At 59.3% G+C, this 206,874-nt stretch carries 172 protein-coding genes, 1 tRNA gene and 4 pseudogenes; 88 read left to right on the forward strand and 89 right to left on the reverse strand.

All coding sequences use genetic code 11. The features are described from left to right. Positions 1-406: 406 nt before the first annotated feature. The 10 genes from AC1DVF_RS04695 (at position 407) to AC1DVF_RS04740 (ending at position 18,064) form a co-directional block, all read left to right on the forward strand. Complete coding sequence (locus AC1DVF_RS04695) at positions 407-1,852, forward strand: serralysin family metalloprotease (protein ID WP_186621607.1); 1,446 nt, start codon at positions 407-409, stop codon at positions 1,850-1,852. 93 nt (positions 1,853-1,945) lie between these two features. Next, complete coding sequence (locus tag AC1DVF_RS04700; RefSeq protein WP_477782113.1) at positions 1,946-2,368, forward strand: AprI/Inh family metalloprotease inhibitor; 423 nt, start codon at positions 1,946-1,948, stop codon at positions 2,366-2,368. Between the two features lie 209 nt (positions 2,369-2,577). After that, positions 2,578-4,353 (forward strand): type I secretion system permease/ATPase, encoded by a 1,776-nt coding sequence (locus AC1DVF_RS04705; RefSeq protein ID WP_460099850.1) that lies wholly within the window; start codon positions 2,578-2,580, stop codon positions 4,351-4,353. Continuing rightward, positions 4,350-5,699 carry an HlyD family type I secretion periplasmic adaptor subunit gene (locus tag AC1DVF_RS04710; protein ID WP_034154169.1) on the forward strand — a complete coding sequence of 450 codons (1,350 nt, stop codon included), beginning with the start codon at positions 4,350-4,352 and terminating at the stop codon, positions 5,697-5,699. Before AC1DVF_RS04705 ends, AC1DVF_RS04710 begins: the two co-directional genes overlap by 4 nt. 2 nt (positions 5,700-5,701) lie before the next feature. Continuing rightward, the gene (locus tag AC1DVF_RS04715; RefSeq protein ID WP_477782114.1) at positions 5,702-7,072 is read left to right on the forward strand and encodes a TolC family outer membrane protein; all 1,371 of its coding nucleotides are present in this window, start codon (positions 5,702-5,704) and stop codon (positions 7,070-7,072) included. Between the two features lie 392 nt (positions 7,073-7,464). Next, positions 7,465-10,416, forward strand: a complete 2,952-nt coding sequence (gene eprS / locus AC1DVF_RS04720) for an autotransporter serine peptidase EprS (protein ID WP_477782115.1) — start codon at positions 7,465-7,467, stop codon at positions 10,414-10,416. A 160-nt stretch (positions 10,417-10,576) separates the two neighbouring features. After that, positions 10,577-13,654 carry an autotransporter domain-containing protein gene (locus tag AC1DVF_RS04725; protein WP_477782116.1) on the forward strand — a complete coding sequence of 1,026 codons (3,078 nt, stop codon included), beginning with the start codon at positions 10,577-10,579 and terminating at the stop codon, positions 13,652-13,654. A 55-nt stretch (positions 13,655-13,709) separates the two neighbouring features. Next, entirely contained in the window at positions 13,710-15,398 is a 1,689-nt protein-coding gene (locus AC1DVF_RS04730) for a polyurethane esterase (protein ID WP_477782117.1), read from the forward strand. Positions 15,399-15,595: 197 nt separating this feature from the next. Beyond that, complete coding sequence (locus tag AC1DVF_RS04735; RefSeq protein ID WP_477782118.1) at positions 15,596-17,449, forward strand: polyurethane esterase; 1,854 nt, start codon at positions 15,596-15,598, stop codon at positions 17,447-17,449. Positions 17,450-17,689: 240 nt separating this feature from the next. Further along, positions 17,690-18,064, forward strand: coding sequence for a hypothetical protein (locus AC1DVF_RS04740; protein WP_477782119.1), 375 nt, complete (start codon positions 17,690-17,692; stop codon positions 18,062-18,064). A 53-nt stretch (positions 18,065-18,117) separates the two neighbouring features. On the opposite strand, the gene AC1DVF_RS04745 is transcribed toward AC1DVF_RS04740, so the two are convergent. Continuing rightward, the gene (locus AC1DVF_RS04745) at positions 18,118-18,342 is read right to left on the reverse strand and encodes a YgdI/YgdR family lipoprotein (RefSeq protein ID WP_095049074.1); all 225 of its coding nucleotides are present in this window, start codon (positions 18,340-18,342) and stop codon (positions 18,118-18,120) included. A 194-nt stretch (positions 18,343-18,536) separates the two neighbouring features. On the opposite strand from AC1DVF_RS04745, the gene AC1DVF_RS04750 reads away from it, so the two are divergent. Genes AC1DVF_RS04750 through AC1DVF_RS04765 form a run of 4 tightly spaced genes read left to right on the forward strand, consistent with a single transcriptional unit; the run spans position 18,537 to position 25,043 of the window. Continuing rightward, a complete protein-coding gene (locus AC1DVF_RS04750) occupies positions 18,537-20,189 on the forward strand; it encodes a VRR-NUC domain-containing protein (RefSeq protein ID WP_477782120.1) in 1,653 nt (550 codons plus the stop codon). Beyond that, complete coding sequence (locus AC1DVF_RS04755; RefSeq protein WP_477782121.1) at positions 20,186-22,504, forward strand: ATP-dependent DNA helicase; 2,319 nt, start codon at positions 20,186-20,188, stop codon at positions 22,502-22,504. Before AC1DVF_RS04750 ends, AC1DVF_RS04755 begins: the two co-directional genes overlap by 4 nt. Before the next feature lie 5 nt (positions 22,505-22,509). Continuing rightward, on the forward strand, positions 22,510-24,450 hold the full coding sequence (locus tag AC1DVF_RS04760; RefSeq protein ID WP_477782122.1) for a hybrid sensor histidine kinase/response regulator: 1,941 nt from the start codon (positions 22,510-22,512) through the stop codon (positions 24,448-24,450). Positions 24,451-24,506: 56 nt separating this feature from the next. Further along, positions 24,507-25,043: a hypothetical protein gene (locus AC1DVF_RS04765; RefSeq protein WP_016983364.1), complete on the forward strand. Its 537-nt coding sequence runs from the start codon at positions 24,507-24,509 to the stop codon at positions 25,041-25,043. 289 nt (positions 25,044-25,332) lie between these two features. On the opposite strand, the gene AC1DVF_RS04770 is transcribed toward AC1DVF_RS04765, so the two are convergent. The 4 genes from AC1DVF_RS04770 to AC1DVF_RS04785 form a co-directional block, all read right to left on the reverse strand. Next, positions 25,333-25,629 (reverse strand): hypothetical protein, encoded by a 297-nt coding sequence (locus AC1DVF_RS04770; protein ID WP_099759219.1) that lies wholly within the window; start codon positions 25,627-25,629, stop codon positions 25,333-25,335. 180 nt (positions 25,630-25,809) lie between these two features. Further along, the gene (locus tag AC1DVF_RS04775; RefSeq protein ID WP_477782123.1) at positions 25,810-27,159 is read right to left on the reverse strand and encodes a cation:proton antiporter; all 1,350 of its coding nucleotides are present in this window, start codon (positions 27,157-27,159) and stop codon (positions 25,810-25,812) included. Positions 27,160-27,249: 90 nt separating this feature from the next. Beyond that, complete coding sequence (locus AC1DVF_RS04780) at positions 27,250-28,107, reverse strand: glucose 1-dehydrogenase (RefSeq protein WP_460128871.1); 858 nt, start codon at positions 28,105-28,107, stop codon at positions 27,250-27,252. 214 nt (positions 28,108-28,321) lie between these two features. Then, entirely contained in the window at positions 28,322-29,476 is a 1,155-nt protein-coding gene (locus AC1DVF_RS04785) for a MalY/PatB family protein (RefSeq protein ID WP_477782124.1), read from the reverse strand. A gap of 357 nt (positions 29,477-29,833) precedes the next feature. Here AC1DVF_RS04785 and fdnG point away from each other — a divergent pair, with 357 nt between their 5' ends. The 7 genes from fdnG (at position 29,834) to AC1DVF_RS04820 (ending at position 38,891) form a co-directional block, all read left to right on the forward strand. Further along, positions 29,834-32,899, forward strand: a complete 3,066-nt coding sequence (fdnG, locus tag AC1DVF_RS04790; protein ID WP_139213394.1) for a formate dehydrogenase-N subunit alpha — start codon at positions 29,834-29,836, stop codon at positions 32,897-32,899. Then, on the forward strand, positions 32,900-33,835 hold the full coding sequence (gene fdxH / locus AC1DVF_RS04795) for a formate dehydrogenase subunit beta (RefSeq protein ID WP_477782125.1): 936 nt from the start codon (positions 32,900-32,902) through the stop codon (positions 33,833-33,835). Then, a complete protein-coding gene (locus AC1DVF_RS04800) occupies positions 33,832-34,497 on the forward strand; it encodes a formate dehydrogenase subunit gamma (RefSeq protein WP_477782126.1) in 666 nt (221 codons plus the stop codon). Before fdxH ends, AC1DVF_RS04800 begins: the two co-directional genes overlap by 4 nt. Positions 34,498-34,500: 3 nt before the next feature. Continuing rightward, positions 34,501-35,427 (forward strand): formate dehydrogenase accessory protein FdhE, encoded by a 927-nt coding sequence (gene fdhE / locus AC1DVF_RS04805; RefSeq protein WP_477782127.1) that lies wholly within the window; start codon positions 34,501-34,503, stop codon positions 35,425-35,427. A 45-nt stretch (positions 35,428-35,472) separates the two neighbouring features. Then, complete coding sequence (gene selA / locus AC1DVF_RS04810; RefSeq protein ID WP_477782196.1) at positions 35,473-36,876, forward strand: L-seryl-tRNA(Sec) selenium transferase; 1,404 nt, start codon at positions 35,473-35,475, stop codon at positions 36,874-36,876. Continuing rightward, complete coding sequence (gene selB, locus AC1DVF_RS04815) at positions 36,873-38,789, forward strand: selenocysteine-specific translation elongation factor (protein ID WP_477782197.1); 1,917 nt, start codon at positions 36,873-36,875, stop codon at positions 38,787-38,789. Before selA ends, selB begins: the two co-directional genes overlap by 4 nt. 6 nt (positions 38,790-38,795) lie before the next feature. Continuing rightward, positions 38,796-38,891, forward strand: a tRNA-Sec gene (locus tag AC1DVF_RS04820). 156 nt (positions 38,892-39,047) lie between these two features. On the opposite strand, the gene AC1DVF_RS04825 is transcribed toward AC1DVF_RS04820, so the two are convergent. From AC1DVF_RS04825 to AC1DVF_RS04855, 7 genes and pseudogenes are all read right to left on the reverse strand, one after another. Further along, positions 39,048-39,407 (reverse strand): DUF6124 family protein, encoded by a 360-nt coding sequence (locus AC1DVF_RS04825; RefSeq protein ID WP_008083868.1) that lies wholly within the window; start codon positions 39,405-39,407, stop codon positions 39,048-39,050. Positions 39,408-39,818: 411 nt separating this feature from the next. Further along, positions 39,819-41,013, reverse strand: a pseudogene (locus tag AC1DVF_RS04830) (IS4 family transposase). A gap of 247 nt (positions 41,014-41,260) precedes the next feature. Beyond that, entirely contained in the window at positions 41,261-44,182 is a 2,922-nt protein-coding gene (locus AC1DVF_RS04835) for a hypothetical protein (RefSeq protein ID WP_477782128.1), read from the reverse strand. A gap of 254 nt (positions 44,183-44,436) precedes the next feature. Beyond that, entirely contained in the window at positions 44,437-44,796 is a 360-nt protein-coding gene (locus AC1DVF_RS04840; RefSeq protein ID WP_460090976.1) for a DUF6124 family protein, read from the reverse strand. Between the two features lie 527 nt (positions 44,797-45,323). Next, positions 45,324-46,619: an OprD family porin gene (locus tag AC1DVF_RS04845; protein WP_477782129.1), complete on the reverse strand. Its 1,296-nt coding sequence runs from the start codon at positions 46,617-46,619 to the stop codon at positions 45,324-45,326. A gap of 294 nt (positions 46,620-46,913) precedes the next feature. Then, complete coding sequence (locus AC1DVF_RS04850; protein WP_477782130.1) at positions 46,914-48,617, reverse strand: amidase; 1,704 nt, start codon at positions 48,615-48,617, stop codon at positions 46,914-46,916. A gap of 341 nt (positions 48,618-48,958) precedes the next feature. Beyond that, positions 48,959-50,341 carry an aspartate aminotransferase family protein gene (locus AC1DVF_RS04855; protein ID WP_477782131.1) on the reverse strand — a complete coding sequence of 461 codons (1,383 nt, stop codon included), beginning with the start codon at positions 50,339-50,341 and terminating at the stop codon, positions 48,959-48,961. Between the two features lie 157 nt (positions 50,342-50,498). On the opposite strand from AC1DVF_RS04855, the gene AC1DVF_RS04860 reads away from it, so the two are divergent. From AC1DVF_RS04860 to AC1DVF_RS04875, 4 genes are all read left to right on the forward strand, one after another. After that, positions 50,499-51,104, forward strand: a complete 606-nt coding sequence (locus AC1DVF_RS04860) for a TetR/AcrR family transcriptional regulator (RefSeq protein WP_460090972.1) — start codon at positions 50,499-50,501, stop codon at positions 51,102-51,104. A gap of 73 nt (positions 51,105-51,177) precedes the next feature. Continuing rightward, positions 51,178-52,293, forward strand: coding sequence for an AI-2E family transporter (locus AC1DVF_RS04865; protein ID WP_477782132.1), 1,116 nt, complete (start codon positions 51,178-51,180; stop codon positions 52,291-52,293). Positions 52,294-52,401: 108 nt separating this feature from the next. Continuing rightward, positions 52,402-53,190, forward strand: coding sequence for a DUF2092 domain-containing protein (locus AC1DVF_RS04870; RefSeq protein ID WP_099759204.1), 789 nt, complete (start codon positions 52,402-52,404; stop codon positions 53,188-53,190). 1 nt (position 53,191) lies between these two features. Further along, positions 53,192-53,776 (forward strand): hypothetical protein, encoded by a 585-nt coding sequence (locus tag AC1DVF_RS04875; protein WP_093431415.1) that lies wholly within the window; start codon positions 53,192-53,194, stop codon positions 53,774-53,776. On the opposite strand, the gene AC1DVF_RS04880 is transcribed toward AC1DVF_RS04875, so the two are convergent. Continuing rightward, the gene (locus AC1DVF_RS04880; RefSeq protein ID WP_477782133.1) at positions 53,777-54,370 is read right to left on the reverse strand and encodes a DUF502 domain-containing protein; all 594 of its coding nucleotides are present in this window, start codon (positions 54,368-54,370) and stop codon (positions 53,777-53,779) included. It lies immediately after the preceding gene. A 68-nt stretch (positions 54,371-54,438) separates the two neighbouring features. Further along, entirely contained in the window at positions 54,439-55,101 is a 663-nt protein-coding gene (locus AC1DVF_RS04885) for an NADPH-dependent F420 reductase (RefSeq protein ID WP_477782134.1), read from the reverse strand. Between the two features lie 99 nt (positions 55,102-55,200). Between AC1DVF_RS04885 and AC1DVF_RS04890 the strand changes: the two genes are divergently transcribed. Further along, positions 55,201-56,088, forward strand: a complete 888-nt coding sequence (locus AC1DVF_RS04890; protein WP_099759200.1) for a LysR family transcriptional regulator — start codon at positions 55,201-55,203, stop codon at positions 56,086-56,088. A 31-nt stretch (positions 56,089-56,119) separates the two neighbouring features. On the opposite strand, the gene proP is transcribed toward AC1DVF_RS04890, so the two are convergent. From proP to AC1DVF_RS04905, 3 genes are all read right to left on the reverse strand, one after another. Next, positions 56,120-57,622 (reverse strand): glycine betaine/L-proline transporter ProP, encoded by a 1,503-nt coding sequence (gene proP, locus AC1DVF_RS04895; protein WP_093431427.1) that lies wholly within the window; start codon positions 57,620-57,622, stop codon positions 56,120-56,122. Positions 57,623-57,873: 251 nt separating this feature from the next. Next, positions 57,874-58,533, reverse strand: a complete 660-nt coding sequence (locus AC1DVF_RS04900) for a DUF3313 domain-containing protein (protein ID WP_093431430.1) — start codon at positions 58,531-58,533, stop codon at positions 57,874-57,876. Further along, positions 58,533-58,850 (reverse strand): hypothetical protein, encoded by a 318-nt coding sequence (locus AC1DVF_RS04905; RefSeq protein ID WP_477782135.1) that lies wholly within the window; start codon positions 58,848-58,850, stop codon positions 58,533-58,535. Before AC1DVF_RS04905 ends, AC1DVF_RS04900 begins: the two co-directional genes overlap by 1 nt. Before the next feature lie 162 nt (positions 58,851-59,012). Here AC1DVF_RS04905 and AC1DVF_RS04910 point away from each other — a divergent pair, with 162 nt between their 5' ends. From AC1DVF_RS04910 to AC1DVF_RS04940, 7 genes are all read left to right on the forward strand, one after another. Continuing rightward, positions 59,013-59,720 carry a response regulator gene (locus tag AC1DVF_RS04910; protein ID WP_320336738.1) on the forward strand — a complete coding sequence of 236 codons (708 nt, stop codon included), beginning with the start codon at positions 59,013-59,015 and terminating at the stop codon, positions 59,718-59,720. Next, the gene (locus tag AC1DVF_RS04915) at positions 59,717-61,045 is read left to right on the forward strand and encodes an ATP-binding protein (protein ID WP_460090965.1); all 1,329 of its coding nucleotides are present in this window, start codon (positions 59,717-59,719) and stop codon (positions 61,043-61,045) included. Before AC1DVF_RS04910 ends, AC1DVF_RS04915 begins: the two co-directional genes overlap by 4 nt. Positions 61,046-61,101: 56 nt before the next feature. Further along, entirely contained in the window at positions 61,102-62,391 is a 1,290-nt protein-coding gene (locus AC1DVF_RS04920; RefSeq protein ID WP_477782136.1) for an NAD(P)/FAD-dependent oxidoreductase, read from the forward strand. 13 nt (positions 62,392-62,404) lie between these two features. Continuing rightward, entirely contained in the window at positions 62,405-62,962 is a 558-nt protein-coding gene (locus AC1DVF_RS04925; RefSeq protein ID WP_093431445.1) for a helix-turn-helix domain-containing protein, read from the forward strand. A gap of 21 nt (positions 62,963-62,983) precedes the next feature. Continuing rightward, positions 62,984-64,330: a glutamine synthetase family protein gene (locus tag AC1DVF_RS04930; RefSeq protein ID WP_257355161.1), complete on the forward strand. Its 1,347-nt coding sequence runs from the start codon at positions 62,984-62,986 to the stop codon at positions 64,328-64,330. Between the two features lie 138 nt (positions 64,331-64,468). Next, a complete protein-coding gene (locus tag AC1DVF_RS04935) occupies positions 64,469-64,957 on the forward strand; it encodes a DUF2867 domain-containing protein (protein WP_460090962.1) in 489 nt (162 codons plus the stop codon). Positions 64,958-65,048: 91 nt separating this feature from the next. Next, on the forward strand, positions 65,049-65,411 hold the full coding sequence (locus AC1DVF_RS04940; protein ID WP_460090961.1) for a hypothetical protein: 363 nt from the start codon (positions 65,049-65,051) through the stop codon (positions 65,409-65,411). 86 nt (positions 65,412-65,497) lie between these two features. Here the strand turns inward: AC1DVF_RS04940 and alaE are convergent, their stop codons facing one another. Both alaE and AC1DVF_RS04950 read right to left on the reverse strand, forming a co-directional pair. Beyond that, positions 65,498-65,959 (reverse strand): L-alanine exporter AlaE, encoded by a 462-nt coding sequence (gene alaE / locus AC1DVF_RS04945; RefSeq protein ID WP_460090960.1) that lies wholly within the window; start codon positions 65,957-65,959, stop codon positions 65,498-65,500. 38 nt (positions 65,960-65,997) lie between these two features. Further along, a complete protein-coding gene (locus tag AC1DVF_RS04950; protein ID WP_477782137.1) occupies positions 65,998-66,921 on the reverse strand; it encodes a LysR family transcriptional regulator in 924 nt (307 codons plus the stop codon). 178 nt (positions 66,922-67,099) lie between these two features. Between AC1DVF_RS04950 and AC1DVF_RS04955 the strand changes: the two genes are divergently transcribed. Together AC1DVF_RS04955 and AC1DVF_RS04960 are read left to right on the forward strand one after the other, a co-directional pair. Further along, positions 67,100-67,747 (forward strand): hydrolase, encoded by a 648-nt coding sequence (locus AC1DVF_RS04955; protein WP_477782138.1) that lies wholly within the window; start codon positions 67,100-67,102, stop codon positions 67,745-67,747. Between the two features lie 169 nt (positions 67,748-67,916). Beyond that, positions 67,917-68,171, forward strand: coding sequence for a hypothetical protein (locus tag AC1DVF_RS04960; RefSeq protein WP_175559574.1), 255 nt, complete (start codon positions 67,917-67,919; stop codon positions 68,169-68,171). 63 nt (positions 68,172-68,234) lie between these two features. On the opposite strand, the gene AC1DVF_RS04965 is transcribed toward AC1DVF_RS04960, so the two are convergent. From AC1DVF_RS04965 to AC1DVF_RS05010, 10 genes are all read right to left on the reverse strand, one after another. Continuing rightward, on the reverse strand, positions 68,235-69,533 hold the full coding sequence (locus AC1DVF_RS04965; protein WP_477782139.1) for a carbohydrate porin: 1,299 nt from the start codon (positions 69,531-69,533) through the stop codon (positions 68,235-68,237). Between the two features lie 85 nt (positions 69,534-69,618). Further along, the gene (locus tag AC1DVF_RS04970) at positions 69,619-72,024 is read right to left on the reverse strand and encodes a glucose/quinate/shikimate family membrane-bound PQQ-dependent dehydrogenase (protein WP_477782140.1); all 2,406 of its coding nucleotides are present in this window, start codon (positions 72,022-72,024) and stop codon (positions 69,619-69,621) included. A 325-nt stretch (positions 72,025-72,349) separates the two neighbouring features. Beyond that, the gene (locus AC1DVF_RS04975) at positions 72,350-72,655 is read right to left on the reverse strand and encodes a DUF6482 family protein (protein ID WP_034154117.1); all 306 of its coding nucleotides are present in this window, start codon (positions 72,653-72,655) and stop codon (positions 72,350-72,352) included. 14 nt (positions 72,656-72,669) lie between these two features. After that, positions 72,670-73,380 carry an SDR family NAD(P)-dependent oxidoreductase gene (locus tag AC1DVF_RS04980; RefSeq protein ID WP_477782141.1) on the reverse strand — a complete coding sequence of 237 codons (711 nt, stop codon included), beginning with the start codon at positions 73,378-73,380 and terminating at the stop codon, positions 72,670-72,672. Then, on the reverse strand, positions 73,377-73,919 hold the full coding sequence (locus AC1DVF_RS04985; protein WP_093431483.1) for a DUF3833 domain-containing protein: 543 nt from the start codon (positions 73,917-73,919) through the stop codon (positions 73,377-73,379). The genes AC1DVF_RS04980 and AC1DVF_RS04985 overlap by 4 nt, the downstream gene beginning before the upstream one ends. Before the next feature lie 81 nt (positions 73,920-74,000). Then, on the reverse strand, positions 74,001-74,558 hold the full coding sequence (gene folE, locus AC1DVF_RS04990; protein WP_034154114.1) for a GTP cyclohydrolase I FolE: 558 nt from the start codon (positions 74,556-74,558) through the stop codon (positions 74,001-74,003). Between the two features lie 313 nt (positions 74,559-74,871). Next, positions 74,872-75,774, reverse strand: coding sequence for a bestrophin family protein (locus AC1DVF_RS04995; protein ID WP_477782142.1), 903 nt, complete (start codon positions 75,772-75,774; stop codon positions 74,872-74,874). Between the two features lie 116 nt (positions 75,775-75,890). After that, positions 75,891-76,703 (reverse strand): DUF1206 domain-containing protein, encoded by an 813-nt coding sequence (locus tag AC1DVF_RS05000; RefSeq protein WP_477782143.1) that lies wholly within the window; start codon positions 76,701-76,703, stop codon positions 75,891-75,893. A 118-nt stretch (positions 76,704-76,821) separates the two neighbouring features. Further along, positions 76,822-77,820 carry an NADP-dependent oxidoreductase gene (locus tag AC1DVF_RS05005; RefSeq protein WP_477782144.1) on the reverse strand — a complete coding sequence of 333 codons (999 nt, stop codon included), beginning with the start codon at positions 77,818-77,820 and terminating at the stop codon, positions 76,822-76,824. A 107-nt stretch (positions 77,821-77,927) separates the two neighbouring features. After that, positions 77,928-78,716 (reverse strand): SDR family NAD(P)-dependent oxidoreductase, encoded by a 789-nt coding sequence (locus AC1DVF_RS05010; RefSeq protein ID WP_477782145.1) that lies wholly within the window; start codon positions 78,714-78,716, stop codon positions 77,928-77,930. Between the two features lie 223 nt (positions 78,717-78,939). Between AC1DVF_RS05010 and AC1DVF_RS05015 the strand changes: the two genes are divergently transcribed. Then, the gene (locus AC1DVF_RS05015) at positions 78,940-79,527 is read left to right on the forward strand and encodes a TetR/AcrR family transcriptional regulator (protein ID WP_286079801.1); all 588 of its coding nucleotides are present in this window, start codon (positions 78,940-78,942) and stop codon (positions 79,525-79,527) included. A 9-nt stretch (positions 79,528-79,536) separates the two neighbouring features. On the opposite strand, the gene AC1DVF_RS05020 is transcribed toward AC1DVF_RS05015, so the two are convergent. The 5 genes from AC1DVF_RS05020 to AC1DVF_RS05040 all read right to left on the reverse strand — a co-directional run bounded on the left by AC1DVF_RS05020 (position 79,537) and on the right by AC1DVF_RS05040 (position 85,641). Then, complete coding sequence (locus AC1DVF_RS05020; RefSeq protein ID WP_477782146.1) at positions 79,537-80,541, reverse strand: XdhC family protein; 1,005 nt, start codon at positions 80,539-80,541, stop codon at positions 79,537-79,539. A 12-nt stretch (positions 80,542-80,553) separates the two neighbouring features. Beyond that, the gene (locus AC1DVF_RS05025; protein ID WP_477782147.1) at positions 80,554-81,906 is read right to left on the reverse strand and encodes a c-type cytochrome; all 1,353 of its coding nucleotides are present in this window, start codon (positions 81,904-81,906) and stop codon (positions 80,554-80,556) included. A 17-nt stretch (positions 81,907-81,923) separates the two neighbouring features. Further along, a complete protein-coding gene (locus AC1DVF_RS05030; RefSeq protein WP_477782148.1) occupies positions 81,924-84,176 on the reverse strand; it encodes a xanthine dehydrogenase family protein molybdopterin-binding subunit in 2,253 nt (750 codons plus the stop codon). Then, positions 84,176-84,631: a (2Fe-2S)-binding protein gene (locus tag AC1DVF_RS05035; protein WP_064118102.1), complete on the reverse strand. Its 456-nt coding sequence runs from the start codon at positions 84,629-84,631 to the stop codon at positions 84,176-84,178. The genes AC1DVF_RS05030 and AC1DVF_RS05035 overlap by 1 nt, the downstream gene beginning before the upstream one ends. A gap of 77 nt (positions 84,632-84,708) precedes the next feature. Beyond that, positions 84,709-85,641, reverse strand: coding sequence for an AraC family transcriptional regulator (locus tag AC1DVF_RS05040; protein ID WP_477782149.1), 933 nt, complete (start codon positions 85,639-85,641; stop codon positions 84,709-84,711). Between the two features lie 230 nt (positions 85,642-85,871). Between AC1DVF_RS05040 and AC1DVF_RS05045 the strand changes: the two genes are divergently transcribed. Next, positions 85,872-87,116: an MFS transporter gene (locus AC1DVF_RS05045; RefSeq protein ID WP_093431704.1), complete on the forward strand. Its 1,245-nt coding sequence runs from the start codon at positions 85,872-85,874 to the stop codon at positions 87,114-87,116. Positions 87,117-87,132: 16 nt separating this feature from the next. Here AC1DVF_RS05045 and AC1DVF_RS05050 read toward each other — a convergent pair whose 3' ends face one another. Further along, complete coding sequence (locus tag AC1DVF_RS05050; protein WP_477782150.1) at positions 87,133-87,594, reverse strand: hypothetical protein; 462 nt, start codon at positions 87,592-87,594, stop codon at positions 87,133-87,135. A 170-nt stretch (positions 87,595-87,764) separates the two neighbouring features. Continuing rightward, a pseudogene (locus tag AC1DVF_RS05055) lies at positions 87,765-88,076 on the reverse strand (LysR substrate-binding domain-containing protein); the annotation flags it as partial. On the opposite strand from AC1DVF_RS05055, the pseudogene AC1DVF_RS05060 reads away from it, so the two are divergent. Continuing rightward, positions 88,071-88,196: pseudogene (locus tag AC1DVF_RS05060) on the forward strand (zinc-binding dehydrogenase); the annotation flags it as partial. The pseudogenes AC1DVF_RS05055 and AC1DVF_RS05060 sit on opposite strands and share 6 nt — an antisense overlap. Positions 88,197-88,319: 123 nt before the next feature. Here AC1DVF_RS05060 and AC1DVF_RS05065 read toward each other — a convergent pair. Beyond that, a complete protein-coding gene (locus AC1DVF_RS05065) occupies positions 88,320-88,703 on the reverse strand; it encodes a nuclear transport factor 2 family protein (RefSeq protein ID WP_093431509.1) in 384 nt (127 codons plus the stop codon). 40 nt (positions 88,704-88,743) lie between these two features. Further along, positions 88,744-89,784, reverse strand: coding sequence for an NADPH dehydrogenase NamA (gene namA, locus AC1DVF_RS05070; RefSeq protein ID WP_257355143.1), 1,041 nt, complete (start codon positions 89,782-89,784; stop codon positions 88,744-88,746). Between the two features lie 113 nt (positions 89,785-89,897). Between namA and AC1DVF_RS05075 the strand changes: the two genes are divergently transcribed. After that, positions 89,898-90,287 carry a winged helix-turn-helix transcriptional regulator gene (locus AC1DVF_RS05075; protein WP_093431515.1) on the forward strand — a complete coding sequence of 130 codons (390 nt, stop codon included), beginning with the start codon at positions 89,898-89,900 and terminating at the stop codon, positions 90,285-90,287. A 153-nt stretch (positions 90,288-90,440) separates the two neighbouring features. Here AC1DVF_RS05075 and AC1DVF_RS05080 read toward each other — a convergent pair whose 3' ends face one another. Beyond that, positions 90,441-91,403 carry an AraC family transcriptional regulator ligand-binding domain-containing protein gene (locus tag AC1DVF_RS05080; protein ID WP_320336756.1) on the reverse strand — a complete coding sequence of 321 codons (963 nt, stop codon included), beginning with the start codon at positions 91,401-91,403 and terminating at the stop codon, positions 90,441-90,443. A 67-nt stretch (positions 91,404-91,470) separates the two neighbouring features. Between AC1DVF_RS05080 and AC1DVF_RS05085 the strand changes: the two genes are divergently transcribed. Together AC1DVF_RS05085 and AC1DVF_RS05090 are read left to right on the forward strand one after the other, a co-directional pair. Further along, positions 91,471-92,328, forward strand: coding sequence for a sterol desaturase family protein (locus AC1DVF_RS05085; protein WP_093431520.1), 858 nt, complete (start codon positions 91,471-91,473; stop codon positions 92,326-92,328). Then, complete coding sequence (locus tag AC1DVF_RS05090) at positions 92,325-92,918, forward strand: NADPH-dependent FMN reductase (protein ID WP_093431523.1); 594 nt, start codon at positions 92,325-92,327, stop codon at positions 92,916-92,918. Before AC1DVF_RS05085 ends, AC1DVF_RS05090 begins: the two co-directional genes overlap by 4 nt. Positions 92,919-93,011: 93 nt before the next feature. On the opposite strand, the gene AC1DVF_RS05095 is transcribed toward AC1DVF_RS05090, so the two are convergent. After that, positions 93,012-93,914, reverse strand: coding sequence for a LysR family transcriptional regulator (locus AC1DVF_RS05095; RefSeq protein ID WP_175559576.1), 903 nt, complete (start codon positions 93,912-93,914; stop codon positions 93,012-93,014). 123 nt (positions 93,915-94,037) lie between these two features. Here AC1DVF_RS05095 and AC1DVF_RS05100 point away from each other — a divergent pair, with 123 nt between their 5' ends. The 3 genes and pseudogenes from AC1DVF_RS05100 (at position 94,038) to AC1DVF_RS05110 (ending at position 96,229) form a co-directional block, all read left to right on the forward strand. Further along, a complete protein-coding gene (locus AC1DVF_RS05100) occupies positions 94,038-95,468 on the forward strand; it encodes an aldehyde dehydrogenase family protein (RefSeq protein WP_477782151.1) in 1,431 nt (476 codons plus the stop codon). A gap of 141 nt (positions 95,469-95,609) precedes the next feature. Next, positions 95,610-95,900: pseudogene (locus AC1DVF_RS05105) on the forward strand (hypothetical protein). Continuing rightward, the gene (locus tag AC1DVF_RS05110) at positions 95,900-96,229 is read left to right on the forward strand and encodes a hypothetical protein (protein ID WP_320336761.1); all 330 of its coding nucleotides are present in this window, start codon (positions 95,900-95,902) and stop codon (positions 96,227-96,229) included. Before AC1DVF_RS05105 ends, AC1DVF_RS05110 begins: the two are co-directional and overlap by 1 nt. A gap of 61 nt (positions 96,230-96,290) precedes the next feature. Here AC1DVF_RS05110 and AC1DVF_RS05115 read toward each other — a convergent pair whose 3' ends face one another. After that, complete coding sequence (locus AC1DVF_RS05115) at positions 96,291-97,196, reverse strand: LysR family transcriptional regulator (RefSeq protein WP_477782152.1); 906 nt, start codon at positions 97,194-97,196, stop codon at positions 96,291-96,293. A 94-nt stretch (positions 97,197-97,290) separates the two neighbouring features. On the opposite strand from AC1DVF_RS05115, the gene AC1DVF_RS05120 reads away from it, so the two are divergent. From AC1DVF_RS05120 to AC1DVF_RS05135, 4 genes are all read left to right on the forward strand, one after another. Further along, positions 97,291-98,457 carry an MFS transporter gene (locus AC1DVF_RS05120; protein ID WP_460090941.1) on the forward strand — a complete coding sequence of 389 codons (1,167 nt, stop codon included), beginning with the start codon at positions 97,291-97,293 and terminating at the stop codon, positions 98,455-98,457. Positions 98,458-98,515: 58 nt separating this feature from the next. Next, positions 98,516-99,142, forward strand: a complete 627-nt coding sequence (locus AC1DVF_RS05125) for a TetR/AcrR family transcriptional regulator (RefSeq protein ID WP_477782153.1) — start codon at positions 98,516-98,518, stop codon at positions 99,140-99,142. A gap of 325 nt (positions 99,143-99,467) precedes the next feature. Continuing rightward, entirely contained in the window at positions 99,468-100,577 is a 1,110-nt protein-coding gene (locus AC1DVF_RS05130) for an efflux RND transporter periplasmic adaptor subunit (protein ID WP_477782154.1), read from the forward strand. Further along, positions 100,574-103,663, forward strand: coding sequence for an efflux RND transporter permease subunit (locus tag AC1DVF_RS05135; RefSeq protein ID WP_477782155.1), 3,090 nt, complete (start codon positions 100,574-100,576; stop codon positions 103,661-103,663). The genes AC1DVF_RS05130 and AC1DVF_RS05135 overlap by 4 nt, the downstream gene beginning before the upstream one ends. A gap of 52 nt (positions 103,664-103,715) precedes the next feature. Here the strand turns inward: AC1DVF_RS05135 and AC1DVF_RS05140 are convergent, their stop codons facing one another. Beyond that, on the reverse strand, positions 103,716-104,630 hold the full coding sequence (locus tag AC1DVF_RS05140) for a LysR family transcriptional regulator (protein WP_186622259.1): 915 nt from the start codon (positions 104,628-104,630) through the stop codon (positions 103,716-103,718). Between the two features lie 214 nt (positions 104,631-104,844). Between AC1DVF_RS05140 and AC1DVF_RS05145 the strand changes: the two genes are divergently transcribed. Continuing rightward, complete coding sequence (locus tag AC1DVF_RS05145; RefSeq protein ID WP_477782156.1) at positions 104,845-106,176, forward strand: nucleobase:cation symporter-2 family protein; 1,332 nt, start codon at positions 104,845-104,847, stop codon at positions 106,174-106,176. A 31-nt stretch (positions 106,177-106,207) separates the two neighbouring features. Beyond that, entirely contained in the window at positions 106,208-106,717 is a 510-nt protein-coding gene (locus AC1DVF_RS05150; protein ID WP_008077533.1) for a nucleoside deaminase, read from the forward strand. Positions 106,718-106,790: 73 nt separating this feature from the next. On the opposite strand, the gene AC1DVF_RS05155 is transcribed toward AC1DVF_RS05150, so the two are convergent. From AC1DVF_RS05155 to AC1DVF_RS05165, 3 genes are all read right to left on the reverse strand, one after another. After that, positions 106,791-109,259 (reverse strand): fimbria/pilus outer membrane usher protein, encoded by a 2,469-nt coding sequence (locus AC1DVF_RS05155; RefSeq protein ID WP_460101104.1) that lies wholly within the window; start codon positions 109,257-109,259, stop codon positions 106,791-106,793. A 197-nt stretch (positions 109,260-109,456) separates the two neighbouring features. Next, on the reverse strand, positions 109,457-110,206 hold the full coding sequence (locus AC1DVF_RS05160; protein WP_095048991.1) for a fimbrial biogenesis chaperone: 750 nt from the start codon (positions 110,204-110,206) through the stop codon (positions 109,457-109,459). A gap of 68 nt (positions 110,207-110,274) precedes the next feature. After that, on the reverse strand, positions 110,275-110,880 hold the full coding sequence (locus AC1DVF_RS05165) for a fimbrial protein (protein ID WP_093431558.1): 606 nt from the start codon (positions 110,878-110,880) through the stop codon (positions 110,275-110,277). A 321-nt stretch (positions 110,881-111,201) separates the two neighbouring features. Here AC1DVF_RS05165 and AC1DVF_RS05170 point away from each other — a divergent pair, with 321 nt between their 5' ends. From AC1DVF_RS05170 to AC1DVF_RS05195, 6 genes are all read left to right on the forward strand, one after another. Next, the gene (locus AC1DVF_RS05170; protein ID WP_477782157.1) at positions 111,202-112,422 is read left to right on the forward strand and encodes an EAL domain-containing response regulator; all 1,221 of its coding nucleotides are present in this window, start codon (positions 111,202-111,204) and stop codon (positions 112,420-112,422) included. A gap of 174 nt (positions 112,423-112,596) precedes the next feature. Continuing rightward, positions 112,597-113,304 carry a response regulator gene (locus AC1DVF_RS05175; RefSeq protein WP_477782158.1) on the forward strand — a complete coding sequence of 236 codons (708 nt, stop codon included), beginning with the start codon at positions 112,597-112,599 and terminating at the stop codon, positions 113,302-113,304. 7 nt (positions 113,305-113,311) lie between these two features. Further along, positions 113,312-116,944 (forward strand): transporter substrate-binding domain-containing protein, encoded by a 3,633-nt coding sequence (locus AC1DVF_RS05180; RefSeq protein ID WP_320336770.1) that lies wholly within the window; start codon positions 113,312-113,314, stop codon positions 116,942-116,944. A 104-nt stretch (positions 116,945-117,048) separates the two neighbouring features. Continuing rightward, complete coding sequence (locus AC1DVF_RS05185) at positions 117,049-117,432, forward strand: hypothetical protein (protein ID WP_093431571.1); 384 nt, start codon at positions 117,049-117,051, stop codon at positions 117,430-117,432. A gap of 310 nt (positions 117,433-117,742) precedes the next feature. Beyond that, positions 117,743-118,204: a hypothetical protein gene (locus AC1DVF_RS05190; RefSeq protein WP_093431574.1), complete on the forward strand. Its 462-nt coding sequence runs from the start codon at positions 117,743-117,745 to the stop codon at positions 118,202-118,204. A 115-nt stretch (positions 118,205-118,319) separates the two neighbouring features. Further along, a complete protein-coding gene (locus tag AC1DVF_RS05195) occupies positions 118,320-119,948 on the forward strand; it encodes a methyl-accepting chemotaxis protein (protein WP_460128785.1) in 1,629 nt (542 codons plus the stop codon). Between the two features lie 75 nt (positions 119,949-120,023). Here the strand turns inward: AC1DVF_RS05195 and AC1DVF_RS05200 are convergent, their stop codons facing one another. Beyond that, a complete protein-coding gene (locus AC1DVF_RS05200; protein WP_093431579.1) occupies positions 120,024-120,563 on the reverse strand; it encodes a hypothetical protein in 540 nt (179 codons plus the stop codon). A gap of 419 nt (positions 120,564-120,982) precedes the next feature. On the opposite strand from AC1DVF_RS05200, the gene AC1DVF_RS05205 reads away from it, so the two are divergent. Continuing rightward, the gene (locus AC1DVF_RS05205; RefSeq protein WP_477782198.1) at positions 120,983-121,846 is read left to right on the forward strand and encodes a fimbrial protein; all 864 of its coding nucleotides are present in this window, start codon (positions 120,983-120,985) and stop codon (positions 121,844-121,846) included. On the opposite strand, the gene AC1DVF_RS05210 is transcribed toward AC1DVF_RS05205, so the two are convergent. Together AC1DVF_RS05210 and AC1DVF_RS05215 are read right to left on the reverse strand one after the other, a co-directional pair. Then, entirely contained in the window at positions 121,841-122,203 is a 363-nt protein-coding gene (locus AC1DVF_RS05210) for a response regulator (RefSeq protein WP_186622265.1), read from the reverse strand. The two genes, AC1DVF_RS05205 and AC1DVF_RS05210, sit on opposite strands and share 6 nt — an antisense overlap. A gap of 23 nt (positions 122,204-122,226) precedes the next feature. Beyond that, positions 122,227-123,666 carry an ATPase domain-containing protein gene (locus tag AC1DVF_RS05215; RefSeq protein ID WP_186622267.1) on the reverse strand — a complete coding sequence of 480 codons (1,440 nt, stop codon included), beginning with the start codon at positions 123,664-123,666 and terminating at the stop codon, positions 122,227-122,229. A 533-nt stretch (positions 123,667-124,199) separates the two neighbouring features. Between AC1DVF_RS05215 and pstS the strand changes: the two genes are divergently transcribed. From pstS to AC1DVF_RS05245, 6 genes are all read left to right on the forward strand, one after another. Next, entirely contained in the window at positions 124,200-125,231 is a 1,032-nt protein-coding gene (gene pstS, locus AC1DVF_RS05220) for a phosphate ABC transporter substrate-binding protein PstS (RefSeq protein WP_093431591.1), read from the forward strand. Positions 125,232-125,302: 71 nt separating this feature from the next. After that, positions 125,303-126,268, forward strand: a complete 966-nt coding sequence (gene pstC / locus AC1DVF_RS05225) for a phosphate ABC transporter permease subunit PstC (protein WP_186622269.1) — start codon at positions 125,303-125,305, stop codon at positions 126,266-126,268. Continuing rightward, positions 126,268-127,161 (forward strand): phosphate ABC transporter permease PstA, encoded by an 894-nt coding sequence (pstA, locus tag AC1DVF_RS05230; RefSeq protein WP_093431597.1) that lies wholly within the window; start codon positions 126,268-126,270, stop codon positions 127,159-127,161. Before pstC ends, pstA begins: the two co-directional genes overlap by 1 nt. 75 nt (positions 127,162-127,236) lie before the next feature. Then, the gene (gene pstB / locus AC1DVF_RS05235) at positions 127,237-127,998 is read left to right on the forward strand and encodes a phosphate ABC transporter ATP-binding protein PstB (protein ID WP_217827632.1); all 762 of its coding nucleotides are present in this window, start codon (positions 127,237-127,239) and stop codon (positions 127,996-127,998) included. 100 nt (positions 127,999-128,098) lie between these two features. Then, positions 128,099-128,797, forward strand: a complete 699-nt coding sequence (locus AC1DVF_RS05240; protein ID WP_095048981.1) for a hypothetical protein — start codon at positions 128,099-128,101, stop codon at positions 128,795-128,797. Positions 128,798-128,856: 59 nt separating this feature from the next. After that, on the forward strand, positions 128,857-129,429 hold the full coding sequence (locus tag AC1DVF_RS05245) for a hypothetical protein (protein ID WP_477782199.1): 573 nt from the start codon (positions 128,857-128,859) through the stop codon (positions 129,427-129,429). 81 nt (positions 129,430-129,510) lie between these two features. On the opposite strand, the gene AC1DVF_RS05250 is transcribed toward AC1DVF_RS05245, so the two are convergent. Next, positions 129,511-130,755: a saccharopine dehydrogenase family protein gene (locus AC1DVF_RS05250; protein ID WP_477782159.1), complete on the reverse strand. Its 1,245-nt coding sequence runs from the start codon at positions 130,753-130,755 to the stop codon at positions 129,511-129,513. Between the two features lie 29 nt (positions 130,756-130,784). Then, positions 130,785-131,882, reverse strand: coding sequence for a carboxynorspermidine decarboxylase (locus AC1DVF_RS05255; RefSeq protein WP_099759153.1), 1,098 nt, complete (start codon positions 131,880-131,882; stop codon positions 130,785-130,787). Positions 131,883-132,124: 242 nt separating this feature from the next. On the opposite strand from AC1DVF_RS05255, the gene ppk2 reads away from it, so the two are divergent. After that, entirely contained in the window at positions 132,125-133,042 is a 918-nt protein-coding gene (gene ppk2 / locus AC1DVF_RS05260; RefSeq protein ID WP_460090929.1) for a polyphosphate kinase 2, read from the forward strand. A 40-nt stretch (positions 133,043-133,082) separates the two neighbouring features. On the opposite strand, the gene AC1DVF_RS05265 is transcribed toward ppk2, so the two are convergent. Continuing rightward, complete coding sequence (locus AC1DVF_RS05265) at positions 133,083-134,210, reverse strand: pyridoxal-phosphate-dependent aminotransferase family protein (protein WP_477782160.1); 1,128 nt, start codon at positions 134,208-134,210, stop codon at positions 133,083-133,085. A 171-nt stretch (positions 134,211-134,381) separates the two neighbouring features. Here AC1DVF_RS05265 and AC1DVF_RS05270 point away from each other — a divergent pair, with 171 nt between their 5' ends. Further along, positions 134,382-135,497: an aromatic ring-hydroxylating dioxygenase subunit alpha gene (locus AC1DVF_RS05270; RefSeq protein WP_477782161.1), complete on the forward strand. Its 1,116-nt coding sequence runs from the start codon at positions 134,382-134,384 to the stop codon at positions 135,495-135,497. 42 nt (positions 135,498-135,539) lie between these two features. On the opposite strand, the gene AC1DVF_RS05275 is transcribed toward AC1DVF_RS05270, so the two are convergent. The 6 genes from AC1DVF_RS05275 to AC1DVF_RS05300 all read right to left on the reverse strand — a co-directional run bounded on the left by AC1DVF_RS05275 (position 135,540) and on the right by AC1DVF_RS05300 (position 143,539). Further along, a complete protein-coding gene (locus tag AC1DVF_RS05275) occupies positions 135,540-136,838 on the reverse strand; it encodes an MFS transporter (RefSeq protein ID WP_093431622.1) in 1,299 nt (432 codons plus the stop codon). 233 nt (positions 136,839-137,071) lie between these two features. Next, positions 137,072-138,031, reverse strand: a complete 960-nt coding sequence (locus AC1DVF_RS05280) for an EamA family transporter (RefSeq protein ID WP_477782162.1) — start codon at positions 138,029-138,031, stop codon at positions 137,072-137,074. 255 nt (positions 138,032-138,286) lie between these two features. Continuing rightward, entirely contained in the window at positions 138,287-139,399 is a 1,113-nt protein-coding gene (locus AC1DVF_RS05285; protein ID WP_427120145.1) for an alkene reductase, read from the reverse strand. Positions 139,400-139,569: 170 nt separating this feature from the next. Further along, the gene (locus tag AC1DVF_RS05290; RefSeq protein WP_477782163.1) at positions 139,570-141,804 is read right to left on the reverse strand and encodes a xanthine dehydrogenase family protein molybdopterin-binding subunit; all 2,235 of its coding nucleotides are present in this window, start codon (positions 141,802-141,804) and stop codon (positions 139,570-139,572) included. Further along, positions 141,801-142,274, reverse strand: coding sequence for a (2Fe-2S)-binding protein (locus tag AC1DVF_RS05295; protein WP_477782164.1), 474 nt, complete (start codon positions 142,272-142,274; stop codon positions 141,801-141,803). Before AC1DVF_RS05295 ends, AC1DVF_RS05290 begins: the two co-directional genes overlap by 4 nt. Beyond that, a complete protein-coding gene (locus AC1DVF_RS05300; protein WP_477782165.1) occupies positions 142,271-143,539 on the reverse strand; it encodes a c-type cytochrome in 1,269 nt (422 codons plus the stop codon). Before AC1DVF_RS05300 ends, AC1DVF_RS05295 begins: the two co-directional genes overlap by 4 nt. A gap of 307 nt (positions 143,540-143,846) precedes the next feature. Between AC1DVF_RS05300 and AC1DVF_RS05305 the strand changes: the two genes are divergently transcribed. Next, on the forward strand, positions 143,847-145,046 hold the full coding sequence (locus AC1DVF_RS05305) for an MFS transporter (RefSeq protein ID WP_477782166.1): 1,200 nt from the start codon (positions 143,847-143,849) through the stop codon (positions 145,044-145,046). 94 nt (positions 145,047-145,140) lie between these two features. Then, positions 145,141-146,064 carry a LysR family transcriptional regulator gene (locus tag AC1DVF_RS05310; protein ID WP_477782167.1) on the forward strand — a complete coding sequence of 308 codons (924 nt, stop codon included), beginning with the start codon at positions 145,141-145,143 and terminating at the stop codon, positions 146,062-146,064. Positions 146,065-146,074: 10 nt separating this feature from the next. On the opposite strand, the gene AC1DVF_RS05315 is transcribed toward AC1DVF_RS05310, so the two are convergent. The 4 genes from AC1DVF_RS05315 to xylA form a co-directional block, all read right to left on the reverse strand. After that, complete coding sequence (locus AC1DVF_RS05315) at positions 146,075-147,211, reverse strand: sugar ABC transporter permease (protein ID WP_093431645.1); 1,137 nt, start codon at positions 147,209-147,211, stop codon at positions 146,075-146,077. Further along, complete coding sequence (gene xylG / locus AC1DVF_RS05320) at positions 147,212-148,768, reverse strand: D-xylose ABC transporter ATP-binding protein (protein ID WP_194935062.1); 1,557 nt, start codon at positions 148,766-148,768, stop codon at positions 147,212-147,214. A gap of 164 nt (positions 148,769-148,932) precedes the next feature. Then, the gene (xylF, locus tag AC1DVF_RS05325) at positions 148,933-149,934 is read right to left on the reverse strand and encodes a D-xylose ABC transporter substrate-binding protein (RefSeq protein ID WP_016986083.1); all 1,002 of its coding nucleotides are present in this window, start codon (positions 149,932-149,934) and stop codon (positions 148,933-148,935) included. Between the two features lie 148 nt (positions 149,935-150,082). Continuing rightward, entirely contained in the window at positions 150,083-151,399 is a 1,317-nt protein-coding gene (gene xylA / locus AC1DVF_RS05330) for a xylose isomerase (protein ID WP_477782168.1), read from the reverse strand. Positions 151,400-151,574: 175 nt separating this feature from the next. Here xylA and AC1DVF_RS05335 point away from each other — a divergent pair, with 175 nt between their 5' ends. Together AC1DVF_RS05335 and AC1DVF_RS05340 are read left to right on the forward strand one after the other, a co-directional pair. Next, entirely contained in the window at positions 151,575-152,756 is a 1,182-nt protein-coding gene (locus AC1DVF_RS05335; protein ID WP_477782169.1) for a XylR family transcriptional regulator, read from the forward strand. Between the two features lie 57 nt (positions 152,757-152,813). After that, positions 152,814-153,470, forward strand: a complete 657-nt coding sequence (locus AC1DVF_RS05340) for a dTMP kinase (protein ID WP_477782170.1) — start codon at positions 152,814-152,816, stop codon at positions 153,468-153,470. A gap of 236 nt (positions 153,471-153,706) precedes the next feature. Here the strand turns inward: AC1DVF_RS05340 and AC1DVF_RS05345 are convergent, their stop codons facing one another. From AC1DVF_RS05345 to AC1DVF_RS05355, 3 genes are all read right to left on the reverse strand, one after another. Then, positions 153,707-155,029 (reverse strand): chloride channel protein, encoded by a 1,323-nt coding sequence (locus AC1DVF_RS05345; protein ID WP_477782171.1) that lies wholly within the window; start codon positions 155,027-155,029, stop codon positions 153,707-153,709. Between the two features lie 135 nt (positions 155,030-155,164). Beyond that, positions 155,165-156,619, reverse strand: coding sequence for a TrkH family potassium uptake protein (locus tag AC1DVF_RS05350; RefSeq protein WP_477782172.1), 1,455 nt, complete (start codon positions 156,617-156,619; stop codon positions 155,165-155,167). 221 nt (positions 156,620-156,840) lie between these two features. Then, positions 156,841-157,767 (reverse strand): alpha/beta hydrolase, encoded by a 927-nt coding sequence (locus AC1DVF_RS05355; RefSeq protein ID WP_477782173.1) that lies wholly within the window; start codon positions 157,765-157,767, stop codon positions 156,841-156,843. A 121-nt stretch (positions 157,768-157,888) separates the two neighbouring features. Between AC1DVF_RS05355 and AC1DVF_RS05360 the strand changes: the two genes are divergently transcribed. Both AC1DVF_RS05360 and AC1DVF_RS05365 read left to right on the forward strand, forming a co-directional pair. Beyond that, entirely contained in the window at positions 157,889-158,827 is a 939-nt protein-coding gene (locus AC1DVF_RS05360) for a LysR family transcriptional regulator (RefSeq protein ID WP_477782174.1), read from the forward strand. A gap of 43 nt (positions 158,828-158,870) precedes the next feature. Beyond that, entirely contained in the window at positions 158,871-159,647 is a 777-nt protein-coding gene (locus AC1DVF_RS05365) for an SDR family NAD(P)-dependent oxidoreductase (protein ID WP_477782200.1), read from the forward strand. A gap of 55 nt (positions 159,648-159,702) precedes the next feature. On the opposite strand, the gene AC1DVF_RS05370 is transcribed toward AC1DVF_RS05365, so the two are convergent. The 3 genes from AC1DVF_RS05370 to AC1DVF_RS05380 form a co-directional block, all read right to left on the reverse strand. Continuing rightward, positions 159,703-160,761, reverse strand: a complete 1,059-nt coding sequence (locus AC1DVF_RS05370; protein WP_477782175.1) for an ArsO family NAD(P)H-dependent flavin-containing monooxygenase — start codon at positions 160,759-160,761, stop codon at positions 159,703-159,705. Between the two features lie 228 nt (positions 160,762-160,989). Then, positions 160,990-161,505, reverse strand: a complete 516-nt coding sequence (locus AC1DVF_RS05375) for a cupin domain-containing protein (RefSeq protein ID WP_093432626.1) — start codon at positions 161,503-161,505, stop codon at positions 160,990-160,992. A gap of 122 nt (positions 161,506-161,627) precedes the next feature. Continuing rightward, entirely contained in the window at positions 161,628-162,098 is a 471-nt protein-coding gene (locus AC1DVF_RS05380; RefSeq protein ID WP_077572848.1) for a MarR family winged helix-turn-helix transcriptional regulator, read from the reverse strand. 284 nt (positions 162,099-162,382) lie between these two features. Between AC1DVF_RS05380 and AC1DVF_RS05385 the strand changes: the two genes are divergently transcribed. Both AC1DVF_RS05385 and AC1DVF_RS05390 read left to right on the forward strand, forming a co-directional pair. Beyond that, complete coding sequence (locus AC1DVF_RS05385) at positions 162,383-163,336, forward strand: PDR/VanB family oxidoreductase (RefSeq protein WP_477782176.1); 954 nt, start codon at positions 162,383-162,385, stop codon at positions 163,334-163,336. A 36-nt stretch (positions 163,337-163,372) separates the two neighbouring features. Beyond that, the gene (locus AC1DVF_RS05390) at positions 163,373-164,446 is read left to right on the forward strand and encodes a Rieske 2Fe-2S domain-containing protein (protein WP_477782177.1); all 1,074 of its coding nucleotides are present in this window, start codon (positions 163,373-163,375) and stop codon (positions 164,444-164,446) included. 95 nt (positions 164,447-164,541) lie between these two features. Here the strand turns inward: AC1DVF_RS05390 and AC1DVF_RS05395 are convergent, their stop codons facing one another. The 12 genes from AC1DVF_RS05395 to AC1DVF_RS05450 all read right to left on the reverse strand — a co-directional run bounded on the left by AC1DVF_RS05395 (position 164,542) and on the right by AC1DVF_RS05450 (position 178,526). Next, the gene (locus AC1DVF_RS05395; RefSeq protein ID WP_460090893.1) at positions 164,542-165,336 is read right to left on the reverse strand and encodes a cyclase family protein; all 795 of its coding nucleotides are present in this window, start codon (positions 165,334-165,336) and stop codon (positions 164,542-164,544) included. After that, positions 165,314-166,315 carry an NAD-dependent epimerase/dehydratase family protein gene (locus AC1DVF_RS05400; RefSeq protein ID WP_460090892.1) on the reverse strand — a complete coding sequence of 334 codons (1,002 nt, stop codon included), beginning with the start codon at positions 166,313-166,315 and terminating at the stop codon, positions 165,314-165,316. The genes AC1DVF_RS05395 and AC1DVF_RS05400 overlap by 23 nt, the downstream gene beginning before the upstream one ends. A gap of 9 nt (positions 166,316-166,324) precedes the next feature. Further along, a complete protein-coding gene (locus AC1DVF_RS05405; protein WP_477782178.1) occupies positions 166,325-167,308 on the reverse strand; it encodes a fumarylacetoacetate hydrolase family protein in 984 nt (327 codons plus the stop codon). Then, positions 167,305-167,886 carry a cupin domain-containing protein gene (locus tag AC1DVF_RS05410; protein WP_460128745.1) on the reverse strand — a complete coding sequence of 194 codons (582 nt, stop codon included), beginning with the start codon at positions 167,884-167,886 and terminating at the stop codon, positions 167,305-167,307. Before AC1DVF_RS05410 ends, AC1DVF_RS05405 begins: the two co-directional genes overlap by 4 nt. A gap of 13 nt (positions 167,887-167,899) precedes the next feature. Next, positions 167,900-169,147: an MFS transporter gene (locus tag AC1DVF_RS05415; RefSeq protein ID WP_460090889.1), complete on the reverse strand. Its 1,248-nt coding sequence runs from the start codon at positions 169,145-169,147 to the stop codon at positions 167,900-167,902. Beyond that, positions 169,137-171,611 carry an efflux RND transporter permease subunit gene (locus AC1DVF_RS05420; RefSeq protein WP_477782179.1) on the reverse strand — a complete coding sequence of 825 codons (2,475 nt, stop codon included), beginning with the start codon at positions 171,609-171,611 and terminating at the stop codon, positions 169,137-169,139. The genes AC1DVF_RS05415 and AC1DVF_RS05420 overlap by 11 nt, the downstream gene beginning before the upstream one ends. A gap of 4 nt (positions 171,612-171,615) precedes the next feature. Then, complete coding sequence (locus tag AC1DVF_RS05425; protein ID WP_460128741.1) at positions 171,616-172,719, reverse strand: WD40/YVTN/BNR-like repeat-containing protein; 1,104 nt, start codon at positions 172,717-172,719, stop codon at positions 171,616-171,618. Between the two features lie 60 nt (positions 172,720-172,779). Beyond that, a complete protein-coding gene (locus tag AC1DVF_RS05430; protein WP_460090885.1) occupies positions 172,780-174,168 on the reverse strand; it encodes a DUF1329 domain-containing protein in 1,389 nt (462 codons plus the stop codon). A 12-nt stretch (positions 174,169-174,180) separates the two neighbouring features. Then, a complete protein-coding gene (locus AC1DVF_RS05435) occupies positions 174,181-175,878 on the reverse strand; it encodes a DUF1302 domain-containing protein (RefSeq protein ID WP_477782180.1) in 1,698 nt (565 codons plus the stop codon). A gap of 57 nt (positions 175,879-175,935) precedes the next feature. Next, positions 175,936-177,072: an FAD-dependent oxidoreductase gene (locus tag AC1DVF_RS05440; RefSeq protein WP_116256170.1), complete on the reverse strand. Its 1,137-nt coding sequence runs from the start codon at positions 177,070-177,072 to the stop codon at positions 175,936-175,938. 135 nt (positions 177,073-177,207) lie between these two features. Next, positions 177,208-177,570, reverse strand: a complete 363-nt coding sequence (locus AC1DVF_RS05445; RefSeq protein WP_477782181.1) for a Rieske (2Fe-2S) protein — start codon at positions 177,568-177,570, stop codon at positions 177,208-177,210. Positions 177,571-177,584: 14 nt separating this feature from the next. Continuing rightward, the gene (locus tag AC1DVF_RS05450) at positions 177,585-178,526 is read right to left on the reverse strand and encodes a VOC family protein (protein WP_477782182.1); all 942 of its coding nucleotides are present in this window, start codon (positions 178,524-178,526) and stop codon (positions 177,585-177,587) included. Between the two features lie 257 nt (positions 178,527-178,783). Here AC1DVF_RS05450 and AC1DVF_RS05455 point away from each other — a divergent pair, with 257 nt between their 5' ends. The 4 genes from AC1DVF_RS05455 to AC1DVF_RS05470 all read left to right on the forward strand — a co-directional run bounded on the left by AC1DVF_RS05455 (position 178,784) and on the right by AC1DVF_RS05470 (position 182,959). Next, positions 178,784-179,746, forward strand: a complete 963-nt coding sequence (locus AC1DVF_RS05455; protein ID WP_007910238.1) for a LysR family transcriptional regulator — start codon at positions 178,784-178,786, stop codon at positions 179,744-179,746. A 59-nt stretch (positions 179,747-179,805) separates the two neighbouring features. Beyond that, on the forward strand, positions 179,806-180,963 hold the full coding sequence (locus AC1DVF_RS05460) for an alpha/beta hydrolase family protein (protein WP_477782183.1): 1,158 nt from the start codon (positions 179,806-179,808) through the stop codon (positions 180,961-180,963). Positions 180,964-181,151: 188 nt separating this feature from the next. Then, on the forward strand, positions 181,152-182,501 hold the full coding sequence (locus tag AC1DVF_RS05465; protein WP_477782184.1) for a metal-dependent hydrolase family protein: 1,350 nt from the start codon (positions 181,152-181,154) through the stop codon (positions 182,499-182,501). 11 nt (positions 182,502-182,512) lie between these two features. Continuing rightward, positions 182,513-182,959, forward strand: coding sequence for a GlcG/HbpS family heme-binding protein (locus AC1DVF_RS05470; protein ID WP_477782185.1), 447 nt, complete (start codon positions 182,513-182,515; stop codon positions 182,957-182,959). On the opposite strand, the gene AC1DVF_RS05475 is transcribed toward AC1DVF_RS05470, so the two are convergent. From AC1DVF_RS05475 to AC1DVF_RS05495, 5 genes are all read right to left on the reverse strand, one after another. Continuing rightward, positions 182,944-183,879, reverse strand: coding sequence for a LysR family transcriptional regulator (locus tag AC1DVF_RS05475; protein WP_477782186.1), 936 nt, complete (start codon positions 183,877-183,879; stop codon positions 182,944-182,946). The two genes, AC1DVF_RS05470 and AC1DVF_RS05475, sit on opposite strands and share 16 nt — an antisense overlap. A gap of 332 nt (positions 183,880-184,211) precedes the next feature. After that, a complete protein-coding gene (locus AC1DVF_RS05480; RefSeq protein ID WP_427120137.1) occupies positions 184,212-184,745 on the reverse strand; it encodes a DinB family protein in 534 nt (177 codons plus the stop codon). A 97-nt stretch (positions 184,746-184,842) separates the two neighbouring features. After that, complete coding sequence (locus tag AC1DVF_RS05485; protein WP_477782201.1) at positions 184,843-185,247, reverse strand: acyl-CoA thioesterase; 405 nt, start codon at positions 185,245-185,247, stop codon at positions 184,843-184,845. 128 nt (positions 185,248-185,375) lie between these two features. After that, positions 185,376-186,125, reverse strand: a complete 750-nt coding sequence (locus AC1DVF_RS05490; protein WP_477782187.1) for a hydroxypyruvate isomerase family protein — start codon at positions 186,123-186,125, stop codon at positions 185,376-185,378. Positions 186,126-186,218: 93 nt separating this feature from the next. Then, positions 186,219-187,784: a carbohydrate porin gene (locus tag AC1DVF_RS05495; protein WP_320336794.1), complete on the reverse strand. Its 1,566-nt coding sequence runs from the start codon at positions 187,782-187,784 to the stop codon at positions 186,219-186,221. A 168-nt stretch (positions 187,785-187,952) separates the two neighbouring features. On the opposite strand from AC1DVF_RS05495, the gene AC1DVF_RS05500 reads away from it, so the two are divergent. The 6 genes from AC1DVF_RS05500 (at position 187,953) to AC1DVF_RS05525 (ending at position 194,790) form a co-directional block, all read left to right on the forward strand. Then, positions 187,953-189,227, forward strand: coding sequence for an ABC transporter substrate-binding protein (locus AC1DVF_RS05500; RefSeq protein ID WP_320336795.1), 1,275 nt, complete (start codon positions 187,953-187,955; stop codon positions 189,225-189,227). Between the two features lie 21 nt (positions 189,228-189,248). After that, the gene (locus tag AC1DVF_RS05505) at positions 189,249-190,211 is read left to right on the forward strand and encodes a carbohydrate ABC transporter permease (protein ID WP_093432644.1); all 963 of its coding nucleotides are present in this window, start codon (positions 189,249-189,251) and stop codon (positions 190,209-190,211) included. After that, positions 190,208-191,050, forward strand: coding sequence for a carbohydrate ABC transporter permease (locus tag AC1DVF_RS05510; protein ID WP_007910217.1), 843 nt, complete (start codon positions 190,208-190,210; stop codon positions 191,048-191,050). Before AC1DVF_RS05505 ends, AC1DVF_RS05510 begins: the two co-directional genes overlap by 4 nt. 27 nt (positions 191,051-191,077) lie before the next feature. After that, positions 191,078-192,223 carry an ABC transporter ATP-binding protein gene (locus tag AC1DVF_RS05515; protein WP_477782188.1) on the forward strand — a complete coding sequence of 382 codons (1,146 nt, stop codon included), beginning with the start codon at positions 191,078-191,080 and terminating at the stop codon, positions 192,221-192,223. A gap of 29 nt (positions 192,224-192,252) precedes the next feature. Continuing rightward, the gene (locus AC1DVF_RS05520) at positions 192,253-193,722 is read left to right on the forward strand and encodes a glycoside hydrolase family 32 protein (RefSeq protein ID WP_477782189.1); all 1,470 of its coding nucleotides are present in this window, start codon (positions 192,253-192,255) and stop codon (positions 193,720-193,722) included. A 75-nt stretch (positions 193,723-193,797) separates the two neighbouring features. Continuing rightward, positions 193,798-194,790, forward strand: a complete 993-nt coding sequence (locus AC1DVF_RS05525; protein ID WP_460090871.1) for a LacI family DNA-binding transcriptional regulator — start codon at positions 193,798-193,800, stop codon at positions 194,788-194,790. A 47-nt stretch (positions 194,791-194,837) separates the two neighbouring features. Here the strand turns inward: AC1DVF_RS05525 and AC1DVF_RS05530 are convergent, their stop codons facing one another. The 4 genes from AC1DVF_RS05530 to AC1DVF_RS05545 all read right to left on the reverse strand — a co-directional run bounded on the left by AC1DVF_RS05530 (position 194,838) and on the right by AC1DVF_RS05545 (position 199,750). Next, on the reverse strand, positions 194,838-197,237 hold the full coding sequence (locus tag AC1DVF_RS05530) for a TonB-dependent receptor (protein ID WP_477782190.1): 2,400 nt from the start codon (positions 197,235-197,237) through the stop codon (positions 194,838-194,840). Between the two features lie 66 nt (positions 197,238-197,303). Then, complete coding sequence (locus AC1DVF_RS05535) at positions 197,304-198,254, reverse strand: FecR domain-containing protein (protein ID WP_477782191.1); 951 nt, start codon at positions 198,252-198,254, stop codon at positions 197,304-197,306. Next, positions 198,251-198,760, reverse strand: coding sequence for a sigma-70 family RNA polymerase sigma factor (locus AC1DVF_RS05540; protein WP_477782192.1), 510 nt, complete (start codon positions 198,758-198,760; stop codon positions 198,251-198,253). Before AC1DVF_RS05540 ends, AC1DVF_RS05535 begins: the two co-directional genes overlap by 4 nt. 90 nt (positions 198,761-198,850) lie before the next feature. Next, positions 198,851-199,750, reverse strand: coding sequence for a helix-turn-helix domain-containing protein (locus AC1DVF_RS05545; protein WP_194935055.1), 900 nt, complete (start codon positions 199,748-199,750; stop codon positions 198,851-198,853). A gap of 162 nt (positions 199,751-199,912) precedes the next feature. On the opposite strand from AC1DVF_RS05545, the gene AC1DVF_RS05550 reads away from it, so the two are divergent. The 5 genes from AC1DVF_RS05550 (at position 199,913) to AC1DVF_RS05570 (ending at position 206,296) form a co-directional block, all read left to right on the forward strand. After that, complete coding sequence (locus tag AC1DVF_RS05550; RefSeq protein ID WP_099759124.1) at positions 199,913-201,271, forward strand: glutamine synthetase family protein; 1,359 nt, start codon at positions 199,913-199,915, stop codon at positions 201,269-201,271. Between the two features lie 157 nt (positions 201,272-201,428). After that, entirely contained in the window at positions 201,429-202,517 is a 1,089-nt protein-coding gene (locus AC1DVF_RS05555) for a polyamine ABC transporter substrate-binding protein (RefSeq protein WP_093432666.1), read from the forward strand. Continuing rightward, positions 202,514-203,815 carry an NAD(P)/FAD-dependent oxidoreductase gene (locus tag AC1DVF_RS05560; protein WP_477782193.1) on the forward strand — a complete coding sequence of 434 codons (1,302 nt, stop codon included), beginning with the start codon at positions 202,514-202,516 and terminating at the stop codon, positions 203,813-203,815. The genes AC1DVF_RS05555 and AC1DVF_RS05560 overlap by 4 nt, the downstream gene beginning before the upstream one ends. Before the next feature lie 256 nt (positions 203,816-204,071). Further along, entirely contained in the window at positions 204,072-205,727 is a 1,656-nt protein-coding gene (locus tag AC1DVF_RS05565; RefSeq protein ID WP_477782194.1) for a PqiB family protein, read from the forward strand. Positions 205,728-205,744: 17 nt separating this feature from the next. Further along, positions 205,745-206,296, forward strand: coding sequence for a PqiC family protein (locus AC1DVF_RS05570; RefSeq protein ID WP_175554290.1), 552 nt, complete (start codon positions 205,745-205,747; stop codon positions 206,294-206,296). Here AC1DVF_RS05570 and AC1DVF_RS05575 read toward each other — a convergent pair. Further along, positions 206,254-206,874: sensor histidine kinase (locus tag AC1DVF_RS05575; RefSeq protein WP_477782195.1), on the reverse strand; the 621-nt coding region annotated here is incomplete at its 5' end. The genes AC1DVF_RS05570 and AC1DVF_RS05575 overlap by 43 nt on opposite strands.

The raw sequence follows: 206,874 nt of genomic DNA on the forward strand, positions 1-206,874 counted from the left end.
GTCTGACTCGACGCCTTCGTCGGAACGCCGCCCGGAACAGGCTCGCTCCCACAATGTCTTTCAGCGTTTAAAGGGTTGATATCAATACACTGGCATCGCACTAATAAAGTGCAGGAAAGTGAGACGCGGCTAACAAAAAACAACTTACCCATATTTAATATTTAAATAGAAAATCGTCAGACAATTAGGCAAAAGCTTCGCAACTAAAACATTCTTTCGACCTCGCACGCTTTGTTTACGGCAGTTTCCGGAAACAGCTCGATTTGATCTCAAAAAAATCCTTTACGGCAGATTTCAAATTGTGTCAGGTTTCTTACGCCTTCATTGGGCGAGTGATAGGACGATCTCGCCAGAGAGAGTCCTATCGGACAAAAACTGTTCCATTGCTAAACAAGGAAGTGTGTTTATGTCGAAAGTTAAAACGAATGCTATTGATACCGCCGAACAGGCTTTCCAGCTGTCAGCCTTCAGCTCGGCGTACAACCAGATCAATAGCTTCAGCCATCAGTACGACCGCGGTGGCAACCTCACGGTCAATGGCAAACCCTCCTTTTCCGTCGACCAGGCCGCAACCCAGTTGCTGCGCGACGGCGCTGCCTACCAGGACAAGGATGGCAGCGGCAAGATCGAACTCACCTATACGTTCCTGACCTCGGCATCGTCCAGCACGATGAACAAGCACGGGATCACTGGGTTCAGTCAGTTCAGTGCACAACAACAGGCCCAGGCCAAGCTCGCCATGCAATCCTGGGCTGACGTGGCCAACGTGACCTTCACCGAGAAAGCCTCGGGCGGTGACGGCCACATGACCTTCGGTAACTACAGCGGTGGCCAGGATGGCGCTGCAGCGTTCGCCTATCTGCCAGGCACCGGCGCCGGTTATGACGGCACCTCGTGGTACCTGATCAACAGTGGCTACACGCAGAACAAGAATCCGGATCTGAACAACTACGGTCGTCAGACCCTGACTCACGAAATCGGCCATAGCCTGGGCCTCGCTCACCCTGGTGACTACAACGCCGGGAATGGCAACCCGACCTACAACGACGCGTCCTACGGCCAAGACACTCGCGGCTATAGCGTCATGAGCTACTGGAGCGAAAGCAACACCAGTCAGAACTTCAGCAAGGGCGGTGTCGAAGCGTATTCGTCCGGCCCGCTGATGGACGATATCGCTGCTATCCAGAAGCTTTACGGTGCCAACACCACCACCCGTACCGGTGACACCACCTACGGCTTCAACTCCAACACTGGCCGTGATTTCCTCAGCGCTTCGTCGTCGAGTGACAAAGTGGTGTTCTCAGTGTGGGACGCGGGCGGCAAGGATACTCTGGACTTCTCGGGCTTCACCCAGAACCAGAAGATCAACCTCAATGATGCCTCGTTCTCCGACGTTGGCGGCATGGTGGGCAACGTATCCATCGCCAAAGGCGCGATCATCGAGAACGCTATCGGTGGTTCTGGCAACGATCTGCTGATCGGCAACAGCGTGGCCAACGAACTCAAGGGCGGTGCCGGCAACGACATCCTCTGGGGTGGCGGTGGTGCCGACAAACTGTGGGGTGGCGCCGGTTCCGACACCTTTGTGTTCGCGGCCAGCTCGGACTCCAAGCCAGGTGCAATCGATCAGATCCTCGATTTCGTCAGCGGTCTCGACAAAATCGATCTGACCGGTATCACCAACGGTGCCGGCCTGCACTTCGTCAGTAGCTTCACCGGTTCTGCCGGTGACGCCATCCTGACTTCGTCGGGCGGCAACAGCCTGCTGTCGGTGGACTTCTCCGGGCACGGCGTGGCGGACTTCCAGGTCAGCACCGTTGGCCAGGCAGTCACCAGCGACATCGTGGCGTGATGTAGAAGTGGAAAGCGGCGTGTGATACGCCGCTTTCTCCACTTGCATCGTGTTGCTCGGTAAGCAAGGCTACACGCCGGAGCGAATATTCCCATGATCTATAAAGCTTTTACCTACAAGGCAATGGCGTGGCTCTCGGCGGCGCTGATCATGATTTCAGGAGAAACCAGCATGGCAAGCAGCCTCAGACTTGAAGAACCTTCAGTATTTGCCGGGCAGTGGCAAGCGACGTTGTCCACCCGAGGTGAGGACCCACAAGCGCAAAAGCAGCAGGACAAACCTTCCAATACCTGCGCCCTGGTATTGAATGTAAACAAGACCTTGGGAGAGGGCGCCGATTGCCTCGGTGCATGGCTTGAGCAAGCATCGATCGGCTGGTTTCCCGACCCTGACGGCCTGTCCATCACCGGCAAGGAAGGCTCAAGAATCCAGTTCTTCAGCCGACAACGTGACGGGCTTTATCTGACCACTTTGAAGTCGGGCCTGGTGATTACACTTGAGCGCGCAGCGCAATAGTAATGATGATCCAGTTTTCGACAAGGTTTTAATATAAAGCGCCACAAGCTGGTTATAAGAAACGCCGAACGACAACTGCACCGCTGTTATTTGCGCAAGTTGTTATGAAAGTGTAAACGGGTACTTGCAAGTCATCTTTCGCAGGTAAGCGGAACATTAATTGAAGCCCCGCCCAAGTGTGGCGGGCCCAATCATTTCAGGAAAAATCGATGAAGATGGCGAAGGCCCCAGCCACCGCTCCCTTATTCAAGGCATTGGGTGACTACAAAAGTATCCTGATCAGCGTCGGCTGTTTTACCGCACTGATTAACGTGCTGATGCTGGTGCCCTCCATCTATATGCTCCAGGTCTATGACCGGGTGCTGTCGTCGCAGAACGAAACGACCCTGGCGATGTTGTCGCTGATGGTGGTCGGTTTCTTCGCCTTTATAGGCCTGCTGGAAGTGGTGCGCAGCTTTATCGTGATTCGCATCGGCAGCCAGTTGGAGCGCCGCTTCAACCTGCGCGTCTACCAGGCGGCGTTCGAGCGCAACCTGTTCAAGGGCGAGGGCAACGCCGGGCAATCACTGGGCGACCTGACGCACATTCGTCAATTCGTTACCGGGCCGGCGCTGTTCGCGTTTTTCGATGCGCCATGGTTCCCGGTCTACCTGTTTGTGATTTACCTGTTCAACGTCTGGCTCGGTGTGCTCGCCACAGCAGGCGCACTGCTGCTGATCGGCCTGGCCTGCCTCAACGAATACATGACCAAAAAGCCGCTGGGCGAAGCGGCCGGTTATTCGCAGAAGTCCAGCCAGTTGGCCACCAGCCATTTGCACAATGCCGAAACCATTCAGGCGATGGGCATGCTCGGTTCCCTGCGCAAGCGCTGGTTCCAGGTGCACTCGCGCTTCCTCGGTCTGCAAAATCAGGCCAGTGACACCGGTGCGGTGATCAGCTCGCTGAGTAAAACCCTGCGCCTGTGCCTGCAATCGTTGGTCTTGGGCCTGGGCGCTTTGCTGGTGATCAAGGGCGACATGACCGCCGGGATGATGATCGCCGGTTCGATCCTGATGGGCCGCGTGCTCAGTCCGATCGACCAGTTGATTGCGGTGTGGAAACAGTGGAGCGGGGCGAAGCTGGCTTACCGCCGTCTCGACGCATTGCTGCAAGCGTTCCCGCCGAGTGACGACGCTATGGCGCTGCCGGCGCCGAAAGGCCAGATCACCTTCGAACAAGTCAGCGCCGGTCCACCGGGGCAACGTGCGGCGACCCTGCAGATGGTCAATTTCAACTTGGGCGCCGGTGAAGTGCTTGGTGTGCTGGGTGCTTCCGGTTCCGGCAAGTCGACGCTGGCCCGTGTGCTGGTCGGGGTCTGGCCGACTCTCGGCGGCACCGTGCGTCTCGATGGCGCGGATATCCATCGCTGGAACCGCGACCAACTCGGTCCCTATATCGGTTATCTGCCGCAAGACATCGAGCTGTTCAGCGGCAGCATCGCCGAGAACATTGCGCGTTTCAGCGAGGCCGATCCGCAGAAAGTCGTCGCCGCTGCGCAACAGGCCGGCGTCCACGAAATGATCCTGCGCCTGCCGCAAGGCTACGACACGCAACTGGGCGAGGACGGCAGTGGTTTGTCCGGCGGCCAGAAGCAGCGTGTGGCACTGGCGCGTTCAATGTACGGCACGCCGAGTCTAGTGGTGCTGGATGAGCCGAATTCCAACCTCGACACCGTCGGTGAAGCGGCACTGGCCAGCGCCATCGCCGCGCTCAAAGCCCAAGGCACTACGGTGGTGCTGGTCACGCACCGTTCTTCGGTGTTGGCCCAGGCCGACAAACTGCTGGTGCTCAATGACGGGCGTCTGCAAGCCTTCGGCCCGAGTCAGGATGTGCTTAAGGCACTTTCCGGCCAGCAAGAACAACAACGGGAAAAAGCTGCACCGGCACCGGGCGGGCTCAGCATGAGCCGACAGTATCAGCCCTCGACAAGGAATTCGGGTGTATGAGCAGCGCAAGCATGAACACTGAAAACGAAGCGAGCATGGAACACGCCTACATCACCGAACGCCCGGAGCGCGATGCGAAGTTTTTCGCGCGCATGGGCTGGATTCTGGCGATCGTTGGCGCCGGCAGTTTCTTCACCTGGGCGGCCCTGGCGCCGCTGGATCAAGGCATTCCGGTGCAAGGCACGGTCGTGGTCTCGGGCAAGCGCAAAGCCGTGCAGTCGATGAGCAGCGGCGTAGTCAGCCGGATTCTGGTGCGCGAAGGCGAAATCGTGAAGCAGGGCCAGCCGCTGTTCCGCCTCGATCAAACGCAAGTCGCCGCTGACGTGCAGTCGCTGCAAGCGCAATACCGCATGGCCTGGGCCAGTCTCGCGCGCTGGCAGGCTGAGCGTGACAACCTCAAGCAAGTGACCTTTCCGGCTGAGCTGAGCAATGACCCGGATCCGCGCCTGGCGCTGGTGCTGGAAGGTCAGCGGCAACTGTTCAGCAGCCGTCGCGAGGCTTACTACCGCGAGCAGGCCGGACTGCGTGCGAGCATCGAAGGCGCCACCGCACAACTGGCCGGCATGCGCCGCGCCCGCACCGATCTCAATGCCCAGGCCGACTCGCTGCAACAACAGTTGAGCAATCTGCAGCCGCTCGCCGACAACGGCTACATCCCGCGCAACCGCTTGATGGAATACCAGCGGCAACTGTCGCAAGTGCAGCAGCAACTGGCGGAAAACACCGGCGAAAGCGGCCGGGTCGAGCAGGGCATCCTCGAGTCGCGGCTGAAACTGCAACAGCACGCCGAGGAATACCAGAAGGAAGTCCGCACGCAACTGGCCGACGCGCAGTTGAAAAGCGTGACTCTGTCGGAGCAACTGACTTCCGCCGGTTTCGACCTGCAACACAGCGAAATCATCGCCACTGCCGATGGCGTGGCGGTCAACCTCGGCGTGCACACCGAAGGCGCGGTGGTGCGTCAGGGTGAAACGTTGCTGGAGATCGTCCCGCAAGGCACCACGCTGGAAGTGGAAGGGCACTTGCCGATCAACCTGATCGACAAGGTCGGCGCGCATTTGCCGGTGGACATCCTGTTTACCGCGTTCAACCAGAGCAAAACCCCGCGTGTACCGGGCGAAGTCAGCCTGATTTCCGCCGACCAGATGGTCGATGAGAAAACCGGCGTGCCGTACTACGTGTTGCGTAGCAGTGTCAGCGACCAGGCCATGGAAAAACTCAACGGTCTGGTGATCAAGCCCGGCATGCCGGCAGAAATGTTCGTGCGTACGGGTGAGCGTTCACTGCTCAACTATCTGTTCAAACCGCTGCTTGACCGGGCCGGCTCTGCGCTGACCGAAGAATAAGGATGTGCGGCTGTATGAATAAGCTTTCCACGCTCGCAGCAGCATTCTTGCTGCTCGCGAGTCACTCGGCAGTGGCGGCCATGGGGCCGTTCGAGATCTACGAACAGGCGTTGCGCAATGACCCGGTGTTCCTCGGCGCGATAAAGGAACGCGATGCCGGCCTGGAAAACCGCGCCATTGGCCGCGCCGGCCTGTTGCCGCGCATCGGTTACACCTACAACAAGGGTCGCAACTCGTCGAAAGCGACGTCTCTCGATGAGCGCGCGCGTAACCGTACCGACGATCGTAACTACAGCAGTTACGGCTCGGCGCTGACCCTGCAACAACCGCTGCTCGACTACGAGGCTTATGCCGCGTATCGCAAAGGTGTCGCGCAGTCGTTGTTTGCCGACGAGAACTTTCGCGGCAAGAGCCAGGAGTTGCTGGTTCGCGTGCTGGACAACTACACCAAGGCACTGTTCGCGCAGGACCAGATCGACATCGCTCAGGCGAAGAAAAAGGCGTACGAGCAGCAGTTCCAGCAGAACGAACACATGTTCAAGCAAGGCGAGGGCACGCGTACCGATATTCTCGAGGCTGAGTCGCGTTATGAACTGGCGACTGCCGAGGAGATAGAGGCGCGTAACGAACAGGACGCCGCGCTACGGGAGCTGGGTGCGCTGGTGGGTACGCCGGCGGTGGACATCGGTGATCTGGCGCCGCTCGATCAGAACTTCCAGACATTCGCGCTGATGCCTGCCAATTACGACACCTGGCATGAAATGGCGGTGAGCAATAACCCGAATCTGGCTTCGCAACGCCAGGCCGTGGAAGTCGCGCGGTATGAAGTGGAACGCAATCGCGCCGGGCATTTGCCGAAAGTCAGTGCTTACGCGTCGATGCGCCAGAACGAATCGGAAAGCGGCAACACCTACAACCAGCGCTACGAAACCAACACCATCGGTTTTGAAGTCAGCGTGCCGTTGTATGCCGGTGGCGGGGTGTCGGCGTCGACGCGTCAGGCCAGCCGCACTATGGAGCAGGCGGAGTACGAGCTGGACGGCAAGACGCGTGAGACGTTGATTGAACTGCGGCGGCAGTTCAGCGCTTGTTTGTCCGGGGTGAGCAAATTGCGCGCTTATCAGAAGGCATTGAGCTCGGCGGAAGCGCTGGTGTTGTCCACCAAGCAAAGCATCCTCGGTGGTGAGCGGACCAACCTCGACGCGTTGAACGCCGAGCAGCAGTTGTTCACCACCCGCCGCGATCTGGCGCAGGCGCGGTACGACTATTTGATGGCCTGGACCAAGTTGCATTATTACGCCGGGACCTTGAACGAGCAGGATCTGGCGCGGGTGGATGAGGCATTTGTGGTCGCTCAACAGCCCTCACCCTAACCCTCTCCCAGAGGGAGAGGGGACTGATCCGGGGATATTGCAGAAGTACGCCGACCTGAACGAGCGGCACCGAATCCAACATCGAGCCGGTTTTTCAGCTTGATGCATGACGCAAGACACCGCGGTCAGCTCCCTCTCCTAGGGGAGAGGGCTGGGGTGAGGGGATAAGCGACGCGGTTTTTCAGSTCGATGMATGMCGCAAGACACCGCCGTCAGCTCCCTCTCCKGAGGGAGAGGGCTGGGGTGAGGGGATRAGCGACGCGGTTTTTCAGGTCGATGTAAGACGCAAAACACCTAGGTCAGCTCCCTCTCCTGGGGGAGAGGGCTGGGGTGAGGGGAACAGGCAACACCGCAGAAAAACCTGCATAAAACAATAAAAGTGAGTGGTGAACATGGACGTACGCATCAAGCCAATTTCGGTCGGTACCCTGCTGCTTGTGATTTTCGCAACCCAGGCTCAGGCGCAATATCTTGAAACCGGCCAACCCGGCGATCCCGGCAGTTGGCGCAGCGCCGAATTCCTCCGCGACTGGGGCCTGAGCCGGATGCAGGCTGAGCAAGCCTACGCCGCCGGCATCACCGGTAAAGGCGTGAAAATCGGCGCCCTCGACTCCGGTTTCGATGCCGCCCACCCGGAATTTGCCAGCGACCGCTATCACCCGGTAATGGCCAGCGGCAGCTACATTGACGGTTCACTGTTCAACGTCAATGGCATCCTCAACCCCAACAACGACTCCCACGGCACGCATGTCGTTGGCACCATGGGCGCCTCACGCGACGGTACCGGCATGCACGGCGTGGCGTACAACGCGCAGATCTACGTCGGCAACACCAACAAAAACGACAGCTTCCTCTTCGGCCCCAACCCCGATCCGCGCTATTTCAAAGCGGTATACGACGCCCTCGCCGATGCCGGCGTGCGCGCGATCAACAACAGTTGGGGCAGCCAGCCGCCGGATGTCAGCTACCGGACACTGGCCGATCTGCACGCCGCGTACGCTCAGCACTGGAATAAAGGCACCTGGCTCGATGCGGCAGCGGATGTTTCCCGGCGCGGCGTGATCAACGTATTCAGCGCCGGCAACAGCGGCTATCCGAACGCCAGCGTGCGTTCCGCGCTGCCGTACTTTCAGCCGGATCTGGAAGGCCACTGGCTGGCCGTGTCGGGCCTCGATCAAAGCAATCAGCAAAAGTACAACCAGTGCGGCCTCGCCAAATACTGGTGCATCACCACGCCGGGGGCGAAGATCGACAGCACCATTCCCGGGGGTGATTACGCGATCAAGTCCGGCACCTCGATGTCGGCGCCGCATGCGACCGGGGCACTGGCGCTGGTGATGGAACGCTACCCGTACATGACCAATCAGCAGGCGCTCGAAGTGCTGCTGACTACCGCGACGCAACTGGATGGCTCTGTCACCGCTGCGCCGACCGAGCGGGTCGGCTGGGGCGTGGCCAACCTGAACCGGGCGATGCGCGGGCCAGGGCAATTGCTCGGTGCGTTTGATGCCAACTTGGGGGCAGGGCAGCGCGATGTCTGGAGCAATGACATCTCCGACAAGGCGCTGATTCAGCGGCAGGCGGAAGACCTCGCCGAGCACAGCGCCTGGCAGCAAACCCTGCAAGTCAAGGGCTGGCAGAACGGCGTTGCTGCCGGTGCCAGTCAGCAGGATCAGACCGATTACGCGGTCGGCACTGCCCGTGATACGGCAGCGGCGAGCCGGGTGTATCAAGGCAGCCTGATCAAGTCCGGCGGCGGCCAGTTGATCCTCACCGGCGACAACACCTATCGCGGTGCAACCACGGTCAATGGCGGCTTGCTCACGGTCAACGGCTCGCTGACGTCTGCCGTGACGGTGAATGACAGCGGCAGCCTCGGCGGTTCCGGCCGCATCGCCGCGTTGACCGCCAATAGCGGCGGCCGCGTGGCGCCGGGCAACTCCATCGGCACCTTGAATGTCGCTGGCGATGTGAACTTCGCGCCGGGCTCGACCTACGCCGTTGAACTGTCGCCAACCAGCAGCGACCGCATCGTTGCCGGCGGCACCGCCACTATCAGCGGCGCCACGGTCAGCCTGTCGCTGGAAAACAGCCCGACGCTGCTCAGCACCACTGAGGCGCAAAGCCTGCTCGGTCGCCAGTACGACATCCTGCAAGCGGCCGGCGGCATTCAGGGCCAATTCGGTGCCGTGCTGCCGAATTACCTGTTTATCGGCGGCAGCCTCGACTACGCCGCCAATGGCATTCAACTCGATATCGAACGTAACGCGACCACCTTCGCCAGTGTCGGGCAAACGCCGAATCAGCGCTCGGTGGCGGCTGCCGTCGAAGGCTTGGGCGCGGGTAGCTCGGTGTACGAAAGCCTGTTGCGTTCACCCGATGCGAGTTCCGCACAACAGGCCTTCCAGCAGTTGAGCGGCGAGATCTACCCGGCGTTGAGTTCGATGCTGATCAACGACAGCCGCCAGTTGCGTGACGCAGTAGGCGAGCGTCTGCACGACACAACTGCTGCGCAAAGCAATGGCTGGGTCAAGGCGCTCGGCGCCTGGGGCACGACTGATTCGAGCCACGACACGGCGGGCTACAACACCTCGATTGGCGGGCTGCTGGCCGGTGTCGACGGCGCGCTGGACGAGCAGACCCGGATCGGTCTGGTCAGCGGTTACAGCGACAGTTCGCTGAGCATGGGTTCGGGCACGCATTCCTCGGCCAAGGTCGGCAGCTACCACCTCGGCGCGTACGCCGGCCGTGAACTCGGCGCGTGGCGCTTGAGCACCGGCGCGGCCTACAGCTGGCATCGCGCCGATGTGAAGCGTGATCTGCAATACGGCGATGTCAGTGGCAAACAGAAAGCCAAAGTCGACGCGGCGACCACACAAGTATTCGGCGAGGCGGCTTATCGCTTGCACCTGCAACCACTGGCGCTGGAGCCATTCGCCAACCTGGCTTACGTGCATCTGAACACTGAAGGTTTGACCGAGAAGGGCGACGCTGCGGCGTTGAAAAGCTCCGGCGATCAACGTGACGCGGTGCTGAGCACCCTCGGTGTGCGAGCGATCAAGACCTTCAATCTTTCGCCCGCGCAATCACTCGACGTGAGTGGCCATCTCGGCTGGCAGCACAGCCTCAGCGACATCGATTCCGAGCAGCATCTGCGCTTTGCCAGCGGTGGCACGCCTTACGCGGTGGAGAGTTCAGCGCTGGTGCGCGATGCGGCGCTGGTTGGCGTGCAGGCCAGCCTGGCCTTGAGCAAGGACGTACGGGTCAACCTTGATTACAACGGACAACTTGCCAGTCGCGAAAAGCTGCATGGCGTTGGCTTGAGCCTGAACTGGCAGTTCTAACCCACGCTGATCGTTCCCACGCTCTGCGTGGGAATGCAGCCCGTGACGCTCCGCGTCACTGGACGCAGAGCGTCCCTAGAGGCATTCCCACGCGGAGCGTGGGAACGATCAACAGCTGAAGAGACGGATTTTTCGCAACATCACTAAGGAAGGTCGCTGGATGAATAACAACAATACCCCCGCGCAAACGGGAGGCCGCTTTGCCCTGAAAACCCTCACGCTCGCCGTGCTCTGTGCCATCGGCACCGCCCACGCCGCACCCTACGTGGAGAGCGGTCGTACGGGCGATCCGTCGAGTTGGCGCAGTGCCGAGTTCCAGGCCGATTGGGGCCTGGGCGCGATCGGTGCCGATCACGCCTACGCCGCCGGCTATACCGGCAAAGGCGTGAAACTGGGGATCTTTGATCAGCCGGTGTATGCCGCGCACCCGGAGTTCTCCGGCAGCAATAAAGTCGTCACCCTGGTCACCAGCGGGATTCGCGAATACACCGACCCGTACATCCCGGTCAAAGCCGGCGATGCGTTCCGTTATGACGGTTCGCCCTCGGTCGGTTCCGACGGCAAACTCGGCGCCCACGGCACCCACGTCGGCGGTATCGCCGCCGGCAGTCGCGACGGCGGGCCGATGCACGGCGTGGCATTCGGTGCGCAGATCATCAGCGCCGACAACGGCGACCCGGGCCCGGAAGACGGCATCGTTCGCGGTAACGACGGCGCGGTGTACAAGGCCGGTTGGGACGCACTGATCGCCAGCGGCGCGCGGATCATCAACAACAGCTGGGGCATAGGCATCACTGACCGTTTCGACCTCGGCGGCCGCGATCCGGCGTACCCGCACTTCACCGTCAATGACGCGCAAGTGCAGTTCAACGAAATCCGCACGCTGCTCGGCACCAAGCCCGGCGGCGCCTACGACGGTGCGATTGCCGCCGCGCGCAGTGGCATCGTGACGATCTTCGCCGCCGGCAACGACTACAACCTCAACAACCCGGACGCCATCGCCGGCCTCGGCTATTTTGTCCCGGACATCGCGCCGAACTGGATCACCGTCGCCGCGCTGCAGAAGAACCCGGACCTGGCCAGCGCCAATCCGTACATCATGAGTACGTTCTCTTCGCGTTGCGGCTACACCGCGAGTTTCTGCGTCTCGGCGCCGGGCACAAAGATTTTCAGCTCGATCATCGAGGGCACCAACGCCGACAACCTGACCACCGGCTACAAAAACTACAACGGCACCTCGATGGCCGCGCCGCATGTCGCCGGTTCCATGGCGGTGCTGATGGAGCGCTTCCCGTACATGAGCGGTGATCAGGTCGCCACGGTCTTGCGCACTACGGCCACCGACCTCGGCGCACCGGGCATCGACGCCTTGTACGGCTGGGGCATGATCAACCTGCGCAAAGGCATTGACGGCCCGTCGATGTTCGTCACGGAGCAGGACATCCCGGCCGAATTCCGCATCGACGGCGCTTACGGCTCCGGCCAGTTTGTCGCGGATCTGCCGGGCATCGGCGCAATCATCGATCAAGGCAAACCGACCGAGCGTGTGTGCACCGACATCACCTGCGGCCTCGACACCTGGCGCAACGACATTTCCGGTCACGGCGGTTTGACCAAGCAAGGTATCGGCACGCTGGTGCTGACCGGCAACAACACTTACAGCGGCCCGACCCTGGTCAATCAGGGGCGCCTGGCCATCAACGGTTCGCTGCAATCGGCGGTGACGGTGAATGACGGCGGTATCCTCGGCGGCAATGGCCACATCGGCGCGCTGTCGGTGAACAGCGGCGGTACGGTGGCTCCGGGTAACTCCATCGGCACGATGAACGTGGCCGGGGATGTGACCTTCGAGCCGGGTTCGACCTACGCCGTAGAGCTATCGCCGACCAGCAGCGATCAGATCATCGCTACCGGCAAAGCCGTGATTGAAGGCGCCACAGTGAGCATGTCGCTGGAAAACAGCCCGACGCTGCTGAGCACCAATGAAGTGCAAAGCCTGCTCGGCACGCGCTACAACATCCTGCAAGCGGCGGGCGGTATTGAAGGCCGCTTCGGTCAGGTGTTGCCGGATTACGCCTTTCTCGGCGGCACGCTGGCGTACTCGGCCGATGGCATCCAGTTGGCGGTCGGGCGTAACGACGCTTCGTTCGCCAGCGTCGGTTTGACGCCGAACCAGCGTGCGGTCGGTGCGGCGGCCGAGCGTCTGGGCGCTGGTAACGCGCTGTTTGAAACCCTGTTGCTGTCGCCGAATGCGGCGTCGGCGCAGCAAGCCTTCCAGCAGTTGTCCGGCGAGATCCATCCGGCCATTGGCACGATGCTGATCAACGACAGCCGTTACCTGCGTGAAGCCGTTGGCGAACGTCTGCGCGAGCGTGATCTGTTCAACGCTGGCGCACCGACTGACGATCGCAGCAACGCCTGGGTCAAGGTCCTGGGTTCGTGGGGCAAGAGCGATGGCGGGCATGACAATGCCGACTCCAACAGCTCCATTGGCGGCCTGCTGGCCGGTGTCGATGGCTTGATCGCTGAAGATACCCGTCTGGGTTTCGTTACCGGTTATAGCGACAGCTCATTGAGCATGGGCAGCGGCACGCATTCGTCGGCGTCAGTCGACAGCTACCACTTGGGTGCGTACCTGGGCCATCAGATCGATGCGCTGCGTCTGACCGTCGGCGGCGCCTACAGCTGGCACCGTGTCGACGTCAAACGTGACCTGCAGTTCGGGGACGTGAGCGGAAAACAAAAGACCAAGCACGATGCCGCAACCACGCAAGTGTTCACCGAGGCCGCCTATGATCTGGGCCTGCAACCGATGAACCTGGAGCCGTTCGCCAATCTGTCCTATGTGCACCTGAACACCGAAAGCTTCACCGAAAAAGGTGACGCCGCCGCGCTGAAGGGCGGTGAGGACAACCGCGATGTGGTGCTGTCGACCCTCGGCGTGCGTGCCAAGCGCAGCTTCGCGCTGTCGGATCAGCATCAGCTGGAACTGGGCGCGAGCCTCGGCTGGCAGCACAACCTGAGCAATGTCGACGCGGACAGCCATCTGGCGTTTGCCAATGGCAACAGCGCGTTCACCGTGCAGAGCGTGTCGATGGATCGCGATGCGGCGGTGGTCGGTGTGCGTGCGGGTCTGGCGCTCAACCGCGATGTGCGGGTGAACCTGGATTACAACGGCCTGATCGGTAACAACGAGAAAGACCACGGCGTGGGTCTGACCCTCAACTGGCAGTTCTAAGGCGTACCGGCAGTTCTGCGGAACTGCCGGTTTTTGAAGGAAGAGAGAGCACAACATGGGACTGTTCGATTATAAAAATGCCGATGGCAAAGCGTTGTACAGCGACGCCATCGCACTGACGCTGTATGCCTACACGCCGACCGGCAAGCCTCTGCCGGCCACCGCTTGGGCGCCGCTCACGGCAACCGCGCTGGGTTATCAGGGCAAGGTCGGGCCGCAAGGCACGTTCTTCGGCGAGAAGGACGGCTTCACCAGCGCCGAGGCCGAAGTGCTCGGCAAGTACGACGCCGCCGGCAAATTGATCGGCATCGGCGTCGCTTTTCGTGGCACCGGCGGGCTGGGTTACAGCGACACCTTCGGCGACCTGAAAAACAACCTGCTGGCCGCCATCGGGCCGTCGGATTACGCGAGCAACTACGCGAAAAATGCCTTCGACAACCTGCTCAAGGCGGTCGCCACATTCGCCATTGCCAACGGTATTGCCGCCAAGGACGTGCTGCTCAGCGGTCACAGCCTCGGCGGGCTCGGCGTCAACAGCGTCGCCGAATTGAGCGCGAGCAACTGGGGCGGCTTCTTCAAGGACGCCAACTACATCACCTTCGCCTCGCCAACCCAGAGCAGCACCGGCAACAATGTGCTGAACATCGGCTTTGAGAACGATCCGGTGTTCCGCGTGCTCGACGGCACCACGTTCAGCAGCGCCTCGATGGGCAAGCACGACAAGCCCCACGATTCGACCACCGACAACATCGTCAACTTCAACGACAACTACGCGTCCACCGCGCAGAACCTGGTGCCGTTCAGCATCGTCAATCCGCTGAACTGGTCGGCCCACAGCTCGCTGGGTTATGCCGATGGCTTGAATCGGGTCATCGATTCGAAGTTCTACAACCTGACCCATAAAGACTCGACGATCATCGTCTCCAATCTGGAAGAAGCTTCTCGCGGCAAGACCTGGGTCGAAGATCTCGGCCGCAGTGGCGAGCCGCACACCGGCAGCACGTTCATCATCGGCACCCAGAGCAGCGACTGGCTCAAGGGCGGCGCGGGCAACGACTTCCTCGAAGGCCTGGGCGGTGATGACCGGTTCCGTGATGACGGCGGCTACAACATCCTGCTCGGTGGCCAGGGCCACAACACCTTCGAACTGCAGAAACCATTGCAGAACTTCAGCTTCGCCAACGACGGTGACGGCACGCTGTACGTGCGCGACGCCTACGGCGGCATCAGCATGACCCGCGACATCGGCGCGCTGGTGAGCAAGGAGTCGGGTTCGTGGTGGGGCAGCAAGGAAATCACCTGGGGCGTTACGGCCAAAGGTTTCACCAATGGCAACGAACTGACCCAGTACAACCACTCGCTGAGCGGCGATGGCTACGGCAATGCGCTGCACGCCACGGCTGACGGTGACTGGCTGTTCGGCCTCGGTGGCGACGACAAACTGATCAGCGACAAGGGTCATGTGACCTTCGTCGGTGGCGCCGGCAATGACGTGATGAGCGCAGTGGGTGGCAACAACACCTTCCTGTTCAGTGGCGCGTTCGGTTTTGATGCCATCAACGGTTATCAGGGCAGCGACAAACTGGTGTTCATGGGCGTCGAAGGCGCGGGGCAGGGCTACGACTACAAGCAGCACGCGGCGCAGGCCGGCAACGACACCGTGCTGAAGATTGGCGACTATGCCGTGACCCTGGTCGGGGTGGGAGTGGCTAACCTGTCGGACTCCAGTTTCATGTTCGCGTAGATCCAATGTGGGAGCGAGCTTGCTCGCGAATGCGTAGTGTCAGTTGAAGTATTGGTACCTGACACACCGCTTTCGCGAGCAAGCTCGCTCCCACAGTGAACAGCAACAAGTAGTACTGAAATGCTCCGGGGCGTCCCCGTGGGGCGCCCTGGCTGTGAGCTATCTCTAACAATTCCAACAAGAGAGAGGCAATAGCAATGGGTGTGTATGACTACAAGAACTTCGGCACAGCCGATTCCAAGGCGTTGTTCAACGATGCCATGGCGATCACGCTGTATTCCTATCACAACCTCGATAACGGCTTTGCCGCCGGTTATCAGCACAACGGTTTCGGCCTCGGCCTGCCCGCCACGCTGGTCACGGCGCTGCTCGGCGGCAGCGATTCGCAAGGGGTGATTCCCGGCATTCCGTGGAACCCCGACTCGGAAAAACTCGCCCTCGACGCGGTGAAAAAGGCCGGCTGGACGCCCATCACCGCCTCGCAACTGGGCTATGACGGCAAGACCGATGCGCGCGGAACCTTCTTCGGCGAGAAGGCCGGCTACACCACCGCGCAAGTGGAAATCCTCGGCAAGTACGACGCCCAGGGCCATCTCACCGAACTCGGTGTTGCCTTTCGCGGCACCAGCGGCCCGCGGGAAAACCTGATCCTCGACTCCATCGGCGACGTGATCAACGACCTGCTCGCCGCCTTCGGTCCCAAGGATTACGCGAAGAATTACGTCGGCGAAGCCTTCGGCAATCTGCTCAATGACGTGGTGGCGTTTGCCAAGGCCAACGGCCTCAGCGGCAAGGACGTTCTCGTCAGTGGCCACAGCCTCGGTGGCCTGGCGGTCAACAGCATGGCCGACCTGAGCGGGGGCAAGTGGGGTGGTTTCTTCGCCGATTCCAACTACATCGCCTACGCCTCGCCAACGCAAAGCAGCACCGACAAAGTGCTCAACGTCGGCTACGAAAACGACCCGGTGTTTCGCGCCCTCGACGGCTCGACCTTCACCGGTGCTTCGATCGGCGTGCACGATGCGCCCAAGGTCTCGGCCACCGACAACATCGTCAGCTTCAACGATCACTACGCCTCGACCGCGTGGAATCTGCTGCCGTACTCGATCCTCAACATTCCCACCTGGATCTCGCACTTGCCGACCGCGTATGGCGACGGTATGAACCGGGTGATCGACTCAAAATTCTACGACCTGACCAGCCGCGACTCGACGATCATCGTCGCCAACCTCTCGGACCCGGCGCGGGCCAACACCTGGGTACAGGACCTCAACCGCAACGCCGAAACCCACAAGGGCAGCACGTTCATCATTGGCAGTGACGCCAACGATCTGATCCAGGGCGGCAGCGGCAACGATTACCTGGAAGGCCGCGCCGGTAATGACACCTTCCGCGACAGTGGTGGCTACAACGTCATCCTTGGCGGGCAGGGCAACAACACCCTCGATCTGCAAAGTGCGGTGAAAAACTTCGACTTCGCCAATGACGGTGCCGGCAATTTGTACGTGCGCGACGCCAACGGCGGGATCAGCATCACCCGCGATATCGGCAGCATTGTCACCAAGGAACCGGGCTTTCTCTGGGGCCTGTTCAAGGACGATGTGACCCACAGCGTCACGGCCGGCGGCTTGAAGGTCGGCAACAACGTCACCGCGTACGAATCCAGCGTCAAAGGCACCAGCGGCGCCGATACGTTGAAGGCGCATGCCGGTGGCGACTGGTTGTTCGGGCTGGACGGCAACGATCACCTGATTGGCGGCGTCGGCAATGACGTGTTTGTCGGCGGCGCCGGTAACGACCTGATGGAGTCGGGGGGCGGGGCGGATACGTTTCTGTTCAACGGTGCGTTTGGGCAGGATCGGGTGCTCGGTTTCACATCCAATGACAAACTGGTGTTTCTCGGTGTGCAGGGCGTTTTGCCGGCGGAGGATTTCCGGGCTCATGCTGCGACTGTCGGGCAGGACACGGTGCTGACGTTTGGCAACGATTCGGTGACGTTGGTCGGGGTGTCGCTGAATAGCCTGAGTGCTGACGGTATTGTGATTGCCTGATGTTGATGGGGCGCCTTTAAGGCCCCCTTCGCGAGCAAGCTCGCTCCCACACTGGATCTGTGTCGTTTACAAATCCCCTGTGGGAGCTAGCCTGCTAGCGATTGGAGTCAACTCGGTTTCAAAAGTGACTCGATGGCCACGACCTGACTCAAACCCCTGCAAAACAGGAATTGCGGCCTAAAGCCAGCACGTGCACACACGTTCTATAGCTAGCCGCCATTGGGTACAGGAGATTCAAACGTGAAAGGTTTCAAGGGGTATGTCGGGTTCGTCGCACTGGCGCTGTGTTCGGCCAATGCCTGCGCCGATCTGCCTCAAAGTTCGATTTTGAGCCGTTACGGCGTCACCACCGAGCAACTGCCGAGCCCACCGAAAAGCGAAGTGGTCGAACCGGTCGAGGAGAAGAGTCGCTTTCAGATTCAGCCCGAACAACCGTTCGTGACCCTGCGCCTGGGTGACGGCAAGCAGCCACAAACCACCGGCAATCTGAGCATCGATCGCATGACGCAGCAGGATCTGGATCGTTGTCGGCGTTTGCAGGGCGAAGTGGTCAAGCGGGGTGGCACGTACATGCCGTGCGACGGCAGCCTGCCGGGCATGCCGACTTTCGAATAACACGCGATGATTGTTCCCACGCAGAGCGTGGGAACGATCGACGCGAGCGAAACCTAGTCTTCTTCGCGCACAGTGGCCACTTCATCGGCACGGACCTTCACCTTGGCCCCGGAAATATCCTCGAACTCATAGAAGCCGTCCTTGGTTTTGGTCTTCGGCATGTCCTTGGTCAGGTACTGGGTGCCGTTCTGCAGGGTGACCACCGTCGGCGTCGAGCAACCGGCCAGTGCCAGCGCGGCGGCGATGGCGAAAGGGATGCCCAGTGCTTTGATTTTCATACCCACCTCTAAATCCTCATTCGATGTGATGCCGAGCATTGTCGGCCCTCTAACGCGGTTGGTGCCATCCCCGGAGGAAAAGTTCGATAGCCCGGCGAAAAAATGCCATTGATCATTTTCCGTTTGCGCCGGGCGGGGCACAGCTGGTATCTGTACGCATAACCAGTACTCGCTTGCCATGGCCCAGAATCCCCGTGACTGCCAATCCCCTCGACGATCCGTTCTATTACCTTAACAACTTCCGGCAAGTGCTTGATTGGCTTGAGCTTCGTTATGCCGATGTAATGAGCGAACCGGAACACGCGTTCATCCGCGACTTCAAGGCCTTGCCGCGCGCGTCGCAGGGTTTGCTGGTGCGGATGGTGATGCGCAAGGGTGTGCATTTTCGTGCCGGCAAACTCAATTACCTTGAAATCGGTGACATCGCCGAGGCCGCGCAGCCCTTGCTGGAGTACGGCTGGATCGACGAACACGCGCCGCTGGTCCTCGCCGAGTTGTTCGATGTGTTGCTCAAGGCCGAGATCCTGCAAGCGTTCGCAGCCTTTATCGAGCAACCCAAGGGCCGCAAGGACGATTGGCTGCCGCTCCTCGCCGAGCAGTTTGCAGACGCTCGCAGCCTGCGCGACTGGGCGCCGCTGCTCGATGATCGCTTGTTCAGCCTGACCATCATGGACCTGTGCGATCGCTTGCGGCTGATGTTCTTCGGCAACCTGTATCAGGACTGGTCGGAATTCGTCCTCGCCGACCTTGGCATCTTCACTTATGAAAAAGTCGAATTCTGCGCCGACTCGCGGGGCCTGCGCAGTCGCGATGACGTCGATGCGTGCCTGTTCCTGCACAACTGTCAATTGCGTTTCGAGGCCGGTGAGCCACTGGACACCATTGTTGCGCAGGTCAGCGCCTTGCACTTCGACAACCCGTGGCTGCAGCGCCGGCGTGGCAAGGTGCTGTTCCAGATCGGCCAGTATTGCGAGCGCATCGGCGAGTTTGCCCTGGCCCTGAGCATTTACCGCGACTGCGCCTATCCCGGCGCCCGTTTACGCATGATCCGCGTGCTGGAGCGCAGCGGCGAATACTCATTGGCACTGGAGCTCGCCACGCTGGCCGAACAGGCGCCGGAAAGCGCTGCCGAGCAGCAAGGCCTGCAACGGATATTGCCAAGGGTGCGGCGCAAACTCGGTGGCCCGCCGCTCAAACGCGTAGCGGCCAGACCGGTCGAGCGGCTGGATCTGCAATTGCCACGCACCGACCCAGCCTTGTCTGTGGAGTTTTACGTGCAGGCGCATCTGCACGATGACGACGGCCCGGTGCATTACGTGGAAAACAGCCTGATCAACTCACTGTTTGGCCTGTTGTGCTGGCCGGCGATTTTCGCACCGTTGCCTGGGGCATTCTTCCACCCGTTTCAGCGTGGCCCGGTGGACCTGCTCAACGAAGATTTCCAGCAACGCCGCGCTGAGCTGTTCCAGGCGTGCCTGAGCGAACTCGACGACGGCCGCTATGCCGCGACCATTCGCCAGCGCTTTGTCGACAAATGGGGCGTCCAGTCGCCATTCGTATTCTGGGGCGCGGTGAATGAACAATTGCTTGAGCAGGCGTTGGCCTGTCTACCCGCTGAGCACCTTAAACATTGGTTCAACCGTTTGCTGCTCGACATCAAGGCCAACCGCGCCGGCATGCCCGACCTGATCCAGTTCTGGCCGCAGCACAAAACCTACCGAATGATTGAAGTGAAAGGCCCCGGCGATCGCCTGCAGGACAACCAGCTGCGCTGGCTTGAGTTCTGTCACCAACACCAGATGCCGGTGGCCGTGTGTTACGTGCAATGGGCGGAGCAGAGCGCTTGAGTTACAGCATTGCCGTGCGCGCACTGTGCGAGTTCACCGCCAAGACCGGCGACCTCGACCTGCGCTTCACCCCATCGCCCACGGCGCTGGAAGGCATCGCCGGCCACCGCACTGTGGCCTCGCGGCGCAGCGAAAAGTATCAAAGCGAAGTGGCGCTCGAAGGCGAGTTTCTGCAGTTGAAGGTCAAGGGCAGGGCGGACGGCTACGACCCGGCGCAAACCTGCCTGGAAGAAGTTAAAACCTACCGTGGCGACCTGAGTAAGCAACCGGCCAATCACCGCCAGTTGCACTGGGCGCAGGCGAAGATCTACGGCTGGTTGATGTGCCGCAAACTCGAACTTGAGCAGATCAATCTGGCGCTGGTGTATTTCGATATCGTCAGCGAGAAGGAAACCTGCCTGGTCGAGGCCTTCAGCGCCGAAACCCTCAAGGCCTTTTTCGAACAGCAATGCACGCTGTTCCTGCAATGGGCCGAACAGGAAATGGCCCATCGCGAAGCGCGCAATCTGGCCGCGCAGCAACTGGCGTTTCCCCATGCCGATTTTCGTCCCGGTCAGCGGCACTTGGCGGAGTCAGTGTTCAAAGCTGTCAGCACCGGCCGTTGCCTGATGGCCCAGGCACCGACCGGCATCGGCAAAACCCTCGGCACGCTGTTCCCGATGCTCAAGGCCCTGGCGCCGCAGCAACTGGACAAGGTGTTCTTCCTGACCGCCAAGACACCTGGGCGCAAACTGGCGCTGGATGCCAGTCAGGTGCTGTTCGATCAGTCACCAGCCTTGCCCTTGCGGGTGCTGGAAATGGTCGCCCGCGACAAGGCCTGCGAACATCCGGACAAAGCCTGTCACGGCGAATCCTGCCCGTTGGCCCAGGGCTTTTATGATCGCCTGCCGGCCGCGCGGGAAGCGGCCAGCCGAATCCGCCTGCTCGACCAAGCCGCCATGCGCGAGATCGCCGCGCAACACGCGGTGTGCCCGTATTACCTGAGTCAGGAGATGGCCCGTTGGGTAGACGTGGTGATCGCCGACTACAACTATTACTTCGACTTCAGCGCCATGCTGTTCGGTCTGGCCCAGCTCAATCAATGGAAAGTCGCGGTGCTGGCGGACGAGGCGCACAACCTGGTCGAACGCGGCCGGCAGATGTACAGCGCCAGTCTTGATCAGTTCACCCTGGGCAGCGTGCGCAAAACCGCGCCGGCACCGCTGAAAAGCTCCCTGCAACGGATCAACCGTGAATGGAACGCGCTGCATGCGCCGCAACTGGCGGCGTATCAGGCTTACGACAAGGCCCCGGAAAAACTCCTGCAAGCGATCTCGTTGTGTTGCGCGGCCATTGGCGATTACCTCAATGACCATCCGCAGGGCCTCGACAGCGCCTTGCAGAACTTCTATTTCGACCTGCTGCAATTCGCCCGGGTGGCGGAGCTGTACGACGAGCATTACCTGTTCGACATCAGCAAGCGCGACCTCGACCGCAAAAAGCCGCTGTCGCAGTTATGCCTGCGCAACGTGGTGCCGGCCGCGTTCATTGGCCCGCGCCTGAAAGCGGCGCGCAGCAGCGTGCTGTTTTCCGCGACCCTCAGCCCGCGTCACTATTACGCCGATTTGCTTGGCACGCCCGCCGACACCGTGTGGATCGACGTCGAATCGCCGTTTTGCGCCGAGCAGTTGCAGGTGCAGATCGTCAGTCGCATCTCGACACGCTTCAACCATCGTCAGGCCTCGCTGGAGCCGATCGTCGAATTGATCGCGCGGCAGTTCAGCGAACGTCCGGGCAACTATCTGGCGTTTTTCAGCAGCTTCGATTATCTGCAACAAGTGGCGTCGTTACTCGCTGAGCGTTACCCGCACATCAGCCTGTGGCAGCAATCGCGGGGCATGCTCGAAGGGGCGCGGCAGGCCTTTCTCGATCAGTTCACCGCGCACAGCCAGGGCGTCGGCTTTGCCGTATTGGGCGGTGCGTTCGGCGAAGGCATCGATTTACCCGGTGCGCAGCTGATCGGCGCGTTCATTGCCACCCTGGGGCTGGCGCAGTTCAATCCGGTCAACGAACAACTCAAACACCGCATGGCCGCCATCTTCGGCGCCGGTTACGACTACACCTACCTGTACCCGGGCGTGCAGAAAGTGGTGCAGGCCGCCGGGCGAGTCATCCGCACCCGTGAGGATAGCGGCGTGGTCATGCTGATTGACGATCGCTTTGCCGAGAGCCGGATCAAACAGCTGCTGCCGCGCTGGTGGGCAATCAATCATGAGACGGACGCTTCCCAATTTGCCGGATTACCGCATACTTCTGCTCATGACAATGGCTGGTGAGTGTGATGAGCGAGAAAAACAAGACCGCGGCGATCGAAGAGATGCGTTTTCGTCTGTTGATCGATGCGGTGGTCGACTATGCGATCTACATGATCGATCCCGACGGCATCATCACCAGTTGGAACTCTGGCGCCAAACGCTTCAAGGGCTACGAAGAAGCGGAAATCCTCGGCGAACATTTCTCCCGCTTCTATACAGCTGAGGATCGCGCCGCCGGTCTGCCGCAGCGTGCGCTCGACACGGCGATCCGTGAGGGACGTTTCGAAGGCGAGGGCTGGCGGGTGCGCAAGGACGGCACCAATTTCTGGTCGCATGTGGTCATCGACCCGATCATTGATCCCGACGGCAAATTGCTCGGTTTCGCCAAGATCACCCGCGACCTGACCGACCGCAAAATGGCCGAAGAAACCCTCAAGCAAAGCGAGCAGCAGTTCCGCTTGCTGGTGCAGGGCGTCACCGACTACGCCATCTACATGCTCAGTCCCGAAGGCCGGGTCAGCAACTGGAACCAGGGCGCGCAGCGGATCAAAGGCTATCTGCCGGAAGAAATCATCGGTCAGCATTTTTCGCTGTTCTATACCCCCGAGGACCGCGAACTCGGCGAGCCGCAACGGGCGCTGGAAATCGCCACCCGCGAGGGCCGTTTCGAGAACAAGAGCTGGCGCATGCGCAAGGACGGCACGCGGTTTCTCGCTCATGTGGTGGTCGATGCGATTCGTGGTGACACCGGCACATTGCTCGGTTTTGCCAAGATCACCCGCGACATCACCGAGACCCACCAGGCGCAACAGGCGCTGGAGAAAACCCGTGAAGCGCTGTTCCAGGCGCAGAAGATGCAGGCCATCGGTCAGCTCAGCGGTGGCATTGCCCATGACTTCAATAATCTGCTGACGGTGATTCTCGGTAACCTCGAGATTGTGCAAAAGCGCGTGGGCGACGATGCGAAAATCAGCCGCCTGCTGGAAAACGCCACCCAAGGCGCCTTGCGCGGCGTGTCGCTGACCCAGCGCATGCTGGCGTTCGCCCGCCGTCAGGAATTGAAGACCGAGTCAGTCGATATTGCGCAATTGGTTCAGGGCATCAGCGGTTTGCTGCGCAGTTCGCTGGGGCCGGGTATCCGTGTCGACACGCGGTTTCCCGACGATCTCGAGCCGGTGCTGGCGGACACCAATCAGTTGGAGCTGGCCTTGCTCAATCTGGCGACCAACGCCCGCGACGCCATGCCCGATGGAGGTACGGTGAGCATCAGCGCTGAACCGCAAGTGGTGCTTGAACTGGGGCATTCGGATCTGCCTGCGGGGCGTTACGTCTGCCTCAGCGTAATCGACACCGGGGAGGGCATGGATGAGCACACGCTGGCGTCGGCCAGAGATCCGTTCTTCACCACCAAAGGCTTGGGCAAGGGCACCGGGCTGGGCTTGTCGATGGTCCACGGCTTCATGGAACAACTCGGTGGCCGTTTCATTCTCAAGAGTGCCAAGGCCCAGGGCACCAAGGCAGAACTGTGGATTCCGGTGGCCGGCGAGGGTACCGTCAGCAAGTCGCTGCAGCCACACGCCGAGCCCGTGGTGGTACCAAGACTCAGCGTGCTGGTGGTGGATGACGATTCGCTGGTGTTGACCAGCACCAGTCTGCTGCTCGAAGACCTCGGCCATCGGGTGGTCAGTGCGACGTCCGGTGCGCAAGCGCTGGCGTTGTTCGATCAGGGCGAGGTCATCGACCTGATGATCACCGACATGGCCATGCCGAAGATGAGCGGCGCGCAACTGGCCCATGCCGTGCGCGTGCTCAAACCGGATCTGCCGATCATCCTGGCCACCGGCTACGCCGAACGTCTGGAAGGCTTTGCCGCGCAACTGCCACGATTGCCCAAGCCGTTTACGCAGATGAATCTGGTGGCAATCATTGCCCAATCGATGAAACAAGGCGTCGGTCAATCCGTCTGAACTTGCGCGCCAACGGGGACTTCTAAACGTTTTCCCCGCCCCGGAGCGTGCATCTTTTGTCTCGCATACTGACTGAGCCCACCGCTGAAGAAACCCTGACCGAACATGACGCCAAGATGTTTGGCTCACCCAAGGAACGGCTGGATTTCTATCGGCGGGAGATCCAGTACGAAACCAGCATCCTCGCCAACCGTACCGACGCTTATCTGGCGGCGCAGTCGTTTCTGGTGATTGCCTTTGCCTCGTGCATGGCCAACCTCAACCCGGAGTGGGGCAAGTTGTTCACGCTGGTGGTGCCACCGTTTCTTGCGCTGCTCGGGCTGCTCAGCTCACTGAACGCCTGGCCGGGGATTCGCGCGGCGTACGACATCATCGACCACTGGCATTTCAAGCAAAGCCACTTGCTGCACAGCGAGCCGCTGATGGGCCTGGCGTATGACGAATCGCCGCTGTTCAGCGAGATGGAATCGAGCCACAAGGGCTATCGCAAGTCGCTGCTGTTTTCGGTGCGTACGCCGTGGATCTTTGCGACGTTCTGGGTGTTGCTGGGGAGTTATGCGGTGTTTATTCAGGTGACCAATCCGGGGGGATGATTGGTCTTCACGCAAAAGCCCGGCTTATATCGCCGGGCTTTTTCATTCGCTCGGATTTTGTGTTGCCATTCAGATCGATCCCCCTCACCCCAGCCCTCTCCCCCAATGGGGGCGAGGGGGAAGGGAGCAGATCTTCGTTGTACTCAAAATCTGCGTTCGACTCGGTATCTCAATGTCGTGGTCAGAATCTGCGTTCGACTCGGTATCTCAGGTCGGCGTACCTCGACCATTCACCTCGGTCAGTTCCCTCTCCCTCTGGGAGAGGGCTAGGGTGAGGGGCTGTTCTGGCTCATTCCACAGTTTCAAGCTCTCGACGCAATGCCACCGAATTCTGCGAGGACATCGGGATCGGCGGAAAATCCTCGTTCAACACGCACAAATGATCGATGGCATCTTCAAACATCAAATCGGCTTTCTTGCGCAGCGCCCGGTAGTGCTCGAATTGCTCGATATCCAGGTGTTCAACGTCGAGCAGCGCATTGGCCGCGCGGTTGAGGGTGTGAGCGTTATCGAACAATTGACGATTGCGTTCCAGAGCCAGTGCTCTGCAAGCCTTGATTTGCGCAGGAGTCGAGCATTCTTTCATGACCGTGACCTTATTCTTCAAGGATTCCGTTTCATAGGCGTAGCGCCGCAGGGGAACCGAACCTGCCAGGCCCCGCCGGACATATCCGGCGAGGGGTTATGCTTGTGACTGCCGGCCATTAATCAGGGATCCATTTTTTTATAGAAAAAAATTCGATCAATTCCCGGTTAAATCCGCAAATCAAAAATCAGTTTTTTGTTTTTTGCGCTGTTCGTAACGGGCGAGGATCGGTTGCGTGCTGATGCCGTGGAGCAAGATGCTCAGCGCCACCACCGACAAGGTCAGATCGGTACACAGGCTGGCCACCGTGTCGGTCAACCCGTGGTTCAAGGCATAAAACAGATAAAACAGGCTGCCAATACCGCGAATGCCAAACCAGCCGATCAACAGCCGTTGCCTTCCTTTGAGCAGTGCGCCCCAAGGCATCAACGCGACGCAGGCCGGGCGGATCAGGCAGAACAGCACGCCGCCCACCAGCAACGCCCGCCAGTCCCAGTGCGCCACCAGCACCACGCCGAGCAGGGTCACTAGAAATACTTCCATGGCGCGCTCGACCAGACTGCCGAACGACAGCATGTCGCCCATCATGATCCCGGCGGCGACCTGGCTGCTTTCCAGCCGTTCGGTGTTGCCGTGCACCGCGTGCTGCGGTTCGACGTTCTGATGACCGACCACCGGCTGCACCAAGTGCTCGGCGGGCGGTTGCCCGGCGCCGGTGGATTTGACTTCGACCTGACGCAGGCCCAACCCGGCAGCGAACACCGACAGAAAACCATAGCCGCCAATCGCCTCGGCAACGACATACGCCAGGGCAATCAACGACAACGCCAGATAGTCGTTCGGGCTGAGCGTGCTGTCGTCATTGTGAATACGCAACGACAGGGTCACGCGGCCGATACCACGGCCCATCCAGTAACCGGTGAGCAGACCTGCGGGCACCGCCCACAACAAACTGCGCAAGACCCAGCCCTGCCACTCGGCGGCAGAGCCATCACCGTGAATCAACAACAAGCCGAGAATCACAAACGGAAACGCCACCCCGTCATTCAGCCCGGCCTCACCCGAAAGGCCGAAACGCACGCTGTCGACATCCCGCGCATCATTGACCTGCACCAGCGCCGCCAGCACCGGGTCGGTGGGCGCCAGCATCGCCCCGATCAACAACGCCGGCCCCCACGGCAAGCGCAAAGCAAAATGCAGCAGCAGGCACACCCCGGCGATGGTCAGCACCATTACGGGGCCGGCGAGGCCGAAGGCGATTCGCCAACGCTTGTCGCGCAGCGGCAGGCGCAATTTCAGGCCGCAGACGAACAGAGAGAAGAGCACCGCGACTTCCGTCAGGTGCTCCATCCACAGCGAGGCGTCTTCCAGGGATAGTTTCAGCAGATCGAGACCACTGGGGCCGATGCCGATACCCAGCAGCAGACAAACCGCCGAGGTGGTCACCGGCATCCAGCGCAGGTATGACGACGTCAGTGCCAGGGTCAGCAGCACGGCGCCGAGTACGGCGACCCACACGATAAAACTCATGATCTGCCGCCCTCAAATGTTTGATGTGACGGCAATCGCACCGTGTTCAATGGGCCTTCAGTTTTACTGTAGGCGTTGGCGAAGGCGTCATCACAACATCGGTTTGCCACCGGTCACGCCATAGCGCTGGCCGGTGATGTAACTGGCTTCGTCCGAGGCCAGCAACACGTAGATCGGCGCCACTTCCACCGGTTGGCCGGGGCGGCCGAGCGGGGTGTTGCCGCCGAAGTTCTGCACTTCTTCATCGGGCATGGTCGAGACGATCAGCGGCGTCCAGATTGGCCCCGGTGCTACGCAGTTCACGCGGATTTCCTTTGGCCCGAGCATCTGCGCCAGACCGCCGGTGAAGTTGGCGATCGCGCCTTTGGTCGTGGCGTAGGCGAGCAGGGTGGGTTTGGGCATGTCCGAGTTGATCGAGCTGGTGTTGATGATCGACGAACCGGCGCGCATGTGTTTTATCGCGGCCTGACACAAGCGGAAGATCGCGGTGATGTTGACGTCGAAGGTCATCACCCATTCGTCGTCGGGGATTTCTTCGAAGGTTTCGTGGGTCATCTGGAACGCGGCGTTGTTGACCAGCACATCAATGCGGCCGAAGCGTTCCACGGTCTTGTCGACCAAGGCCTGGCAATGGGCCTTTTGCGCAATATCGCCGGGTAATAGCAGGCACTGGCGCCCGGCCTGCTCGACCCAGCGCGCGGTTTCCTGGGCGTCTTCGTGTTCATTCAGATAGGCGACCGCAACGTCGGCGCCTTCACGGGCGAAAGCAATTGCCACGGCGCGGCCGATACCGCTGTCGGCACCGGTGATCAGGGCGATCTTGCCGGACAGTCGCCCGGAGCCGACATAGCTCTGCTCGCCGCAATCGGGATAGGGCTGCATCTTGCCTTGGGCGCCGGGCACGGTTTGGGCTTGTGCGGGGAAGGGTGGTTTTGGATAGTCGGTCATCGCGGGTCTCCGAGGTCTCAGGGCAGGTATGGGTGGTTGACCCGGGGTGTTTGCCGTGAGTTCGATCGGATTTACGCTGCATTTCTGACTTGGAAATGCAAAACCAATGTGGGAGCGAGCCTGCTCGCGAATGCGGTGGTTCAGTCAACATTGATGTCGGCTGACACTCCGCCTTCGCGAGCAAGCTCGCTCCCACAGGGGATCATCTGAGGTTTCAGGTGTTGCGTTGTGTCAGCGCACGCTCCATGCGGGCGATGCCTTCTTCGAGCAGCGAAAGCGGGCAGCCGAAGTTCAGACGGACGAACTGCTGGTGCTGATCGCCGAAGTCCAGACCGGCGCTGAGGCCAACCTTGCCCTGCTCAAGGAAGAACTGCTGCGGGTTGTCCAGGTCCAGCGCCGAGCAATCCAGCCACGCCAGATAGGTGCCCTGCGGCACATTCATGGTCACGCCCGGCAAGCGGTTGCGCACCGCTTCTACCAGCCAGTCGCGATTGGCTTGCAGGTAGGTTTTCAGCTCGGCCAGCCACGGCCCGCCTTCGCTGTAAGCCACGCGAGTAGCTTCCATGCCCAGCGGGTTGACGCTGTCGACCATGCCGCAACGGGCGTGATTGACGCGTTCGCGCAGGGCGGCGTTCTGGATGATCATGAACGAGGTCTTGAGGCCGGCGATGTTGTAGGCCTTGCTCGCCGACATCAGCGTGATGGTGCGCTCGGCGATCTCCGCGCTCAGCGACGCCGTCGGAATATGTACGCGACCGTCGAAGCACAGCTCGGCGTGGATTTCGTCGGAGATGATCCAGGCGTCCTGCGCCGCACAGATGTCGGCCACGGCTTGCAGCTCGTCACGGCCAAACACCTTGCCGATCGGGTTGTGCGGGTTGCTCAGCAACAGCGCGCCACCGCCGTTCAGCGACTCACGCAATACGTCCAGCGGCGTCAGGTAAGTGCCGTCAGCCTGCGCGACGAACTCCAGTTCAACCTTGTTCAAGCCCCAATGCCCCGGCGCGTGGCGCAGTGGCGGGTAGTTGGGCACTTGCACCACGACGTTCTGCTGTGGCTGCACCAGCGCTTTCAAAGCCATGTTGAAGCCCGACTCGACGCCCGGCAGGAAGATCAGCTCTTGCGGTTTGACCTTCCAGGAAAACTTGCTCCAGAGGTCGGCGACGATGGCGTCACGCAAGTTGTCCTGCGCCACGCTGTAGCCCACCAGCGGATGCAGCAAGCGTTGTTGCAGCGCCTCGATCACCACCGGCGGCGCGGCGAAATCCATATCAGCGACCCACATCGGCAACACGTCGGCGCAATAGCGGCTCCACTTGGTGCTGCCGGTGTTGTGGCGGTCGAATACCTGATCAAAATCGAAAGTCATGCGCGGTCTCGTGAAGGCGGGAATGGTCCTGCTGGCCATTCTAAGCCTCCATCCCCTGTGGGGGCGAGCTTGCTGCTTATAAGGTTCACACAATACCTGTGGGAGCGAGCTTGCTCGCGAAGGCGTCGTATCAGTCAGCATCGATGTCGAATGACACACCGCTTTCGCGAGCAAGCTCGCTCCCACAGGGTTTGGTGGTCTTCAGTTAAAGAGCCGACAAACGGCCGACGGTCGGTTTTCACACAGATCGTGTGGTCATTGTCTACAGTGAAAAAGTCGGCAGACGTTTGCCGCAACCGTGATTGTCCAGATAAAACCCGGCACCAGTACCGGGTTCCACCTGATCAGGAGTGCACGATGGATCTCAGCCGTCGTCAGTTCTTCAAGGTCGCCGGTATCGGCCTTGCAGGCTCTAGCCTGGGCGCGTTGGGCATGGCCCCGACGCCAGCCTTCGCCGAGCAGGTGCGCCACTTCAAGCTTGCCCACACCCATGAAACCCGCAACACCTGCCCGTATTGCTCGGTCGGTTGCGGGTTGATCATGTACAGCCAGGGCGATGCCGCGAAGAACGTCGCGCAAAGCATCATTCATATTGAGGGCGACGCCGACCACCCGGTCAACCGCGGCACCCTCTGCCCGAAAGGCGCAGGCCTTCTCGATTTCATTCACAGCCCCGGCCGTTTGCTCTACCCGCAAACACGCAAGCCCGGCAGCAGTGAATGGACGCGAATCAGTTGGGACGAAGCGCTTGATCGCATCGTCGACCTGATGAAAGCCGACCGCGATGCCAATTTCATCGAGAAAAATGCCAACGGGCAAACGGTGAATCGCTGGTTGAGCACCGGTTTTCTCGCGGCGTCGGCGGCGTCCAACGAAGCCGGCTACATCACCCAGAAGGTGATTCGCAGTCTTGGCATGCTGGGGTTCGATAACCAGGCGCGTGTCTGACACGGCCCGACGGTGGCAAGTCTTGCCCCGACGTACGGCCGTGGTGCCATGACCAATACCTGGACCGATATCGCCAACGCGAATCTGATCCTGGTGATGGGCGGCAACGCAGCAGAAGCGCATCCGTGCGGCTTCAAATGGGTAACCGAGGCCAAAGCGCACAACGCTGCGCGGCTGATCGTGGTCGATCCGCGTTTTACCCGGACCGCGTCCGTGGCCGACTATTACGCGCCGATCCGCACCGGCACCGACATCGCCTTCATGGGCGGTTTGATCAATTACCTGCTGACCGAGGACAAGATCCAGCACGAATACGTGCGCAACTACACCGACATGTCGTTCATCGTCAGAGCAGGCTACGGCTTTGAAGACGGGATCTTCAGCGGCTACGACGCGGAGAAACGCAGCTACACCGACAAATCCGGCTGGGGTTACGAGATGGGCGACGACGGTTTCGTCAGAGTCGACCCGACCCTGCAAGACCCGCGCTGCGTCTATCAACTGATGAAGCAGCATTACAGCCGCTACACCATCGACCTCGCCAGCCAGATCTGCGGCATGCCGGTCGATGCCATGCAGAAAATCTGGGAAGAGATCGCCACCTGCTCGACGCCGGGCAAGACCATGACGATTCTCTACGCCCTCGGCTGGACGCAGCACTCGATCGGCGCGCAGATCATTCGCAGCGCGGCGATGGTGCAATTGCTGCTAGGCAATGTCGGCATGCCCGGCGGCGGGGTCAACGCCTTGCGCGGTCACTCGAATATTCAGGGCCTGACCGACCTTGGCTTGCTCTCCAATGCGCTGCCGGGCTACCTGACACTGGGCAGCGACACCGAGCAGGATTACGCCCAGTTCATCCACAAACGCACGCAAGTCCCGCTGCGGCCGGGGCAATTGTCCTATTGGCAGAACTACAGCAAATTCCACGTCAGTCTGATGAAATCGTGGTACGGCGCCAACGCCACTGCCGAGAACAATTGGTGCTACGACCATTTGCCGAAGCTCGACATCCCCAACTACGACGTGCTGAAAATGTTCGACCTGATGAGCCAGGGCAAGGTCAACGGCTACTTCTGCCAAGGCTTCAATCCGATCGCCGCGCTGCCGGACAAGAACCGCGTGATGGGTGCCTTGGCCAAGCTGAAATGGCTGGTGGTGATGGATCCGCTCGCTACCGAAACCTCGGAGTTCTGGCACAACGTCGGGCCGTACAACGACGTGAAAAGTGCCGAGATCCAGACCGAAGTCATTCGCCTGCCCACCACCTGTTTTGCCGAAGAGGACGGCTCACTGGTCAACAGCAGTCGCTGGCTGCAATGGCACTGGAAAGGCGCCGATGGCCCGGGCGAAGCGCAGACCGACATTCGCATCATGAGCGAGCTGTTCCTGCGCCTGCGCAAGCGCTATCAGGCCGAGGGCGGCAAATTCCCTGATCCGCTGCTGAAACTGACGTGGCCGTACAAGATCCCCGACGAGCCTTCGCCGGAAGAGTTGGCCAAGGAAATCAACGGCAGCGCCGTGGCGGATTTCACCGATGCCACAGGGGTGGCGGTCAAGGCCGGCTCGCAACTGGCCGGGTTTGGCTTGCTCAAGGATGACGGCAGCACCGCGTCCGGTTGCTGGATCTTCGCCGGCAGCTGGACCGAGGCCGGTAACCAGATGGCCCGCCGCGACAACGCCGATCCGTACGGCATGCATCAGCATCTCGGCTGGGCGTGGGCCTGGCCGGCCAACCGGCGGATTCTCTACAACCGCGCTTCGGCGGACGTCGCCGGCAAACCGTGGGACCCGAAAAAACGCTTGGTGTGGTGGAACGGCAAGGCCTGGGGCGGTACCGATGTGCCGGACTACAAGGCTGATGTGCCGCCGGAAGCCGGGATGAACCCGTTCATCATGAACCCCGAAGGCGTGGCGCGGTTCTTCGCCGTCGACAAGATGAACGAAGGGCCATTTCCCGAGCACTACGAGCCGTTCGAAACACCGATCGGCATCAACCCGTTGCACCCGCAAAACAAGAAAGCCACCAGCAACCCGGCGGCGCGGATCTTCGATTCGGTCTGGGAAACCCTTGGCGAGGCCAAGGACTTCCCGTACGCCGGCACCAGTTACCGGCTCACCGAGCATTTCCACTTCTGGAGCAAGCACTGCAAGTTGAACGCGATTGCCCAGCCTGAGCAGTTCGTCGAAATCGGTGAAGTGCTGGCGAAAGAGAAGGGCATCGCTGCCGGTGATCGTGTGCGCGTCAGTTGCAAGCGCGGCTTTATCGAAGCGGTGGCGGTGGTGACGAAAAGGATCCGGCCGCTGCAGGTCAACGGCCAGGTCGTGCATCAGATCGGCATCCCGCTGCATTGGGGGTTCACCGGCCTGACGCGTCACGGTTACCTGACCAACACCCTGGTGCCGTTCCTCGGCGATGGCAATACCCAGACCCCGGAATCCAAGTCATTCCTGGTCAACGTGGAGAAACTGTAAATGGCCAGCCAAGACATCATTGCCCGCTCGGCCACCACAACCGTGCCGCCGTCGGTGAGGAATCAGGAAGCGGTGGCGAAGCTGATCGACACCACCAAATGCATCGGCTGCAAGGCCTGCCAAGTCGCCTGCTCGGAATGGAACGAGCTGCGCGACGAGGTCGGCCACAACCACGGCACCTACGACAACCCGCAAGACCTGAGCGCGGAAACCTGGACGTTGATGCGTTTCACCGAACACGAAACCGACGCCGGCAACCTTGAGTGGCTGATCCGCAAGGACGGCTGCATGCACTGCGCCGAACCCGGTTGCCTGGCGGCGTGCCCGAGTCCCGGTGCGATCATCAAACACGCCAACGGCATCGTCGATTTCGATCAGGACCACTGCATCGGTTGCGGTTATTGCATCACCGGTTGCCCGTTCAACATTCCGCGCATTTCGCAAAAGGATCACAAGGCCTACAAGTGCACCTTGTGTTCGGACCGCGTGGCAGTAGGACTGGAGCCGGCCTGCGTGAAAACCTGCCCGACCGGCGCCATCGTCTTCGGCACCAAGGAAGACATGAAGGAACACGCCGCCGAGCGCATCGTCGACCTGAAAAGCCGTGGCTTTGAAAACGCCGGTCTGTATGACCCGGCAGGCGTTGGCGGCACGCACGTGATGTACGTGCTGCACCACGCCGACACGCCGAAAATCTATGCTGGTTTACCGCAAGATCCGGCAATCAGTCCGTTGGTGGGCCTGTGGAAAGGCATCAGCAAACCCTTGGGCCTGCTGGCCATGGGCGCGGCGGTGCTGGCCGGGTTCTTCCATTACGTGCGCATCGGCCCGAACCGGGTTGAAGAGGACGAACATCCGACGCCGCCCGACACCTCGGTGCATGTCGTCGATCCGGCGGTGCACACCTTCGATCCACGCGGGGAGGACCGGTCATGAGCAACAAGACGATCCTGCGTTACACCGCCAACCAGCGCACCAATCACTGGCTGGTGGCGATCCTGTTTTTCATGGCCGGGCTGTCCGGGCTGGCGTTGTTTCATCCGTCGTTGTTCTGGCTGAGCAACCTGTTTGGCGGCGGGCCGTGGACGCGGATTCTGCATCCGTACATGGGCATCGCGATGTTTGTGTTGTTCCTCGGTCTGGTGTTCCGTTTCTGGCGTTCGAATTTCTTTATCGACAACGACTGGAAGTGGATGCGCCGCATTGACCGAGTGTTGGTCAACGATGAAGTAAGCGTGCCACCGGTGGGCAAATACAACGCCGGGCAAAAGCTGCTGTTCTGGACTTTACTCCTGTGCATGCTCGGTTTGCTGTTCACCGGACTGGTGATCTGGCGCGCCTGGTTCAGTGCGTATTTCGGCATTACCGTGATTCGCTGGGCAATGCTCCTGCATGCGCTGGCCGGGTTCATTCTGGTGCTGAGCATCATCATTCACATTTACGCCGGGCTGTGGATCAAGGGTTCGGTGGACGCGATGATGCACGGCTGGGTCAGCCGCGCCTGGGCGAAGAAACACCATGAACTCTGGTATCGCGACATCACCCGCGATGAACGCCAACCGGACGCGCCGGAACGACCGATCACCAAAAAGGGCTGACGTTTGCCAACCATTCTGGAACCTGGGGAAATCGAAGCGGCGGCCAGTTCGCCGCCGTTTCTGCATCTGCCGCCTTCGAACCTGTTTGCGCTGAGGGCTGATCGGCTGGAACAACTGGCCGAGGGGCATGCGCTGGCAGAGTACCTGCGACTGATTGCAGGGCTGTGCCGGGTGCAGCAGCAGGTGTTTGATGATCCGCCGCTGACGGCACCGTTTGATCAGCAACGGATTGAAGCCTGTCAGCAGCATGGTTTGCCGCCGTTTGCGGCGGACACGTTGGTGCGTGAAGAGGGTTGGCAGGCTTATCTCGATGCTTTGTTGCAGCGCTATGCGCCGGTTGAACAGCCTGCTGTCGTCGACGCGGTGGACACTTTGCGCGCCGCCAGTCCCGGCCAATTGCGCGCGTGGGCCGTGGCGTTGGTCAGTGGTCAATATTCGCTGGTGCCGGCGCAACTGGTGCCGTTTCTTGGCGCGGCGCTGCAAGTGGCGTGGAGTCACTGGCTGCTCAGCGCGGCGAATCTGCAACTGAAACCCGGCGACAGCCTCAGCCAATGCCCGGCCTGTGGTTCACCGGCCATGGCCGGGGTGATCCGCCATCGCGGCAAGCACAACGGCTTGCGTTATCTGGTGTGTTCGCTGTGTGCCTGCGAATGGCATGTGGTGCGGGTCAAGTGCGTGTATTGCGAGTCGAGCAAGGGGCTGGATTATCTGAGCCTTGAGGACGATCGCCATGCCGCGAATCAGGCGCCGCTTAGGGCGGAGGTCTGTCCGGGCTGCAACAGCTATCTGAAACTGGTGTATCTGGAGAACGATGCCGATGCCGAGGCGTTGTCGGCGGATCTCGGCAGTTTGCTGCTCGATATGCGTCTGGCGCAGGACGGCTATCAACGTCTGGCGCCTAATCTATTACTGGCCCCCGGAGACGAATGACTACAACGTCTACACTCTTGCGCAGTGAACTGTCTCCAGGAGTGACTGATGTCCCTGCGGTTACCTTCCATTGATGGTGTGTTACGTCATCCGGCCTGTGTGCCTTTGCTTGAGCGTCACGGGCGTGAATCACTGCTGGCGGGTTTGCGCCAGTTGCTCAATGAACTGCGCCCCGGTGTGTTGAACGGGCAATTGTCAGCCGTCGAAATCAGCCCTGAAGTGCTCGCTGGCCGCGTCAGTGAACGCCTGCTCCAGCAACAGCGCAGCCACGTGCGCCGGGTCTTCAACCTCACCGGCACGGTGTTGCATACCAATCTGGGCCGCGCCTTACTGCCGGACGAAGCCATCGAAGCGGTGCAAACGGCCGCGCGTTATCCGCTCAATCTGGAATTCGATCTGGCCAGCGGCAAACGCGGTGATCGCGATGACTTGATCGAAGGCCTGATCCGCGAACTGACCGGCGCCGAAGCCGTTACCGTGGTCAACAACAATGCCGCCGCCGTGCTGCTGACGCTCAACAGTCTGGGCGCGCGCAAGGAAGGCATTATTTCCCGTGGCGAGCTGATCGAGATTGGCGGCGCGTTCCGTATTCCCGACATCATGGCCCGCGCCGGCGTGCGCCTGCATGAGGTCGGCACGACCAATCGTACCCACGCCCGCGACTACGAAGCAGCGATCAGCCCGCGCAGCGGTTTGATCATGCGTGTGCACGCGAGCAATTACAGCATCGAAGGGTTTACCGCTCGCGTGCCGACTGCGGAATTGGCCGAGTTGGCCCATCGGCATGGCTTGCCGTTGCTGGAAGATCTGGGCAGCGGCAGCCTGTTGGATCTGACCCGCTGGGGTTTGCCGGCCGAACCAACGGTGCGGCAGGCGCTGCTGGACGGCGCGGACATCGTCACTTTCAGCGGCGACAAACTACTCGGCGGCCCGCAGGCCGGGCTGATCGTCGGGCGCAAAGAACTGATCGCGAAGATCAAGAAGAACCCGTTGAAACGTGCGCTGCGGGTGGACAAGTTGACCCTGGCGGCACTGGAGGCGGTGCTCGGGTTGTATCGCGATCCTGATCGCCTCGCTGAACGTCTGCCGAGCTTGCGTCTGCTCACCCGGCCGCAGGCAGATATCTTTGCGCAGGCCTCACGCTTGCAGCCCTTGATGGCTGAAATCCTGGGGTCGGTTTGGCAGGTTAGCGCAGTCGAGTCCTTGGGCATGATCGGCAGCGGCAGCCAACCGGTCGCGCGTTTGCCGAGTGCGGCATTGTGTCTGCGCCCGCAAGTCTCCAAGCGTTTGCGCGGGCGTTGCTTGCTGAATCTGGAAGCGGCGTTGCGGGCCTTGCCGATCCCGGTGCTCGGGCGCATCGACGACGATGGCCTGTGGCTGGATCTGCGCCAACTCGACGATGAACCGGCATGGCTCGCGCAATTGCCGCAGTTGCAGGTCGACCCGTGATCGTCGGCACGGCGGGGCACATCGACCACGGCAAGACGTCGCTGTTACAAGCGCTGACCGGACAAACCGGCGACCGCCGCCCGCAGGAACGCGAGCGCGGCATGACCATCGACCTTGGCTATCTCTATGCCGAACTGGAACCGGGCGCGGGGCTGACCGGGTTTATCGACGTGCCCGGCCACGAGAAACTCACCCACAACATGCTCGCTGGTGCGCAGGGTATCGATCTGGTCTTGCTGGTGATTGCCGCAGACGACGGCGTGATGCCGCAGACCCGCGAGCATCTGGCGATTGTCGAATTGCTCGGCATCCCGCGCGCCGTGGTGGCGATCAGCAAATGCGACCGGGTCGAAGCGGGCAGGGTGGAGGAGGTTCAGCGGCAGGTGCTGGATTTGCTTGCTCCCGGGCCGTTTGCCGAAGCGCCGATTTTGACCGTGTCGAGCCTGAGCGGGCAGGGCATTGATGGGTTACGCGAAGTGTTGCTGCAGACACAACGTGAAGTATTGGAACGCAGTCGCGAAGGTGGTTTTCGCCTGGCCATCGACCGCGCGTTCAGCGTCGCCGGTGCGGGGATTGTCGTGACCGGCACGGCATTGTCGGGGGCGGTGGTTGTCGGCGACAAGCTCAGCCTCGGGCCTTCGGGCAAATCGGTACGAGTGCGCGGCCTACATGCGCAGAACCAACCCGCCGAACAGGCCTTCGCTGGGCAACGGGTGGCGTTGAACCTGACCGGCGAGCGCCTCGAACTGGCGCAGATCCATCGCGGCCAGTGGCTGCTGAGCGAATGGCTGCACGCGTCAACGCAACGGGTCGACATCGACTTTCAACTGCTGCCCGGCGAACGCACTTTCGAACACTTTCACCCGGTGCACGTGCACCTCGGCACGCAAGATGTCATCGCGCGGGTGGCCTTGCTCGAAGGTCCGCGCTTGATTCCCGGCGAGCGCATGTTCGCGCAACTGCTGATCAATGCGCCGGTGCATGCGGTGAAGGGCGATCGACTGATCCTGCGCGACCAGAGCGCGCAACGCACCTTGGGCGGCGGCCAGATCCTCGACCCGTTCGCCCCGGCACGGCAACGCCGCAGCCCTGAACGTCTGGAGCAATTGCGCGCTTTGGTCTCGGGCGATGAGTTCGAACAGGTCTTGCCCGTACTGCTCAACTACAGCGCGGGCGGCCTCGACCCGCTGCGTCTGGAACGTCAGTTCAATCGCCCGCGCTCGACTTGGGCATTAGCGGAAAACGTCCGCCTCATCGACACCCGTCAAGGCCCGCTGCTGTTCAACGTGCAGCGCTGGGCACAGCTGAAGTTCACCCTGTTGGAGCAACTGACGCAGTTCCATGAACTGGAACCCGACCAGATGGGGCCGGATCGCGATCGCTTGCGGCGTTTCAGTGGATTGGCGCTGGAGCGTGCGACGTTTGTCAGTTTGCTGGATGAATTGCTCGCGGCCGGATCGATTCAGGCGAGCGGGCCGTGGCTGCACCTGCCAGATCATCAGGTACGCCTGAATGCCGAGGATGAAAGTCTCTGGCAGGCATTACAACCGCTGTTCGAAAACGCCGGATTCGACCCGCCGTGGGTACGTGATGTGGCCAACGTCCTGGGGCTGGACGACGCCGTCGTGCGCTTGTTGCTGCGTAAACTGGCGCGTTTGGGTTTGATGCATCAAGTCGTGCGCGACCTGTTCTTGAGTGACGTGCAACTGCGCCAAATGGCCGACGTGCTGCTCAAACTGGCCAAGGAAAATCCGCAGATCCAGGTGACAACCTTCCGCGATGCGCTAGGCTTGGGACGCAAACGCTGTATTCAGTACCTCGAATATTTCGACCGCGTCGGCCTGACCCGACGCCTCGGCGAATCCCGCCAGATCCGCCCCGACAACGCGCTGGCTAACGCCTGCGCACAATGAGTTCAAGGAAGGCAATCGCGCCCGGTGGCGCGGCCGGGCTTCAAACCCGGTTGGGGACGGCATCCGTTCCCGGGCAGGTTCGACTCCGGCTGCCTTCCGCCAGTTTCCAACAAGCCAAAGAACGGCTGCCGTAGATTGATCGTTCCCACGCTCCGCGTGGGAATGCAGCCCGGGACGCTCTGCGTCCCATCCAGAGCCGAACGCGGAGCGTCCGTTGAGGCATTCCCACGCAGAGCGTGGGAACGATCTGTATCCCCGCTACTGCGGCAATTCCAGATTATCCATCACCCGATTCACCGCCAGCTCGCCGAGCATGATCAGTTGCGCGATCCCCAACAGCGTCCGTCGCTGCGACGCGGGTATGAGATGGGCGAAGTCATGGGCGATGGTTCTGGCGGAGGCGAGTGTTTCGCTGGCATCGGCCAGCAGTTCCTCGTTTTTGAAGTCTGCGGTGACGGCGTACATCCGGCGGGTTTTACGGGGTGGTGGCGTGGAGCCGGGTGGGCAGAGGTAGTGATCGAGCGCGCGTTCGGCGGCGTCGTTGAGCTTTTTTGAATCGAGGGATTCGTAGGGGGAGGCGAGGTCGGTTTCGGGTGGGTTGGGTGTTGGTTTGATCATGGGTAAAGCTCCTTGATTGCTGGAGCCGCCACATTTCGCTGCGAAACGAAGAGAGGTGGCAGCTGTACGCAGGTTCGCAGACCGGGAATCAAGGCACCCGGCATACCCGAAGGTATCCCGCGCACAGCCGCCATGAAGCGCCATTGCCATGAGTCTTGATGGCAATGAACTGGAGCGCTGTGCGCCTTGATTGATCCGGGCTGCGAAACCCGATCGCTGATTCGTCAGCGACCGATCCACAATAGAATCCGCACCCAAAGCGCACAAGCCGGCGGATTCTGGCTTGGCTGTAGGCAATGGCGCAAGGATTTGTAGCCTTGAAGGCGTGTCTGGAGGTGTCCTTTAAACACTCGAGTTTAAAAGGCGAAAATTCGGCGAAACGCGGTCTGTCCCTGAGGGATCCCCACAAATCTACTCCAGGCTCTGCGCCTGATGATGCACCTCATCACGCAGAGCTTTCTCCAATGTTTCCCAGTCTCCGCTGCCTCCGAACTCTATGCATTTACGCCAATACTCCAGGTCCAGTCGCCACAATGAGAGCACGCGTCTTTCTCTGAGACTGTTGCTTTGATAGCGCCGCTCAAGGTTACTTTTTCGAGCCTGAAGTCCCGTTAAAAAGAGCAGGTAATTGGCGAGAGCGGCAATCAACAGCAGTATCTCAATACGATGCAGGCAATGGCTTCGATGTAGATTCAGACCCAATCCCAAGTGCTCACTTTTCACATCCCTGAAGCCCTCCTCAATTTGCATACGGCGTTTGTAAACTGCCACGATTTTTGCCGGATTCCATTCGTCCTGAGCCAGGTTGCTGGCAAGCAACCATGGTTCACGCTCGCGTCTGGCGGATTGTCGACTCAGTTTGTATTTTTGCAATTGACCCCGTAACGCGTTGGTGTTGGCGGCCCTTGGCGCAGTGTCGTACGCAGTACAGGTCGATGAAGTGTGGGGCGCTTCGCGTCATCTCGACACGGCTAAGTGCCTTGGGTGAGGCGGCGGCCAATGCATACAAACTCTTCACGGGTTGCCAGTCAGTTTGATCGCGACGATAAAGTTCGCGATTCCTTATCCGCGCGACGTAATACCAGCCTTGCGCGGCGACAGCCTTCATCCATGGTCGCCGAAAACCCGCATCGGTTACCAGAGTCGGAACGCAGCCATCTGGTAGCAATTCAGCCAGTGTTTTGAGTAGACGATTTTGATACTTGGGGCAGCTCTCTCGCTCATGAACGCTTTCATAAACAGGGAATGAACGCCCCGCCAGAGGGATCGATGCTCTCAGCAAAAAGGCTGTGCCTGAAGCGTCAATTCGAGACCAGTCGACCAGGATCAAAGGATGCTTCAACGAACCCAGCAATGCCCGAAGCATTACCCAATAGAACAATGGGCGCTCTGACCTCAAGTGTTGATTGCCCAGCAAGCGATCCACGCGCTTGATCGAATGCTTTGGGTAAGCACGCCCCTTCATGAAGCGCCGAAGAGCGGTCAGTGTCAGGCGACGTCCATGCAGTAACGAACTGACACAACTCATCAGTGATGTCAGGCGGCGAGAATGGATAGAGGGCAGTGCTTGAGCGAGCGCTCTGTGTAAAAATCGGATGGCCTGCATGGGTTCGGTTTCTTATATTTGTGTGGTGCAAACCAAGTTGCCGACTCATGCAGGTCGCTTCAATATTCCAACTTCTTGATTTTCTGTAAGAAAAATCGGGGATCCCTCAGGGTCTGTCCCTGATAACCTCCCAAAAGCGAAAGATCGCGGCCCCTGGCAACTGCATCAATCTTGGACTTGCCGAGGGGCTGCGATCTTTTGATCCAAACAACGGAAAAGTATCGGGTGGCCCGTTTAGCACCAGTACCTATTTTTTGAAAACGAAATTATCGAAATAGATAGTATCTGAAGCGCTGCTGATAATATCGATTTTATTAATTTTGTCCGAATTAAAAGTCATTTTATGTGGGTTAATTGAGTCATGGGGTAATAGCGGTTCCTCTTTAAGCTTTATTTCTGAGTTGTAAAATACAACTCTTGCATTGTTCGATTTTTCGACATCTGTATACCAAAACTCAATTTGGGCGTAACTGCTTTTCAATATCAACCGTACAGTCGCGGGGCCATCGACTAAAGCGAGGGTTTGTTGTTCAAGTTTCCCCGGGTATGAGGTTGCAATTCGCCGAATCTCTACAGTTTTAGTGCCTGCAAAGTTAGTTATTGTCATGCTGCCTATATCGCGTGAGCTTCCCGGCGTGAGCGTAAAAGACGGTTGCGCGTCAAAGTTTTCTCCGGCGGGTGCAGGTAATACAGTCAGGGTACGTACATTCGAATCCTCAGGAGGCTTGTGATACCGAGATTTTACATAAACCTGACGCGGACCTTCCTTGACTTCGATCTCGCGCTCCCATTCACCGGTCGTTTCATCGGCTGGTGCGGTACCCTTGGACTCTGCGTCTGCACCGCTACCCTCGAATGCTTCCACCCACTGACCTTTACTGGCAGTGCCTTTAAGTTTTAGTTTGGTGCTGACGGTCGTTTGCCCTTCGGGCACTTCGACGCCTTGGTCATCCAGTACAGTGTCCAACGTCGGCTTCACTAGCGCGACGACAACCAGATCGTGAGCTGCGGAGAGTTCACCATCCTTGCGTTTAGCGCGCAGGTTGTAGGTGTTTCCGGCAACCAGCACCCTCAGTCGAGCGGTCCAGTCTCCGTGGACGTCGACTGGAATTTCATCGTCTGAAATCGTCTCGCTGCCATTGACCAGATCAATCTTTGTGCTTGGCGTAGCCGTCCCCGTCAGCGTGATGTCTGTTTGTACAGTCAGGCTGCCAGGGGGGATTTCTTCATCGCTGGAAGTGCCTTTGACCGATGTGATCGCGGGCACCACAACCTGAACCGCACTAACCGTATACGTACGCAGCAAAAACCGCTTCGCCAACCCCAAATCCTCACTTTTCCCAAACGCCACCCACATCTCCATGCTCATTGGCGTCCCATCCTTCAACCCTTTCAAATCCTCATAAGGCGCGGTCGCCTCGAAGTAGCCATTCTTCACCCAGTCATCATTAACGAAGGCAAACGGCGCCGCCCAAATGTATTTTTCATAGGTCGAACCATCGGCATTGGTGCCCTCGAACAGCAACCAGACATATTGCCCCACCGCATTGAAGGGAAACCCTGAGCACCACATTTTGCCTTCAGGTGTCAGCTCGGCCAGATTCAGCTCCGATCCTTCACCTGCATTGCTCGCTTCCTTCAAGCGAGGAGCGATGAGTTCTGCCTGGGGCAGTTCCTGCACATTGAGGATGAATGGATCAGACGGCTGCGGCTGGCCGTTGCCACGGGTAATGGTGTAACTGACGGTCACTCTGCCGCCCAGACAAAAGGCCACGAGTGCCGGTGGAGCATCGACGTTCAGACCGACCTCACTGATCGGCCGTGGATCGCTGATGTATGTGCCTTCAGCGTGGGTGCCGGGTTCGGGGATCCAGCTAACGCTGAGCCGGTCGGTGGGGAGGGTGGTGCCTTGTGGCACGACGATGGTGAGCCTGGAAACCGCGGTCATGGGCGCCAAGGTGTTGCCGTTGGCTTGCTGAACGCCGGCGGGTTTCAACTCCATGTAATCGCCTACTACCGTCGCCGTGGCGATGTTGGATTCGGCTTTCAGTGTGTCGTCGAGTTTTCGCAGTAATTTGTATTTGACCGATACGCTGGTGGCGACGATGACGTCTTTGTTCAGTACTTTCAGAACACAGGTTATTTTATTACCGATGTCGTCCGTTTCGACTTGACCGGTGAGCACCACTGTTTTGTCATCTTGGCCCGCAATTTTCGCGGTGTAAGTGGCTTCAATTTTGTCGCCAGGCTCGAAGCGTGGGTCGACCGTCGATATGTACACCAGCAGTGGATTGCTACCGAGTTTTTTAAGGTCAATGATGCCCGGCTCGTCGGCTGTATCGCCTGCGATTTCTCGCAAAATCGGCGTGTCCAGGAGCGTGCCATCCAGATCCTCATTCACCGCCACCGCAGCAGACCATACCGCATCGGGATCCGGTCCGTTGAGCAGTTGATCGGTCACTGAGTAGGAAAAGTTGAGGACCTTGTTCTGGCGTTTCGCTTTGTCGAGAAACTCACGCTCCACCGTGAAGCAGACGGTCGTTGGAATTTCGGTGCCCGGGTTCGGCGGTTCAGGGGCCTGATCCTTGCTGACCGGGAAGGTCTTTATTTCGCCGTTGCACTTCAGGCTGATGGTGTCGTAAGCGCGGCAGTAGGGATAACTGAAGCAGACGGGCGCGCTGACGAAGTCTTTGCCGACGCCTTGTTTAATGAGGTCGGACAAGTCCAGGTCGAGTTCGGAGTGGCCGTCGATTTCGGGAAAGCGATCTTTCAGACCAGGGCGAATGCGGTTGTAGAGCACTTGCAGTGGCGGCTCAGAGGTCCCGGTATTATTGCTGTTTCGTTCGACCGTGTAATACAGTTGGTTGACTTCATCGGGATGCAGCCGGTTTCTGGGAATGCGCAGAAAGATGGGTACATTCGGATCGCCAATCGTGGTGAAGCTAAGCAGCGTTGTGTCGTTGACCAGCCACAGTTTCACAACATCCTCTGACTCCCAGATACCGACTAATGGCGGATCGATCTGAACCTTTGCGCCTTCACCATCGCTGACCAGGTCATAAGCCACTAGCGGTACACCGACATGCGCCCCTTTGACCGGCTCGGTCTGGCCCTGGATCTTGGGGGGGTAAAGCTGTAGAGGTGAGTTGTCGGTGGTGGATTGGTTCATTTCAGGGCGCTCCTGCGTGGTGGGAACAGCAGGAATGATGAAAGCGCGATTGCAGCAAAAGCGCACCTGTCAGATCTGACAGGTGGCGACGAGTGGTCATTGGACGAGAGAGTCAAAAGCGAAAGATCGCAGCCTTCGGCAGCTCCTACGCGGTTGTTTGTAGGAGCTGCCGAAGGCTGCGATCTTTTGATCCCAAAAGCGGAGAGCTTGATCTGACCCTGTTTAGCTCTCGCCGCAGGTTCTTCTCAGTCTTTTCAGCCCGGCACCTCCAGATTATCCATCACCCGATTCACCGCCAGCTCCCCCAGCATGATCAATTGCGCAATCCCCAACAGCGTCCGTCGTTGCGACGCGGGTATGAGGTGGGCGAAGTCATGGGCGATGGTTCTGGCGGAGGCGAGTGTTTCGCTGGCATCGGCCAGCAGTTCTTCGTTTTTGAAGTCTGCGGTGACGGCGTACATCCGTCGGGTTTTGCGTGGTGGTGGGGTGGAGCCGGGTGGGCAGAGGTAGTGATCGAGCGCGCGTTCTGCGGCGTCGTTGAGTTTTTTTGAATCGAGGGATTCGTAGGGGGAAGCGAGGTCGGTTTCGGGTGGGTTTGGCGTTGGTTTGATCATCGGTAAAGCCTCTAGAGTAGTGAAGCTGCCACCGTTCGCTGCTAACGAAGGAGGTGGCGGCTGTACGCGGGTTAGCAGACCAGGACTCTAGAACCCGGCGCACCGAAGTGCCCCACGCAAAGCCGCCATAACGGCAATGAACTTTGTGCGTCTAGAGAAAAACCCGGGCTGCTAAACCCGATCACTGATAATCAGCGACCGCACCACAATAGAACCCGCCCCCAAGGCGCACAAGCCGGCGGATTCTGGCGTAGCTGTAGGCAATGGCGCAAGAATTTGTAGCCTTGAAGGCGTGTCTGGAGATGTCTTTTAAACACCAGAGTTTAAAAGGCGATTTGCGCTGATTTCACTGGCCCCTTCGCGAGCAGGCTCGCTCCCACAGGTTCGGCGGTGTAAACACAGCCTGATGATCGACGCAGAAACCTGTAGGAATGAGCCTGCTCGCGATTACGGTGTATCAGTCAGCATGAATGTTGCTGAAAAGACGCTATCGCGAGCAGGCTCACTCCTACAGTAACCGCGTTCCTTCAGAAACCAAGTGGGTACTGGATCACCACGTAGATCCGGTCAATGTCATCGCCGGCCTGCGCTTCATTGGCTCGATGTGAAACATGCGACACCTGCACCGACAGATCCTTCGCCGCGCCCGATTGCACGACGTATTTCAAATCGATATCGCGTTCCCAGTGCTTGCCACCATCGCCTTGCTGCGGCTGATAACTGCCGCTGTCAGGATCAAACGGGTTGTAGGCGCCACCCTTGGGCGCGTGGGTGCCATCGATATGGCTACCGCTGACGTAGCGGGTCATGAACTTCAGGCCGGGGATGCCGAAGGCACCGAGGTCGAGGTCGTAGCGCGCTTGCCAGGAGCGTTCGTTGGCGCCGTTGAAATCGGCGTATTTGATCGAGTTGGCGAGGTAGATCGAGTCGCCGCCGACGAAATCGAACGGTGTGTCGCCATTGATCTTTTGCCAGCCGAGCATTACCGCGTGGGGGCCGAAGGCGTATTTGCCGGAGAGGCTGAACGCGGTGTTGTCGATGGCGCCGGCCAGCGCTCGGCCGCTGTCGCGGGTGTGGTAGAGGTTGGCGTCGAGCAGTACGCCGGACTGTTTGAAGTACAGATTGCCGTAGTACTGATGCCAGGTGTCGCTCAGGTCGGAGGCATACAGCGTGCCGCCCACTGGGCTGTCGGTGAACAGATCGGCGCCGAGAAAACTGATCGCGCCGGCCTCGGTATTGGCGCCATAGCCGTAGAAATTGCCTTTGCCGGATGAGCTGTCCTGATTCTTGAACGCGGTGAAATGCCCGGCCACCAGATTGATGTGGTCGAACTCGGCGCTGTTGAGCAGAAAACCGGTGGCGTATTCCGGTTGCAGGCGTTTGTCGGAGGTGTCGAACACCGGGGTTTCCACGGTCATTTCACCGAAGGCGAGCGTGGTGCGCGAGGCTTTCAGCTTGAGTGCGCCGCCCGCGCTGGAGTAATCGTTTTCGCTGCGGCCATCGCTGTCGACCGGCAGCAGACCGGTGCCGGAATGGCCTTTGCCGCCGTCGAGTTTGAGCCCGGCGAAGGCGTGGGCATCGATGCCAAAACCGACCGTTCCGGCGGTGAAACCAGATGAGAAAGTGCCGATAAAGCCCTGAGCCCACTCCTGTTTGTAGTTTTTGCCGGAGGGTGAGGGCGAGCGGTAGTCGTTGCTCAGGTAGAAGTTGCGGCTGAGGATTTCGCTTTTGGCATCGTCGAAGAAACCGCTGGCGTGGGCGCTGGTGGTCAGACCGCAGAGCAGCGCGAGGAGGGTGAGACGCGAAGGGGCGCGGTCGATCATGGTCGGTGGCCAGCGGCAATTAAGATGGCTGGGATGATCGCGGGAATGTAGGGCAGGGGATTGAGCGGATGTGCTGAATTTACGGGGCTACACAAAACCTGTGGGAGCGAGCTTGCTCGCGAAGGCGGTACATCAGTCAACATTTCTGCCGGCTGATAAACCGCTTTCGCGAGCAAGCTCGCTCCCACAGGGTTCTGGGCTGAATGAGGGTTTTGTGGCGGGAGCAAAAATCTGCGTCAGCGATGGCGGTGCGTCGGGCAACATTTTTGCTGCCTGACACACCTTTTGATCGCGTTACGACAATGGCGGCGTGCGTGGCGGGATCTGGCGTTTGCTGCCGGTCGATTCAAACGCAGCGGCGAAACGCAGCAGGTTCGAGTCGTCGTAGGCGCGGCCAGCGAAGGTCAGGCCCACCGGCATGCCGATGTCGGCCATCACGCCCATCGGCACGGTGACGGTTGGCACGCCGAGATGACGGATCGCCAGGTTGCCGTTGGCCACCCAGATGCCGTTGCTCCAGGCGATGTCAGCCGACGCCGGGTTGACGTCCGCGTCCGCCGGGCCGACGTCGGCAACAGTCGGGAACAGCACGGCATCGAGGCCCAGCTTATCCATCCAGTCCTCAAGATCGATACGTCGAGTCTGCTCGAGGCCGCGCAAGCCATCGGGCACGGTGCTGATTTCATTCCACGGTGTGATGCCGCGCTCGGCCATGCGCACGTACTCATCCATGCCGGCAGCCAGATCGCCTTCACGGTTGGGCAGGGTGCCCGGGTCGTGCGGGAAGATTTTCGGCCCGTCGACGTCGACCAGACGATTGAGTTTCGGATCGCCGTTGGCTTGCAGGAAGTCGTCGAACGCCCATGCGGTCAGGTCCCACAGCTCATGGTGAAGGAACTCTTTGGAGACCAGCCCCCGAGTGAACACGGTTGGCGCGCCGGGGCGATCGCCTTCGCAGTTGGAGACCAGCGGAAAGTCGGTTTCGATGACTTCGGCACCGGCCGCTTCGAGGGTTTGGCGCGCTTGCTTCCACAAGTCGATCACCGAGGCGCGGGTGTTGATGCGCTGGCCGGTCGGGCCACCGATGCCCGGGGCTTCGCTGGTGCCAGCCTCAGGGTCGGCATTGATGAACATGCGCGGCACGGCGAAACGCTTGCCGGCCAGCGCTTTGGCGTCGGCAGCCAGATCGGCGTAGGCGGCGGGGCGCACTTCGCTGACGCTCGGGATCGGCACCCACGGTTGCAGACGCCAGAGGTCGCCACGGGTGTCCGGGTCTTCGGCGACGACGATGTCGAGGACTTCGAGCAGATCGGCCATGGTCCGCGCGTAAGGCACGACCACGTCCATGGTCGGCGTCAACGGCCAGTTACCGCGCACCGAAATCACCCCGCGCGACGGGGTGTAGGCGCACAAGCCGTTGTTCGACGCTGGGCCACGCCCGCTCGACCAGGTTTCTTCAGCCAGACCAAACGCGGCGAAACTGGCGGCAGTGGCGGTACCGGCACCGTTCGACGAACCGGAGGCAAACGGCGCGGTGAGGTAATTGGCGTTGTAAGGACTTTCGGCGCGACCGTAGACGCCACGTTGCATGCCGCCATTGGCCATCGGCGGCATGTTGGTTTTGCCCAGGCAAATCGCCCCGGCCGCGCGCAGACGTTCAATGGTGAAGGCGTCGCGATAAGCGACCAGATCGGCGAAGGCCGGGCTGCCGGACGCTGCCGTGAGGCCTTTGACCAGATAGCTGTCTTTGGCGGTGTAGGGGATGCCGTCGAGCGGGCCGAGGGTTTTGCCTTCGGCACGACGGGCATCGGACGCCCGGGCTTCGTTCAACGCTTCAGGGTTGCGCACGACCACGGCATTCAGCGCCGTTGGGGTGTCGGCGCCGTCGTAGGCATCGATGCGTGCGAGATATGCCTGTACCAGTTCGACAGCGGTGGTCTGGCCGGACTCGAGCGCGGCGCGCAGTTGGGCAATGGAAACTTCGGTGACTTCGATCATGCGCTCACCGCTGTTTGAATTTGGGTGTTTTTCCTGGAGTGGGTGTTCATATCGGTTCTCGTTGCACGGCTTTACGCGACAAGGTTAAGACTGGCGCCTATTTAACACCAAGCGGCGTGCGGAGTAATCGACGGGATCAATCTGCCACCGATTTTCTCTCCGGCCGGCCCCTTCGCGAGCAAGCTCGCTCCCACAGGGATCGCATTTCAAACAGGCATCCAGGCTGCCAAAGTGGAATGCATTCCAAATTTGCAGCCAAGGAGCCAAGTGGAATGCATTCCAAATGTGGGAGCGAGCTTGCTCGCGAAGGCGTCAGCCCGGCCAACCATCACTTCAGCCGATCACAAAACGCCGTACTCCCGCGCCGTCCGATCCACCGCAATCCGCGTCTTGTCGACCAGCTCATCCAGCTCCGTGCGCGTGGCCACCAGCGCCGGCGCCATGATCATCCGCCCCAATGTCGACCGAATGATCAAGCCTTCCTCAAAGCCAATCGTGCGGCAACGCCAGGCGATATCGTTTTCATTGGCAAAACGCTTGCGCGTCGCTTTGTCCTCAGCAAACTGCAACGCAGCCACCAGCCCGACGCCCTGAATCTCACCCACCAGCGGGTGATTGCCGAACACTTCGCGCAGGCAATTTTGCAGGTACGGCCCGGTGTCGGTTTTCACCTGAGCCACCACGCCCTCATCGCGCAAGGCCTTAAGGTTGGCAATCGCCACCGCGGCCGCGACCGGGTGCCCGGAGTAGGTCAGGCCATGGGCAAATACGCCACCTTTCTCGACCAATGCTTCAGCCATGCGCCGCGACAGAATCAAGCCACCCATAGGGATGTAACCCGAGGTCAGGCCCTTGGCGATCGACAGCGTGTCGGGCTCAAAACCAAATGCCTGATGGGCGAACCATTCACCGGTGCGACCAAAACCGCCAATCACTTCATCCGCACACAACAACACATCGTATTGACGGCAGATACGCTGGATTTCCGGCCAGTACGTCGCCGGCGGAATGATCATCCCTCCCGCACCCTGAAACGGTTCGGCGACAAACGCGGCGACCTTGTCGGCGCCTAGCTCAAGAATCTTGTCTTCCAGTTGCCGCGCCGCTTGCAGGCCAAACTCTTCCGGGCTGAGATTACCTTCATGGGCGAACCAGTACGGCTCATCAATGTGCGCGACATCGGGGATGGTCCCGCCCATCTCATGCATGAATTTCATCCCGCCCAACGCCGTCGCGGCCAGGGTCGAGCCGTGGTAGCCGTTCCAGCGGCCGATCATGATTTTCTTCTCGGGCTGGCCCATCACCTGCCAGAACTTGCGCACGGTGCGGATCAGCACTTCGTTGGCTTCGGAGCCGGAGTTGGTGTAGATCGCGTGGCTGTAGTGCTTGGGCAACAGACTGAAGAGCAGTTCGGACAGCTCGATCACCGCCGGGTGAGTGGTGTGGAAGAACATGTTGTAGTAGGGCAGTTGTTCCAGCTGCGCGGTCGCAGCAGCGGCGAGATCCTTGCGCCCGTAGCCGAGGTTGGTGCACCACAGACCCGACATGCCATCCAGATAGCGATTGCCGTCGTTATCCCACAACGCCAGGCGATCGCCGCTGACCATCACCCGTGGACCTTCCTCGTTGAGCGCCTTCTGATCAACGAACGCGTGGATGTGGTGAGCGGCGTCAGAGGCTTGGTAATCGCGGGTACTGCGGGTCGAATCGAATTCGGCGGACATGGCGGATCTCCAGAGCAAAGGGTAAGTGGGTGCGTTCGTCACAGCGCTGCACGGGGAAAGTTTTGTCATCTAAAAATATTTTTGTAAAGAAAATATTTGTGGGTAAAAAAAGATAACCGTAGGCTGACCGCCATTGGCAACGATCAACAGAGGCAACATGAGCGGACTCAGAGAACGGCAGAAGGAACAGCGCCGGCAGGTGATTGCCGAGGCGGCGCTCGAGTTGTTCAAGCGCAACGGTTTTGCGGCTACCACGCTGGACCAGATCGCCGTGCAGGCGGGGGTTTCCGCCCCCACCGTGGTCAACTATTTCGGCGGCAAGCAGGAGATTCTGCTGGCCCTGCTCAAACAACCCGACGAGCAAGCCATGCGCGAGGCGCGGGCGAATCTCGACGAGAACAGCGATCCGCTGGAGGCGCTGTGCGAGTTCGAAGGGCTGATGACCGATTACCAGCTACAAGCGATGCCGGCTTCGCTGTGGCGGGAACTGGCGCCGTTTCTGCTGACCGGTGAGTTGGCTGAGGCGATGAGCCCGTGGAATGCCGCCGTGATCGAAGAGACCAAAGCGCTGCTTCTGCATTTTCAGCAGGCCGGCAAAGTGCGCGAATCGATCGATCTCGATGTGGTGGCGACGCTGTTCAACCAATACGCGAACATGGCGTTCATTCGCCTCGCCACGCAGGAAATCCCGGATCGGGCCGCGCACGCCTTGCACATGCGCGGGGTTTTGAATCTGTTGTGTCACGGCATGCTGGAGCGCTAAGGCTAAAAGACGATGTGCCGGAAGTGAACTAGGCTCACAGCGGTTCATCGATGGCCCACCCAGGAGCGCCGACATGGAAGACAAACCGCTGATCACGTTTCAGAGTTCCAGAGCACTGCTGGACGTGCTCATTCGAGCGGGCCTGATCACCGTTCTGGTGCTGTTCTGCTACGACATTTTCCATCCGTTTCTCAATGTCATGCTGTGGGCGCTGATCCTGGCCGTCACGCTGTATCCGCTGAATCAGGCTCTGGGCGCGAAACTCGGTAATCGCTACGGCTGGGCGGCAATCATTCTGGTGCTGCTGGGCCTGGTGATTCTGATGCTGCCGTTGAGCCTGCTGGGTGCTTCGATCGCCGATTCGATCAAGGGCAGCATGCACACGTTCGAAGCGGGGCAGTTCGAGATACCGCCGCCACCGGCCAGTGTTGAAGGCTGGCCGTTGATTGGCGCGCCGCTTTACGGCATCTGGATGCACGCTTCGCAGGACCTGAGCTGGGCGTTTCAGGAGCTGGCGCCGCACCTCAAGGACTGGAGCAAAGTGGTGTTGCATCAAGCCGCCGGCGTCGGCGCAGGCATCGTGGTGTTTGTGATTGCCTTGATCGTTGCCGGGTTGATCATGCACCACGGCGAGCGCGGCCACCGCACAGCGGTTGCAGTCACCACACGCATTTCCGGGCCGGTGCGCGGCCCGCAGATCGCCGAACTGTGTACGGCAACCATCCGCGCCGTGGCGCAGGGCGTGGTTGGTATCGCCTTTATTCAGATGCTGCTGGTTGGCGTGGCACTGGTGGTCATGGGCGTACCGGCGGCCGGCATTCTTGCCTTGATGGTGTTGCTGCTGGGCATCACCCAATTGCCGGTGTTGCTGATCACGCTGCCCATCGTGATTTATGTCTTCGCCGTGGACGGGGTCAGCGCCAGCACGATTATCTTTGCGGTGTGGATGGCGATTGCCGGGCTTGCCGACAACGTGCTCAAACCGATGCTGCTGGGACGCGGCGTCGCGGTGCCGATGCCAGTAGTACTGATCGGCGCGCTCGGGGGCATGGTCACCAGCGGCATTATTGGTTTGTTCACCGGGCCGGTGATTCTGGCGGTTGGCTATGAATTGTTCATCGGCTGGGTGTATCAACCGGCCGATATCACCGAGCTTCTGGAGAGCCAGCGCAAAGAAAGTCTGCCGTGACACTCATCCCTTTCGCTGACGCATTGGCGTACACCTTAGCGGACGTCTAGGCTGGTCAGTCAGTCGCCCTTCGGGCGCAACGCCCACGCAGGGACAGGAGCGGAACCGATGAAAGCCCCAGCCAGTATTGTCTGCCTGATGTTCACACTGGTTCTCGCGCCGGGAGTCCGCGCCGAAGACCCGCCGGCGACGCCCCCTCACGCGGCCACCGATGATGCGCCGTTGATCAACCCGCAAGTGGTCGACAAGCTCATCGATATGGGCGATTACCTGCGCAGCCTGCCGAAATTCCAGGTCGACGCCCAAGTCTCGCGCGACACGGTTCTGGAATCCGGGCAGAAGATCAAGACCGAGTCCGCCAACACCCTGAAAGTGGTCGGCCATGATCGCCTGTATGCGAAAAGCGAAGGCGATGTGCGCACCCGCGAGTTTTTCTATAACGGCAAAAAACTCACCCAGTATTCGCCATACCTGAAGTACTACACCACCGTCGACGCCCCGGCCACGGTGGCGGAAACCCTGCACAAGGTCGAAAACTTCTACGGTGTGCAGGTACCGATGGAGGACCTGTTTCTGTTCGGCAGTGATCAGGCGCAGATCGATGCCTTGAAAGCCGCGTTGTACGTGGGCCCGTCGGTCATCAAGGGCCAGCTCTGCGACCATTTGGCGTTTCGCCAGGAGGGCATCGACTGGCAATTGTGGCTGACCCGCTCCGACAAACCCTTGCCGTGCAAGCTGGTGATCACCACCACCGACGATAAGAGCTTCCCCGAGTACAGCGCGGTGTATCAGTGGAACCTCAAGCCGACCATTCCGGACACGCAGTTCACCTTCAAACCGGGCAAAGGCGATGTGGCGATTGCGTTTAAACAGGCCAGCGATCAGGGAGGGCAGTGATATGAACAAGTCGATGACGTGGAGTTTGTTGTTGTCGCTGGCCACCGCCACGCTGCTGACCGCCGGTTATGTCGCCGAAGCCGATGCCCGGGGGCAACGCGCCCAGGGCCATGCCCGCGCCAACGTCAATCGCGCGCCAGCACCGAACGCGCAACGGGCGCAGCGGATCAATGCGCCGCAGCGCACCAACAATGTCAGTGCCGGTAACCGGGTCAATTCGGGCAATCGGGTCAATTCGGGTAACCGGGTCAATGCCGGCAACAACGTTGGTAACCGTACGAACGTCAACAACGGCAACCGAAACGTCAACATCGACAACAGTCGCGATGTCGATATTGATGTCGACGGCCATGGCCGTTATGGCTACGACGATCACTACCATCCGGTGGCGGCCGCAGTGGCGGTAACGGCAACCGTCGCGGCCACTGCGGCGGTGGTAGGGGCGATCTTTACCCCGGCGCAAATGCCCAGCAGTTGTGTGCAGGTGATTCAGTACAACGTCGCCTACATGCAATGCGGCTCGACCTGGTACCAGCCGCAGTATCAGGGCAGTGATGTGACGTATGTGGTGGTCAATGCGCCTTGATCAGGCTTTCGGCACCCACGCTTGCATCTGCGCCAGCATGCCACGGCCGCCACGGCGTAACCCGGTGGCCAGGGTCAGCCACGACAGCTCAGTAACGATGACGTGTGCGGCAGGCACCAGTCGCACTTCACCGGCAGTGCTGCCCGCCGGGCCACCGTCCGGTATGAAAATCGTCAGCCAGTCATCCACGCTTTCGACGATCAGGCACAGGCGAAAGCCTTCGCCCTCGGCAATCAGGCCGACCTTGGAACCGTCCTCGTTTTCCAGCCCGGCAAACCGCGCCGTGGTGTCCTTGAACAACTGGTAACCGGGCAGGTTGCTGAGCAGCTTGTTTTCCGTGGCCTCCAGCGCCCGCGCCGCCGCAGACGTGCGTGCCAGCAGCCCGGCGAGAAAACACAGGACGATCAGGCCCAGCAACGCCGCCAGACTCACCAGCGTCACGCCCGCCACGTCATAGCCCTTGAACATCGGCAATAACTTTTCTACCGGCCCGCGCAGCAGGTGGATGGCTTTTTCGATCAGCACGACGATCAACACCAACGGCAGAATGAACAGCAGACCGCCGACCACGGTGGTCTTGATGAACTTGAACATGACGGCTCCTTGAATGACGTGCGATCGGATTCAAGGCTAGCTGATCTCCGTCCAGCTGCCGGAAGGCTTCAGCGCCGCCAACTGCCCAAAGGTAACTCGACCTCGCGCTCGGCAGCAGCCAGTGCTTTCTCCAGCCCGGACTTGTCCAGCGGCGCGCAGTAAGCCGGTTTCGCCCGCTCGAATCGCCAGCTCTCATCGAGGCCTCCGGCGTCGACCGCATCGAAGCCGAGTTCGTCCAGCAAACCCACGACCAATGCCTTGGCGTCAGCGTCATCTGCGGCGACGGGCAGGGCGCGCCGCTCGCTGGAATCATGCGGGCGGGCATCGGTGAGCAAGTCCGCTGCGAGAATGGCATTGAACACCTTGACCACCGTGGCTCCGCGCAAATGCTCTGCGAGCAAGCGGCTGGTGGTGCTCTGGAACCTGTCGAGTACGGCGATGTGGCCGTCGCGATCAGGGTAATAGTTGTTGGCGTCGAGCACGGTTTTCCCTTCGAACCAGGCTGGCGGCAGGCTCGGGATGTGTTCGTAGGGGATGGCCAGCAACACCACGTCGGCAAACTGTGTGGCCTGTTCGGCCGTGCCGATCTGGCAGCCGGTGATGCCGGCGAGCACGCTGCTCATGGTCTTCGGGCCGCGTGAGTTACTGAGCATTACTTCGTGCCCGGCGGCGAGGACGATTTGCGCGACGGCGCGCCCGATGAATCCGGCTCCAACGATTCCAATGCGCATGGTGTGTTCCTCTGTCAGGTGGGGAGCCACTATGATGATTCCTGCCCAGATGCAGATAAATTGCACTCTGTTACTTACTTTCGCTAACAGGAGTTTCGAATGGATCGGCTGACCAGCATGGCGGCTTTCGTGATGGCGGCTGAAGCGGGCTCGTACGCCAGCGCTGCGCAACGCCTCGACATGTCGGCGCAAATGGTCGCCAAACACGTGGCCGCCCTTGAACAGCGGCTGGGTGCGCGGTTGCTCAATCGCACCACGCGCCGGCAGAGCCTGACCGAACTGGGCCAGGCCTACTACGAGCGCTGCAAGCACATCGTCACTGAGGCAGAGGCCGCTGATTCGCTGGCGCAGATCATGAATGACACGCCGCGCGGCAAGCTCAGGATCAGCGCGCCGGTAACCTTCGGTTCGTACAGCCTGATGCCGTTCATGACCGCGTTCTTGCGCGAATTCCCTGAAGTGGAAATTGATCTGCACCTGACCGACCGTGCGGTGGATCTGGTGGAGGAGGGGTTTGAGGTGGCTTTCCGGATCGGCCCGTTGGCCACGGCTAGCCTCACCGCCAGGCCCTTGGCCGCGTATCGCTTGATTGTCTGCGCGGCGCCACGCTATCTGGCGGAACACGGCACACCGCAAGTGCCCACCGATCTGCAACAACATGAGTGCCTGGGTTATGCCTATTGGTCACGGCCTGCCGATCACGAGTGGTCGTTTTTCAACGGTGCGCAGGTCGAGCGCGTGCCGGTGAGCAGTCGCTTGCACGTCAACGAGAGCAAGGCGTTGTTGTCAGCGGCGGTGGATGGTTTCGGGATTGTGCTGGGGCCTGCCGACTTTCTTGAACCGGCATTGCGCAGAGGCGAGTTGGTGAGGTTGTTGGAGGGGTTTGAGGCGCCGAGCAGAGCGATGCATCTGCTGTACACGGCGCATCGGCAGAAGACCGCGAAAGTGCGCCAGTTCATCGATGCCGCGGTCAGCCGATTTGGCTGACCGGGCGATTTGGATGAGTGAATAAAGCGACTCAGTTAATTCGCGGATGCTGCTGCACCAGTTCCTTGCGCTTGGCTTCCAGCGCGGCGATTTCGGCGTCGATGTCTTCGATCTTCTGCTCGATGTTGTCGTGGTGCTCTTGCAGCAGTTCCTTGGCTTCCTCGAGGTCCGAGGCTGCCGGCGCGGCACCGCGCAATGGCTTGTTCGCGGTTTCCTTCATGGTCACCCCGGTGGCCAGACCGATCACGGCGATGACCATCAGGTAATACGCCGGCATGTACAGATTATTGGTGCTCTCGACCAGCCACGCGACCACAGTCGGAGTCAGGCCGGCAATCAATACCGAGACGTTGAAAGCAGCCGCCAGCGCGCTGTAGCGAATGTGCGTGGGAAACATCGCCGGCAGGGTCGAGGCCATGACACCGATAAAGAAGTTCAGTAGCACGGCCAGCATCAGCAGACCGGCGAAGATCAAACCGATCTTGCCGCTGTTGATCAGCATGAACGCCGGGATCGCCAGAATGAACAAACCGATGCTGCCAACCACGATGAAAGGCTTGCGGCCGATCTTGTCGCTGATGAAGCCAATCGCCGGTTGTACGAAGAGCATGCCGACCATGATCGCGATGATGATCAGCACACCACGGTTTTCGCTGTAGTGCAGATTGTGCGAGAGGTAACTCGGCATATAGGTAAGCAGCATGTAGTAGGTGACGTTGGTCACCGCCACCACGCCAATGCAGGTCATCAGGCTGCGCCAGTGTTTGGTCGCGACCTCTTTGAACGAGACTTTCGGGCCACCGGCGAGGCCTTCACGATCGCCTTGCTCAAGCTTTTCGACGTGTTGCTGGAACGCCGGGGTTTCTTCCAGGGCGTGACGCAAATAGAGGCCGATCATGCCCAGCGGCAAGGCGAGGAAGAACGGCAGACGCCAGCCCCATTCTTCGAACTTGGCTTCGCCCAGCGTGGTGGAGATCAACACCACCACACCGGCACCGAGAACGAAGCCGGCAATCGAGCCGAAATCCAGCCAACTGCCGAGGAAGCCACGCTTGCGGTCCGGCGCGTATTCGGCGACGAAGATCGACGCTCCGGTGTATTCACCGCCCACCGAGAAGCCTTGGGCCATTTTCGCCAGCAACAGCAGGATCGGTGCCCAGATGCCAATCGAGGCATAGGACGGAATCAGGCCAATGGCGAAGGTGCTCAGCGACATGATCACGATGGTCGCGGCGAGGACTTTCTGTCGCCCGTACTTGTCGCCCAAGGCGCCGAAGAACAAGCCGCCCAGCGGCCGGATCAGGAAGGGCACCGAGAACGTCGCCAGCGCGGCGATCATCTGGGTGCCGGGGTCGGCGCCGGGGAAGAACACTTTGCCGAGCACATAGGCGACGAAGCCGTAAACACCAAAGTCGAACCATTCCATGGCATTGCCCAGGGCGGCAGCGGTAATCGCTTTGCGCATCTTGGCGTCGTCGACAATGGTGATGTCGTTCAGGCCGATCGGCTTGACGGTTTTCTTGCGTGATTTCATCCGGGTCTTCTCTTTGCTGATCCATCGTGCCGCGTAGATGCCATCTTTTTGATGGCGCGTACTCTTTGGCTCAGATACATGAGGACACGAAATAATTCACTGCCAGGCGCTTTTTTTCCTGGCGCACCGGTGTAGGAGCTGCCGAAGGCTGCGATTGATCGTTCCCACGCTCTGCGTGGGAATGCAGCCGGGGACGCTCCGCGTCCCAACAAGATCGCAGCCTTCGGCAGCTCCTACAGGGGGATATGTGTTTACCGGCGGATGGCCGTATACGATTGCCGCAGGTCGCTGGCCCATCCGTCCAGCACCACTTTGATGTCGTCGGCGGTCAACACCTGCTTGTCGTTCTCCAATGGCACGCCGGTGCCTTTGCGCACCACTTCGGCAATCACTTCGCCGGTGGAACCGTCCTCGAACGACACTTCGGTGGCGACTTGGCTGTCCTGATCGCGGATGCCGGTCGCCGTGCTCACACCGGCAGCGACGAGGGTGACGGGCAGCCACTCATAAAAGCGCAAACCCTGAGTGCTGGTCGCCACTTGGGTGATGGCGGGGCGCACCACCAACGTGTTCGGCCCCGGTTGGTTGACCAGATGCATCACCTTGCCCAATTCCAGCCGCAGCGCCGCATCGTAGTAGTCAGTAACCCCGGACAGCGTGCTCAGCGGAATCCGCGACGTCGGCTCGGCACTTGGGTAAAACTGGCTTGGTGCCAGGTAAACCTGGGTATATCGGCCCCGGGCGAGTGCCGGGCTGACCCACGCCAGGACAGGCTGGCCGGACGGCGACTGGCGCTCGGCCAAGACGCTGTAGTCATGCAGAAAGCCGCTGTGTTCGACCTTGTTACTGCTGCAGGCGGACAGGCTCAGGGTGGTGGCGAGGGCCAGCGACAGCGAATGCGTGCGGGTCATTAACGGGTTTCCTTGTGAGGTTGCGTGGCGATGCTGTCCGAGCATTCGATGTGCAACTGGCCGTGGCTCATGATCCATTGGATCAGGTCGGCGGCAGCGATGCTGTGGACGTATTCGACCCAGTGCGCATTGGTCGGGCTGAACTGCTCGAAGTAGYGGCGCAGGACGATGCGGCTCTGATCGCTGGAAACGCTCAGGCACGACTCCTGAAACACGATCGGTGTGTCGGGGCCGAGCGCGGCGGTGCGCTGGCTGAGGATCAAGGGACGATTGCTGTTGTGCCCCTCGGCGCAATGGTTGTCGTTCAATAGCTTCATGCGAACCCCCTGGATTGGAATGGCCGCAGAATGCCCGCGCGGTTTTGCCAGAGAATGTCCGCTTGATGTCTAGCGCGTAGAAATGTTGCTCGATTGAAATAAATGACCCGGGCGGCGAAATGGCTTTAGATTGGCGTTTTTTCGCCGCATGGATCTGTAATTGTGAGCAGACTGCTGTTCGTCGACGACGACGTGGAAATTCTCGCGCTGCTGAAGAAATTCTTCGTGCAGCACGCCTATGAAGTCGACGTCGCGCCGCATGGCGAGGCCATGTGGGCGGCGATCGCGCAGAACCGTCCGGACACGATCATTCTTGATCTGATGATGCCCGGCGAAAGTGGTTTGAGCCTGTGCCAGAAGGTGCATACGCAACTGGGCATTCCGATCATCATGCTCACCGCCATGGCCGAACTGAGTGATCGCATTGTCGGGCTGGAACTGGGCGCGGACGATTACCTGACCAAGCCGTTCGCCCCGCAGGAACTGCTCGCGCGGGTGCGCGCCTTGCAGCGTCGTGCCAGTGAACAGCGGCATCCGGTTGAGCCATCACGCCCGGTGATCGGCTTCGCCGGTTGGCATCTGGACATCACCTGCCGCGAATTGCGCTCGCCGGAAAACGTGATGATTCCGTTATCCGGCGGCGAGTTCGATTTGCTCGTGGTGTTCCTCGATCATCCGCAACGCATTCTGACCCGCGAACAGTTGATCGACCTGACCCACGGCCATGGCCATGACGCTTTCGACCGCAGCATCGATGTGCAAGTCAGTCGCCTGCGGCGCAAGATCGAGCCGGACAGCAAGCGCCCGGACCTGATCCGTACCGTGCGCAACGGCGGATATCTGTTCACCGCCAAGGTCAGCCGCTCGTGATTCGCCGACTGTGGCGTGGCGACACCCTGCGCCGGCGCATCGCCCTGACCATCATTGCGGCGATGGTCGCGTCGCTGGCGTTGAATGCGCTGTTCGTGCAAGTCGCCGGGATCTGGGCGCGGCCACCGATTGAACGCACCGGTCTGCTCGAGCAGATTGCGGCGACCTCGCGGGTGATCGAAGCCGCCCCGGCCAACCTGCGCCCGCAACTGGCCGCAGCGGCGAGCAGCGCCATGCTGCAAGTGTCATGGAAAGCACAGCGCGCCGACTTCGATCTGCCCAATGACGGCCTTCGCCTGCCAGCGAGCAGGGTGCCGGTGCTGCAGCAACTGCTGGGCAATGATCGAAAAATCGAGGTGTTCAGCCCGGGCGACTGGCCGAAAGGCAGTGCCCAGGCGCATTACGCCGCCGTCGTGCAATTGGTCGATGGCAGTTGGTTATCCTTTATCCCGCCGGAGCGCAGTTGGGGTCTGGAGTTTGGCGTGCGTATCGTGATCGTCATCGCGTTGGGACTGATTGCCACATTGCTCGTCGCCTGGGTCGCCACCCGGCAACTGGCCAATCCGTTGCAGCGCTTTACGCGTGCCGCCAGACGATTTGGCACCGATCTGCGCGCACCGCCGATCAAGCTCGAAGGCCCCGACGAAATCCGTCAAGCGATCATCGCTTTCAACACCATGCAGGCGCAGATCCAGCATTTCATTGCCGAGCGTACGCACATGCTGGCGTCGATCTCCCATGACTTACGTGCGCCGCTGACGCGCATGCGTTTGCGCAGTGAGTTCATGGAAGACCTCGATCATCAGGGCAAACTGATTCGCGACGTTGAAGAGATGCAGTCGATGATCAACGCCGCGCTGGCGTTCTTCCGCGAAGACACCCATCGCGAGCAAACCACAGCATTTGATCTGTCGGAGCTGCTGCAAACCATCGTCGACGATTACCGTGATCAGCAGATCAATGTCGACTTCGGCGGCCCGGCGCATTTGGTGTATGAAGGCCGGCCACTGGGGATCAAACGGGTGATCGTCAATCTGCTGGAGAATGCGCTGAAGTATGCGCAGCGTCCGGTCATTGCGTTGAAGCGTGACGAGTATTCGATTCGCATCGAGGTCAGCGACGAAGGCCCCGGCATTCCCGAGGTGGCGTTGGAGCAGGTGTTCGATCCGTTCTTTCGGCTGGAGACTTCGCGCAATCGTGACACCGGCGGTGTGGGTCTGGGTCTTTCCGCAGCGCGAGCCATCGTCCGTGAGCAGGGCGGTGAATTGACGCTGAGCAATCGCAAGAGCGGAGGGTTGATCGCGAAGGTCGAGTTGCCTGTGTGAAATTTCTTCTGTAGATTTTCATGAAATTACAAGAAACAAATTTCATGGGGTCGTGAATGTTTCAGCAATCCAGCCAGCACGTCGACAGCTATTACGCCCACAGCTGCGCCGATATTCTGAGCCATCGGCCGGCTCTGGAAGGCGAACATGACGCCGACGTGGTGATCATCGGCGCCGGTTTCAGTGGTCTGCACACGGCGCTGCGTCTGGCCTTGGCGGGTAAACGCGTGATCGTGCTGGAGGCCAGTCGCGTGGCGTGGGCGGCCTCGGGGCGTAACGGCGGGCAGGCGATTCTTGGCTGGTCGTGCGATATGCCGCCGCTGGAAGCCGCGCTCGGTTATGAGCGGGCCAGACGGCTTTGGGATGGCATGCGCTGGGCTGCCGACGAATTGCGCGAATTGCCCGGCCGCCATGGTTTCGATTGCGACTATCGCCCCGGGCATTTGTGGACATCGGTGATGCCACGGCGGGTCAGCCTGCTCAGCGAATGGCAACATGAGGCCAGCCATAAGTGGGGCCATGATGGGTTGCAGTTCATCCCTCGTGAACAATTGCCGGAATGGGTGGCCACCGATCGCTATCAGGCCGGGCTTTACGATCCTGAGGGCGCACACCTCAATCCTCTGAAACTGGCCTTGGGCCTGGCGGCCGCCATCGAGCGGGCCGGCGGACGTATTCATGAACAAAGCAAAGCGCTGAGTTATCAGGAGCAGGGCGACGGCTTTCGGGTCAACACCGAGCGCGGTTTGGTGYGCGCCGATGTGCTGGTGTTGGCCTGCAATGCCTACCTCGATGAACTCGACCCGCAACTGTCCAGTTGCATTCTGCCGGTGGGCACTTATCAGGTCGCCACCGCACCGCTCACCGCTGAGCAGGCCAGCGCGCTGTTGCCGCACAACGTTTGCGTGACCGACAACCAGTTCGTCCTCGATTACTTCCGCCGCACACCGGACAACCGCTTGTTGTTCGGCGGCGGCTGCACTTACCTGGGCGGTATGCCCAAGGACATCGCGGCGGCAACGCGGCCATTTCTTGAGCGAGTGTTCCCACAGCTCCAGGGTGTCGGCATCGAGTTTGCCTGGGGCGGGCATATCGACCTGACGATCAACCGCACGCCGGACGTGGGCGGCGAGGGTAACCGTTATTGGCTGCAAGGCTACTCGGGGCACGGCGTCCTGCCGACATTGGCCGCCGCACGTGCGGTGTCCAATGCGATCCTCGGCGATAGCGATGAATTGGCGTTGTACCAGGGCCTGAGCAATGGCCGTTTTCCCGGTGGCAAACATTTCGCGGCACCGCTGGAGGCCATCGGCAAGGCCTGGTATCGACTGCGCGACAGCATTTGATGAGACTTTGGCCATGAACAAGCAAGAAGAAATCGCCGCGCTGGCGATCCTCATCCACGACCTGCGCAAGCACAAGAAATGGACCCTGAAGGAACTGGCCGACAAGATCGGCCGTTCGGTCGGCTTCCTGTCGCAGGTCGAGCGCGGTTTGTCGCGGCCTACCGTGGCGGACCTGACTGCGATCAGCGAAACCTTCGGCGTGCCGACCACGTATTTCTACAGCCTGCCCAAGCCCAAGGAATTGCCGTGGGTGACGCGCCCGGACGAGCGTCGCACGCTGTATTACGCCAATGGCATCACCGACATTCTGGTATCGCCGCAGATGCGCGCCTCGTTCTCCATGCTCGAAAGCCATCTCGAAGCCGGCGCCAGCAGCGGTGATCGCCATCTGACCGACAGCTCCGAGCAGGGCGGTTACGTCCTCGAAGGCGAACTGACGTTGTGGCTGGGCGACGATGAAGAGCCGGCTACGTTGAAGGCCGGCGACAGCTTTCAGTTCGACAGTCATACCCGCTGCCGCTACGGCAACCTCACCGAGCAGCTCACCCGCGTGCTCTGGGTCTACACCTGATAACCATAAAGGATGAACACGATGGACGCTGTCTGCGCTGACCTGCTCGCCGAAGTACGGGCGTTTCGCCAACGCTACCCCGAGGTGCGTTATGTCGACCTGATTTGCCTGGACATCCCGGGGCATTTTTACGGCAAGCGTTATCCGGTAGACATGCTCGAAAAAGTCGCCGCCGGCAGCGTACTGAAGCTGCCGCAGAATTGCGTACTGTTGGGCGTGCAGGGTGGTTTGTTCCCGATTGGCGATTACTGCTTCAACGACGGCGACCCGGATGCCGTGCGCCGTCTGGTGCCGGGCACACTGAAACCGGTGACATGGGAAGCGCAGCCGCTGGGGCAGATGCTGATCACTTCCGACGGCACTGAAAAGCCGATCGAATTCGAACCCCGTGAAGTGCTCGCACAGGTGCTTAAGCGCCTGGCGCGCAAAGGCATTCACCCGGTGGTGGCCTTTGAGCTGGAGTTCTACCTGTTCGATAAAAAGCTGCGCGACGGTCTGCCGCAATTCCCCCGCGACGACCTGACTGACGACGCCGATGATCAACCGAACCTGCACATCGAGCGGCTTTCACGCTTCGCGCCGGTGCTGGATGAAATGGTCGAAGCCACTCGGGCGCAGGGCATCGACGCCACGGTGATTACCGCTGAACTCGGCCCCGGACAGTTTGAAATCAACTTCGGCCATCTCGACGACGGTTTGCGTGCGGCGGATTGGGCGGCGTTATTCTGCCGCAGCACGCGCGGTGTGGCGCTCAAGCATGGTTATCGCGCCAGTTTCATGGCCAAGCCGTACTTGCAACATCCGGGCAGCGGTATGCATGTGCATGTCAGTTTGTACGACGCAGCCGGCAATAATCTGTTGGCGGCCAATGAGCAGCAGCCGCTACGCCATGCAGTCGCGGGGTGCCTGGAATTACTGCCGCACAGCATGCCGATCTTCGCGCCGAACCAGAACTCGATGCGCCGATTGGGCGGCACGGTGAACACCGCGACCAAGGCCAGTTGGGGTTTTGAGGATCGTGATGCGTGTCTGCGGATTCCCGAGTCGGACGCGAAGAATTTGCGGGTTGAATATCGCTTGGCGGGCGCGGACGCCAATCCGTATCTGGTGCTGGCGGCGATACTGGTGGGGCTGGAGCACGGGCTGGAATCGGCTAAAGAACCGATCGCACCGCTGAATGAAGACCGCAGCAGCGGGATTGATTTCCCCAAGGAGATGTTCGAGGCAGTGCGTGCGATGCAGCATCAGCCGCAGTTGCGGGAAGGGTTGGGCGCGGAGTTTGTGGATGTGTATTGCGAGAATAAACGCCAGGATCATTTGGCGTTTATGCAGGAGATCAGTGCGCGGGAGTATCGCTGGTATTTGTGACCCGGTGCTTATCCAGAGCGCGCCTTGAATGGCCGCTTTTACGCGCATTGCACGTCTGCTGGCGTGGAAATCGCGTTGCGCAGAGACGCAAGGAAAGTGATGTCGAGTAACAAATCGGCCCATTGAAAGGAATCATGTATGACCACCCCTTCACCTGCTCACACCCTGAGGGCATTGCCTGATCTTGATTACTATCACAGCCGATCGGTGCTGCTGCCTGTTGAAATAACCACTCTTGAAGCCTGGAACTGCATGCGGGCCAAGCCGGGACTGGTCATGCGACTGGCGTTTCGAACGAGGGATGCGATTTGCTCGTTAGTTGGCGTGAAGCGCATCGGCGGTTTCTCTGGCGCCCGTCGAGAGGCAATACAGGCTGGCGAAAAGCTGGATTTTTTTCTGGTGGAGCATAGTGGCCCCGACGTGCTCGTTCTGAGCGTAAGAGACCGACATCTGGATGTCATGATTTGCCTGTCGATAACAGATCATGTGTTCACAATCACATCGTCTGTCGTAACGCATAACGTCTTTGGGCGCGTCTATATGTTGCCGGTGGGCGTAGTCCATAAGGTGCTGGTCAATAGGGACCTCGAGCGTCTCAAGCGGAATACAGGCGCCGCCGAAGTGTAGTTAACGGTGCCCGCGCCGGGACAGCCGCGGTGGGGCAGAGGCAGACGTTGACTGTGGAACGAGTAGCAGCAAGAAGATTTGGAGTGGAACCATGCAATGCACCTGCAACGGTCAAAACAACCTGGTAGATATCAGTCAGCGTTACACGGCGTTTGTCGCAGGAATGCGCTGCCTGGCGACGGGGGACTGGATCAAACTATTGCAATGTGCCGGGTGCGGGCAGCTTTGGCGAGCGGATGAGTGGGATAAATATCAAACCCTGTACGCCCGCAAACTGGACTCGCCCGAGGGCTGGGAATCAGCTGAAATGGAAACTTTGATAAAGCTGCGCATGGTCGAAAATCATGGCGGTCTGGATACATCTGCTTGTCTGGCGAAGGACTGCCAGCAACCTGTACTCAAGGGAAGAGCCTATTGCGTTGACCACTTTTATGAAACCGGAGCAAGAGCATGAACTGCTGAAACTGGCCAGTAGAGCGGGATTAAAGAACAGATCACGTTTTTCTGAATGGGGTCTTCCCTGAAATTTTCCCCAGCCACTCAACCCTTCAACGACATCGGCTTGTCCCCACCCGGCGGCAAACCAAACAGCTTCCGCACCCGATTAAGAAACGCCCCATAGGGTCGCCCCAGAGCCAGCATCATCACGGCCGCACCCAGTGTGCCGCGCACCAGACCTTCGCCCGATGCACCACTGAAGCCAATGATCGCGGCATAGATGGGCACCTGAAAACTGACCAGGGCGATGCTGTCCCATAACAACCTCGACACCCGACCCTGACTGGCTCGCGTCATCACCCAATCGCGCCAGATACCGTAAGGTCGCGCGACCGGAATCATCAGCACCGCGCCCAGCAGGCGCGCGTGCAGAACCTGATCCCACGTCATGCCGGCAATGAAACGTTCATTGAGGATGCCGGTGATGGTGAAAAACAGGATCAGCGCTGTGGTGTCTGCGATAAATGCAGTCCGACGCGTTGACTGTTGCAGGCGTTGCGGCACCTCACTTCTCCTTTCATGGCTTCAGGACCGAACTTTCCTCAGCTGGACGCCGACATTTCATCGGGCTGTGACAGCGGCTGCACGGCGAGGTGCGGAGATTCGCCGAAGTACTCGATCAGCAGATCCGTGAGCACGCGTATCTTGCGCGCGGGATGCGGGCCCGGCGCGCGGAGGAGGTAGGCACCGGCCGGGGGCGGTGGATGGTTGGTCATGATCGGCACGAGTGCACCCGAGGCAATGTGTTCGTGGGTGAGACAATCGGGCAGGTAGGCGACGCCGAGGCCGGCAGCCGCGGCTGCGGCGAGGGCCGTGCCGTTGTCAGCCTTGAAGCGTCCTTGCGGGCGAACCGTGATGACCTTGTCAGCCGCCATGAATTGCCAGGCTTCGGTGCCTTGCATGAGCGCCTGATGGGCGTGCAGTTCGTCCGGGGTATCGGGCGCGCCGTGCGCTTTGATGTAGTCGGGGCTTGCGACGAGCTTGGTGTAGACCGGGCCGATACGCCTCGCGATCAAGTTGGAGTCCTGCAGGTAACCCACGCGAATGGCGCAATCATAGCCCTCGGTAATCAGGTCAACGAAGCGATCGCTGTAGCAGGTCTGCATGTGCAACTGAGGGTGACGGCGAGCCATTTCCGCCAGCACCGGTGCGAAGTGCGTCGGCCCGAACGATAACGGCACCGCCACGCGCAAGCGACCGCGCAGGGCGCCGGCGGGCAGGATGGTTTCCTTGGCGATGTCGATTTCGCTGCACACTCGGGCGGCGTAATCGCGAAATGTCGCGCCGGCTTCGGTGAGTGAAGCCCCGCGCGTGGAGCGTGCCAGCAATTGCACGCCGAGTTCCGCTTCAAGCCGCGCCAGACGGCGGCTGACGATTGATTTCGAAACCCCGAGCCGCAGCGCTGCCTGTGAAATGCCCCCGGCATCGGCCACTTCGACGAAGGTTTGCAGTTCTTCGATATCCATTCTCGCGTTCCCCTTGGCGCGACACAGTTCGCCTCGGGATGCTACTACTGCTGCGAATAGGGGAACAGCACAATGGGTTTTCCAGGCACGGCGTCACTCGCGTGCGTTCTGGAACCAAAAACTGCACGGGCTCCGGCCGTTTTACCGACGTGCGTTACCCATACAAAAGGACCTGCAAATGGCAAGCGAACCCATCCGTAACCCGCACACCGATCAACTCCTGACGCCCGACAATTCAGCGTTGATCATCATCGACTATCAACCGGTTCAGGTGTCTTCGATCCGCTCGATGTCACGGGATGAACTGGTCTTCAATATCACCAGCGTTGCGAAGGCGGCGCTCAACTACAACCTGCCGATCATCCACTCGACCGTCAATGTCGCGACCGGTCGCAACAAACCGCCGATTCAAGAGTTGCAAGCGGTACTCGGCCATCTGCCCACCTATGACCGCACGTCGATCAACAGTTGGGAGGACACCGGGTTCAAGCAGGCAGTCAAAGCGCTCGGGCGCAAGAAACTGATCATGACCGCACTGTGGACCGAAGCCTGCCTGACCTTCCCGGTGCTCGACGCCATTCAGGAAGGCTATGAAGTTTACGTGCCGGTCGATGCGGTGGGCGGCACGTCGCTCGCCGCACACGAGGCAGCGTTGCGCCGAATGGAGCAGGCGGGGGCGAAGCTCATCAGCCGGGTACAGATGTACTGCGAACTGCAGCGCGACTGGGCGCGCGAAGTAACCGTGCCAGGCTTTATGGGCGTGTTCGAAAACTTCGACGGTTTCAATGCTGAAAAGGCGCTCCAGGAGGCGGGCAACAAGGCCTGATCAACCGGCGGTTGTTGAAGGTGGCGCTGGCGACAGCTGGCGCGGCCTTCATTTTTGGCTTGTTTCGAATGCCGCAAAATAATCTGAACCGCTCCGAGACCTGCTCGCCTAATGATTAGCTTGTGGTCAATCGCACAGGCGCTGTGTCAATAACGGCACACTCCGAGAGGTGGTCAACGTGGCTAAAGACGAAAAGAAAAGCAAAGACAAAGGTGATGCTTCGAAAGCCAGCAAGGATCTGAAAGACAAAAAGTCATCACCAGAAAAGAAATCAGCGGCAGCTTCGACGCTTTCAAAGTCTTCCGACAAGAAAGACAAGAAGAAAGACGCCGAGCCCAAGAAGTCGGCGAAAAAAGCCGACAGCAAGCCTGAGAAGGCCAAGGATTCGAAGAAGGCTGATAAGCCGGCCAAAAAGAAAAAGTGATCTTGAAGGCAAGAAAAAACCCGGCAATTCGCGCCGGGTTTTTTATTGTCTGCTATTTGGAGATCAGAGCGCCGCTTTGACCTGCAAGCCAATCACCAGCGCATTGTCGATGTCCTGCCCGGAAAACGCGCCCGGCTCGATGATGTACTGCACATTTGGGCGCAGGGTCAGCCAAGGCGTGGCCTGATAACCGTAGCCGAGTTCGATCAGTTGCTCGGCGCTGTCCAGGTTCGGGAACGCCGTGCCGTTGTTCAATGCGGCGTCCTGCTGCACATCGCGGCTGCGCGGGTTCGGCACGGCGCGACCATAACCCAGCGCGACGGTGTCTCGCGGGCGACCTTCGAACGGTTTGTACAGCACCACGCCGGTGCCGTACCACTTGCTGAACGGCGACGCCGCTTCGCTGGCCGCCGAGTATTGGCCGAACGCGTGCAAGCTGCGGCCTTCGGATGTCGCCGAACTCCAGACGGCCTGGTCGATCAGCAGATAATGACCGCCGCGACCGGACACTTCTTTGTCGCTGCCGATGCGTTTTACGTCGGAGCTGTCGTAGTAGTAGCCGAGCTTGTATTCGCCGGGCAGGGCGCCCGCGTGTTTGTACACCAGCTCGATCGGCACCACGGTGCCGGTGGTGTGTTTCGGATCAAGGTGCCAGGCGCGGCTGGAATTGCCGTTGCTCTCGGGGTCGACGTTGAACGCGGCCACGCGCAGTTGCCACGACGACGACAGGTCGTATTTCACCCGCACGCCCAGGCGCGCGTTGGGGTAGTTGGTCCAGCCGCTGCCGCCGGACATGTTCAACGGATGGCCGCAGAAACCGGCGTTCATGAAGTTGCACAGAATGCCGCTGTCGAGGCCGCCGAGGTCGTTGCCCATGGCCATGTAGCCGAGTTTCACATTGAGCGCTGGAGTGAACAGCGTGCGCTCGTAACTCAGTTCGGTCAGGCGCGTGTACAGGCCACCGTAGTTTTCCTGGATCGGCAGACGGTTGCCGACCAGATCTTCCGAGGCGCTGTTGCCGCGACGATCGTTGATGGTCAACTGGACCTTGCCGGCGTTGTCTACGCCGTACAGTTTGCTCAGGTCGAACTGCACGCCGAGCTTGATGTTCTGCGAGTAACGCGCCGAGCGATGCAAGCCACCGTCGGCGTTGTAAGCCATTTCGCCGCTGTAGTCGCCAGTGAACTTGATGCCCTGTTCATCCATCTGGTGACGCAAGCCACCCCAGTCACCAGTGAGGGTGCTGCGGGTCAACAAATCGGAATCGATGTCGGCCAGCGCGGGGAGAGCGGTGGTGCACGTCAGGCCCAGCAACAGGCCTTTGAACAGGTCGGAACGGGAAAAACCAACAGCCGATAGCATGTAAATCTTCCTGCAAAAAACATGAGCAATAGGGGGAAAGCAGCGCGGCACCCGAAGGTGCCGCGCTTTACGTGAACACCGTGGTTTACGGCAGGGCGTAAGCCATCACGTAGTCGCCGCGATCGGTCGACTGGCGCGCGCCACCGGCGGTGATGACGATGTATTGCTTGCCGGTTTTCGGCGAAACATACGTCATCGGGCCACCTTGGCTGCCGACCGGCAGACGTGCTTTCCAGACTTCTTCACCGTTGCCGCTGTTGAACGCGCGCAGGTAGAAGTCCTGGGTGCCGGCGATGAAGATCAAACCACCTTGGGTCGACAGGGTGCCGCCGAGGGTTGGCAGACCAATCTTGATCGGCAGGTGCATGCGGATGCCCAGTGGACCGGTGTCTTCAACGGTACCGACCGGAACCTGCCAGGCGACTTTCTGCGTCTTCATGTCGATCGCCGTCAGCGTGCCGAACGGTGGTGCTTGGCACGGAATGCCGGCTACCGACAGGAAGCGGTTTTTGTTCACCGCGTACGGCGTACCTTTCAACGGCACGGCGCCCATGCCGGTGTTCAGCGCTTCGCCACCGCCAGCGGCCTTGCCCTGGTTCTGCGACGGGATCATCTGGATCCACAGGCCCAGACGCATGTCGTTGACGAAGATGAAACCGTGTACCGGGTCAGTGGAGATGCTGCCCCAGTTCATGCCGCCTAGCGAACCCGGGAAACTCAGCGATTTATCGGTGCCCGGCGCGGTGTACAGGCCGTCGTAACGCATGCCTTTGAAGTCGATGCGGCAGAGCAACTGGTCGTAAGGGGTCGCGCCCCACATGTCCGATTCAGTCAGGTGCTGTGCGCCGATCTGCGGCATGCCCAGCGATTTCGGCTGGGTTGGCGAGTATGGTTCGTTCGGGATGTTCGCCGCTTTCACCGGTACTTCTTTCACATCGGTCAGCGGTTTGCCGGTGGCGCGGTCGAGCACGTAGATCTGCCCGGCCTTGGTGCCGATGACCACGGCCGGTACGGTTTTACCGTCCTTGGTGAAGTCGATCAGGCTCGGCTGCATCGGCAGGTCGAAGTCCCACAGATCGTTGTGCACGGTCTGGAACACCCAGCGTTCTTCACCACTGGTGGCGTCCAGCGCGAGGATCGAAGCGCCGTAGGTGTGATCGAGCTTGCTGCGTTCGACACCATAGATGTCGGTGGACGAGCTGCCCATCGGCAGGAACACGGTGTTGGTCGCCGGATCATAGGACATCGGTGCCCAGCTGTTCGGCGTGCTGCGCACATAGGTGCTGCCGTCTGCCGGCGCTTTTTTATCCTGCGGGTTGCCCGGGTCGAAGGCCCAGCGCATGGCACCAGTCATCACGTCAAAACCACGGATCACGCCGCCGGGCATGTCGGTCTGCACGTTGTCAGCCACGCGACCGCCAACCACCACGGTGGTGCCGGCCATCAACGGAGCGGACGACAACTGATAGTAGCTGTCCGGGACATCACCCAGACCGGCCTTCAGATCGACCTGGCCATTGTTGCCGAAACCCTGGCAGAACTCGCCAGTGTCAGCATCAACTGCGATCAAACGGGCATCGATGGTGTTGGTCAGCAGACGGCGCTGGCAGTTGGCGGCCGGCGCCGGTTTGGCTTCGATTATTTTCGAATTGGCTGGCTGAGCAATGGCAGCGCTGGCGTCGAAATAGGCCATGCCACGGCAACGCTGCCAGACTTTCGACTGGGCGTTGATCGCGTTCTTCCACAGCTCTTTACCGGTGTCGGCATCAAGGGCGATCAGGTTGTTGTGCGGGGTGCAGATGAACACCTTGTTGCCAACCTGCAGCGGAGTGAGCTGGTCTTCAGCGCCATTGCCATCGCTCTCGGCGACGTCACCGGTGTGGTAGGTCCACGCGACTTTCAGCTTGTCGACGTTGTTGCGGTTGATCTGGTCCAGCGCGGCGAAGCGGCTGCCACCTTCGGTATTACCGTAGTGCGCCCAGTCCTTTTGTGCCTTGTCCGGCTCGACCGGGGTCAGGCCCGGGCCAGTGCCGGTGGCGGCAACGGTAGGGTGCGCGACGAACATGTTGCCAGCCGCCACAACCACGCCGACCGCCAGCACCGCAGCCACAGCGTAAGCGCCGCGACCCGCAACGCCACCGTTGGCACGTTTGAGCAGAGGATAAACCAGCGCCACGACCAGGCCGATCACGCTGAACATGAACAGGCGCGAGAACACCGGCCAGAACACCAGCCCGGCATCGCTCACCGCCCAGATCGCTGTTCCGACCAGGAACGCGGCAAACAACCACGCACCGGCTGGCTTGTAGCGCGCGATCAGCAGACCGGAAACGGCCATGACCAAGCCACCCACCAGGAAGTACCACGAGCCTCCCAGGCTGACCAACTTCACGCCGCCCGCAGCCAGCGCCAAGCCGAGCAGGGCGATGACGACGCCCAGCCCGACCAGAATGAATTTTGATATGCCCGAGAGGCGTTGACTCTGCTTCACGTTGAATGTCCCGTTGAAATGAGGAGGGCATTATATAGTTAGGTAACTACCTAGTTAAATCACTAATTCAGTAATAAAGCGTTGTTGGATTTTTGATAACCCGCTTGGGCGGCAAATGGCGCTCTAACAGGCTTCAGCAGAGCTTTTGAAAACCTGCAAAAGACGCCGTTTTGTCAGAAAAAATCATGGTTATGACAGCATTTATATTTTGCTGTTTTCAGTCAGCCAACAACGTTCAACTGACGCACGGCCGTAAAACCAGCTTAGCGGGTACGCGACAAATGGGGCGGCCCCGCTCATTACCAGTTGATGTGCGTGGTTCGACTCATACGGGCGTAGTGAGCGAAAACGGAATGCGCAGCTCTTCGACAGGCCCTGAATCGCGCCCGCACATTTCGTCGTGCACGCATTGCTGCACCAGTACGCAGGGAAAGGCCGGCACGGTCTGTAGCAAGTCCCGCAGGTGGGTGATCGAGCGCAGGTGCATCGGCTTGGCCGCGTCATCCAGCAAGGTGAACTGGCCGTGATCCAGACGGATCCGCGCCAGATAAAAACCACCTTCGAGTGACAACAGCTCCAGTTCGCGTATTTCACTGTTGGCCGCACGTTCGGTGAGGGCTTGCAGGTTCATGCTTCACTCCTTGCCTACCAGGGTAGGCATTCTCCATCGTAGGCAAAGAAATGGCCGCTGTCGGCCGGCGTCAACTGGTCAATCAAAGTCAGTAACTGTTCAGCGGCAACGTCTGCCGGACGGGCGCTGGAGGCGCCGCGAAAAGGTTGCGACAACCCCGACACCACCGTGCCCGGGTGCAGACTGAGCAAGCGACTCTGCGGGCGCGTGCGTGCCAGTTCGATGGCGGCGGTCTTGATCAGCATGTTCAGCGCAGCCTTGGAAGCGCGGTAGGCGTACCAGCCGCCCAATCGGTTGTCGCCAATGCTTCCGACCTTGGCCGAAAGCATCGCCATCGCTCCCCGAGGATCGAGCAGTGGCAGGAAATGACGCAACACCAATGCCGGTCCCAGCGTGTTCACTTGAAACACGGTTTGCAGCGCCTCCGGCTCGATCGCGCTGAAGCTTTTTTCCGGCTTGATCCCGTCACGATGGAGCAGACCGGCCGCGTGAATGATCAGTTGATACGGCGCTTCGCCTGCCAGTTCGGCGGCGGCGCTGGCAATCGTTTCAGGTCGTTCAAGGTCGAGCGCGGGGAACGTACGGCGCCCCAGCGCGCGAACGCCGGCACAGCGCGGATCCTGTTTCAGCCGTTGGCAAAAGGCTGTGCCGAGGGCGCCACTGGCGCCGATCACCAGCGCGCGATAACCGTCGCCGAGCGAGGCCAGGGTCAATGCGCGGTTCACTCGCTGACTCCCGCGCCTTGGCGACGGAAGAACAGTGTCACTTGGCCGACCTCTACACCGAACTTGGACATGCTGGTGCGGTTGATCAACGTGTCCTCGTCCATCAAGTACATCCAGTCGTCCATGCTCATTTCGTAAGTCGAGTCGTCGACCGGCAGGTTCAGGCGATAACGCCAGTGCAGCGTATTGCCCGCGACCTGGCCCTCGGCGACACCCACTACGTCAGCCGCGCGACCGCTCCAACGCCCCTGGCCTTCGGGCGTGAGGGTCCAGACGCGACGTTGGCGGGTGCCGTCGCTGTACAGGAAGCGCTCGTCGAGAATCAGGTTGTTACCCTCACGCCGGCTGACGATGTTGACCTCAAAACGTTTGGCCACCTCACCGCTGCGCTTCTGAAACATTCCCCAGGCTTTGACGGGCTGGCTGAAAAAACGCTGCAGGTCCAAGGCCGGTTGTTGCTCGGCATAACGGGCAACATCCACGCTGCCGCAGCTTGCGACGCTGAGTGCCAGTGTCAGTAACAGCAGAAATCGGGTCATTGCCTAACTCCCTGAAACGCACGAGTGAAGAGGGTGAGATTCGAACTGGCGGCTTGTACAGTGACTGTCTCCTGTATAGCTTTATCGCCGCCCGATCAGTTGCAGGAATTCCTGCCGTGTCGTCGAACTGTCCCGAAAAGCACCCAGCATCACGGAGGAGGTCATGACCGAATTCTGCTTCTCAACGCCGCGCATCATCATGCACATGTGCCGGGCTTCAATGACCACCGCGACACCGGCGGCATCGGTGATTTGCTGAATGGCATCGGCGATCTGCCGCGTGAGGTTTTCCTGGATCTGCAGGCGCCGCGCGAACATGTCTACCACCCGCGCGACCTTCGACAGCCCCAGCACCCGGCCGGTGGGGATGTACGCGACATGTGCCTTGCCGATAAAGGGCAGCATGTGGTGCTCGCACAAGGAATACAGCTCGATGTCGCTGACGATCACCATTTCATCGCTCTGCGACTCGAACAGGGCACCGTTGGTGACGTCTTCCAGGCTCATCGTGTAGCCATTACACAGGTACTGCATCGCTTTGGCGGCGCGCTGGGGTGTGTCCAACAGTCCTTCGCGCTCGGGGTTTTCACCGACGCCGACGAGAATTTCACGGTAATGGCTGGCTAATAGTGGGTTCATTCAAGGTGCTCGCGGCAGTGCTGTGCGTGGGGCCAATCCATAGCGAAAGAGTTGTACGCAACGAAGTGCTTTGTATAGGTTTTATTGAAGATAGGCTGAAAAAAATCACCTGACAATGAATCGGCAATCTTTTTTATGCAGATGCGAAAACCTCACATCGGAAAATGTGAGGTGGCGCGAGGAGCGGGAAGGGGGGATGACAGTGAGCGCTACGGCAGAAGCAGGAGCGCGGCGCGATAACAAGCGATGTTGTGCGGCGTTCTGATTGATTTGGAAACCGTCAGACATCCTGACGGTTCCCGATTGCTGCACCTCAAACGTTCTCTGCAAGCCTGCGCACGTCACCCAGGGAGTCACGCTGCATCGACTGCAGATTCTTCTCGATGGTTTCGCACAGCGCTTCCATCTGAATCTGATGCTCGCTGTGGCGAAACGGACTTTGCAGGTCGGTGCCGATGCGCTCGATGGCCAGCAGCATAAAGCCCACCACGGTCGACGCCAGCGGCGTGAACCAGCCCAGCGATTCCACCAGACCGATCGGTACGATCAGGCAGAACAGCGAAATAAACAGCCGCGGAAAATACACATAAGGGTAGGGCAGCGGCGTATTGGCAATTCGCTCCATGCCACCCTGGCTGTTGGACAGGTCCACCAGCGTCGATTCCAACCGCGCCAGGCGAATGCTGTCCAGGCGCCCGGCCTTGTATTCCCGCGCGAGCAAAGTCGCCGAGCCGGTGAGGATATCGTTGGCAAAGTTATTGGTGGTGCCGCTGCGGGCGAACTCCTCGGCGGGAATGAACGCGCGGACTTCCTCAGGGCAAGGCTGGCCTTGCAGATGCGCTGCGAGGCAATTCACATAGGCGACGTGGCGGCGTAATAGAGTCGACTTGACCGGATTGACCTCGTTGTCAGCGTCATCCAGCAACGTCAGCACCTGCCGGGCGAAACTGCGCGAGTTGTTGATCATCGCCCCCCACAGCGTCCGTGCTTCCCACCAGCGGTTGTAGGCGCTGCTGTTGCGGAAACTGATCAACACAATCAACGCCGAACCCAATAGAGTCAGGGGCATGAGGGGTAAATTCAGCTTGGTGTTGAGAAACAACATGAAGTCGACAGTGACAGCGATGTCCCAGAGCAACAGCCAGAACAAGGCCCAGCCGACGTAGCCCAGCGTTTTGATGATCAATCGGTATTTTCTGACGATGGCAGCTTTCAAACGGAAACCTCGTGGCGAGCGGTAAGCGTTAACGCTTTAGCTCGGACGTTGTTTTCGGGGGAAAGGTTCGCTCACCGATGCAGCGCCCGGGTGATCATCGCCAAAGACGTTAGACGCTATGTGCTCGATACGCCTGGCACATCCATATTGATCTTGCGCCAGCAAGCTTCCGACAGACTGTAGACCGAGAACGCCATCAGCCCCAAGGCTATTACCATCAAGATCAGCCAGCCAGCGGGTAAATTCTGCAGTGCATCGAGCGCTTCCTTCATGCCCGGTGGGTCCATGGCTTGATAGGTAGAGCCGCTGATTGCCAGCAGCAATGCGATCTCGATAAACACGACGCCGCGCGCGATCAGACCAAACCGCGAGACCGGGCGGACGTAGCGCATGACCTCTTCGTCGGCCTCGAAATACTTCTCGAACGACGCTTTCCAGCCCTTGATGATGTGAGCAATGCCTACACCGAGCGGCACGAGGGCGATCAGGTACACCAGCCAGTTCGAATGTTCCCAGGACAGAAGATGCGCCAGCCAGTCTTGGGTTTGTCCTGCGGAATTGCCCGAGCTTTTAATCCCGCTGATGAGCAGGCCCAACGCAAAGAACGCCAGAGCACCGTTGACCAGACCGCCCACAAACAGCCCTGTGCGAATCACCAGACCTTTGAGATTTGTGCCGTGATGATCGACATCACGCGTTGCCTGCAGGACACGCCAAGCGGCAAATGCGAGCAGTCCCGCCACGACAAGTCCAACCAAGAAATAGCCGAATGGCTGGCCTAACAAGGCTTCCAGACTCTTGTGGCTGTCCTTCGGTTTAGTCGAATCCTGGGCTGCCAGCAACGCAAAGATACCGATGATCAGATAAAGCATTCCTCGGGCGGCATAGCCTCCCCGAGCGAGGAGGACAAGGTTGCGTTGCGCGGACATGGGGGGATTCCTGAGAGGTTATAAGAGAGCAGACCCTTCTTGCCGGGAGGGGTTCTATGACCTGTCGAAGAACGCAGTGAGCTGGTTTCTACGGATAATTCAGCAATAGCCGGAATCATCACTTGATCAAAACGACGACCTTGCCCTTCGCGCGGCCCTGCTCGACGTAACTCAACGCCTCGGCCGTTGATTCAAAGGGGAACGTTCGATCAATCACCGGTTTGATGATGCCTGCCTCAACCAGCGAGCTGATTTGTTGCAGTTGGACGCCGTTGGCGCGCATGAACACGAACGCGTAATTGACGTCACGCTTGCGGGCCTTGCGCCGAATGGCGAAGCTCAGCAAGCGCATGACCTGCTGCAAGGGCCAGGACAAACCTTGCTCCTGTGCGAATTGCGCGGTGGGTGGCCCAGAGATGGAAATCAGCTGGCCACCGGGCTTGAGCACCTTGAGTGATTTCTCCAGGACATCGGCGCCGAGGCTGTTCAACACCACGTCGTAGTCGTGCAGGACACTGTCGAAGTTCTGCTGTTTGTAGTCGATCACCACGTCAGCCCCCAACGCCTTGACCCATTCGACATTCGCGGTGCTGGTGGTTGTGGCGACAACGGCACCGAGGTGTTTGGCAAGCTGAATGGCGACGGTGCCGACGCCACCGGAGCCGGCGTGAATCAGTACTTTCTGGCCTTTTTTCAGCTGGGCGGTGTCGACCAGCACTTGCCAGGCAGTCAGTGCCACCAAGGGCAGGGAAGCCGCCTGTGCCATGCTGGTATTGGCCGGTTTCAGGGCAATCGCGTTTTCGTTCACGGCGATCAACTCGGCGAAGGTACCGATTCGTGTTTCCGGTGGGCGGGCGTACACCTCGTCTCCCGGTTTGAAGCGTGTCACTTGCGTGCCGACTTTAGTCACCACGCCTGCCAGATCGTTGCCCAGAATCAATGGAAACGCGTAGGGCAGGATCAACTTGAATTCGCCGGTGCTGATCTTCGAGTCCAGTACGTTGACGCTGCTGGCATGGACCTCGATCAAGACGTCGTGAGGACCGATTGCCGGGACGGGCGCTTCGCCCATGCGCCCGGTGTGCTTGCCATAGCGATCAATCAAAAATGCTTTCATCGGAGGGCGGCTCTTGTCGGTGTACGGATGGTAGTCGGTGCGTTGCGGATTCGATGCAGCGCCTTGTGACTGCATCGAATGCGCCGAGCATGCTCGCTAGCTGAAGATCACTCTGGCGTCTGGTAGCGCTGGGCAACCTCAGATTGGCGGATTTGCCCGATCAGGCCCAGCCGTGCGCCCTGCAGGGCATCCCAGCGCTCTGCTTCGTGCAGCGGCGGAATGGTCACTGGTTCGCGACGATCGAAGCCGACGAGCGCAGCATCCACCAGATCACCCACCTCCATGATTTCGCTTAAGGTGTTGATGTCGACGCCGGAGCGATCCCAGATCTCCGTGCGTGTGGCGGCCGGCAACACGGCCTGCACGTAGACGCCCTGAGGCGACAGTTCCAGGCTCAGACCCTGAGACAGGAACAGCACAAAAGCCTTGGTCGCGCCGTAGACCGTCATGCCGAACTCCGGTGCGAGGCCCACCACCGAACCGATGTTGATGATCGCACCGTCACCGGCCTTCGCCAGGCGTGGAGCGATGGCGCTGGCAAGCCGCACCAGTGCGGTGGTGTTGAGGGCGACCAGTTGCGCCACTTTATCGGTGCTTTGCTCGACGAAATGGCCGGACAGCGCCGCGCCGGCGTTATTGACGAGGACGCCGATGCGGGCATCGTCGCGCAGGCGGTTTTCAACGGTGGTCAGATCGCCCGGTTGGGTCAGGTCCGCCGGGATCACATCGACGGCGACGTCGTGTTCGCTGCGCAAGCGCGCAGCCAGTGCATCCAGGCGCGCCTGATCGCGGGCGATCAGTACCAGGTCGTGGCCGCGTTGCGCAAAGCGTTCGGCGTAGACCGCGCCGATGCCGGTGGAGGCGCCAGTGATCAGAACAGTAGGGCGAGTGCTCATGGTTTATCTCTCTTTGAGGGTGTGAGAAACAGAACGCGCTTAGCTTGCGCTGATGCTTGATTCAGTCAGCGACGATTGATGTTGTTCCGTGCCCGTTGATGAAGATCGTTGTTGCGAGCAATTAGGATGATGATCTAAATCTAAACTGTCAACGGTTTTGATTATGGCCAACATCTATGTATCATCGGACGCAGGATTTCCCCGGAAACACGAGGTATTGCACGTGAGAGTGACCAAGGCCCAGGCGCAGGCCAATCGAGAGCACATCGTTGAAACCGCCTCAGAGCTGTTCCGCGAGCGCGGTTTTGACGGCGTCGGCGTGGCGGACCTCATGGCGGCCGCCGGTTTCACCCATGGTGGTTTCTATAAACACTTCGGGTCGAAAGCCGACCTGATGGCCGAAGCTTCGGCGTGCAGTCTGGCCAAATCGCTGACTGGCGCCCAAGCGCTGGATGTTCCGGGCTTTATCAACGTCTATGTGAACAGAGAACATCGCGACGGACGCAGCGACGGTTGCACCATGGCCGCGTTGGGCGGCGACGCGGCGCGTCAGTCGGATGAGGTGAAAGCGACGTTTGCCGAGGGCATTGAGCACACCCTGCAAACCCTGGGCGAGAAATACCCGACAGCGCCGGATGCCGAGGTGGGTGAGGGGCGCAAGAAGATGATTGACCTGCTGTCGCGGGCCGTCGGCGCGATTATCCTGTCGCGTGCCTGCCCGGATGATTCCGCGCTGGCAGACGAGATTCTTGAGGTATGCCGCGCAGAAATGCTCGCTTCGTTGCCGACCGAAAACGCCGTCGCAGAGTAGCAGCGCGGCTCATTCGGCGAGCGCTTTGGCCCTGACGATGGAAAACGCTTGCGGCAGCTGGGCGCCATTCTTCGCCGCAAGAATCTCGGCCATCACGCTGACGGCGATTTCCGCAGGCGTCTTGCTGCCAATGTACAGACCGATCGGCCCGTGCAGCCGCTCAAGTGACGCCTCGGTCTCGCCAAAATGCTCGATCAGGCGTTCGCGACGCAGCTGGCTGTTGCGCCGCGAGCCGATGGCGCCGATATAGAACGCCGGGCCGTGGAGCGCTTCGAGCAAGGCCAGATCGTCGAGTTTGGGGTCATGACTCAAGGCGACGATGCAGGTGCGCAGATCGACCGCGAAGTCGCGGACCACGTCGTCCGGCATGCCGACAATGCGCTCCACACCGTCTACCGCCCAAGTCTCGATGTACTCGGGACGCGGATCGCAAACTGCCACCTTGAAACCGTTGAACAAAGCCATGGTGGCTAGATATTCGGCCAGCGCGCCGGCACCGATCATCAGCATTCGATAGCCCGGCCCCAAGGTGTTGAGCATCTGCACGCCATCGAAGCTGAACTGTTCCGGCCTGGCAGTCGGTTCGAGCATCACCTCACCGGACTCCAACGCCAGGCGACGGCGAACCAGTTGCCCGGCGTCCAGTTGCGTCAGCAGTTCATCGAGCGACTGCCACGCCGGGTTGAACTCAAGGATCAGTTCAAGCGTGCCACCGCACGGCAAGCCAAAGCGATGCGCCTCATCGGCGCTGACGCCATAGCGCACCACTTGCGGCGCGCTGTCGCTAAAAGCGCTGCCGCCATGGGCCGTGGTATAGCGATGGATCAAATCGTCTTCGATGCAGCCACCGGACACGCTGCCCACCACGCGACCATCGTCACGCAAAGCCATCATCGAACCGGTCGGACGCGGTGAAGAGCCCCAGGTGCGCGCCACCGTGGCGAGCAACACACGCTCGCCTGCGGCAAGCCAGTCCCGCGCTGTGCGCAGGACCAGCAAGTCGATGCTTTCCATCAGTGTCTCCTCTTAGCGCATCTGCAGAATGATCGGGCTGCTGCTGGCCGGATCGGTGTGTTCACGCAGTTTGCCCACCGTCTGCGCATCAATCGCAGTGCTTTGGTTGCCCCAGGTGCTGCGCATGAAGGTCAGCACTTCGGCGATCTGCTGATCCGACAGCTGCTCACGGAAGGCCGGCATGCGATAGGCGTCCGGCACGCCGGCCGCCACCACGCGTTGCGAACCATTCAGGGTGATGTTGATCGCCGAGGCGCTTTCCTTGGCCAGTGCAGAAGTCGCGCCGGCCAGCGGCGGCATCCATTCGGACTGGCCCTTGCCGTCCAGACCATGGCAGGAAGCACAACGCGTCACGTAGGTATGAGCACCGGGCGAGTCCAGGCGCTCCGCCGCCGAAACCGCTTGATACTGCCACGGCGCGCCATCTCGTTCGCGATCCCCGGGAAGCGACTTCAGGTAGTGGGCAATCGCGGTCAGATCGTCATCGCTCATGAACTGCGTGGAGTTGTTGAATGCTTCGGTCATCGAGCCGTAGACCACCGCATGTTTGTTGCGACCGGTTTTGAGGAACTGTACGATCTCCGGTTCGCTCCAGCGGCCCAGCCCAGTGTTGTGATCATCACGCAGGCTCGGTGCGTACCAGCCATCGAGCAACGCACCAGCGAGATACGGCTTGCCGGCCTCATCCAGTGCCTTCTCGTTGAACGCCAAACCGCGCGGCGTGTGGCAACTGCCGCAATGTCCRGCGCCTTGAACGAGGTAAGCGCCACGGTTCCACTGTTCATCCTGCGAAGGTTTGGCCGCATAAGGCTCGGCGTCGACAAACACGCCATTCCACAGCGCAATCGGCCAGCGCAGGTTCAGCGGAAACGGAATCGCGCTGGGGATGTTCGCCTGTTTCACGGGCGCCACGCCTTTCATGAAGAACGCATACAGCGCACGCACATCGTCATCACTGAGCTTGGCGTAGGACGGGTAGGGCATCGCCGGGTACAGACGGCGACTGTCGGGCGCCACGCCGTGGCGCACCGCCCGGTCGAAGTCTGCCAGGCTGTAGTGGCCGATGCCGGTTTCCGTGTCCGGGGTGATATTGGTCGCATGGATTGAGCCCAGCGGTGTGGCCATTTCCAGACCGCCAGCGAACGGCGCGCCGCCCGGCACGCTGTGGCAGGCCACGCAATCGCTGAGCCGGGCGACGTATTCGCCACGGGCGACCAGTGCCGGGTCGATGTCGGCCACGGCGATCTGATGGTTTTCCAGGCGCGAGACAGGCTCGCGGGTGACATACCAGGCCAGCAGGCCTGCCGCGACCAGGCACGGCACTGCCAGCCAGCCAGCGGTTCTTGCGAATCGGCTGTTATTCATGGACGCTCCGGCGCTGATCAAGTGAAGGTGTGTCGGCTCATGGGCAGGCTGCGCACCCGCTGACCGGTTAGCCTTGCCACCGCGTTAGCGACGGCGGGCGCGACCGCAGGGAGCGGCGGTTCACCGATGCCACCCATTTTTTCTCCACTCTCGACCACCCGCACGTGAACCCGGGCCATCCGCGCAGGCGGCAGGATCGGATACAAGTCGTAATTGCGCGCCCGGGGTTTGCCATCAATCCACACGGCTTCTTCCACCAGGGTTTGCGACAGCCCCAGCGCCACGGCGCCATTGACCTGCGCTTCGACAATCGCCGGGTTGACGATGCTGCCCGGATCGATCGCCTGCCAGATGTCGTGCACCTTGACTTGGCCGTTCTCGATGGACACCTCGGCGATCACCGCCGTCTCCGTACCGAACGGCGAAGCCATGGCCACGCCGCGCGCACGTTTGCTGCCATCCTCGGCGGTAAACGGGCCGCGCTTCCAGCCTCCGGACAGTTCACCCACCGCTTGCAGCAGAGTGGTCAGGCGTTTGTTGTCGCGTAACAGATGCAGGCGCAGATCAAACGGATCCTTGCCGCCCTTGTCGGCCAGTTCATCGAGGAACGATTCATAGAAGAAGTCGTTCAGCGAGTTGCCCACCGAACGCCAGTAACCGAGCATCGCCGGGCCTTTGACGTAGATCTGCGCGATGCGTTTGTTGGGGATCGCATAGGTTTTGCCTGACAACCCTTCAAGCGCTGTGGGGTCGAGTTTTTCACCCTGTTTGCCAGCGAGCGCTTCGGTCGGGCCTTCGGTGGCACTGATCGCTTCGATTGCCAGCGGCCAGCCGTCGCTGTCCAGTGCGGCACGGAAATTCACCGCAGCAACGGGACGGAGCACGTCACGCAGAAATTCTTCCTCGCGACTCCAGATCAGTTTGACCGGACGGCCAACCGCTTTCGCCAGCGCGATCGCCTGCGGATAGGGACTGGCCGAATCGTAGAGAAAATGCCGACCGAAGAAGCCACCCAGCAGCGGCGAATGTAAGGTGATGCGCGACGGATCCAGCCCTGTGCGTTTGGCAATGTCGGCGCGGAACATGTCCGGCGCCTGATTCGGCAACCAGACTTCCAGCGAACCGTCCGGGTTGAATCGGGCCAGTGCCGAAGGCGGCTCCAACTGGCCGTGGTTCAGGTATTGGTTGTGGTAAGTGGCGTCAATCCGGGTCTTGGTCTCCTTGAGAATCGCCGCCACGTCGCCTTCGTTTTCATCATCTTTGGCCGGGCTTTTATCTTCAGCGAGGCGCTTGAACCAGGCATCGCTGGAAAAGTCAGCGGGCATCGGCCGCACTTTGCTGTCGGCCGTTGGCTCTTGCCAGTCAACCTGAATCGCCTCGACGGCACGTTTGGCGTGCCACCAGCGCTCGGCGACCACCGCCACGGCACCCGGCAGACGATGCACGGAATGCACGCCTTTCATCGCCTTGACCTGCTCTTCGTTGCGCAGGTTGCCCACGGTCATGCCCAGGCGCGGGGCATGTTGCACGGCGGCATGGAGCATGTCGTCGACCTTCAGATCGATGCTGTACAGCGCCTTGCCGGTGGACTTGTCGTAAGCATCGAGGCGCTTCACCGGTTTGCCGATCCAGCGGAACTGGCTCGGATCACGCAGCTTCACGGAGGCCGGATCGGGAACCGGCAGATCCATCGCGCGCTCGGCCAGTTCACCGTAAGCCAGCGAGCGGCCCGACTTGGCATGCACGACTTTGCCTGGCTCGGTGCTCAACTCGCTCACTGGTACGCCAAGTTGCTGCGCGCCCGCCTGCAATAACATGGCGCGGGCAAGGGCGCCGAGGCGGCGCATCACCGGGTAACTCATGCGCACCGACATGCTGCCGCCAGTGATGCGCATGCCGTTTTCTAACACCACATAGGCTTCGCCGGGCGGGGCGGCCTCGACCAGAAAGGTCGACGGATCGGCATCCAGCTCTTCACCGACAATTTGCGCCATCGCGGTAAACGTGCCTTGCCCGCCTTCCATGAACGGGCAGAGCAGACGCACGCGGTTGTCCGGACGAATCTCGAGAAACGCCGGCACCTGCGTGCCGCGCTCAGCCGTCGCCGTTGCCACGGCAGCTTGCACGCGCGTCGCACCCAGCGGCAGGCCGAAGCCGAGCACCAGTGCGCCGACGGCGGTACCGGTGAGAAAACGTCTACGCGAAACATTGATCGGTTCGTGCAGATCCAGTACCGAGGCTTGCTGTGAAGGGTCGATACGAACGTTCATCACGCGTCTCCCTTGCCGGCCAGTTCATGCACGGCGGCATGAATCGCGTTGTAAGTACCGCAGCGGCACAGATTGACCATCGCCGCTTCGATCTGCGCATCACTCGGTTTAGGGTTTTGTTTGAGCAGCGCAGTGGCGGCCATCACCTGCCCGGACTGGCAGTAGCCGCACTGCGCGACCTGCAGATCGACCCAGGTCGAGACCACTCGTTTGCCCACCTCATCGCTTTCGATCGCCTCAATCGTGGTGACCTCGCGGCCGACCACACCCGCCACTGGCGTGACRCACGAGCGCACGACGTTGCCATCCACCAGCACCGAGCAGGCGCCACATTGCGCCAGTCCGCAGCCGTACTTGGTCCCGGTCATGCCCAGATCATCGCGGATCACCCACAGCAAGGGCGTATCGGCGTCGGCATCGACCTGATAGGTCTTCTGGTTGATTCGTAGTTCCATGATTCACCCGCTGATCATCGGTTGACGTGCATTGTTATGAGCGGTGACACGCGGCGAGGCGCATCACCGGTGTTCGTTCAATTCGCGACTGTGCCGAGCGCTTCTGCCTCGAATGGCTGCCCGCGCAAAAGGGCGATGTCACGACTCGGCGCGGTGCCGAACAGCCGGGCATATTCGCGGCTGAACTGCGACGGACTTTCATAGCCGACCGCAAACGCCGCCCGCGAAACGTCCAGGCGTTCTACCAGCATCAGACGGCGGGCCTCGTTGAGCCGCAGCCATTTCTGGTACTGCAGCGGACTCATGCCGGTGAGCTGGCGGAAATGATGGTGAAAGGTCGGCGCGCTCATCTGCACCCGCGCGGCCAGATCGTCGATGCGCAATGCATCTGCGTAGTTGAGCTTGAGCCAGTCGATGGCCTTGGCGATGCGGTAACCCTGGCCATCGACGGCCGTGATCTGCCGCAGCCGCGCACCTTGGTCGGTGTGCAGCAAGCGATAGTGGATTTCGCGCAGAATCAGCGGCGCCAGCACCGGGATCGCCTCGGGTTCATCGAGCAATGCCAGCAGGCGATCAAGTGCGCCCTCCAGCGCGGACGACAGGCTGCCAATCGCGGCGCCCGTGCCCGTTGCTGGCTGGCGCTTGGCCGGCAAGCCGCTCTTGGTGATGACTTCGGCGAGCATGCTCACATCCAGTTTCAGCACGAGGCCGACACAAGGCTGTTGGGGACTGGCGAGCATCACTTCGGAGTTGGCGGGCAGGTCCAGCGACGTCACCAGAAACCGTGAAGGGTCATAGCTGTAGCCCTCACCACCGACCCACAAGCGCTTTTCGCCGCGACCGACGAGAATCAGGCTGGGTTCGATCATGCACACCACGGGCGGCGCTGGCTGGTCGCGACGAAACAGCGACAGCCCGGGTATGGCTGTGGCGAAGTCACCCGGCGCGCTCACACGCGGGTCAATGTGCAATGCCAAAGGCGATTCCTCGGGCAGAGGGGTTGGGATCATGTCGGGTCACTCCTGTTGACCGAACTCTAATCCGCGCGCGAGACGTTTCCTATCCATCACCCTGCATCCCCAGAGGATCAGGCAAGCATTCAAGAGGAATGCGCTAGGGAAGGGCCGGATTGACCGGGAGAATGTGTCTATCTGTTACAGGGGCAGTGCCCGCAAGGGCGATTAACTGCTTGCCCCTGCGCATCACATCCACACGTTTTTTTGCACCACAGGTAGTTCCCATGACGTTTCCTTCTACAGATCCTTCTAAAAGAACAGGCGGCTGGAGCGCCGTGCTGGCCATGTCGCTGGCCGCATTCGCTTTGGTCGCTTCAGAGTTCATGCCGGTCAGCCTGCTGACGCCGATTGCGGCCGACCTGCACATCACCGAAGGCCAGGCCGGGCAAGGGATTTCCGTGTCCGGTGCCTTTGCCTTGATCACCAGTCTGTTGATTGCCTCGGTCGCCGCGCGCGTCGAACGCAAGAAGCTGCTGCTGGGCCTGACCTTGCTGATGATCGTCTCCGGCACGGTCGTCGCGGTCGCGCCGGGCTACCCGTCATTCATGTTCGGACGTGCGCTGATCGGGATCGCGATTGGTGGTTTCTGGTCATTGTCGGCGGCGACCGCAATGCGTCTGGTGAAGCCTGAACAGGTTTCGCGAGCGCTGGCCATCGTCAATGGCGGTAACGCCTTGGCCACGGTGATAGCCGCTCCGGCGGGGAGCTTTCTTGGCTCGCTGATCGGCTGGCGCGGCGCATTCTTCTGTGTGGTTCCGGTCGCAGTGCTGGCCGCCGTGTGGCTGCTGATCAGCCTTCCGTCGTTCAAGGCCGAGCGCCAGGCCGGTAGCGGCAACGTCCTGCGGCTGATGAAGCAATTGCCAGTGGCCTTGGGCATGGTCGCCGTCAGCGTCTTTTTCATGGGCCAGTTCATGCTGTTCACCTATCTGCGGCCCTTTCTTGAAGGCGTGACGGGCGTCAGCGTTTCTACGTTGTCCTTGATGTTGCTGGGGCTGGGACTGGCCGGTTTTATCGGCACCTTTCTGATTGAAAGGTTTATGGGTCGCGGCCTCTACCGCACGTTGACCATCATCCCGCTGATCATGGCGGCCATCGCGCTGGCGTTGGTCAGCTTCGGCAAATCACCGGTACTCACCGCGATGTTGCTCGGACTCTGGGGACTGGTTGCGACGGCCGCGCCGGTTGGCTGGTGGACATGGTTGGCGCAGACGCTTCCGGATGATGCGGAAGCCGGAGGCGGCTTGCTCGTGGCGATTGTTCAACTGGCGATCGCAGGAGGCGCAATCATTGGAGGTCTGGCCTTCGATCTGAGTGGTTACAAAGCCACATTCGAGCTTAGCGCCGCTGTCTTGGTTGTCGCCTCAGTGCTGGCCTGGCTGGCGGGGCGCAATGCCACGGAAGTGCATCTTGTCGAACCGACAGCTCATTCGAGCGCTGTTTCCGGCGCTCCTGAGTCCCGATTTGTCTGATCACGCAGGAAGCTGCTCAGTGCACCAATGACGGTTGGGTCGCGACCGAGACAGTGAAGACCACGACAAACAGCACGACGAGCCCCCAGAACAACACCATGACTGTCAGCATGACGACCTTAAGGCCTTGATAAAGCCTGCGCAGCCAATGGCCTTCGGGTTTTGCGTCTGCGCGGGCTCTGAGTAGGCCTTTCAAATAAAAACCAAGCAGCGCAAGCAGTGCGCCATCTATCGCCAGCGCAGGCAGGCCGGCTAGGGGGAAAATGCTTTCCCAGCGATAGAAAGAAGACCGGCTCAGAAAGACCACATAACAAGTCAGACTGCCGTAGGGCAGTGCTCTCCACCATTTGCCGGCCAGCGCCCCGACCATCAGGCACATGATCACCATGAACGGGCTGAGGAGAATATGGAGCATCCAGTCCAGTACGTTGGGCAAGTAGTCCGGGGAATGGATGCTGCGCCAGAGGTGTTCCAACATTGATCGGGTTCCTGCCGTCCATGAAGTAAGTGCTGCTGCGGTGCTTCCTTGCTGCAGCACGGTATCGGCGTGTTTTCGGGTTACATAAGGGTGTTATGTGAATTGGGTAAGAACCGACGTTCGCGAAGGACCGGTTCCGCCCCTTAACCACCGTTTACACAGCTCGATCGCTAGAGTTCCAGCCAGTCAGAATGAAGCTGCGGAAATCGCTCTTGCAGCCACTCGATAAAGGCTTGAACCTGGGGCGCCAGATGAGTCCGGCTCGGGTATAGCAACGACACCGGGCGAGGGGCTGGCCGATAAGGCTTTAGAATTTCCACCAAACCGCGACTTTCCAAATGCTTGGCCACGGCGATCCCGGGTGCCTGAATTATTCCGAAGCCCGACACGCCACACTGAACGTACGCATTCGACTCGGTGACGGTGATGCCAGCGTCAGGCACAAAGGATCGATCCTGACCTTTCACCGAAAAATGCCAGGGCTCAACGAGCACAAGATCCGTCCCGTGATCGATCAGGTTTATCCATTCGAGACAGCACGAGAAGCTTACGAGCATCTCGCGAGGGGAGCATTTGGAAAGGTTGTGATCAAAGTCGCTTAATAACGTAAAGGCGCCAATTTGGCGCCTTTTTTCTCGCTCATCGCAGCAGATTTGCCCGCAGATTCTAATGTCAACGCGTGAGCAGGGAGAGTCGAACACTAAACCGCCGGACGGCACTAGTCATCAAGCTGCTCCATGCGTTTGAAAAATCTTGCTGATCACAGTCCACTTGCCATCAACTTTCAGCAGATGAAAAAAGTCGGTGAAAGAGATGCCTGACATGTCGTTGGCGTCGATGCGAGCACTAGCCGCCGTACCGACGACTTCGACGCGGACGATAGCTGCTGGTGCGTCAGGAGAAGGGCGGAAACCCTTGTCGATCCCGTTGAACAGGATTGAAATTGCGCCGCCCGCCAGCTTACCGTCGCCATCGACGCTGAACATGGTCGCTTGCTCACTGAAAGCCGGCTTCATGATGCTGCTTTTGGCCTGCTTGCAGCCCTCAATGTACTGGTTAAGCACCTCGGTGATGGCTTGGTATTCTTCAACGTAAGTCGGTTTGCTCATGTGCTTGCTCCTGCTTCATAGGATTAGTGCAACAAAGGCATCAGGCTTTCGTATCAAGCCAGACAGATCCATAACGTGTGTAGGCGGTAGGAATCTCGATGATTTCCTTAAGATCATCTGCAGCGGTGCGAACCCAGAATGGGTCTCGGAGCATTTGCCGCCCGACAAACACCAGATCAGCTCGGCCGTTCTGCAAGATTTCTTCAGCCTGACGCCCACTCTGGATAACCCCCACAGCGCCTGTCGCAATATGCAATTCCTTACGCAGTAATTCAGCGGCCGGCACCTGGTAACCCGGGTAGGTCTCGACCTTGACCATCTTGACCCCGCCGGAACTGCAGTCGATCAAGTCAACGCCCTGAGCTTTCATCCAGCGACCATATTCGAGGAACGACTCGGGCGTGTTTCCGCCTTCGGCGTAATCAGAGCTGGAGATGCGCACGAACAGAGGGCGATCTCCCCAATGCGTTTTGACCTCTTCCAGCACCTCTTGCAAGAAGCGATAGCGACGCTTGGCATCACCGCCATATTCGTCGTCGCGGGTGTTAGCCAACGGCGAGAGAAACTCACTTAACAAGTAGCCGTGCGCGGCATGGATCTCAAGCACATCGAAGCCAGCTTCGCTGGCGCGACGTGCGGCATCGCCGTAAAGCTTTACCAAAGACGGAATCTCATCAGCCGCGAGTTCGCGAGGAACGGGGCTGGTTTGCGTAAATGGAATCGCCGATGGCGCGATGTGAATCAGACCGGGCAGGTCAGCGTTGCGCCCCGCATGGCCGATCTGAGCGCCGGCCTTTGCACCAAAGCCGTGAAGCAATTCTGTTAGCGCCTTCAAGCCGACAACGTGCTCATCGCTCCAGATGCCAAGGTCACCGGCTCCAATACGACCGTCAGCCTGAATGGCCAGCGTTTCGGGAAAAATCAGTGCTGCCTGACCCAGGGCACGAGCTCCGTAATGAACGCGGTGCCAGTCAGTCACGAAGCCATCATCCGCCGCCATGTGCATGCACATAGGGGACATGACGACCCGGTTTTTCAGGGTGAGGCCCTTAATTTCATAGGGTGATAACAACAAACTCATCTGTCCGATTCCATAGTGGTGAATATGGAATCCATGCTAACTTTTGCAGCACATTGACGTAAGTACGCACAATTTTGTGCGGTAGGCACACTTTTTATACCAAGGTAATAACAGTGAAAAAATGTAACCCTCAGGATGAAATCGAGGCTTTCGCTTGTCCCGTCGCATTCACTGTCGATGTCATTGGTGGAAAATGGAAATCGCTCATACTTTTTCACCTGATGTCAGGCACGAAGCGCTTCAACGAGCTGCGTCGGCTAATTCCAGATATCACGCAGAGGATGCTGACACTCCAGCTGAGAGAGCTGGAGACTGACGGGGTGATTCATCGCGAAATCTATCGCGAGGTGCCCCCCAAAGTGGAGTATTCGCTTACAGCGTTAGGTGACTCACTCGCGCCATTGGTGAGTGCGATGCGAGAGTGGGGAGCAGTGCATGAACGCACGATCCTGGAACTCAGGCGCTCTGCCGTCTGTGACGACAAGTTGGAATCTCTGGCTTGAATCACGCCGATGTTGAGAGGTGGAGGGGGTGAACAATGCGAAGTTTGATGCCCGCTTGGCGCAGGGTTGAAACTGCACGAGAGAAATCACTCGCGCGTGATGAGGCGAATTTTTGAGGTCGCACTGCCGTTACGAAAAATTCTGGCCGCCACCTTATTTCATGTCACGCCATCGGCTTCGGGCGTGTAGATACGCCGTCAAATCGCTGTAACCTAGTTGAGCTGCAATCTCCGTTAATGACTCTCCCTGCAATTCAAGATGCATTTCCAATTCTGCGCGAATCTGATCGAGCAATTGTCTGAAGGTTGTACCTTGCTCCTCCAGCCGTCTGCGCAAGGTCCTTGGCGTCTGGTGCAGTGACTTCGCCAGATTGTCCAGATTGGGAGTTTCACGTCTCGCTAGAGATCGTCGCGCTCCTTCAGCAACCTTGGCTGACCAACCGCTGAAATTCCGATGCGCGGCGATCCGTCGATCCAGCTCCTGCGTTAATAATTCCAACATGCCGTGATGACGGGTTTGCATTGGCAGGCTCAAGCTTCGAGCATGAAAATAGAAGCAGTTGATCGAGCAATCAAACTCAACACGATCACCAAACCATTCGGTGTATTGCTTGTAATACGACGGACGCGAATGAGTGAACTTTGCCAAAATCGGCTGCACATTGTGTCCTGTACCTCGTCGTAACTGCGCTATGGACATCACCCCGTAGTGTTCGACGACATACCGCGCCAACTCTCCTGGCGCATCAACGTTCAATTCGACTCCGACGCCGTTTTCGTCATTAACCAACCTGACATTGTCTGTGTCCGAGGCAAGAGGTGCGTAACGGGCCCAAAGGTGCATGGCTGACAAAATATCTGGACTGTACAAGCAAAGATAAGCCAAGACATGCCAGTCCTGGGGGGTGAATAGCGCGAACAATTTTAATCCGATCGCCGGATCGATACGTGCCGCTTCGCGCCACAGTTGATCCAGTTCGATCAGGTTGTAATCCGTACTCTTCCGGGCAACCTGGCTATCAAGGAAGCGCTCCAATACCTGGCCCAGCCTGCCGCGATGAAAGCGTTGGGGGGCGCGGTTGGCCGGTTCTAGCTCAATTTTGTCCATTTCGCGCATTGGGAGGACTTGCTCGCAGGTTTCTAATGAAAGGGCATTGCCCGGAAGGGCCTAAATCGAGAGTGCCATGAATACAACAATGCTCGTCAATAACCCCGCAGTGATAGTAGCCGGGATTTTCCTCTCCTTCATTTTACTGGAACTTGCCTGTTCCTCGCTTCGTCAGTCGTCAGGTAGTAAACGTGACGTACTCATTGAAGTCGTCGGCTCCGGTATATTAGTGATGGTCACATTTCCTTTAGTCATGTGGCTAAGTGGTCTGATATTAAATCACGCCATCCCGGAAATGAAGGGCGCACTGACCTCTATTCCATGGATCGCAGGATTTGCGTTGTTTCTACTGCTGGATGACATGACCCAATATTGGTGGCATCGCCTGACGCATCGTATTCCTGCTCTTTATGCATTGCATCGCGCACATCATTCCGCGCCCTATATGAGCATTCGCATCGTCTACCGCAACAATAGTTTCTACTATCTCTTGATGCCGGGCATCTGGCTATCTGGCGTGTTGATTTATCTGGGGCTCGCACCCGTTTATTATGTTTATTTGATTATAAAAATGACTGTGATCTTCGCCGCACACAGCAATGTTGCGTGGGACGACAAACTTTATCGCATTCGCGCTTTACGGCCGATCATCTGGGTTCTTGAGCGAACCATTTCCACTCCATCCACTCATTCTGCGCATCACGGTTTGACTGCAGAGGATGGCGTGACTCACTACAAAGGTAATTTCGGTAACCTGTTATTTTTATGGGATGTGTTGTTCGGAACAGCCAAAATTACCCGTAGGCGTCCGCCAGCATACGGTATCGAACACTTGTCACCGATAACCTGGAAAGAAGAATTGTTCTGGCCAATCGTTCGCTCCCATCGCACGGCACCCAAGGTAAGTGAAGCTAAACAGAAGGTCGCACAATGAGTCGCCATATCGTTCTGCTGTCTGGATCGAATAGATTCAACAGTCAATCAATCAAAGTTGCGCATTATCTGCGCGAGCGGTTAGAAGCACTTGAGCTTTGTGACTCAAGCGAACTGATAGATCTGGCGTCGAGTCCGCTACCGCTGTGGCCAGAAGAAGACACTCAGAAAGCCTGGAGTGCCCAGCAATCCACCCTCAAAAAAGCAACAGCATTGATCGTGATTAGCCCAGAGTGGAATGGCATGGCTTGCCCGGCCCTGAAGAACTTCTTTTTGTACGCAGGGTTCAGCGAACTAGGACATAAGCCCGCGCTTCTAGTTGGCGTTTCGGCTGGACTTGGGGGAGCCTACCCAATTACCGAATTACGTGCTTCAAGCTATAAAAATAGCCGGATCCTGTATTTGCCTGAGCAACTGATTATAAGAAACGTTGAATCAATGTTTAACAGTGAGTGCCCTTCAGATGAAAATGATATGCGCATCCGCGCACGTGCCGATTGGGTTTTGCATGTTCTTTGCCAATACAATGACGCCTTGCGTACGATACGAACTGCAATCAAACATCCACCTGAGTTCTCTACGGGGATGTGAGATTGTCGCACCTCAATAAGTTTAAAGTGCAACTGTTAAAGCTAAACATTAGTGGCTGCCGGTAAAGGTCAACTATTTCCAACTCAGCCCAGATCAAACCACAGTGGGCCGTAACTCCTGCGCCAGTTCAATCAGTGCGCGCAATCGCGCCGGCACGAAGCGATGGCCCGAGTAGTAGAGCCTCAACCCGCCAAACGACGGGCACCACGGCAGCAACACCGGCACCAGGGCGCCGCTCGCCAGTTCTTCCTGGATGAACCACTCGGAAATGAACCCAATGCCGAGGCCCGACACTACGGCCTGTTTGATGGCCAGCAACTCGTTGGACGCGAAGCACACCGGCAGATCCATCTGCAGTTTTTGGCCATCGCACTCCAATTCCCACTGGTAGAGGCCACCATGGGCCATGCGCATGCCGATGCTCCGGTGGGTGAGCAGATCTCGCGGATGCTCGGGCACGCCTTGGCGTTCGAGGTACTCGGGCGTGGCCACCACAAGCATGCGGATGTCACCTGAGAGTGCCACGGCAATCATGTCTTGCGGCACAGACTCTGCCAGACGAATCCCGGCGTCGAAGCCACCGGCGATGATGTCGACCATGCTTGATTCGCTGACGATGTCGATGCGCACATCGGGATAGCGCTGAGCGTACTGCTTCAATAGCGGATCCAACAGCAGGTAGGCCGCGCCATGCGGTGCATTGATGCGCAATGTGCCGCTGGGTTCATCGGGGCCGGCGCTGGCTTCCTCGCCGGCACTTTTGATCTGTGCCAACGCAGGTGCGATGCGTGCCACATAGCGTTGGCCGATGTCGGTGAGGGCAACGCTGCGCGTGGAGCGATTGAACAGGCGCACTTTCAGGCGAGCTTCCAGGCCGGCCACCGCGCTGCTCACGGCGGTGGTGGACATGCCCAACTCCTGTGCTGCGCCGCGAAAACTGCTGCGGCGCGCCACGGCCAGTACCACTTCCAGCTCGGTCATTGCTGTTCTGTGCATGGATTGTCCTGAATATAAGGATGCTTCATCAGCCAAAGGATGGCTTATCGGAATAATGAACCCTTCTTAGACTCCTTCACAGAGGCTCGATTCAGGCGAGCCGTTTTTGAGCGAGGAGTCGCCATGCAACGCATTGAACATATCTACATCAACGGCGAGTTCGTCCTTCCACACGGTCAGGAATGGTTTGATCTTCATAACCCGAGTACCGAGGAAGTCATCGGCCAGGTTCGGCTGGGCGACGCACTGGACGCACAGCGTGCGATCGCAGCCGCCAAGGTTGCGTTCCCGGCGTGGGCCCGTACCAGCCGGGAGGAACGCATTGCGGCACTGCACCGCATGCACCGGGCCATGGCGGCAAGGGAGGAGGAGCTGCTGGAAGCCATCCTCGTGGAGTACGGCGCACCTGCGGTTCGCGGGCGCTGGATGGCGACTTATCCGGCCGAGGTGATCGCGCAGGCAATCGATGCACTGGAGGCATTCGATTTCGAGGAACAGGTCGGCATGGCCAGGGTCATTCTGACGCCGGTGGGCGTGACCGGTCTGATCACGCCCTGGAACAGCAATGCAGGCTTCATCTGCAACAAGCTGGCCACCGCGCTGGCAGCAGGCTGCACCGCCGTCATCAAGCCTAGCGAGATGAGCGCATTGCAGACGCAGGTCGTGGTCAGGGCGTTGCACGAAGCGGGGCTGCCACCGGGTGTATTCAACATCGTCAACGGGCGAGGCGATGTGGTCGGTGAGGAAATCGCGCGACATCCCGATGTCGCCAAGATCTCGTTCACGGGCTCGTCCGCTATCGGGCGACACCTGGTAAAAACCGGTGCTGACACCATGAAGCGCGTGACGCTTGAACTCGGCGGCAAGTCGCCCACCGTCGTACTTGACGATGCGGATTTCCAGGCCGTCATGCCGATGGTGCTGCAAGCCGGATTTCTCAACAGCGGCCAGGCTTGCATCGCAGGCACTCGCATCCTCGTGCCGCGCCGCCGGCTGGCAGAGTTCGAGCGCATTGCGAAGGAGGGCGTCTCACAGATCCGATCGGGCGATCCACGTAACACTGACACCGACATCGGTCCGATGGTGAGCCAGAAACAATGGGAACGGGTGCAGCGCTACATCCGTACCGGCCAGGAAGAAGGCGCGAGGTTGCTGGCGGGTGGCGAAGGTCGCCCGCAAGGCTTGCATGCCGGATGGTTCGTGAAGCCCACGATCTTCACTGATGCCAACAACCGGATGCGCATCGCGCGTGAGGAAATCTTCGGCCCCGTGCTGACAATCATTCCCTACGAGGATGATGCCGATGCAATCAGCATTGCCAACGATACGGACTATGGGCTGAGCGCCCTGGTGCTGGGAAAAAGCTCGGAACGTTGTATGAACGTCGCTCGTCAGATCGATGCGGGGCGCGTGCTCATCAACACCCTGGCCCACGAACCACGTGCGCCCTTCGGTGGATTCAAGCATTCAGGCCTTGGGCGCGAAATGGGCAGGTGGGGGATGAGCGCGTATTTGGAGCCGAAGGCGTTGATCAGCTCTGCCCCGTTGAAATGACTGGGTCAGGTTCCTGTCTGGGGCACTGGAGGGGGAATGGCAATTTAGCGTTCACTGGGCGACTGAAAACGGCCCGAAGCGGCCCTTGATGTCTGTTTGTTGTCGTCATATGTTACGGGCATTCATGGAGGATCCTGGCTGATGGCTCGCGTGGGTTTGATACTGAAACCCGGTTTTGCGGACTGAGAATATGCTTTCCCCGTTTTACGGGATCGACGTCAGGTTTTTTGCTCCTGCTATGGGGCAGTTTCGTTCGCAGGGTGGATTGGCTGTACTGCTCCAGGCACCGCCCCCGTCAGCTTCACCTGCGCAGTGTTTGAAGGTGCCGGGCTATCTTCAGAGAGCATTGCTCAGTTCAGGTCAATGTTGGCAGCGGAACATGGATGTTCGCGTTGTCCCGGCATGTCGGGCACATTCTCAGGAGATAATTGATGAGCGCTGGCGATGTACCTGTGGGGCAAGTGGTACAAGGCTACGTAACGTTTGTAGGGAGTGAGGGGACGTGGATTGGAGCGCAGTTCATGAGCTTCAGTTATAGCGCCAATGGGAAGCGGTTTCACAAGTCTCTCAACGAAACCATTGACGCTTGGTCAACTGCAACTCTGCGTAAAGCCTCATACGGACTGAAGGTAGGCGATCCGGTGTCGGTTTGGTGCTCTCTCAGCGACCCGGATATGTGTTGCATCGGCGAAAAACCAGCCGACAAGCCGGCATTGGTGCGTTTGATTGAGTCTCTGGGAGCGATAGGGTATTTAAGTTAATCCACGCTCTCCAGGCCGACATGTGTTGAATTCAACATCACGAATATCCGCAAATATCAGCCTACGTCTCGGCTGACATCCGATGATGTTCCACCAAAAAGTCCACGAACAACCGCACCCGCGCCGGCATCGCCGCGCCGCCGACGAACACCGCATGAATCGGTTCCTGGTCCCCCGGGTTCCACGCTTCCAGCAGCGCAATCAGTTCGCCGCGTTGCAGATCCTCACTCACGCTGAACTCCCCGATACGGGCAATGCCGGCGCCCATTCGCGCGAATTGCGCCAGCGCTTCACCACTGCTGCATTCGATGTTGCCGCTGACCTTCAGGGAAAACGCTTTGCCATCGCGGATAAACGGCCAGTTGGGTTCGGCACGCTTGAAATTGAAGCGCAGGCAGTTGTGTTGGAGCAGGTCTTCCGGTTCCTGCGGGATGCCGTGGCGTTGCAGATACTCCGGCGATGCCACCACGACCTGGCCGGTGGTGCCGATCCTGCGTGCGGTCAGCGGGCTGTCGGGCAGATGGCCGAAGCGCACCGCGACGTCGGCTTGCCCGCCAAGAATGTCGACCACTTCGTCGCCGAGGTTGAGGTCGACGACGATGTTCGGGTAACGGGCGCTGAAGGCTGCGACCAAGGGAACGATGGCCAGCCGTCCATGGCCAAGGGCGGCACTGACCCGCAATCGCCCCTTGGGTACGCCTTGATCGGCGATGGCTTCTTCGACTTCATCCATGTCGGCGAGGATTCGTCGGGCGCCGCGCAGGAACGCTTCGCCCTCGGCGGTGAAGGTGATCGCTCGGGTGGTGCGCAACAGCAGGCGGGTGCCAAGCCGTTGCTCGGTGCGCGCGATGATCCGACTGACTGCCGAGGGTGTCAGGCCCAGTGCACGCGCGGCGGCCGACAGGCTGCCTTCCTGCGCAACGGTGGTGAATACGCTCATTTCACCTGATCTGCCGTTGAAATCCACTTGTGCCTCCTACGCAAAGGTGATTGCCAAAAATGCTATCTACCGCCTGAAAAGACGGGATCGTAGCATTGGCGGCATAGATAAGGAGCTTTCCATGCGTATCAATCCACCACTTGTTGCACTCGCCATCGGTGCCTTCGGCATCGGCGTCACAGAATTCGCCCCCATGGGCATGTTGCCGGGTATCGCTGCGGATCTGGGCGTTTCCATTCCCGCTGCCGGTTTGCTGGTCAGTGCTTATGCGCTGGGCGTATTGCTCGGCGCACCGCTGATGACCCTGACCACCGGCAAGATTCCCCGACGCTATCTGCTGATCGGGCTTATGGCGATTTTCACCCTGGGTAATCTGATGTCGGCCCTGGCCACCGATTACTACAGCCTCATGGTCGCCAGGGTGGTCACCTCACTGAACCACGGTGCATTTTTTGGCGTCGGCTCCGTCGTCGCCGCCACCCTGGTCGCCCCGGAAAAACGTGCCGGGGCGGTTGCGGCGATGTTCATGGGCCTGACCCTGGCGACCATCGGCGGCGTGCCGCTTGCCGCCTGGTTTGGCGAACTGTTCGGTTGGCGCACGGCTTTCTGGGGTATTACYGGCCTGGGCGTGCTGACCATGGCTGCGTTGTGGTTCGCTTTGCCCAACGTGCGGGCGCCGCAAAGCGTCGGTGTCATGGCGGAAATTCGGGTATTGGGGCGCGGCCCGGTGCTCGCCGCGCTGGCCCTGACCGTCGTCGGCTCGAGCGCGATGTTTACCGTCTTCACCTACATCGCACCGATCCTCAGCAGCGAGACCCATGCGTCCACTGCTTACATCACCGCCATGCTGATGCTTTACGGTGTCGGGTTGACGCTGGGCAACATGTGGGGCGGCAAGGCTGCTGACCGCTCGATCGATCGCACCCTGATCGTCTCGCTGAGCGTGCTGATTCTGGTCTTGTTGGCGTTCACCGTACTGATGCGCTGGCCGCTGCCAGCCGCCGTGGCCATCCTGATCTGGGGTATCGCCAGCTTCGCTCTGGTGCCACCGCTACAGATGCGTGTAATGGAAGCAGCCAAGGACGCGCCCAATCTGGCCTCGGCGGTGAACATCGGCGCCTTCAACTTCGGCAATGCGATTGGCGCGGCGCTGGGCGGCGCGGTGATCAGCAGCGGRCTGGGTTACCCGGCGATCTCCCTGGCCGGCGCGGCGATGGCGGGCCTGGGGCTGCTGATGGTGTTGGGATTTGCGTGGCGTTCCAGAACGGTTGAAGTCGCCGTGGTGTAACACGTTCAACAATGCTCGGCGAGTTGTCAGTCATTCATAGGGTGAGTAAGCTGCCCCCATGAATCAGCCATCCCTATCTGCCTCCTCGCCGAGCACTCGTGGCCCCGCCGAACACGACATTCGTGACCAGATTGTCGCCGCGGCCAACGAGCATTTCAGCCAATATGGCTACGGTAAAACCACGGTTTCCGACCTGGCCAAGGCCATCGGTTTTTCCAAGGCGTACATCTATAAATTCTTTGATTCCAAGCAGGCGATTGGCGAGGCCATTTGTGGCAACTGCCTGGGCCAAATCGCTGCAGCCGTCGAACAAGCGGTTAACGCAGAAGCGCTTTCAGCCACCGAGCGTTTGCGCAGGCTGGTCAAAACCGTGATCGCCACGGGTGTGGATCTGTTCTTCAACGATCGCAAGCTCTACGACATCGCGGCGTTTTCCGCTTCGGAGCGCTGGAACAGCGCCCAGGTGTACGAAGCGCAGATCAAGGGCTTTATCCTCGCCATCTTGCGTCAAGGTCGAGAAGCGGGGGAGTTCGAGCGCAAGACCCCGCTGGACGAGACCGTCGAGGCGATCAATCTGGCGCTGCGACCTTTCGTCAACCCGCTGCTGTTGCAACACAATCTGGATCTGATCGAACAAGCGCCCACACTGACCACCAACCTCATCCTGCGCAGCCTCATGCCTTGACCCATCGCTGAGCAAAGTTTTCAGGCGATTCGAGTCAACGCGGCATCCTCCTATTAAATTTCCTGTTCCCTGCACATGAGTGGCGGGCGAGCTATACATTTAGCTAGAGGTGACCATTATCGGAATTGGTCATATGAATGGTATGGCTATATACAAGTCTAGATGCCAGGTAACCATAACAATAGCGAGTCGGGCCATCCATTCGATGGACAGTCCTATATTGCTGCTGGTCAGGATGCAGTCGTTTCCTGAGGCGTGACCATTGACGATATTGGTCACAAGGCTGAGAATATGATGATCATCCTATTCCTCAGTAAGGGAACCTATGCGCCGGCTCCGACTTTTCCCCATTGCCGCATGCTTGTTGCCTCTTGCCCTGAGTGCCTGTGGCGAGTCTTCCAGCGTTGCGGATCCTCGCACACAGGCGCCGCTGGTCAGATCCGCTGCTGTTCAGGCGTCACCTGATGTCGCTCGCTCTTTCACCGGAGTGGTCGCGGCGCGCGTTCAGGGCGACCTGGGTTTTCGCGTATCGGGCAAAGTGCTGGAACGCCTGGTTGATACAGGGCAGGCCGTTAAGCGAGGGCAGCCGCTGATGCGTCTCGACCCGGTCGACCTCGGGCTGCAAGCGCGGGCGCAGCAGGCGGCGGTCATAGCTGCTCGCGCCAGCGCCAAACAGACAGCCGACGATGAGGCTCGCTATCGCAAACTGGTCGGCGTTGGCGCCATATCGGCATCAGCCTACGATCAGTTCAGAGCCGCCGCGGAGACGGCAAAGGCGCAGCTCAACGCCGCGCAAGCGCAGGCCGACGTGGCCCGCAATGCTTCGGGTTATGCGCTGCTGGTCGCTGATGCGGACGGCGTGGTGGTGGAAACACTCGCTGAACCTGGACAAGTCGTCAGCCCGGGACAACCGGTGGTGCGATTGGCCCGCGCAGGGCAACGCGAAGCCATCGTGCATCTGCCCGAAACCCTGCGCCCGGTTGTCGGCTCCACCGCGCAAGCCAGCCTCTACGGCATGAATTCAGCGGCTGTCACGGCAAAACTGCGGCTGCTTTCGGACTCGGCAGACCGAACAACACGCACATTCGAAGCGAGGTATGTGCTCGAAGGGCCGCTGGCCAATGCGCCAATCGGTGCGACAGTGACCCTCAGCATTGCCGAGGGCGCCACCCAGACTCAAGCGCTACAAGTCCCCATCGCTGCCGTTTACGACCCAGGCAAAGGACCCGGTGTGTGGCTGATCGCCGGAACGCCGGCAAAGGTGACCTGGCGAGCGGTTCAGGTGCTGGGGTTGAGCGATGATTCGGCGCGCATCGCTGGCGACCTCACTGCCGGTGAGCAGGTTGTAGCGTTGGGCGCCCATCTGCTGCGCGATGGCGAAGAAGTACGATTGCCGCAGCAGAGCGAAGCCAGCGTTGCCGGGAGTCGTCCATGAGCCAGTGGCGTTTCAACCTTTCGGCCATTGCCGTGCGCGAGCGGGCGATCACGGTGTTTCTGATTTTTCTGATTGCCGTTGCAGGGACGTTGTCGTTCTTTCAACTGGGACGTGCGGAGGATCCACCGTTCACGGTCAAGCAGTTGACCGTGATTACCGCGTGGCCCGGTTCGACGGCGCAAGAGATGCAGGATCAGGTCGCCGAACCCCTTGAAAAGCGCCTGCAAGAACTCAAGTGGTATGACCGCTCGGAAACCTACACTCGTCCTGGACTGGCGTTCACGATGGTGTCGTTGCTCGATAGCACGCCACCGTCGCAAGTGCAGGAAGAGTTCTACCAAGCACGCAAGAAGCTCGACGATGAAGCCATCAAGTTGCCGGCCGGCGTGATCGGGCCGATGGTCAACGATGAATTTTCCGATGTGACCTTTGCGCTGTTCGCCTTGAAAGCCAAAGGCGAGCCACAGCGCTTGCTGGTGCGTGATGCGGAAGCCATGCGCCAGCGTCTGCTGCACGTGCCGGGGGTGAAGAAGGTCAACATCATCGGTGAGCAAGCCGAGCGCATCTACGTTTCGTTTTCCCATGACCGGCTGGCGACCCTCGGCTTGTCGCCGCAGGACATCTTCGCCGCGCTGAACAGTCAGAACGTGCTGACGCCCGCCGGCTCCATCGAAACCAATGGGCCGCAGGTTTTTCTGCGCCTCGACGGTGCCTTCGACAAGGTGCAGAAAATTCGCGACACACCGGTCTTCGTGCAGGGGCGCACACTCAAGCTCTCTGATGTGGCGACGGTTGAACGCGGTTACGAAGATCCGGCGACCTTTGTTGTGCGCAATAACGGTGAAGACGCGCTGCTGCTGGGCGTGGTGATGCGTGAGGGCTGGAACGGTCTGGATCTGGGCAAGGCGCTGGATGCGGAGACCGCGCGGATCAATGCGGAAATGCCATTGGGCATGACACTCGCCAAAGTCACCGACCAGGCGGTCAATATCGACTCGGCGGTCGGCGAGTTCATGGTCAAGTTTTTTGTCGCGCTGCTGGTGGTCATGCTCGTTTGTTTTCTGAGTATGGGCTGGCGGGTAGGGGTGGTGGTCGCCGCGGCTGTGCCGTTGACTCTGGCGATCGTGTTCGTGGTGATGGCCGCCACTGGCAAGAATTTCGATCGCATCACCCTCGGCTCATTGATCCTTGCGCTCGGGCTGTTGGTCGATGACGCGATCATCGCCATTGAAATGATGGTGGTGAAAATGGAGGAGGGCTACGACCGCATCAAGGCGTCTGCCTATGCTTGGAGCCATACGGCGGCGCCGATGCTGTCCGGTACGCTGGTGACGGCAATCGGCTTTTTGCCCAACGGTTTTGCCCAGTCCACTGCCGGCGAATACACCAGCAACATGTTCTGGATCGTCGGCATCGCATTGATCGCTTCCTGGGTCGTCGCGGTGGCGTTCACCCCGTATCTGGGCGTGAAGTTGTTGCCGGACATCAAGAAGGTCGAAGGTGGCCATGCGGCGATCTATAACACGCCGAATTACAACCGCTTCCGTCGGCTGCTGACCGCGGTGATCGCCCGCAAATGGCTAGTAGCAGGCACGGTGGTCACGCTGTTTTTCGTCGCCGTGCCAGGCATGGGGCTGGTGAAGAAACAGTTCTTCCCGACCTCTGACCGCCCCGAGGTGATGATCGAGGTGCAAATGCCCTACGGCACTTCGATCGAACAGACCAGCGCCACGGCCGCCAAGGTCGAAGCCTGGTTGCAAAAGCAGGATGAGGCCAAAATCGTCACGGCCTATATCGGCCAGGGTGCGCCGCGTTTCTTCCTGGCGATGGCGCCAGAATTACCCGACCCTTCGTTTGCGAAAATCGTGGTGCTGACGGACAGTCAGCAAGCACGCGAAACCCTCAAATTCCGGCTGCGCGAAGCAGTTGCCGAAGGACTCGCGCCGGAAGCCCGTGTCAGGGCCACGCAAATTGTGTTCGGTCCGTATTCGCCGTTTCCGGTTGCCTACCGTGTGATGGGCCCTGATCCGGTGAAGCTGCGCGATATCGCCGAGCAGGTCCGGAGCGTGCTGCAAGACAGCCCGATGATGAGAACGGTGAACACTGATTGGGRGCCGCTGACCCCGACCTTGCATTTCAGTCTCGATCAGGACCGTCTGCAGGCAGTGGGGCTGACCTCCAATGCGGTCGCCCAGCAACTGCAGTTTCTGCTGAGCGGAGTGCCGATCACGGCGGTGCGCGAGGATATTCGTTCTGTGCAGGTCGTCGGGCGTGCGGCGGGCAATATCAGGCTCGACCCGGCGCAGATCAAGGGTTTCACTTTGGTCGGCGCGTCGGGACAACGCATCCCGTTATCGCAGATTGGCGAGGTCGATGTGCGCATGGAGGACCCGATTCTGCGCCGCCGTGACCGCACACCTACTATCACTGTGCGTGGCGACATTGCCGAAGGTTTGCAGCCACCGGATGTTTCGAGCGTGATCCTCAAGCAGTTGCAGCCGATCATCGAGACACTGCCCTCCGGTTACCGGATCGAGCAGGCGGGGGCTATCGAAGAGTCCGGCAAGGCGGGCAAGGCGATCTTGCCCTTGCTGCCGATCATGATCGCCATGACGTTGCTGATCATCATCGTGCAGGTGCGTTCGATCGCGGCGATGATCATGGTCTTCCTCACATCACCGCTAGGCTTGATTGGCGTGGTGCCGACGCTGCTGATCTTCAATCAGCCGTTTGGCATCAATGCGCTGGTCGGTCTGATTGCGCTGTCGGGGATCCTGATGCGCAATACGCTGATTCTGATCGGGCAGATCCATCACAACACGCTGGAAGGGCTGGACCCGTTCCACGCCGTTGTCGAGGCCACGGTGCAACGTGCACGGCCGGTACTGCTGACGGCAATGGCGGCCATCCTGGCCTTTATCCCCCTGACACACTCGGTGTTCTGGGGGACGCTGGCCTACACCCTGATCGGTGGCACATTCGTCGGCACCATCATGACGCTGGTGTTCCTGCCGGCGATGTATTCCATCTGGTTCAAGATCCGCCCTGAGCACCAGGCTCAGACTGGAACAGTCAGACTGGCGTAGTAACAACGCCTGCAATCGAGGCCCGCTTTCGCGGGCCTCTTTGTCCCCCCCGTCAAAGTGTGGTGATCTGTCCGTTGCGGTCCAGCTCATACACCTTGTTGCCCTGCAATTTCTCCTTCAGCCACCGCTCGGCCTTGCCCAGCGGTCGCTGCCGCGCCCACAACAAATCCACACCGATCTGCCAGTCCGTATGCGGATACGCCGAGAGCTGCAGTTCCACCAGCTCACCCTTGGCCAGTTCACGCTGAACAAGCTGCCGGGGCAGGGTGGCCCAGCCTAGCCCGGCGCGGACCATTTCCAATAACGCCAGATAGCTTTCCGCTTGCCACAACTGGGTCGAGCGCAGGTATTCGCTGCTCGGCAGTTTGCTTGCGTGGGCGCTGAAGGCCAGGCGGCGATGGACGTGCAGGTCGTCGAAGGTGACGTCATCGAGTTGCGCCAGTGGATGATCGGGATGGCAGACGTGCAGCATGATCAGTTTGCCCAGTTGCTGGAACGCCAGTTCCTTGGGGTAGCCGGGCTGCGAAAACGCCACACCGAGTACCGCTTCGCCGCTGCTGACCAGTTCGCTGACGTCGCCATACACCGGATGGCGGATGATCAGGTCGACGAAGGGGAACGCGGCTTCGAAGGCTTTGAGCACCGGCATGATCGGGCCGTACGGCGTTTCAATGGCGAGCGTCAGGCTGGTTTCGACGTTGTCCGACAGGCAATCGGCGTGGGCTTCGAAGGTCATGCAGCGTTCGAGCACGGCTTCGGCCTGCACCAGCAATTTATGGCCGCTGGCGGTGAGGGCAGGGCTGCGGTTGCTGCGGTCGAACAGGTCGACGCCAAGGTCGGTTTCGAGGTTGGCAATCGCCGCGCTGATGGTCGATTGGGTCTTGCCCAGTTGGCGCCCGGCTGCGGAGAACGATCCGCTTTTGACCACTTGGACGAACATCAACAGTTGATCGAGTGAGAAGCGCAAGCGGTGAACTCCCGGGTCGAAAATAAAGGTTTGGAGCGGCTAACGAATGCCTGATTGTGCCATCGAAAAAAACGATGGTTGCTAATTTGTTTCATCGTAATAAACGTTCAACTATGGCCCCGCGTCAAACGATCTCCGGGGCGGATCTGACTTTCAAGCGCCCCTGAGCATGCCCGCGATCTCAACAGATGCCGCACCTTCAGGAGCGTGTGAAATGACTACACAACGCATTCATCCGGTGGACGAGGTTTTGCCACTGCGACAGTTGTTCACGTTTGGCTTGCAGCATGTGCTGGTGATGTACGCGGGAGCGGTGGCAGTGCCGCTGATTCTCGGCAATGCCATGGGGCTGACCTCGGCGCAGATCGTTTTACTGATTAACGCCAACCTGTTGACCTCGGGTGTGGCGACGTTGATTCAAACCCTTGGCTTCTGGAAGTTCGGCGCGCGGCTGCCGCTGATTCAGGGCTGCTCGTTCATAGCCCTGGCGCCGATGATCATGATCGGCAAGGAATTCGGCCTCAGTCAGATTTTCGGTGCGGTGATCGCGGCAGGCTTTATCACCATTGCTCTGGCACCGGTGTTCAGCCGCTTGCTGCGGTTTTTTCCGCCGGTGGTGATTGGCAGTCTGATCACCATTATCGGCATCTCTCTGATGCCGGCGGCAGCGATCTGGCTGGGTGGCGGCAATCCCGATTCGGCGGATTTTGGCAATCCCGCGAACCTGTTGCTGGGCTTGGCCACGGTCAGCGTGACGTTGCTGATCTACGCCAAATTCAAGGGTTTCATTGGCAACCTCAGCGTGCTGATTGGCCTGTTCGTCGGCAGCCTGATCGCAGCGGCTTGCGGCATGACTCACTTCAATCGGGTCAGCGAAGCGGCGTGGTTCGAGCTGAGTGCGCCAATGGCCTTCGGCGCGCCGGAATTCGCGCCGGTGCCGATTCTGATCATGACCCTGGCGATGCTGGTGATCATGGCCGAGACCACCGGCAACTGTCTGGCGATCGGCAAACTGACCGGCAAAGCCACCACGCAACAGACCCTCGGCAACGCGTTCCGCGCCGATGGCCTATCGACCATGCTGGGTGGCTTGTTCAACAGTTTTCCCTACAACGCTTTCACTCAAAACACCGGTTTGATCGCGCTTTCGAACGTGAAAAGCCGCTTCGTCGTGGCCGCGGCCGGGGCAATCATGGTGCTGATGGGGCTGTTCCCGAAACTCGGTGCATTGATCGCCGCAGTGCCGACGCCAGTGCTCGGTGGCTGCGCGATCGTGATGTTTGGCATGACCACGGTGGCGGGGATTCAGGAACTGTCACGGGTGCAATTCGAGGGCACTCGCAACGGCATCATCGTCGCCGTATCGGTGAGCGTCGGCGTGCTGCCAATGTCCTTTCCGGCGCTGTTCGAGCACGTCGGCCCGACCCTGAAACTGGTGCTCGACAGCGGGATTTTCCTCGGTGCGATCACAGCCATCGTCCTCAACATCCTGCTCAACAACGATAAAAAATCCACTGAAACCATCGGCGCTGAACTCGCCGACTGACTGTTTGTTTTCCACTGCCCAGGAGTTACCCATGAATCAATTCACTCAGCTCATCCCGGCCGGCGTTAGCGAGCTTGATCTGACCTTGCTGCGCCAGACCATCGCCTTGTCCGAGGCATCGAAACAACGCGGTCGCCATCCGTTCGCGGCATTGGTGGCCGATCGCAACGGCAAGGTGATTGTTGAAGCCGGGAACAATTCGATGCCACCGGAAGGCGATCCGACTCAGCATGCCGAGTTGGTGGCGGCCGCAGCAGCGGCAAAACTGCTGTCACCGCAAGAGCTGGAATTGTGCACGCTGTACACCAGCGCCGAACCTTGCTGCATGTGTGCCGGCGCTGTGTATTGGACGGGCATCGGGCGGGTGGTTTACGCCTTGTCGGAGCATGCGTTGCTGGGATTGACCGGTGACCATCCGGAGAACCCGACGTTCTCGCTGCCATGCCGCGAGGTGTTCGCCAAGGGGCAGCGCAAGGTCAGTGTGTTGGGTCCGATGCTGGAGGGCGAGGCGGCTGAGCCGCACAAGGGTTTTTGGTCGTAACAGGGAGCTCCAGAAACGACAATGCTCTGAATAGATCAGAGCCTTGTCGTTTAAGACTGACGAATTGAACGTGTTATTTCGATGTGTCTACGCTGGTTGAGCAAGAAAGCCTGTAATGCTCATAGTTCAAATCCTTTAGCCTTTCTGGCAGCTTGTAAGGGGCGGGGCAACTCTTGCCCTGCCACTTGATTGTGATGATGCCTTGATCTTTGGTAACAAGCGCTAACGCCTTGCCGGTGGGGTCGGAAAGCGCCAGTTGTTTACCATCGGCGTCCATCAGTACGGCTCCGAATGGGAGGGGTTTGCCCTCGGCATCGTAGAGTTCGAACTGGATCCGTCGACCTTTGCTGCCCTCGAAGCGCGCGAGCACGACTGAACCTCGTCTCGGTACGAGTTGTTGAGTGGCGTTGTCCAACTCGATTTCACCGCCGAGATTGCGTGTATCCAACGTCACCCAGTTCACGCGATAGGGCTGTGCATTTGGAACGACGGCATAGCCGTTGAGGCCGGTTTTTACGCCGGAGTAGCTGCTGACTTCTACCCCTGACATGCCAGGCACCGCGACCAGTGCGAATGTTTCGCCGACGGTCTGGCCCATGTTGATTCCCCCCGCGTGGGCCACGATTGATCCGGCCGCGCTCAGGTTCTGTGATTCATAACCGCTGCCTCGGCTGTAGCCCAATCCCAGATCGCCCATCGCTGTGCGGGTACTCAGGCTGAGCGAGCCAGAGCGATCACCTTGCACACTGCGGCCGGTCTGTACGGAATAGTAGGTGTCACTGTCTTCAGTCAGATAACCATTGATCCCGGCTTGTGTACTGGTGCCGGTATTCTGATGATTGCTGGAAATATAGGCGCGAGGCGCGCGAGGTGTCGATCCGAGCGGGAATGAGATCGAAACGCTCAGTTGGGTGTCGTGAGTGGTGTCACCGCGTGCGCCGAACTCTTCGGTTTTACTCAAACTGATGTTGTAGTTCAGGTCGCGCCAATTATTGTTGTAACCGGCAGAAAAGCTGCGCGAACCACCGCGATCCCAATAGCGCTGATCACTGGCATTCAAGTACAGCGAGCCGTACTGGCGCGCTTCACCCAGGGTCTGGTTGACCGTGAGGTCGGTACGGGTTTTGGCGTTACCTGCGCGCCGCGTAGCGCCGGTGCTGGTGTCCTGAACGTGGTCGGTCAGCGTGCGGTAACCCTCGGTCGAATAACGATAGGCGGCGAGGGTGAAGCTGGTATCGGTGCCGGTGAAGGTCTTTGCATAGAGCGCGCGTACGCTGCTGCCCTGGGTCGTTTTACCGAATGCCTTGCTAGACGATTGCGTGAGGTCCAGTGACATCGCGCCAATCGAAGTGTTCTTCGCCGCACCGACGGAAAGCGCCTTGAAACCATTGCTGGCCTGAATGCCGGCAATGCCTGTCAGGTTGCTGGTCAAACCGTAGGCGAAAGTACCGCCCAGGAAGGCCGGCTTGTCGTAGCCCTCGCTGTTGTTGTTGAATTTTCCGCTCGACAGGCTGTACTTCAATTGACCCTCACGCACCATCGTCGGCAAGGCGGAGAACGCCTGTCGGGTGACCTTGCGCCGACCATCCGCTTCGACAACGGTGATCTCCAGATCACCATTGGAGCCCGATGGATAGATATCACTGATCTCGAACGGCCCCGGCGGTACGTTGGTGGTGTAAAGAATGTAGTTATCCTGGCGGACCTCGATCTTCGCATTGGTTTCAGCCACGCCACGAATGATTGGCGCATAGCCGCGCTCGCTGTCTGCGCGCATGCCCTCATCAGAGGCCACCTTGACGCCTTGATAGCGCACGCTGTCGAACAGGTCTGAGTCGGAAAAGATTTCACCCGCGCTCAGTTGCCCCTTGATCGCCGTGAGGTCGCGCTGGATGAACGTGCGGTTGCTGACAAACCGGTTGGGCCGGCCGGTGGCACTGCTCAGATTGGACTCGTTGCGCAAACGCCAGGCACCGAAGTTGATGCCGTTGCGCAGACCCAGGTTATTTGAGATTTGCGTCGAGTAATCGGTTTTGCTGCGGGTGCTGCTCAACTGATAGTTGATGAACCCGGCGGCCACGCCATCGTCCCAAAGCTCTGGGTCCACATAGCCGCGCATGCCACGCGCCATCGCGACCTGCGGCACGCTGATATTGAGGCGCAGGCGGTTGGCGTCAAAACTGATACTGGCTTGCTCGATCATCGACGCAAGATCGTAGTGATCGGCCGGCCGTTGCTCGTCAACCAGGCCTTGCTCACGCAGTTTGCGCATGTCTACGCCCAACTGCTGTAACAATTCCAGGGTGATACGTGGCTCGACTTTGCCGTTGAGCGGGTTGGCAGCGAAATCAACGTCGCGACGACCGACCAGCGTGCCGTTGCTGAACACGTCAACGCGATATCGGCCCGGCAGAACGCTGTTGGCATTCAACAAGGGTTGCAGATCGACCGCAGATGAACCTTCCAGAAACAAGGTATTGAACGCCTCACCCGCTACCGCGGCGGGGGCTTCGGCACCCATGGCGAATCCACAAATGGCCATATTGATGGCAAAGCACAATGGATGCAGGCAGCCCAACGCCGTTTTGTTTTTATGGCGCGCAACGTGATGCTTTACACAACTTGCAGATGTGTGGTGTTGGGAGGAAAACATGCAATTTGCCTTATCAGTCCGTGTTGCTTCAACCGGAGTCCGGAACTCGTAAATAGCTTGTGAATTGGCGGGGTGGGGCGGGGAAGTTACTGGGCGGATGCATCTTTCACGCGCTCGGCATGACTTTCGGTAGCGCTGAGTGGTGCATCGAATCGTTGTTGTGCGCCGTAATCGTTAATGGCTGAAAACGTCAGGCGCGGAGATCCAGGTGGCAACTCTTTCAAGTTGAATGAACGAACTTCGCCCGGAACGATCATTGTCGAATCAATCACCAACTCTGCTTTTTTTCCTGCAGCGACTTTCAGGTCGGCCAGCGACACATGGTAATTACTCTGGTTTTTTACTTTCAGTACCGACTTGCCAGCTTGCGTGACCAATTGCCATACAAGTTGCACCGGCGCTTGCGCGGCGTCACCGGTCAGTCCGTTCGGGCGAAAAAAAACCTTGATGCGCTGACGCACCGCCAGTTGCAGGGTGTTGACATCGGCAGCACTGGCCTGAGGGATTTCCTGCACGTTCAGCCACACCACCGACTCTTTGTCTGCAGGCATGCCCCGGCCCTCATAGAGAATCCTCAACAGTTGCTGTTGATTGGGTTCGAGTCGGGCCAGCGGTGGAGTCACCGCAAATGGCGGCGCGCTGCCAGCGGTGTCGCCGGCATCCAGCCACGATTGCGCCAGGATGGTTTGCCCGCCGTTGCGCACGGTGACGTTTGCCTCTTTGTGCGCGCCATCGAAGATGACCCGGGTGGAACTCAAGGAGATGCTGGCGAATGCCGAGTGCGTCATCAACACCCCGGCAAGCCCCAGACACAGCGGAAAATAGCGACTTAACATAGTTTTCACCGATTGATCTGGTCGGGAAGGACGAGGCACAGCGGCCCCGTCCAGGTATTGCGCGCTGCTTATTCGTATTCGAGAACGAACGGCAGAGTGGCGTTACCGGTACCTGCAGTAGCGGTGGCCTTGTCGCCGGTGGTGACGTAAGCGGCTGCGAACGACAGGGTGCCGTCGCCGCCAGTGGTGCCGTCGCCAGTCAGGCTGGTCTGAACTTTGGCTGTGGCTTCGGAACTCAGGTCGATCAACTGGCCGTTGCTGTCCAGCAGCGCGATACCTACGCCTTTGGCCGCATCAGTACCTTGCAGCTTGAGAACTTTCTTGCCATCAACCAGGCCCGAACCGCCGTTGACGGTTGGTTTGAACAGCATCGACACCTTGGTGCCGGCGTTGCAGTTCACTTTCAGGTTGAAATCATTGGCAGCCACGCGACCAGCACCCGGGGCAGAATCGGTGCCCATGTCTTTGATCGATACGCTGCCCATGTCCACGGCAATCATCTTGTCGTTACCCGAAGCGCCATCTACCGAGCACGCATCGTTGTTGATGACGCCGGTGAAGCTGATTTGACCGCTGCCGCCCTTGACGGCTTTAGCGGCTTCTTCTTCAGCCAGTGCACCAGTGGAGGCAGCCAGTACGGAAAGAGTGAGTACTGCGAAAGCGAACTTTTTCATGTTTATATCCGAAGTTATTGTGAAGTGCTGCATTGAAATGCCAGGCCATGTTAGGTCGGTGATAGCGATGGGTCTTTGAGATTTGTCTTAAATCGTAGCAAGTGCGAGCAAGTCAGCAATATCGGAAGTGAGTATTTATATCTTCAGTTAATTTACGGCAGACCAAATGAGACAATTCTTAAAGTCGCGCGGGTTCTATTTGGTTAGTATTCGCGGATGCAGAAATTCTCAGTCAGTGCAAAGTTTGTCGGTGTTCTTTCTGCTTGAAAGATAGTTCAGATGTTTTGCTATTAATAGCTGATAGAAAGAGGTTCCCGGTTTGTGAACACGCTTCGTATATTGGTATTGGAAGATCACGCCTTCCAGCGCACGGCTGCGGTCAGCGCGCTTAATAGTCTGGGTTACAAAAATATCTTTCAGGCGGCTGACGGCAAAGATGCGCTGGCTGTGATCTCCCAGGCAGGGGGCGTGGACGTTGCGTTGTGTGACCTGAGCATGGCCGGGATGGATGGTTTGACCTTTTTGCGCCTGGCGAGAGAGGCTGGATTGATTCGCGCAGTGATCATCTGCAGTTCACTGCCTGAAGACTTGTTGCGCACGGTTGATCGAATTGTCACGTTGCAGGGCCTGGAATTGCTCGGCAGTGTCGCAAAGCCGTTGATGGTCGATGTGCTGGCGCCATTGCTGGCGCGCTATCGCCCGCACAGCCAGGTCGATGTCAAACTGGCGGAAAGTCATCTCGATCAGCCTACGGAGAACGAAGTGCTCGAAGCGATACGCCGGCAGGAATTTCGCGCGTACTTCCAGCCCAAGTTTCATCTGCGCAGTGGTGAGGTGGATGGCGCCGAGGTGCTGGTGCGCTGGCAAAGCCCCAGTCGCGGGTTACTTTCACCGGGTATGTTCCTGCCCACGATCGAGCGTTGCGGGCTGCTCGACGAAATGTTTTTCAGCCTGCTCACGCAAGGACTGAGTCTGCAGCGTTTTGTGCAGTCCCACGGCAAGCCGTTCAAGCTCGCCTTCAATCTCGACGTCACGCAGATGGCCAACCCGAACCTTGTCGATCGAATCAAGGCACTGTTGCGCATTCACGGCGCCTCGCCAGCCGGGCTCATATTCGAGCTGACGGAAACCGGCCTGCTGCAGATGCCCGAGATCAGCATGGAAAACATGGTGCGTCTGCGCATGCTCGGCTTCAGCCTGGCGATCGATGATTTCGGTGTCGGCTATTCTTCGCTGGAGCGACTGTGTCAGATGCCGTTCAACGAAATCAAACTCGACGCCGGCTTCGTGCAGAATTTCCAGCAGGCTCGCTACAGTGCGGTCATCCACGGTGCCTTGGCCCTGGCGCGCGAGCTGGACATGCGTGTGGTCGCAGAAGGTATTGAAACCGCAGACCAGGTTCATCACCTGGCTCGACTCGGTTGCCAGTGGGGGCAGGGCTTCTTCTATGCTCGACCCATGAATTGGGCGCACCTGGTCGATTGGCGCTTCGAGGGTCAAAAGTCGTCCTGGCGCCGCGCAATAGGTACGTCCGACCTTTGATGCGCGCTCGCGGTCTGACTTTTGGGACAAAGCCCTATTTCGTCGTGTCTTTAAAACAATCATCATGTGCCGAGAAATCAATCAGATGCACCTGAAAGCTTCGGTGATGCCCGGGATCGGCTGCGGTTGCCAAGTGCTGATGATCCTTCAACCCTCCTCATCATGGAGCTGCTCATGCATTGGTCAGTCGTGAATCCGTTACGCGTTGCCATCCTTGATGATCACTCGCTCATACGTCTGGCGATGAAATCGCGGTTGACGCGCGAAGCCGAGTTCAGTGTCGTGGGTGTGTACGGGAGCAGCGCGCAGTTGCTCGCTGGATTGCGCGAGGTCGACATCGACCTGCTGATACTCGACTACAAGCTGCACGATGGCGAGCTGGACGGGCTTAATCTGATTCGCCTGCTGCGCAAGCAATATCCAGACATGCGCATCCTCGTCTCATCCTCTGAAGAGCGCCCGGCGGTGGTGAACATGGCGATCGGAGCGGGCGTCAGTGGATTCTTCGGCAAGTCCCAGCCAGTCGATGACCTGATCACGGGCATCCGCTGCGCAGCGTCCGGCCAGTTGTACCTGTCGCCGGCAATGGCCTTCGAACTTGATGTGCTGCCTGTGTCGGTCGATGAGCCTGCTGGTGCCAATGATGACGGTGTGGCGCACAGCGACGATTTCCTGAGCAATCCTTTGCTCTCGCCGAAAGAGAAAGAAGTCTTGCGCTGCTGCCTCGAGGGTATGGGGGTGACGCAGATCGCTTTGAAGTTTTCGCGCAGTCGCAAAACCATCAGTGGGCAAAAACAGGCCGCTTTCAAAAAGCTTGGCATTCGTGGTGATGCAGAGCTGTTCAAGTTGCAGCACAGCCTGACAGCCGATAACCAGGGATAACACGCTTATGTTTCAACTGTTGCGCGGTGTTTTGCTCGTCAGTGTGCTTTTCGTATTCGGTAGCGGGTCGTTGTGGGCAGCAGAGCCGCGCACTCTGCAGGTGTTCGGTCGATCAGACTGCAAGACGCTGCAGGTCGATCTGGGCAATGAAGACTGGAGTTGGCTGCGGCAGAAACGCAGCCTCGTATTGGGATCGGCGCTTCCGGATTTCCCGCCCTATGTCATGACCGCCAGCGGTACGCGTTATGAGGGGATTGCCGCCGACATCGCCTGCATTATCGGTCAGGCCCTGCATGTCGAAGTTACCGTCAAGGCATATCCCGACCGTCGCGATGCCATGGCGGCGCTTGAACGTGGCGACATCGACATGTTGGGCAGCTCCAACAGTTTCGAGTTGATCGACGGCCTCGTTACGCTCAGCAAGCCTTATGTCGAAGACGTGCCGGCAATGTTCATGCGCGGCGATGATCGGCGACCGATGCCGGCCAATCTGGCCGGTTTGCGTATTGCGGTTGCCGACGATTACCTGCCATCCAGTCAGCTCCATGGTTTGTATCCCAATGCCGAGTTCGTACTTTTTCCATCGAACGAGTTGGCACTGGCCGCGCTGGCGTTTGGCAAAGTCGATCTGTTTCTGGGCGATACGGTGTCCAGCAACTATCTGATCAACCTCAACTACTTCAACTATGTGCGCCTGCACTCGTTCGTCAAAACGCAAACCAACGGTTTCAGCTTTGCCCTGCGCCGAGGTAATGATCAACTGCTGCGTCTGATCGACTCGGTCATCGAGTCGATGGGTGAGGGCAAGATAGCCGAAATCACCAAACGCTGGTCCGGTGGCGGCGGGGCACTGACCCCCAAACGTATTGACCTGACACCCGGCGAAGCACGCTGGCTTGAGCTGCACCCGGTCGCGCGGTTCGTGATCAATGACGATCAGGCGCCATTTGCGTTCTTTGATGGCGATGGCAACTTTGGCGGAATCGGCGCCGATCTGCTGGAACTGATTCAGCGGCGCACTGGTTTGCAGATCGATGTGAAGCGCACCGACAGCTTTTCCAGCTTGAGCACACGCCTGCTGGATGGCAGCGCCGATATCTCGTTGCTGACGCCAACCGTCTCCCGTGAAGTCGGTATGCGTTTCACCCACCCGTTCCTCGCCAGTCCTTTTGTGATCGTCACCGCCAAGGACGCTGGCGCGCCTTCAAGCCTGCAGGAGCTACGCGGCAAGCGCGTCGCCGTCCCCGAGAGCTCGGCGGAGCGTGAGCTGCTCAAGGATTATCCCGACATTGAAATTGTCGACAACGAGACAGTGCTCGGCGCTCTGGCTGACGTGAAGGATGGGCGAGCAGACGCGATGATTACCACGCTGCACAGTGCGCGCTATTACATCGCTCACATCTACAGCGACAGTTTGCGCATCTCCAACATCGTCGGCATGAACAAAGGTTTCCTCGCCTTCGCCGCCCGGCGCGCCGATACCGAACTGGTCAGCATTCTGAACAAGGCCCTGCTGAGCATTCCACCAGACGAGCTGGACGTGATTCTCAACCGTTGGCGTCCCATTGCCGCGTTCTCGGGACTGTCGTGGCGCGATTACAAGGTGTTGATCTATCAAATCAGCGCTGGTGCCTTCTTGATTATCCTCGGATCGCTGGCGTGGAATTTCTATATTCGCCGGCAGATCCGCGAACGCAGTCGGGCAGAGCGCTTGCTCGGCGATCAACTGAAGTTCATGGGGGCGCTGATCAACGGCACGCCGCATCCCATTTACGTACGCGATCGGGAAGGTCGGCTTGTCACCTGCAATAACAATTATCTGCAGACGTTTGGCCTTTTGGAAAAAGACGTGATCGGCAAGACCGTGCTCGAAAGCGGCAAGCGCAATCGCCAGGAAGCGTTGCAATTTCACGATGACTATCTGCGCGTCATCGAGCGGGACGAACCTTACGAGGTGGATCGCACGCTGCATGTTGGTGAAACGCGGCTGATCATTTATCACTGGATCCAGCCTTATCACGACACGACGGGGGAAGTCAGAGGCGTGATCTGCGGCTGGATCGACATCAGCGAACGCCGCGAACTGATCGAGGAGTTGCGTTCGGCGAAAGAGCTGGCCGATGAGTCAAGCCGCGCCAAAACCACGTTCCTCGCGACCATGAGCCACGAGATCCGTACGCCGATGAGTGCCGTGATCGGCATGCTCGAACTCACCCTCAAGCGCGCCGAGCAGGGCCACTTCGATCGACCGGCGATTGAAGTGGCCTACGACTCGGCGAAAGGCCTGCTGGAGCTGATCGGCGATATCCTCGATGTGGTTCGCATCGAGTCTGGGCATGTCAGTCTTTCGCCCAAACGTGCCAACCTGCGCGAACTTGTGGAGTCCGTGGCGCGGGTGTTCGACGGCTTGGCCAGGCAGAAGAGTCTGGTATTGAAGCTCGATATCGACGCCACAGTCGGCTGTGACGTACTGGTTGATCCGATGCGCTTCCAGCAGGTGCTCTCGAATCTGGTCGGCAATGCCATCAAGTTTACCGATACCGGGCATGTCAGCGTCTCGATTCGCGGCCAACGCCTTGCTGACGAACGTTTGCAGGTCGATCTCAAAGTCGAGGATACCGGCATCGGCATTTCCAGCGCTGATCTGCAGAACCTGTTCCAGCCGTTTTCGCAAGCCAATCACGGCCCCTCGAACCGGGGCGGCACCGGTCTGGGATTGGCGATTTCACGTTCGTTGTGCGAGTTGATGGGCGGGCGACTGAACATCACCAGTACGCTGGGCAAAGGCACCTGCCTGGAAGTGTCGCTGTTCTTCAATATCCTCAGTCCGCTCGGCGGCAAGGTGCTGCCTGTTTCGGTTGTCCAGGACAAGCCAGTGCCGACGCTGCGGATTCTGGTAGTGGATGACCAGAGCGCCAACCGTCTGCTGCTGACGCAGCAGCTCAGCTTTCTTGGCCAGGCGGTGCGTGATGCTGCCGATGGAGCGCAGGCATTGGCATTGTGGCGTTCGGAGCCGTTCGACATTGTGATCACGGACTGCAACATGCCGGTCATGAACGGCTACGAACTGGCCCGCACCATTCGCCAGGACGAACGCGACAGTGGTGGAGCGCCGTGTATCGTGCTGGGCTTCACAGCCAACGCGCAGCCGGAAGAAAAAGTGAAATGCCGAGAGGCGGGGATGGACGACTGTCTGTTCAAACCGATCAGCCTCAGCACCTTGTCGACCCTGCTTGCCGGCTGGGAAAAGGACGTCGAAACCGAGCCAGTTGAAAGCCCGCCTGCGGCGGGCATCAAGGAGCTGGGGTCGATTCGCGAGCGTCTGACCGAGCTCACCGGAGGCGATCTCGACATGATGAAAGAACTGCTGCGCGAGGCGCTGTCGAGTTGTGAGAAGGATCTGGAGGAGCTGCATTCGCTGATACCCGAAAGCGATCCCGGGTTGTTGGCTGACCTGGCACATCGGATCAAGGGCGCGGCGCGCATTGTCGCCGAGCATCAGGTCATCGAGGCGTGTAACGACCTTGAGGCCGAGTGCGAAGCGCCGGTCATCGATCCACTGGATATCAATCGCAGCGCGTTGAAGCTGGAGCATGCACAGGCTGATCTGATCAAGAAAATCAAACGGGTCGAGCTGTAACCGTATTGGCGCAGGGCTCTGCTGACTGGCCTTGCATTGAAGGGGGACGTTAAAGATCATTTTGCAACGGGCGATACCTTGGTTAATAACCATGGAGTTTCGCGATGATCATTCGACGTCCTTTATTGATTGCCTGTCTCTGCCTGCTGAGTTTTGACACCGTCAGCGCGGCCCAGTCTGCGCCTGTCAGCGGAGTGATTCGCTTCAGCGGACAGATCGTCGAGACAAGTTGCATGGCGAGTGGCGCCAGCCGTGCTTCTGCTTCTGTCGAGCTGCTTGATTGTCCGCAGGCGAGCACTGGTCAGATGTTCTCGGTGACCAACGTCAGTGCGGCAGGGCGGGGTGAGCCGCGCCAGCAAGTGTTCGTGAAGATGATTGCCGATACCCACGAGCAGGAAAAATATTACGACCAGCGTTTGCTGCTCACGGACAACAAGGGCCATCAGATAACGACTGGCAATTACGTCGTGACGCTTACGCTGCCTTGATGGGCTGAGAAAGAATGAGTTTGCGCCCCTTGTTTCAAGGTTACTGACAAAAAGGGGCGTTAATAATGAGAATTGTCTGGTTCGTATACGACCGTCCCGCGCTTCTGGCATTGCGCCGCTCGCCACCGTTGCAAAATCCCTCCCTCCAAAGACTTTGAACCAGGCCGGGCCTCGCTAGCGCGGGCTTGTCATCAAGGTGTGGTTTTCGCTCAGCGATCCCTGCGGTCATTTTGAGACAAGTCTCATATCGGCCAGGTTGGCCCCTTGGTTATTTTCTTGAAAGGAAGAATGGAGCTGCCAAAGGTGTCCGATGTTTCTTGAAAATAACCGAAGTCGATCCTTGCGGATCCTGATCGCCGATAACGACGTGCGTAGAGGTCTGTCGATTGAACAACAGTTCAACAAGCTGGGCTGTCTCAGCGTAGTGAACGTCTGTACTTATCGTGACCTGAGAGTACTGACGTATTACTGCCCCCAACGGCTCAGCCTGGTCGTCGTCAATGCTGAGTTGCTCAACGAGATGGCGATGGATCCGCTCGATTTTTTTGGGGAAAACCCGTTGATTCGTCACCTGCTGATTTTCAACCCCAGTGATGATCATCAGTGGTCGAAGACCGTCTTCAATCCGCATCCGCAACGCTGGATGCGTCTGGTCTCGAAAATCGATCTGCCGCGATTGGCGGATTTTCTGATGCTGGCCGACCCGACGCTCAAGGAGCTGGCGGAGCCGGCCTCATCCGACTCCACGCTTTCTTCGGGCGCAAACCGCTAGCTGTTGCGCCTTCGCGCGGTCATCCGCTTGTGCTTTGAGGTGCTATTGCTCAGCGCCTGCTTTGCTGCCCGCTCGTTTGCCCCATTGTCTTGAATACACTCTAAGGTAAGGCATCATGCTGCTTCGTAAACTCAATCTCGCGCCGCGTTCGGCGCTGTGTTTTGGCTTGTTCTGTCTCATGATTATCGCGATCGGATTGATCGCCTTGCAGCAAGTCGACTTGCTCAATAAGGCGGAGACCTATGTCGAGACGACCATCGTGCCGAGTATCAAGCTGCTCGGACAACTGGATCGTGAACTCATCGAAATCAAGGGCAATAACGCCCGCTTGCGCAACCCTATCGAAACCCCTGAGCGCAAGGCTCAGGCCCTGATGGACATTCAACAGTCGCGTCAGCTCATCAAAAAACATCAGCGCGCACTCATTGATCTGTTGGCAACTGACGCCGGGCGTGAGGCCTTCGAGGCGTTCGCCAAAGCACAACAAGTCAATGATCAGGCGCAGGACCAATACCTTGAAACCGTGGCAAAAGGGCAGCTTGAAGCGGCCATTGCGCTGTCAAAGAATCAGATGCGTGCCGCCTCGGACGGCGTGCAGGTCGCGCTCAAGAAGCTGATTGCTCTCAATGAGATTGAAGCTTATGAAGCGGGCAAGCAGGCCGACAATGTCTACGAACACACGCTGTGGATCGTCAGTGTGTTCATTATCATTGCCATCGGTGCTTCCTTGGCCCTGGCGGTGTTGTACACGCGCAGCCTGACGGTGCCGATTGCAGGCTCACTAAGGGTAGCGGAGTGCATCGCCGCCAACGATTTGAGCGAAACCATCGCGCTGGATGGTTCCGATGAGGCAGCGCAGATGCTGTCGTCGTTGGCCGCGATGCAAGCCAGTTTGCGTGATGCGCTGATCATGATCCGTGACTCGTCCACGCAGTTGGCCGAAACCTCGGAAGTCATGCACGGCGTCACCGAAGATATTTCGCGTATCACTCAGCGTCAGAGTCATGAAATCGAAATGGCCGCCACCGCCGTGACTGAAATGAGTGCGGCGGTGGAGCAGGTCGCGGACAACGCCGCATCGACCTCGCAACTGACGTCGGAATCAAGCGCCGCAGCCATTGCCGGTAAAGCCCAGGTCAGCGAAACGGTCGCGGCAATCAATCTGATGGTTTCCAGCGTGCATGGCACCTCGGCAGAAGTGCAGGCGCTTTCTACGATGGCGAGCGATATCAGCAGCGTGCTGGACGTGATCCGAGAAGTCGCCGAACAAACCAATCTGCTCGCGTTGAACGCGGCCATCGAAGCGGCGCGGGCGGGGGAGGCGGGCCGTGGCTTTGCCGTGGTTGCAGATGAGGTGAGAGGGCTGGCGCAGCGTACGCAGAAATCGACCGAGGACATCGAGTCCATGGTCAGCTCTATTCAGTCGGGCACCAGCAGGGCAGTTACGTCCATGAGCCACACCCGCTCTCAGGCCGAAAGAACACTCGAGATGGCCAATATCGCCGGCGAAGTGCTGACTGACATCACTGGGTCTCTGAATCTTATCAATGAACGAAACCTGCTGATGGCGACCGCTGCCGAAGAGCAGGCTCAGGTTGCGCGCGAAGTGGATCGCAGCCTGATCAGCATTCGCGACCTGTCTTGCGAAACTGCAGAAGGCTCGAAACAGACCGCCGTTGCGTCGGCGGAGCTTTCGCAATTAGCAGCATCGCTGAATAAGTTGACCAAGGAATTCAAGCTGTAAAGAGTGAGCAGGAAGCCCTGATCACCAGGGCTTTGTTTGATCCGCGGTCAATCCTGTTGTGCAGCGGCCGCTACCTCATTTCTGTGTTGGCTGCTCGGTTTGTGCCGTCAGTTGTTCAATACAGGTGGCGAGTTGTTTTTCATAGCTTTCAAGCACCGCTTCGGCTTCAGCTTCGCGCTCATCACGCAAGCGAAAGAAGTCATCGCGACTGAGCTGGTCCGCTACGAGGCGGATATTTTGCTCGATGATCGCGCACAGTGAATCTTCATCCTCTAACGCGGCGCTGGTTTGCGCCGCGCGTTGAGTGTTTTCGAGCTCCGTCTTTGCCGTCTCGGCGGCCTTCGCCTGTTCCTTCGCGGTAAGCAGGTCAGTCTCCAGTGCCTGCTTTTGTTCTGCCAGACGCTTGAGTTCTGCGCTCATTGACTGGATGGCATCGGCTCGCTGTGTGAGCTGAATCTCCTGCTTTTGCACCACGGCCTTCAGTGGAAACAGATTGTTGAGCTCATAACCGGCGGCGACAGTCATGGCGATCAGCGCCAGTGCCAGAATCGTCAGGCAATAGATGGCGGCGTTGCTCTGGGGTTTTGGGCTATTGAGGGTATCGAGGGCTCTCACGGAATCGTTTCTCCTTTCAAGAGTGGACAGTGTAATGACCGATTTCCGTTGCGCCTTTAAGACGAGTCTTAAATTGTCTGTTGGTTATCTGCGCTGGTAAAGGATGGTATTCAATAACGTGTCCTTTTATAGGTTTTTCCGATTTGGCTAGTTAGCTATAAATCTATGAGAATTGTCTGTTTGTTGAATAAATAAACTTTTTGCGCAAGTGCTGTTTATTTATTATCTTCTCGTTCCGATTGTGGTGATTTTGCAGCCGATTAAATATTCGCGCCATCGTCAATCATTCAGTTGTTTGCATGCAATGCAGAGTCAGAGAGAGTGCTATGAAGTTATCCCGTATATCAATTGTCGGACTCTTGTATATGCTGTCGTCAAATACAATGGCGGCGGTATGCGAATTTTATCCCGACAATTCCATGGGCGACCTCCGAGTTGTCCTTCCGACCACGATCTCGGTGCCGCGGGACACGCCGAACGGCACGGTTATCTATGAAAGCCCAATCGTGACCCTGGGAGCCATTCCCAGTTCGTTCAGGTGCTCTGCGGTACACAATGAAGGTGTTCGCAATTCTGTGGGCGTCACCCAATCAGGCGCGCAGATTTTTCCTGTTGGAAATACCGGGATCGGCTGGCAATGGATTCGACCGCCATCGGGCAAAGCATGGAAAGGCTTTCCGGGAGACACCGACGTTGCTGGCGGTTGGGGGTGGAATGGCACTCAGCACATCTTGCGTCTTGTAAAAACGGGTGAGATTTCCGGTAGTGCGACGATACCCTCAGGCCAATTGGGGAAATTTGTCGCTGCTGAAATCGAGCCTCTGGCATTGAATACAAGTGGCACGCGGGTGGTCTCACAGTCTTGCGAAACACCCGATGTAAAAGTTGATATGGGTAGCTATAACTTGAGCGATTTCCCGAAGAACGGTGCCTATGCCAAGGAGCAATACTTTTTTCTCAGTATGAAAAACTGTCCTACCGGAATAAACAACTTCCGCTACTCCTTTTCGCCCACTGCGGGCAGCCCTCTGTGGGACGCTAATACTGGCATGGTAAATCTGAACAGTAGTTCCACTGCCAAAGGTTTGGCATTGCAGATGCGCTTCAGAGACGGGAAGCCACTCAAGCTGAATCAGAACTACATAATGAAAGCGCCTACATCGGAAGGCGGGAATGCATCTGTAGACTTGCAAGCGCGCTTCGTGCGCATTGAGCCCGCAAATTCACAAATGAGAGCGGGCAATGCCAATGCCGAAATTGCCTTTGTCGTTGAGTATCTATGAGGAGGCCAACAGCTTCTTCACCTCAGCCACAATCACTTCAATGTCGAAAGGCTTGGGCAGCACCACGTCAAACAGATCCGAGCGCTGCATGCCGATGTGCGCCTGCGCTCCACTCATGAGAATGATCGGCAGGTGTTTGACGGAAGGCTGAGCACGCACGGCTTCGGCGAATTCGAGGCCGTCCATGACCGGCATCATGAAGTCCGTGATGATCAGTGCTGGCCGTTCTCTCTCCAGCACTTCGAGGGCTTTCTTGCCATTGCTGGCCGTCACCGTCATGTAGCCTTCATCCTCCAGCGCAAAGCCAAGAATGTCAGCAATCAGATACTCGTCGTCGACTACCAGGATGGTGGTCATGTTATTTCAACCCGCTCGAAGACTTACGATATTGAACCAGGCAATGACTCGGATGAGACGGAAGGTTCATTTCTCAAAGCCTTTTCCAGGAACACATCTTGATCACGGATGACTACCTCGAACCGCGAAGGGTTATAGGAGCTATCACGTATCTTGAGAATGGAAAGCGTCCTGCGAAGTTCAGCGTGATTTTCAAAGAAACGCATGAGAATCAGGTTGTCGGCAATACTGGACAGGTCGGAATTCGGTGCGCTGACCTCGGAGCCGAACAGATCGCGCATTTCCCAGGAGGCAAAGACCGTGACGCCTCGGGATCGCAGCTCGTTCATCAGTGCACTGAAAAAGTCGGTGATGCGTTCCGGTGTGGTTGAAACCCGAGTCATGCCGCTGAGGCTGTCGATGAACAGGCGCTTGATACCTTTTTCATCGACCAGGCTCAGCAGGCGCGCACCGAGGGCGTCGAGCAAGCCCTCGGTGGTCGGCTGCCAGGCAATGCTCAGTGCACCGCTGTGTTCCATTTGTTCAATGTTGATGCCCAGCGAACGGCCTTTGAGTCGCAGCCGTTGCGGGCTCTCATAGAAACCGAAATGCAGGCCCGGCGCTTCGGCCGTCGACTGCGCGAGAAACTTCAGCCCCAGCGTGGTTTTGCCGATCCCGGAAGGCCCCATGACGAGCGTGACGCTGGAGCTGTGCAAGCCGCCACCGAGAATGTCATCCAGCGAAGCGATGCCGCTGGGAATGCGTGTCATGTCTGCGCTGTCGGGGGCGGAAGGGCGTTTGTACAGACTTTCCAGGCGCGGATAGACCACCAGGCCTTTTTCGGTGATTTCACACTCGTGAACACCGGTCAACGCGCCGCTGCCGCGGGTCTTGCGCAGGTGAATGCGGCGCACCGATCGGGTGCCGAACAGCTCTTCGCCCATTTCGATGACGCCGTCGACCATCGTGTGTTCCGGGCTGCCGTCGTCCAGGCGCGAGCTGGTGAGAAACAGCACGGTGCAACCGGCGAATGCCGCGTGGCCTTGCAGTTCGGAGATGAATTTTTTCGTGTCGATCGGTGAGTCGGCCTTGGAGCGCGCGTTGAGCAAACCGTCGACGACCATGACCGTCGCTTTCTGCCGGCTGATTTCGCGCCGCAGCAGTTTCACCACTTCATCGAGGCCTTCGTTTTCCAGCGTATCGAAAGCGCTGACAAACTGTATTTCAGCGCCCACTCGCGAGGCGTCGAAAAAACTCATGGTCGACAGAAACTGAAACAGTCGGTCGTGAGACTCGGCCAGCAACGTGGCGACCAGAACGCGACCGCCATTGCGGGCATGATTGAAGCCGAGCTGATTGGCGAGGATGGTCTTGCCGGAACCGGGGCGGCCCTGAACGATGTACGAAGCACCCGCGACCAGGCCACCCTGAAGCAGCGCGTCGAGCCCTTCGATTCCGCTTTGAAGGCGTTTTAGCTTTTCCACTATGCGACCCTGATCTGAAAAAACAGGCTTGTTAAGCCGGATGGATGAAATGCTAACGCCATTTCCATTTTGGAGCCATGGCGGTGGAGGCAAAGTAGCGTTGGAAAGTGGCGCTTGGCGAATGGCGGCACGCAATCCGGGAATAAGGACAACCCGCGCGCAAGAAGATTCGATTGCCAAATCCCGCGAAAGACAAAGGCGGAACAGGCAGGGCTTTGCCTGACCTGAGATAACGCAGGCGATGGGATTCGGACTCATGGCGACGGCCAGCGAATTCTCACGCGCCTGCCGCCGCCGCGGGCGAGTAAAAATTCAGATCCACTGTCGCCTGGATGGACACCCATTGCCTTGAGAGTCCTGGAAAGTCATGTGCGTCGGTACTATTGCGCAATAGGTATGTGCGAGGAGGGGGGGACGATGAGTAAGGGTAGCAAGGGGTCAAAACGATTGAGGCGGGGTCCTGCCATCCAACGTTCATAAAAACTTAACGAGATTGCTGCAGAGTTAAGGAGCCCCTATAAGGAGTTTCCTTGATGAAACGATTGATCAAGTCTGCTGCGTTCGTTGTGACTGCATCTCTGTTGGCTACCTCAATGTCCTTCGCGGCGGAAAACGTCCGGCTGACAGGCTCCGGAGCTAGTTTTCCGGCACCGATCTACCTCACCTGGTTCAAGGATTTCAGCAAAAAGTCGGCGGGTGTCACTGTGGATTACCAATCCAAGGGCAGCGGTGCGGGTGTACAGGACTTTTTGAATAAAACCGTTGATTTCGCCGCCAGTGACTCTGCGATGAAAGACGAAGACATTGCCAAGGTGGGCGAGGGTGTGCAGTTGCTGCCAATGACGGCGGGTGAAATCGTGCTGGCTTATAACCTGCCGGGCAATCCTAAAGGGCTCAAATTGCCACGCGACGTCTACTCCAACATCTTCCTGGGCAAGATCACGCGCTGGAACGACCCGCAGATCGCCGCAGCCAACCCCGAGTTGAAACTGGCCGATACACCGATCACGGTTGTTGTGCGAGCAGACTCCAGCGGTACCACTGCGGTGTTCACCAAGCACCTGGCGGCCATCAATCCGGAGTTCAAGCAGGCGCTGGGTGAGGGCAATACCGTCAACTGGCCGGCCAGCGACAAATTCATCAAATCGCCCAAGAATGACGGTGTGACAGCCACCGTACGCCAGACGCCGGGTGCCATCGGTTACATCGAATACGGCTTTGCCAAACTTGCCAAGGTTGACTTCGCGCAGTTGCAGAACAAGGCCGGTCAGTACGTGGTACCGAACGCGGAAAGCGGCGCCGAGGCACTCGCTGCGGTAAAAATGCCCGAGAGCCTGGTGGCCTGGCTGCCAGATCCGGACGGCGCCAAGTCTTACCCGATCACTTCCTACACCTGGATGATCTTTCGCAAGGACAACGGTAACCCGGCCAAGGCCAAAGCCATGCGCGAGATGGTCGAGTACAGCTTGACCGAAGGGCAGAAAATCGCCGACTCGATGGGTTATATACCTTTGCCACAGTCAGTCGTCGATCAGGTTCGCAAAGCGTCTGCAAACATCCAGTAAGCGCTCGTGAGGCCTCTCTCGGTGCCTGCTTTCAGCGCCGGGAGAGTTTCCCTTCATTCCGGAATTAGCCAATGAACACACCTTTTGTCGTACCGGTTAATCCGGCTTCTGCGTGCCAACCACCGTCCGCAAAGGACTTTCTGGTCGACCGCGTCTTCCGTGCGCTAGCGCAAATAGGCGTGGTGCTGATTCTGACGCTGGTCTTTGCGCTGATATTCGAAGTAGGGCGCAAGGCCATTCCCGGCATTGAGAAGCACGGCCTGGATGTGCTTTTGGGGTCCGTCTGGGATGTCAATCAGGGCAAATACGGCATTCTGCCGGCCATTTGGGGGACGCTCTACAGTGCTTTCATTGCGCTGCTGATCGCCGGTTTTTTCGGTGTCAGCATGGCGATTTTTCTGACCCAGGATTTCCTGCCCGCCAAGCTCGCTGCCGTCTTCCGTACCATCGTCGAGTTGCTGGCAGCCATCCCCAGCGTCGTTTATGGTCTCTGGGGGATCTACGTGGTAATTCCGGCAATTCGGCCGCTGGCGGAGTGGCTGAACAGCGAACTCAGCTGGATACCTTTTTTTGGCACGTCGTTGAGCGGACCTGGACTGCTGCCGGCGGCGCTGGTGCTGGCAATCATGATTCTGCCGACCATTGCTGCCGTGTCGCAGGACGCCCTCACCGGCGTACCGATGAAAACCAAGCAGGCTGCCTACGGCATGGGCACCACCCATTGGGAGGCCATTCTCAAGGTGATGGTGCCATCTGCCGCCACAGGCATCTTTGGTTCCCTCGTCTTGGGGCTGGGCCGCGCGTTAGGTGAAACCATGGCGCTGGCCATGCTGGTAGGCAACGCAAACAACATCTCCCTTTCTCTCTTTGCCCCGGCCAATACGCTGGCGGCCTTGCTGGCGTTGAATTTCCCCGAGGCAGGGCCGAATGAGATTGAAGTGTTGATGTACGCGGCATTGGTCCTGATGTTCATCACGCTACTGGTGAACATCATCGGTTCCATGATCATGGTCTATGCCCAGCGTGGTACTAAATAATGACTGACATCACGTCCTCTGAGGCTGCATTTCCTAGCCTGCAGCGCAAGTTTGAAGGTCGCGCGCTGCGCAGCCTGGTGTTGACCATGCTGGTCTGGGGCGGTGCGCTATTGGCCAGCGTGCCATTGATCTCCGTGCTCTACATGCTGATCACTCGCGGCGGCGCACGTCTGAATCTGGAGGTCTTCACCGAACTTCCGCCCACCGGTTTCGAGACGGGCGGTGGCTTCGGCAACGCGATGGCCGGCACTTTCGTCATGGTCGGTATCGCAGCGGCGATCGCGGTGCCGGTCGGCATCATGGCGGCCATCTTTCTGGCGGAACTGGGCCCTGACAGCAAGCTGGCAAACGCCGCGCGCTTTGCCGCCAAGATGCTCACGGGGCTGCCCTCCATTCTGGCCGGTGTATTCGCCTACGCGCTGGTCGTGATGACCACTGGTACTTACTCGGCGCCGGCCGGTGGCGTGGCACTGGCCGTGCTGATGTTGCCGATTGTCGTGCTGACGGCTGAAGAGTCGATGCGGATGGTGCCCAAGATCATGAAAGATGCCGCCTACGGCATGGGCTGCACCCGTTCACAGGTCATCTGGAAAATCGTCTTGCCGACCGGCATGCCGGCGATCCTCACCGGGGTCATGCTGGCCGTGGCTCGCGCTGCGGGCGAAACCGCCCCTTTGTTGTTCACGGCGTTGTTCAGCAACTACTGGATCTACCACGATGGCAGCCTGGCGGTCATGAATCCGACGGCCTCGCTCGCCGTGCTGATTTACAACTTTTCCGGCATGCCCTTCGACAACCAACTCGAACTGGCATGGGCGGCCTCGCTGGTGCTGGTGATGATCGTACTGGTCGTCAATATTGTCAGCCGTATTTTCGGCAAGCCCAAGTACTGAGAACGGAGCATCTGAACCTTGAACGCATCAAATCTGCAAGTCGCGGCTCCGTTTGTCACTCAGGCGCCAGTGGTCATGGACTGCAAGCTGGACAAGATTTTCTACGGTAACTTCCTCGCCGTGCGTGACAGCCATGTTCCGATCGAAAAAAACAAGATCACCGGTTTCATCGGTCCATCGGGTTGCGGCAAGAGCACCGTGCTGCGCAGCCTCAACCGGATGAACGATCTGGTGAAGGGATTTCGCTTTGAAGGGCACGTGCATTTCCTCGGACAAGACGTTTATGGAAAGGGCGTTGATCCAGTGGTCGTGCGTCGTTATATCGGCATGGTGTTTCAGCAGCCGAATCCGTTCTCGATGAGCATTTTCGACAACGTTGCATTCGGCCTGCGCCTCAATCGCTACAAGGGCGATCTGGGCGACCGCGTGAAACATGCCTTGCAGGGTGCCGCGCTGTGGGATGAGGTCAAGGACAAGCTCAAGGTCAGCGGCCTGTCCCTCTCCGGTGGCCAGCAGCAACGGCTTTGCATCGCCCGTGCCATTGCGACCGAACCGGAAGTGCTGTTGCTGGACGAGCCGTGCTCGGCACTCGACCCGATCGCGACCCGGCGGGTTGAGGAGTTGATGATCGAGTTGAAGAAGGACTACACCATCGCCCTGGTGACTCACAATATGCAGCAGGCCATCCGCGTCGCTGACACGACCGCTTTTTTCTCGGTTGATATTTCCCAGGGGACGCGCACCGGCTATCTGGTCGAGATGGGGCCGACAACCCAGATATTCGATAAGCCGCGTGAACAAATGACCGAAGACTACATCAGCGGCAAGTTCAGCTAAGCAGCAATTATCCAGTCAAGACGGCAAGCGGCCATGGACAAGGGTGCGGTACTGGCATCCGGCCGTTTGACCCTTTTATCTACCGTTCTCAGGATTGCCAATGTCTGCAACGCGTCGTCTTGATTTGCCCGCGATTGAACGGGTATTGCGAGAGGTTCAGGGCCGTTTCTCCGAACTCAGCAGGCACTTTACCGAGCCTCGCGATCCCTTCACTGACGAAGTGCTGCACAATGTGCTTGAAGGCTATGCGCTGATTGACGACTATGTCGCTCGCGGTGTCGACCTGTTCGACCTTCAGCAACTGAACCTGATGCTGGAGATCAACGCTACCGTCCTCTGTGGCCGGGACCCGGTTCGCCGGCTGGAGTACGCTCAACACCTGGCGGCGACCGAAGAGCACTTCTTCAACAACGTTGAGGGGGGGATAAAGGACCTGTTCAACTGGTATTGCGCGTATCGCAGCGAGTCAGTCTGGAAGCGAGCGGCTGGCGTTTATGTTCGAATCCTCAGCAAACCGCAGTTGTTTATCGAGGGTAATAACCGCAGTGGCTCACTCATCGTCAGCTATTTGCTCATGCGCGCGGGATTACCTCCATTCGTGCTGACGCTGGAAAATGCCGGGGGTTACTTCAATCCGTCCTCGGTCATCCGCAACTCCGCCAAGCATGGGGTAAAGGCGTTGTATGAATTGCCCAAAATCAAGAAAAAGTATGCGGCCTTCCTCGAAGGTCAGGCGCCTGAGTCGATGAATTTTTTACTCAAAGACAAGACCTCGCCCGTCTTGCAAGGGGGAGATTGATGAGCGGGCAACCCATTTCCGCCAGGTACCAGGCTTCCGTCAGCCGCGTTTGGCAAGCCATGCTCGGTGCTATCCCCATGAGCGTATTCGCTCGCCAGCGCATACGGGTTTCGTTCGATATCGATGACACGCTGGCCTGCCAGCTGCATCACTGTGCCGTCGAGCAGAGCTGGTTGCCGGTGTGCTTGCATCGTTGGCTCGGCGAGCCACTGCGATGCGGTACGCGCTCATTGACCCGCGAGTTGCGGCGTCAGGGCTGCAGTATCTGGGTTTACACGTCGTCCGGTCGGACCCCGGCCTATATCAGGCGTTGGCTGTTGTTGTATGGCATCCGCGTCGACGGGGTGGTCAACAGTGTGGTGCATAACCAGGCATTGGTGACAAACGGGTTGGCAAACGGACCGTCGAAATTCCCCCCGGCCTTCGATATCGACTTGCATGTCGATGACTCCGAAGGGGTGCGCTCGGAAGGCCATGATCACGGTTTTCGCGTTGTGGTCGTGCACCCGGAGGATGAACATTGGGCGCAGCGGGTTCTGGATGCCGTCGCTGACGTACAGGCACTGCTCGCCCGGCAACAACAGGGCAGGAGCAGGAATCCGCCGCAACAATGTCCAGAAGCCGTGTCCTGATTTTCAGTGCAGACAAAAACGCCGCTCAATGAGCGGCGTTTTTTGTAGCGGGCAGTGACGCGTCGCAGGTTATTGCGAGCCTCAGGCTACGCTGTTCCAGGGACGATCTCCGTTTTCGTCCTTGATGCGGGTCGGCAGGCCCATGACGTCCAGCGCCTTGAGGAACGGCTCAGCCGGCAGTTCCTCGACGTTGGCCATGCGCTGCACATCCCACTCGCCGCGGGCGACCAGCAGGGCAGCGGCAACAGGTGGTACGCCGGCCGTGTAGGAAATGCCCTGGCTGTCGGTTTCGGCAAAGGCTTCCTCGTGGTCGGCCACGTTGTAGATGAACACTTCGCGCGACTGGCCATCCTTGGTGCCCTTGACCAGGTCACCGATGCAGGTCTTGCCGGTGTAGCCGGGCGCCAGCGAACTCGGATCAGGCAGCACAGCCTTGACCACTTTCAGCGGCACGACTTCCAGGCCTTCGGCGGTCTTGACCGGTTGTTCGGACAGCAGGCCGAGGTTCCTGAGGACCGTGAACACGTTGATGTAGTGCTCGCCGAAACTCATCCAGAAACGCACGTTGGGTACGTCCAGATTCTTCGACAGCGAGTGCACTTCATCGTGACCGGTCAGGTACAGGTTCTGCGAGCCCACGACCGGCAGGTCGTCGGTGCGTTTGACTTCGAACATGGTGTTACTGGTCCACTGGCTGTTCTGCCAGCTCCACACCTGCCCGGTGAATTCACGGAAATTGATTTCCGGATCGAAATTGGTGGCGAAATATTTGCCGTGGGAACCGGCATTGACGTCAAGAATGTCGATCGAATCAATGCGGTCGAAATACTGTTGTTGTGCCAGAGCTGCATAGGCGTTGACCACACCCGGGTCGAAGCCCACGCCGAGAATGGCGGTGATGTTCTTCTCTTGGCACTCGGCGAGGTGCTTCCACTCATAGTTGCCATACCAAGGCGGGGTTTCGCAGATCTTGCCCGGCTCTTCGTGAATGGCGGTGTCGAGATAAGCGACGCCGGTATCGATGCAGGCACGCAACACCGACATGTTGAGGAACGCGGAGCCGACGTTGATGACGATCTCGGATCCGGTTTCGCGGATCAGCGCTTTGGTCGCCTCGACATCCAGGGCATTGAGCGAGAAGGCTTTGATATCGGCGGGTTGTTTGAGGCTGCCCTTGGCCTTGACGCTGTCGATGATGGCCTGGCATTTGGAGATGTTGCGCGACGCGATAGCGATACGACCGAGTTCATCGTTATGCTGCGCGCACTTGTGGGCCACCACCTTAGCGACACCTCCTGCACCAATGATAAGAACGTTCTTTTTCAATTGCTTTTTCTCTCCTTTGTCTGTCCGTTTCAAGAAAGGCTGGACAGGTAGTCTTCGTAACCGAATTGGCGAACCACTTCGACGGTACCATCGAGTTGTTTCACCACGATGGATGGCATTTTCAGGCCGTTGAACCAGTTCTTCTTGACCATGGTGTAGCCGGCGGTATCGATGAATGACAGTCGATCGCCAATGGCCAGCGGACGGTCAAACTGGAACTCGCCGAAGATGTCTCCGGCCAGGCACGATTTGCCGCACACCATGTAGGTGTGTTCACCCTCGCTCGGCGCCAGCTTGGCGTTCAGGCGATAGATCAACAGGTCGAGCAAGTGGGCTTCAATGGAGCTGTCCACGACGGCCAGGTGCTTGCCGTTGTAGAGAGTGTCGAGCACGGTGACTTCCAGCGAAGCGCTGTTAGTGATCGCCGCTTCGCCAGGCTCCAGATAGACCTGCACGCCGTACTTTTGCGAGAACGCCTTGAGACGAGCGCAGAACGCATCCAGCGCATAGCCTTCACCGGTGAAGTGAATGCCGCCGCCGAGGCTGACCCAGCTGACTTTGTGCAGCAGCTCACCGAAGCGTTCTTCGATGGTGCAGAGCATTTGGTCGAACAGGCCGAAGTCGCCGTTCTCACAGTTATTGTGGAACATGAAACCGGAGATCTGGCTGATAACGCCTTCGATCTTCACCGGGTCCCATTCGCCTAGACGGCTGAACGGACGCGCCGGGTCGGCCAACAGATAATCGGAGCTGCTGACTTGCGGGTTAACGCGCAGGCCACGGACTTTGCCCTCAGAGCGCTCGGCAAAACGTTGCAGCTGGCTGATGGAGTTGAAGATGATCTTGTCGCAATTGTCGAGCATCTCCTCGATCTCATCGTCAGCCCAGGCCACGCTGTAGGCGTGGGTTTCGCCTTCGAACTTCTGACGACCGAGCTTGAGTTCGTACAGCGACGACGACGTGGTGCCGTCCATGTATTGCTGCATCAAGTCGAACACTGACCAGGTCGCGAAGCACTTGAGCGCGAGCAGGGCTTTGGCCCCGGACTGTTCGCGCACATAGGCGATCTTCTGCATGTTGGTCAGCAGTTTCTGTTTGTCGATGAGGTAGTACGGTGTCTTGATCATTTCGAGGCCTCCGGCAAGGCCAGCCAAAAAAGGATGCGCATTGTGCCCGGACTGACCACATATCGAAAGAGCAGAGCGTACGACTGGTTCAGCAAATCCCCCGAAAGGTTGAACGCTCGGGACGTCCGGCCGGGATACAACGTCTGCTTCAAGCAATCAGCAATCCCGAGAACCCCCGGTAACTGCTCAGTCATAAATCGCCGTCAGTATGGCAGTACCATCCCGTCCCCGAGGTCTTCACCATGCCCTCAGCTCAAGATCAGTTGATACACCGCATTCAGCGCGAGCTGCTCGACCACAGTGACGAGGAGCTGGAGTTGGAGTTGTCCGAAGACGGGCATGACCTGAACACACTGTTCGATGACCACGTTCCGGATGGTATCGAGAAGGACGACCGACGGCTTTATTTCAGCGAGTTGTTTCGCCTGCAGGGTGAACTGGTGAAGTTGCAAAGCTGGGTGGTCAAGACCGGACACAAGGTAGTGATCTTGTTTGAAGGGCGCGATGCCGCTGGCAAGGGAGGGGTAATCAAGCGCATAACCCAGCGGCTCAACCCCCGGGTATGCCGAGTCGCTGCCTTGCCCGCGCCCAACGACCGCGAACGAACCCAATGGTACTTCCAGCGATATGTCTCGCACCTGCCGGCAGCAGGTGAGATCGTGCTATTTGACCGCAGTTGGTACAACCGCGCCGGTGTTGAAAAGGTTATGGGATTTTGCAACGACTATCAGTACGAAGAGTTTTTCCGGACCGTGCCAGAGTTTGAACGGATGCTCGCCCGTTCCGGCATTCAGTTGATCAAGTACTGGTTTTCCATTTCCGACCAAGAACAACACCTGCGCTTCCTTAGTCGCATCCATGACCCGCTCAAACAGTGGAAACTCAGCCCGATGGATCTGGAGTCACGTCGGCGTTGGGAGGCCTATACCAAGGCAAAGGAAATCATGCTCGAACGCACCCACATTGCCGAAGCACCCTGGTGGGTGGTGCAAGCCGACGACAAGAAAAAAGCCCGACTTAACTGCATCAATCATCTACTCGGCCAAATGCCTTACGAAGAAGTCGAGTTACCGCAGATCGAACTGCCGCAGCGCGTGCGCGAAGAGGACTACTCTCGCAGTCCTACGCCACCGGAACTCATGGTGCCTCAAGTCTATTAAACGGCCGAACCAGGCGGCCCGACGACGGGTTGCCGGGTATCTAAATGACCTCATCCAGCGCCTGCTCAAGCAGCCTGATGGTACGCTCGATATTCTGCAGCTTCTCGAGTCCGAACAGGCCGAGGCGGAAGGTCTGGAAGTCGGCCGGCTCATCGCATTGCAGCGGCACGCCGGCAGCGATCTGCAGGCCGTGCTGGGCAAATTTCTTGCCGTTCTTGATATCGGCATCATCGGTGTAGCTCACCACGACGCCGGGGGCCTGAAAGCCTTCTGCGGCGACGCTTTTGATGCCTTTGCCGGTCAACAGCGCACGCACTCGATCACCCAGCGCCTGTTGTTCATCGCGAATCTTGTCGAACCCATACGCTTGCGTCTCTTTCATCACGTCATTGAAGCGCGCGAGGGAATCGCTGGGCATCGTCGCGTGATAGGCATGTCCGCCCTGTTCGTAGGCCTGCATGATCTGCAGCCACTTTTTCAGGTCGCAGGCGAAGCTGCTGCTTTGTGTCTGTTCGATGCGCTCAAGCGCCAAAGCACTGAACATCACCAGAGCGCAGCACGGGGAAGCGCTCCAGCCTTTCTGCGGAGCGCTGATCAGCAGGTCGACGGCGCATTGGTGCATATCCACCCAAATCGTGCCGGAGGCGATGCAGTCCAGCACGAACAAACCGCCCACCGCATGCACTGCGTCACCGACTGCCCGCAGGTACTCGTCGGGCAGGAGAATTCCGGATGAGGTTTCAACGTGGGGTGCGAAGACCACCTGCGGCTTGTGCGCGGCAATGGCGGCCAGTACTTCGTCCAGCGGCGGCGGGGCGTAGGCTGCCTGGCGACCCGGCTCTACCGGCCGTGCCTTGAGCACCGTGGTCGCCGCCGGGATATTGCCCATCTCAAGGATCTGGCTCCAGCGATAACTGAACCAGCCGTTGCGGATCACCAGGCACTGCTGGCCGGTGGCGAACTGCCGCGCCACCGCTTCCATGCCGAATGTGCCGCTGCCCGGAACCACTGCAACCGCCTCGGCGTGGTAGACCTGTTTCAGGGTCTTGGAAATGTTCTTCATCACGCCTTGGAAGGACTGCGACATGTGGTTGAGCGAGCGGTCAGTGTAGACAACCGAGTACTCGACCAGCCCCTCAGGATCGATACTGGGATATAGCTTTGACATGGGCGTGCTCCTTCGGCAGAGAGGTAAACATCATTGGCAAGCAAGTGTAGGCAAAGGGCAGGGCAAGGGCACTGGCAATTCACGTTGGCCAAGTGGAGCCCTCTGGTTTAGTTTTGCATTCCAGGGTTTTTCTGACTTGAACTCACCGTACTGACGGATCGCACGCCCCCCATGCTTACAAACCTGTGGTATGTCGTTCTCCCATCGTCACAGTTGACTGATGGACTGATGCCGGTTCGATTGCTCGGACAACCTTTCGTAGCGTTCCGCGATGACGCAGGCGTCGCGCACGTGCTGTCGGATATCTGCGTGCATCGCGGCGGCTCACTGTCGGCCGGCAGCAAGGTCGGCAACAGCGTGCAGTGTCCCTATCACGGCTGGCGGTTTGGCGCTGATGGTGTGTGCACGCAGATACCGGCGCAGCCCGACCTGCGGATTCCCGCCAAGGCCCGCGTCGATGCGTACCCGACGCTGGAGCGATACGGTTGGATCTGGGCGTTTTTAGGTGATCTGCCGGAATCTGAGCGTCCACCGTTGCCGACGCTCGGCTGGATCGACGATCCCGCCATCCGTGTGGTCGCGGGTCACTTTGACTGGCAGGCCAGTTGGGACCGGATTATTGAAAACGGTCTGGACTTTGCGCACGCACCGTTTGTCCATGGTTCAACCTTCGGTGATCCGGATCATCCCGAGATTGAATCATTCGAGGTCGACAGCGATGCGTGGAGTGGCAGCGCCCAAATGCTCATGCGCAGGCCGGCACGCAAAGGGCTGCTGCGGCGCAAGTCCTCCACCGAGTTTGTCAGTGTGGCCACCGTGCCGGGTTTTCATTTGTCCGGTCCTTGCACAACGCTTGAGCTTGAGTTGCCCAACGGCTGGCGGATCTACATCGTCTCGGCGCATGTGCCGATTGACGCCAATCGCACGCGCACCTGGTGGATGATGGGCAGAACCTTCCTGCGTTCCCGACTGCTGGATCGCAGGTTCATTGCGAGCAATATCCGTATCTTCGAACAAGATCACGCGGTGCTGAAAAACGTTCGGCCCGAACGTGTGCCGGACTCTTTTCAGCAGGAGGTTTCGTTGAAGTCCGACGCGCTGCAGATTGCCTTTCGCAAAGACGTGCAGGCGCTGGAGCAGCGCGGCTGGCGCATCGATGAAGAGCGTCTTGCGCGAACGTTCACCGGACGCAAGGCTTGTGCGATACCCAGCCCCGAACGTCGTCAGATTCGCGCTTGGGCGATTGAGCCGATTCCGCTCGTGGATATCACCCACGAATCTGAATAGCGGTGCGAGCCAGTCTGCGCTTGGCACAGACTGGCGCAACCCTCAGCGCGTCTCACATTGTGGCGAAGGTTCGCCGCTCAGTGCATCAACCATCGGCGGATGCTCCTGCACTGCCTGACGCAGATCTTCGGTCACCCGCAACTCCGCGCCTGTCGGCGAGAAGGTTGCTGCCGCTGCAAACGGCGCGGGATTGGCCGGAACCGGGCGTTTGCCACGGCGCCACAGGAAGAAGGTGACCATGCACAGATTGACCAGCGCAAACACCCAGAACAGCCCATTGGCCCCGAACGAGTTCATCACCGGCGAGATCATCATCGGGCTGATTGCCGAGCCCAGCGAGTTGATCAGCAGCAGTCCCTGAATCATCGGCACCAAGGCTTCGGCAGGCGCACGGTCGGCGGCGTGGCTGACGGCAACCGGGTACAGCGCAAACACGCCGCCACCGAGCAGAAACAACATCACCGCGAGCAGCGTCGAGGACAATGGCACCAGGACGATCACCAGCGACAACACGGTGCACGCCACTGTCAGAATCGTCAGCACCTGCAAACGATCCTTGCGATCAGACCAACGTCCGACCGGGTATTGCAGGAGCATCGCGCCGAGAATCGTCCAGGCCATCATGCTGCCGACTTCACCGACATTCAGACCGCTGCGTTGCAGATACAGCGGCAGCAAGGTGTAAATCGCCGCGATGGTCACACCCGAGCCGAAACAGCCGACCAGCCCGGTCGGCGTCACGCCCAACAGTTGTCGAGGCTTGAGCGGCTCGACCTGATCGAGCAGCGGCGACACGCGCGGCAGGATCACGATCGGCAGCACCGACAACGAGGCGAGCATGCCGGCCACCATGAACGGTGCGCTGTCGCTCAACCCGGTGATTTTGCCCAACGTTGCCTGGCCCAGCACACCGGCGCCGTACAAGACGATCATGTACAGCGCGAGCAAGCGCCCACGAATCTTCGCGTCGCCCGCCAGCAGCAACCAGCTTTCGATCACCAGAAACACGCCGACCGTGGCCCAGCCGTTGATCAGGCGCAGGGCGAACCAGCCCCAGGTGTCATAGAACAAGCCCTGCAGCAGGATGGTCACGGCGATCAGCGAGGCGAAACTGCCGTAGGCGCGGATATGGCCGATGCGCAGAATCAAGCGGTCATTGAATACGGCGCCCAGGGTCAGGCCGATGAAGTAGGCCGAGGAAACGATGCCGATCATCGTGGTCGACGCACCGGCAGCGTCCAGTCGAAGGGTGGTCAGCGACGACATGAAACCGTTGCCCAGCGCAACAATGAATAGCCCGAGCAGGGGCGCCAGCGCCATGGCCAGCAAACGCGGAGACATAAAAACCTCTAGAGGACGAACAGCGCAACGTGCGCCGCTGCGCATGCGATTGCCAAGCCGAAGTGTGTTGTGGTGCAGGCAGACACCGAGGGGGCTGCAAGAGAGCGCGGGATTCTAAGGCTTGTGCAGGATTTGCCAATAGCTGTTTGCTGCGACGTTGGGACGCAGGGGTTGCCACCTATGTTTGTCCTGAGTGGCCGGAGGAAAAACAGCTTTTTGCCATCATCCAAGTGCTAAATTGCTGCTTTAACCTCAGCCTTGACCACTGATTTACGATAAGTCAGCAAAACGATGCCCGTGACCACAATCACCCCGCCGAAAATCTGTCCTCTACTGAGCATTTGGTCCAGCACAATCCAGCCCATCAGTAGTGTTGCCAATGGTTCGATGTTCATGACCGGCGCATTGCGCGGCATGTCGAGTCGCGGCACGGAAATGAACAAGACGATAAAACCTGTGCCGTACAGCACTACCAAAGTGGCGAGGGCCAGCCATCCGGTCGAGGTGGCGGGCAGGTTCAATCCGCCGGGAAGGGCGCCCGTCAGCCCTGCCAGGTTGACGCTGCTGAACACGATGAAAATGGTCAGCAGACTGCGCACCGAGCCACGTACCTGAGACAGTTTGTGGTCGGTGATCCACAGCGCGCAGGCGAACACGCTGGCGGCGCAGAACGCGAGCGCGACGCCCGTCAGCCATTGCGCACTGACGTCTGTCGTGGTCGAGAGACGCCCGGGGACGTCCAGCACAAACACCAGACCCAATAGAATCAGACCCATCAATGTCGCGGTGCGTGCGCTCGGTCGCGGGCCACCCAACGCCCATGTGAGCAATGCCAGCAGAATGGGGAACACGTTTGCCACCAGCAGGGCCAGCGCCACCGGCACCCGTGCGACAGCGGAATACAGACACAGACTCTGCGCAGTGATCAGCAACCCCAGCAGCAGTTGCCAGCGCCACGCACCCGCCGGCAAGCGCAGACTTTGTCTTTGCCACAGCACCAGGATCGCGAGCACCAGCAAGGTCCCGCCGGAACGCATTAAAATCGCCAGCAGCACCCCCGCACCGTCATCAAATGCGACTCGCGCCGCCACATGATTGCCGGCAAACGCGCAGCCCATGCACAACAGAATGATTACTGCGAGAGAGCGGGGGTAGGGTGGCGGTACGGTTTGCGCAGCGGTAGGGCGAGGCATGGCAGATCTCAGGATTTTTAGCCGTTCGAACGACTTGGTTTTTATTTGGTTGTCGTACAACTAGCCCGTTTTATCGCATTCGGCGACGTCGGGCAATAGACCTGAAAGCGCACAGCTGCGCATATGTTCGGTGTTAAGGTGGATTTTTATGGATTTGATTAAGCGAGGAGATCGTATGACTGGGTAGAGCAGGGGCGCATCGGCCCCTGCTTCCAGCGATTACCCATTCATGAAATGCGGGTGGTCTGCTTCTACTCAGGCATGAAATGGGTAATCGATGTAGCCACGCTGATCCCCGCCGAAAAAGCTGCCAGGGTCTGGCACGTTGAGTGTCAGGCCATCGTGCAGCCGACGCGGCAAGTCCGGGTTGGCCAGGAACGGGCGGCCAAACGCGATGATGTCGGCACGATCGGCAATCAGCGCCTGCTCGGCAGATTGTGCATCGTAGCCGCCGGCCAGGATCAGCACGCCGTTCCAGGTCTTGCGCAACTGGGCAATGATCGCGTCCCAGCGTGGGTCGAAATTTTCATCTTTGACTGTGCCGACCATCGCTGGCTCGACCAGGTGCAAGTAGGCCAGATTCCAATGATTGAGCGCTTCGACAAGGTGGCCGAAGGTTGCCTCCGGGGTGTCATCGCCCATGCCCATGAAGCGCCCCATCGGCGTCAGGCGTACGCCGACCCGTTCGGCACCGACTTCTTCAGCCACGGCCGCGACCACTTCCAGCAGAAACCGCGCGCGGTTCTCCACGCTGCCGCCATAGGCATCGTCACGCTGGTTGCTGTTGCTGTTAAGAAACTGGTCGAGCAGGTAACCGTTGCCGGCATGAATCTCTACACCGTCCATGCCCGCCTGCAATGCGTTGCGCGCGGCCACGCGGTAGTCCTCGACGATGCCGGCGATTTCCGCGGTTTCCAGCGCGCGTGGCACCGGCACATCACCCCAGACGCCGTTACCGTTTTCGTCGACGATAAACGTCTTGCCAGGCACCGGCAGCGCGCTGGGCGCAACCGGCAGGCCAGCATCGGGTTGAAAGCTGGGGTGGGACACCCGACCGACGTGCCACAGTTGCATGAAGATCAGCCCGCCGGCCTCATGCACCGCCGCGCTGACGTCACGCCACGCGCGGACCTGCTCGGAGCTGTAGATGCCCGGTGTCCAGGCGTAACCCTGAGCCTGCCGGGAGATTTGTGTGGCCTCGGTGATGATCAGCGCAGCGCTGGCCCGCTGGCGGTAGTACTCGGCGTTCATCGGCGTCGGTACATCGCCCGGTTGGCCGGCGCGTGAGCGCGTCAACGGTGCCATGGCCACGCGATGGGCGAGGGTGTAAGGACCGAGTGCGAGGGGTTGGAACAGACGACGGGTCATGGGTAGCTCCAGATATCGATAAAGGGAATTCAAGCGCGGCCGCGGGGCCGCGAACCAGTGCCGCTAACTTAACCGGGTGTCGTGAGGGTGATAATCGGTGACCGGCGCTACGCTGTTTTGCGCGCAACGCAACGGCGCCCGTGCTCATCAGCGATGAACACGGGCGTGGCTCAGGCGGATTGGTTTGAGCGCGTCAGCGGTAGGTTCAGCCAGCGCCGGCCGGTGGCGTTGGTGACGGCGTTGCCAAGGGCGGCGGCCATCGGCCCCTGAACGATTTCAGCGGCGCCAAGGAAGGGTTCTCCCGGCTGGTCGAGCAAATGCACATCGACTTTTTTCGGCAGTTGCGTGAAACGCAGAATCGGATAGCCGCTCCAGTCGTAGCTGCGAATGCCTCCCGCGTCGTAGGCGACTTTTTCGTACAGGGTCCAGCTCGCGGACTGGACGATGCCGCCCTCGACCTGATTGCGCAGGCCATCGGGGCTGACGATCTGGCCGACGTCCACCGCCGTCACCACGTGATCGATACGGATCTCGCCGGTCTGCGGATGCACTCGAAGTTTCACCGCGATGGCGCAGTAACCCATGATGTTTTTGTAGCGGGCAAAGGCGAAACCGATACCGGCGCCGGGCTCGCTGCTTTTTTGCGGCCAGCCGATCTCGTCACGCACACGTTCCACCACCGCGCGAGCACGCGGGTCGCTGAGATGGGCCAGACGCAAAGCAACCGCGTCGATGCCGGCCCGGATCGCCAGCTCGTCGATACTCGCCTCGATGGCAAAGATGTTGATGTGCGCACCGAGCGAACGCATGGCCGAGGTGCGAAAGGGCATCTCGGTGACGAAGGTCATGTTGATGCGCGTCGAGTTCAACTCGTACAGCGGCACCGCGTTGCGATCACCATCGCCCTCAGGCTGAGCGATTGGCACAGATGGCGCCGAGGCAAAAGGCCGCGCGAGCAAGCGTGCCGGCAGCAGACGCCCGGCGTTGACGATGCGTTCGTTATGCGGCGTGGTCCAGAGTTCGTAGGCCCAGTCCTGCAGGCGCCCCTGAGCGAGGCCGGCGTCGACTTCGGTGACCATCGCCGAGCTGTACGGCTCCCAAAGATTTTCCTGCTCGCGCATCCATTGCACGCGCACCGGCGTCCCGGGCACGCGCATGGCAATCAATGCCGCATCGGCGGCGGCATCATCGGCGCCGTTGTGCCCGTAACACCCGGAGCCTTCGGTATGAATACAGCGCACCCGCTCAGGCGGCAGACCGAGCATTTCGGCAATGCCGGCGCGCAGCGGGTAAACACCTTGCGTGTGGGTCCAGACGGTAAGCGTGCCGTCCTTGAACCAGGCGACCGCGCAAGACGGGCCGATCGAACCATGCATCAGATATTGCTTGGTGACCCGCGCCTGAAAACGCGTGTCGGCCGCGCCGCTTGGCGTGCCGCTGTTGCTGATCGGATAGCGCCGTGAGGGCAGACGTTTGAGCAGACCATGAATCTCAGTCGCCTCGGGAATCGCCTCGCCGCCGCTCCATTGCGTCACCTCGCTGGCACGGCGCATGGCTTTGATCGCTTGCCACTCATCACCGGCGACCACCGCCAGATAGTTGCCGTCACGGATCACCTTGACCACGCCAGCCAGCGCTTCGATGGACGCCGCATCGAATGCTTGCAGCGTGCAGCCCGGACGAGGCGGGCGGATCACCCGCGCATGCAGCATGCCCGGCAAGCGCATGTCCTGGACGAAGGCTGCGCCACCGCTGACCTTCGCCGGAATGTCGAGGCGCGGCAACGAATGGCCGATCAGTGTGAAGTCAGCAGCGGCCATCGCCGGTGACTGAGCCTTGGCGTATTGGTGCACATCGACATGCTTGACCGCGTCGGCGTAACTCATCTGCTGGCCGGCCGGGCCTACGATCACAGCGTCGCGGGTGCTCAGCAGTGCTGCATCAATCTGCCAACTGCGCGCGGCGGCATCGACGAGCATTTCGCGCACCTGCGCGGCGGCGTTATACAACGCGGTACCGCTGTCGAAAATGCTGTGGCTGCCGGCGGTGTAGCCTTCGTTGGGCGTCAGCGCGGTGTCGGCGGTGAGCAGGTTGATGGCGGTCGCCGGCACCTGCAAACGTTCGGCGGCGATTTGCAGCAGCGCGGTTTTGACCCCGGTGCCCAGTTCGACTTTGCCGGTGAAGACGGTAATGCCGTCGGCGCCGATGCGGATCCAGGCGTCGAGAAACGGGTTGGTGCGCAGGCTTCCGGGCAGGTCGGGCGCGAGGACCACGGTGCCGAGCGTATCGACTTCCGTATCCGCCAACACACGCCGCGCCACCGGCATCAGGGTGAATGCCATCAGCAGAGCACCACCACGCAGGAAGGCGCGTCGGCTCGGGTTCAATTCATTCGACTCACTCATGTCAGGCTCCCGTTGTGCCCGGCCACCTGTTTGATCGCCTCGATGATGCGCAAGTGCGTTCCGCAGCGGCACAGGTTGCCGGCCATGTGCTCGCGAATGGTCGCCTCATCCGGGTGGCGATTACGCTCAAGCAACGCCTGCGCGCGCATCAGCATGCCGGCAATGCAGTAACCGCATTGCGCGGCCTGTCTCTCAATGAACGCCGCTTGCAGGGGGCCAGGATTTTCTGCGCTACCGAGGCTTTCCACGGTGCGGATTTTTTTGCCTTCGAGACCGGCGCAGGGCGTCAGGCAGGCGAACACCGGTTGATCATCGACGATCACCGTGCAGGCGCCGCACTGACCGAGACCGCAACCGTATTTGGCGCCGTTGAGGTTCAAGTGATTGCGCAGCGCATACAGCAGCGGCATGTCCGGCTCCAGCTCAAGCGCTTGCGCGGCTCCGTTGACGTTGAGAGTGATCTGGCTCATTTCGTCTCCTGACGTAACGCTTCAATAGTGGAAGAGAGGTCGGCCCACGGTTGATCGGGGCGGGCTTGCTGGCGCAGATACGCGGCCAGTGCGCCGAGTTGCGCGTTGTCCAGGCTGGCGGCGAATGCAGGCATCAGCGGACCGGGCGATCCGGCTGTGGCGGGCAAGCCTTCAAGCACGGTTTTGAGGAAGTTGCGCGAGCTGGCCGCTTGCAGCGCCGAGGTGTTTTGCAACCCTGGGCGACCATCGATGGTGCGCATCGGCGCCGCCGGGCCATGGCAACCGGCGCAGGCGCTGCTGAAGAGCAGGGCGCCGGTCGAGTGGTCTGCCGCTTCACTGGCAGGCGTCTTTGGCGGCGGTTGCGTCAGTGGGTGCGGGTTTTCCAGGCTGAGCAAATACTCGGCAATCGCCTCGGCTTCACTGGCGGGCAAGCGGGCCAGACTCAAGCTGACCGGACGCATCGGCCCGGCGGGTGTGCCGTGGCCATCAACGATCTCGGCGCGCAGATAGCCGACCAGTTGCTCGCGACTCCACGGGTTGCTGCGTTGCCCCATGCCGACTAGCGCGGGCGCCTGCCAGCCGTCAACGCTGCCGCCCTGCAAGTATTCCGAAGATTTTTCCGCGCCGATCAGGTTCAGCGGCGAATGGCAGCCAGCGCAATGGCCCGGGCCGTCGACCAGATAACGCCCGCGATTCCACGCCGCGCTACGCCCCGCCAGCGGCGTCAGTGGCTCACCGTGCAGGAACAGCAGGTTCCAGAACGCCACCAACGGACGAATATTCATCGGGAAATTCATCTGGCTGTGCTCGGCCGGCGCGTGCACGGCGGGGCCGCTCATCAAGTAGGCATAGGCGTCGGCGATGTCTGCTGCGCTCATGCGCCGGTAGTGCACGTAGGGGAACGCCGGATAGAGGAAGTGACCATCGCGAGCAATGCCTTGACGCATCGCCCGCTCGAAGGCCGGCAGCGACCATTGGCCGATACCGGTCTCAGCATCCGGGGTGATGTTGGTGCTGTACAGCGTGCCGAATGGCGTCACCAGCGGCAGCCCACCGGCCAGATATTCACCGCCGGGGCGGGTATGGCAGACCGCACAATCGCCGGCCTCGACCACCCGCGCGCCGCGTTGCAACTGCGCAGTATCGAACATCGTCGGGCGCTTGATCGGCGCAATTGCCGGGCGCCACATCAGACAAACGGCGCCGATCAGGCCGAGCACCGCGACGACGGCCACGCTGATCCATAACGTTCTGGACTTCAGCAAGTGGCGGTTCATGAGACGGAGAAAAACGCGGCAGGCAATGGCAGAACGGGTGGGATACGGGTCATGACAACGCTCCTTGTGACAGCCGGAAAAGGGCGCCGATGGGGACTACGACGCCAGTGGCGAAAGCGTAGAGAAACCGTCCTCACGGGAGAATCACCCGCGCGCGCAACAGCGCGTTGCGCGAGAAGCAACGCTTGCGCCGTTGCACCGGACGCATCACTGCGTTGCTCGCCGCGTGGATTCTGCGCGTCGCCACAGGGCCGTAGCCTTGGCAGCACTTTCCTGAACTCAATGAGGTGTCATCATGCTCACGGGCAACCCGGCCGTTGCGGCAAATGCCGAACAGCCAACTTCACTGTCCGGCCTGATGGTCGCGTTCCTGGCATTTTGCTGTGGCGCGGTCGTGGCCAATCTTTACTACGCGCAGCCGATCGTCGAACTGATTGCACCGCAGATCGGTCTGTCCAGCGCTAATGCCAGCCTGATCGTTTCGCTGACGCAATTTGGCTACGCGCTGGGCCTGTTACTGCTGGTGCCGCTGGCCGACCTGATGGAAAACCGCCGGCTGGTGGTCGGCTTCACCCTGGCGGCGAGCGTCACATTGCTGTGCGCCGGGCTGACCCATTCACCGTCGATGTTCCTGCTGTTGTCTTTGCTGATCGGTCTGACCTCGGTGGCCGTGCAGATCCTTGTGCCGTTGGCGGCACACCTGGCGCCCGAGGCCAGTCGTGGCCGCGTCGTCGGCAATATCATGAGCGGTCTGCTGCTGGGTATTCTGTTGTCGCGGCCACTGTCGAGCCTGTTGGTTGAAGTGTTCGGCTGGCGCGGGGTGTTTTACAGCGCGGCGGCCCTGATGGCGGTCATCGCACTGGTCACTGCGGTGGCGCTGCCGCGTCGGCTGCCGACGCATAAAGCTTCGTATGCAGCGTTGATCGGTTCGGTGTTTGCCTTGGCCCGGCGCTATCCGCTGTTGCGTCAGCGTTCGCTGTATCAAGGGCTGCTGTTTGCCAGTTTCAGCCTGTTCTGGACTCTCGCGCCGATTGAACTGATGCGTCACCACGGCTTCACTCAGGCACAAGTCGCGATCTTCGCGCTGGTTGGTGCGGTGGGTGCCATTGCGGCGCCGATTGCCGGACGTCTGGCCGATGCCGGGCATGGTCGTCGCGGCACGCTGGTCGCATTGCTGCTGGCGCCGGTTTCGCTGCTGATCGCCGCACTCCCGGGCAGCGGCTATGTTTGGCTGGTGGTGTGCGCGGTGCTGCTGGATTTCGCCGTGCAATTGAACATGGTGCTCGGCCAGCGTGAGGTGTACGCCCTCGATCCGCACAGCCGTGCGCGCCTGAACGCCGTGTACATGACCAGTATTTTCGTCGGCGGCGCGCTGGGGTCGCTGGTTGCGAGCCCGTTGTACGAGCATTTCGGCTGGAACCTGTCCGCCGTCGCTGTGGCGCTGTTGCCAGCGCTGGCGCTTGGCTTGTTCCYGAGTCGCCAGGCCGATGTCTGAACAACCGGCGAGTGCGGGCAAGCACGGCGGTACAAGACGAGGGGGGAACAGTGATGCACAATCATCCGCGTTCCCTTTCGACCGGACCCCGCATATGGACAAGTTGCTGGCACTGAAGATGTTTGTGGAAACCGTGCGCTGCGGGGGCYATTCCTCGGCAGCGCGCAAACTCGGGATATCAACGTCGTCAGTGACACGGCAAGTCGCAGGGCTGGAACACGAGTTGGGCGCGAGCCTGCTCAATCGCACCACGCGCAACACCAGCGTGACCGTTGCCGGCCAGACCTATTTCGAAAAAGCCGTGGCGATTCTCGACGCGATTGACGAGGCCGATGCCGTCGTTGCCGATCGTGGCGCCGAAGCGCAGGGCCGTCTGCGTATCAGCGTGCCGGTGGAGTTCGGTCGGCGCCTGATTGCGCCGCACCTGAGCCGCTTGCTTGAGCGGCATCCGGGACTTGAGATCAGTCTGTCGCTGAGCGATCAGGTCAGCGACCTGCTCAGCGAGCAGATCGATGTTTCGGTGCGACTGGGGTCGTCGGTGGTCAGTGAAGACATCGTCAGCAAACGCGTGGGGCAGTTCGAACGCTGGGTGGTGGCCAGTCCGGCGTATCTGGCGCGTAGCGCAGCGCTCTGTCACCCACGGGATTTGCTGGAGCATCAATGCCTGCGTTTCGATTACGGCGCCACCCACCAGCACTGGACTTTTCAGAATGAAGACGCGCCCATTCAGCTCAACGTGCATGGGCGCCTGCAAAGCAATAATGCCGACATCCTGCGCGAAGCCGCCATCGGCGGCGGCGGGGTGACGCTGCTGGCCGACTGGCTGGTACGCGACGACGTGGCAGCCGGCCGGCTGACCCGCTTGCTTGAGCAGTACGAGGTCAATCCCGGCAGCGCCAGCACGTGCATCAACGCGTTGTATTTACCCAATCACCGAGGGTCCAGCCGGATCAATGTGTTTATCGATTTCCTCATGGAAATTCTCAGCCCGGTGGCCGCGACCACGCCCGCTGCGTGATGCCTGCGGCTCAACGGCGCCCGGTCCGCGTACTGACATCAACCCAAACCGCCAACACCAGGATGCTGCCCTTGACGATCATCTGCCAATAGCTGTCGACGTCGAGCATCGACATGCCGTTGTCCAGACTGGTGATGACCAGCGCGCCGAGGAGGGCGCCGTACACCGTGCCGGAACCGCCGCGCATGGAAGTACCGCCGATAAAGCAGGCGGCGATGGCGTCGAGTTCGCCCATGCTCCCGGCCGAGGGCGAACCGGCGGCGAGGCGCGCAGTGTTGACCACGCCGGCGAGGGCGCACATCACGCCCATGATCCCGAAAATCCACAGCTTCACCGCCTGCACATTGATCCCGGACAGGCGCGTCGCTTCCATGTTGCTGCCCACGGCATAGACGCGCCGCCCGAACACGGTCTGACTGGTCACGTAGCTGAACACGCCCAGCAGAATCAGCAACAGCAGGACCGGCACGGGAATGCCGTCATAGCTGTTCAGCGTCTGCACGAAAGCGGCGAGCACGGCGCCGATCACCAACACGCGGACGACATCACGCACCAACGAATGCGCCGCGAGGCCGTGCAGGGCGCGATTGCGCCGCTGTTTCCAGGTCAGGAACACCGTCAGCGCGAACAACAGAATGCCCAGGCCCGTGCCGATTGCGTGGGGCAGGTAGCCCTGGCCAATGTAGACCAGCTCCGGCGACACCGGCGCAATGGTCGTGCCGCCAGTAATCCCCAACAGAATCCCGCGAAACGCCAGCATGCCGCCCAGACCGACGATAAACGAGGGGATGCGCAGATAAGCCGCCATGTAACCGTTGGCGAGGCCAATCATCAGGCCACACAGGGCGACCAGACTCAGGTTCGCCAACAGCGGAATGTGGTAGACCACATCGAGAATCGCCGCGAGACCCCCGAGCAGACCGAGCAACGAGCCGACCGACAAATCGATCTCGCCGCTGATGATCACCAGCACCATGCCGCAGGCGAGAATGCCGGTGATCGACATTTGCCGCAGCAGATTGGAAAGATTGCGCGGGGTCAGGAATCCGCCCTCGGTCTGCCAGCTGAAGAACAGCCAGATCAGCACCACGGCAAACACCAGCGCGAGCATTTTGTAGCGGGTGAACAGTTGTTTGACCTGATTCATTTACGCGGATTTCCGATCATTATTGTTATGGCTGCCAGGCTGGCTGAGGGCGGCGGCAAGCACCTGTTCCTGGGTGAGTTCATGGTTGATGAAGTCACCACGCAACTGGCCTTCGCCGATCACCAGCACGCGGTCGGAAACGCCAAGCACTTCGGCCAGTTCCGACGAGACCATGATGATCGACACGCCGGCAGCGGCCAGTGCGCCCATCAATTTGTAGATTTCGTATTTGGCGCCGACGTCCACACCTCGGGTCGGCTCATCGAGAATCAGCACCCGGGGTTTGGCCAGCAGCATCTTCGCCAGCACGGCTTTTTGCTGATTGCCCCCCGAGAGGCTGGTGATCGGCAGGAACGGGCTGGCGGTCTTGAGGTGCAGGCGCGAGATTTCCCGATCAATGCAGCCCAGTTCGGCTTCGGCATCGATGCGGGTCAGTTTCGAGTAGTTGTCCAGCACGGCGAGGGTGATGTTCTGGCCAACGCCCAGGTCGGGAATGATGCCTTGACGCTTGCGGTCTTCCGGCACCAGACACAGGCCGGCACGGATGGACTTGAGCGGCGTGCGCGTGTCGATGGGTTGCCCGTCCAGCCAGACTTCGCCCTCGTGCCGACCGGGGTAGGCGCCGAACAGCGCGGTCACCAGTTCGGTGCGGCCGGCACCGACCAGCCCGGCGATACCAAGGATCTCGCCGCGCTTGAGGGCAAAGGAAACATCGTCGACCCGTTTGCGCTTGGGGTTGTCGACGTCGTAGCAGGTAATGTGCCGGGCTTCGAAAATCACCTCGCCAATATCGTGCGGCTCGGAGGGGTAGAGGTTGCTCATTTCCCGCCCGACCATCTGCGTGATGATCTGCGCAATGTCCATGTCGGCCATGGCGGTGGTAGCGATGTGTTTGCCGTCGCGAATCACCGAAATGGTGTCGCACACGGCGGCCACTTCATCGAGCTTGTGCGAGATGTAGACGCAGGCCACGCCTTTGGCTTTGAGGTCGCGGATGATGTCCAGCAACACCTCGATTTCCGAACGGCTCAAGGCTGATGAAGGCTCGTCGAGGATCAGCAGGCGGGCCTTCTTGTTCAGGGCCTTGGCGATTTCCACCAATTGCTGGTAGCCGCCGCCGTACTGCGAAACCGGCAGCGATACGTTCATGTCGGGGACTTTCAATTCGCGCATCAGGGCTTCGGCGCGGTGAATCATCGCCGGGTAATTCATGCGTCCGCCGGGCAGTGTCAGTTCGTGGCCCATGAAAATGTTTTCGGCCACCGACAGGTCGGGCACCAGCGTCAGTTCCTGGTGAATGATGACGATGCCGGCAGCTTCCGTTTCACTGATCGATTGCGCTCTGAGTGGTTGTCCGTCCCAGAGGATTTCACCGTCCCAGCTGCCGTGGGGGTAGACCGCCGAAAGGATCTTCATCAGCGTCGACTTGCCGGCGCCATTCTCGCCGCACAGGCCAACGCACTCGCCGGGCCTGACCTTGATGTCGATGCCGTTCAGCGCTTTGACACCGCCGAAGGTTTTGACGATGCCGTTCATTTGCAGCAGATAGTCGGACATGGAGAGGGCTCGTATATCAAAGACTCACACACCACGAAACCTGTGGGAGCGAGCCTGCTCGCGAAAGCGTCAGTTCAGACAATGCTTCGTTGACTGACACACCGCATTCGCGAGCAGGCTCGCTCCCACAAGGGTTTTCGCATAACCGGGGATTTGTGATGGGGTCACTTCCCGGCAATCTGCGCCTTGGTGTAGAAGCCGTCCTGTTCGAGCAGGTCGATGTTGTCCTTGGTCAGCGGGGTGGGCGTGAGCAGGATGGTGTCGACTTTTTTGCTGCCGTTGTCGTACTGCGAGCTGAAGGCGGGTTTTTCGTTGCGCGCCAGTTGTACCGAGAGCTTGGCGGCTTCGCTGGCGATGAGTTTCAGTGGCTTGTAAACGGTCATGGTTTGCGTGCCGGCGATCACGCGCTTGACTGCGGCAAGGTCGGCGTCCTGCCCGGAAATCGGCACCTTGCCGGCCAGTTGCTGCGCCGCCAGTGCCTGAATGGCGCCGCCGGCCGTGGCGTCGTTGGAGGCGACGATGCCGTCGATTTTGTTGTCGTTGCGGGTCAGGGCGTTTTCAACAATGCTCAACGCTTCGGTCGGGTTCCATTCCTTCACCCACTGCTGGCCGACGATCTTGATATCACCCTTGTCGATGGCCGGTTGCAGCACTTTCATCTGGCCTTCACGGAGGATCTTGGCGTTGTTATCGGTGGGCGCACCACCGAGCAAAAAGTAATTGCCCTTGGGCGCCGCTTTCAGCACGCCGCTGGCCTGCATCTCACCAACTTTTTCGTTATCGAAGGAAATATAGGCGTCGACATCGGCGTTGAGGATCAGGCGATCATAGGACACGACTTTGATCCCGGCCTTCTTCGCTTCGGCCACCGCGTTGGTCAGCACCGTGGCGTTGAACGGCACGATGACGATGACATCGACGCCCCGGGAAATCAGGTTTTCGATCTGGGAGATCTGCTTCTGCTCGTTGGCATCCGCCGATTGCACGAAGACCTTGGCGTCCATTTTTTCTGCCGCCGCAACGAAGTAGTCACGGTCACGCGACCAACGTTCCAGGCGCAGATCATCAATGGAGAAACCGATTTTCGGGTGGGCTGCGTCAGCCAGCACCGGCAGCGACAGCAAGGCCAGAGCAGTGGCCAATAACGTGCGTTTTACGTTCTTCATATGGGGCGTCCTTTTATTGTTGTTGGAAAGACACGGCCTGACGATGAGTATCGGGCTGGTAAAACTGTAGAGAATCCGCAGACGCCGCAGGCACAGAATTGTCGTGCAATTGTCACAGCGTCGAAGCGCCGGCAGATTCCCGTAGCAATCAGCGATAGAGGTAGCGGTTGACGATGTTCTCGAGCATTTCCTGGCGGCCGCTGACGGCTTGCGGGTTCAACTCGTTGGTGAACGCGAGCTCGGCCAACGACTCAAGGTTGAAGTCACCCGTCAACACCGCCTGCCCGAACGGCTGCTGCCAACCGGCGTAGCGTTGGTCCTTGAGCCGTTGCAGCTCGTCGTTCTGCACCATGGCCGCTGCGCGTTCTAGCGACAGGGCGAGAACGTCCATGGCGCCGACGTGGCCATGGAACAGATCGATCTGATCGAGGCTCTGGCGGCGAACCTTGGAGTCGAAGTTGAAACCGCCATTCTTGAAGCCGCCGGCCTTGAGAATTTCATAGGAGGCCAAGGTCATTTCTTCGACGCTGTTGGGGAATTGGTCGGTGTCCCAGCCGTTTTGCGGATCGCCACGGTTGGCGTCGATGCTGCCGAAAATCCCCAAGGAGACGGCCGTCGCAATTTCGTGATGAAAGCTATGCCCGGCCAGGGTAGCGTGGTTGGCTTCGATGTTGACCTTGATTTCGTGCTCCAGTCCGAACTGCTGAAGAAAGCCGAACACGGTGGCGCTGTCGTAATCGTATTGGTGCTTGGTCGGCTCCTGCGGCTTAGGTTCGATCAGCAGGTCGCCGGTGAAACCGATCTTGTGCTTGTGCTCGACCACCATGCGCATAAAGCGGCCCAGCTGTTCGCGTTCACGCTTCAAGTCCGTGTTGAGCAAGGTTTCATAGCCTTCGCGGCCGCCCCACAACACGTAGTTGGCGCCTTTCAGGCGATGGGTCGCGTTCATGGCGCTGAACACCTGGGCAGCGGCGCAGGCGAACACTTCCGGATCGGGGTTGCTCGCGGCGCCGGCAGCGAAACGCGGGTTGCTGAAGCAATTGGCGGTGCCCCACAACAGCTTGATCCCGCTTTGTTCCTGATGTCGCTCGAGGTGATCAACCATCTGTGCGAAATGGTTGCGGTACTCCTTCAGTGACTGGCCTTCCGGAGCGACGTCCGTGTCATGGAAGCAGTAATAGTCGATACCCAGTTTGGAGAAGAATTCGAAGGCCGCGGCTGCTTTGCCGATCGCCAATTCCATGGGATCGCCGGCGTGTTGCCAAGGGCGCTTGAACGTCCCCGCACCGAACACATCGGAACCCGGCCAGACGAACGTGTGCCAGTAACAGGCGGCCATGCGCAGGTGTTCGCGCATGGGTTTGCCGAGGATGAGTTTGTCGGCGTCGTAGTGACGGAAGGAGAGGGGGGAATCGCTGTTTGGGCCTTCGTAGCGAATCGGCTCGACATCAGGGAAATACTGCATGGACCTTGTCCTTGTTGTTCTTGGCGGTGTCTCGATACTAGCAACGGCCCCGACCCCGCTGATTATGAAAAGCATCAACACGGGGTGCGATTTTGCGTATTGAGCTTCTTCGACCAGGCGCCTAGTCTGTGTCAATCGCCTCTGTGACAAGGGGCTCGGGACAAGCATAAAAACAATGAAAACCGTACCGCCTGTTCACCGCATCGCTCTGTTGTTCAACGGCAGCAAGATCTACGACCGTGGCATCATCAGCGGCATCGGCAACTACCTGAGCAGCACTCGGGCCTCCTGGGACCTGTTTCTGGAAGAGGATTTTCTCTGTCGTTTGAAAGGCATCGAGCGCTGGCAGGGTGACGGGATCATCGCCGACTTCGACGATCCGCTGATTGGCGAGGCGTTGGCCGACATTCAGTTGCCGGTGGTGGCAGTAGGGGGCTCGTACGAGGATAAGCGCGCCTATCCGAAAGCGATTCCCTACGTCGCCACCGATAACAACGCACTGATAACGCTGGCCTACACGCACTTGATCGAGGCGGGACTGCAGCGTTTCGCCTGTTTCAGCCTGCCTGAAGCGCAAGCCAATCGCTGGGCGCAAGAGCGCGAAAAAGCCTTCCGCAAATTGATGAAGCGCGATGGTCTGCACGGCGAAATCTATCGCGGCATGGGCACCAGCGCACCGCTGTGGGACAGCGCCGTCGAACAACTGATCGCCTGGTTGCAAAGCCTGCCCAAACCCATCGGCATCATCGCCGTCAGCGACGCCCGTGCGCGCCAGTTGCTGCAAGCCTGCCTGACTGCCGGTATCGCCGTGCCGGAACAGGTGGCATTGATCGGCATCGACAACGACCCGCTGACCCGCAGCCTGACCCGCGTGCCGCTGAGCTCAGTCATCCAGGGCACCGAAACCATGGGCCGTACCGCCGCGCAATTACTCCATCAGATGCTCCATGGCATGCCGTCCACCGGTACACAAATCCTGATTCCTCCCGATGCGGTCAACGTGCAGGTGTCGAGCTTGCACCAGCCTTTGGGCAATCCCTACGTCATGCAAGCGCTGCTGTTCATCCGTCAATACGCTTGCCAAGGCATCAAAACGGCGCAGGTGGCGGCGTATGTCGGGGTGTCGCGCTCATCACTCGAAACGCATTTCCGCGCCGAGCGAGGCTGCAGCGTGCATGACGAGATCCTGCGTTTCAAGCTGGCAGCCGCCACCAGCGGATTGAAAAATACTGACTCGGTGATCGCCGACGTGGCGCGCAGTTGCGGGTTTAAATCTGCGCAGTATCTGCACACGGTGTTTCGCCGGGAGTTTGGCTGTACGCCGCGGGAGTATCAGCAAGGGGCAGGGATGCGCTGATGGAATACCGGAAATGAGGTTAGAGTGGGCATCAATGTCTTGATTGTTGCGTGAACAATGAATCGTCCGCTGTTCGTTTCTCTGGATGGGCCCAAAGGCACCGGCAAAACCACACTGTTGGAGGCCGTTACGCAAGTACTGAGGGCAGGCAACCAGAAAGTCATCCGGCTTTGCGAGAGAAAAAGCGATCCGTTCAGGGGTGAAACCATGGCCTTGATTAACACTCTGGCGAGAAATCCTTGCCGGGATCTGGAGTGGGCTGTGTGTCAGCGCCTCGCGGATAGCCGTCGCTGGATCTCCCAGAACGTTCTGACGAAGCAGCCGCTGGACAGCATCATCCTGATCGATCGCTGGTATCCCTCGGATGCCGCGTTTCGCCAAACCATCCCGTTTGCCGAGATTCTTCAATTGAATAGGGAGAGAGACGTGCGGGTGCCAGATCTGCATGTCGGCGTCGTCACCGATCCGGATATTTCGTGGGCGAGGGCGGCGACGCGCTCGCGGGGACTGGGCGGCACTGTGATCCAGAAGCACGCCGCACATGTGGCGTGTACGGAAATGTTCGAGCAAGCGGTCAAGGATCACGGCTGGATGTTGTGCCGTAATGAAGGAACGGTTGAGGAGGCGACGATGCTGGTGGTTTCTCGGATCAATGAGGTGCTTGGGTTGAACGTCGAAGTGGATGCCAGGCTTGGCGCTCAGGGTATCGCATAGACCTTGAACAGTTTGTCCGCCGTGTCGCTGGCAACCGCCACGTGCGATTCACAGGAAGGCCAGAGGCTGTAGTTGATAGCTTGGTCGCAAACTACTCTCGGCATTACGAATAAACTTCTGCGCCGCCCGGTGCTCAATTGACGTAGTCATTGAAGGATTGCACATGATCGCTCGTTGGCGCTGCAACATGAAAAGGATCAACTGACCTCACTGGCTAGCAGAATCACACGGTAGGCTTATTGAGTTGGATTCTTCGGTTTAGTGGCAGCTTCTGCATTCTCGAGAAAGCCTCGCGCCAATTGCTGGTACAACTCAGGGCCCATTCTTGAACTGACAGCCTTGGCAATCAGGGCTACCGCCATAAGACTGATCACCATACTGTGGCTATCAATCATCTCCATCACAATGATTGCGGAGGTGATTGGCGACTGAGTAACGGCCGCCAGAAAACCAACCATGCAGAGTGCAATAGTGGGCTGCGCGGCCAGATGGAATAGCTCTGCGGTATTGGCGCCTACTGCGGCCCCTACAGCGAGCGAGGGAGCGAAAATGCCTCCGGGAATACCAGAGAAGTAGCTCACTACGGTCGCCAGGAAGCGAGTAATGGGAGCGTGCCATGGCAGGACTACATCAGATGCGATGACCTGAGAGGTAATGCCGTATCCACTACCAAACGACATTCCGCCACTCAGCCAACCCAATAGAGCGACGACCAATCCACAAATGCCGGCAAACCATACTGGGTGCAGGCGCCGCCATTGCCAGATGATGAACTGCGGATGCCGCTGTGGCCATAACAACATTCGACTAAATAAACCACCCAATAGCCCGCAACCAATCCCTATGACTAATGCCGGGACGACTATGTCGAGGTTGATGTCCTGAATGCCGAAATGACCGAAATAGTTGTAGTTTCCCTGTAAGGCAATGGCAACCATCCCAGACAGGATGATGGTGCTGAGCAGAACACCGCTGGTACGGGTTTCCAACTTGCGTCCCAGTTCTTCTACCGCGAATGCGATCCCGGCCAAGGGCGTATTGAATGCAGCCGCAATACCCGCAGCACCTCCCGCCAGAATGAGATCCTCGCTGCGCACGATTCGCGCATTGGGCAGGAAGCGGTGAAAGAAGTGCATGATGGATGCGGCAACCTGGACTGATGGGCCTTCGCGTCCCGCCGAAAAGCCGCCGGTCAGCGCCAGAGTTCCGAGGCTTATTTTGGCGAAAGCAATGCGCAATGAAACCAGTCTGTTAATGGGCTTACCTTGACGCGCAAGTCGTGTTGCTGCAATTACCTGCGGAATTCCGCTGCCTTGGGCGCCGACGAAAAAGCGTGTTGTCAGCCAGACTACGAGCATGCCGATCAGTGGGGTGTAAACAAGAGGAAGCCACGCTCGCTCTGCGGTCTGTTGAGCAAACTGCGCCAGGGCTATGTCCGCGAGCCTTGCAAACGCCACCACCAGCAAGCCGGCTATGGTTGCCGCAATCCATAATGTGACTCTAGTACGCCAGCGCATGGAGGCGAAGCCTCGGCGTAACAGCATTATCGGTTTGATCACCCGAAGGGCTCCCCTTGAAGTCGCCATATTGACCGCAAGACTAACCAAATAAGCAGCTTGTTCCAAACAGCTTTGGCAGCGCCACAAGACAGGCTCTTTTGGCGCTTACAGGTATTGATCTATCCAGTGATAGGACTAATACCTCCAAAAAACCGGTGTAACGAGTACCAGCACGGTAAGTATCTCCAGCCGTCCCAGCAGCATGCCAATGGTCAGCAACCATTTTGCTGCGTCAGGTAATGATGAGAAGTTACCAGCGGGCCCAATGATTGTGCCCAAGCCTGGTCCCACGTTGCACACCGCCGTAGCAGCTCCGCTCAACGCTGTCGTCCAATCCAGTCCGATCAGGGCGAGTCCCAGAGCGATCACTGCAATGGTGATGGTGAAGAAAAATGAGAAGGTCAAAAGCGAACGCAAGATCTCTTCGTCAATCGGATGACCGTTGTACTTCTTTTGAATCACCGCACGAGGATGGATCAACTGCTTCAGGCTACTCACTAATAGAGCACCAGCAACCTGGAAACGGAAAATTTTAAGGCCACCAGCTGTTGAGCCTGAACACCCGCCGACGAAGGTCAGATAGAAAAAAAGCAAGACTGCGAAGCTGCCCCACAAGGTGTAATCACCTACAGCAATTCCGGTGGTCGTGACAACCGAGGTCACATTGACCGCCACGATACGAAACGCATCCCACCATCCGTAGTCGCTGTGGAAACACAGCCATGTCCCCACCGCTAGCCAAATCACAATCAGGAAACCAATAAACCCGCGTACCTGGTGATCCTTGAGCAGCGCACGCCGATTGCCGCGCAATGTCGCGACATAGAGGGTAAACGGCAGGCTACCCAGAATCATGATGACCACCGCGATCCAGTGAATCGCTGGCTGCGTCCAATGCCCAAGCGAGGCGTCAGAAGTAGAGAACCCGCCAGTCGAGATCAACGACATGGCATGGTTGACCGCTTCAAACGGCGTCATGCCGGCGATCCAGAGAGCTGCTGCCCCGGCGCCAGTGAGCCCAAAATAGAGAAAGAGAATGGACTTGGCTGCCACATGAGAGCGAGGTGTTACTTTCTCCGACCAGTCTGAGGACTCTGTCTGGAAAAGACGCATCCCCCCCACTCGCAGCAGTGGAAGGATCGCCACAGCCATGCCGATGAAGCCGATACCACCCAACCAGTGCAGCATTGAGCGCCAGATCAACAATCCAGGTGAAGCGGTATCCAAACCACTCAAGACAGTTGAACCCGTGGTTGTAATGCCGGACATCGTTTCAAAAAAAGCGTCGGTGTAACTGATCTGACTGATGAACACCATCGGCAACGCCGCGAAGGTACATACCGCCACCCAACTGCAAGTCGTTAGTAGATACATATCTCTTGGACGAAGCTGGGCATTGTCTGGACGACCTCGCGCTATCAAAAGGAGGCCAGTGCTGAAGGTAATCAAGCTCGACCAGAGGAAGGCCGACAGGTCATCGCTGCGCTCATAGGCAACCAGTGTGATCATGGGAATAGCCATGCTCACAGCCAGCGTTATTAGAAAAATACCCAGAATGAAACCGATGAGCCGTAGTGCTGCAAGTGACATGAAAGGAACCTACTGATTTAGCGCCGTGCAGTATTGGACGACGAACCCTTCAGCCCCGTAAATTTTGCGTAAAATTTTTCCCTCAACCCATTAGAGATGGCACCCCATTATGGGGGAGGAACTAGCTTGCTCAGGTTTTCTGAATAGCCTGATGAAGCTTTTATAGAAACAGGATGAGCAAAACCGCAACAGCCACACAGCTATCGCGGTTGTTCTGCGTTTTAACGGTTAGCGTCGGCCAAGCCAGCCTCGATGAAGCGAACGGAGCTCTCCATAGCCTGCTGACCTTCAGGCAGCATTGTGGCGTAGAAGTGCCAGGCGTGGAACATCGCTGGCCATACTTCCAGGTTCACGCGAACGCGGTTATCAGCCAGGTGAGTTGCAAGGCGCATTGCATCACTCAACATCAGCTCGTTCTCGCCGATCTGCACCAAGATCGGTGGAAGACCGGTGACGTCCGCGAACACAGGTGAGGCCAGAGGATGACTGGCCAATGTGTCGCCCAGGAATGCTCTGGCGAGGATGTCCAGGACAGGCTTGGAGTTCAGAGGATCCAGACCTTCACGGTTGCTCATGGAAGCACCGGTGTGTTCGAGGTTCGCCCATGGTGAGATGGAGGAGCCAACCGCAGGCAATGGAAGCCCTTTCGATTTAGCCGCGACCATGACGCTGACAACCATTGCGCCGCCAGCCGACTCGCCAGAGAACGCAATTTTGTAAGCCGGAATTTTCTGCTCAAGCAACCATTCGTAAGCGCGCAATGTGTCGTCAATAGAGGCTGGAAACTTGTGCTCAGGAGCGAGTCGGTAGTCCGGCATGTACACACGAGCACCGAGCATTTTCGCGTAGTTGCCGCCGATACCGTGGTAGCCGTCTGGACGTCCTACAATGTAGGCGCCGCCGTGGATGTACATCACGACCGCGTCGGTTTTGATCTCGTCCGGAGTAACCAGTGTGCCGAGTACGCCACCCATGTCGACTGCTTCGAATTTAACGCCAGCTGGCGCTGGATTTTGCGCGAGCATTTTTGCGTAAGAGTCGCGGATGTCGCTCATTTTTGTGGTGGTATCGATTCCCTTGAGAACGGGTACCAGATCGCTAAGGCTATTGGCCCAGGTTTGGACGGCTGCTTGGACTTTAGTGTTCATAATGACCTCAATTGATCGTTGGGAGTGGATTAGCTAATTGAGATACTATGCTTACTATTGGGGAACAGGGTTCCCCATAACAGGTGCCAAGCCGCCCGAACGTTGAGACCACCGAGGCCGTATGGAACTCCATAACCTGAATGATATTGCCGCGTTTGTGAGCTCGGTAAACGCTGGAAGCTTCACTGCGGCGGCAAAACAGCTTGGCCTTACGCGCTCTGCAGTGGGGAAGTCGATAGTCAGGCTCGAGGCTCGTTTACAGGTACGTTTACTGAATCGCACTACGCGTAGCTTGAGCATGACCGATGACGGCCAGGTTCTGTATGAGCGCTGTGTGGGCGTTCTTCAGGATCTGGACGACGTGGAGGATGCCCTTGCGTTTCGTCGTTCGACACCCAGCGGGCGACTGCGGATGAGTCTGCCGGTTGCGCTGGGCAGACTTCATGTCCTTCAGCACATCGAGTGCTGCCTTAAGGATTGGCCCTCCCTGAGCGTGGATATCACCTTTTCTGACAGGCTGGTCGATCTGATCGATGAGGGATTTGATTTGGCCATGCGCATCGGGCCACCGAAGGAAGATTCTCGGTTGTTAACGCGCACTGTGGCCTACCAACAAATGATTACCTGCGCTTCACCCAAGTATTTGTCTGATCATGCCGAGCCTAAAACGCCGGAGGATTTATCCGAGCACCAGTGCCTGCATTTCGTGAGTGGTGGGAGATTGCTTCCCTGGAATTTTCGCGTGAATGGTAGCGCTGTGTCCGTTACTCATGGTGGAAGGCTACAGATGGACAGTGCTGAGTCATTACACCAGTCAGCTGTCGCTGGCCTGGGCATCGCGACTCTTCCTTCCTACGTGGTGAACGACGATTTGAGGAGCGGCAAGCTTGTTCAATTGCTCGCTGGGTATGCAGAGGCCGCAGAGCCCATTCGGGTGATCTACCCTAGCAAGCGGCACCTCTCTCCAAAAATTCGACTCTTCATCGATAAGCTCGTGGAGGCTTGGTCACCATGCCCACCATGGGAGCATCACCTAGGGGAAGGCACTCACTCAGGTTGATCAGTGAGCGAGGTGCGTAATTGCAATTACAGAGGCAACGATGATGAATTCAACCTGGGCAGATCAAGTGGCACTTGTGAGTGGAGCGGGCAGTGAGCTTGGAATCGGTATGGCCATTGCCCATCGCCTTGGCGCTCAAGGGGCCAAGTTGATCGTCACGGCAAGCAGCGCACGCATCAATGAGCGGGTTGCGGAGTTACGTGCCGCCGGCTTCGAAGCAGTGGGTCGACCGGTCGACTTGACTCAGGAAAATCAGGTGAGTGAATTCGTCGCTTGGGCTGAGGCCGTCTGGGGCCGCATCGATATTCTTGTAAATAATGCCGGTATGGCGATGCAAGGGAGTCCAGAACAGTTCTCCGAGTTCACGAGTACGAGCCTCGAAAGCTGGAATCTTTCCATCGCGAGAAATCTGACAACTGCGTTTCTGTTAACCCAAGGCGTGTTGCCTGGGATGCGAGCGAGAGGCTATGGCCGCATAGTGAACATCAGCTCAACTACCGGCACACGGGCCAGTAATCCAGGGGAGGCTGCTTACAGTGCTGCAAAGGCGGGAATGGTAGGAATGAACATGAGTCTAGCCATTGAGGTGGCTCATCAAGGTATCACGGTGAATTCAGTTGCCCCTGGCTGGATAGCTACAGGGTCGAGCACGCCTGATGAAGTCAAAGCCGCATGTTCTACGCCTCTCGGGAGAGCGGGGCGCCCAGACGAAGTGGCCGCAGCCGTTGTATTCCTGGCTTCACCTGAAGCGAGTTACATCACCGGTGAACTGCTCGTGGTGGATGGAGGCAATTGTCTGGTTGAGAACAAAGCGGGTTAAGACATTTTAATTCCTGAGAGGGACCTCAACGTTGCCTGAACTGCGCCGCGCTGACTCACTGCTCCAGCAAAAACCGCTCAATTTCCTCAACGGTACTGCGCGCCGTTCGGGTCACGCCGATCAGTGTCGCGGAAGCGGCACCAGTCCAGTCGCCATAACCCACCAACCACAAACGCGGTTCCTGAATCGAATGCGTACCTTTGACGGTCACGCGCCCGTCGGCGGAACACACGCCCAGTGATTCCAGATAGCCGAGGGCAGGGCGGAAGCCGGTGCACCAGATCACCGCGTCGACCGGCGTTTGCGAGCCATCAGCCCAAGTCACGCCGGTCTCGGTGAAGCGCAGGAACGGCCGAACCGCGTGCAACACGCCGCGCTCCCGTGCCTCAACGACTGGCGGCACCATCACGATATCGCCCAGGCCGCCAACGGGCTGTTCAATGACGATGCCGGCCAGTTGCGCTTTCCAGCGCTCGGTGGCTCGCTCGAAGAGCACGCGTCCATCAACGTCATCGGCAAGAAACTCTGGCGGCTGCGGAGTAACCCAAGTGGCATCGGCCACTTGCGAGACTTCAGCGAGGATCTGCGCACCGGAGTTGCCACCGCCCACCACCAGGACTTTTTTTCCCGCAAACGGCTTGGCGTTAACGTAGTGGGCCGAATGCAATTGCTGGCCGGTAAAGTTTTCGCTGCCGGGGTAATGCGGCAGGTAGGGATGGCGCCAGGTGCCGGTCGCACTGACCACGGTGCGGGCCAGCCAATTGCGACCCTGGGCTTTTACGTTGAGGTGATTGCCCCGACGTTCAATAGCGTTGACCCAGTAGGGCCGTGCGACAGGAAATTGGTAGCGTTGCTCATACTGGCGCAGGTAATCGACTACGTTGTCGCGACTGGGGTAACCGTCAGTGACCGGAGGCATCATCCAACCGGCGATGGAACTCCAGGTCGACGGTGAAAACAGTCGCAGGGAATCCCAGCCATGCCGCCAGGCGCCACCCGGTGCTGCTTCGGCATCTATAATCACAAAGGAACGCCCGGTACGGCGCAGGAAGTAAGCGACGGCGAGTGCAGACTGGCCACCGCCAATAATCGCAACATCCACTTCGGCAGGCATGGGGAATCCTTGGGTCAGCGAAAGTCAGGTCAAGTTAATCCATTTGAAGTGGACGTTTGTTGATGTTGCTCAATCGGCGGCGTTGTAATGGATATGATTTAACATAATATACATTACACGTAACAAGATGTTTCGAGATTAGCCACGTTGCCCGCGAGATTTCATTCTCCTGCAATGCTCCAAACCGGCTTTCCCTCCAACCTGATTAATCATTTGAATCTGCATCGCTCAATCCTCATCCCGCGTCAGCTTTTCAATCAATGCTCGATGCTGTGGAAACGCTGTCGTGAGCTTCTGGCGATTCCCCATCTCCATGTCGGCAAAATCAAATCCTGGCGAAACCGCTTCACTGATCAATCCAAATCCGTTTGTCCCGTCCAGCAATCGTGATGCTTTCCAGATGCCGCCCGGTACGTGCAATTGCAAACGCTGTCCTGCGAGAACATCGTTGCCCATGATGACTGTCTGCAATGAACCGTCCGCATGGATCAGGCTGTATTCGAGTGCGTCGCCCAAGTGGAAATAATGCAGGATGTCAGACTGATTGAAATGAAACTGGCCCACCGGTGATTGCTCGGTCAGCAGATAGTAGATCGACGTCATCAGGTAACGTGGGCCGCCAGCGGTTTCGAGCCAATCGCGATGGTCTGACTGATAGGTTCTCCGAAAATAGCCGCCTTCGAGATGAGGCTCGAGATTCAGCGCATTGATCACGTCTTGTGTGCTTGCTTTACGTTGAATCATCGCCCGCCCCCTTGATTTTATGGTGGTTTTTTATAGCTCAACTAAACGACCATTTAGTGTAGTTAAGCGCATATCGAAGACGAATGACGAATTTTTCAGACAAATTTCGATCTTTCGCTGATTCACTCCTCACTCGGGTCATAACTGTTCACATTGGGCACTTGCAGATGCAGGCGGCCAAGCAAGTCGACCAACGTATCGACCTCAGCCGGGGTCAATCCGCTGAGTAGACGCGACTCACGCTCGAGTGCAACTTTGAGCACGCGGTCATGCAGTTCTTTACCGCTGGCCGTCAATCGCACGGTGTAACGCCGTGCATCCTTGGGATCCAACTGACTAGTGATCCGCCCCGCTGCTTCCAGCGTCTGCAATGAACGACTGACAGCGCTCTTGTCGAGTCCGATCGCCTGGCAGATTCGATTGGCGGTGATGTCGGATTCAACGGCGAGCATCGAAAGCATCCGCCATTCAACCACGCCGATTCCGAAGTGTTTGCGGTAGCACTGGGAAGCCCCGGTGGCGAGTTTGTTCGCCAGGAACGTCACCAAGCCAGGTACATAACGCGACAGGTTCAGTTGTGTATCGGTAGGCATCGAGAAAACACCGTAGATCGAAGATCTTGCAATATAGTTGACACCGCAACTAAATTATCTGAGGATTCACTCAGCCTGTCATTGCGGACGATGCGCCGCATGATACGCCGTAGCACAACCTCAAAAAAATAATTAACAGGTCTTGCTTATGAACTCTCGCCAGCCGTGCCCTTCCTTGGCGCCCATGATTACCCACCCTTTCTACTTCTTCTTGCCCGGCTGATTCGTCACCCGCAAACCCCCTTTCGTTTTTCAGCAGCCACTTAAATGTGGAGGGAGAAGTCATGCTTCAAGTCAACGTCACCCGCAAAGTCGTCGAGGCCGAGGGCATCTGCAGTTTCGAGCTGTGCGCAGCGGACGATCAGCCATTACCACCGTTCAACGCCGGTGCTCACATCGACATCCACATTGCCGGCGGCCTTACCCGGCAATACTCGCTGTGCAATGACTCCCGAGAGCGTCATCGCTACGTGATCAGTGTGCTGAAGGATCCTGCCTCGCGCGGCGGTTCCAACGCGATGCACGACAGCATCAGTCAGGGACAGACACTCAGCATCAGCGAACCACGCAACCTCTTCCCAATCGCGGACTCAGCCAACCGTCACCTGCTGTTTGGCGGTGGGATTGGCATTACGCCGATGCTGGCGATGGCCCATGAACTTCATCATCAAGGCGCGGATTTCGAGCTGCATTACAGCTTTCGATCCAGCGAGCGTGCCGCGTTTATCCAATACCTGCGACAAGCGCCGTTCGCCAGCCACGTGCATTTGCATGACGACAGCGGATCACCCGAACAGAAACTCGATGCAACCGCCCTCCTCGCCGCGCCAGGTACCACGACTCACCTTTACGTGTGCGGCCCCGCCGGTTTCATGAATTTCATCCTCGACACCGCGCAGGCCGCTGGCTGGCCCGAAGATCGCGTGCACAGAGAGTTCTTCGCCGCTGCTCCCCTCGATGAACGCGCTGATATGCCCTTCGAAGTTCAGCTGGCCAGCACAGGGCAGATTTTTTACATCCCCGCCGATCGCACCGTTTTCGAAGTGCTCGATGAGGCCGGGATTGCCATCGAATCATCGTGCGAGCAAGGCGTCTGCGGCACCTGTGTCACGGGCTTGCTCGAAGGCATTGCCGATCATCGTGATCAGTTCATGACGGCTGCAGAACACGCTGCCAATGACCGTTTCACCCCGTGCTGCTCACGTGCCAAATCGCCCCGCCTGGTATTGGATCTATGACCTGAACCGAGCACCGACCGCTCGCCGGAGAACATCATGACTACCGCTGCTCAACCCCTTGCACACGAAATCGCCCCGGCCACCGTGCCTAGTTTCCCGCTCGATCAATGGTACGTCGCAGCCTTGAGTCGAGAACTCACAAACCAACCCCTTGGCCGCACGTTGCTGAATAAACCAGTGGTGCTTTTTCGCACGGCAGATAATCAAGTCGCCGCGCTGGAAGACCGCTGCTGCCATCGTGCATTGCCCTTGTCTGGCGGCACGGTGGAGGAACGCGGTTTGCGCTGCGGTTACCACGGCCTGCTATTCAATGAAGACGGTAAATGCATTGAAATTCCGGGACAGGACAAGATCCCGAGCAAAGCCAAAGTCCCTTCCTACCCCGTCCAGGAACAGGACCAGATCATCTGGATCTGGTTCGGCAGCGCTCAGCATCCGCAGCCGACATTCGCGCCGCCGGTCTACGACGTGCACAGCAGCGGTAAATACCTGTTCGACGGTGATGTCTATCACTACGACGCGCCTTATCAACTCATCCACGACAACCTCATGGATCTTAGTCACCTGGGCTATGTCCATCTGCACACCATTGGCGGCAACGCCAGCATCCACATGAACGCGAAGATGAACGTCGATGGTGATGACTCAATGGTTCGCGTGGTTCGCCACATGCCCGACTCCGTTCCGCCGCCGACCTACACCGCGGCCTACCCGTTCAAAGGCAACATCGACCGCTGGCAGGAGATCGAATTTCACTTCAATCACCTGCGCATCTGGACCGGCGCGATAGATGCGGGCACGGACGATCTGCACAACCTGGATCGGGGCGGTTTTCATATGCGCGGCTTTCACGGCGTAACGCCGGAAACAGACACCACAAGCCATTACTTCTGGACCATGGCCACCAACCCTGAACATGATCCCGAGGCCGTCACAGCCAAAGTTCTGCATCAGACGCGATTGACGTTCGACGAAGACAAAGTGGTGATCGAAGCGCAGTACCAGAACATGTGCCGGTTCGGTACGCGCCCGATGATTGATATTCACGTCGACGTCGGGGCCAATCGTGCCCGCAGAATCATCGAGCGACTGCGCAATCCAACGGGTTGATTGCTTCAGAACAGTGGCGGCGGCAAACGCCGTCCACTGTGTTCAAAGCCTGCCGTTCTCTTACTGTCGTTGAAAGAATGCCTCAAACAGCCCGATCACTCTTCGAAAATAGCCACTGCGCGCACAAAACCTGCCGACGCATGCCGGATCTTGTAGGGAAAGCACGACACCGTGAAACCACTCGTAGGCAGGGACTCAAGGTTGGCCAGTTTTTCCATTTGCCCGTAGCCGATATCGCGCCCGGCCTTATGCCCTTCCCAGATGATCGAGGCATCGCCGCTGGAGGCAAAACGTTCACGGGTGTACTTGAACGGCGCGTCCCAGCTCCAGGCATCGGTGCCGACCACGCGTACGCCGCGTTCCAGCAGATACATCGTCGCTTCGCGTCCCATACCAATGCCGGCGTCGAGATACCCGGGCTGACCGAACAGTGCACCGGCGCGTGTGTTGATCAGCACGATATCCAGCGGTTGCAGCGTGTGCTCGATACGCGCCAACTCCGCTTCGACCTCTTCTGCCGTGACCACGTGACCGTCGGGCAGATGGCGAAAATCCAGTTTGACCCCCGGCTGCAAACACCAGTCCAGCGGCAACTCATCAATGCCAAATGCCGGCTCGCCGCCATCGGTGGTCGAGGCGTAATGCCACGGCGCATCCATGTGGGTGCCGCTGTGAGTGGTGATCTGTAAGCGCTCGGCGGCCCACGATTCATGGCCGGGCATCTGCTCAAGCTGCAAACCCGGAAACATCGCCGCCATCTCCGGCCAGCCTTGCTGGTGGTCCATGTAATCGATTTTCGGCAACAGCGGTGGCGGGTCTGTGTAGGGGTTGTTATCGAGGGTCACCGAAAGGTCGACCAAACGACGTTTACGCGGGATGGGCTGTGACATGAGGCGTGTCTCCGTTCAACGGCAGAGGCCGATATGGGGCTGGGTTGAGGGCGTTGCGAATAAGTGTGGCGACGTTGCCGTCATGGCAGAAACCGGCAGCGCGGGCCTGCGGGGTTTTCAAGGGCGGCATGCGCCCGAACAGGGTTTCGAGCTCAAGGTCAGCGGCGAAACTGATCAGCGCACGGCGTTGCTCGCCGTAAGTTGCCGCCAGTGCATCACTGACCTGGGCGATGGACAAGTGCAGCACCGGCAGTTGCCAGACCCGCTGTTGCGCGGTGGCGTCATCCAGTTCGGCGGCGTGGATCAGGTTGTTCACGCAACAGCGCGCCGACATCCACCACGCTGTTGCTTGCGGTGATACCGGGCAGCAATACTCAGCGCCCTCGGCAAAGGCACGCATCAAGTCGCTCATGAAAGCCGAGCGCAAGCCGTTGGGTTCGCGCGGGCGCGCGACAATGCCCGGCAGGCGCACCGCGCGGCTGTCGACTTCACCGCGCCGACCCAGATCGATCAGCGCGCGCTCGACCATCATCTTGTGTGTGCCGTACGACAATTGCGGGTGCAGTTCAGCCTGTTCGTTCATCTTCGCCGGCAGATCAGCGCCATACACCGCAACGCTGCTGGCATACACCAGCACCGGAGGTCGCGCCTTGTTGCGCAGTTGATCGAGCAGTTCGAGGCTGGCCAGCAGGTTGACCTGATAACCCGATTCGTAATGCGCCTCCGCCGCTCCGCCGGGGACGCTGACCAAGTGAAACACCACATCGATGCCATCGGCGAGGACACGGCGCATCAACGCCGCATCCGTCACGCTGCCGCTGTGCCGACGCAGGCGCGGGTCGTCTGGCAGGCCTTGGACATCGGTGTCCAGCACCAGCAACGAACGAATGACTTGCCCGCGCAAACTGCCGCGTGCGAGCAGACAACGCAGCAGTTCGCGGCCGACAAAGCCATTGGCTCCGGTAATCAGTACACGCATGGGTGTTCCTCAGCCGTTGGCCTTGACGACGCGTTGATCGATCGCACCARACAGTGACTGACCATCGCTGCCGGTGACGTCCATGCGCACGCGATCACCGAAACGCATGAAGCCAGTCACCGGAGCGCCCTGCTCGATCATCTCGATGGCCCGGCGTTCGGCGATGCACGCCGAGCCGACGTTGCGCTCGGCGTTCGACACCGTGCCGGAACCGATCAGCGTGCCGGCGCGCAAGCGTCGGGTTAAGGCTGCGTGGGCGATCAGTTGGCCAAAATGAAAGTTCATTTGCGCGCCGTGCGGCTGGCCAAACCACTCACCGTTCCAGTGCACTTGCAGGGGCAAATTGACGCGACCGTCTCGCCAGGCTTCGCCGAGTTCATCCGGAGTAATCGCCAGCGGAGCAAAACTGGAGGACGGCTTGGCTTGCAGAAATCCAAAACCGGTGCGCATTTCACGCGGTGCCAGCGCACGCAGGCTGACATCGTTGATCTGCAGGATCAGCTTGATGTGCTGCAACGCGTTTTCCGCCGAACAGCCCATCGGCACATCATCGACCAGCACGACAAATTCGCCTTCGAAATCGATGCCCTGGCTTTCGCTCGGCAGTTCGATGTCATCGTGTGCGCCGATGAAGTCATCACCGGCGCCCTGATACATCAACGGCGTACGGTCAGCGCCTTCGATCGGGTCGAGGTTGAACGCCTTCTGCATCAGTGCACCGTGACTGAGAAACGCCGAGCCGTCGCACCATTGATAAGCACGCGGCAACGGCGCCATCGCCTGCGCGGGGTCGAAGGCAAAGGCCTCGCGGCAATAGTTGTTTTCAAGCTCACGCGCCAGGGCCTGCAAACGCGGCTCGGCTTCGCGCCAGTTTTCGATGGCGTGTTGCAAGGTCGACGCTACCGAACGGGCGTCGATAGCCAGGGCCATGTCGCGCGAAACCACCACCAATTGGCCGTCACGGCTAGCGTTTTTCAAGGTTGCGAGCTTCATGCAGTTTCTCCCGGGCAGTCTTGCAATTCAGCGGCGAAACGCCCGTCCAGCAGAATAAACACCATGCGCGCCATGGCCTCGGTACGGTTGCTCCACGCGTGATTCGTGCCGCGCTGAACCACCACGTCGCCGCGTTTGAGGTGGACTTCTGTCTCGTCGAGCACCAGCCAGACTTCGCCTTCGGTGACGATGCCGTAATCGAGGGTTTCGGTGCGGTGCATCAGTTTGTGCCGCGAGTTCGCCTGTCCGGTGCCGGCATGCGCCTGGCCAATCTCGGCGAATGCAGCCGCAGCAGCGGCATCGCTGACCTGGTTTTGCACGCTGTCTGGCGGAATGTCGACGACACGAATCACACTGCCCTGCGGGTCGGGGCTCAGCTGTAAAGGTTTGCTGGTTGGATCATCGGCATTGTCGAGCAGTGCCGGACTGCCGCTGCTGTTCCATATTTCATGAAACACCGTGCCTGGCACCGCTCGCAGTGCGAAGACGTTGGCCGTTGCTCCGAGACTGGCGACGACGGCGCGGCCCTGGGCATCATGCCCGGTGACCACGCGTTTGAAAGGGGGAAGCGCTTGCATGGAATATCCTCGTTCAATGGCCGTTGCCGATGGAGTCGTGACCGCCGACATGGGGGCGGGTCAACAGTCCACCGAGCCTCGGCACGGACAGACAAAACAGCGCCACGACCAGTTGCAACCAACCGATCATGGCTAATGCTTGAGGCAACGCCGTGGAAGTCCCGGAAGTGAAGGCGAGTACCACCAGGGGGCTGATGAACTCGCCGGCAAAAATCGCGGCGGTGAAGCACCCCGCCGCTCGCCCACGCTGAGCAAAGCCGACTTGCGCCATGATCCAGGTGATCAACGTCGGCAACATCAGGCCGATGCCCAGACCGTTGACCAAGACCGCGACCACCACGTGCGCGTGGCTGCCGGCAGCGGCCATCAACAGCCCGCCAATGCCGGCCAGGCCATAGGCAATCAGCAACACATGCTGGCTACGCAAACCGCTCAACAGGCGAAAACTCAAGGCCCCGACGAGCACGCCAAGTTGATTGGCGCCCATGGTCATGCCGATCTGCTGCGGCGCATCCACGTGCAACAAGTTGAGCAAGTAACCGGCCTGCACCGGCACGATGAACAGGCTCAGGCCCGCGAGCAGAGACAATGCATACATGGGCGTGAGTGCCCGCCATGGAAATGTGCGCGGGACTGGCACCGGCAGCGTTGTCGCCGGTTGCACGCGGGGTTGTGGCTCCCAGAGTTTCCACGCCATCAGCGGCAGGAAGATCAGCCCGACTGCGTACAGCGCAAACGGCGTGCGCCAGTCGTCCTGTCCGAGGAAACCACCCAAGGCGATAAACACCGCAGCGGACAGCGACGTCGCGACCATTTGCAAGGCGAACAAGCGCTCGCGTCGGGCGCCACTGTAGTAGTCGCCCATCAGCGTGGTGCAGCAGGTCATGATCCCCGCCTCCGCCAGACCGATCCCGGCGCGGCTGGCGACAATCGCCGCCAGCGAATCCAGCCACAGCGGCAGCACACCGCAAAGCACGTACAACGCCATGCTCGCCAACAACAGCGGTTTGCGCCCGAGACGATCGGCGATGACCCCGGCAAACGGCGCCAGTAGCGCAATCATCAATGCCGGCAGGGTCAGCACGATCGGCACCAGCACAGTGCTGCCTGCGACCTCGGCAAAATGTGCCTGCATGCGCGGCAATACCGGTGCGAGCAATACCGCGCCAAGCACTGGCAGACAGCTGCCGAGCAGCAACAGCAACGATTGCGTCAAACCGGCGCGACGGCCGCTGTTTTCCAATGAAGACTCAACGGCCATGACAGGTCTCCCGATGACGCGATTGAACAACATCTACCGCCACGGCTCGCGACGGCAGGGCCAGATTGATGGCCTCCTCCGGCGTTTCTGCGTCGGTGTTCGTGCGCCGTGCAGGCAGCAGGAAATACGCCAGCGCTGGCAACAGCAGCAGCGCGCCGACCATGTTCCAGACGAACATGAACGCCAGCAGCACGCCCATGTCAGCCTGGAATTTGATCGGCGAGAAGATCCACGTGGCCACGCCAATGGCGAGCGTGATACCGGTGAGCATCACCACTTTGCCGGTGGACACCAGTGCGCGGTAATAGGCTTCTGACAGACTCGCGCCCTGGCGCAGATGACCGAGCAGGATGCTCATCACGTACAACGCATAGTCGACGCCAATGCCGACACCCAACGCGATCACTGGCAACGTCGCGACCTTCACGCCGATGTTCAGCCAGACCATCAACGCTTCGCAGAGGATCGAGGTGACCATCAGTGGAATCACCGCGCATAGCGTGGCGCGCCACGAACGGAAGGTGATCAGGCACAGGACGATCACCGCCCCGTAGACCCAGAAGAGCATCTCGCGATTGGCCTGCTTGACCACGATATTGGTCGCCGCTTCGATGCCGGCATTGCCCGCTGCCAGCAGGAATTGCACATCATCGTTGTTATTGGCGGCGGCGAATTGCTCGACGTGCTCGACCAGCCGCGTCAGTGTTTCAGCCTTATGGTCGGTGAGGTAAGCGTACAGCGTGAGCAGGCTGCAATCCTCGTTGTACAAGCCGCGTGGCGCACTGGCGGTGATCATGTTGAGCATCGCCTGATTGTTCTGCAGCTCGTACCACTTGGCGCTGCCTTCGCTGAGGCCGACCAGCATGCGCCGGTTGAGCAAGGCCAGCGAGTTGGTCGAATCCACCCCCGGCAGCGCACGCAGCTGCCAGTCCAGCGCATCGACCTTGGCGAGGATGTCGTAACGCGCACATTGCCCGGCCGGGGTCTTCACCATCACTGCGAACAAATCACTGCTGGCGCCGTAATGCCGGGTCAGAAACGCATCGTCCTGGTTGTAGCGTGAGTCAGCACGCAGTTCCGGTGCGCCGGCATCCAGATCACCGATCTTCAATTGCAGGCTGACCACAAAACCCAATGCCGCCAGCGCCAGGCTGATAGCAATGCACAGGCTGGCCCAGCGACGTCGGGTAAACAGATCGAGAAAACGCCAGAAGCCATGACGCCGCGCGCCGGTCTGGTCGTTCTGCTCGCTCTTCAGGCTCAATTGCGCCGCACGCGGCGTTACGCCGACATAGGACAGCAACACCGGCAGCAAAATCAGGTTGGTGAAAATCAGCACCGCCACACCGATACTGGCGATCACGGCCAGATCCTGAATCACCTGGATCTTGATCAACATCAGCACGGCAAAACCCACTGCGTCGCATAGCAATGCTGTCAGCCCGGCCAGAAACAGCCGTCGAAAGGTGAAGCGCGCGGCCACCACCCGGTGCATGCCGCGACCGATGTCCTGCATGATGCCGTTCATTTTCTGCGCGCCATGGCTCATGCCGATGGCAAACACCAGAAACGGCACCAGCACCGAATACGGGTCCAACTGATAGTCGAGCAACGGCAACAGGCCCAGTTGCCAGACCACCGCCACCAGCGAGCAGAACACCACCAGCACCGTGCTGCGCAGGCAGCGCGTGTACCAGAACAGCACGGCGGTGGTGATCAGAATCGCTACGGCGAAGAACAGCAGGATCTGCTTGAGCCCGGCAATCAGGTCGCCGACCTTTTTCGCGAAACCGGTGATGTGAATGTCGATCCTGTCGTTCTGGTACTCGCTGCGCAACGCTTCCAGTTGCTCCGACAGCACCGAGTAATTCAGCGCCTGGCCGTCGGCAGTCGTTGCCAGTAACGGCACGTAAATGATGCTCGAGGTTTGATCGAACGCTACCAGTTGGCCAAGCTCGTTGGAGCGCTGCACGTTGCGGCGCAAGGCCTCGAGACTGGCCGGTGTGCCGGCGTAATCGTCCGGAATCACCGGGCCGCCATCCAGTCCGTCTTCAGTCACCGCGACCCAACGCGTTGCCGGCGTCCACAGCGACTTCATGTAGGCACGGTCGACGCCGGGCAGCAGGTAAAGCTTGTCGCTCAGCGCCTGCAAGGTTTTCAGATAATCAGCGTCGTAGATATCGCCCTGGCGATTGGCGACGACGATGCGCAAGGAGTTGCCCAGACCGCTGAGCTGCTGTTGATGTTGCAGATAATTGGCGATGTAAGGTTGTTGCGTGGGAATCATCTTTTCGAAACTGGCGTTCAGCTCGACGCGCGTGGCCTGATAGCCCAAGAAGAGCGTGGTCACCAGGCACACCAGCAACACCCACAACCGATGATTGAACAAAGTGCGTTCCACGACCGAGCCGGAGCGCGGGTCGAAACTCGCCAGGCTGGCCGTGGCGTTGTCGAATGGTTTCATAACCTCACTCCGAAGCTGTAGCAGTGGGCGACGCCAAGCGCGTCACCCCGGTGAAACCGGCCAGCACCAGGCTGCCATCAGCGGCCTCGACGACGCTGGCAATCGGTTTGCCCAGCGGTTTGCCGAAAGGCTCTAGGGTGGGTGCATCATCCGAGGTGCGAAACATTGCGCCCGCCTGATTGACCAACAACAACTGTCCGTCAGCGCTGCGGATCGCATCACTGAAGGACACCGGCATCGGTACGGGCGCGGGCACGAAGCTGTTGCCGCCGTCGGTGGAAATGAACGCGTTGCCTTTCAATCCTGCCGCCAGCAGCGCGCCGTCATCGCGCAGTTGCAGGGCGAAGAAACTGCCGCTGTAAGGGCTGTCGAGCGCGACGAAGGATTGTCCGCCGTCCTCGGAACGGGCCACGTAGCCTTGCTCGCCAGCGATGAACCAACGCTCGCCTTGTTGCGCGATGGCATACAGGTGCGCGCCCATCGGATTGTCGATCTGGCCCATCAGCGAGTGCCAGCTCACGCCGCCATCCTCGGTAGCAAACGCGAGGCCGTAGGCGCCGACGATCAGGCCGTGACGCGCATCGGTGAACTTGAGGCTGAGAAACGGTTTGTCCGCGCCTTCGCTGACCAACCGTTCGGCGGTTTGCACGCGCGCCGCCGCTGCGTCGGGGTCAGTGGCTGTCGGCAATTGCTCGCGTGCGGCGTGCAATTCCAGTTGCGCAGCGCGGTTGCCGTCCAGCTGCAAAGCCCAGTTTTCACCGCCGTCATGGGAGACCAGCACCGCACCGGCATGGCCGACCGCCCAGCCGGTGTTGGCATCGACAAATTGCACCGCTGTTAGGCTGACGGATACCGGCACCTGCGCCTGCCGCCAATTGATGCCGTTGTCATCGGAGAGCAAGACGATGCCGCGTTCGCCGACCGCCACCAACCGCGCACCTGCCCGCGCCAGATCAAGCAAGACGGCTTGCCGGGCCTGCGGCGCGCGCATCGCCGGGGTGTGCAATACATCACCGACAACAGCAGCCTGAGCCTGGCTCACGGGTAATACGCAAGGCAGCGCCAGTAACGCTAACAACCGCCCGAGCACCTGACAGATTCTGTTCATACCGACCTCGAAACCAGCTGTGAAACCCGATCGCCACACCGTGTCGCGATCCGGCCCGATTCAACGAACCCCGGCACCCGCCATCGCCGCCGGCGAGAATTCCGACGCCTTGTAGCGATCGACCACGCCGTATTGCTCAGGCAGACCGGTGTAGACGTTCTGGATAAACCAGGCGCCGGAGGTCAGGTCGTAGAACCCCGACGACAGCTGTGCCTGCGCTGGCAGATCCGGCAGCACGGCCGGGAGCGACCACAAAGTTTTGGCGAGTTGGCCGTTGGCGTCCCAGCGATCGCCGAGCATGGCCTGCCAAGTATCTTCGTCGAGGTAGTAACGGCCCTTCGGCAATTGGTGACGCTTGCCCGGCGCGAGTTCGGCGTCCACCACCCATACGCGATGCAGCTCCCAGCGCACGTAATCAGGGTTCATGTGGTGAGCCAGAAACAGGTCTTCTGGTTTGCCGGCGGTCAGGACTTTGTTGGTGTTGTAAGGGATATACATTTCCTGCTTGCCGACCAGTTTCCAGTCGAAGCGATCAATGCGTCCCTGAAACACGCTCAACTCATCGAACGACATCACCCCGGCGGTGGCCGGCGTCGGTGTGTCGCAGCAGGCATTCGGCAACTTGCGCACGCGGCGCTGGCCGGTCAGATAGACGTGAGCCTGGGACTTGTCGCCGTTGATATTGGTGCGGCCCATGATTTGCTCACCGGCACGCAACGGTGGGCCGACGTTAAGCAGGCGGAACAGCCAGTAATCACCGGCGAAGCTTTCCGGTGTGCCGTCCTGGTAGTAATACGGCATGTCCTGAATCGCCTGGCCGTCGGTGGTCATCACCTGTTTGCCGTCTGCAGTCATCAGGTAATGGCGAAAGTGCATGGCCAGTGACGTGCCGCGCCAGTTGAGGATGTGGTTCCACATGGCTTCCGCGCCGTTATGCGGAATCGGGAATGGAATACCGCCAAACGCACCTTCGGGCACAGGTCCAGCGCTGCTCTCGACCAGCTTGGCGCGGGTCGCGTTTTTCAGGGTGTTGTCATACACCCATTGCGGCGCAGCGGCCGAGCGACGGGTCGGATAGACGTCAATGCGATAGGTGTCAGGAAAACGCTTGAACATCTCCTTGGTGCCATCGCTGAGCTTGCCGGCGTATTGCGCCAGGTTCTTCGAGGTGATGCTGAACAGCGGCTTGTCGGCCGCAAACGGATCGCTGCGTTTGCCGCCCTCCTTGAAGGCCGGATCGACCTTGGTGTAGCCGCCATCCCAGGCTGGAATCGAGCCGTCGGCATTGCCGGCGCGCTCGGCACCGAAAGGCGTCAGCGACTTGTTCAATTTCGCCGCTTCGTCAGCCGTGGCTGCCGCGGCACCCTGACTCAATACCGCCAGGCTTGCGAGCAACGCGAAGCTCAAGGCTTTGAGTGTGAACGCGGCATTTTTGTTGTTATAGGTCATGCGCAAGTCCTCTTAAAACGTGGTCTTGACGGAGAAAGCCAGGTAATCCCGATCTTTCAGCGATTGCTGGAAATTGAATTGGCTGGCCGCGTTGAGGTTGGTGTTCTCGGGGCCGTAGTAATGCGTGTACGTCAGGCCGGCGGTCACACGGTCGAGGTAGGTCGCGGTAATACCGATATTCATGTCACCGCCGTTATCCGCGCCGAACGAACTGACAACCGCCGATTTGCCCAGCGGGAAATAGCTCAGGCCAACGGGAATGCTGATATCCACGCCGGGGAAAAACTGCCGATAAGTCGGGGTGTAAACCATCTTGAAGCCGAGACCGTCATCGGTGGCGTTAGGGTCTAGTGCGGCACGGTTTTTCGTGACGCTGAGCAGACGGTTCCAGGCGACCTCACCGACGAATCCGGACTCCTTGGCGATGAAGTTCGGCCCGAACGATGCGATCACGTTGAGGTTGATGTGCGCGGTGCGCCCGACGGCATAAAGCGCATCGTCATCGTTGTCGGCAGCAACCCCCGGTAGCACCGTGACGCCGTTGGACACCAGCGGCATGTTCCAGCGCATCGAGGCTTCACCGGCAAAGCTGTAGGCATCGACTGTGGTGGAGAAACTGGCGCCCAGCGCGCGGATGTCTTCCGGGTAAACCCAGTAGTAATCGCCGATTTGGCCCGTGCTGAAGTTCGGTGCGCCAGTGGAAGGTCTTAGGTACAGCTTGGGAGTCTTGTCGTGGTACTGAATGGCATAGAGACCGTACTCCACGGTCTCGGCGCTGTATTTCAGTTGCAGGCCACCCTGCCCCGAATCTCTGGCATCTTTGTCTTTGCCATGGAAAAACGCCGCCGGACTGCTGGCGTTGCCACCCAGAAACGCCGGAAATGGCGCGCCGACAATCAGCCGTTCATTGCCTTCACCGATGGTGTCGCTGGTAGAGAAGTAACTGCCTGCGCCGGGCAAGTGTGTTTCTTCCCATTCCAGTTGGTAGAACGCCCCGAGCGATACGTCGTCAGTCAGTTGGAAGGTGCCAGACAGTTGATTGACCGGACGGGTGATTTCCTTGAACTGCGTATTCGGCACCGACTGGGCCTTGACCACGTCAACCGGGGCCATGCCACCGGCAATACCGTTGGCGCCGAAGAACAGGCTCTCGCCCCAGATCAGGCCATGACGGCCGGCGCGCACCGATGTTGCGCGGTCGGCCAGTTCACCGTTCCAGTAGACGAACGCGTCGAGGATTTCGCCGTCACCACCGTGCAAATGACGGGTGTCATCAGTGAACTCGTCGTAGCCGACCGACCGTGCGTTGGCGCGGGACGGATCGTTATTGTCGTTGTTGCCCTGGTACTCGCTGTCGTACCACGCTGCACCGCTCAAACGTGCGCCGAAATCCTGAAAGGACAGATCCAGCTCCGAGAGGATATCGGTGCGATTGGAGATCAGGCCCTTTTTAAAGGCACGATCGCCATCGTCCTGATTGAGCGCCACCTGCCCCTCGGTCAACTTGCTGCTCGGATTCTGCGTGCGCCAGGCAGCGCTGTACTTGATCGTGTTGTCCCAGCGCAGCTTGAAATCCGGGTTGCCGGTATCAATGTCGAAAGCCTGAGCGGCCTGGCTGCACAGCACCAGCAGCGCAGCAACGCTCAAACCAAAGGGTGCAGACGAGCAGACCGGGCGACGCGCGAGCGCCGCAGTCGTAGAGCTAACCATCGCGTTAACCTCTTGTTTTTATAGTGGTAACTGCTGTGGATGAGTCGCAGGTGGGGCTTAGATTGGCTCGGCTGTACGCGCGAGCATTTGTTTGACCAGGCCAATGCGATCAAAGGCGCGGTCGTGCTGCATCTCCTTGTCGCCGGCCAGCACCGAGCTTTCGCTGATGTATTTGCAACGCTCGAAGCGCCGCGCCATAAAGCGCTGCAACTGCTGCTCGACGCTGGTGGCGGCGGACTGCTCGCGAGTGAGTTCTTCGCTGAGCACAATCGCGTCTTCGATGGCCATGCCGGCGCCTTGACCGAGGTGCGGCGTGGTGGCGTGGGCCGCATCGCCAATCAGCAGGACGCGGCCGCGATGCCATGGCTCATCAACGAACACCACTTCCATCGGCTTGTAGACGACCTGGCTGTTGTCGGTGATTTGCTCACGCAGCTCGCCGATCAGCCCGGTAAAGCCTTGCAGGCGCTGGCGCATCTGCGCAGCCAGATCGGCAGGATCCATCCACGGATTGGACGGTTCGTGGGATGTCAGAAACAGGTACATCAAGTCGCCGGCCAGCGGCACCAGCCCGGCGTTGCCGTCAGCGCTTTGATAGTTGGCCAGATGATCGATTTGTGGCGCGCGGGGAAAGTTGTAGCGCCACACCGACTGACCTGTGAAACGCGGGGTGTAGGCATCGCCAAAGACCAAGCTGCGCACTTTCGAGAACAGTCCGTCGGCACCGACCACCAAGTCGTAGTGGCCGCGATTGCCGTCGGTAAACAACACGTCGACCTCTGTGCCGTTGTCATCCAGCGCTTCCACACTCAGGCCCAAACGCACGTTGGCACCGAGTTGCAAGGCGGTTTCGCTGAGGACTTTATGCAGCGCCAAGCGAGAAATGCCGACGTTGGCAGGGTATTGCGGGCCGGCCAGTCGCTGACCCGGAATGCGCGCCAGTTGCTGTCCGCCGGGGCCGTAGATGGCGACGTCTTCGAAGGCATAAGCGGCATCGAGATAGCCGTCGAGAACGCCCAGCTTGGCCATTTCGCGGACGACGTTGCTCTGCTGAATAATCCCGACACCATAGACTGTCCATTCGGACTTGAGCTCGATCAGATCGACCTCGATACCTTTACGCCGCAAGGCGATGGCCGCACACAAGCCGCCGATACCACCGCCCACGATCAGAACGTTGTTCACTGCACTCATGGTGTTCTCTCTTTTTATTCTTGTGATCGATGCTGCGTCGGGGCACGGCATCGTTGGATGAAGCTTCCCGGCAAAGCAGGGATTTGACTAATCGCGAGTAAGGATGCGATGTATCGCCGTACGCGATACCTCGATCTATCCCGGCAGCGGCAACCCCTCAGGCATTTTCACCAGCAGCCAGCCGTCCTTCTCGCAGAACGGCAGCGCCTCCAGCGTCTGGCCCAGGCACGGGCCGTAGATGCACTCGCCCGTCGCCGGCAGAAATTGCGCACCGTGGGCGTAGCAGACGATCAGCTGGCTATCGGCGGACAAGAAACGGTCCTTGCGATACTCCAGGCGCACGTCCAGATGCGGGCAACGGTTGCGATAGACCCGCACCTGATGGTCATGACGCAGGGCAAACACGCTGTCGCGGCCCTGCGCCAACGGATCGAACCCGCGCGCCCGGCCCTCCTCCAGTTCGTCCAGTCGACACAGTGGCTGCGCAATAGCGCTCATGATCTGCGCCGGCCTCAACCGAGTTTCGGCGGCGGGCCACCGGGGGCCCATTTTTCTTTGGCGCTGAACAGGAACAGCTGCGAGTTATCCGCCGACAGCGGTGCGCGACGGGCCTCCCAGGCGTCATCGTGCTTGTCCATGTCGGCGTCATATTCGATGTGGCAGCCCAGCGGACTGTTGAAGTACCAGAACCAGTTGGAGCCAAACAGGTGACGGCCCGGCCCCCAGAAACTGGTCCAGCCTTTTTGCTCGAAACGCGTCCCGGCCAGCAGCACTTCGGTGCCACTGCCCATGTGGAAGGTGAAGTGTTCGCAGCCCTTCATGTGCGGCGGGGTCTGGATCATGAACAGGCAATGGTGATCATCGGAGCCTGCCGGGCGCATGAACGGCCCGGCGCCAATGAAAGTGTCGGTGGTGCGAAAACCCAGACGCTCGGCGTAAAAGGCTTCAGCCTTTGCCGCATCAGGGACGAAATACACCACGTGGGACAAAGTGCGCGGAGCAGCGCCCATATCGAGGGTAATGCCCGGCTGGTTAAGTGGCCGCTGTGGCGCATGACCGGCGGCATTGGTCAGGTCATCCGGTGCGCTGTAAGGCTTGCGTACGCTGACCTGAAAAGCGATCGCGAAACCCATGTCGTCAACGCTGTGCAGCACGTCGTGCTGATCACGACGGACGATGCGATCTCGGGCCAGCTCATCTTCGATGGCATCCAGATCGCTGATCGCGCCGACCCCGTAGACCGTCTCGCGAATGGACGGCGCCGGGCCGATTGCCGCCGGCAAATCAGGATCGTCGGCTCGACGGATAATTACGGCGGTGCCGTCCAGCGCTTCGAAACGCCCGCCGTTGCTATCAACGCCGACCGGCGCAAGGCCGTAGTCGCGCAGGCAATCGGTACAGGCTTGAATGTCATCGACGCCAAAAATCAGGGCATCAAGGCCAATGATGTTCATGGCTTACCACTCCATTGAAATTATGATCCGGTGACGGTCGCCATGGACGCCTTACAGCGTGCCAGGCCTGACTGGAAACCGGTGGTGGTGTCGGCAGCAGGGCCGACTGCGGCGAAGATTGGCGTACGGGCTGAGCGCTGACTAATCGCGAGTCGGGATGCGACCTATCGGCAAACGCGATACCTGCGACGAAGGTTGACGCGCCAATGGATTCGTTCGAATGTATTGCGAAAATAAATACAAGAACGGACCTGCCCATGCGTTTCAACCATCTGGATCTGAACCTGCTGGTCGCGCTCGATGTGTTGCTCGAAGAGCAGAACATCACCCGCGCTGCCGAACGCCTGCACATGACCCAATCCGCCACCAGCGGCGTGCTCGCGCGTTTGCGCACCTACTTCGAGGATGAGCTGCTGGTCCAGGTGGGACGCAAGATGCAGCCCACGCCCTACGCCACAGAACTGGCCAAACCGGTGCGTGAAGTCCTGCTGACGATTCAGTCCTCAATTACCGCAAAACCGGTGTTCGACCCGGCCACCAGCAAGCGTCATTTTCGCTTGGTGACCTCGGACTATCTGATCAGCGTGCTGTTCGCCCAAGTGATCCAGAACATTCACCAGCAAGCGCCCAACATCACCTTTGAAATGCTTGGCCCCAGCGACAATTCCGGCGAGTTGCTGGTACGTGGCGAGGTCGACCTGATGATTGTTCCCGAGCGATACATCATCGAAGGCCACCCTTCGCGCCTGCTGTTCGAGGAAGAACACGTGTGCGTGGTGTGGCAAGGCAATACGCAAGTCGGCGACACCCTGACCCTTGAGCAGTACATGGAGATGGGCCATGTCTCGGTGGGATTTGGCCGTACCCGGCACATGAGCATCGAAGAATGGTTCATGAATCAATACGGCTTCAATCGGCGCATTGAAGTGATCACCAGCGACTTCAATACCCTGCCGCAATTGATTGTCGGCACGCAGCGCATCGCCACGATGCACCAGCGTCTGGCGAACCTCTACGCGCACTATCTGCCACTGCGCATCCTGCCGCCGCCGGTGAAAATCCCGGTCATGCGCGAGTACATGTTGTGGCACCGCAGCGTTGACGGCGACCCGATGCACCGCTGGCTGCGCGAACGCATCAGCGAATCCATCCAGCATCTGCAACACGTGCCCATCGTATCTCGCGATACCTCGTATCCGCCGTCACGATTGGCCAATTAGTCGGGTGATCCTTAACGTGCCTTGGGAATGCCAAGGCAACCATAAGGACAACAATAATCATGTTTCGCTATTTCCCGACCAACTACGTTTGGAATCTCTCTGTCGACCTGGCCATTGAAATGGGCGCGCGCATGGGCGAAATCGAAGAGATGTGCGCCCCGCTGCAAGAGGCGGCCAAGCAGCCGGACGCCGCCGGCACTCGAGCCTTTCGCGAAACCTGGGCGAAAATGGCCGACAAGCTCTGCGGTCTGGCCGAGGAAGACGAAGGCAATGGCCGGATGCTCTCGGCTGGCGAAAAATACAACCGCGCCGCCACTTACTATTTGACCTGCGAGCGTTTGCAAGCCCACGGCGCTCCGGGGCGTACCGAGCTTTATCAGCGTTTTCTCCAGACCTTCAAGCGCGGCGTCGAACTGTCGCGTGAAAACTGTGAACGGGTGGAAATTCCTTACGAGGGCAAACATCTTTCCGGCTTGCTGGTGCGCGCCGAAGGCGTCGAGGGTCCGGCGCCGATACTGGTGCAGGTCAACGGCCTGGACTCGACCAAGGAAATGAAATACCGCGTGGGCCTGCCAGCCTGGCTGGCGAAACGCGGCATCTCTTCGCTGATCATCGACCAGCCCGGCACCGGCGAAGCGCTGCGCCTGCATGGCCTGACCGCACGATTCGACAGTGAACACTGGGCCAGTCGTGTGGTGGATTGGCTGGAAACCCGAAGCGACATCGATGCCAAACGTATCGGTCTGGAAGGCGTCTCGTTGGGCGGTTATTACTGCCCGCGCGCGGTTGCATTCGAACCACGCTTCGCCTGCGGCGTCGTCTGGGGCGCCAACCATGACTGGCGTGATGTGCAAAAGCGTCGACTGGAAAAGGAAGGCAGCTTCCCGGTGCCGCACTACTGGGCACACGTCTGCTGGGTGTGGGGCGCCAAGGACGTCGAAGAGTTCATGACCATCGCCGAAAACGTCCACCTCGATGGCGTGCTCGACCGGATCAAGGTGCCGTTCCTCGTGACCCATGGTGAGCAGGATTCGCAGATTCCGTTGAAGTGGGCGCATCGCACCTACGAACAACTGGTCAACAGTCCAAAATGTGAACTGAAAATTTTCACCGAACGTGAAGGTGGTGTGCAGCATTCGAGCTTCGACAACAGCATCAATGCCGGGCATTACATTGCCGACTGGATTGCTGAAACCTTGGGCGGCCGTACCGCTTGATCCACTGAAAAAACACGCCATGAAAAACGCCGGACAATCTCTCGATTCTCCGGCGTTTTGCATTAACGGATTTAGCGCTGGCGCACCTATTGACGCCGTCAATACTCAGCCATCGATGCAATCTGCTGGTCGCGCCCTCGCCTGCTCTCTAGCCTCTCTTTGCAGAACAATCACACAGCGAAGACGCCATGACTGCCCTGCACCTGAAATGCCAGACCCTGTTCGACGGCACCGGACTGCAAACCCGCCAACAACAGACATTGATCGTCGAAAACGGCCTGCTCAGTTACGTCGGGCCTACTGCACTGGCACCCGCTCCCAAGCCAGGCGATACCCAGGTGGATGCGGGGGATGATTTCGTCATGCCGGGGTTGGTGGATGTGCACACGCATCTGGCCTTCGGCAACGCGCAAAGCGAAGAAGACATTGATCTATGGACCAGCGACGAATTTCGCGCGTTGCGCGGGATGTTCTTCGCGCAACACGTACTGGCTGCCGGCGTCACCAGCATGGTCTGCCCCGGCGACAGTGGCCAGCTCAGCATCGCCGTGCGCAATGCCGTCACCGCCGGTTTATTTGAAGGCCCGAGGATCGCAGCCAGCAGCCGCGTCATCACCAATCGCCAGAGTCTCAATGACTGGTTCCCGAGTCGGGTCGGCGCTCCTGAATACTTCACCGCCCAATTGGTCACCAGCCGCAGCGACGCCCTCGCGGAGATTCGCAAGCAGGCCAAGGACGGCGTCGACCTGATCAAGATGGCCATGGACGGCACGCATCGTCGTCCCAATGGCGAAATCATCGCGGCCTTCACTGCCGACGAAACCTTCGAAATGGTCGAGGAAGCGCACCGTCTGGGCTGCAAAGTCGCCACGCATGCCTACGGTCGCGAAGCTGTGATGTATGCGGCGCGCGCGGGGGTTGATCTGGTCTTTCATGCCTTTTACATGGACGACGCGTGCATCGAAGCGTTGCTCGAGGCCGGCAGCATCCTGGCCCCGACCATGACGTTCCCGCAGAACACCGTGGATTTCTGCCAGCCCCATGATCCGGCTATCAGCACCGGCTATGCCGGTTATTGTGCGCGCACACTGGAGGTCGGTTCGGCGGTGCTGAAACGCGCCAAAGCGGCCGGCGTACCGTTTGCCTGCGGCAGTGATAGCGGGTTTGCGGTAACGCCCTACGGCGAATGGCACGCCCGAGAACTCGAGTTGCTGGTGACCCGCCTCGGCTTCACACCAGCCGAAGCTTTATACGCCGCAACCGCTGTCGGCGCGCGCTGTATGCCGCGCGGTGAAACCCTCGGCTCGCTGCAGGTGGGCAAGCAGGCAGACTTCCTCGTGCTCGACGGTTCACCGCTGGATGACATCCGCATCCTTCAGGATCGTTCGCGCCTCAAAGCGGTGTACAAGGCCGGCCAACCGGTACGCATGGATCGCAGCCCCTACAACCCCAAGCAAGTGTCCGATTTCAACTCGCTGAAATGGACGGATCTTTACACCCGAGACCGCGTGGCCCAACTGGGCAAGTGGGCCGTATGAGGACAGAGGCCATGCAACGACTTGATCTACTGACTGCGACGAACATGGCCAGCGATGCCATCCGCATCGCTAGGGAAACCGGGATCAAACCGCTGGGCGTCGCCGTACTGGATGCCGCCGCCCATCCCTTGGCGGTTTTGCGCGACGAAGACGCCACCTTCCTGCGCCCGCAAATCGCCACCGGCAAGGCACGCGGTTGCCTGGGCATGGGGTTTGGCGGACGTGAACTCGCGCGGCGCGCGCAAGCCATGCCGGCGTTTTTCGACGCTATCAACAGTTTGACCGGCGGCGAGGTTATTCCGGTAGCGGGCGGCGTGCTGATTCGAAATGCCGAGGGCATGATTCTCGGGGCCATCGGCATCAGTGGCGATACCTCGGACAATGACGAACGCTGCGCATTGCTGGCCATCGCCAACGCCGGATTGGTCGCCGACAGCGGCGATCAAACAGAGGGTTGATCGAGCAACGCGGCCTGTTCCAGAAGTAGGCCGCGAAACCACTGCATGACCGGGTCATGTTCTTGATAGGGATGCCATTGCAAGACTTGAACGGCCTCGGGAAACGCCAGCGGTGCCGGGTGAATGCGCAACGGATAACAATGGGCGAAGCGTTGCGCCTGTCGCTGAAACACCGTGGCAATGCGTGCGGTACCGACAATGAATTGCGGCATCAGCACAAAGCTTTCCACGGTCACCGCCACTCGCCGCTCAATGCCGAGTTCATGCAGGTGCACGGCATCCATTGCCAGGTTTTGCCCGTTGGCAAACTCGCGCACCACGTGCGCCGCGCCGCAAAAGTCGGCCAGGCTCAGTTGCTCGGCAAACTGTGGCTGTTGGGCGCAGACGATACAACAGAGCTGGTCAGTCATGAGCGGCACATGGGGATAGGCCGGATTCAGCCGTCGTTGCGGCACGATCACGCAATCACTACGCCGATAATCCAGCGCTTCGCTGACGACATCGCCGTCACGCGGCACAGGCATGTCACGCAGGCTCAAGCGAATACCCGGAGCGATACGCGCCAAAGCATGGCTGACCGCCGGAAGCAGCACGTCGGCGACGTAATCGGAGGCTACGAGGGTAATGTGCCGGTCGCAGTTCGCCGGGTCAAAGTTCAGCGGTGCGGCGACGATCTCCCGGGTCAGCGCCAACGCTGCACGCACTTTTGGCAGCAACTCCAGACCCAGCGCCGTGGGTTCCAGGCGGCGCCCCACTTGCACCAGTAACGGGTCGTTGAAATGTTCACGCAAGCGGCCAAGAGCAGAACTGGCCGCTGATTGTCCCAGGCACAGACGCTCGGCCGCTCTGCTGACGCTGCATTCGCTCAGTAAGGCGTCCAGCGCAACCAAGAGATTAAGGTCGAGGCGTCGATATCGCATGTGGGTTCCGCTGAAGGTGATGGTGACGTTTTTGCCACTGTTTACAGGCAGGATCAAAAACGAACCATGACCTTAGCGAGCTGTGTACCCATGCGCCAATCGCGTGTTTGGTTGGGAGGTATCGTTTACGGAGATACCAAGCGCCGGAAAACCATTTCCGCTCCCCCCACTGCTTTAGTCGTCCTGATCTTAGTCATGACACCACCGGAGGAAGCCACCAAACGTTGTTGCGATAGGTACTGATTCACCCTTTAGAAGAAGGTCGAACTGACCGAACGCTACATCAAACAATGCTTGGGATGAGCGATTGTAGAGCACGATGCCTTGCCCCTTTATGTAAGCGGAATGAGGGCGACCAGATCCGTATCACCTATGTCGACACCCGCTTGTGAAAGCAACGTTGTCACTTGTCCGCGGTGGTGCGTCTGATGGTTGAAAAAATGCATGACCAAGCCATAAAAGCTCCTGTCAGCGGGTATTCCTTTGATGCTTGTGTAATTGAGGGGGGCATCCATGTCCGGCTCTGCAATGGAGTCAGACCACTTTACAATTTGCTGATCAAGCCACACTCGATGTGCCGAAAGATCTCGGATATTCGAGAAAAGCAACTGGTCGAGGCTTTTGGGGGCAGGAAGCTGCTGAATCGGTGCCAGTGCCAAGTAGTTAGCAGGGTGCTTGGCGAATCGATTTAGCCAGACAGTGTCGCCGGCCACCACGTGGTTCAACGTCCCGAGAATTGAACCAAAGAATGCTTTCCTATCCACTGAGAGCTCTTCATCTGACAGGCTTCTGGCTGCCTCATAAATCTTTGCGTTCATCCATTCGTTATAGTTGGCCATCAGGCAAATATGACTGGTTCGGTTCATCGTCCTCGTCCTTTCAATGAATCGCTTGCAATCGATCCACGCTTATCTTGCATCCCAGCCCAGTGTTGCGCTTTGTTGTGAGGAACTGTCTGATCGTCTATGAAAGAAGCGCTCGCAACGGAGCTGGAATGGGTACAACTTCTTTACTTTCCGGTGAGACACAAACGTGTGTGACATTCGCGGTAAATGCCAGCACGCCTTCGCCGATAAACCCCTCAACCAAAAAAGTAAAAGAATGCTCGCCTAACCTGGCCACGCCAACTTTAATAGTCATTTCGTCATCCCACGTCAGCGGAGCCAGCAACTCGATCGACATCGCACGCACCGGCGGCAATATATTAAAACTCATCATTGCTCTAAGCCCCGGCCCCCCTACCCATCTGTCGAGTGCTACCCCAATGGCCTCTACAGCAAAATATGAGAATCGCGGGGTGTAAACCACCCCTGCCGGATCACAATCTCCGAACAAAACAGTTCGACTTACAAAAACCGCATCAGGCATTAAATCCCCCCTACCCGCCAGCGTCAGGCCGATATCGATGAATTCTTCTCGCTCGGCCATCAAGGGCTTCTGCCTTTGATGGCGGCGATTGTCCCCATATCAGCGACTCAAAGATTTTTGTCTGGAACCTAAGCACTCAGCTGCTTGATCCAGTCAAGACTCGCAACGGTAGAGCCAGAAGGACGGTATTCACACCCGATCCATCCGGCGTAGCCGCGCTGCTCCAGCGCCGCGAACAAGGCAGCAAAGTCGATATTCCCCGTTCCCGGCTCGTGACGCCCCGGGCAATCGGCAATTTGCATATGCACGGTTCTGTCATAAAACCGCGCCAGCACATCCGCTGCGTCTCCAGTCAAAAGCTGCGCATGGTAAAGATCAAGAATCAGCCCGACACTCGGGAAGGTCTCGAGTACCTGTTGCGCCTTGCTGAAGTCAGACATGTAATAGCCCGGCATCGCCTCCGCGCTGATCACTTCGATCAGCGGCCGCAGCCCCTGGTCTTCCAAGTACTTCACCGCATATTCCAGGTTGCCCGCGTAGGTTCGCTCAGCGTCATTCTGCGTGGTAACGCCCGACATGATGTGGACATCCGTACACGCCAAGGTCTTTGCGTAGCGGGCGGCCTGGAGCAACCCGTCACGAAACTCCTCTCCCCTGCCCTGTAACGCGGCGATGCCTTTGGTAACGCCAGCCGGGGCGGCGAATTGAATCAACGGCAAACCGTATTGGGCTAGATGGTCGGCAAGCAGACTGGCGTCGAATTCATACGGTGACGGGAACTCAACTGCCCGGAAACCGGCGGCTGCGGCGGCTTCGATGCGCTGCAGGAAAGGCAATTCATTGAATTGGAAACCGAGATGAGCATTGAACTTGAGCATTGGGTAATCATCCATCCTGGGAAGAAACGACATCATTAGCCTGGAGCATCCTTTGCCGCTCCAGCACTGCACTATCGCAAGTGCGTTCAACGATTAAAACCAGGTTTCCATCTGGATACCGTATTGCCACACCCCTCCCGCCTGGAAGTCGGACATGCCAAAGGAGTCGTTAGTACTGAACCTGTCCAGATCCGAAGACCAGTTCATGTAGCTGGCGAACACTCGCAACTCCGGACGCGTGAGTAGATCGCCGACGTCGAGTTTGAATGTCGGGGCGACCGTGAACTTCCAGAAGTTACCATCGACCGCATTACGTTGTAGATAGCCCTTGGGGTCGAGGTTCATGGTTTGCCAGCTCATTTCGTAGGCCATTTCGAAGTTGCTGTTGATTTTGTTGGCCAATCGCACGTTGAGGGTCAGCCAGCGGTAGTCGTCACCTTTAACGTATCTATCCTTGCTCTGTTCAGCCAGCAAGCTGGGCCCGATGCGCCAGTCAGAGGTCAGCGGGGTCTCACCGTAAAGCGCCAGACGCAGCGCGCGGGCGTCGTCGATCAGTTCACCGTCCGAGCCAACGTTCTTGACCTCTGCCCCCAGGCCTTGCCCATAGAGCAGCGCCGTTTTGAAGAACCCTTCCCTGCCGAAAAAGGTTTTCTGGTGATTGGCCAGCATGCTGTGCAAACCGCTATCCGCAGGCGTCAAACCGGCTTTGTTGGTGTGGGTGCCGAAGTCGTTTTTCTTGGCGCCGATGGCGTTGTACATCCACTGCCACTGGCCATCCTCGAAGAACTGGTTGGAGGTCAGGATGTAGCTTTCCACATCGGCATTGATACCGCCCTGACTGAAATCCCCGTAGCTACGCCCAATCAACGAGTAATTCGAGCGCCAATGCTTGTTCATCTGCACATCGTAAATTCCACCGCCGGTGCCGGCCAGGTAAACGACGTCCGAGTCCAGCCAGTGGATATCGAAATTATCTCTATCGAACCGCTTGCCTGCCCACAGCGTAGCGTTCTCGAAGACTGAATTGCCTTTGAATGCAGCGACATGGTCGAGCGTGGCGAACACTTGGCGCACGTTCAGTTTGCTTTCGTCGGCCGTCCAGTCATTGGAGCTTTCCACACCGTCGGCGATAGAGACGGTGAATTTGGAACGGGTACCGTTTTGCGCATAGACCTCTTTCGACAGGTCGATACGCATGTAGGTGTCGTCCTCGTTACCGAGTCGCCCGACTGCCCCGCCCACCGAACCGGCCGGCGTTGTATAAGGGCCGCCACGCCCGCCACCCAGCCCCTCGTCGACCAGCAACCCGGAGCGCGCATAGCCGTTGAAGCTGAACCCATCGGTGAGGTTCGCGGTACTGCCCTCCTTCTCCAGGCTTTGCTGACGGGCTTCGAGTTTTGCCAGTCGGGTGTCCAGAGCAGGTGCCGAAATGGCTGTTGCGTTAGAGGCGACGGGTTGCAAGGGCGGCGCCGCGCGTTTGACCTGCTGCAATTCCCGGGCAAGTGCCTGGGTCTGCTGTTCGGCCGTGGCTGCACGCTTTTCCGCTGCGCTGGCACGCGCCTCAAGTGCGGCCATGCGCTCTTCCAGTGTCGCGGCCTGAGCGGTCGCTGCGGATGTGCCGAGCACACCTGCCAGTAGCCAGCCTGTTGCTTTGTGCATATGAAATCCCTGTTTTGTTTTTATTGTTGGTTGACGCAAACGGCCGTTTTTTACGTGCGTTGCGAGTTGTCGCAATCGACGAAAAAAAGGATGCCTCATCGCAAATACGCTGCTACATTTGGCGATGTTAACGTTAACTTTTCTAAAAACAAAAATAAAGGACGCTCGATGAAACACCTGAAATCGCTCCTGCCCGTTGCATTGATCACCCTGTCTGCCGCACTGCCATCCGTGTCGAACGCAACCGATCTGACGATCTCTTGCGGTGCCGTGGGTGCGGAGTTGCAACTGTGCAAAGAAGCCGTCGAGACATGGTCGAAACAGACCGGCAACAACGTCGAGGTGGTCTCCACGCCTAACTCGGCGACCGAGAGGTTGTCGTTCTACCAGCAGATCCTCAGTGCGCAGTCCACCGACATCGACATCATTCAAATCGACATGGTGTGGCCGGGGATGCTGGCCAAACACCTGCTGGATCTGCGTGAGGTGCTTCCCGCCAACGCGACCCACGGCTACTTCCAGGCCCAGGTCGATAACGCCACGGTCAACGACCGGCTGGTGACGATGCCGTGGTTCACCGACTCAGGGCTGCTGTATTACCGCAAGGACTTGCTTGAGAAATACAACAAACAGGTTCCTCAAACGTGGGAGGAAATGACCGCTACCGCCAGGGATGTGCAACAGGCTGAACGCAACGCCGGGAACGCCAATGCCTGGGGTTACATCTTTCAGGGACGTGCCTACGAGGGGCTGACGTGCAATGCGCTGGAGTGGATCAGCAGCCAACCGCAAGGCGGCCTGATCAATCAACGCGGCGACATCGTGGTCAACAGTCAGGCCTCGAGAGCGGCGTTAACGCTGGCGAAAAGCTGGGTCGGAGATATCTCCCCGCGTGGCGTGCTCAATTACACAGAGGAAGAAGGACGTGGTGTATTCCAGTCGGGCAATGCGCTATTCATGCGTAACTGGCCTTATGTCTGGGCCCTGGTGCAAAGCCAGGACAGTGCCGTAAAAGACAAGGTCGGCGTCGCTCCCCTGCCCCGCGGCGGCGAAACCGGCGAGCATGCCTCCACCCTTGGTGGCTGGGGCCTGGCGGTATCGCGTTACAGCGCTCATCCCAAACTTGCCGCAGAACTGGTGAGCTACCTGACCAGTGCCCAAGAGCAAAAACATCGCGCCCTGACAGGCGGCTATAACCCGGTGATCGAGTCGCTGTATCAAGATCCCGAGTTGCTCGCGGCCATGCCTTATTACGCTCAGTTGCACAGCATTCTCAACGCTGGGGTCATGCGCCCCGCCGCCATCACCGCCGATCGTTATCCACGGGTTTCCAATGCCTTCTTCGATCGGGTGCATGGCGTGCTGGCGGGCGAGTTGCCCGTGGATCAGGCACTGGCCGAACTGGAAAGTGAACTCACGCGTATCAAACGCCGGAACTGGTAAGCCACAAGGAAGGAAATCACCATGTCTGTCTCTACGACCCATGCCCCCTTTGACGAGCTTCTGCTCACGAGGGAAACGCCTGTACAACGGCGCCGGGTGCGCGCTGCCTGGCTGTTTCTGACGCCAATGCTGGTCTGCCTGGCCCTGGTGGCCGCGTGGCCGCTGCTGCGCACATTCTGGTTCAGCCTGACCGACGCCAGCCTGGCAGACACCGGTGGCGCAACCTTCATAGGCTTGAGCAATTATCTGTTGTTCAGCGATTCCGGCTGGTCGGGCATCCTCGTCGATCCACAGTGGTGGAATGCGGTGCGCAACACGTTGTATTTCACGGTGGTCTCGGTGGGACTGGAGGTCGTGCTGGGGTTGTTGGTGGCGTTGCTGCTGAACATCAAGTTCACCGGCCGTTCTCTGGTGCGGGCGTTGATTCTGATTCCGTGGGCGATTCCAACGATTGTCTCGGCGAAGATCTGGTCATGGATGCTCAACGACCAGTTCGGCATCATCAATCACCTGATGCTCAGCCTCGGCCTGATTGATGCTCCCCTGGCCTGGACGGCAGATGCCGACCTGTCGATGTGGGCGGTGATCATCGTTGATGTCTGGAAGACCGTGCCCTTCGTCACGCTGCTGATGCTGGCGGCCTTGCAGATGTTGCCGAGCGATTGCTACGAAGCGGCCAGGGTCGATGGCATTCATCCGCTGAAGGTGTTCTGGCGTGTCACCCTGCCACTGTTGATGCCTGCACTGCTGGTCGCGGCGATCTTTCGCATCCTCGATTCGCTGCGGGTATTCGACGTCATCTATGTGCTGACCTCGAACTCGTCGAGCACCATGAGCATGTCGGTGTATGCCCGTCAGCACCTGGTGGAGTTTCAGGACGTCGGTTACGGCAGCGCGGCGTCGACGCTGTTGTTTCTCGTGGTCGCAGTGATCGCCATGCTTTACCTCTACCTCGGACGCCGTCAACTGGAGGTCCGCGCATGAGCCCGCGCCTACTGAAAAAAGCGCTGTTGCGCCTCGGATTCTGGTGCCTGATCGGGGTGTTGCTGCTGTATGCGGTTTTCCCGTTCTACTACGCCATCGTGACATCGCTGAAGCCCTCCAGCGCCTTGTTCGAGGTGAGCTACTGGATCGAAAATCCTGACTTCTCCAATTACGCGGCGGTCCTCCACCAGGCCTCATTCCTGCGAGCAATCGGTAATTCGCTGGTGGTTGCGCTGTGCGTGGTCACATTGGCGCTGTTCCTCAGCCTGACCGCTGCCTATGCCTTGGGCCGGGTCAAATTCCGTGGGCGTGGCACGGTGTTGATGATGGTCCTTGGCGTGTCGATGTTTCCCCAGGTCGCGGTGCTGTCGGGACTGTTCGAAGTGATCCGCGCCTTGGGTCTATACAACACGTCGTGGGCGCTGATCCTCAGCTACACGATTTTCACCCTGCCCTTCACCGTCTGGGTACTGACCACCTTTATGGGCCAACTGCCCCATGAACTGGAGGAAGCGGCAATCATGGATGGTGCGTCCCCGTGGGTGACGCTGACCCGCGTGCTGTTGCCGCTGCTCTGGCCAGCCCTCGTCACGACTGGCTTGTTGGCCTTCATCGCCGCGTGGAACGAGTTTCTGTTTGCCCTGACGTTCACCCTCACCGACAGCCAACGCACGGTGCCGGTGGCCATCGCCTTGATTTCCGGCGGCAGCCCCCATGAGTTGCCTTGGGGCTTGTTGATGGCCGCCTCGGTGTTGGTCACCGTCCCATTGGTGATTCTGGTGCTGATCTTCCAGCGCCGAATCGTTTCCGGTCTCACTGCCGGCGCGTTAAAGGGTTGATGCCCAATAAATACAAGGAACCGCTTCGTGATGAAATTGAAACTGGACAACGTCAACAAACAATTGGGCGGCGCGCGGATTCTTCGCGACATCAACCTGGAGATCGCTGCGGGTGAATTCGTGGTGTTCGTCGGTCCTTCGGGCTGCGGAAAGTCGACGCTGCTGCGGCTGATCGCCGGACTGGATTCGATCTGCGCCGGCGACCTGCAGATCGACGGGCGCCGGGTCAACGACCTCGAACCGCGCGAACGTGGCGTCGGCATGGTGTTTCAGTCCTATGCGCTGTACCCACACATGAGCGTCTACGACAACATCAGTTTTGGTCTCAAACTGGCCAAAACTGAAAAGAGCAGCCTGCGCGAGCGGGTGTTGAAAACTGCGCAAATCCTGCAATTGGACAAACTGCTGCAACGCAAGCCAAAAGAACTGTCCGGGGGGCAGCGTCAGCGTGTAGCCATGGGCAGAGCCATGGCGCGGGAACCGGACATTTTGTTGTTCGATGAGCCGCTGTCCAACCTGGATGCGTCTTTGCGGGTGCAGATGCGCAACGAAATTGCGCGGCTGCATGCGCGTCTGCGCTCAACCATGATCTACGTCACCCACGATCAGGTCGAAGCGATGACCCTGGCCGACAAAATTGTTGTGCTCAATGGCGGTCACGTCGAGCAGGTCGGCTCACCGCGCGAACTCTACGAGCGCCCGGCCAGCCGCTTTGTCGCCGGTTTTCTCGGTTCGCCGAGAATGAATTTCCTGCCGACCCGCCTGCGTGCGCCGGGCGAAACCAGCCTGGTTGATACTCCGGTTTTGGGGATGACCACCCTGCCCTTCGACAGCTCGAACCTGGCGGCAGATGCCTCGCTGAGCCTGGGCGTTCGCCCGGAACACCTGTCACTCAAAGCGGCGCCGGGAAGCGCTGGCATCGTCGTGACCGGGGTCGAATACCTGGGCAGTGAAACCTATGTGCACCTGGATACCGGGCAGGACGAGCCATTGATCTGTCGTTGTGAAGTCAACGCCGGATGGCAGGCAGGCGATCGGGTTGAACTGCAACTGGACATCGACAAGATCCACCTGTTCGATGCCGACGGCACGGCATTGAAGCGCCACCCGCACGCAATTGAATCCGTATCGGATGACCTCTCTCTACGCTCAATCCGAGCACACGCCCTATGACCTTGTCTTTGAATACCCCGAGCGACCCCATGTCTTCGACCCTTGACCTTGCGCAGCGCGCACTGGCTGACAACCAGTCCCGCGTCATTGAGGATTATCGACCCGGTTACCATATTGCCCCGCCGGCAGGCTGGATGAACGACCCCAACGGGGTCGTGTACTTCAGTGGCGAGTATCACGTGTTCTATCAGCATCATCCCTTCGACGCGAAATGGGGGCCGATGTATTGGGGCCATGCCAAGAGTGCCGATCTGGTTCATTGGCAGCACCTGCCCATTGCGCTGGCACCCGGCGATGAGTGCGACCGCGACGGCTGTTTTTCCGGTAGCGCCGTGGTCTGTGGCGATACCCTGGCCCTGATCTACACCGGGCACATATGGCTGGGCGAAGTGGGTGACGAGCGCTTGATCCGACAGGTTCAGTGCCTGGCAACCAGCAACGACGGCATCCGCTTCGTCAAACACGGCGCAGTGATCAACAGCGCGCCGCAAGACGCCATCATGCATTTCCGCGACCCCAAGGTCTGGCAGCAAGATGGCTATTGGTACCTGATTGCCGGCGCACGTCTGGGCGACAGACCGCTACTGCCGCTGTACCGCTCCACGGATCTGCACGTCTGGGAATTCCTCGACTATGTGTCCGGCGGTAGCGAGGGCGATGGCTATATGTGGGAATGCCCGGACCTGTTTCGCCTGAATGGACGCGATGTGCTGCTGTACTCTCCGCAAGGCATGCAAGCCGACGGTTATGACCGGCTCAACAAATACCAGAGCGGTTATCGAGTGGGCCAGCTCGACAACCAGTGGCACTTCACCGGCGGGCCTTTTATCGAGCTGGATAACGGCCACGATTTCTATGCAGCGCAAACGCTGTTGGCCGCCGATGGTCGGCGCCTCGTATGGGCATGGCTGGACATGTGGGAAAGCCCGATGCCGAGCCAGGCCCATCACTGGTGCGGCATGCTCGGATTGCCCCGCGAACTGGAACTGTGCGCCGATCGCCTTCGCGTGTATCCGGCACGCGAGCTCAGCGCGCTGCGAATGGCGCCATTGCCGGGTACGCCTTGGTGGGAAGCATCGGGAGCCCGCTGGGTGCCGGAGGTAAACGGCGACATGCTGGAAATCCATGTGCATCTGGATCTGCTCGGCTGCACTGACGGCCACTTGGGAGTCGCCCTCCGTTGCAGCGACGATGGCCGCGAAGAAACCCTGCTCTACTATGATCCGTCACTGCAGCGCCTGGTGCTTGATCGCAGCCGCTCGGGTGCGCAAGTCACAGGCCAGCGCAGCGTGGCGATAGACCCGACACAAGAGCGCTTGGAACTGCGCGTGTTTCTTGATCGCTCATCCATCGAGGTATTCGACGAAAACGGCCGCTTCAGCCTCAGCAGTCGCCTCTATCCGCGTTCCGACAGTCTGGGCGTGAAGCTTGTGGCCAGCGGGAGTGGCGGGCGCGTCTCGATTGCCAAGGCATGGCCTCTGGGTTCGGGATGGTCATGAGCGGCGTCATTCGGGTCGCGAGAAGCCCGGGCCCTGTGTCATGATTCTGCGTCAACCTGACCGGCCGCACTTCGCATGACTTCAGTGAAAGACGTTGCACAGCTGGCCGGCGTGTCCCTGATGACGGTGTCTCGAGCGCTCAATAGTCCGGAAAAACTGAGCCCCGAAACCCTTCTACGGGTGCGTCGAGCCATTGATGAACTGCAATTCGTACCCAGCCTGTCAGCGCGCAAGATGCGCGGTGACAACCTCCAGTCGCGAACCATCGGTGTGTTCGCGCTGGACACTGCGACCACGCCCTTCGCGGTCGAGCTGCTGCTGTCCATTGAGCAGACCGCGCAACAGGCCGGTTGGAATGTCTTTATCCTCAACCTGCTAAGCAACCCGCCCACCGACCAGAACATCGATCTGATGCTGTCGCACCGTCCGGATGGCTTGATCTTCAGCGCCATGGGGTTTCGCCAGGTCAGCATTCCCGAGCGCTTGAAGAGCAAGCCTCTGGTGCTCGCCAATTGTCTGGCAGATGACAGCAGCCTCGTCAGCTATGTACCCGACGACGAAATGGGCCAGTATCGCGCCGTACACCACGCGTTGAGCCTCGGCTACAAGCGTCCGCTGTGTATCAATCTGCCGAAACAGAGTCTGGCATGGGGGCTGCGACAAAAAGGCCTGCAGCGTGCCTGTCAGGCATTCGGACTGGCGCCGGACACGCTCCTGCAATACGACCTTTCCGATCATGATGCCTATGGTGAAACAGCCGCTATCCTCGACCGGCATGTCATTGATGGTCGCCCCCAATTCGATATTTTGATCTGTGGCAACGACCGCATTGCCTTTTGTGCCTATCAGTTGTTGTTGGGGAGTGGCCTGAAAATTCCCGACGATGTCGCCGTCCTCGGCTACGACAACATGATCGGCATTGCCGAGTTGTTCATCCCGCCGCTGACCACCGTGCAACTGCCGTACTACGACATTGGGCGCCAGGCTGCACGGCATCTGATCGAGACCCTGGAGCTTTCGGGAACCCAGCGAGTTGACTGTCCATTGGTGGTCAGGACATCACTGTAAGAGTGGGTCAGCTCGCTGAGAGCACGCTTTTGATTTACCGAGTGGAATCAGAAATCCACCGTCGCTGAAAGCAGATAAGTTCTCGGTGTCGACAACGTCAACCCCGGTTCACTGTCATCCGAAGCGCCTGCTGAACTCCAGTAGCGTTTATCCAGCACGTTCTCGACGTTGGCGCGCAGGGTGATGGTTTTCTCATCGACCTTGAAGGCGTACCGCGTACCCACGTCAAAGCGCTCCCAGGAGTCGATTTCCTTGTTGTTCGACTGATCCAGATACTGCGAGCTGGAATAAATGCCGCGCCCGCTCAACGTCAGGCCCTGCACCGTCGGCACGTCCCACTCGGCGCCGAGATTGACGTTGTATTTCGGCGTGGCCGGCGCGCGATTGCCGTCGAACGTGCCGTTGGTGGTGTGGGTCAGCTCGCTGTCGATGTACATCACGCCGCCGAGCAACCGAAGGCCTTTGAGCGGTTCGCCAAACATGCTCAGCTCCACGCCGTTGTTCTGTCGTTTGCCGTTCGGGCCGAAGACCCGGGTCGTGGCGTTGGTTTCATAGGCGGGTTGCTTGATCCTGAATACTGCTGCCGTTAACGCATACGAACCGGCGTCGTACTTGGCACCGATCTCGACCTGACGGCTGATAAACGGCGGGAAGATTTCGTCTTCGTTCACTGACGTTGACGGCGCAATCTTGCCTTGGCTCAGGCCTTCCATGTAGTTGGCGTAGAGCGACAGCTTGTCAGTCGCCTTGAACAGAATCCCGCCCGAGGGCGAAACCTTTTCTTCGTCGTAAGCCGTGTCGCCTTTGACGTCATCGCTCCAGTCATCGACTTTCACTCGTTGCCAGCGAGCGCCGAAGGTCAGCAGCAATCGATCGTCGAAAAAGCCCAGGGTGTCGGACAGCGCCACGCCGCTGAAGCGGTTTTCCGTGTAGACCTTGGCGTCGTAGCGCGTCGGCGTGCCGGGTTTCGCGGTTTGCACCGGGTCGTACAGGTTGCTGCGCCCTGCGGTGTAACGCGCGCCGCCGTTCTCGAAATCCATGTAGAAGTAGCTGGCGGCCAGATTGACTTCATGGCTCACCGGCCCGGTATGGAACCAGTTGCGCACGCCGGCCGTTGCGGTACGGACATTCTCGTCGCGGGTGAAGTCGCGCGGCAGTACGCTGAAATCGCCGGCATCGTTGGTGACGGAAACGGCGTGGCGCAAGAAGTCATGATTACTTTTGCGCGCGCCGACGCCGCCGTACAGCATCACCGAATCATTGACGTCGAACTCGGCGTTGAACGTGCCGAAGGTGTCCTCGGTTTTCGCCTGAGTCCACGGTTGCGCGTAGTTGCGATGCACCTTGTTCGCGCTCGGAACCTTGGCATTGGCCGCGACCTGCACGCGCTCCTGCGGCGCGTCGGTATCGCGTTCGGTGTGGCCGATATCGGTCGAAAGTCGCAAGCGCTCACCGCGAAAATCCAGGCCGAGCACGGCCATGTCGCGGTCGACACTTTGATGATCCCACTCGGTATCACCGGACTGCTTGACGCCGTTGAAACGCAAGCCGAACTGATTGTCCTCACCGAACCGCCGGCCGACATCCACCGCGCCGCCAACCTGATTGTTCGACGCATAATTGGCCGTCAACGAGGTGATTGGCTTGTCGGTGGCACGCTTGGGCACCACGTTGATGCCCCCGCCCACGCTACCCCGTGGCGAGATGCCGTTGATGAGTTGGCTCGGGCCTTTGAGAATGTCGACGCGATCGGCCATTTCCATGTCGATCGTGTAAGTCGGCAAAACACCGTAGAGGCCGTTATAGGCCACGTCGCTGTTGAACAGACTGAAACCACGGATAGTGAATTGCTCGTAACGGCCACCGGCCGGGTTGGTCGCGCGCACCGACGGGTCGCTGGCGATCAGATCGCCCAGCGTACGGGCCTGTTGGTTTTTCACCGTCTCGCTGGTGTAGGTGGTCATGCTGAACGGGGTTTCCATGAAGTCTTTCGACCCCAGCAAACCCTGTGAACCGCGACGCGCGACCTGGCCGCCGGCAAACACATCGGCATCGCTGGAACCGGTGGCACCGAGAATCGACGTCGGCGCCAGTTGCAGGCTGCTGCCCTCGGCGGCTGGAATCAGTGTGTAGGCCTGCTCGCCCAGCGGTTGCAGTTGCAGACCGGAACCCAGCAACAAGCGAGCAAACCCCTCCTCCACAGCGAATTCGCCGGACAAACCGTTGCTGTTGCGGCCACTCACCAGTGCCGGATCGACCGACAGATTGACCCCGGCCAAACCGGCAAATCTTGTCAACGCTGCACTCAGGCTGCCAGCCGGCACCTGATAGCTGCGCCGGGCGTCTTCGGCACAACTGGTCTGGATCAACACGGGGCTGGCACTCAGGCTCAGCAAAAGGCTCAACTGCAACAACGGACGCAAACGACTTGGAAATACTGCGGGCATTGGAAGACGCTCTCGATTTGTTCACTTGCCTGGAATGACCAGCGAGGCGAAAAAAAGGGACAGGCTTCAGACGAAATTTTTTCGCGGCGTCAGCGTTACCCAGAAACGCGTGCGCGAATGCACCTCCAACGGCAGGCTCGCCGCCAGCAGCGCCAGCACTTTATCGGTGTCGTCGAGACGGAAACTGCCGGTGACACGTAGACGTTCAAGTCCCGGCTCCCAGCGCAGAAGCCCCGAGCGATAACGGCTCAACTCGCGAAGAAAATCCCCCAACGGCTGGTTTTGCGCCATCAACACACCGTCACGCCAGCCCGGCATTTTGGCGTCGAACAGCGCGACCGGCCCGGCGCCGGAAGCGTGCAGATTGACCTGTTGCCCGGCGCTCAACCAAAGTGCCGGCCCGCGCAACGGCTGCAATTGCGCCGAGCCGCTGACCACCGACACGTTGCAGTCACGCTGGTTGAGGCGCACGCAGATTTCGCTGCGGCTGACAATGATCCGACTGTACGGCGCGTTGACCGTCAACGCCGTGCTACCCGGAACGTTGAGCGCCATTTCGCCGCGCACCAACGTCAACTGACGGCTGGCCAGATCGAGGTTCACCGCACTGGCGGTGTTCAGTTGCAAGGTGCTGCCGTCGGCCAGCCGTGTTCGCGTGTGTTCGCCGGTGGAAGTCTGCAAATCCGCGCGCCAGACGTCGAGCGGCAACTGGCGACCGATCAACCACGCCGTCGGCACCAGCGCCGCCAGACCCAGCGCCCTTTTCAGAGCTGCCCGCCGCGCCAGATCCGGGCGATCGAGTGTGGCCATGGCCAATTCTGCTGGCAGACTGGAAAAGCGCTGACGCAACAATTGAAGCTTCTGCCAGGCGTTTTCATGGCGGTTATCGCTGTCGCGCCAGTGCTTCAGTCGCACGTGATCGGCTTCACTGGCCTCGCCGGATTCGAGCAATGCCAACCACTGTGCGGCGGCACGGGCGACTTCGCGCGCTTCGTTGCTGGGCGCGACACGCATCATAGATCCAACATCAAGCAATGCTCGTAAGCCTGTGCCATATAACGTTTTATGCTGCGTTCGGAGACCTGTAGGCGCTCGGCGATTTCGCGATAACCCAGACCTTCGAGCTGGCTCCACAGAAACGCCCGGCGCACAGCTCGGGGCAAACCATCGAGCAGTTCATCCAGCGCTTGCAGGGTTTCCAGCAGCAGCCAACGTTGTTCGGGCGACGGCACGCATTCTTCGGGCAACTGCGCGAGGGCTTCGAGATAGGCCTTTTCCAGGCTGCGGCGGGTGTAGAAATTGCTCAGAAGGCGTTTGCCCACGGTCAGCAAATACGCGCGCGGTTCGCGCATGTCGGCAATCGGCTGAGCGCTGCACAGCACGCGCAAGAACGTGTCCTGGCTCAGGTCCGCCGCATCCCACGCGTTGCCCATGCGCCGCCGCAGCCAGGTTTCCAGCCAGCCTCGGTGATCGCGATACAGTTCGTGCAGGTGCTGCGGCGATGGCGTCGCTGCTTCAGTCATCTCAAGAGTCCTGCGCGAAGCCAGTTTCAAATGAGAGTGATTCTATTTAACTTCAGCGCCGAGACAAAGCCTTTTTAACCGCGACAGCTTTCATGAGCGCTTCAAGGTCTCGCTCGGCAACTCCTTGAACAATGCCCGGTAACTGCTGGAAAACCTTCCCAAATGCCAGAACGACCAGTGCATCGCCACCTCGGCCACGGTGGTCTCCGTTGGCCGGCGCTTGAGCAATTCGCGGTGTGCACTGTTCAACCGGCGCAGGCGCAGCCAGTGACTCGGGGTCATCCCGGTGTAGGCCTTGAATGCCTGCTGCAATTGGCGCAACGGCACGCCTGCCACGTGTGACAGCTCAAGCAGATTGACGGTGTCTTCCGGCGAATCCGCCGCCCACTCCCCCACCCGTTTCATGATCATCCGCTCTTCGCTACGCCGCTGTAATCCGCCGCGATCGAGGCTGGTGTGAGCGTTGTCGAGGATGAACAGACAGTCTTCAAGTAGCTGCTGCGTCAGCGACTCTTTATCAAGTAGATCAACAGCTTGCGACAACTTCGTGAGAGTTGAGCTTAACCAGCGACTGAACAAAGCGTTCTGTCCGCAATTGAGTTGCGTCATGAACAACCCTTCGAGTTTCGCCACATTCAGACCGTGCTGACGGACAAACTCCGGACCGAACACCACGGCGATTTCCTGGTAGTTCTCCGGGGTGATCCAGATGTTGCGGCTCTCTTCATTGAGCAGATACAGCGCGTTGTCACTGCGATCGAAACAGAACGCCAAAGCACCCGATGGCGCGCTGAAGTTCTGCTCGACGCGGGTGTTCATCTGCTCTTCGTAGACCTCGACACCCTGCAGATCCAGATAGCGGATCTGCCCGGCGAAATGGCCCGGCGACATTTGTTGGTAATGCTGGACCCAGCCCGGTGTGGCGCGGACTTGCTCGGCCACATCGGCGGTGTTGAACGCTTGAACCTGGAGCGAATTGCACGTTGTCATGGGGTGACCTTGCGCACTCTTTTGGTGCGCTTTGGTGCTGCTTAAAGTGGATAGATGGAACTGTAAGGCTCGCCCAAGATAGTCGTCAACGCGCCACAGGGGAAGGGGCGGAAGATGAAACCCGCCCTCCCCGGCGTCTATAAAACCAATAACGAGGTCTTTATGAATGCCCCTTTCGATCAGCTGTTCACGTGGCTGAAAGATCACAAGATTACCGAAGTCGAATGTGTGGTCAGCGACCTGACCGGCATTGCCCGCGGCAAGATCGCACCGACCAACAAGTTCCTGCATGAGCGAGGCATGCGCCTGCCGGAAAGTGTGCTGCTGCAAACGGTAACCGGGGATTTTGTCGACGACGACATCTACTACGACCTGCTCGATCCTGCCGATATCGACATGGTCTGCAAGCCCGTGGCTGACGCGGTCTACGTGATTCCGTGGGCGATCGAGCCGACCGCCATCGTCATCCACGACACCTTCGACAAGTTTGGCAACCCGATCGAACTGTCGCCGCGCAACGTGTTGAAGAAAGTCTTGCAGCTTTACACCGACAAAGGCTGGAAGCCGATTGTGGCGCCGGAAATGGAGTTCTACCTGACCCAACGCTGCGAAGACCCGGACTTGCCACTGAAGGCACCGCTCGGCCGCTCGGGCCGTGCTGAAAGCGGTCGTCAGTCGTTCTCCATCGACGCCGCCAACGAATTCGATCCCTTATTCGAAGACGTCTACGACTGGTGCGAACTGCAAGGCCTGGACCTCGACACGCTGATCCACGAAGACGGCCCGGCGCAGATGGAAATCAACTTCCGTCATGGCGACGCACTGGATCTGGCCGACCAGATCACCGTGTTCAAGCGCACCATGCGTGAGGCAGCGCTCAAGCACAACGTTGCGGCGACGTTCATGGCCAAGCCGATCGGCGACGAGCCTGGCAGCGCCATGCACATTCACCAGAGCGTGGTAGACATTGCCACGGGCAAACCGATCTTTGCTAACGCTGACGGGCAGATGAGCGAACTGTTTCTGCACTACATCGGCGGTTTGCAGAAATACATCCCGAAAGTGCTGCCGATGTTCGCGCCGAACGTCAACTCGTTCCGCCGCTTCCTGCCGGACACCTCGGCGCCGGTCAACGTCGAATGGGGCGAAGAAAACCGCACCGTCGGCCTGCGTGTGCCAACGTCTAGCCCGGAAGCCATGCGCGTGGAAAACCGTCTGCCGGGCGCCGATGCCAACCCGTACCTGGCGATTGCCGCGAGTTTGCTCTGCGGTTACATCGGCATGGTTGAAGGCATCGAACCGAGCGCTGCGGTCCATGGCCGTGCTTACGAGCGCCGCAACCTGCGCCTGCCGATCACCATCGAGGAAGCGCTGACGCAAATGGAAGAGTGCGAGACCGTTGCGCAGTACCTGGGCGACAAGTTTGTCCGTGGCTACGTCGCGGTGAAACGTGCCGAGCATGAAAACTTCAAGCGCGTGATCAGTTCGTGGGAGCGTGAGTTTCTGATGCTGAGCGTCTGAGCAAAGCCAAAAGATCCCCTGTGTCGATCGTTCCCACGCTCTGCGTGGGAATGCAGCCCGGGACGCTCCGCGTCCCATCCAAAGCCGAACGCGGAGCGTCCGTTGAGGCATTCCCACGCAGAGCGTGGGAACGATCATTATAAGAAGAGGTGTCGAAATGCGTCTGTTGAAATCCGTACTCCCGGTTGCCCTGAGCGTGCTGTTTAGCGCTGTAGCTCACGCCCAGCCGACTGTCAGCGTCTACAACTGGACCGACTACATCGGCGAAACCACCCTCGCCGACTTCCAGAGCAAATCCGGGATCAAGGTGATCTACGACGTTTTCGACTCCAACGAAACCCTCGAAGGCAAACTGCTCGCCGGTCGCACCGGCTATGACGTAGTAGTGCCGTCCAACCACTTCCTCGCGCGTCAGGTGAAGGCTGGCGCGTTCCTCAAACTCGACCGTTCGCAACTGCCGAACTGGAAAAACCTCGACCCGAAACTGCTCGAGCTGTTGGAGAAAAACGATCCAGGCAACCAGCACTCGGTGCCGTACCTGTGGGGCACCAACGGCATCGGCTACAACGTCGACAAGGTCAAGCAAGTGCTGGGCATCGACCACATCGATTCCTGGGCCGTGCTGTTCGAACCCGAGAACCTGAAAAAACTCACCCAGTGCGGCGTGTCGATGATGGACTCCGCCGACGAAGTCTTCCCGGCGATGCTCAATTACATGGGCCTGGACCCGCGCAGCGAAAACCCGGAAGACTATAAAAAGGCTGAAGCGAAGCTGCTCAGCATCCGTCCGTACATCACCTATTTCCATTCCTCGAAATACGTGTCGGATCTGGCCAACGGTGACATCTGCGTGGCCTTCGGTTACTCCGGCGACGTATTCCAGGCCGCCAACCGGGCCAAGGAAGCCAAGAACGGCGTGAACATCGCTTACGCCATTCCGAAGGAAGGCGCCAACCTCTGGTTTGATCTGTTGGCCATCCCCGCCGATGCGAGCAACACCAAAGAAGCCCACGCCTTCATCAATTACCTGCTCGATCCGCAAGTGATCGCCAAAGTCAGCGCTTCGGTGGGTTACGCCAACCCGAACCCGGCCGCCAAGCAATATATGGATCAGGCGCTGGTCAACAATCCTGAGGTGTATCCGCCTCAAGAAGTCCTCGACAAGCTCTACATCTCTACCACCCCGCCTCAAGCGATCATGCGTCTGATGACTCGGTCCTGGAGCAAAGTGAAGTCGAACAAATGAATCAGTACACCCAGGAACACGCTCGCTCCTACTACGCTGCTTCGGCGCGGGCGACCACACCTTATCCGGTATTGGACGCTGACCTGACGGCCGATGTCTGCGTGATCGGCGGCGGGTTCACCGGGGTCAACACCGCCATTGAGCTGGCTCAGCGCGGATTGTCGGTGGTGTTGATCGAAGCCCGGCGTGTCGGTTGGGGCGCCAGCGGGCGCAACGGCGGTCAGTTGATTCGCGGGATCGGTCATGAAGTTGCAGGCTTCGCCAAATATGTCGGCCAGGAAGGCGTGCGTTATTTGCAGCGCGCCGGCATCGATTCGGTGGAACTGGTGCGTCAGCGCATCGGCGACAACGGCATCGAATGTGATCTGCGCTGGGGCTTCTGCGATCTGGCCAATACCCCGGCGCAGTTCGCGGCCTTCAAGGATGAGCTGGTCGACCTCGCCGAACTCGGTTATGCCCACGAAACCCGTCTGATCGGCCCGGAGCAGATCCGCCAGAAAGTGGTGAATTCCGACATCTATGCCGGCGGACTGGTCGACATGGGTTCCGGGCACCTGCACCCGCTGGATCTGGTGCAGGGCGAAGCGCGACTGGCGGCGTCACTCGGCGTGCGAATTTTCGAGCAGAGTGAAGTGCTGGAAATCATCCACGGCCCGACCGTGCAGGTGCGTTGCGCCAAGGGCTCAGTGCGTGCCGGCAGTCTGGTGCTCGGCTGCAACGCGCATCTGGACGACCTCGAACAACAACTCAGTGGCAAAGTCCTGCCCGCCGGCAGTTACATCATCGCCACTGAGCCATTGTCCGAAGAACGCGCCGCGCAACTGATCCCGCACAATCTGGCGGTGTGCGACCAGAAAGTCGGCCTCGATTACTACCGGCTCTCGGCGGACCGGCGCCTGCTGTTCGGCGGTGCCTGCCACTATTCCGGGCGCGATCCGGCGGACATCGCCGCTTACATGCGCCCGAAGATGCTCAAGGTCTTCCCGCAACTGGCCGACGTGCGCATCGATTACCAGTGGGGTGGGAAGATTGGCATCACCGCCAACCGCTTTCCGCAGGTCGGCCGGCTCAAGCAGCACCCGAACGTGTTCTATGCGCAGGGTTATTCCGGCCATGGCCTGAACGTCACGCACTGGTGCGCGAAACTGCTCGGCGAGGCAATTCATGCCGGTCACAGCCAAGGCATGGACGTGTTCAGCGGCGTGCCGCACATGACCTTCCCCGGCGGCCCGGCCCTGCGCTCGCCGCTGCTGGCACTGGGGATGTTCTGGTATCGCCTGCGGGAAATGCTCGGCTGACAGCACAAACCGCGCTGACACGATCTAATCGTTCCCGGCTTTGATCGTTCCCACGCTCTGCGTGGGAATGCCTCAAGGGACGCTCTGCGTCCAGTGACGCGGAGCGTCACGGGCTGCATTCCCACCCAGAGCGTGGGAACGATCAGGTCGCGGCAGGTGAGCTATACACATTTGCTCTATCGCCAAGCACTTCTATATTGATGAGGTGCTTTGGCGTTCCTGACGCTCAGTGCCCAATCAATCGAGGAGGACATGGATGAAGTCGTCAGCCACCGACGAGCCGCGAGCACCAGGCCAAGCCCCAGTCAAAACCCGCCGTTTCAGCATTTCACTCGTCTGGATCGTGCCGATTGTGGCGGTGCTCGTGGGCATCTCGCTGGTGGTGCACAACGTGATGCAGGAAGGGCCGACGATCATCGTCAACTTCAAGACCGGCAGCGGCCTGACAGCCAACAAGACCGAGGTCAAATACCGCAACGTGGTCATCGGTCAGGTGACGGACGTCGAGTTGAGTAACGACCAGAAAAGTGTCGACGCCACCATCAAGCTGTCCAAACAGGCGGAAACCTTCACGCGCGAAGACTCACAGTTCTGGGTGGTTCGCCCGCGCATTGGCGCCGGTGGCGTTTCGGGTATCGACACCCTGCTTTCCGGTGACTACATCGGTGCCGACATCGGTCAGGCCGACAACCGCGCCAAACACTTCAAAGGCCTGGAAAATCCGCCGCCGATCACCTACGGCGAACCCGGCAAGCGCTTCATGCTGCATGCGTCGGACCTCGGTTCACTGGACATCGGTTCACCGGTTTATTACCGCAAGATTCCGGTCGGCCAGGTCGTCACCTACGCCCTCAATCCCGAAGGCAAAGGGGTGGATATCGAGGTGTTCATTCACGCGCCGAACGATGCGTTTGTCACTGAAAATACCCGCTTCTGGAATGCCAGCGGCATCGACATCAATGTCGGTGCCAACGGCTTTGCCGTGAAGACCGAATCGCTGTCGACGATGCTGGTGGGCGGTATTGCGTTCCGCGCTCCGGATTACAGTCCCAACGATGTGGCCGCCGCTGACGACAAGGATTTCGAACTGTTCGCCGACCAGCAGAGTGCCCTCGCGCCGCCGAACGGCAAGGCGCAATACATGGTGCTGCGATTCGACCAGTCGCTGCGCGGACTCAAGGTCGATGCGCCGGTCGAGTTCCTCGGTATGGAAATCGGCCGGGTCGTGGGCATCAACCTGGATTTCGATGCAAAAAAACGCACCTTCCCGCTTAATGTCGGCATCGTCATTTACCCGCAGCGTCTCGGTCAGGCCTACAAAAAGATGCTCACCGAATTCAAGCACGACCCTAACGACGAAGCCGCTGGCATCCGCCTGCTGGGCACTTTCGTCGATAATGGCCTGCGTGCCCAGGCCCGCAGTGGCAACCTGCTGACCGGCCAGTTGTACGTGGCACTGGACTTCTTTCCGAAAGCGGAGAAAGTCGCGTTCGATCCAAGCGCTCGTCCGGTCGTTCTACCGACCGTTCCGGGCAGCCTCGAACAGTTGCAGGAAAAACTCGAAGCGATGGTCGACAAGCTCAACAAACTGCCGGTTGAACGGATTGCCGGTAACCTCGACAGCAATCTGGTCGAGCTGCGCAAAGGCCTGAGCCAGTTCAACGCCAAGACCCTGCCGGGCGTGCAGAGCACCCTTGCCGACGTCAGCAAGACCTTGCAGTCCGCTAGCTCGACCCTGGCCGAAGATTCGCCACAACGCGAGAAACTCACGGAAACCCTCGACGAACTCGGGCGCATGTCGCGCTCGCTGCGTGAGCTGTCGGATTACCTGGGCCGACATCCGGAATCGCTGATTCGCGGTCGTCCCGATAACGCCGCGCCGCTGGATCTGAAAGGGCCACCACGCAATTGAGCACAGGAGCTACCGCAATGGCTTTACCGCTGAAGATCACCGTGCTCGCTGCCGTGTTGCTGTTGGGCGCCTGCCGCAGCGACCCGATCAGCTTTCACACCCTGACCCCGGTGCAACTGAGTAACAAGGGCGGCGGCACGCAGATTCCGATCGAAGCCCTCAGCGTTCCGCCACAGGTCGACCGCGCGCAAATCGTTATCCGCCAAGGCAACAGCGGCCTGGCGATTCTGGAAACCGATTGGTGGGGCGCGACACTTGCCGATGAGCTGCGCGGTGCGCTGAGCGATCAATTGAGCAATACCGGCGGCCAGGGCGCTACCTCGGTACGCATCGAAGTGCAGCGCTTCGATTCGATCCCGGGGCAGTACGCCTTGATCGACGCCAAATGGCGTCTGCGTCCATCAGGGGCGACCGACAGTGGCCTGCTGACCTGCCGCTCGACCTTGCAAACACCTTCAGGCCCGAGCATCGATGAGCTGGTGACGGCCCAGCAGAACAACGTCAAACGCCTGGCTGCGGCGATCAGTCAGGCTGCCGGCAATCCGCGCGGCTGCCCGCCCGCGTCCTGAATCAGCGTCACAGTAAAGCGACAGCCATTCGGCTCACGGGTGGTGAGTTTCACCTGCCATTGTTGATGGCTGCAGATCCGCTGCACCAGTGAAAGCCCCAAGCCGAGCCCTTCGCCGCGCTGTTCGTCACCGCGCACGAAGGGCTGGAACATCGCATGGCGCTGTTCTTCCGGGATACCGATGCCGCTGTCTTCGACCACGAAGCTGTTTTCCTGCAAGGTCAGTCGCACAAAACCGTGGTCGGTGTAATGCCAGGCGTTGCGCAACAGGTTGCCCATCACTGATTGCAGAAAGGTCAAGTTGAAGCGTCCGGCGCCGGCGTGCTGCGGATCGTAGACAAACTCCAGGCCTTTTTCGCGGATCAAGCGGCCCCACACCTCTGTCTGCGCATCGGCAATTTCCTTCAGTGTGCAGGTGGACTGCACGCGGACTTCTTCGGGTTTGCGCGCCAGCATCAGAAAGGTTTCGACCAATTGGCGCATCTCGTGGCTGGCCCGGGCAATCCGGCTGACTTGCGCCGTCGAGCGGGCATCAAGCGACGGATTCGCCAGCAGCAACTCACAGGACGTGCTCAGCAC

This window comes from Pseudomonas sp. P4_D7, from assembly GCF_056401755.1.

What these genes read in the sequence shown, in the direction of transcription:
- AC1DVF_RS04695 (WP_186621607.1), top strand. Translation starts at nt 407, where the DNA reads ATGTCGAAAGTTAAAACGAATGCTATTGATACCGCCGAACAGGCTTTC.
- AC1DVF_RS04700 (WP_477782113.1), top strand. Translation starts at nt 1,946, where the DNA reads ATGATCTATAAAGCTTTTACCTACAAGGCAATGGCGTGGCTCTCGGCG.
- AC1DVF_RS04705 (WP_460099850.1), top strand. Translation starts at nt 2,578, where the DNA reads ATGAAGATGGCGAAGGCCCCAGCCACCGCTCCCTTATTCAAGGCATTG.
- AC1DVF_RS04710 (WP_034154169.1), top strand. Translation starts at nt 4,350, where the DNA reads ATGAGCAGCGCAAGCATGAACACTGAAAACGAAGCGAGCATGGAACAC.
- AC1DVF_RS04715 (WP_477782114.1), top strand. Translation starts at nt 5,702, where the DNA reads ATGTGCGGCTGTATGAATAAGCTTTCCACGCTCGCAGCAGCATTCTTG.
- eprS (WP_477782115.1), top strand. Translation starts at nt 7,465, where the DNA reads ATGGACGTACGCATCAAGCCAATTTCGGTCGGTACCCTGCTGCTTGTG.
- AC1DVF_RS04725 (WP_477782116.1), top strand. Translation starts at nt 10,577, where the DNA reads ATGAATAACAACAATACCCCCGCGCAAACGGGAGGCCGCTTTGCCCTG.
- AC1DVF_RS04730 (WP_477782117.1), top strand. Translation starts at nt 13,710, where the DNA reads ATGGGACTGTTCGATTATAAAAATGCCGATGGCAAAGCGTTGTACAGC.
- AC1DVF_RS04735 (WP_477782118.1), top strand. Translation starts at nt 15,596, where the DNA reads ATGGGTGTGTATGACTACAAGAACTTCGGCACAGCCGATTCCAAGGCG.
- AC1DVF_RS04745 (WP_095049074.1), bottom strand. Translation starts at nt 18,342, where the DNA reads ATGAAAATCAAAGCACTGGGCATCCCTTTCGCCATCGCCGCCGCGCTG.
- AC1DVF_RS04760 (WP_477782122.1), top strand. Translation starts at nt 22,510, where the DNA reads ATGAGCGAGAAAAACAAGACCGCGGCGATCGAAGAGATGCGTTTTCGT.
- AC1DVF_RS04770 (WP_099759219.1), bottom strand. Translation starts at nt 25,629, where the DNA reads ATGAAAGAATGCTCGACTCCTGCGCAAATCAAGGCTTGCAGAGCACTG.
- AC1DVF_RS04775 (WP_477782123.1), bottom strand. Translation starts at nt 27,159, where the DNA reads ATGAGTTTTATCGTGTGGGTCGCCGTACTCGGCGCCGTGCTGCTGACC.
- AC1DVF_RS04780 (WP_460128871.1), bottom strand. Translation starts at nt 28,107, where the DNA reads ATGACCGACTATCCAAAACCACCCTTCCCCGCACAAGCCCAAACCGTG.
- AC1DVF_RS04785 (WP_477782124.1), bottom strand. Translation starts at nt 29,476, where the DNA reads ATGACTTTCGATTTTGATCAGGTATTCGACCGCCACAACACCGGCAGC.
- fdxH (WP_477782125.1), top strand. Translation starts at nt 32,900, where the DNA reads ATGGCCAGCCAAGACATCATTGCCCGCTCGGCCACCACAACCGTGCCG.
- AC1DVF_RS04800 (WP_477782126.1), top strand. Translation starts at nt 33,832, where the DNA reads ATGAGCAACAAGACGATCCTGCGTTACACCGCCAACCAGCGCACCAAT.
- AC1DVF_RS04825 (WP_008083868.1), bottom strand. Translation starts at nt 39,407, where the DNA reads ATGATCAAACCAACACCCAACCCACCCGAAACCGACCTCGCCTCCCCC.
- AC1DVF_RS04835 (WP_477782128.1), bottom strand. Translation starts at nt 44,182, where the DNA reads ATGAACCAATCCACCACCGACAACTCACCTCTACAGCTTTACCCCCCC.
- AC1DVF_RS04840 (WP_460090976.1), bottom strand. Translation starts at nt 44,796, where the DNA reads ATGATCAAACCAACGCCAAACCCACCCGAAACCGACCTCGCTTCCCCC.
- AC1DVF_RS04845 (WP_477782129.1), bottom strand. Translation starts at nt 46,619, where the DNA reads ATGATCGACCGCGCCCCTTCGCGTCTCACCCTCCTCGCGCTGCTCTGC.
- AC1DVF_RS04850 (WP_477782130.1), bottom strand. Translation starts at nt 48,617, where the DNA reads ATGATCGAAGTCACCGAAGTTTCCATTGCCCAACTGCGCGCCGCGCTC.
- AC1DVF_RS04855 (WP_477782131.1), bottom strand. Translation starts at nt 50,341, where the DNA reads ATGTCCGCCGAATTCGATTCGACCCGCAGTACCCGCGATTACCAAGCC.
- AC1DVF_RS04860 (WP_460090972.1), top strand. Translation starts at nt 50,499, where the DNA reads ATGAGCGGACTCAGAGAACGGCAGAAGGAACAGCGCCGGCAGGTGATT.
- AC1DVF_RS04865 (WP_477782132.1), top strand. Translation starts at nt 51,178, where the DNA reads ATGGAAGACAAACCGCTGATCACGTTTCAGAGTTCCAGAGCACTGCTG.
- AC1DVF_RS04870 (WP_099759204.1), top strand. Translation starts at nt 52,402, where the DNA reads ATGAAAGCCCCAGCCAGTATTGTCTGCCTGATGTTCACACTGGTTCTC.
- AC1DVF_RS04875 (WP_093431415.1), top strand. Translation starts at nt 53,192, where the DNA reads ATGAACAAGTCGATGACGTGGAGTTTGTTGTTGTCGCTGGCCACCGCC.
- AC1DVF_RS04880 (WP_477782133.1), bottom strand. Translation starts at nt 54,370, where the DNA reads ATGTTCAAGTTCATCAAGACCACCGTGGTCGGCGGTCTGCTGTTCATT.
- AC1DVF_RS04885 (WP_477782134.1), bottom strand. Translation starts at nt 55,101, where the DNA reads ATGCGCATTGGAATCGTTGGAGCCGGATTCATCGGGCGCGCCGTCGCG.
- AC1DVF_RS04890 (WP_099759200.1), top strand. Translation starts at nt 55,201, where the DNA reads ATGGATCGGCTGACCAGCATGGCGGCTTTCGTGATGGCGGCTGAAGCG.
- proP (WP_093431427.1), bottom strand. Translation starts at nt 57,622, where the DNA reads ATGAAATCACGCAAGAAAACCGTCAAGCCGATCGGCCTGAACGACATC.
- AC1DVF_RS04900 (WP_093431430.1), bottom strand. Translation starts at nt 58,533, where the DNA reads ATGACCCGCACGCATTCGCTGTCGCTGGCCCTCGCCACCACCCTGAGC.
- AC1DVF_RS04925 (WP_093431445.1), top strand. Translation starts at nt 62,405, where the DNA reads ATGAACAAGCAAGAAGAAATCGCCGCGCTGGCGATCCTCATCCACGAC.
- AC1DVF_RS04930 (WP_257355161.1), top strand. Translation starts at nt 62,984, where the DNA reads ATGGACGCTGTCTGCGCTGACCTGCTCGCCGAAGTACGGGCGTTTCGC.
- AC1DVF_RS04935 (WP_460090962.1), top strand. Translation starts at nt 64,469, where the DNA reads ATGACCACCCCTTCACCTGCTCACACCCTGAGGGCATTGCCTGATCTT.
- AC1DVF_RS04940 (WP_460090961.1), top strand. Translation starts at nt 65,049, where the DNA reads ATGCAATGCACCTGCAACGGTCAAAACAACCTGGTAGATATCAGTCAG.
- AC1DVF_RS04950 (WP_477782137.1), bottom strand. Translation starts at nt 66,921, where the DNA reads ATGGATATCGAAGAACTGCAAACCTTCGTCGAAGTGGCCGATGCCGGG.
- AC1DVF_RS04955 (WP_477782138.1), top strand. Translation starts at nt 67,100, where the DNA reads ATGGCAAGCGAACCCATCCGTAACCCGCACACCGATCAACTCCTGACG.
- AC1DVF_RS04965 (WP_477782139.1), bottom strand. Translation starts at nt 69,533, where the DNA reads ATGCTATCGGCTGTTGGTTTTTCCCGTTCCGACCTGTTCAAAGGCCTG.
- AC1DVF_RS04975 (WP_034154117.1), bottom strand. Translation starts at nt 72,655, where the DNA reads ATGAACCTGCAAGCCCTCACCGAACGTGCGGCCAACAGTGAAATACGC.
- AC1DVF_RS04985 (WP_093431483.1), bottom strand. Translation starts at nt 73,919, where the DNA reads ATGACCCGATTTCTGCTGTTACTGACACTGGCACTCAGCGTCGCAAGC.
- folE (WP_034154114.1), bottom strand. Translation starts at nt 74,558, where the DNA reads ATGAACCCACTATTAGCCAGCCATTACCGTGAAATTCTCGTCGGCGTC.
- AC1DVF_RS05000 (WP_477782143.1), bottom strand. Translation starts at nt 76,703, where the DNA reads ATGTCCGCGCAACGCAACCTTGTCCTCCTCGCTCGGGGAGGCTATGCC.
- AC1DVF_RS05005 (WP_477782144.1), bottom strand. Translation starts at nt 77,820, where the DNA reads ATGAAAGCATTTTTGATTGATCGCTATGGCAAGCACACCGGGCGCATG.
- AC1DVF_RS05010 (WP_477782145.1), bottom strand. Translation starts at nt 78,716, where the DNA reads ATGAGCACTCGCCCTACTGTTCTGATCACTGGCGCCTCCACCGGCATC.
- AC1DVF_RS05020 (WP_477782146.1), bottom strand. Translation starts at nt 80,541, where the DNA reads ATGGAAAGCATCGACTTGCTGGTCCTGCGCACAGCGCGGGACTGGCTT.
- AC1DVF_RS05030 (WP_477782148.1), bottom strand. Translation starts at nt 84,176, where the DNA reads ATGAACGTTCGTATCGACCCTTCACAGCAAGCCTCGGTACTGGATCTG.
- AC1DVF_RS05040 (WP_477782149.1), bottom strand. Translation starts at nt 85,641, where the DNA reads ATGATCCCAACCCCTCTGCCCGAGGAATCGCCTTTGGCATTGCACATT.
- AC1DVF_RS05045 (WP_093431704.1), top strand. Translation starts at nt 85,872, where the DNA reads ATGACGTTTCCTTCTACAGATCCTTCTAAAAGAACAGGCGGCTGGAGC.
- AC1DVF_RS05050 (WP_477782150.1), bottom strand. Translation starts at nt 87,594, where the DNA reads ATGTTGGAACACCTCTGGCGCAGCATCCATTCCCCGGACTACTTGCCC.
- AC1DVF_RS05065 (WP_093431509.1), bottom strand. Translation starts at nt 88,703, where the DNA reads ATGAGCAAACCGACTTACGTTGAAGAATACCAAGCCATCACCGAGGTG.
- namA (WP_257355143.1), bottom strand. Translation starts at nt 89,784, where the DNA reads ATGAGTTTGTTGTTATCACCCTATGAAATTAAGGGCCTCACCCTGAAA.
- AC1DVF_RS05080 (WP_320336756.1), bottom strand. Translation starts at nt 91,403, where the DNA reads ATGCGCGAAATGGACAAAATTGAGCTAGAACCGGCCAACCGCGCCCCC.
- AC1DVF_RS05085 (WP_093431520.1), top strand. Translation starts at nt 91,471, where the DNA reads ATGAATACAACAATGCTCGTCAATAACCCCGCAGTGATAGTAGCCGGG.
- AC1DVF_RS05090 (WP_093431523.1), top strand. Translation starts at nt 92,325, where the DNA reads ATGAGTCGCCATATCGTTCTGCTGTCTGGATCGAATAGATTCAACAGT.
- AC1DVF_RS05095 (WP_175559576.1), bottom strand. Translation starts at nt 93,914, where the DNA reads ATGCACAGAACAGCAATGACCGAGCTGGAAGTGGTACTGGCCGTGGCG.
- AC1DVF_RS05100 (WP_477782151.1), top strand. Translation starts at nt 94,038, where the DNA reads ATGCAACGCATTGAACATATCTACATCAACGGCGAGTTCGTCCTTCCA.
- AC1DVF_RS05110 (WP_320336761.1), top strand. Translation starts at nt 95,900, where the DNA reads ATGAGCGCTGGCGATGTACCTGTGGGGCAAGTGGTACAAGGCTACGTA.
- AC1DVF_RS05125 (WP_477782153.1), top strand. Translation starts at nt 98,516, where the DNA reads ATGAATCAGCCATCCCTATCTGCCTCCTCGCCGAGCACTCGTGGCCCC.
- AC1DVF_RS05130 (WP_477782154.1), top strand. Translation starts at nt 99,468, where the DNA reads ATGCGCCGGCTCCGACTTTTCCCCATTGCCGCATGCTTGTTGCCTCTT.
- AC1DVF_RS05145 (WP_477782156.1), top strand. Translation starts at nt 104,845, where the DNA reads ATGACTACACAACGCATTCATCCGGTGGACGAGGTTTTGCCACTGCGA.
- AC1DVF_RS05150 (WP_008077533.1), top strand. Translation starts at nt 106,208, where the DNA reads ATGAATCAATTCACTCAGCTCATCCCGGCCGGCGTTAGCGAGCTTGAT.
- AC1DVF_RS05155 (WP_460101104.1), bottom strand. Translation starts at nt 109,259, where the DNA reads ATGGCCATTTGTGGATTCGCCATGGGTGCCGAAGCCCCCGCCGCGGTA.
- AC1DVF_RS05160 (WP_095048991.1), bottom strand. Translation starts at nt 110,206, where the DNA reads ATGTTAAGTCGCTATTTTCCGCTGTGTCTGGGGCTTGCCGGGGTGTTG.
- AC1DVF_RS05165 (WP_093431558.1), bottom strand. Translation starts at nt 110,880, where the DNA reads ATGAAAAAGTTCGCTTTCGCAGTACTCACTCTTTCCGTACTGGCTGCC.
- AC1DVF_RS05175 (WP_477782158.1), top strand. Translation starts at nt 112,597, where the DNA reads ATGCATTGGTCAGTCGTGAATCCGTTACGCGTTGCCATCCTTGATGAT.
- AC1DVF_RS05180 (WP_320336770.1), top strand. Translation starts at nt 113,312, where the DNA reads ATGTTTCAACTGTTGCGCGGTGTTTTGCTCGTCAGTGTGCTTTTCGTA.
- AC1DVF_RS05185 (WP_093431571.1), top strand. Translation starts at nt 117,049, where the DNA reads ATGATCATTCGACGTCCTTTATTGATTGCCTGTCTCTGCCTGCTGAGT.
- AC1DVF_RS05190 (WP_093431574.1), top strand. Translation starts at nt 117,743, where the DNA reads ATGTTTCTTGAAAATAACCGAAGTCGATCCTTGCGGATCCTGATCGCC.
- AC1DVF_RS05195 (WP_460128785.1), top strand. Translation starts at nt 118,320, where the DNA reads ATGCTGCTTCGTAAACTCAATCTCGCGCCGCGTTCGGCGCTGTGTTTT.
- AC1DVF_RS05205 (WP_477782198.1), top strand. Translation starts at nt 120,983, where the DNA reads ATGGGCGACCTCCGAGTTGTCCTTCCGACCACGATCTCGGTGCCGCGG.
- AC1DVF_RS05210 (WP_186622265.1), bottom strand. Translation starts at nt 122,203, where the DNA reads ATGACCACCATCCTGGTAGTCGACGACGAGTATCTGATTGCTGACATT.
- pstS (WP_093431591.1), top strand. Translation starts at nt 124,200, where the DNA reads ATGAAACGATTGATCAAGTCTGCTGCGTTCGTTGTGACTGCATCTCTG.
- pstC (WP_186622269.1), top strand. Translation starts at nt 125,303, where the DNA reads ATGAACACACCTTTTGTCGTACCGGTTAATCCGGCTTCTGCGTGCCAA.
- pstA (WP_093431597.1), top strand. Translation starts at nt 126,268, where the DNA reads ATGACTGACATCACGTCCTCTGAGGCTGCATTTCCTAGCCTGCAGCGC.
- pstB (WP_217827632.1), top strand. Translation starts at nt 127,237, where the DNA reads ATGGACTGCAAGCTGGACAAGATTTTCTACGGTAACTTCCTCGCCGTG.
- AC1DVF_RS05240 (WP_095048981.1), top strand. Translation starts at nt 128,099, where the DNA reads ATGTCTGCAACGCGTCGTCTTGATTTGCCCGCGATTGAACGGGTATTG.
- AC1DVF_RS05245 (WP_477782199.1), top strand. Translation starts at nt 128,857, where the DNA reads ATGCTCGGTGCTATCCCCATGAGCGTATTCGCTCGCCAGCGCATACGG.
- AC1DVF_RS05255 (WP_099759153.1), bottom strand. Translation starts at nt 131,882, where the DNA reads ATGATCAAGACACCGTACTACCTCATCGACAAACAGAAACTGCTGACC.
- ppk2 (WP_460090929.1), top strand. Translation starts at nt 132,125, where the DNA reads ATGCCCTCAGCTCAAGATCAGTTGATACACCGCATTCAGCGCGAGCTG.
- AC1DVF_RS05265 (WP_477782160.1), bottom strand. Translation starts at nt 134,210, where the DNA reads ATGTCAAAGCTATATCCCAGTATCGATCCTGAGGGGCTGGTCGAGTAC.
- AC1DVF_RS05270 (WP_477782161.1), top strand. Translation starts at nt 134,382, where the DNA reads ATGCTTACAAACCTGTGGTATGTCGTTCTCCCATCGTCACAGTTGACT.
- AC1DVF_RS05275 (WP_093431622.1), bottom strand. Translation starts at nt 136,838, where the DNA reads ATGTCTCCGCGTTTGCTGGCCATGGCGCTGGCGCCCCTGCTCGGGCTA.
- AC1DVF_RS05280 (WP_477782162.1), bottom strand. Translation starts at nt 138,031, where the DNA reads ATGCCTCGCCCTACCGCTGCGCAAACCGTACCGCCACCCTACCCCCGC.
- AC1DVF_RS05285 (WP_427120145.1), bottom strand. Translation starts at nt 139,399, where the DNA reads ATGACCCGTCGTCTGTTCCAACCCCTCGCACTCGGTCCTTACACCCTC.
- AC1DVF_RS05290 (WP_477782163.1), bottom strand. Translation starts at nt 141,804, where the DNA reads ATGAGTGAGTCGAATGAATTGAACCCGAGCCGACGCGCCTTCCTGCGT.
- AC1DVF_RS05295 (WP_477782164.1), bottom strand. Translation starts at nt 142,274, where the DNA reads ATGAGCCAGATCACTCTCAACGTCAACGGAGCCGCGCAAGCGCTTGAG.
- AC1DVF_RS05315 (WP_093431645.1), bottom strand. Translation starts at nt 147,211, where the DNA reads ATGAATCAGGTCAAACAACTGTTCACCCGCTACAAAATGCTCGCGCTG.
- xylG (WP_194935062.1), bottom strand. Translation starts at nt 148,768, where the DNA reads ATGTCCGACTATCTGCTGCAAATGAACGGCATCGTCAAAACCTTCGGC.
- xylF (WP_016986083.1), bottom strand. Translation starts at nt 149,934, where the DNA reads ATGAAGAACGTAAAACGCACGTTATTGGCCACTGCTCTGGCCTTGCTG.
- xylA (WP_477782168.1), bottom strand. Translation starts at nt 151,399, where the DNA reads ATGCAGTATTTCCCTGATGTCGAGCCGATTCGCTACGAAGGCCCAAAC.
- AC1DVF_RS05335 (WP_477782169.1), top strand. Translation starts at nt 151,575, where the DNA reads ATGAAAACCGTACCGCCTGTTCACCGCATCGCTCTGTTGTTCAACGGC.
- AC1DVF_RS05340 (WP_477782170.1), top strand. Translation starts at nt 152,814, where the DNA reads ATGAATCGTCCGCTGTTCGTTTCTCTGGATGGGCCCAAAGGCACCGGC.
- AC1DVF_RS05350 (WP_477782172.1), bottom strand. Translation starts at nt 156,619, where the DNA reads ATGTCACTTGCAGCACTACGGCTCATCGGTTTCATTCTGGGTATTTTT.
- AC1DVF_RS05355 (WP_477782173.1), bottom strand. Translation starts at nt 157,767, where the DNA reads ATGAACACTAAAGTCCAAGCAGCCGTCCAAACCTGGGCCAATAGCCTT.
- AC1DVF_RS05360 (WP_477782174.1), top strand. Translation starts at nt 157,889, where the DNA reads ATGGAACTCCATAACCTGAATGATATTGCCGCGTTTGTGAGCTCGGTA.
- AC1DVF_RS05365 (WP_477782200.1), top strand. Translation starts at nt 158,871, where the DNA reads ATGAATTCAACCTGGGCAGATCAAGTGGCACTTGTGAGTGGAGCGGGC.
- AC1DVF_RS05370 (WP_477782175.1), bottom strand. Translation starts at nt 160,761, where the DNA reads ATGCCTGCCGAAGTGGATGTTGCGATTATTGGCGGTGGCCAGTCTGCA.
- AC1DVF_RS05375 (WP_093432626.1), bottom strand. Translation starts at nt 161,505, where the DNA reads ATGATTCAACGTAAAGCAAGCACACAAGACGTGATCAATGCGCTGAAT.
- AC1DVF_RS05380 (WP_077572848.1), bottom strand. Translation starts at nt 162,098, where the DNA reads ATGCCTACCGATACACAACTGAACCTGTCGCGTTATGTACCTGGCTTG.
- AC1DVF_RS05385 (WP_477782176.1), top strand. Translation starts at nt 162,383, where the DNA reads ATGCTTCAAGTCAACGTCACCCGCAAAGTCGTCGAGGCCGAGGGCATC.
- AC1DVF_RS05390 (WP_477782177.1), top strand. Translation starts at nt 163,373, where the DNA reads ATGACTACCGCTGCTCAACCCCTTGCACACGAAATCGCCCCGGCCACC.
- AC1DVF_RS05395 (WP_460090893.1), bottom strand. Translation starts at nt 165,336, where the DNA reads ATGTCACAGCCCATCCCGCGTAAACGTCGTTTGGTCGACCTTTCGGTG.
- AC1DVF_RS05400 (WP_460090892.1), bottom strand. Translation starts at nt 166,315, where the DNA reads ATGCGTGTACTGATTACCGGAGCCAATGGCTTTGTCGGCCGCGAACTG.
- AC1DVF_RS05410 (WP_460128745.1), bottom strand. Translation starts at nt 167,886, where the DNA reads ATGCAAGCGCTTCCCCCTTTCAAACGCGTGGTCACCGGGCATGATGCC.
- AC1DVF_RS05415 (WP_460090889.1), bottom strand. Translation starts at nt 169,147, where the DNA reads ATGGCCGTTGAGTCTTCATTGGAAAACAGCGGCCGTCGCGCCGGTTTG.
- AC1DVF_RS05420 (WP_477782179.1), bottom strand. Translation starts at nt 171,611, where the DNA reads ATGAAACCATTCGACAACGCCACGGCCAGCCTGGCGAGTTTCGACCCG.
- AC1DVF_RS05425 (WP_460128741.1), bottom strand. Translation starts at nt 172,719, where the DNA reads ATGAACAGAATCTGTCAGGTGCTCGGGCGGTTGTTAGCGTTACTGGCG.
- AC1DVF_RS05430 (WP_460090885.1), bottom strand. Translation starts at nt 174,168, where the DNA reads ATGACCTATAACAACAAAAATGCCGCGTTCACACTCAAAGCCTTGAGC.
- AC1DVF_RS05435 (WP_477782180.1), bottom strand. Translation starts at nt 175,878, where the DNA reads ATGGTTAGCTCTACGACTGCGGCGCTCGCGCGTCGCCCGGTCTGCTCG.
- AC1DVF_RS05440 (WP_116256170.1), bottom strand. Translation starts at nt 177,072, where the DNA reads ATGAGTGCAGTGAACAACGTTCTGATCGTGGGCGGTGGTATCGGCGGC.
- AC1DVF_RS05445 (WP_477782181.1), bottom strand. Translation starts at nt 177,570, where the DNA reads ATGAGCGCTATTGCGCAGCCACTGTGTCGACTGGACGAACTGGAGGAG.
- AC1DVF_RS05450 (WP_477782182.1), bottom strand. Translation starts at nt 178,526, where the DNA reads ATGAACATCATTGGCCTTGATGCCCTGATTTTTGGCGTCGATGACATT.
- AC1DVF_RS05455 (WP_007910238.1), top strand. Translation starts at nt 178,784, where the DNA reads ATGCGTTTCAACCATCTGGATCTGAACCTGCTGGTCGCGCTCGATGTG.
- AC1DVF_RS05460 (WP_477782183.1), top strand. Translation starts at nt 179,806, where the DNA reads ATGTTTCGCTATTTCCCGACCAACTACGTTTGGAATCTCTCTGTCGAC.
- AC1DVF_RS05465 (WP_477782184.1), top strand. Translation starts at nt 181,152, where the DNA reads ATGACTGCCCTGCACCTGAAATGCCAGACCCTGTTCGACGGCACCGGA.
- AC1DVF_RS05470 (WP_477782185.1), top strand. Translation starts at nt 182,513, where the DNA reads ATGCAACGACTTGATCTACTGACTGCGACGAACATGGCCAGCGATGCC.
- AC1DVF_RS05475 (WP_477782186.1), bottom strand. Translation starts at nt 183,879, where the DNA reads ATGCGATATCGACGCCTCGACCTTAATCTCTTGGTTGCGCTGGACGCC.
- AC1DVF_RS05480 (WP_427120137.1), bottom strand. Translation starts at nt 184,745, where the DNA reads ATGAACCGAACCAGTCATATTTGCCTGATGGCCAACTATAACGAATGG.
- AC1DVF_RS05485 (WP_477782201.1), bottom strand. Translation starts at nt 185,247, where the DNA reads ATGCCTGATGCGGTTTTTGTAAGTCGAACTGTTTTGTTCGGAGATTGT.
- AC1DVF_RS05490 (WP_477782187.1), bottom strand. Translation starts at nt 186,125, where the DNA reads ATGCTCAAGTTCAATGCTCATCTCGGTTTCCAATTCAATGAATTGCCT.
- AC1DVF_RS05495 (WP_320336794.1), bottom strand. Translation starts at nt 187,784, where the DNA reads ATGCACAAAGCAACAGGCTGGCTACTGGCAGGTGTGCTCGGCACATCC.
- AC1DVF_RS05500 (WP_320336795.1), top strand. Translation starts at nt 187,953, where the DNA reads ATGAAACACCTGAAATCGCTCCTGCCCGTTGCATTGATCACCCTGTCT.
- AC1DVF_RS05505 (WP_093432644.1), top strand. Translation starts at nt 189,249, where the DNA reads ATGTCTGTCTCTACGACCCATGCCCCCTTTGACGAGCTTCTGCTCACG.
- AC1DVF_RS05510 (WP_007910217.1), top strand. Translation starts at nt 190,208, where the DNA reads ATGAGCCCGCGCCTACTGAAAAAAGCGCTGTTGCGCCTCGGATTCTGG.
- AC1DVF_RS05520 (WP_477782189.1), top strand. Translation starts at nt 192,253, where the DNA reads ATGTCTTCGACCCTTGACCTTGCGCAGCGCGCACTGGCTGACAACCAG.
- AC1DVF_RS05525 (WP_460090871.1), top strand. Translation starts at nt 193,798, where the DNA reads ATGACTTCAGTGAAAGACGTTGCACAGCTGGCCGGCGTGTCCCTGATG.
- AC1DVF_RS05530 (WP_477782190.1), bottom strand. Translation starts at nt 197,237, where the DNA reads ATGCCCGCAGTATTTCCAAGTCGTTTGCGTCCGTTGTTGCAGTTGAGC.
- AC1DVF_RS05535 (WP_477782191.1), bottom strand. Translation starts at nt 198,254, where the DNA reads ATGATGCGTGTCGCGCCCAGCAACGAAGCGCGCGAAGTCGCCCGTGCC.
- AC1DVF_RS05540 (WP_477782192.1), bottom strand. Translation starts at nt 198,760, where the DNA reads ATGACTGAAGCAGCGACGCCATCGCCGCAGCACCTGCACGAACTGTAT.
- AC1DVF_RS05545 (WP_194935055.1), bottom strand. Translation starts at nt 199,750, where the DNA reads ATGACAACGTGCAATTCGCTCCAGGTTCAAGCGTTCAACACCGCCGAT.
- AC1DVF_RS05550 (WP_099759124.1), top strand. Translation starts at nt 199,913, where the DNA reads ATGAATGCCCCTTTCGATCAGCTGTTCACGTGGCTGAAAGATCACAAG.
- AC1DVF_RS05555 (WP_093432666.1), top strand. Translation starts at nt 201,429, where the DNA reads ATGCGTCTGTTGAAATCCGTACTCCCGGTTGCCCTGAGCGTGCTGTTT.
- AC1DVF_RS05560 (WP_477782193.1), top strand. Translation starts at nt 202,514, where the DNA reads ATGAATCAGTACACCCAGGAACACGCTCGCTCCTACTACGCTGCTTCG.
- AC1DVF_RS05565 (WP_477782194.1), top strand. Translation starts at nt 204,072, where the DNA reads ATGAAGTCGTCAGCCACCGACGAGCCGCGAGCACCAGGCCAAGCCCCA.
- AC1DVF_RS05570 (WP_175554290.1), top strand. Translation starts at nt 205,745, where the DNA reads ATGGCTTTACCGCTGAAGATCACCGTGCTCGCTGCCGTGTTGCTGTTG.